The 230,686-nt window shown below is 40.7% G+C and carries 217 protein-coding genes and 1 tRNA gene; 95 read left to right on the plus strand and 123 right to left on the minus strand.

All coding sequences use genetic code 11. From position 1 onward, the window contains the following. Positions 1-1,065: 1,065 nt before the first annotated feature. Both KO525_RS13785 and KO525_RS13790 read left to right on the plus strand, forming a co-directional pair. Entirely contained in the window at positions 1,066-1,443 is a 378-nt protein-coding gene (locus KO525_RS13785) for a hypothetical protein (protein ID WP_215964413.1), read from the plus strand. 95 nt (positions 1,444-1,538) lie between these two features. After that, positions 1,539-3,566 carry a TonB-dependent siderophore receptor gene (locus KO525_RS13790; RefSeq protein WP_215964414.1) on the plus strand — a complete coding sequence of 676 codons (2,028 nt, stop codon included), beginning with the start codon at positions 1,539-1,541 and terminating at the stop codon, positions 3,564-3,566. A 159-nt stretch (positions 3,567-3,725) separates the two neighbouring features. On the opposite strand, the gene KO525_RS13795 is transcribed toward KO525_RS13790, so the two are convergent. After that, complete coding sequence (locus tag KO525_RS13795) at positions 3,726-4,382, minus strand: Bax inhibitor-1 family protein (protein ID WP_215964415.1); 657 nt, start codon at positions 4,380-4,382, stop codon at positions 3,726-3,728. 236 nt (positions 4,383-4,618) lie between these two features. Further along, positions 4,619-6,286 (minus strand): hypothetical protein, encoded by a 1,668-nt coding sequence (locus KO525_RS13800; RefSeq protein WP_215964416.1) that lies wholly within the window; start codon positions 6,284-6,286, stop codon positions 4,619-4,621. Positions 6,287-6,793: 507 nt separating this feature from the next. Between KO525_RS13800 and KO525_RS13805 the strand changes: the two genes are divergently transcribed. Next, positions 6,794-6,988 carry a YwbE family protein gene (locus KO525_RS13805; protein ID WP_215964417.1) on the plus strand — a complete coding sequence of 65 codons (195 nt, stop codon included), beginning with the start codon at positions 6,794-6,796 and terminating at the stop codon, positions 6,986-6,988. A gap of 191 nt (positions 6,989-7,179) precedes the next feature. Here the strand turns inward: KO525_RS13805 and KO525_RS13810 are convergent, their stop codons facing one another. From KO525_RS13810 to KO525_RS13820, 3 genes are all read right to left on the minus strand, one after another. Continuing rightward, positions 7,180-8,397, minus strand: coding sequence for a sensor domain-containing diguanylate cyclase (locus tag KO525_RS13810; protein ID WP_252738708.1), 1,218 nt, complete (start codon positions 8,395-8,397; stop codon positions 7,180-7,182). A gap of 628 nt (positions 8,398-9,025) precedes the next feature. After that, on the minus strand, positions 9,026-9,721 hold the full coding sequence (locus tag KO525_RS13815) for a 2OG-Fe(II) oxygenase (protein WP_215964418.1): 696 nt from the start codon (positions 9,719-9,721) through the stop codon (positions 9,026-9,028). Between the two features lie 226 nt (positions 9,722-9,947). Then, positions 9,948-10,538 carry a paraquat-inducible protein A gene (locus tag KO525_RS13820; protein WP_215964419.1) on the minus strand — a complete coding sequence of 197 codons (591 nt, stop codon included), beginning with the start codon at positions 10,536-10,538 and terminating at the stop codon, positions 9,948-9,950. 364 nt (positions 10,539-10,902) lie between these two features. Between KO525_RS13820 and KO525_RS13825 the strand changes: the two genes are divergently transcribed. Next, positions 10,903-11,286, plus strand: a complete 384-nt coding sequence (locus tag KO525_RS13825) for a GntR family transcriptional regulator (RefSeq protein WP_215964420.1) — start codon at positions 10,903-10,905, stop codon at positions 11,284-11,286. A 1-nt stretch (position 11,287) separates the two neighbouring features. After that, entirely contained in the window at positions 11,288-12,175 is an 888-nt protein-coding gene (locus KO525_RS13830) for a hypothetical protein (RefSeq protein WP_215964421.1), read from the plus strand. A 65-nt stretch (positions 12,176-12,240) separates the two neighbouring features. Here the strand turns inward: KO525_RS13830 and KO525_RS19885 are convergent, their stop codons facing one another. After that, positions 12,241-13,545: a PAS domain-containing methyl-accepting chemotaxis protein gene (locus tag KO525_RS19885; protein ID WP_215964422.1), complete on the minus strand. Its 1,305-nt coding sequence runs from the start codon at positions 13,543-13,545 to the stop codon at positions 12,241-12,243. A gap of 631 nt (positions 13,546-14,176) precedes the next feature. Here KO525_RS19885 and KO525_RS13840 point away from each other — a divergent pair. The 3 genes from KO525_RS13840 to KO525_RS13850 all read left to right on the plus strand — a co-directional run bounded on the left by KO525_RS13840 (position 14,177) and on the right by KO525_RS13850 (position 15,729). Continuing rightward, positions 14,177-14,665, plus strand: a complete 489-nt coding sequence (locus KO525_RS13840; RefSeq protein ID WP_215964423.1) for an arsinothricin resistance N-acetyltransferase ArsN1 family B — start codon at positions 14,177-14,179, stop codon at positions 14,663-14,665. Between the two features lie 156 nt (positions 14,666-14,821). Then, a complete protein-coding gene (locus KO525_RS13845) occupies positions 14,822-15,055 on the plus strand; it encodes a hypothetical protein (RefSeq protein ID WP_215964424.1) in 234 nt (77 codons plus the stop codon). Positions 15,056-15,078: 23 nt separating this feature from the next. Next, positions 15,079-15,729 carry a YdeI family protein gene (locus KO525_RS13850; protein ID WP_215964425.1) on the plus strand — a complete coding sequence of 217 codons (651 nt, stop codon included), beginning with the start codon at positions 15,079-15,081 and terminating at the stop codon, positions 15,727-15,729. Between the two features lie 95 nt (positions 15,730-15,824). On the opposite strand, the gene traF (KO525_RS13855) is transcribed toward KO525_RS13850, so the two are convergent. Next, positions 15,825-17,303, minus strand: a complete 1,479-nt coding sequence (gene traF / locus KO525_RS13855) for a conjugal transfer protein TraF (protein ID WP_215964426.1) — start codon at positions 17,301-17,303, stop codon at positions 15,825-15,827. A 323-nt stretch (positions 17,304-17,626) separates the two neighbouring features. On the opposite strand from traF (KO525_RS13855), the gene KO525_RS13860 reads away from it, so the two are divergent. Next, positions 17,627-18,433, plus strand: a complete 807-nt coding sequence (locus tag KO525_RS13860) for a hypothetical protein (protein ID WP_215964427.1) — start codon at positions 17,627-17,629, stop codon at positions 18,431-18,433. A 43-nt stretch (positions 18,434-18,476) separates the two neighbouring features. Here KO525_RS13860 and KO525_RS13865 read toward each other — a convergent pair whose 3' ends face one another. From KO525_RS13865 to KO525_RS13890, 6 genes are all read right to left on the minus strand, one after another. Next, entirely contained in the window at positions 18,477-21,425 is a 2,949-nt protein-coding gene (locus tag KO525_RS13865; protein ID WP_215964428.1) for an esterase, read from the minus strand. A 132-nt stretch (positions 21,426-21,557) separates the two neighbouring features. After that, the gene (locus KO525_RS13870) at positions 21,558-22,382 is read right to left on the minus strand and encodes a hypothetical protein (protein ID WP_215964429.1); all 825 of its coding nucleotides are present in this window, start codon (positions 22,380-22,382) and stop codon (positions 21,558-21,560) included. Then, the gene (locus KO525_RS13875; protein WP_215964430.1) at positions 22,375-23,412 is read right to left on the minus strand and encodes an MlaD family protein; all 1,038 of its coding nucleotides are present in this window, start codon (positions 23,410-23,412) and stop codon (positions 22,375-22,377) included. Before KO525_RS13875 ends, KO525_RS13870 begins: the two co-directional genes overlap by 8 nt. Further along, a complete protein-coding gene (locus KO525_RS13880) occupies positions 23,402-24,073 on the minus strand; it encodes an ATP-binding cassette domain-containing protein (RefSeq protein ID WP_215964431.1) in 672 nt (223 codons plus the stop codon). Before KO525_RS13880 ends, KO525_RS13875 begins: the two co-directional genes overlap by 11 nt. Next, positions 24,073-24,819, minus strand: coding sequence for an ABC transporter permease (locus tag KO525_RS13885; protein ID WP_215964432.1), 747 nt, complete (start codon positions 24,817-24,819; stop codon positions 24,073-24,075). Before KO525_RS13885 ends, KO525_RS13880 begins: the two co-directional genes overlap by 1 nt. 122 nt (positions 24,820-24,941) lie before the next feature. After that, positions 24,942-25,553, minus strand: a complete 612-nt coding sequence (locus KO525_RS13890) for a TetR/AcrR family transcriptional regulator (protein ID WP_215964433.1) — start codon at positions 25,551-25,553, stop codon at positions 24,942-24,944. 118 nt (positions 25,554-25,671) lie between these two features. On the opposite strand from KO525_RS13890, the gene KO525_RS13895 reads away from it, so the two are divergent. From KO525_RS13895 to KO525_RS13910, 4 genes are all read left to right on the plus strand, one after another. Next, complete coding sequence (locus KO525_RS13895) at positions 25,672-26,787, plus strand: MBL fold metallo-hydrolase (protein WP_215964434.1); 1,116 nt, start codon at positions 25,672-25,674, stop codon at positions 26,785-26,787. 29 nt (positions 26,788-26,816) lie between these two features. Beyond that, positions 26,817-27,911 (plus strand): efflux RND transporter periplasmic adaptor subunit, encoded by a 1,095-nt coding sequence (locus KO525_RS13900; RefSeq protein WP_215964435.1) that lies wholly within the window; start codon positions 26,817-26,819, stop codon positions 27,909-27,911. Between the two features lie 2 nt (positions 27,912-27,913). Beyond that, on the plus strand, positions 27,914-30,955 hold the full coding sequence (locus KO525_RS13905; RefSeq protein ID WP_215964436.1) for an efflux RND transporter permease subunit: 3,042 nt from the start codon (positions 27,914-27,916) through the stop codon (positions 30,953-30,955). 101 nt (positions 30,956-31,056) lie between these two features. After that, on the plus strand, positions 31,057-31,761 hold the full coding sequence (locus KO525_RS13910; protein WP_215964437.1) for an SOS response-associated peptidase family protein: 705 nt from the start codon (positions 31,057-31,059) through the stop codon (positions 31,759-31,761). Between the two features lie 68 nt (positions 31,762-31,829). Here the strand turns inward: KO525_RS13910 and KO525_RS13915 are convergent, their stop codons facing one another. The 11 genes from KO525_RS13915 to KO525_RS13965 form a co-directional block, all read right to left on the minus strand. Continuing rightward, positions 31,830-33,563, minus strand: a complete 1,734-nt coding sequence (locus KO525_RS13915; protein ID WP_215964438.1) for a GMC oxidoreductase — start codon at positions 33,561-33,563, stop codon at positions 31,830-31,832. A 24-nt stretch (positions 33,564-33,587) separates the two neighbouring features. Continuing rightward, a complete protein-coding gene (locus tag KO525_RS13920; RefSeq protein ID WP_215964439.1) occupies positions 33,588-34,205 on the minus strand; it encodes a gluconate 2-dehydrogenase subunit 3 family protein in 618 nt (205 codons plus the stop codon). After that, a complete protein-coding gene (locus KO525_RS13925) occupies positions 34,192-35,472 on the minus strand; it encodes a sugar MFS transporter (protein ID WP_215964440.1) in 1,281 nt (426 codons plus the stop codon). The genes KO525_RS13920 and KO525_RS13925 overlap by 14 nt, the downstream gene beginning before the upstream one ends. 47 nt (positions 35,473-35,519) lie before the next feature. After that, positions 35,520-36,575 (minus strand): sugar phosphate isomerase/epimerase, encoded by a 1,056-nt coding sequence (locus KO525_RS13930; protein WP_215964441.1) that lies wholly within the window; start codon positions 36,573-36,575, stop codon positions 35,520-35,522. Further along, on the minus strand, positions 36,575-37,732 hold the full coding sequence (locus KO525_RS13935) for a Gfo/Idh/MocA family protein (protein ID WP_215964613.1): 1,158 nt from the start codon (positions 37,730-37,732) through the stop codon (positions 36,575-36,577). The genes KO525_RS13930 and KO525_RS13935 overlap by 1 nt, the downstream gene beginning before the upstream one ends. Before the next feature lie 322 nt (positions 37,733-38,054). Continuing rightward, a complete protein-coding gene (locus KO525_RS13940) occupies positions 38,055-39,902 on the minus strand; it encodes a hypothetical protein (protein WP_215964442.1) in 1,848 nt (615 codons plus the stop codon). Between the two features lie 23 nt (positions 39,903-39,925). After that, a complete protein-coding gene (locus tag KO525_RS13945) occupies positions 39,926-41,218 on the minus strand; it encodes a transglycosylase SLT domain-containing protein (protein ID WP_215964443.1) in 1,293 nt (430 codons plus the stop codon). Positions 41,219-41,533: 315 nt separating this feature from the next. Continuing rightward, positions 41,534-41,848: a hypothetical protein gene (locus KO525_RS13950; protein ID WP_215964444.1), complete on the minus strand. Its 315-nt coding sequence runs from the start codon at positions 41,846-41,848 to the stop codon at positions 41,534-41,536. Between the two features lie 270 nt (positions 41,849-42,118). Beyond that, positions 42,119-43,471, minus strand: a complete 1,353-nt coding sequence (gdhA, locus tag KO525_RS13955; protein ID WP_215964445.1) for an NADP-specific glutamate dehydrogenase — start codon at positions 43,469-43,471, stop codon at positions 42,119-42,121. 11 nt (positions 43,472-43,482) lie between these two features. Then, positions 43,483-43,884: a GreA/GreB family elongation factor gene (locus KO525_RS13960; protein ID WP_215964446.1), complete on the minus strand. Its 402-nt coding sequence runs from the start codon at positions 43,882-43,884 to the stop codon at positions 43,483-43,485. Positions 43,885-43,987: 103 nt separating this feature from the next. Next, positions 43,988-44,290 (minus strand): GreA/GreB family elongation factor, encoded by a 303-nt coding sequence (locus KO525_RS13965; RefSeq protein ID WP_252738709.1) that lies wholly within the window; start codon positions 44,288-44,290, stop codon positions 43,988-43,990. 444 nt (positions 44,291-44,734) lie between these two features. Here KO525_RS13965 and KO525_RS13970 point away from each other — a divergent pair, with 444 nt between their 5' ends. Continuing rightward, positions 44,735-44,965, plus strand: coding sequence for a hypothetical protein (locus KO525_RS13970; RefSeq protein WP_215964448.1), 231 nt, complete (start codon positions 44,735-44,737; stop codon positions 44,963-44,965). A 160-nt stretch (positions 44,966-45,125) separates the two neighbouring features. On the opposite strand, the gene KO525_RS13975 is transcribed toward KO525_RS13970, so the two are convergent. The 3 genes from KO525_RS13975 to KO525_RS13985 form a co-directional block, all read right to left on the minus strand. Next, positions 45,126-45,365: a hypothetical protein gene (locus KO525_RS13975; RefSeq protein ID WP_215964449.1), complete on the minus strand. Its 240-nt coding sequence runs from the start codon at positions 45,363-45,365 to the stop codon at positions 45,126-45,128. Between the two features lie 44 nt (positions 45,366-45,409). Next, on the minus strand, positions 45,410-46,684 hold the full coding sequence (locus KO525_RS13980) for a sugar phosphate isomerase/epimerase (protein ID WP_215964450.1): 1,275 nt from the start codon (positions 46,682-46,684) through the stop codon (positions 45,410-45,412). 893 nt (positions 46,685-47,577) lie between these two features. Next, positions 47,578-47,652 (minus strand) — tRNA-Arg (locus tag KO525_RS13985). A 392-nt stretch (positions 47,653-48,044) separates the two neighbouring features. Here KO525_RS13985 and KO525_RS13990 point away from each other — a divergent pair. Continuing rightward, a complete protein-coding gene (locus tag KO525_RS13990; RefSeq protein WP_215964451.1) occupies positions 48,045-48,227 on the plus strand; it encodes a helix-turn-helix domain-containing protein in 183 nt (60 codons plus the stop codon). A gap of 15 nt (positions 48,228-48,242) precedes the next feature. On the opposite strand, the gene KO525_RS13995 is transcribed toward KO525_RS13990, so the two are convergent. From KO525_RS13995 to KO525_RS14015, 5 genes are all read right to left on the minus strand, one after another. Continuing rightward, positions 48,243-49,124, minus strand: coding sequence for an aminoglycoside phosphotransferase family protein (locus KO525_RS13995; RefSeq protein WP_215964452.1), 882 nt, complete (start codon positions 49,122-49,124; stop codon positions 48,243-48,245). Continuing rightward, positions 49,117-49,776, minus strand: a complete 660-nt coding sequence (gene pnuC, locus KO525_RS14000; protein WP_215964453.1) for a nicotinamide riboside transporter PnuC — start codon at positions 49,774-49,776, stop codon at positions 49,117-49,119. The genes KO525_RS13995 and pnuC overlap by 8 nt, the downstream gene beginning before the upstream one ends. Before the next feature lie 7 nt (positions 49,777-49,783). Next, entirely contained in the window at positions 49,784-50,050 is a 267-nt protein-coding gene (locus KO525_RS14005) for a YkoF family thiamine/hydroxymethylpyrimidine-binding protein (protein WP_215964454.1), read from the minus strand. Between the two features lie 84 nt (positions 50,051-50,134). Continuing rightward, positions 50,135-52,258 carry a TonB-dependent receptor gene (locus KO525_RS14010; RefSeq protein WP_215964455.1) on the minus strand — a complete coding sequence of 708 codons (2,124 nt, stop codon included), beginning with the start codon at positions 52,256-52,258 and terminating at the stop codon, positions 50,135-50,137. Positions 52,259-52,468: 210 nt separating this feature from the next. Then, positions 52,469-52,933, minus strand: coding sequence for a GNAT family N-acetyltransferase (locus tag KO525_RS14015; RefSeq protein WP_215964456.1), 465 nt, complete (start codon positions 52,931-52,933; stop codon positions 52,469-52,471). Positions 52,934-53,054: 121 nt separating this feature from the next. Between KO525_RS14015 and KO525_RS14020 the strand changes: the two genes are divergently transcribed. Then, positions 53,055-53,531, plus strand: a complete 477-nt coding sequence (locus KO525_RS14020) for a DUF3299 domain-containing protein (RefSeq protein ID WP_215964457.1) — start codon at positions 53,055-53,057, stop codon at positions 53,529-53,531. On the opposite strand, the gene KO525_RS14025 is transcribed toward KO525_RS14020, so the two are convergent. Further along, positions 53,528-53,896: a hypothetical protein gene (locus tag KO525_RS14025; RefSeq protein WP_215964458.1), complete on the minus strand. Its 369-nt coding sequence runs from the start codon at positions 53,894-53,896 to the stop codon at positions 53,528-53,530. The two genes, KO525_RS14020 and KO525_RS14025, sit on opposite strands and share 4 nt — an antisense overlap. A gap of 263 nt (positions 53,897-54,159) precedes the next feature. Between KO525_RS14025 and ccoG the strand changes: the two genes are divergently transcribed. The 4 genes from ccoG (at position 54,160) to KO525_RS14045 (ending at position 58,127) form a co-directional block, all read left to right on the plus strand. Next, positions 54,160-55,578 carry a cytochrome c oxidase accessory protein CcoG gene (ccoG, locus tag KO525_RS14030; RefSeq protein WP_215964459.1) on the plus strand — a complete coding sequence of 473 codons (1,419 nt, stop codon included), beginning with the start codon at positions 54,160-54,162 and terminating at the stop codon, positions 55,576-55,578. Then, complete coding sequence (locus tag KO525_RS14035; protein WP_215964460.1) at positions 55,578-56,576, plus strand: serine/threonine protein kinase; 999 nt, start codon at positions 55,578-55,580, stop codon at positions 56,574-56,576. Before ccoG ends, KO525_RS14035 begins: the two co-directional genes overlap by 1 nt. 94 nt (positions 56,577-56,670) lie before the next feature. Continuing rightward, positions 56,671-57,312, plus strand: coding sequence for a thiol:disulfide interchange protein DsbA/DsbL (locus KO525_RS14040; protein ID WP_215964461.1), 642 nt, complete (start codon positions 56,671-56,673; stop codon positions 57,310-57,312). A 32-nt stretch (positions 57,313-57,344) separates the two neighbouring features. Further along, complete coding sequence (locus KO525_RS14045; protein ID WP_215964462.1) at positions 57,345-58,127, plus strand: M48 family metallopeptidase; 783 nt, start codon at positions 57,345-57,347, stop codon at positions 58,125-58,127. Positions 58,128-58,156: 29 nt separating this feature from the next. Here KO525_RS14045 and KO525_RS14050 read toward each other — a convergent pair whose 3' ends face one another. The 3 genes from KO525_RS14050 to bioH form a co-directional block, all read right to left on the minus strand. Continuing rightward, entirely contained in the window at positions 58,157-59,176 is a 1,020-nt protein-coding gene (locus KO525_RS14050; RefSeq protein ID WP_215964463.1) for a putative metalloprotease CJM1_0395 family protein, read from the minus strand. 21 nt (positions 59,177-59,197) lie between these two features. Next, positions 59,198-59,503 carry a hypothetical protein gene (locus KO525_RS14055; protein ID WP_215964464.1) on the minus strand — a complete coding sequence of 102 codons (306 nt, stop codon included), beginning with the start codon at positions 59,501-59,503 and terminating at the stop codon, positions 59,198-59,200. 116 nt (positions 59,504-59,619) lie between these two features. Next, positions 59,620-60,354 carry a pimeloyl-ACP methyl ester esterase BioH gene (gene bioH, locus KO525_RS14060; protein ID WP_368668264.1) on the minus strand — a complete coding sequence of 245 codons (735 nt, stop codon included), beginning with the start codon at positions 60,352-60,354 and terminating at the stop codon, positions 59,620-59,622. A 117-nt stretch (positions 60,355-60,471) separates the two neighbouring features. Between bioH and KO525_RS14065 the strand changes: the two genes are divergently transcribed. Next, a complete protein-coding gene (locus KO525_RS14065) occupies positions 60,472-61,176 on the plus strand; it encodes a ComF family protein (RefSeq protein WP_215964466.1) in 705 nt (234 codons plus the stop codon). Here the strand turns inward: KO525_RS14065 and KO525_RS14070 are convergent. Next, positions 61,173-63,716, minus strand: a complete 2,544-nt coding sequence (locus tag KO525_RS14070) for a M14 metallopeptidase family protein (protein ID WP_215964467.1) — start codon at positions 63,714-63,716, stop codon at positions 61,173-61,175. The genes KO525_RS14065 and KO525_RS14070 overlap by 4 nt on opposite strands. Before the next feature lie 199 nt (positions 63,717-63,915). Here KO525_RS14070 and nfuA point away from each other — a divergent pair, with 199 nt between their 5' ends. Together nfuA and KO525_RS14080 are read left to right on the plus strand one after the other, a co-directional pair. Further along, a complete protein-coding gene (gene nfuA / locus KO525_RS14075; RefSeq protein ID WP_215964468.1) occupies positions 63,916-64,494 on the plus strand; it encodes a Fe-S biogenesis protein NfuA in 579 nt (192 codons plus the stop codon). A 60-nt stretch (positions 64,495-64,554) separates the two neighbouring features. Next, a complete protein-coding gene (locus tag KO525_RS14080) occupies positions 64,555-64,836 on the plus strand; it encodes a hypothetical protein (RefSeq protein WP_215964469.1) in 282 nt (93 codons plus the stop codon). Positions 64,837-64,914: 78 nt separating this feature from the next. On the opposite strand, the gene KO525_RS14085 is transcribed toward KO525_RS14080, so the two are convergent. Beyond that, a complete protein-coding gene (locus KO525_RS14085; protein WP_215964470.1) occupies positions 64,915-66,270 on the minus strand; it encodes an MATE family efflux transporter in 1,356 nt (451 codons plus the stop codon). Between KO525_RS14085 and KO525_RS14090 the strand changes: the two genes are divergently transcribed. Further along, positions 66,262-67,296: a polysaccharide deacetylase family protein gene (locus KO525_RS14090; RefSeq protein WP_215964471.1), complete on the plus strand. Its 1,035-nt coding sequence runs from the start codon at positions 66,262-66,264 to the stop codon at positions 67,294-67,296. The two genes, KO525_RS14085 and KO525_RS14090, sit on opposite strands and share 9 nt — an antisense overlap. Before the next feature lie 106 nt (positions 67,297-67,402). Here KO525_RS14090 and KO525_RS14095 read toward each other — a convergent pair whose 3' ends face one another. Genes KO525_RS14095 through KO525_RS14115 form a run of 5 tightly spaced genes read right to left on the minus strand, consistent with a single transcriptional unit; the run spans position 67,403 to position 71,289 of the window. Further along, positions 67,403-68,032 (minus strand): SCO family protein, encoded by a 630-nt coding sequence (locus KO525_RS14095; RefSeq protein ID WP_215964472.1) that lies wholly within the window; start codon positions 68,030-68,032, stop codon positions 67,403-67,405. Between the two features lie 8 nt (positions 68,033-68,040). After that, the gene (gene cyoE / locus KO525_RS14100) at positions 68,041-68,940 is read right to left on the minus strand and encodes a heme o synthase (RefSeq protein ID WP_215964473.1); all 900 of its coding nucleotides are present in this window, start codon (positions 68,938-68,940) and stop codon (positions 68,041-68,043) included. Between the two features lies 1 nt (position 68,941). Further along, positions 68,942-70,003 (minus strand): heme A synthase, encoded by a 1,062-nt coding sequence (locus tag KO525_RS14105; RefSeq protein WP_252736811.1) that lies wholly within the window; start codon positions 70,001-70,003, stop codon positions 68,942-68,944. Between the two features lie 46 nt (positions 70,004-70,049). Further along, entirely contained in the window at positions 70,050-70,550 is a 501-nt protein-coding gene (locus KO525_RS14110; protein WP_215964474.1) for a hypothetical protein, read from the minus strand. Between the two features lie 13 nt (positions 70,551-70,563). Then, positions 70,564-71,289, minus strand: coding sequence for an SURF1 family protein (locus tag KO525_RS14115; protein ID WP_215964475.1), 726 nt, complete (start codon positions 71,287-71,289; stop codon positions 70,564-70,566). Positions 71,290-71,317: 28 nt separating this feature from the next. Here KO525_RS14115 and KO525_RS14120 point away from each other — a divergent pair, with 28 nt between their 5' ends. Then, positions 71,318-71,533, plus strand: coding sequence for a DUF2909 domain-containing protein (locus KO525_RS14120; protein ID WP_256448325.1), 216 nt, complete (start codon positions 71,318-71,320; stop codon positions 71,531-71,533). A gap of 3 nt (positions 71,534-71,536) precedes the next feature. Here KO525_RS14120 and KO525_RS14125 read toward each other — a convergent pair whose 3' ends face one another. The 9 genes from KO525_RS14125 to hemN all read right to left on the minus strand — a co-directional run bounded on the left by KO525_RS14125 (position 71,537) and on the right by hemN (position 82,241). After that, a complete protein-coding gene (locus tag KO525_RS14125) occupies positions 71,537-72,418 on the minus strand; it encodes a cytochrome c oxidase subunit 3 (RefSeq protein ID WP_215964476.1) in 882 nt (293 codons plus the stop codon). Between the two features lie 11 nt (positions 72,419-72,429). Then, positions 72,430-73,014 (minus strand): cytochrome c oxidase assembly protein, encoded by a 585-nt coding sequence (locus KO525_RS14130; RefSeq protein ID WP_215964477.1) that lies wholly within the window; start codon positions 73,012-73,014, stop codon positions 72,430-72,432. 12 nt (positions 73,015-73,026) lie between these two features. Next, complete coding sequence (gene ctaD / locus KO525_RS14135; RefSeq protein WP_215964478.1) at positions 73,027-74,628, minus strand: cytochrome c oxidase subunit I; 1,602 nt, start codon at positions 74,626-74,628, stop codon at positions 73,027-73,029. 11 nt (positions 74,629-74,639) lie between these two features. Next, positions 74,640-75,704 (minus strand): cytochrome c oxidase subunit II, encoded by a 1,065-nt coding sequence (coxB, locus tag KO525_RS14140; protein ID WP_215964616.1) that lies wholly within the window; start codon positions 75,702-75,704, stop codon positions 74,640-74,642. A gap of 449 nt (positions 75,705-76,153) precedes the next feature. After that, entirely contained in the window at positions 76,154-77,380 is a 1,227-nt protein-coding gene (locus KO525_RS14145; protein ID WP_215964479.1) for a threonine/serine exporter ThrE family protein, read from the minus strand. Between the two features lie 14 nt (positions 77,381-77,394). Beyond that, complete coding sequence (locus KO525_RS14150) at positions 77,395-77,982, minus strand: hypothetical protein (RefSeq protein WP_215964617.1); 588 nt, start codon at positions 77,980-77,982, stop codon at positions 77,395-77,397. Positions 77,983-78,033: 51 nt separating this feature from the next. After that, positions 78,034-79,095, minus strand: coding sequence for a hypothetical protein (locus KO525_RS14155; RefSeq protein ID WP_215964480.1), 1,062 nt, complete (start codon positions 79,093-79,095; stop codon positions 78,034-78,036). A gap of 30 nt (positions 79,096-79,125) precedes the next feature. After that, the gene (gene rmuC / locus KO525_RS14160; protein WP_215964481.1) at positions 79,126-80,742 is read right to left on the minus strand and encodes a DNA recombination protein RmuC; all 1,617 of its coding nucleotides are present in this window, start codon (positions 80,740-80,742) and stop codon (positions 79,126-79,128) included. Positions 80,743-80,900: 158 nt separating this feature from the next. Then, entirely contained in the window at positions 80,901-82,241 is a 1,341-nt protein-coding gene (gene hemN, locus KO525_RS14165) for an oxygen-independent coproporphyrinogen III oxidase (RefSeq protein ID WP_215964618.1), read from the minus strand. 250 nt (positions 82,242-82,491) lie between these two features. Between hemN and KO525_RS14170 the strand changes: the two genes are divergently transcribed. Then, complete coding sequence (locus KO525_RS14170) at positions 82,492-83,202, plus strand: DNA alkylation repair protein (RefSeq protein WP_215964482.1); 711 nt, start codon at positions 82,492-82,494, stop codon at positions 83,200-83,202. A gap of 58 nt (positions 83,203-83,260) precedes the next feature. Here KO525_RS14170 and KO525_RS14175 read toward each other — a convergent pair whose 3' ends face one another. From KO525_RS14175 to KO525_RS14195, 5 genes are all read right to left on the minus strand, one after another. Continuing rightward, positions 83,261-84,454, minus strand: a complete 1,194-nt coding sequence (locus KO525_RS14175; protein WP_215964483.1) for an NRAMP family divalent metal transporter — start codon at positions 84,452-84,454, stop codon at positions 83,261-83,263. Between the two features lie 31 nt (positions 84,455-84,485). Continuing rightward, on the minus strand, positions 84,486-86,426 hold the full coding sequence (locus tag KO525_RS14180; RefSeq protein WP_215964484.1) for a S9 family peptidase: 1,941 nt from the start codon (positions 86,424-86,426) through the stop codon (positions 84,486-84,488). Positions 86,427-86,555: 129 nt separating this feature from the next. Beyond that, on the minus strand, positions 86,556-88,805 hold the full coding sequence (locus KO525_RS14185) for a GNAT family N-acetyltransferase (RefSeq protein WP_215964485.1): 2,250 nt from the start codon (positions 88,803-88,805) through the stop codon (positions 86,556-86,558). A gap of 32 nt (positions 88,806-88,837) precedes the next feature. Continuing rightward, positions 88,838-91,198 (minus strand): DNA helicase II, encoded by a 2,361-nt coding sequence (gene uvrD, locus KO525_RS14190; RefSeq protein ID WP_215964486.1) that lies wholly within the window; start codon positions 91,196-91,198, stop codon positions 88,838-88,840. 58 nt (positions 91,199-91,256) lie between these two features. Next, the gene (locus tag KO525_RS14195; protein WP_215964487.1) at positions 91,257-91,973 is read right to left on the minus strand and encodes an HAD-IA family hydrolase; all 717 of its coding nucleotides are present in this window, start codon (positions 91,971-91,973) and stop codon (positions 91,257-91,259) included. Between the two features lie 313 nt (positions 91,974-92,286). Here KO525_RS14195 and KO525_RS14200 point away from each other — a divergent pair, with 313 nt between their 5' ends. Genes KO525_RS14200 through KO525_RS14215 form a run of 4 tightly spaced genes read left to right on the plus strand, consistent with a single transcriptional unit; the run spans position 92,287 to position 97,037 of the window. Further along, positions 92,287-93,174 (plus strand): kinase, encoded by an 888-nt coding sequence (locus KO525_RS14200; RefSeq protein WP_252736810.1) that lies wholly within the window; start codon positions 92,287-92,289, stop codon positions 93,172-93,174. A 2-nt stretch (positions 93,175-93,176) separates the two neighbouring features. After that, positions 93,177-94,007 carry a mannosyl-3-phosphoglycerate phosphatase gene (locus KO525_RS14205; RefSeq protein ID WP_215964488.1) on the plus strand — a complete coding sequence of 277 codons (831 nt, stop codon included), beginning with the start codon at positions 93,177-93,179 and terminating at the stop codon, positions 94,005-94,007. A gap of 12 nt (positions 94,008-94,019) precedes the next feature. After that, positions 94,020-95,264 carry a glycosyl transferase gene (locus KO525_RS14210; RefSeq protein WP_215964489.1) on the plus strand — a complete coding sequence of 415 codons (1,245 nt, stop codon included), beginning with the start codon at positions 94,020-94,022 and terminating at the stop codon, positions 95,262-95,264. Positions 95,265-95,276: 12 nt separating this feature from the next. Further along, complete coding sequence (locus tag KO525_RS14215; protein ID WP_215964490.1) at positions 95,277-97,037, plus strand: alpha-amylase family glycosyl hydrolase; 1,761 nt, start codon at positions 95,277-95,279, stop codon at positions 97,035-97,037. An 80-nt stretch (positions 97,038-97,117) separates the two neighbouring features. Here the strand turns inward: KO525_RS14215 and KO525_RS14220 are convergent, their stop codons facing one another. The 5 genes from KO525_RS14220 to KO525_RS14240 form a co-directional block, all read right to left on the minus strand. Further along, positions 97,118-97,582 carry an isoprenylcysteine carboxylmethyltransferase family protein gene (locus KO525_RS14220; protein ID WP_215964491.1) on the minus strand — a complete coding sequence of 155 codons (465 nt, stop codon included), beginning with the start codon at positions 97,580-97,582 and terminating at the stop codon, positions 97,118-97,120. 61 nt (positions 97,583-97,643) lie between these two features. After that, positions 97,644-97,838, minus strand: a complete 195-nt coding sequence (locus tag KO525_RS14225; RefSeq protein ID WP_215964492.1) for a DUF1272 domain-containing protein — start codon at positions 97,836-97,838, stop codon at positions 97,644-97,646. Between the two features lie 15 nt (positions 97,839-97,853). Further along, on the minus strand, positions 97,854-98,378 hold the full coding sequence (locus KO525_RS14230) for a DUF1439 domain-containing protein (RefSeq protein ID WP_215964493.1): 525 nt from the start codon (positions 98,376-98,378) through the stop codon (positions 97,854-97,856). After that, on the minus strand, positions 98,375-99,034 hold the full coding sequence (locus KO525_RS14235) for an HD domain-containing protein (protein WP_215964494.1): 660 nt from the start codon (positions 99,032-99,034) through the stop codon (positions 98,375-98,377). The genes KO525_RS14230 and KO525_RS14235 overlap by 4 nt, the downstream gene beginning before the upstream one ends. Before the next feature lie 135 nt (positions 99,035-99,169). Next, the gene (locus KO525_RS14240) at positions 99,170-101,323 is read right to left on the minus strand and encodes a S9 family peptidase (protein ID WP_215964620.1); all 2,154 of its coding nucleotides are present in this window, start codon (positions 101,321-101,323) and stop codon (positions 99,170-99,172) included. A gap of 622 nt (positions 101,324-101,945) precedes the next feature. Here KO525_RS14240 and leuA point away from each other — a divergent pair. The 6 genes from leuA (at position 101,946) to glpG (ending at position 107,975) form a co-directional block, all read left to right on the plus strand. Next, a complete protein-coding gene (leuA, locus tag KO525_RS14245; RefSeq protein ID WP_215964495.1) occupies positions 101,946-103,508 on the plus strand; it encodes a 2-isopropylmalate synthase in 1,563 nt (520 codons plus the stop codon). Positions 103,509-103,532: 24 nt separating this feature from the next. After that, positions 103,533-104,597, plus strand: a complete 1,065-nt coding sequence (leuB, locus tag KO525_RS14250) for a 3-isopropylmalate dehydrogenase (protein WP_215964496.1) — start codon at positions 103,533-103,535, stop codon at positions 104,595-104,597. A gap of 14 nt (positions 104,598-104,611) precedes the next feature. Continuing rightward, on the plus strand, positions 104,612-106,009 hold the full coding sequence (gene leuC, locus KO525_RS14255) for a 3-isopropylmalate dehydratase large subunit (RefSeq protein WP_215964497.1): 1,398 nt from the start codon (positions 104,612-104,614) through the stop codon (positions 106,007-106,009). Positions 106,010-106,020: 11 nt separating this feature from the next. Beyond that, positions 106,021-106,626, plus strand: a complete 606-nt coding sequence (leuD, locus tag KO525_RS14260) for a 3-isopropylmalate dehydratase small subunit (protein ID WP_215964498.1) — start codon at positions 106,021-106,023, stop codon at positions 106,624-106,626. Positions 106,627-106,813: 187 nt separating this feature from the next. Beyond that, the gene (glpE, locus tag KO525_RS14265) at positions 106,814-107,137 is read left to right on the plus strand and encodes a thiosulfate sulfurtransferase GlpE (protein ID WP_215964499.1); all 324 of its coding nucleotides are present in this window, start codon (positions 106,814-106,816) and stop codon (positions 107,135-107,137) included. A gap of 7 nt (positions 107,138-107,144) precedes the next feature. After that, positions 107,145-107,975, plus strand: coding sequence for a rhomboid family intramembrane serine protease GlpG (glpG, locus tag KO525_RS14270; RefSeq protein ID WP_215964500.1), 831 nt, complete (start codon positions 107,145-107,147; stop codon positions 107,973-107,975). Between the two features lie 101 nt (positions 107,976-108,076). Here the strand turns inward: glpG and KO525_RS14275 are convergent, their stop codons facing one another. After that, complete coding sequence (locus KO525_RS14275) at positions 108,077-108,472, minus strand: flagellar basal body-associated protein FliL (RefSeq protein WP_215964501.1); 396 nt, start codon at positions 108,470-108,472, stop codon at positions 108,077-108,079. A gap of 167 nt (positions 108,473-108,639) precedes the next feature. Here KO525_RS14275 and KO525_RS14280 point away from each other — a divergent pair, with 167 nt between their 5' ends. Beyond that, a complete protein-coding gene (locus KO525_RS14280) occupies positions 108,640-109,188 on the plus strand; it encodes a chorismate lyase (protein ID WP_215964502.1) in 549 nt (182 codons plus the stop codon). Between the two features lie 3 nt (positions 109,189-109,191). Next, entirely contained in the window at positions 109,192-110,079 is an 888-nt protein-coding gene (ubiA, locus tag KO525_RS14285) for a 4-hydroxybenzoate octaprenyltransferase (RefSeq protein WP_215964503.1), read from the plus strand. A 10-nt stretch (positions 110,080-110,089) separates the two neighbouring features. On the opposite strand, the gene KO525_RS14290 is transcribed toward ubiA, so the two are convergent. From KO525_RS14290 to KO525_RS14305, 4 genes are all read right to left on the minus strand, one after another. Next, entirely contained in the window at positions 110,090-110,509 is a 420-nt protein-coding gene (locus KO525_RS14290; protein ID WP_215964504.1) for an ACT domain-containing protein, read from the minus strand. Between the two features lie 85 nt (positions 110,510-110,594). After that, entirely contained in the window at positions 110,595-110,966 is a 372-nt protein-coding gene (locus tag KO525_RS14295; protein ID WP_215964505.1) for a VOC family protein, read from the minus strand. 9 nt (positions 110,967-110,975) lie between these two features. Next, on the minus strand, positions 110,976-112,793 hold the full coding sequence (locus tag KO525_RS14300) for a HAMP domain-containing sensor histidine kinase (RefSeq protein WP_215964506.1): 1,818 nt from the start codon (positions 112,791-112,793) through the stop codon (positions 110,976-110,978). A 94-nt stretch (positions 112,794-112,887) separates the two neighbouring features. Next, positions 112,888-113,100, minus strand: a complete 213-nt coding sequence (locus KO525_RS14305; RefSeq protein ID WP_215964507.1) for a hypothetical protein — start codon at positions 113,098-113,100, stop codon at positions 112,888-112,890. Between the two features lie 206 nt (positions 113,101-113,306). Here KO525_RS14305 and KO525_RS14310 point away from each other — a divergent pair, with 206 nt between their 5' ends. From KO525_RS14310 to KO525_RS14335, 6 genes are all read left to right on the plus strand, one after another. Next, on the plus strand, positions 113,307-113,999 hold the full coding sequence (locus KO525_RS14310; protein ID WP_215964508.1) for a tetratricopeptide repeat protein: 693 nt from the start codon (positions 113,307-113,309) through the stop codon (positions 113,997-113,999). A gap of 159 nt (positions 114,000-114,158) precedes the next feature. After that, positions 114,159-115,310 (plus strand): sensor histidine kinase, encoded by a 1,152-nt coding sequence (locus KO525_RS14315; protein WP_215964509.1) that lies wholly within the window; start codon positions 114,159-114,161, stop codon positions 115,308-115,310. A 5-nt stretch (positions 115,311-115,315) separates the two neighbouring features. Then, positions 115,316-115,918 (plus strand): DNA-binding response regulator, encoded by a 603-nt coding sequence (locus tag KO525_RS14320; protein WP_215964621.1) that lies wholly within the window; start codon positions 115,316-115,318, stop codon positions 115,916-115,918. A 140-nt stretch (positions 115,919-116,058) separates the two neighbouring features. Further along, complete coding sequence (locus KO525_RS14325) at positions 116,059-116,325, plus strand: hypothetical protein (protein ID WP_215964510.1); 267 nt, start codon at positions 116,059-116,061, stop codon at positions 116,323-116,325. Between the two features lie 69 nt (positions 116,326-116,394). After that, entirely contained in the window at positions 116,395-117,435 is a 1,041-nt protein-coding gene (locus KO525_RS14330) for a serine hydrolase (protein WP_215964511.1), read from the plus strand. Between the two features lie 92 nt (positions 117,436-117,527). Further along, the gene (locus KO525_RS14335; RefSeq protein ID WP_215964512.1) at positions 117,528-118,229 is read left to right on the plus strand and encodes a hypothetical protein; all 702 of its coding nucleotides are present in this window, start codon (positions 117,528-117,530) and stop codon (positions 118,227-118,229) included. A 74-nt stretch (positions 118,230-118,303) separates the two neighbouring features. Here the strand turns inward: KO525_RS14335 and KO525_RS14340 are convergent, their stop codons facing one another. Further along, positions 118,304-119,737: a nucleoside hydrolase-like domain-containing protein gene (locus tag KO525_RS14340; RefSeq protein ID WP_215964513.1), complete on the minus strand. Its 1,434-nt coding sequence runs from the start codon at positions 119,735-119,737 to the stop codon at positions 118,304-118,306. A 178-nt stretch (positions 119,738-119,915) separates the two neighbouring features. Here KO525_RS14340 and KO525_RS14345 point away from each other — a divergent pair, with 178 nt between their 5' ends. After that, entirely contained in the window at positions 119,916-120,326 is a 411-nt protein-coding gene (locus KO525_RS14345; RefSeq protein ID WP_215964514.1) for a VOC family protein, read from the plus strand. 115 nt (positions 120,327-120,441) lie between these two features. Here KO525_RS14345 and KO525_RS14350 read toward each other — a convergent pair whose 3' ends face one another. Then, positions 120,442-121,836: a M20/M25/M40 family metallo-hydrolase gene (locus KO525_RS14350; RefSeq protein ID WP_215964515.1), complete on the minus strand. Its 1,395-nt coding sequence runs from the start codon at positions 121,834-121,836 to the stop codon at positions 120,442-120,444. Between the two features lie 328 nt (positions 121,837-122,164). Between KO525_RS14350 and KO525_RS14355 the strand changes: the two genes are divergently transcribed. Beyond that, on the plus strand, positions 122,165-122,623 hold the full coding sequence (locus KO525_RS14355) for a hypothetical protein (protein WP_215964516.1): 459 nt from the start codon (positions 122,165-122,167) through the stop codon (positions 122,621-122,623). A 74-nt stretch (positions 122,624-122,697) separates the two neighbouring features. Here KO525_RS14355 and KO525_RS14360 read toward each other — a convergent pair whose 3' ends face one another. Beyond that, positions 122,698-123,381, minus strand: coding sequence for a tRNA (adenine(22)-N(1))-methyltransferase TrmK (locus KO525_RS14360; protein WP_252736808.1), 684 nt, complete (start codon positions 123,379-123,381; stop codon positions 122,698-122,700). Positions 123,382-123,554: 173 nt separating this feature from the next. Here KO525_RS14360 and KO525_RS14365 point away from each other — a divergent pair, with 173 nt between their 5' ends. From KO525_RS14365 to KO525_RS14405, 9 genes are all read left to right on the plus strand, one after another. Next, positions 123,555-124,070, plus strand: coding sequence for a hypothetical protein (locus KO525_RS14365; RefSeq protein WP_215964518.1), 516 nt, complete (start codon positions 123,555-123,557; stop codon positions 124,068-124,070). 44 nt (positions 124,071-124,114) lie between these two features. Beyond that, positions 124,115-124,516: a hypothetical protein gene (locus KO525_RS14370; protein ID WP_215964519.1), complete on the plus strand. Its 402-nt coding sequence runs from the start codon at positions 124,115-124,117 to the stop codon at positions 124,514-124,516. Positions 124,517-124,569: 53 nt separating this feature from the next. Beyond that, positions 124,570-125,001 carry a GNAT family N-acetyltransferase gene (locus KO525_RS14375; RefSeq protein ID WP_215964520.1) on the plus strand — a complete coding sequence of 144 codons (432 nt, stop codon included), beginning with the start codon at positions 124,570-124,572 and terminating at the stop codon, positions 124,999-125,001. A 233-nt stretch (positions 125,002-125,234) separates the two neighbouring features. After that, complete coding sequence (locus KO525_RS14380; protein ID WP_252736807.1) at positions 125,235-125,609, plus strand: DUF1304 domain-containing protein; 375 nt, start codon at positions 125,235-125,237, stop codon at positions 125,607-125,609. Between the two features lie 33 nt (positions 125,610-125,642). After that, a complete protein-coding gene (locus tag KO525_RS14385) occupies positions 125,643-125,945 on the plus strand; it encodes a putative quinol monooxygenase (protein WP_252736806.1) in 303 nt (100 codons plus the stop codon). 258 nt (positions 125,946-126,203) lie between these two features. Beyond that, positions 126,204-126,545, plus strand: coding sequence for a Fis family transcriptional regulator (locus KO525_RS14390; RefSeq protein ID WP_215964521.1), 342 nt, complete (start codon positions 126,204-126,206; stop codon positions 126,543-126,545). Positions 126,546-126,838: 293 nt separating this feature from the next. Continuing rightward, the gene (locus KO525_RS14395; protein ID WP_215964522.1) at positions 126,839-127,180 is read left to right on the plus strand and encodes a PBPRA1643 family SWIM/SEC-C metal-binding motif protein; all 342 of its coding nucleotides are present in this window, start codon (positions 126,839-126,841) and stop codon (positions 127,178-127,180) included. Between the two features lie 92 nt (positions 127,181-127,272). After that, positions 127,273-127,692: a DUF1801 domain-containing protein gene (locus KO525_RS14400; protein WP_215964523.1), complete on the plus strand. Its 420-nt coding sequence runs from the start codon at positions 127,273-127,275 to the stop codon at positions 127,690-127,692. 289 nt (positions 127,693-127,981) lie between these two features. Beyond that, positions 127,982-128,416 carry a BLUF domain-containing protein gene (locus tag KO525_RS14405; RefSeq protein WP_215964524.1) on the plus strand — a complete coding sequence of 145 codons (435 nt, stop codon included), beginning with the start codon at positions 127,982-127,984 and terminating at the stop codon, positions 128,414-128,416. A 26-nt stretch (positions 128,417-128,442) separates the two neighbouring features. On the opposite strand, the gene KO525_RS14410 is transcribed toward KO525_RS14405, so the two are convergent. Genes KO525_RS14410 through KO525_RS14420 form a run of 3 tightly spaced genes read right to left on the minus strand, consistent with a single transcriptional unit; the run spans position 128,443 to position 130,810 of the window. Continuing rightward, on the minus strand, positions 128,443-128,820 hold the full coding sequence (locus KO525_RS14410) for a DUF1801 domain-containing protein (RefSeq protein WP_215964525.1): 378 nt from the start codon (positions 128,818-128,820) through the stop codon (positions 128,443-128,445). A gap of 32 nt (positions 128,821-128,852) precedes the next feature. Then, positions 128,853-129,389 (minus strand): methylated-DNA--[protein]-cysteine S-methyltransferase, encoded by a 537-nt coding sequence (locus KO525_RS14415; protein WP_215964526.1) that lies wholly within the window; start codon positions 129,387-129,389, stop codon positions 128,853-128,855. Next, positions 129,386-130,810: a DNA-3-methyladenine glycosylase 2 family protein gene (locus KO525_RS14420; protein ID WP_215964527.1), complete on the minus strand. Its 1,425-nt coding sequence runs from the start codon at positions 130,808-130,810 to the stop codon at positions 129,386-129,388. Before KO525_RS14420 ends, KO525_RS14415 begins: the two co-directional genes overlap by 4 nt. 147 nt (positions 130,811-130,957) lie before the next feature. Between KO525_RS14420 and KO525_RS14425 the strand changes: the two genes are divergently transcribed. Beyond that, positions 130,958-131,872: a hypothetical protein gene (locus KO525_RS14425; protein ID WP_215964528.1), complete on the plus strand. Its 915-nt coding sequence runs from the start codon at positions 130,958-130,960 to the stop codon at positions 131,870-131,872. A 33-nt stretch (positions 131,873-131,905) separates the two neighbouring features. On the opposite strand, the gene KO525_RS14430 is transcribed toward KO525_RS14425, so the two are convergent. The 25 genes from KO525_RS14430 to rpmH all read right to left on the minus strand — a co-directional run bounded on the left by KO525_RS14430 (position 131,906) and on the right by rpmH (position 155,584). Beyond that, positions 131,906-132,247: an MGMT family protein gene (locus KO525_RS14430; protein WP_215964624.1), complete on the minus strand. Its 342-nt coding sequence runs from the start codon at positions 132,245-132,247 to the stop codon at positions 131,906-131,908. Positions 132,248-132,326: 79 nt separating this feature from the next. Further along, positions 132,327-132,527: a hypothetical protein gene (locus KO525_RS14435; protein WP_215964529.1), complete on the minus strand. Its 201-nt coding sequence runs from the start codon at positions 132,525-132,527 to the stop codon at positions 132,327-132,329. 146 nt (positions 132,528-132,673) lie between these two features. Continuing rightward, on the minus strand, positions 132,674-133,003 hold the full coding sequence (gene maoP / locus KO525_RS14440; RefSeq protein ID WP_215964530.1) for a DUF413 domain-containing protein: 330 nt from the start codon (positions 133,001-133,003) through the stop codon (positions 132,674-132,676). Between the two features lie 567 nt (positions 133,004-133,570). Next, complete coding sequence (locus KO525_RS14445; protein WP_215964531.1) at positions 133,571-133,990, minus strand: F0F1 ATP synthase subunit epsilon; 420 nt, start codon at positions 133,988-133,990, stop codon at positions 133,571-133,573. Positions 133,991-134,005: 15 nt separating this feature from the next. Then, the gene (atpD, locus tag KO525_RS14450; RefSeq protein ID WP_215964532.1) at positions 134,006-135,388 is read right to left on the minus strand and encodes a F0F1 ATP synthase subunit beta; all 1,383 of its coding nucleotides are present in this window, start codon (positions 135,386-135,388) and stop codon (positions 134,006-134,008) included. Between the two features lie 27 nt (positions 135,389-135,415). Further along, a complete protein-coding gene (atpG, locus tag KO525_RS14455; RefSeq protein WP_215964533.1) occupies positions 135,416-136,276 on the minus strand; it encodes a F0F1 ATP synthase subunit gamma in 861 nt (286 codons plus the stop codon). A gap of 65 nt (positions 136,277-136,341) precedes the next feature. Next, a complete protein-coding gene (gene atpA, locus KO525_RS14460; RefSeq protein WP_215964534.1) occupies positions 136,342-137,883 on the minus strand; it encodes a F0F1 ATP synthase subunit alpha in 1,542 nt (513 codons plus the stop codon). Between the two features lie 14 nt (positions 137,884-137,897). After that, positions 137,898-138,431 carry a F0F1 ATP synthase subunit delta gene (gene atpH, locus KO525_RS14465; protein ID WP_215964535.1) on the minus strand — a complete coding sequence of 178 codons (534 nt, stop codon included), beginning with the start codon at positions 138,429-138,431 and terminating at the stop codon, positions 137,898-137,900. Positions 138,432-138,449: 18 nt separating this feature from the next. Next, positions 138,450-138,920, minus strand: a complete 471-nt coding sequence (gene atpF, locus KO525_RS14470) for a F0F1 ATP synthase subunit B (protein WP_215964536.1) — start codon at positions 138,918-138,920, stop codon at positions 138,450-138,452. A 45-nt stretch (positions 138,921-138,965) separates the two neighbouring features. Then, the gene (atpE, locus tag KO525_RS14475; RefSeq protein WP_215964537.1) at positions 138,966-139,190 is read right to left on the minus strand and encodes a F0F1 ATP synthase subunit C; all 225 of its coding nucleotides are present in this window, start codon (positions 139,188-139,190) and stop codon (positions 138,966-138,968) included. A gap of 108 nt (positions 139,191-139,298) precedes the next feature. Then, complete coding sequence (gene atpB / locus KO525_RS14480; RefSeq protein ID WP_215964538.1) at positions 139,299-140,090, minus strand: F0F1 ATP synthase subunit A; 792 nt, start codon at positions 140,088-140,090, stop codon at positions 139,299-139,301. Between the two features lie 27 nt (positions 140,091-140,117). Beyond that, positions 140,118-140,444, minus strand: coding sequence for an ATP synthase subunit I (locus KO525_RS14485; RefSeq protein ID WP_215964539.1), 327 nt, complete (start codon positions 140,442-140,444; stop codon positions 140,118-140,120). Between the two features lie 532 nt (positions 140,445-140,976). Continuing rightward, positions 140,977-141,858 carry a ParB/RepB/Spo0J family partition protein gene (locus KO525_RS14490; RefSeq protein WP_215964540.1) on the minus strand — a complete coding sequence of 294 codons (882 nt, stop codon included), beginning with the start codon at positions 141,856-141,858 and terminating at the stop codon, positions 140,977-140,979. 27 nt (positions 141,859-141,885) lie between these two features. Then, positions 141,886-142,677, minus strand: coding sequence for a ParA family protein (locus tag KO525_RS14495; protein WP_215964541.1), 792 nt, complete (start codon positions 142,675-142,677; stop codon positions 141,886-141,888). 39 nt (positions 142,678-142,716) lie between these two features. Beyond that, positions 142,717-143,346, minus strand: coding sequence for a 16S rRNA (guanine(527)-N(7))-methyltransferase RsmG (gene rsmG / locus KO525_RS14500; protein ID WP_215964542.1), 630 nt, complete (start codon positions 143,344-143,346; stop codon positions 142,717-142,719). 89 nt (positions 143,347-143,435) lie between these two features. Next, positions 143,436-145,325: a tRNA uridine-5-carboxymethylaminomethyl(34) synthesis enzyme MnmG gene (gene mnmG, locus KO525_RS14505; RefSeq protein WP_215964543.1), complete on the minus strand. Its 1,890-nt coding sequence runs from the start codon at positions 145,323-145,325 to the stop codon at positions 143,436-143,438. A gap of 573 nt (positions 145,326-145,898) precedes the next feature. Continuing rightward, positions 145,899-146,336: a flavodoxin domain-containing protein gene (locus KO525_RS14510; protein ID WP_215964544.1), complete on the minus strand. Its 438-nt coding sequence runs from the start codon at positions 146,334-146,336 to the stop codon at positions 145,899-145,901. A gap of 8 nt (positions 146,337-146,344) precedes the next feature. Further along, positions 146,345-148,033: an EAL domain-containing protein gene (locus KO525_RS14515; RefSeq protein ID WP_215964545.1), complete on the minus strand. Its 1,689-nt coding sequence runs from the start codon at positions 148,031-148,033 to the stop codon at positions 146,345-146,347. Positions 148,034-148,099: 66 nt separating this feature from the next. After that, positions 148,100-150,355 carry an ATP-binding protein gene (locus KO525_RS14520; RefSeq protein WP_215964546.1) on the minus strand — a complete coding sequence of 752 codons (2,256 nt, stop codon included), beginning with the start codon at positions 150,353-150,355 and terminating at the stop codon, positions 148,100-148,102. After that, positions 150,355-151,545 (minus strand): ABC transporter substrate-binding protein, encoded by a 1,191-nt coding sequence (locus KO525_RS14525; RefSeq protein WP_215964547.1) that lies wholly within the window; start codon positions 151,543-151,545, stop codon positions 150,355-150,357. The genes KO525_RS14520 and KO525_RS14525 overlap by 1 nt, the downstream gene beginning before the upstream one ends. Before the next feature lie 187 nt (positions 151,546-151,732). Then, complete coding sequence (mnmE, locus tag KO525_RS14530) at positions 151,733-153,106, minus strand: tRNA uridine-5-carboxymethylaminomethyl(34) synthesis GTPase MnmE (RefSeq protein ID WP_252736805.1); 1,374 nt, start codon at positions 153,104-153,106, stop codon at positions 151,733-151,735. A gap of 93 nt (positions 153,107-153,199) precedes the next feature. After that, entirely contained in the window at positions 153,200-154,855 is a 1,656-nt protein-coding gene (yidC, locus tag KO525_RS14535) for a membrane protein insertase YidC (protein ID WP_215964548.1), read from the minus strand. Between the two features lie 8 nt (positions 154,856-154,863). Continuing rightward, positions 154,864-155,103: a membrane protein insertion efficiency factor YidD gene (yidD, locus tag KO525_RS14540; protein WP_215964549.1), complete on the minus strand. Its 240-nt coding sequence runs from the start codon at positions 155,101-155,103 to the stop codon at positions 154,864-154,866. Then, positions 155,079-155,447 carry a ribonuclease P protein component gene (rnpA, locus tag KO525_RS14545; protein WP_215964550.1) on the minus strand — a complete coding sequence of 123 codons (369 nt, stop codon included), beginning with the start codon at positions 155,445-155,447 and terminating at the stop codon, positions 155,079-155,081. The genes yidD and rnpA overlap by 25 nt, the downstream gene beginning before the upstream one ends. 2 nt (positions 155,448-155,449) lie before the next feature. Further along, positions 155,450-155,584 carry a 50S ribosomal protein L34 gene (gene rpmH / locus KO525_RS14550; protein ID WP_215964551.1) on the minus strand — a complete coding sequence of 45 codons (135 nt, stop codon included), beginning with the start codon at positions 155,582-155,584 and terminating at the stop codon, positions 155,450-155,452. A 452-nt stretch (positions 155,585-156,036) separates the two neighbouring features. On the opposite strand from rpmH, the gene dnaA reads away from it, so the two are divergent. The 7 genes from dnaA (at position 156,037) to KO525_RS14585 (ending at position 165,822) form a co-directional block, all read left to right on the plus strand. Further along, on the plus strand, positions 156,037-157,443 hold the full coding sequence (gene dnaA / locus KO525_RS14555) for a chromosomal replication initiator protein DnaA (protein ID WP_215964552.1): 1,407 nt from the start codon (positions 156,037-156,039) through the stop codon (positions 157,441-157,443). A 13-nt stretch (positions 157,444-157,456) separates the two neighbouring features. Beyond that, a complete protein-coding gene (gene dnaN / locus KO525_RS14560; protein WP_215964553.1) occupies positions 157,457-158,560 on the plus strand; it encodes a DNA polymerase III subunit beta in 1,104 nt (367 codons plus the stop codon). Between the two features lie 7 nt (positions 158,561-158,567). Further along, complete coding sequence (locus KO525_RS14565; protein ID WP_215964554.1) at positions 158,568-159,701, plus strand: DNA replication/repair protein RecF; 1,134 nt, start codon at positions 158,568-158,570, stop codon at positions 159,699-159,701. After that, on the plus strand, positions 159,692-162,142 hold the full coding sequence (gyrB, locus tag KO525_RS14570) for a DNA topoisomerase (ATP-hydrolyzing) subunit B (protein WP_215964555.1): 2,451 nt from the start codon (positions 159,692-159,694) through the stop codon (positions 162,140-162,142). Before KO525_RS14565 ends, gyrB begins: the two co-directional genes overlap by 10 nt. Before the next feature lie 112 nt (positions 162,143-162,254). Further along, positions 162,255-163,175, plus strand: a complete 921-nt coding sequence (glyQ, locus tag KO525_RS14575; RefSeq protein WP_215964556.1) for a glycine--tRNA ligase subunit alpha — start codon at positions 162,255-162,257, stop codon at positions 163,173-163,175. Positions 163,176-163,190: 15 nt separating this feature from the next. Continuing rightward, entirely contained in the window at positions 163,191-165,254 is a 2,064-nt protein-coding gene (gene glyS / locus KO525_RS14580; protein ID WP_215964557.1) for a glycine--tRNA ligase subunit beta, read from the plus strand. Between the two features lie 118 nt (positions 165,255-165,372). Beyond that, positions 165,373-165,822, plus strand: a complete 450-nt coding sequence (locus KO525_RS14585; protein ID WP_215964558.1) for a hypothetical protein — start codon at positions 165,373-165,375, stop codon at positions 165,820-165,822. Between the two features lie 70 nt (positions 165,823-165,892). On the opposite strand, the gene KO525_RS14590 is transcribed toward KO525_RS14585, so the two are convergent. The 4 genes from KO525_RS14590 to fadB all read right to left on the minus strand — a co-directional run bounded on the left by KO525_RS14590 (position 165,893) and on the right by fadB (position 170,677). After that, positions 165,893-166,969, minus strand: coding sequence for a GGDEF domain-containing protein (locus KO525_RS14590; protein ID WP_215964559.1), 1,077 nt, complete (start codon positions 166,967-166,969; stop codon positions 165,893-165,895). Between the two features lie 3 nt (positions 166,970-166,972). Beyond that, entirely contained in the window at positions 166,973-167,221 is a 249-nt protein-coding gene (gene tusA / locus KO525_RS14595; RefSeq protein ID WP_215964560.1) for a sulfurtransferase TusA, read from the minus strand. A 118-nt stretch (positions 167,222-167,339) separates the two neighbouring features. Beyond that, positions 167,340-168,500 carry an acetyl-CoA C-acyltransferase FadA gene (fadA, locus tag KO525_RS14600; protein WP_215964561.1) on the minus strand — a complete coding sequence of 387 codons (1,161 nt, stop codon included), beginning with the start codon at positions 168,498-168,500 and terminating at the stop codon, positions 167,340-167,342. Between the two features lie 11 nt (positions 168,501-168,511). Beyond that, complete coding sequence (gene fadB, locus KO525_RS14605) at positions 168,512-170,677, minus strand: fatty acid oxidation complex subunit alpha FadB (RefSeq protein ID WP_215964562.1); 2,166 nt, start codon at positions 170,675-170,677, stop codon at positions 168,512-168,514. Positions 170,678-171,006: 329 nt separating this feature from the next. Between fadB and KO525_RS14610 the strand changes: the two genes are divergently transcribed. The 3 genes from KO525_RS14610 to KO525_RS14620 all read left to right on the plus strand — a co-directional run bounded on the left by KO525_RS14610 (position 171,007) and on the right by KO525_RS14620 (position 175,808). Then, entirely contained in the window at positions 171,007-172,917 is a 1,911-nt protein-coding gene (locus KO525_RS14610; protein WP_215964563.1) for a lytic transglycosylase domain-containing protein, read from the plus strand. Positions 172,918-172,996: 79 nt separating this feature from the next. Beyond that, the gene (gene pepQ, locus KO525_RS14615) at positions 172,997-174,325 is read left to right on the plus strand and encodes a Xaa-Pro dipeptidase (protein WP_215964564.1); all 1,329 of its coding nucleotides are present in this window, start codon (positions 172,997-172,999) and stop codon (positions 174,323-174,325) included. A 31-nt stretch (positions 174,326-174,356) separates the two neighbouring features. Beyond that, the gene (locus KO525_RS14620) at positions 174,357-175,808 is read left to right on the plus strand and encodes a TrkH family potassium uptake protein (RefSeq protein ID WP_215964565.1); all 1,452 of its coding nucleotides are present in this window, start codon (positions 174,357-174,359) and stop codon (positions 175,806-175,808) included. Positions 175,809-175,929: 121 nt separating this feature from the next. Here the strand turns inward: KO525_RS14620 and tdh are convergent, their stop codons facing one another. Beyond that, positions 175,930-176,955, minus strand: a complete 1,026-nt coding sequence (tdh, locus tag KO525_RS14625) for an L-threonine 3-dehydrogenase (protein WP_215964566.1) — start codon at positions 176,953-176,955, stop codon at positions 175,930-175,932. Then, positions 176,955-178,151, minus strand: a complete 1,197-nt coding sequence (locus KO525_RS14630; RefSeq protein WP_215964567.1) for a glycine C-acetyltransferase — start codon at positions 178,149-178,151, stop codon at positions 176,955-176,957. The genes tdh and KO525_RS14630 overlap by 1 nt, the downstream gene beginning before the upstream one ends. A gap of 518 nt (positions 178,152-178,669) precedes the next feature. Here KO525_RS14630 and KO525_RS14635 point away from each other — a divergent pair. Beyond that, on the plus strand, positions 178,670-179,062 hold the full coding sequence (locus KO525_RS14635; RefSeq protein WP_215964568.1) for a DUF3224 domain-containing protein: 393 nt from the start codon (positions 178,670-178,672) through the stop codon (positions 179,060-179,062). 26 nt (positions 179,063-179,088) lie between these two features. Beyond that, on the plus strand, positions 179,089-179,796 hold the full coding sequence (locus KO525_RS14640) for an aspartate/glutamate racemase family protein (RefSeq protein ID WP_215964569.1): 708 nt from the start codon (positions 179,089-179,091) through the stop codon (positions 179,794-179,796). A 90-nt stretch (positions 179,797-179,886) separates the two neighbouring features. Here the strand turns inward: KO525_RS14640 and gmhB are convergent, their stop codons facing one another. Both gmhB and KO525_RS14650 read right to left on the minus strand, forming a co-directional pair. Continuing rightward, positions 179,887-180,435, minus strand: a complete 549-nt coding sequence (gene gmhB / locus KO525_RS14645; protein WP_215964570.1) for a D-glycero-beta-D-manno-heptose 1,7-bisphosphate 7-phosphatase — start codon at positions 180,433-180,435, stop codon at positions 179,887-179,889. Next, positions 180,432-181,493: a glycosyltransferase family 9 protein gene (locus KO525_RS14650; protein WP_215964571.1), complete on the minus strand. Its 1,062-nt coding sequence runs from the start codon at positions 181,491-181,493 to the stop codon at positions 180,432-180,434. Before KO525_RS14650 ends, gmhB begins: the two co-directional genes overlap by 4 nt. Before the next feature lie 48 nt (positions 181,494-181,541). On the opposite strand from KO525_RS14650, the gene KO525_RS14655 reads away from it, so the two are divergent. Genes KO525_RS14655 through KO525_RS14665 form a run of 3 tightly spaced genes read left to right on the plus strand, consistent with a single transcriptional unit; the run spans position 181,542 to position 184,860 of the window. Continuing rightward, complete coding sequence (locus tag KO525_RS14655; protein ID WP_215964572.1) at positions 181,542-182,342, plus strand: 3-deoxy-D-manno-octulosonic acid kinase; 801 nt, start codon at positions 181,542-181,544, stop codon at positions 182,340-182,342. Beyond that, positions 182,339-183,745, plus strand: a complete 1,407-nt coding sequence (locus tag KO525_RS14660; protein ID WP_215964573.1) for a 3-deoxy-D-manno-octulosonic acid transferase — start codon at positions 182,339-182,341, stop codon at positions 183,743-183,745. Before KO525_RS14655 ends, KO525_RS14660 begins: the two co-directional genes overlap by 4 nt. Continuing rightward, the gene (locus tag KO525_RS14665) at positions 183,742-184,860 is read left to right on the plus strand and encodes a DNA alkylation repair protein (RefSeq protein ID WP_215964574.1); all 1,119 of its coding nucleotides are present in this window, start codon (positions 183,742-183,744) and stop codon (positions 184,858-184,860) included. Before KO525_RS14660 ends, KO525_RS14665 begins: the two co-directional genes overlap by 4 nt. Before the next feature lie 14 nt (positions 184,861-184,874). Here the strand turns inward: KO525_RS14665 and hldE are convergent, their stop codons facing one another. The 3 genes from hldE to KO525_RS14680 all read right to left on the minus strand — a co-directional run bounded on the left by hldE (position 184,875) and on the right by KO525_RS14680 (position 187,737). Continuing rightward, on the minus strand, positions 184,875-186,329 hold the full coding sequence (hldE, locus tag KO525_RS14670) for a bifunctional D-glycero-beta-D-manno-heptose-7-phosphate kinase/D-glycero-beta-D-manno-heptose 1-phosphate adenylyltransferase HldE (RefSeq protein ID WP_215964575.1): 1,455 nt from the start codon (positions 186,327-186,329) through the stop codon (positions 184,875-184,877). A 167-nt stretch (positions 186,330-186,496) separates the two neighbouring features. Beyond that, complete coding sequence (locus KO525_RS14675) at positions 186,497-187,078, minus strand: SIS domain-containing protein (RefSeq protein ID WP_215964576.1); 582 nt, start codon at positions 187,076-187,078, stop codon at positions 186,497-186,499. Between the two features lie 2 nt (positions 187,079-187,080). Next, entirely contained in the window at positions 187,081-187,737 is a 657-nt protein-coding gene (locus KO525_RS14680; RefSeq protein ID WP_215964577.1) for a TetR/AcrR family transcriptional regulator, read from the minus strand. Between the two features lie 392 nt (positions 187,738-188,129). Between KO525_RS14680 and coaD the strand changes: the two genes are divergently transcribed. The 5 genes from coaD to KO525_RS14705 all read left to right on the plus strand — a co-directional run bounded on the left by coaD (position 188,130) and on the right by KO525_RS14705 (position 194,026). Further along, a complete protein-coding gene (gene coaD, locus KO525_RS14685; RefSeq protein WP_215964626.1) occupies positions 188,130-188,624 on the plus strand; it encodes a pantetheine-phosphate adenylyltransferase in 495 nt (164 codons plus the stop codon). Between the two features lie 30 nt (positions 188,625-188,654). Continuing rightward, the gene (locus tag KO525_RS14690; RefSeq protein ID WP_215964578.1) at positions 188,655-189,887 is read left to right on the plus strand and encodes a cystathionine gamma-synthase family protein; all 1,233 of its coding nucleotides are present in this window, start codon (positions 188,655-188,657) and stop codon (positions 189,885-189,887) included. A 47-nt stretch (positions 189,888-189,934) separates the two neighbouring features. Then, a complete protein-coding gene (locus KO525_RS14695) occupies positions 189,935-190,810 on the plus strand; it encodes a TraB/GumN family protein (RefSeq protein ID WP_215964579.1) in 876 nt (291 codons plus the stop codon). A 302-nt stretch (positions 190,811-191,112) separates the two neighbouring features. Then, positions 191,113-192,441 (plus strand): conjugal transfer protein TraF, encoded by a 1,329-nt coding sequence (gene traF / locus KO525_RS14700; protein ID WP_215964580.1) that lies wholly within the window; start codon positions 191,113-191,115, stop codon positions 192,439-192,441. A gap of 10 nt (positions 192,442-192,451) precedes the next feature. Next, the gene (locus KO525_RS14705; RefSeq protein ID WP_215964581.1) at positions 192,452-194,026 is read left to right on the plus strand and encodes a hypothetical protein; all 1,575 of its coding nucleotides are present in this window, start codon (positions 192,452-192,454) and stop codon (positions 194,024-194,026) included. Positions 194,027-194,155: 129 nt separating this feature from the next. Here the strand turns inward: KO525_RS14705 and ilvY are convergent, their stop codons facing one another. Beyond that, a complete protein-coding gene (gene ilvY / locus KO525_RS14710; protein ID WP_215964582.1) occupies positions 194,156-195,037 on the minus strand; it encodes an HTH-type transcriptional activator IlvY in 882 nt (293 codons plus the stop codon). Positions 195,038-195,188: 151 nt separating this feature from the next. On the opposite strand from ilvY, the gene ilvC reads away from it, so the two are divergent. The 6 genes from ilvC to ilvA all read left to right on the plus strand — a co-directional run bounded on the left by ilvC (position 195,189) and on the right by ilvA (position 203,644). Further along, positions 195,189-196,670, plus strand: coding sequence for a ketol-acid reductoisomerase (ilvC, locus tag KO525_RS14715; RefSeq protein ID WP_215964583.1), 1,482 nt, complete (start codon positions 195,189-195,191; stop codon positions 196,668-196,670). A 341-nt stretch (positions 196,671-197,011) separates the two neighbouring features. Then, complete coding sequence (gene ilvG, locus KO525_RS14720; protein WP_215964584.1) at positions 197,012-198,715, plus strand: acetolactate synthase 2 catalytic subunit; 1,704 nt, start codon at positions 197,012-197,014, stop codon at positions 198,713-198,715. 12 nt (positions 198,716-198,727) lie between these two features. Further along, positions 198,728-199,078, plus strand: coding sequence for an ACT domain-containing protein (locus KO525_RS14725; RefSeq protein WP_215964585.1), 351 nt, complete (start codon positions 198,728-198,730; stop codon positions 199,076-199,078). Positions 199,079-199,089: 11 nt separating this feature from the next. Further along, on the plus strand, positions 199,090-200,022 hold the full coding sequence (locus KO525_RS14730; protein WP_215964586.1) for a branched-chain amino acid transaminase: 933 nt from the start codon (positions 199,090-199,092) through the stop codon (positions 200,020-200,022). A 179-nt stretch (positions 200,023-200,201) separates the two neighbouring features. Continuing rightward, the gene (ilvD, locus tag KO525_RS14735) at positions 200,202-202,055 is read left to right on the plus strand and encodes a dihydroxy-acid dehydratase (protein ID WP_215964587.1); all 1,854 of its coding nucleotides are present in this window, start codon (positions 200,202-200,204) and stop codon (positions 202,053-202,055) included. Between the two features lie 38 nt (positions 202,056-202,093). Next, a complete protein-coding gene (gene ilvA, locus KO525_RS14740) occupies positions 202,094-203,644 on the plus strand; it encodes a threonine ammonia-lyase, biosynthetic (RefSeq protein WP_215964627.1) in 1,551 nt (516 codons plus the stop codon). A gap of 71 nt (positions 203,645-203,715) precedes the next feature. On the opposite strand, the gene KO525_RS14745 is transcribed toward ilvA, so the two are convergent. From KO525_RS14745 to KO525_RS14755, 3 genes are all read right to left on the minus strand, one after another. Beyond that, positions 203,716-204,987, minus strand: coding sequence for an APC family permease (locus KO525_RS14745; RefSeq protein ID WP_215964588.1), 1,272 nt, complete (start codon positions 204,985-204,987; stop codon positions 203,716-203,718). Positions 204,988-205,161: 174 nt separating this feature from the next. Then, entirely contained in the window at positions 205,162-205,581 is a 420-nt protein-coding gene (locus KO525_RS14750; RefSeq protein WP_215964589.1) for a phosphate ABC transporter substrate-binding protein, read from the minus strand. A gap of 11 nt (positions 205,582-205,592) precedes the next feature. After that, on the minus strand, positions 205,593-206,756 hold the full coding sequence (locus KO525_RS14755) for a porin (protein ID WP_215964590.1): 1,164 nt from the start codon (positions 206,754-206,756) through the stop codon (positions 205,593-205,595). 292 nt (positions 206,757-207,048) lie between these two features. On the opposite strand from KO525_RS14755, the gene KO525_RS14760 reads away from it, so the two are divergent. From KO525_RS14760 to KO525_RS14780, 5 genes are all read left to right on the plus strand, one after another. Continuing rightward, a complete protein-coding gene (locus tag KO525_RS14760) occupies positions 207,049-208,080 on the plus strand; it encodes an efflux RND transporter periplasmic adaptor subunit (RefSeq protein ID WP_215964591.1) in 1,032 nt (343 codons plus the stop codon). A gap of 9 nt (positions 208,081-208,089) precedes the next feature. Further along, entirely contained in the window at positions 208,090-211,323 is a 3,234-nt protein-coding gene (locus KO525_RS14765) for an efflux RND transporter permease subunit (RefSeq protein WP_215964592.1), read from the plus strand. A gap of 228 nt (positions 211,324-211,551) precedes the next feature. After that, positions 211,552-212,112: an RNA polymerase sigma factor gene (locus tag KO525_RS14770; RefSeq protein WP_215964593.1), complete on the plus strand. Its 561-nt coding sequence runs from the start codon at positions 211,552-211,554 to the stop codon at positions 212,110-212,112. Continuing rightward, a complete protein-coding gene (locus tag KO525_RS14775; RefSeq protein WP_215964594.1) occupies positions 212,099-212,785 on the plus strand; it encodes a hypothetical protein in 687 nt (228 codons plus the stop codon). Before KO525_RS14770 ends, KO525_RS14775 begins: the two co-directional genes overlap by 14 nt. Positions 212,786-212,840: 55 nt before the next feature. Continuing rightward, the gene (locus KO525_RS14780; RefSeq protein WP_215964595.1) at positions 212,841-213,842 is read left to right on the plus strand and encodes a hypothetical protein; all 1,002 of its coding nucleotides are present in this window, start codon (positions 212,841-212,843) and stop codon (positions 213,840-213,842) included. Positions 213,843-213,900: 58 nt separating this feature from the next. Here the strand turns inward: KO525_RS14780 and KO525_RS14785 are convergent, their stop codons facing one another. The 3 genes from KO525_RS14785 to KO525_RS14795 all read right to left on the minus strand — a co-directional run bounded on the left by KO525_RS14785 (position 213,901) and on the right by KO525_RS14795 (position 215,693). After that, the gene (locus KO525_RS14785) at positions 213,901-214,710 is read right to left on the minus strand and encodes a hypothetical protein (protein WP_215964596.1); all 810 of its coding nucleotides are present in this window, start codon (positions 214,708-214,710) and stop codon (positions 213,901-213,903) included. A 148-nt stretch (positions 214,711-214,858) separates the two neighbouring features. Next, entirely contained in the window at positions 214,859-215,269 is a 411-nt protein-coding gene (locus KO525_RS14790) for an MAPEG family protein (protein WP_215964597.1), read from the minus strand. A gap of 175 nt (positions 215,270-215,444) precedes the next feature. Next, complete coding sequence (locus KO525_RS14795; RefSeq protein WP_215964598.1) at positions 215,445-215,693, minus strand: DUF2164 domain-containing protein; 249 nt, start codon at positions 215,691-215,693, stop codon at positions 215,445-215,447. A 199-nt stretch (positions 215,694-215,892) separates the two neighbouring features. Between KO525_RS14795 and KO525_RS14800 the strand changes: the two genes are divergently transcribed. After that, positions 215,893-217,074 carry an alpha/beta hydrolase gene (locus tag KO525_RS14800; protein ID WP_215964599.1) on the plus strand — a complete coding sequence of 394 codons (1,182 nt, stop codon included), beginning with the start codon at positions 215,893-215,895 and terminating at the stop codon, positions 217,072-217,074. Here the strand turns inward: KO525_RS14800 and KO525_RS14805 are convergent. From KO525_RS14805 to def, 5 genes are all read right to left on the minus strand, one after another. Next, positions 217,064-219,097: a CotH kinase family protein gene (locus tag KO525_RS14805; protein WP_215964600.1), complete on the minus strand. Its 2,034-nt coding sequence runs from the start codon at positions 219,095-219,097 to the stop codon at positions 217,064-217,066. The two genes, KO525_RS14800 and KO525_RS14805, sit on opposite strands and share 11 nt — an antisense overlap. Positions 219,098-219,302: 205 nt before the next feature. Next, positions 219,303-220,679: a Trk system potassium transporter TrkA gene (gene trkA / locus KO525_RS14810; RefSeq protein ID WP_215964601.1), complete on the minus strand. Its 1,377-nt coding sequence runs from the start codon at positions 220,677-220,679 to the stop codon at positions 219,303-219,305. A gap of 27 nt (positions 220,680-220,706) precedes the next feature. Then, positions 220,707-222,035: a 16S rRNA (cytosine(967)-C(5))-methyltransferase RsmB gene (gene rsmB / locus KO525_RS14815; protein ID WP_215964602.1), complete on the minus strand. Its 1,329-nt coding sequence runs from the start codon at positions 222,033-222,035 to the stop codon at positions 220,707-220,709. Continuing rightward, a complete protein-coding gene (gene fmt / locus KO525_RS14820; RefSeq protein WP_215964603.1) occupies positions 222,035-222,997 on the minus strand; it encodes a methionyl-tRNA formyltransferase in 963 nt (320 codons plus the stop codon). Before fmt ends, rsmB begins: the two co-directional genes overlap by 1 nt. A 9-nt stretch (positions 222,998-223,006) precedes the next feature. After that, positions 223,007-223,516: a peptide deformylase gene (def, locus tag KO525_RS14825; protein WP_215964604.1), complete on the minus strand. Its 510-nt coding sequence runs from the start codon at positions 223,514-223,516 to the stop codon at positions 223,007-223,009. A 140-nt stretch (positions 223,517-223,656) separates the two neighbouring features. Between def and KO525_RS14830 the strand changes: the two genes are divergently transcribed. The 6 genes from KO525_RS14830 to hemF all read left to right on the plus strand — a co-directional run bounded on the left by KO525_RS14830 (position 223,657) and on the right by hemF (position 228,533). Further along, positions 223,657-224,787 (plus strand): LysM peptidoglycan-binding domain-containing protein, encoded by a 1,131-nt coding sequence (locus KO525_RS14830; protein WP_215964605.1) that lies wholly within the window; start codon positions 223,657-223,659, stop codon positions 224,785-224,787. 48 nt (positions 224,788-224,835) lie between these two features. Next, positions 224,836-225,912: a DNA-processing protein DprA gene (gene dprA / locus KO525_RS14835; RefSeq protein WP_215964606.1), complete on the plus strand. Its 1,077-nt coding sequence runs from the start codon at positions 224,836-224,838 to the stop codon at positions 225,910-225,912. A gap of 30 nt (positions 225,913-225,942) precedes the next feature. After that, positions 225,943-226,416: a DUF494 family protein gene (locus tag KO525_RS14840; protein WP_215964607.1), complete on the plus strand. Its 474-nt coding sequence runs from the start codon at positions 225,943-225,945 to the stop codon at positions 226,414-226,416. Between the two features lie 88 nt (positions 226,417-226,504). After that, on the plus strand, positions 226,505-227,038 hold the full coding sequence (locus KO525_RS14845) for a type I DNA topoisomerase (protein WP_215964608.1): 534 nt from the start codon (positions 226,505-226,507) through the stop codon (positions 227,036-227,038). Between the two features lie 18 nt (positions 227,039-227,056). Further along, a complete protein-coding gene (locus KO525_RS14850; protein WP_303521654.1) occupies positions 227,057-227,629 on the plus strand; it encodes an L-threonylcarbamoyladenylate synthase in 573 nt (190 codons plus the stop codon). A 13-nt stretch (positions 227,630-227,642) separates the two neighbouring features. Further along, the gene (gene hemF / locus KO525_RS14855; protein ID WP_215964629.1) at positions 227,643-228,533 is read left to right on the plus strand and encodes an oxygen-dependent coproporphyrinogen oxidase; all 891 of its coding nucleotides are present in this window, start codon (positions 227,643-227,645) and stop codon (positions 228,531-228,533) included. A gap of 24 nt (positions 228,534-228,557) precedes the next feature. Here the strand turns inward: hemF and KO525_RS14860 are convergent, their stop codons facing one another. Continuing rightward, positions 228,558-229,001, minus strand: coding sequence for a group II truncated hemoglobin (locus tag KO525_RS14860; RefSeq protein ID WP_215964609.1), 444 nt, complete (start codon positions 228,999-229,001; stop codon positions 228,558-228,560). A gap of 12 nt (positions 229,002-229,013) precedes the next feature. Between KO525_RS14860 and aroE the strand changes: the two genes are divergently transcribed. Next, positions 229,014-229,817, plus strand: coding sequence for a shikimate dehydrogenase (gene aroE / locus KO525_RS14865; protein WP_215964610.1), 804 nt, complete (start codon positions 229,014-229,016; stop codon positions 229,815-229,817). 88 nt (positions 229,818-229,905) lie between these two features. On the opposite strand, the gene KO525_RS14870 is transcribed toward aroE, so the two are convergent. Further along, the gene (locus tag KO525_RS14870; RefSeq protein ID WP_215964611.1) at positions 229,906-230,445 is read right to left on the minus strand and encodes a gamma carbonic anhydrase family protein; all 540 of its coding nucleotides are present in this window, start codon (positions 230,443-230,445) and stop codon (positions 229,906-229,908) included. Between the last annotated feature and the right edge of the window lie 241 nt (positions 230,446-230,686).

Raw genomic sequence — 230,686 nt, forward strand, 5'->3', positions numbered from 1 at the left:
AGATTTATATCTCGAAGTGAACGGCAGGGACGCCGTTGCAAGGGATGGTTGTATATGGACATACTTTCATCCCGTCTTCGACGATAATATAAATATCAAATAAGGATTAGGGATTTGGCCGAAAGCGGCCTTTTTGCCTACTTTTTGGGCTGTTGCAAAAAGTAAGGTCGACGCAGTCGAAATAGCTGCCTGCAGGGCAAAGAAAGGCGCAGCCTGCAATGCGAATTATGAACTTCCTCTGCACTTGGTTGGAGGTTCCAAATATCGCTGTGGCTCGACTCATTTTACTAGCTAGGGAATGACGTTTTTTGTTCTGGTTATTATGAGCTAATTTAGGGCAAATTATGAACTTCCTCAGCACTTGGTTGGAGGTTCCAAATATCGCTGTGGCTCTTTTGGAATGACGTTTTTTGTTCTGGTTATTGTGAGCCAATTTAGGGCGAATTATGAACTTCCTCTGCACTTGGTTGGAGGTTCCAAATATCGCTAATGCTCTTTTGGAATGACGTTTTTTTCTGTTTAATTGAAAGACGGTATTTCTAAAAAAATGTTTTCACACCAAAAGTTCAGGCGACTTATTCCTTCGTCTAAATCCCCCTTAGTTGAGATTTATATCTCGAAGTGAACGGCAGGGACGCCGTTGCAAGGAATGTGTATAGGGATGTACGTACATTCCGTCTTCGACGATAATATAAATCTTAAATAAGGATTAGGGATTTGGTCGAAAGCGGCCTTTTTGCCTACTTTTTTGGCTGTTGAAAAAAGTATGGTCGACGAAGTCGAAATAGCCGCCTGCAAGGCAAAGAAAGGCGCAGCCTGCAGGGCGAATTATGAACTTCCTCTGCACTTGGTTGGAGATCCCTAATATCGCTTAGGCTGACTCATATTACAAGCTAGGGGAATGACGGTTTTTTTCTGTGGTTTTAGAATGACGTTTTTCTGTTTGGTTTGAATAGCGGTTTTTGTACATTGATAATGCGCTGATGAGAAATAAACTTAGCTGTGACTATTCACTTACCATAATGAAACTTTTAAACTGTTGTGCATATTGTGTTTGGGGTTTTTATGCATAAAGCGGTTTCAAGAATACTAGTGCTAGCGATGATGCTTGTTTCCTTTGCGGGACAGGCGCTCACCTACAATGCTGCTCAATTTTGTGAAACAAACGAAGACTCGCACTCGCTATCTAACAACCTAACAGTCATAACCTCAAACGATTTACCTGCTTCCGATGTCGATAACCCAGCGGATTGCTGTGATGTCGAATGCTGTGATCTGGACTGTATCTGTATTGCCAATGCTTGTTCATCCGTGGCTTATTTTAGTACAGAACACATTTCTACTAAGCCGTACTTATCTGATGAAATGACTTACCTACAGCAATTTGAGCGGCCTAATTCTGTGGCAAGTTTACTTTATCGCCCTCCCATTTTTACCTCATAACGAGCGAGTTTTGCTCCCAGTTTTTTACAACAAGTCATTTTTAATTGAATTAATACCATAGTGCTGGGTTATTGCCAGCATTGCCCGAGGCAAAAATGTTAAAAAAATATATAAAATCAACAGTAGCAATGCTGTTAATTCCGGCGTTTGTTTACGCAAATGAAAGTGAACACGGCAAAGAGCATAGTGATGAACATCACGAAAAACATGAAGAACATGGAGAACATGGAGAACATCAACATAGTGAAAGTAGCATTGAACGGATCCAAGTAAGAGCTTCTCGTTTAGGTCGTATTGTTACTGAATCAGCCACACGAACCGAAATAATTAATGGTGAAGAAATTCAGGAAAAAGCGTTAATGCGTCCCGGTAATATCTCTATGTTAGTTGCTGAAACCGGTGGTGTCAGAGTACAAACAACCTCGCCAGCGTTAGGCAGCGCCAATATTAGACTGCAGGGCCTATATGGGCGTTATACTCAATTGTTAAGCGATGGTTTGCCTTTGTACGGTGGCCAAACCGCGTCAATTGGCCTCCTGCAGATCCCACCAACCGATCTTGCAAATGTTGAAATAATCAAAGGGTCTGCTTCGTCACTTTATGGCGGTTCTGCGCTTGGGGGTGTCATAAATCTCATTTCACGGACGCCTTCGGATAACTATGAAGGGGAGGTGCTGGTAAACCTAACCTCCAAAGACGGCCAAGATGTTACGTCTTATTTTGCATCACCTTTAACAGATGCGTTAAGTGGTTCTGTCACTGCAGGTATTCATAACCAACAAGAACAAGATTTAGATAACGATGGTTGGATTGACATGGCGGGTTACCAAAGAGGCAGTGTCCGACCCCGTTTCTATTGGCAAAACGACAGCGGCGCAAATCTATACGTGACATTTGGCGCAATGACTGAGCAAAGAACGGCTGGAACTTTAGATGACGCACATCTCCCTGACGACAGTGCTTTCCCATTGACCCAAGACACGCTTAGAACCGACATAGGCTTCATTTACGACCAACCGATAGGTGATGAGCTAAACTTAAATATGCGTGGCTCTGCGATGAATCAAGAGCATCAGCACGAGTACGGCGCTATCCTTGAAGATGATAGTCATGAAAGTTATCTGATCGAGTCGAGCTTATCTGGGTATTCTGATCAAACCGCATGGTTAGTTGGCTTGGCACTTCAAACTGAAAGATTTGACTCAAATACATTCTCAGAATTTAATTACTCTTATCAAGTACCAGGGTTGTTTTCGCAAGTGGACTACGAAGCGAGCGACGATATATCAATGTCGCTGAGCGCTCGCGCCGATTGGCATAGCGAATATGGAACCCAGATAAGCCCTCGTGTTTCAATATTGTACAATCCTGATAACTGGACAGTTAGAGCGGCATACGGGCAAGGATTTTTTGCACCAAGTCCATTTATTGAGGACATCGATGAGGTGGGTTTATCTCGTCTTGCGCCATTAGGTAGCCTTGACGAAGAGCGAGCATCAACTGCATCCATCGATTTCAGCTATGTGTTGGGCAGTATAGAAGGCAGCATGACATTATTTGCTTCCGACATCGATAACGTTACGGAATTAGAAGCAATTGAAAATGCTGACATGTATGCAGAAAAACAAGTCCGCATTATCAACTCTGCAGGCGAAACTGAAATCAGAGGGGCCGAACTATTGCTACGCTACCGCTGGCGCGACATCAAATTTACAGGCAGTTATTTATATACCGATGCTACTAAAGAAGATGATTCCGGTCTTAGCCGTCAACCACTAACGTTAACACCAAAACACTCCGCTGGATTTGTGGTTATGATGGAGGAACATGGCAGTCATTTGTTGGGATTTGAAGCTTATTATACCGGCACACAACATCTTGAAAACAACCCTTACCGCACCAAAAGTAAACCCTATTGGCATTTAGGGCTTTTAGGGCAAATTACCGTTGGTCGAGTAAGCTGGTTTGTTAATGCCGAAAACTTATTAAACATTCGCCAAACTCGCGACGACTCATTGTTATTACTTGAACAAGCAGCCAGTGGCCGATGGACAACCGACATCTGGTCAAGAAATGATGGATTTACGGTAAACGCCGGATTACGATTTAAATTTGGTGGTTAGCGATTAAATTCGTTCACTGTTACTCGGTGTTATCTGTATTTTTACTTTTAACACCGACCTTTAAATATAACCACTCAACCAAAGAATAAAGCACTAACGAATAAGAACAACAATTTAGAAAAATCTATTCACCGTCCTGTACTACGGATTCAGAGTTACCTATTTTCTACCAAGAATTCTTAATATGCGTAGAAACAGATTAATAATATCCATATAAAGAGCAGCCGCACTATCTACAGCGTTGTCATAGGTTTTTGGAATCGCGTTAGCTCTTGCCCAGTCATATCCGATATAGCCACAAAAAATAACAGCAACAACCCAATCTAAAATACCGTGATGCGTGTTAAATACAAAAATTTCAATAAGCTCAACCACAATGACGCAAAAAAGTGCGATGGTGAGGCCACCGGCAATTTTATTAAAAAAGGCCGGATACATAGACCCTAAAACCATCATGACAAAAGTTACCATTCCTGTAACTCTTATGGCTTCGAGCACAATGTCAGGATTATACTGGCTTACCACTAAATTAATAATTAGCCCAAAAGGAACAACAACAAAGTTGTACCCAATGAAGCTCACCAGAGCACTAAGGGATTTGCTAAATAGATAAACACCAAAGAAGCAAGAAGCAAAGTAACCGATATAGAAGAAAATAGGATTAATACTACTAATTGACTCAACTGGAATATTTAAAACCATCCACCAATTAACAGCAAATCCCCAGATTAATGTAAGCCCAATCACAAAGTTATACGTTGAACCGCTTATTCGTTTATTTGCGGTTTCTGTTCTATCAAATACATTTACTTCCATTTTTACTTCCTGATAGTTTAATCGTCGATTCCTGACGCATGGCACGCCTTACTTCATTGATAACAAAATCCAATAGTGCATGCCAGATATAATTTGAGACGACTGGCTGTTCATAAACGACGTTTCATCGACTCTGACCCCACAGCTTGGATTCGCAGGCTTAGTTTATGTTTTACAAAATAAAAAGGCAGACTCGTTGTCTGCCTTTAAAATGTAACTTTATGCGGTTCTCTGGGTTATTTTAATGCCCAAATAGCGTCATAACCCAACTCGTTCTCTTTCTTCTCCATCATCTTAAAGCTTTGTCTCAAAGCTTCCATCAACTCTTTTTGACGCGTCACTTCAGGTAAAATATCCATCATAGTGGCCGCATTCATTTTCGCCTCATCTAAAGGCATACCAGTACCTGAAATAGTACCTTGGTGGAAGATAGTTGGCCCAGCTTTATAGCCATTTGGTGCGCCTGAAATTTGAATACTCATCACTGGTGACAAAGTAAAAGTATTCCAAGGCATTGCCAGGTCAATCGTTACCGAAATCAAACCATCAACACCTAACTCTCTGATTAGGTGAGCATCAACTCGGTCAGATGCAAATGTAGATGATATATTGCCAACGATAGAGGAAAATGATGTTGGAATAAGGTTTTTAGTCCCTTTATACGATTTTTCCACTTCAACAATGGTGTTTTCATCGGTGACGGCTTCTAATTTTTGATAAGAAGGTGCTCGCAATACGTTCTCTACAGGAATAAGTTTAATGTTGTATTGGCTTTTTAAGACTTTTTCCAAATCTACGTATAAACCATCAATATAACTATCCCAAAAAGCGTCCGGTAAGGTTGGAAAAGTTCGAGTACTCGTTGTAGTCGTAGTTGTTTTTACGCCACCTAATGTACTGCTCGACGAATCCGTTTTTGATTGTTTAAGTTTTGTAGCTCGCACTGTAAACGATGCTAACGCAAATGTTTTTCCAGAACTCATTGGTCGGCCATAAAACGCATTTGGCTTATTCATTTTTACTTTCATTTCGCCATTTTTTATGGCGATTGTTTCTTCAATATTAATCCCATTGTCCTTAACAACCCCGGTAAATGCGGTTTCCACTTCACCTTTAATTGAAACAGGAACAACATCAATCGACGCACCAATAATTTGACTAGCGCCCACACCCTTTATCACTTTTAAGTTGGTATCAAATCGTTCAACTTTAAGCCAATTCGCACCAGACGTAGCTGGCACTGGCGTAATTGGATTCTTCCAAATTTCTGCAGGTAGCGTAATGTCATCTTTGTATTTAAAAATTCCCGACTCAATAAATGAGTTAATACCCATCACTTTCGTTACTAGCGACACAGAAAATTCAGTATTTTTATCATGTTGCGGGCTTTTCATTTTTAATCGTAAATCTGAATTTAGATCAATTTCCATTCCAGATTTTTTACCATTGACCGACACAATTTCGATCAAAGGTGGTGGTGTTATCGAGAATTCTGCAACCTGACCAGATACCGTTTCTATTCGAATCGTTTTAGGGGAGATATCATTTTTATCTATCCATTTACCATAAAAGCCATTCGCGGTATGAGGTATTTCTGTGCCATCTATAAACACTTTACCGTCTATAGTATACATACCAACACCATCACGTTTCAGAAAACTTACCGAAACTAGATTTGCCCCTTCGCGCCAATTTTCTCCGAGATATTCAACTTCAAATGTTTTTACATCTGCTGAATACATATTCCGAACAAACCCAGCGGAAATAGATACAACTGATAAATCGGAAGTTTTTGAAGTTAAAAGATTCGCAGTCAACTGCCCTACTTGCTTCATTACCGAGCCACAGCCCGCTACCAACAAAGCTACGAGAATAATACTGTATATTTTGTACTTTAATGTCATTGTTTTTCCTTAAAATTTAACACTACAATTTACCGCTAATGTACTACTCCACTTTCAAGTACCTAATGGAATAATCACCAAATAAACCAACGAGTTACAGCAGTCCTTTTAAATGACATTCGTTTGTTTTAGTTTGACTATTAGCCTTATTAAATAACTCGTTTTCCAATATTTAATTGGTTTCCCGGTATGGCCGGTTTTAAAAGTATAGCCAACAATTATATACTTGCTTCATTTATCCAATTAATAATTTTTATTATAGAAAACAAGTAGATAACTAGATTTTGTTAACAATAACAATTTTTCCATATAGCATAAGTCGATTTTTACCCCGTAATTTCCGAACGCCACTTTTACTTTCTCTCGTTTTGTTGCAACTCGCCACTAACGCTGTATTTGGCAAACGATAATGCGGGGCAAATACCTATTTTGTTATCCCTGCACTAAGACGCCAAACTGTGACATAATTTAAAAAATTATTACTATGCATAAACTGGGAAATACGTAATGGATGGACAAAATCGTTCGGATATAGAAATAGGTTCTGATGTGAAAATCGTGCTGAAAAAAGATCAACGCTCTGGTCGTCTGACTGAAGGGGTGGTAAAAGACATTTTAACTAATTCGCCATTTCATCCCCATGGCATTAAAGTTCGTTTGGAAAGTGGTGACGTAGGCAGAGTAAAAGAAATCGTCGGTTAGCTATTAGACTTGTTTTAAACCGGTATCCAAAAAGGTTTGCGATTCAGTGGCAAACCCTTGAGTTTTATATTCGTCCTGTGTTGCAACCTTACACCTCGCCTTCCATTGCCAAGATTTTATTAAGTCGGTTTGCTTCTGCTTCAACAAATAGATGCTAACTAAGTCAGGAAATATGTTCTGTAAATTTAGACTTATTTAGCAACAACAACACGATTTTTACCTGTGCGCTTGGCTTGATATAAAGCGTCATCAACTCGTTTAAACAAGGAGTCCGCGTCGTCATTGTCACGAACTTCTGTTACCCCTAAACTGACTGTCACAGTCTTTTGAGCTTGGTGTTTTAATTCTGCATTGTTTTCAATATTTTGTCTGACCTGCTCAGCGATCTTGAGGGCATCTTCTGACTTAGTGTCGATTAACAAAATAATAAATTCTTCGCCGCCCCAACGAGCGATAAAATCACTTGTTCGAATGGTTGTCTTTAAGATATCGGCAATTTTAATTAAAACACCATCACCGACGTCATGACCTTCCACGTCGTTTACCTTTTTAAAATCATCTATGTCAAAAAACACCACAGCTAATTCTTGTTGGCGGCGCTTTTTCATTACAATAAAGTGCTCCAACCTGCTGTAAAAGGTCCTTCTATTGGGTAGGTCGGTCAAACTGTCATTGCTAGCAAGTTCATTCAATTTGCCGTGAATTTTTCTCACATATAACACGACAATAATAGTGATCAATAAGGTTATTAGAACCGATACAATAATATTAAAATAGAATGCTTCTTGAACCGACTGAGTAAAATTATCTACTTTAGCTTCTACCACAACATAAAGATCTAATTCTGGGACATATTTTTTAGTTAACAAATACGCTTCGCCGTTCATAGTGTATTCAAATAACTGCTTATCTGGTTTGGTGATATCTGGTATTAATCGGCTTAATTCTTCATGCTGATTTAGGTGAGTTAAACTATTTACCTCTTGCTCTGCGATAAATACCTGACCAGAAGTATTTATAAAATAAACACTAAAATTAAAACGCTCTCTAAAAAACTTAAGCATTTCATTGATGTAAGATGTTTTTAGGCCTATTCCAGTTGCCCCTAGCATGTTGTTATTATCATCATAAATTTTATGATTGATAAACATGATCAATGCTTCACCCATGTGCTTATTATAATCAATATTAACTTCGCTTTGTTCAGCCTTATCTCTGAAGGAAAAGTACCAATCATTGTGTTCATTGTTAATATCTATTTTTTCAAGAAAACCATTAGCCGTGTAATAGTTGTGGCTCTTTTCAGAAACCAAAAACGCAGTGAACATATTATATTTATTTTTTATCGTGCCGAGATACTGAGTAATTTGACTCACATCACTTTCTTCATGTGCCAGCCAATCCTTCATGAACGTGTCATTAGACATTACGGAGGCGATTAGATTGGGTTCTATGATTTGCTTTTGAATTTTTGTGTAAATATTGTCTACCGTTAAAGGCAAAGAGCTATTTTTTAACTGCTTGCGCGTCGACTCCATAGACTCTGTATAATTAAGAACCGTTAAACTAATTGATAAAGTAAATAAAAGGGCGGTGATTATAAAAACAATTCGGTAGTCAAAGCGCATAGGTTTAAGGTTCTGCAAGAAAGAAAATGCTCGGCTAATGTTAACAAGTTAGCGTAGAAAAGTAACTCCCCAATTGCTTTACAATAATACCTCTAACTAAAAAAATACACTAACAAGCGATTCTCACATTATTATCTATCACACCAGCTGATACCTTAATATTGTACAGAGGCGACATGCGTCAACCAAATGGTGAGCCAGCAACTGACTTTATTAACAAATGATCAATACTTGACTGTTAGTCACTTTAAATAAAGTGGGCTCAACTGGCCGACTAAAATCAAAAAGGGAAAACATACATTTTCCCTTTTTAATTCACTCAACATTATTTAAACCATACCCTTATAATTTTTTTTCAAAGCCGTTAAACGCGGTTGTGTTAACGACACTTTTAAAAACAAAAAAATTATTACTCTGACCAATACCAACTCGTGACGTTATAACGATAACCTGCGGCATGTTCAGCGTTTAGCTTATTCACCCAGTGTTCTGAGCCTTCCGAGGCGGGATCGAATAGCACACACCGATTATACAGAGGCGCAATCGTAACTGCCTTATCGTCTTTACCTAGAAAGACTAACTCGCCACCAGCATTTAAATTCCACGTTTTATTTAAATAAAGCAACAAACAGACTTCCCGGCCCGGAGAATCGTCCGCATGTAAGGAGACAAAATCGGCTGAGCCTAAGCGGAAAAAATTGGTATTAAGCTCGGGATCGCCAACATTGATGTCTGTTAAATCAACATTAAATACTCTCGATAACAAAGACAAAAACGTTTGAGAACGCAGAAACGCCAAAAAATCCTGAGCGGGGCTTGCCCGTAAACTGGTATTTTTTAAAGTTGGACGTTGCCATGAATCTCGTTGCACAAACCGCTCTTCGTCACTGACTTCATGCCATTTAGATTGATCAACATACAGTTCAGAATAGGAGTGTGTTTGAGTTTGCCAATGAGTTGGTTGGCTTAAGACGTCCATCACGTCATTAAGTTTGGCTTCGTCAAACAAGTTATCAATAACGACATAATTTGGGCTGGTGCTTGTCAACTTTGCCCGATAATGTCGTATTGCAGAATCGCTCACCTGTTCTTCATTCAACCACATTAACTCTACCTACTCGCCTTTAGCAATTTTGACATTGAAGTGGATAATACAGGGTTAATCAAAAAAATGAATCGTAGGAAAAAGCTTACTTACTTGTTTATTTACTCTGCCTTTAAACTAAATTCTGTAATGACCCCTAGGCACAAAACCCTCATATTTGATGAAATATTGATTTTTTAAGCCCACCCTCAATTTGTTTACAAATCCTTCCGAAAAAGTTATCGGGTTACCTTTTTAGGACCGGTTCGGTCACTTTAGATGCTGACATTAACTGCGTACCGGCAATAGATAACAGGCAATAGGTTGTGAAGAAATAGAAACCGTTGCCCAGTTGCGAGATGGTTTGACTGCTGATCTCCACGGCAAGTTGAAAGCCAAATACCGAAAACTCTTTCACCGTCGACGTTTCTGCATGGTTGGTTGATAATACGGCTAAAAATATTGCAACCACAAACACATCGGCCATCGACCACTTACCAATTGCATTAACAACATTCAGAAGCTTCGCTCTTAGTTGCTGTTCATGAATAAAATAGGCAATCGTTACCATCACCAATTTGATCAGTGGGATACATACCGAAAAGGCAAATATGAGTATCGCTACAAAAAAGCGCTGCTCCTGCCAAAGAGTATCTACGGTCGCCATAATCGACAATTCCTTGCCAACCAAGGGTGCTGTTAATTCAGAATTACTCAGCAAGACCATCATTTCCATATCAAATTCAAACATAGTGATAAAAATACCAGGGAAGAAAAAGCCCAATGCCAGCATATTTAACAAAAAACCAAAATGTTGACGTTTTGTTTTCGACCGCATTGTTCCTAACCCTTTTGTATCCGACCCCATACTGCTTCCTCACTTGTTCACTGTGTATTGAACACTAAATATTTCTAATAACGTATCTTAGTTTTCTGACGTTGAAGTGCAATCTCTATGTTTAAAAATGGAAAATTAGCGCATGTAGAAAAATAACAATGACATCCAATTTTGTTTAATCATTACGGAAAACAAAAACGTTGCATGTTTTTCATCCAACTGCTATCTTTCAACTCTATTGTACCACTTGACCCACGGGTACAATGGTACAAGGCTAAAATAGATGTAAGGTTACAACGATGCAAAGGTACAACAAACATTGGTACAAGAAGCCAATACGCAAGTACACACTAACGGAGGATTTATGATAGTTGTTGATTTAAACAGTAGTGAACCCTTGTTTAGTCAGTTAATTAATCAGATCAAAAAAGCAATTACCAACGACGAGCTACTTGCGGGTGCACCATTACCTTCTATTCGACAGCTCGCCAATGAATTGGACGTGAATAATAAAACCGTTGCTAAGGCTTATAAGCTTTTAGAACGTGACAATGTTATTGAGTCAAAGGGGTACAGAGGGACTTTTGTGCATCCAGAAGCAAAACAACATTGCACATTTAATTTAAACAATTGGTTGAATGAACAGCTCACCGACGTTGTTCAAACTCTTAAACAGTCTGGTGCGACCGACTCTGAAATTCGGATTGCATTTAACCAGGTAATGACACAGCAAACAGAGGCTAACTAACATGATGACGCCAGAAATCGCAGAATTAAGCACCCTACAAATCGCGTTTTACGCGACCATCTTTCTACAAGTTTTGATTACCACGGTATTAATTCCAACAAATATTTACAGAACGTTTGTAACAATACTGTCGAATTTTGCCCTTGAACACCAATCAAAAAGCACCGAAATATCTGCACGAGACATCAAGTTTGCAAAAGCGAGTTTAACTATCTATTTAGTCTTATCTGTAGTTATCGCCTTGTTTTCGACCTATGTTGTGCTGAGTAGTTATGTAGAGCAGAAAGAGTTGTTAAATTGGGACAACCAAGCCGGTGCGATTGTCTTATTTTTCCTCGCCATATTACCTGTCATTACATTAGCTTTATTAAATAGGTCGTTCCTTAAACATATTAGACAAAGCGTCTCAAGCCTGCGCAGCGCGTCGTTGTCACCATTAACATGGCGGGACTTTATGTCGCCAATGGTCATTATATTATTGGCTATTGGTCAATTAACGTTTATAGGCGCGACCGCATATTTCACTTTGAACCCATTTGACGGATTTGGTGGCATGTGGAATATTTTAGGTTTGGTCTTTTTAAATTCTGTGATGGGCTTCACAGTTTATAGCGGCATGAACAATCGAGGGTTGTCGACCATTGCCAATGAACACGAAAGGCTCAGCGCAAAAAAATTGATCATCAACGTTAATGTATTTATTTGGGTCGTTGCATCATATTACCTTACGCTGTCTTTGCTATTGGCTGGCTTTGATCTAAAAAGCTATTCTTTGGTACTACAGAGTATCTATTTACAGATTATTTTTATTGCCATGATTAAGGCATTTAAAGTTGGTGAATATAAAGCGCTTGATGCAAATTCACAGTTAAAATCATCATTGAACTAAATTAAATAAGCCGCTATTTTCCATCGATAGCGGCCGATTTATGGCAACAAGCGCTGCATAATTTTTTATGAAAGCTGCTCCACGGCAGAACTAACCCCTACCATTCCTTGATTTATCTCTTTAAACACTCCGTCGACCTGGGTAATTAATTCGGTGCCCAAATTGGCCTTTTCTTGAGTTGCCATAATACTCTCCGACAAGGCTTGTGAAATCGCTTGGTTTTCTTTTACAACATTGGTGATTTCAGTTGTCGACTTGCTAGTACGGGCTGCTAATTGCCTAACTTCATCGGCGACCACCGCAAAACCTCGGCCTTGTTCACCCGCTCGAGCTGCTTCAATTGCCGCATTTAGCGCCAGTAAATTAGTTTGGTCGGCGATGGATGATATTGTGTTTACTATGTCACTGATTTGAGTTGATTGACTGCCTAGCTCGCCAATATTGTTAAACAAAACATTCACGTTTTCGACAATTTCATCCATGATCCCAACACTGTCCTGCAGTAACAATTTTGCTTGTTGAGAAACCGCTTCCGTTTGCATTACAGTAGCCTGCACAGAAGCAGATGCATTCATTACATTTGTGATCCGACTAGTAACGTCTGATGCAAATTTGACGATTCTGATCAGATTACCAGCGCTATCAACTATTGGGTTATAACTGGCTTCTAGCCAAATAACATTGCCATTAGCCGTTTTACGTTCAAATAAACCATGGATATACTCACCTCGATTTAAGGTATCCCAAAACTGCTGGTATTCATGACTATTAACAAATTCGCTTTGACAGAACATCGCATGCGACTTACCTCTAACATCCTCAAGCCGATAGCCAACCGTCTTTAAAAAATTATCGTTCGCGTCGACAATTGAGCCATCTAGATTAAAAGATATTGTCGCCATTGACCTATCAAGTGCGGTTAAAATTCCATCCTGTACATTTGCTTTGTTGACGTGTTGGGTTACGTCAGTGGCCATTTTCACCACAGATATAACGTTGCCAAAATCATCTTTGATTGGGTTATAGGTTGCTTCCAACCAAATGGGTTCATTGTCTCTAGTAAATCGTAAAAACCTATCACTTAATGATTTCCCCGACGCCAACTGACTCCAAAAGGTTGAGTAATCACTCGTTCGTGTATACGCCTCGTCACAAAATATTCTATGATGTTGTCCTTTTATCTCGTCCAGTGAATAGCCGATGACGTTAAGGAAATTGTCGTTCGCATCTAAGATCTCGCCATTTGGAGTAAACTCAATAAACGCAATTGACGCTTTTAATCCCTCTAAAATTTGCCGTGACTTAATATCATGTAATTGTTGAGGAGTCGGTGTATCTACTTGTTTTGGATTTCTTGAAAAAAAATTCATTTTAACAACCTTTGCACGTTCGCCATTTTGTTAGTTCATCCCTTTAGATCTGCTAAAACTATCATGATGGTTTTAAGAATGGCAGAAAGTTTGAAAATTACTAATTATCGAAGATATTTTTATCCACTAATGATTTTAATAACAAGAGGTTCACTACCTTTTGACGGTGCTAAATTCTTACTGGAAATATGGATATTTTCGGCGGTTATATACGATAAGCTCAAGGTTTGTTTAGAGGAGAGGGGAAGTTGAATGAGTAATAAATTATCAGGTCACCGACTTCAATTCGATAACCTGACAATATTTAAATAACAATACCGCTACTCTTGTTATTCTTTTTAGACGCTTTAGCCGCCTTTTTTTCTTTGGCTGTTAAAAGCGGTTTCTTTTTAGCATTCTTTTTACTGTCTTGACCTTTGCTCATGATATTTTCCAATTGTTGTAACGTCATCAACCCAAGGTCAAACATTTAACCTCAGGACTCTTGTTAGCAATGAATCCAGTTAATAACCTAAACCAATGAATAACCTATTGAGTATGTGCGCATATCTACACAATAGATAGGCATTGCAAAAAATATCTAAAATGGCATCTTAGTAATTCTGTAATAATGAACAAAAGTGTCAGCGCTATGATAAGACCAATTAACACGTCAGATGCACAATTCGTAGCAGAAATTTACAATCATTACGTCTCAAATACGACGGTCACGTTTGAAGAACACCTGGTAACATCACAAGATATGGTCGCCAGAATTGACGAATGTAAAACGAATGGACTCCCATGGTTTGTGGCAATAGATGAAAACCAAATCATTGGCTACTGTTATGCGAGCAAATGGAAGGGTCGGTGTGCATATCGTTACTCCGTTGAAGCGACGGTATATCTGTCACCAACCGCGACTTCAAAAGGATGGGGAACCCAGCTTTACAACCAGCTATTATCGCAACTGACCGAACAAGGGATACATGCAGTAGTTTGTGGAATAGCATTGCCAAATGACGCAAGCATAGCGTTACACGAAAAATTTGGAATGGAAAAAGTGGCTCATTTTAAGCAAGTTGGACGTAAATTTGATACATGGATAGACGTTGGATATTGGCAGTGCTTACTTACCTAATTTTAAGGTATCGTTCGCTTTTGCACACTTAGATTAGTTAGCCCTATTTTTAAGATTTAAGTCTGTGGGCCATTTTACCGAGATAAAACAAGGGGGATCTGTGATCAACCTGTTTTCCAACACCATTTGTCACTAATCAATTAACAGGAAACATCAATGAATTTCGAATTTTTAGATCAGGAATTCCTCAATTTTGGCCCTCTAACAGACGCTTTTATTTTGCTATTCAGTGGTCTTATTGTCACATTGTTCGCTAAAGGAAAGCTGTTCATCAAAGCCAAAGACAATGAAGCGAAGAGTAATAAGTCGATGTTAGAAAATATTTTTTATCTCGGTTTGCTGCTTATTTTGGTCAGCTTTATTCAATTTTTTAGATATTTTCTTATATAACAAACTATAGGGTGCGGTTAATTATGACGTCGGATTTACCATCGGAATTACCATCGGAATTACCATCGGAATTACCATCGGAATTACCATCGGAATTACCCCCAAATGTAGTAGCCATTTTAGAAAAATCAGAATGGCATGAAGAGCGTAAATTGCTGCGTGAGATTTTGCTGAACCACGACTTAGAAGAAGACGTAAAGTGGGGAAACTTATGTTACACCCACAACAACAGTAATGTTGCGTTAATTTATTGCCTCAAAGATTATTGTGCCATTGGATTCTTAAAAGGTGTTTTACTCAAAGACACACAAAATTTACTGCAAAAACCTGGGCCTAATTCACAATCGGCAAAATGGATGAGGTTTAACAACAAGCAAGATATTAAAACCCTTAAAACCACTCTCGATGACTACATAAAAAATGCCATTGATGTAGAACGTGCAGGTTTGAAAGTCGATTTCAAAGAAAAAAATGAATTGATATACCCCACTGAATTGCTCCAAGTTTTTCAACAATCACCGGAATTAGAAGTCGCTTTTGAAAACTTAACACCGGGCCGAAAACGAGGTTATATTTTGCATTTTACAGGGGCGAAACAATCCAAAACACGCACATCTCGGATCAATAAATGTGTCGCTAAAATAATGTCTGGCAAAGGCTTTAATGAACGTTAGTCACTTTAAAAATTAAAGTTTTTGACTTTGTTGGTAAAATTCAGAAGTCAGCTTAGGTGTAAATAAAATAGCGTGTTGGGAAACATTCAAGACCACTAAAATGTTAACCCAATTTGTAATGCAGCACCGAGTTCGTCGTTTTTTTCAGACTTTGCCACAGCAATATCGACATTAAGCTGATTAGTCGAAAAACCTAACCCAATAGAGGGCAATGTCGCCCCATTAACTAAGTTCTTTCGAACGCCAAAACGCAGTGCACCGTAACCTGTCATCGGTAATTCGATACCCAAACTGGCATATTGTTTGTTTGGGTCAAATCCAATGGGATCATTTGATGTTAAGTCTACATCCCCAACTAGATGAAAGAACGTTCCCTGATACGACACGCCGAATCTTGCAAGGGGTCGATATTTAATGGTGTTATCAAGCGCCGTTAAAAAGTCATAAGGTAAGACATTTTTGACCACCAGACCCATTTTTGTTGTGGAATTAAAATGGTAACTCACTCCAATATCGGCGTTGAATTTATTATATTCGGTTTGGTTTCCTTTTGATGTCACTTCGCCAGCACTGACATCTGCAATATCTGTTTCAAAGTCAATTGTCGTTAGCTGTAACTGTTTTAAATTTATGCCCACTGTGACCCCCTGAAAATTAGCAAAGGCGGTCGCAAAACCAATACTCGACTCACTAATAAATGCGCCTTGCACAGCAATAGTCGACTGCAATTTATTACTTGGTTTATAACGAATATATTGATTTAGCTGTGGCGGGTTATTGATTGCATCTGGATCCTTCAAAGCGGCTTCTAAGTCATTTAATCGTAAGTATTCTTTAAGATCTGTCGCCAATCTACCGGTATCAATGGCTTCTTCGATAAGTTGCTGCATTCCAGGTAAGTAAAAATAGTCTTCAAGTTTTGAAGTTAGTTCTCCTGAATCGATCGACGTATTAATAAGCGCTTCAAGAGTGCTCAAATCAAGTTCATTTGCTAAAGCGATTGTATCTTCGACGTTGTCGGCAATATCGGCCATTATGTTTAAAATTCGAATTGCTTTACTGATTTGTTGCTGGTCATCCTGATTAAAATTAATTTGGGCACCAACAACATAATAACGACGGTAATGTGCGCCCCAAGCTGTTGCATGACCAGTTTTACCCGCTGATAACTGGTAGGAAGCACTAACTCTTAGAGGTTTATTAGACAGGTTATTTAGGTCGTTTTGCCATTGTGCCGCGGCACCGGCTACAACTCGAATGTCATTTGAAACTAATGTACCTTGGTTAAAACGTGTTTTGGCGAGTTGCAGTTGAGTATCAAATGCCAATTGCGCATTATTTTTTTGGTATTCATCGACGGCGTTAATAAACCCATCACGGTCTAATATTCTCGCGCCTAAATAAGGCACCGAAAAAAACACATTGGATTTGCCAGAGGTGACCAATAAAGCAGGGTTAAACAAGGTTGCGTTGTAAATAGGCGAACTTGCAACTCCCGCACCTCCTAGCGCCATCGATCTAGGGTCGAAAGACAAAAACGAAACCGCAAAAACATTGCTAGAAAAAACCAGCAATAACAGGCCAGTATTCTGTATCGTAGAAGCTATTTTGAATGGATAAAAAATCTTAAAACCACTAAGAACCTTGTTCTTTTTTAGTCGAGTGTTTAATAGGCTTAGTAACAATTTGAATTTACGTGGGATCATTTTTTCTTAGTCTGGTATAACAGCATCATATAGTTTACACAGGTCACCAACGTTTGCCCCATTTTCTCACTGTTCAGACCGTTAAAGACGAACAACGAGCTCATTGCTGTCGCCAAACTTAAGGATGTTTTAGTTTTTATAATAAAAATATACACTGGTAAACATGTATTACTCGGTAATAAGAATTAAAAATGGAAACCAAACTCGTTGTTGCAATTATTCATGGCATGGGTGATATTCACCCCGACTTTGCAGACCAATTTATCGATGACGTTTGTGACCAAATCTCGCCTGATGTGTCACCTCAGGCCATAAAATTTGTCCCTATCCATTGGGGGTATATTACACAACCAATTCAAGATCAGTTCTATCAAAGAGCAAATGCGGTGGCAGACTTAGATTACAAACCCGTTCGTAAATTTATTTTGTCAGCACTAGGCGACGCCGCGGCCTACCAAAAAAAGCCAAATCAAACGAATTCAACTTACCAACAAATTCATTCGGTTGTTAAGTCCAAACTTGATATCAATGTACCAGACAATACGCCACTAATTGTTGTTGCCCACTCTCTTGGCTGTCACATTATGTCGAATTACTTGTGGGACAAACAACACCACCCTGACCCGGCAGCCAGCCCGTTTCAAAATGGCAAGACGTTAGCCGGTATGTTTACTCTCGGTTGTAATATACCGTTGTTTTCATTTGCTGAAAGCGATCCACAGCCGATAGCATTCCCGGGCAATGTCTTATCTTCAACGCTCAAACAAAACGCGCGCTGGTTTAATTATTTTGATAAGGACGATGTCTTAGGTTACCCCATTAAAGTCATTAATGAGGCCTACAATAAGGTGGTGGACGAAGATATTGAAGTGGATATCGGGGGCTTACTTCGAAGCTGGAATCCATTTTCACACGACGTTTATTGGTCGGACAAAGACATAATTAATCCAGTGGCCAAATACCTAAGCACAACACTCAAAATTCTCGATAACGACTAACTTTACAGTGCATTAACGAGAATATTGATTTAACCGCAGAACTTTAATCAAGCGGCGTTATTACAATGCCGTAGAGATCAAATTGGTTAAGTTGTCCATCAACGCCACCAGCAGATGAATACGTCTCGTTTGTTGTTAGATAGCTCATGTTATAAAAATCGGTTAACGACAAGGTATATTGTCCGGCTTTTAGGTCGAGGTATATGGGTGTCGACAAACCAATCCCAGCATCCGGTTTAGTATGCGGCATTTGTACAATCTTCTCAGCAACATGCATATCGCCTAGTCGAATATTAGCGGCCTTCACTCCCGCGGTTATACCGGTATTAATAGAGTGATTCAAATTGCGATATCTAAATTGTAAAGCGACCTTACCCGGCGTCGCTTGTTGCCAAGATAACTCAAACTTGTCGGTTGCTGAGCCCCAATTTTGTAGTGTATTGCCAAAGGCTGTTGGGGTAATTTTAATGTTGCTAACAACGGTGTTCGAATCAACATCCACTTGCGTAGCTTGCCCAGCACAAACCGTTTTACTCAAATGCGATACAGTCCCAGATTGCTTAAATTGGGCACTAACGTTGTAGCAGGCGTTTTCTTGATCGCTCAGCGGACTATCTTGCCATGTAGACTGAGTTAAATTTTCAGCCACTAATAAACCATTTTTATAGACATTAAATGTCACGGTTGCAGTGTTAACATCGTCTATATGAAGCTCAATACCGCTATCTATTGCCGCCAAAGTTAAGTTAGGTTCAACCGGAGCAAAATGTTGAACGTTATCGTTCGATGGTAAACCCGTCACTAATGTCATTTTGTTGTCCGTACTTTGTTCAACAAGATCAACCGTTATCTCGTTGTTTTCTAACAACATAGCTGCCTCAAGGGTATTTGTTTTTAGCACTTGGTTATTGAGCTTAATAGTGCCTGCGCGTAAGACCTGTTTAGCGCTGTAACTCGATGGTAAGTTGAGCGTTAGTGTAATTGACTTCCCTAACCAATTAAGTTGATGCAATACCACTTCTGTTTGGCCTGAAAAATAATGTAGGGCGACGTCAGTCGGTAAATACGGATCAATTTTTAAGGTACTTTTTGCACTTAACCCATCTGAAGCACTATCGACACCAAAAATTCCGCTAACCACCATGTTGATGTATCCGGCTACTGACCATAGTTGACGCTTGGAGTTAATTGCGGGTCCCGATTGTTGTGGCTGCTCTCTATCTAGCCAAATTGATTGGCCAGACAACCACTCTAAATTTTCCATATTGGATAAGTTTAACGCCGCGCCTCGAATAATAGATTCAATTGCGTTCGTAGCAACCGCCGCGTTGTTGCCTCGTTTAGCCGCTTGCAAACCAAAGGCCGTGACAAAAGGCCAAATTGCACGATTATGATAAATTTGAATACCAGGTTGTTGTGGAAATATAACCGGAGCCCCCATCTTACTGTGAGGGTATCGCTTAAGTATCATTTCCGTTTTTGTCTGGTCTGCAATACCAGTAATTATCGCCAAAGACTGACCAAGCCAGTCGTATTTTTGCATTGCGACTGGGTAATGATGGCCACTCGACAAGCTTGAGTACAACCCCTGTTCTGGCAACCAGAAAAAATCATTAATATGTTGTTTTAGTTCATCAGCCCACTGTTGGTAACGGGTGGCGACTTTACTGTTGTTCGTTTCCGAGGCCAACTTAGCAGCCAACGTTAAGGCCTGATAATGGGCGACATTAGTTGAAAGCGACATTGAAGTTGCCATTGAAGATAAATCATCAACTATCCACTGGGCATAACTCTGTTCACGCCAATCGAGGAATGACTGCTCGCCTTGGTACAATCCTACGGTAGAATTAAAGATGGCGATGCGGTCTAATTCGATAGTATTGATTAACGCATCTAATGCTTTCCTAGCAAACCGCGAGCGTTCATTATCTGCGATATTGGCAAGGACCGACTCGGCACCAAATGCCCATGTCACTCTGTCCGTGCTGATTGGCCAGCTGCCGCCACTGCCAGTATCTTGTAATATTTGGGTTCCGGCATCAGTCATCAATTCACTTCCGGTCACTGAAACTTCTTCTCTAAATGGCGATGTTTTAAAGAGCAGTGAATTAACTACGCGTTTGGGGTCAAAAAAGCCCAAACCTAACTGTGCCGCGTAAGATAAATCGCGAGTCCAGACGTAATTCCATTTTTCTCCTGTTTCAAAACAGGGACATGCAATGGCCTTACCTAGGTTGTAGTTTCCATCTTTGATATTGGCAACCGAGTTTAATTTCATCTCATCCATAGAAAGCGCAAACAGAGCATCAAACGCGATATTGCCGCTGCGCACATAAGGCAGATTTGATGATTCGCTGTATGTTGAGTGTTGTGGTACGGGGTCACGTAATAACTGCGTGGTGGCATGTACATAGGTTTTTAATTGACCCGTCGTCTTAGCCACTGAAAATGTAGCGCGCTGCTCCTGTCCTAAAACATCCTCATACTGCAATTGAGTTATACCCTTGTCACCGTGAGGCTGTTCAATACTTGTTGCTTTGAACAAAACATTTTCAATAATAAGATTAACGGGCTTAACAGACGTATCTACGACAATATCAAATTGTGCTGGTTGTGGAGTGAGGATTTGGCTGTTGTAGTCGACGTTTTTTTTAGCCAACGGAAATGCAGTGTTTTGATCGTGCTCTAAATCAATGACATGATCGGATGCCAATAACATTTGAAGTGACCAGTCATTTGACGCCACTTTAAACGCGTGAATACCAAGGCCAACAGATATAGTACTGCGGTATTTGCCCGATGGCTGTTTTACCAGAGGGTTTTCAGTTCCCCAACCGTTAAACGCGCCACGAATATACAAATCGTCCTGTGATAGATCAGTATTTGTTACAGCCTGTTTTGAACAAGACACGATAGTTGTCAGAGCCAATGTTGTTAAAACCAATGTAGTAATCGATACCATTAACCCTAGTTTCTTTGTGACCAGTTTCAAATTACACGTCCATTAAATTAATCTTTTACGTGCGTTTAGTGTATGCAGGGGGAAGGGGTGGAACAATATGTGATTGCGCCATAAACTTGATTTCATACGTATTCATCACCACAACCAACAAGATTTTTAGTTTTAGATGACTTTCAATTCGGTAATGCGCTTAGCTTGTTGTTGATAATACTGTGATTTTTCAGGTAGGTTTTGTTGTGCAAAAAAGTCCGATAACAACAAATAACAATCCGCTATTTTATTGCTTTGCTCTAACATCGAAAAATGCCCTATTGCGTCTATTAGAATAGGCTCAGCCAACTCGTTATTTTGAGCCGTTAAGTATTTCCCGTACTGAAATACCGCATAAGAAAATATTTCGATATTGTAAAGTCGACCTTCGCTTTTTAGTTCGGCAAGGACATTGTAGCCTGTGGCGATGGTAGTAACAGGAACACTCGAATTATCGTACACCCAACTAACAAACTGGTAAAAAATACGTTTTTCAGGTTCGTTTTTAAAAGCTTTTTGCAACGTGGACAAATGTTCAAGGGCGATATCGGTATTGCCTAAATACTGCTGATATTGGGCTTTTACATACAATAATGAATTTTTCAAACCAACAGGCTCAAATTGCTCGATTTGAGCCACAGCGTCCATTAATTCTTTGGCTTTCTCGACCTCGTTCAATTTTAAATACACTGCTGCACGTTTTAATTGTGATAAACCAAAACCGTATTTGTCGTTTCGTTTTAATGCGTATTTTTCTGATTCTTGATAATAAACCAGCGCTTCTTTATATTGACCTAACTGACGTTTGTCGTCAGCTAACGTTAATAACGCATTGCCTACCGACTGCAATGTCGTCACTTCGTATTGTTGTTTATCTACGCTCGAACAAGACGTTAAACCTAAAACAACTGAGATAAGTGATCCTAAAAATATCAAAGATTTGATCGAATTAATCATTCATCTCTATTCCTTTTGGTGGTTTGTTTTTTTCTATTCCGCCTTTAAGTAATGGATTGTTGTTTACGCCCTGCAGCGTTTTGTCCATCCGGTTAAGTACTTTTAATAGGGTATTTACAGTCACAGCCAATTGCATTCGTTCAGCGTAGACTTCATCTATCATACCCTTCACTAAATTAAGGCTTTCGTTTACGTTAGTCATTATCTCTGGTAGCTGCCCACCTGTGGTTTGCTCCACTAATCCGATCGGATCTTGATATTGAGCAGACACCGATTGCAGTTCAGTTATTAAAGCTTCGGCTTCACTTAATAATCCATCAATCTTAGTTTGCGTTAAAGGGACATTAGCTAAAATTTGATTCGCGTTTGCGATCAGCAATTCCGTTTCATTCACCACAGAACTGCTGCTAAGTTGCTGACTTAAGATCAGTAAATGGTCACTCATCGACGCAACTCGATCGAGTATTTTAAACAACGAACCGTCTTCTGGATTATCTGATTTTTGTAGGTTGGTGAGCAAGGTATTGACGCTTGAGATGATTGAGTCCACGCTGTTTCCTGGCTTAGAGATAATGCCTTTTTTAACAAACATACGGCCCACATCACTATCAATGTATGGCACCATAGACCCTGCAAATAAGGGATCATAGCGATACCCAGCCAACTTGTTGGGCATGAGCAATTCAAATTCGGTCGCATTGTTCAAAAATACGTTTTGATTGCCTGATAAAACCGCGTGTTGAATTATTTTAGGCTGGTAATCAATAAATACGTAAAAGTCGACTTCGATATCGTTGGTCTCTTCATTTAAACTGAAATCTGAAATTCGACCAATTTCGAGCCCTTTGAAATAAATGGGCGGTTTTGCGCTTAACCCTTTAGCGTCGTTTAAAATCGTTCGGTAATAAACCTTATCTACCAATGCTTTAGTATTAATCAAAATGATCACAGTGAACGCAATAAGAAAGGCCAAACCTGCCGTCACAAAGGCAAATACGATACGGTTAGTACGATTAGCGTTATTTAACATCGTGTTGCCTTAAAATACCTTCCGATAATATAAAGTGTCGTGTTGCAAATTCTACAATAAGCTCATCATTATTTGACAATAATATGATTGTTGAACCTGCCCGTTTTAAATCGCTTAATAATGATTTGACCACATCTTCGTAGCGTTGGTCTATCTCTACTAAGGGGGCATCCCAAATTAAACATTTAGGTTCGAGTAACATTCCTCTTACAAAGCCCGCTAATGCTGCCTGTCCAACCGATAGAGCATCCATTCGTTGAGACAAAAACTTGGTTATACCGACCAGTTCAGTTAGATGATTTATTTTAGCCAGCTTATCCTCTCTACTTAAGTAAGGATAATGCAAATTGAGTGGTAACAAAAAGTTTTCTAACAAAGACAAATTAGAAATCAGTGCTGGACGTTGAAATATTGTGGAAAAGCACTTTCTAAAATGTTGATTTTGTTGCTGGTTCATTGAGTATATTGCTTGCTCATCGACCAAAACTCGACCTTTATCTGGTTGAATTAATCCGCATAAAATTGAAAACAACAGCGATTTTCCGTTACCCGACGGTGCGGATATCACAATTGACTCCCCACTTTCGACATTAAAACTAACATTACGCAGCAGTTTTACGTCACCTCGATTGTGACTGACGTTTTGCATATTCACGTTCATTACATATTCACCAAAATCATGTAAAGCCCGGAACCGATGGCATTGACCATCACAACCGCGATAACTGAACCACCCACCGCTTTAATATTTCGCTGTGGAACCTCGGTAATTGCCCGTTGGACGCTGAGACCTTGAAAACTACTGATTACGCTGATGAAAAACCCAGACATCACAACCTTGAGCACCATCATAAATAAATCAAGCGCTTCGAGTTGGTCCATTAACCGAGTTACAAACTCCACCAAGGGGATGTTTTGAAATAAGTTACTTATGAGAAAGCCACCAAATATACCAGTCATCAAAAAATAGCTCATCAGAATAACCAAAGATAAAATCATTCCGATAACGCGGGGCGTAACAAGATAGGAGATTGGCGCGACGCCCATGCAAATTAACGCGTCAATTTCCCGATTAACCCGCATATTGCCTAACTCAGTGCAAATGGCAGTTCCTGAGCGGGCTAAAATAATGAGACAAACGATAAATGGACCAAGATCACGAACCATGGCAAAGATAAGTATTTTGTAGATCCACTCTGTTTGACCAATCGAGGTCAACAAAGGATACCCTTCGGCAATAATGATGGCACCTAAGACCAAAGATAATAGGGTACATAGACCTAATGCCTGAACGCCAGTGAATAAAACCTGCTTGACCAAGACATCAAAACTGATGGCTTTATTACGGCGGAAGTGGATGAGGTCGTCGATAACCTCTGCGGAAAATATTGTTAGACTGTTTGTCATATTTATCGCGCTTTATCCAAAGAGTTTACAGCCAATATTGGCTATAAATTAAGTTAACTGCCTTATAATCATACGTTTCAGACCAACAATCAACCTCTAACTCAATGGCAATTTCAATTCGTTTATATTTGATAATAACCGAGGATCATACCAACTGTTGTTTTCGCTAATTGGTCAATTTGTTCAGCATTCAATTCTGGCTTCATTCGCATAAACTGCGGCCAAAATGCTTGCCCTTTAAGCAGGCTAATGATCTGCTCATTAATAAAATTCACATCAGTTAATTTAAGTCTTTTATCCGCTTGAGCAGCCTTTAGCCAACGCTTCATTGCGGTTTCTTGTTGAAAAAACTGCGCCATATTTTCCTGTAACGCTTCTGGATTAAACAGCCAATAGCCCATGGAAACACGGATTAGTTCTGATATTTCAGGGCAGCACATAATACTTAATTCATTCTTAATTAAGATTAATAATTGCTCGTCGAGCGGTTTATCCGGCTGGTAGTTAAAATCAAATATTGCGATGTTTTTCTGCCAAATTTCTTGAATAAGTCCAGTGACCAAAACTTCTTTGCTGGGGAAATGGTTATACACAGTACGTTTTGACACTTCCGCCATTTCAGCGATCTTATCCATACTGGTATTGTTCACACCAAATTGTTGAAATGCCTGCATTGCACTTGTCACGATAGCTTCGCGCTTTAATTCGCTTCGAGTTTTTTTTATATCAGTCATCACAAATCCTCAATTCCCAGACGCCAAACTTAGCGGCCAACATTTTTACACTAATCAGTTTACTTTTCAATTCATTCACTTAAACTACACCGTGCAGTGTACTTTGTGAAGAGATGTTATGATTAAATTATTAGGGGCAGTCATTATGGCGATTTTGTTAACTGGATGTGCAACCGAACCCACTAAAACTTTTGAAAATAGTGAAATTAAATACTCATCTGATTTGGGTCAACTTTGGCAAATTGCTAAAGCTTTCTGGAACGACGACCGAAAGTACGCAACCCCAAAAGAGGCTATTCCGATGGCCAAATTAACAACGGAAATGCTCACATCAAGCCACGAAGACGCTGTTTTTAAACTAGGTCATTCTTCGGTTTTACTTCGCATTGATGGTGAATTTATTTTATTTGATCCCGTCTTTAGCGAACGCGCCTTCCCGGTCCAATGGATGGGGCCTAAACGTTTTCATCAAGCACCAATTTCAATTGACGATTTGCCGCATATTACCGCTGTCGTTATCAGCCATGATCATTACGACCACCTAGATAAAAACGCCATTAAACAACTCGCTTCAAAAGTAGACCGCTTTATTACGCCCCTTAAAGTAGGCCAGCACTTAACTGATTGGGGCGTGGATAGTCAAAAAATTATCGAACTTGATTGGTGGCAACAAACTAATGTCAAAGGCGTCAATGTTGTCGCCACACCTTCACAGCACTTTTCTGGCCGAACATTAACCGACCGCGACGAAACATTGTGGGCAAGTTGGGTTATTCAAGGCTGGGAAAACAAAGTGTTTTTTAGTGGTGACTCAGGTTACTTCTCTGGCTTTAAAACTATCGGAGAAAAATTCGGACCGTTTGACGTCACGCTTATCGAAACTGGCGCTTACAACAAGCTTTGGTCAGAGATTCATATGATGCCAGAACAGAGTTTACAGGCGCATATTGATTTGAACGGTAAAGTAATGATCCCGATTCACAACGGTACTTTTGACCTATCTCTACATGATTGGTTTGCCCCTTTAGAATCTATTTTCCAATTGGCAAGTGACAATGACGTTCGATTAGCAACTCCTATTTTTGGCGAAGCACTTTTGATCAACAACGCTAAAACCAGCAAACAACCCGCGACGACTTGGTGGCGTAAATTTATGCCAATCGATGAGCAATCAGCGACGTCTGACTATGGACCTAACAAATTAACTCCATCGTTGTCCTCTGGCGGCGAATAACCATATTTTTATTTTATTCGGAATTAAACATGATCTCTAACAATACGTTCACTACATCTAAATTGAAAAAACCAACCATTCTGCTAGGGGCATTTTTGGCGTCTATTTTTATTGCAGGTTGCGCAGAAGAAGAGGTGCAAACTGAAACTGCCATCATCGAACCAACTGTTAAATTGTCAGCTGCTACAGATATGCCAAACTTTTCTGAATTTGAATTTCCAGCAGAAGTTTCAGCGGTTAAAACTATCGACGTGAGTTTTGAAGTCGCCGGTCGATTGCAGGACGTAAATTTGCGCACGGGTTCTATCGTTAAAAAAGGTGACTTACTTGCTCAAGTCGATCCAACTGAATTCACTCAACGCCTTAATGAAGCTAAAACCCGTTTAGAACAGGCGAAGCGAGATTTAGATCGTGCCACCGCCACATTTGAAAAAGGCCTTGCAGCCCAAAGCCAACTCGATAATGCAAAAACAAATTACGAACTTGCTCAAATTGCAATAAATCGCGCGCAGAAAGATTTAAGTTATACCTCGGTTAAAGCGCCATTTGATGCACAAATTTCACAACGTCTTGTGGACAACAATAACTTTGTAAAAGCGGGGGACATCATTGCTAAATTGCAGGATGTGTCACGATTTTATTTTAATATTAATGTCCCTGAACGTTTATTAACTGGCTACAAACAAGGCGCAGAGATTGAAGCCGCCGCAAGCATCATTTCAGCACCAGAAAAAATGTATCAATTAGAATATGTTGAACATGCCACGCAAGCAGATCCGATTACTCAAACATACAAAGTCGTTTTTGCTGCGGCAACGACCGATCCTAGCCTGACACCTGGGGCACGAGCCAAAGTCTTACTAAAACTAGGTTATCAACGTTATGGCGATGGTTTATTAATTCCTGTTACGGCACTCGTTGGCAATAATAGCGAAGGGTTCCACGTATGGAAATTTGATCCAAAAACCCGTGAAGTTGTAGCGACTGAAGTCGAGGTCTTGTTTGTTAAAAACCAGCAAGCACTAGTGAAAAGCACACTAAACGCAGGCGATGAAGTGGTTGCTGCTGGTACTACGAAGATGCGCGAAGGCCTTGTTGTTAAACCTTACAATGCGGAGCTGTAATAATGGATATCGCTCGTTATTCCATTAAAAACCCAGTCAACATTTGGTTGATGGTAATCGTATTTATCATTGGCGGTTTAATCGCCCTTAACAATATCGGTCGACTAGAAGACCCCGCATTTACCATTAAACAAGTACAAGTTGTTACTCAGTTTCCTGGGGCCAGCGCGGTTAAAGTTGAACGGGAAATTACTGAACCACTAGAGATCGCTATTCAGCAGATGCCGCAACTGCGTCGCATTATGTCGATTTCTAAACCCGGTGTTTCAGAAATTACAGTTGAAGTAGAGTCGCATTACGATTCAAATGTATTGCCTCAAATTTGGGACGAACTCCGAAAACGTCTACGTGACGCTGGTAAAAATTTGCCAATTGGCGCACAAACACCAAGCGTTTACGACGACTTTGGTGATGTGTATGGCATGTATTACGCCTTAAGTGCTCCTGAATTTTCACCTCAAGAATTACGTGAGTTTGCTCGTATTATTCGCCGTGAGTTATTGGTTACCGAAGGCGTTGCTAAAGTGCAGGTTAGCGGAGTACAACAAGAACAGCTTGTTGCCTACATTAATCCTTATCAAATCGCCGGATTGGGCATTTCGTTCCCCGATCTGGCTCAGTTATTAGCCGAAAACCTAAAACCTTTTAATGGCGGTCGTGCCCAAGTTGGCGAGAAAAAAGTTCGTATACTGGTGGATAATGCCCTAGATAAAATTGACGAAATTTATAACTTGTCGTTAGTTGTCCCTGGTAGTTCACGTTCGATAAAAATTCGTGACGTCGCTGAACTCAAAATAGAACCCGTTGATATTCAACCTGTTTTAGTTCGCTATCAAGGCCATGAAGCCATCACATTAGCCATTTCTGCGTTAAACGATGTCAATATCGTTAACGTCGGGCATAGCGTGACCGACAAAGTTGAGCAGATAATCACGACGTTACCAGCAGGTATTACGTTAACCCCAATTTACGACCAAGCGGCACTTGTTGACCAATCTGTTAAGGGGTTTATCGATAACCTAATTTTGTCGGTTGTTGTGGTAACACTTACTCTTTGTATCTTTATGGGTTGGCGTTCAGGTGTTGTTGTTGGCGCAGTATTGTTAGTAACAGTAATGGGTACTGTGTTGATCATGTGGTTAATGGGTTTGCAGCTACAACGAATTTCACTTGGCGCTATGGTAATTGCCATGGGTATGCTGGTCGACAATGCGATAGTTGTGGCTGAAGGCATGATGTTAAGAATGAAGCAGGGCAAATCGGCCACAGAAGCAGCCAGCTTTATTGTTAAACGAACACAGTGGCCTTTACTAGGGGCGACAATTATTGGTATCGCAGCGTTTTCTGGTATTGGTTTGTCAGACGATGCAACAGGTGAATTTTTGTACTCATTATTTGCCGTCGTCTTAGTTTCTTTGTTGCTTAGCTGGGTATTAGCAACAACGGTTGTGCCTTTATTTGGTAAATATTTTTACCAAGTTGGTAACGACACAGCGGGCGAAACAAACAAAGGCGTGTTATATCGCGGTTATTTGGCTTTGCTGCACACCGCGCTTAAATTTAGATGGATAACGGTTGCTGCGTTATTAGCGATAACCGTTGTGGCTTATATGGGCTTTGGGTCAGTAAAACAAGGCTTTTTCCCAAGTTCTAATGCACCATTGTTTTATATCCATTATTGGGGTCCACAGGATCGTGATATTCGTCATACAACTGAAATTATGACTCAAGCTGAGTCGGTCATTTTAGAACATAAAGATGTTGATACCGTAACGACCTTTATTGGCCGTGGTGCGGACCGCTTTACCCTGACTTATGCGCCACAACAGCCAAACGAGAGTTATGGCTACTTTTTAATTAAAGCCACTGACCGAGACAAAATAGACTCGTTAATTAAAACATTAGTAAAACAACTTCCGCAGCTGGACTTAGATGCCAACTTTTATAGTGAACGTATGCAATTTGGTCCCGGTGGCGGCGCCAAACTTGCGGCACGTTTTTCTGGTCCAGACACTGAAGTACTGCGTGACTTAGCAGAACAAGCCAAAACCATCTTAATCAACGACGAAAAAGTTCGAGATATTCGTCACAACTGGCGAGAAAAAGGGCTGGCTATCAATACCCATTACGATGCGTTTAATGCTGGTATGACGGGCATTACCCGTTCTGACTTTAGCCAAGCGATTCAATACGCTAGCACTGGACTTGAATTAGGTAAATTGCAAGATGGTGACTATAGCTATTCGATAAAAGCCAAAATGGCGATGGCGTCTGATTCAGAACTTGATTCAATTAAAAACAGCCAAGTTTGGAGTTCGTCCCAACGTCACCATGTGCCGTTTTTACAAGTCTCCAATGGACTAGAGCTGGTAAACGAAGAAACACAAATTCATCGCCGTAACCGCTTACGCACAATAACGGTTAATGCTGACCCTGGATTTGACGAAACCGCTGGCCAGGCATTTGCCCGCATGAAACCGCAAATCGAAGCGATTTCATTACCCGATGGTTACAAACTGGAATGGGGCGGAGAATATGAGTCGTCAAAAGACGCTCAAAAAGCACTTGGTTCAGGCTTGCCGGCTGGGTTCTTGGCGATGTTTTTAATTTCGGTTTTACTGTTTGGTCGAGTACGTCAACCTTTGATCATTTGGTTAATTGTGCCAATGGCTGCAGTAGGTGTGGTCAGTGGTTTGTTGGCCACAGACATGCCATTTGGGTTTATGTCGCTGCTCGGTTTTTTAAGTCTGTTTGGTATGTTAATTAAAAATGCCATTGTTCTTATTGAAGAAATCGACCTGCAGATCCAAGAAGGACTCGAAGCCAAAGTCGCGATTATTACCGCCAGTGCTAGTCGTTTACGGCCTGTCGCATTAGCCGCCATTACCACCATTTTAGGTATGGCACCGTTATTATCAGATGCCTTTTTTGCTGACATGTCGGTGACCATCATGGGTGGATTAGCATTTGCTACGATATTAACAATGATTGCCGTTCCTGTATTTTATAGTATCTTTTATAAAGTAAGCTATAGAGCTAAGTAACGACAAACGCATAATGCTAACGGCGCCTTGTCATGACAAGTGCGCCGTTTTTTATGTTTGCCATTTGGCTAATTACGATATCCAACCTTGGGAGATAAATAATGTGTGGCAGATTAAACGTAACTGACGATCCCTGGGTACGCCAATTAGCACTCGATTTAGGGGTGAATTTAGATCAAACGCCAATTCAACCAAACCGTTTCGTGCGAGCGGCTTCTGAAGTACAAATTATCGTAGAAAAACCCGGCGCTCGATTTCTTCGTCCCGCGACCTGGTGGTTGCTTCTGGAACGTTCAGATAATGGATTCAAACCGTCAAAATACACATCCTTTAATACTCGATACGACAAGTTGAATGTCCCCCGAAGCGCCGGATATGCGCCATTTCGAGAGTCACGTTGTGTTATCGTAGCTAAAGGCTTTGGTGAGACCGAGTTTGTGCAACACGGTAGACAAAAAGTCCCTAAACACTATTATGATTTGACCGCCAAAGACGGCGCTATAGCGTTTGGGGGATTGTATCGAGATTATTATAATAAACAGACTGGAGAAATCGTCACCGGTTGTAGCGTGATCACCTTACCGCCGCACCCTAAATTAAATGAAATTCACAGCAAAGCAAGCCCATTAATGTTACCTCAAGATGACACATTAAACGCTTGGTTAGATCCATACAATCAAGATGTTGCGATGTTTCAACACCTTTTGCAGCCAAATATTAGACAAACACTTGAAGCCACACAAATTGATAAACCAAGCTTATTTAATGCCATCGCCGAGCCTATTTTAATTCAAGCTGATGGCTAATGACTGAGATATTGAATCGCCGCGAATACAAACTGATCGGCGACGATTTTTATTAGCACAAAACGATTTTATATCCGTTTGTTATTCATCTCATTCACGCAATATTTAACTGCCCTGACCGTCATTGCCATAAAGGTTAACGATGGGTTTACTACCGCAGAAGAACAAAACGCTGCACCGTCTGAGACAAATAAATTATCAATGTCGTGGGTTTGGTTAAAGCCATTTAAAATTGAATCTTTTGGATCGCGTCCCATACGTGCTGTACCCACTTCATGAATCGCTAACCCCGGCGCGTTATGATCATAGGTCGTGCGACTTTTAACATCCAAAACACCTGCTTTTCTAAGCATGTCGGCACCAACTTGTGCGGCATCTTCCATCATCAGTTTTTCGTTATCTGACCATTGGCAATTGATGTCCAATTGCGGAATACCCCATTTATCAGTTTTAGTTGGGTGCAATGCCACTTGGTTCTCAAATCTAGGTAACATTTCACCCTGGGCATAAAGCCCTAGTCGCCATTCTCCAGGTTCAGTTAGCTTAGACTTATAGTCGGCACCAATTCCGTCACTGCCACCTTTACCACGCCAATCGGTGCGATATGCACCCATACCAAATGCGTAACCACGTTTAAACCCTTCGCCATAAAGGCTCGGTTTATAACGAAAATTAGGAATGTAACACCCCGTTGGACGACGTCCCTGATAAAATTCGTCCTCATACCCTTCAACCCTGCCATCGGCACTCGCATTGTAATTATGGTCCATTAGATAATGTCCCAATACGCCTGACGAGTTTGCAATACCATTAGGGAATTTCTTAGACTTACTATTGAGCATAATTTGAGTACTGCCCAACGTACTCGCACACAAAAAGACCACTTTTGCAAAGTATTCACGGGTGGTTAAATTATCGTTATCGATGACTTTAACACCAAGCACTTTATTGGTTTTGTCGTCATAAATTAGACTATGAACCACACTATTTGGCGCGATATGCAGATTGTTTGTTTTCGCCGCCGCAGGCAGAGTTGAGCTTTGGGTAGAAAAATAAGCGCCAAATGAACAGCCTTTTTGGCATTCATTTCGAGCTTGGCATTGCACTCGGCCTTGCTCGATATGCAGTTGTGTCGGTTTAGTTAAATGGGCGCAACGGCCCATAATCACGTGTCGTTCGGTGTAATTTTTATCAACAAACCGTTTGAACATTTTTTCCGGTGAGGTCATTTCAAACGGCGGTAAAAATTCGCTGTCGGGTAAATTTACTAACCCTTCTGCCTGACCACTTATACCCACAAACTTTTCAACGTAGCTGTATTCATCTTTCAAATCGTCATAGCGTATTGGCCAGTCATTGCCTACGCCATCACGTTTATTCGCTAAAAAATCGTCTTCACATAGTCGGTAGCTTTGTCGATGCCACAAAAGGGACTTACCACCGAGTTGATTGGCTCTAATCCAGGTGAAGTCGGTACCTTCTTTGGTCGAATAAGGCAATTCTCGGTCGTTACCAAAAAAATGCTTAGTGCTATCGTGAAACGCATAACATTTTTTTTGTTGATGGAAATCTTGTTCCACTAACAAATTATCGACCTTGCTTCTATTTGGAAACTCCCACGGGCCTTTACCTTCACCAGGATAGTCTTCGCGGTGTTTTACCACTCGCCCGCGCTCAATCATTAACGTATTTAATCCGCGTTCACAAAATTCTTTAGCTGCCCAGCCACCGGTAATTCCAGAACCAACAACAATGGCATCAAAGACAGTATCGGTTTGTTCTATATACATTTTATCGTTCATATTTTACTCCACTGCCATTTGAGACTAATAAAAGGCATGTGAACCCCATGCTTTATCGCCCTTTTTATAAGGGATTGAACCGGTAAACCCACCCGGTACGGGCAGATATCGTAGCGCCTGTGTCGCGCCAACTTCTGACGTGAAAAAGCCGAACACGATAAGGTGTTTAATTAGCTGAAATTTGGACTTTTGATCGTGGTTAAAACCGTCAAGTCGTTCTAATTTAGTTAATAATTCATGACGTTGACTGTCAATTAACTGCGCAAAGGACGTTGAAAAAGCATTGATGGCTGCACTTTCAATATCATCCACTATTTCTATTGCCAAACGTCGGTCATGTTTGTTGTAACAAACCGCTAATTGATGATCGATAAACCCATGACAATCAACATCTTCAGCACTTGGTGTATCTGTTTTTGGCAAAACGGTTCTGGCAATTTTTGCCAACGTCGCCATTTGTGACTGCGTAAAGGTTTTGCCTTTACGGTGGGCACTGTTTGGTGTCATTTCGTAGGCAAATGCCTGATTTAACTTCACCCCACTGACAAGCGTAAAGGCTGCACTCGAACCAACTACTAGACCTAACTTACGCAGAAAGTCACGGCGCGTTGGTTCGGTTAATTCGTTATTAGATGGTTCCATGTTCACCTTCCGACTTTTCTACTATTGAATCTGTGTCAGTAGATTGTTCTGATTGTTTTTGTTGACCGTTTGTTTGTCTTCTCACAATGACAAATAACACCGCAAATACAACGATTAAGACACTAGGGAATACCGTTAAGTTTGAGAGTACTTCTTGCCCGGCAACCAATCCAACTTGGTCTGGCGCGACATTTGACATTTCTGCAGTCTTTTTCGCGTCGTCAATCCATTGGCCAATAACCGGATTCCACATACTGACCGAAAACATGCCTACACCACCGGCTAAAGATAACCCTAACGCACCTGTTTTTGGCGTATATTCCACAACACAACCCAGCATAGTGGGCCAAAAATATGTCACGCCGACGGCAAATAATATCGCCGCTAGATATATCATTGGGCCGCTGACTTGGCTCATCATATAAATTCCGCTAAGTGCGATTACCGACGATACAAACAAGGTGCCAACAGGGCTTAAGCGGTGAACCAATGGCCCCGCATAATAACGACCAACCGCCATTAGACCTGTAATTAACGCTAGGATAAGCATTGGCGAAGCACCGCTTTCACCTAAAATTCGTTCAATCCATTGTTGTGTGCCAAGTTCGGTTGTTGCCGTCAAACTAAAACATAACAACAGTAAAAGGTATAACGGCGAAATTAGACTGCGCATGTTATTTATTGTTGAGTTCTGTACTTTGTCAAAAATTGGGAAGGTGCTTTTTAGCAACATAGTTCCGTAAATAAGCGTAGGAATTAGAATTAGTGCAACTTGCCATTGCCACGTTAACCCAATAGACGCCATAAATTGTGATGCTAATGCACCAATCAATATGCCCCCTGGGAACCACACATGAAAACGATTCAGCATTGTTGTTTTATTGCTTGAATGCAGATCCGCGATTAGTGGATTACAACCCGCCTCGACCGAGCCATTAGCAAAGCCAATTAAAAACGTTGAAATAAGCAGGCCCCAAAATCCACCAGCGGTTAGGGTAAAAATAATGCCAAACAAGTGACAGGTAAATGCCAAAACGATCAGCTTTTTAGCACCAAGTGCGTTATACAAAATACCGCCAAACATAGTCGCTATAGGAAAACCCAAAAATGCCATGGCATTTATCCACCCCAACTCACGGCCGTTGAGCCCAAATTCAACTCCGAGTTCTCCCAAGATCCCCGCGCGAATTGCAAAGGTCATTGCAGTCACAATAAGGGCAATACAGCAGAGCCTAAAAATCTTATCCTTGTCGACGATATTATTCATAATGTTCTCTTTTTTGTTATTTTTATCTGTTGATTGAACTACTTGAATTAGCTGAGGCCAAGTACCTTATTATTAAATTCAACGTCTGCTGCTCCCCCAGCAAAATCGTCAAATGCCTTATCTGTCGGTCTTATAATATGTTGTTCGATAAATTTAGCGCCCTCCGCTGCTCCATCTAAAGGATGTTTAATACAACATTCCCATTCCATCACTGCCCAACCTTCATAACCATAGGCTGTCAGCTTGCTAAATATGGCATTAAAATCTATCTGACCATCACCTAATGACCGAAAACGTCCAGGCCTATCGACCCAAGATTCATAACCACCATAAACACCAGCGCGTCCTGTTGCGTTAAATTCAGCATCTTTAACGTGGAATGCTTTTATTCGTTCGTGGTAAATATCGATAAATGCCAGATAGTCGAGTTGCTGCAATATAAAATGTGATGGGTCATAAAGAATATTGGCTCGTGGGTGATCATTAACCGCCTTCAAAAAGCGCTCAAATGTCACTCCATCGTGTAAGTCTTCACCTGGGTGTAACTCGTAACAGACATCAACACCTGCGGCGTCAAAGGCATCAAGTATCGGTAACCAACGTTTCGCAAGTTCGGCAAAGCCTTGTTCGACAAGACCGGCGGGGCGTTGCGGCCACGGATAAAACGTGTGCCACAATAACGCGCCAGAAAAAGTGGCGTGCGCGTTTAGGCCAAGCTGTTTACTGGCGGTTGCTGCCCACATCATCTGCTCAACAGCCCACTCTTGACGAGCGACTGGATTATTTTTGACGTGTTCAGGTGCGAAGCCATCAAACATCTCGTTATAAGCTGGGTGAACCGCCACTAACTGACCTTGTAAATGGGTTGATAACTCACTGATTGAGAGTCCATAACTTGCCACTTTTTTCAGTATTTCGTCACAGTACGAAGTGTCCTGAGCGGCCTGTTTAAGATCAAAAAAACGGGCATCCCATGAAGGTATTTGAATGGCTTTAAAACCAAGTCCAGCCGCCCATTTACAGATATCATCTAGATTACTAAAAGGTATGTCGTCACTGGCAAATTGAGCAAGAAAAATACCTGGCCCTTTGATCTGTTTCATTATATTTGTCCTTCACTGTTAACGGTGAGCTTAAAGGGTTGCCATTTAGTTTGTTGTTTACTCGCCTCGACGACGTTTTCGATAAATGCCATGCCACGAATTGCCTGTTCAATATCAGGCGCAAGTTCACTAATGTCTGAATCCGATTGTTGTTCTAGTGCGATAATTTGATTGATAAACTGCAAATAAATATTAGCAAACGCTTCGATGTACCCTTCAGGATGACCAGCCGGTGTCCGTAAATACGCGTTAGTATTCGCGGCCAGCGTGCCGACGCCCGCTCGAATAATTTCCCTCGGCTGATTATTGTATTTTTTGATCAACGAGTTTGGCTCTTCTTGACGCCATTCAAATGAGGCTTTTGTCCCGTAAACTCTGATTGATAGATTGTTTTCTTCGCCAACCGATATTTGGCTCGCAATTAGTACGCCTTTGGCACCGTTATTAAATTTCAATAACACAGTGCCATCGTCATCGAGCACGCGTCCAGCAACGACAGAGGTTAAGTCCGCGCAAAGCTCGGTTATTTTGAGTCCACTAACATACTCAGCCAAATTAGCCGCATGAACGCCTATGTCGCCCATGCAACAACTGGCACCTGCACGTTTAGGATCGAGTCGCCAACTTGCCTGTTTGTTTTCTTCATCCGTTGTTTCCGCTAACCAGCCTTGACTGTATTCAACAATAATCTTAACAACATCACCGAGCGCACCCGCAGCAACCTGCTCACAGGCTTCTTTAACCATTGGATAACCGGTATAGGTATGCGTAAGCCCATATAGCTTTTGCTGTGCAGTAACGATTTTTTCAAGTTCAAGGACTTGGTGTAGGTCCATTGTTGCCGGTTTGTCAGACAAAACATGGAACCCGTGTTCTAACGCGCATTTTGAGACTGGAAAGTGAAGATGGTTAGGTGTCACGACCGATACAAATTGGATCCGCTGCTCAGCGGGTAATTTGGCTTCAGCTTCAAACATCTGCTGATAGGAGGCGTAACAGCGTGTTGGTTCAATCCCTAACATGTGTCCGGTTAATAAACAGTTGTCATGATTAGAGCTAAACGCACCAGCAACTAATTCTATCTTACCGTCTAAGAACGCGGCCATACGATGGATGTTGCCAATAAAAGCACCTTGGCCACCACCGACCATACCCATTCTGACTTTATTGCTGGTTTTTGCCATATTCTCAATACACATATAGATTACTAAACTTAATCCAGTATAAAGAGACATGGATTTAACCTGTATAATAATATCGGTCAAAATTAAAAGGTTTTCGGCGTTGTGGTTTGTAATCTAACAAACAGAAAATCCCGAATCGCCTTTATTTATTGGGTTAGGTATATTTTGTCGGAGTTATGATTTGGTAATTTTTAGACTAATTACTTTAAAAGTAGATGCGAGATATTTAATGTTTGCCATGGACTTGAGATTTAAGCTAAGCCCTTATTTTTCAAAATAAGGGCTTACACTATCCTTAGAAAATAACGTTTAGTCGGGCATACGGACCATGTATGATGTCGTCTCTGTCGTAATTAATGAAATATCCATCATCAGGGAAATCATCTTCGTCATCCCAATTGGATTGAACATGATAGTAGTCAACTTTATAACCGGCTTGAAAAGATGCACCAAACCCCTTTAATGCCCGAAAACGATGCTGCCATATATACCCCAATTCACCCGATACTCCCAACTCAATAGGATTTAGCCCGATGATGTCAGCTTTAGTTTCGCCTGTAACTTCAGTAACAGCATCTCGACCAACAGTCAGATTTGATAGGCCAATAAAGCCCGTTACATTGAGATAAAAACGGCTATAGTTTGTTTCATATCGATAACCATAGGCGGCTTCGTCAAAACCCAATTTAAATCCAAGTGAACTCATGCTAAAAGCTTCATCAAATGCCGAACCTAGATAAGCGCCATTGTGGGAACCAAAGCCAACAACACTTGGTGAATCAAACTGGTGATAATACATGCCCAAGAACAAACCTTTTTCGGCAATAATTAAGGCATCATATGTCTCTCGTTTACTGGTAAATGCATGTGACATATTTGTAACGTTTTGCATATAGCTTGCTGTACCGCCGGCATCCATTGTTGAATAACCTAATCGCAATGTGCTCGCGCCATTAAACAAGCCATGATAATCAAATTGAATAATATATTTATTCACGGCGGCTCGAATTAATTGGTTGTCGGTTAAGTTATCCAGCTGATCTTCTGCTTCGTTTTGTAATAACGTGACGGCTAACTGTGATTTTCCCCAGCGACCTTGAACAAAGAAAGATTTGAGAATATTAGTATTCATGTCATATTCAGTGGTAGCTTTTTCTACGTCATTAACGACAACACTTTGATTTACTGACCAATTAGCATATTGAAGCCCGCCCCCAGCCATAAAATCAACTACACTGCCCGATGCAAAGTCGTGTTGATTGTATTCCATCGTTTGTAAATCGCTTTTAGAATACTCAAAAGTGTCCAACTTTCGTTCCGACGTATTTCGGGTGGTTACAGTGATCTTATTACCAGTGACTTTGATTGTGGGTTCAAAGCCTATGTTTTCAACTTCAGAGGAATGTTCATTCCCTCTCGATACAAGGCCTTTGTCATCAAAATAGTAGATGACTAACCCTTTGTTATAGGCGTTAACCCACTCGTACACTGCGGCAACATAACCAATATTTGGAACCACTTTAGCGTCAATGATCTGAGAATAATCACTGCGCTCATGCAACGCCGTTTTTGCAGATAACCATGGCTGATGTGATTTGACTCGGGGGAGATCAGATACATACAATTCAAAATCATCTTCACTGACAAAACTAACAGCCATTTCTCCAGAATAATTATGAGAAACCGATCCAACTTTACGCTCGGCTGGTAATTCAAAATACGTTTCTTTTTTACCAAAGTGACGGCCATCAATGAGGAGCTGAGTTGCCGACAGGCAAACAAGTTCGCCCTGAGGGGTTATGTCTCGTTCTTGGCCGTCACAAATGGACGACAACGACGCACGTTTGCGACCTTTTGAGCTATGAATAAAGTACTGCTTTTTATTGTCTTTTCCTTTAGAAACCCGAATGTAATCAGACACAATGGCCCACGCAACGCCGTTATACAGAGCCTTTAGCTCCAATTTGGATTTGTCACTGTAACTTTGTCGATATTTACCTATCGTCAGTTTCATCGAGCAGTCTTTTTTACACTTAGAATTGGACTTGCTAAAATCCACCATAGGCAGGGCTTCAACATTCGGAGCCAATCCTAATAACACCAATCCAAATAACCATTGTGTAATCGCTATCTTCATCTTCACTTAACTGTCCTTAATTGAGCTTTCTAAATAAACTGTTCGTAGTACTTTTTAGCTTTAAGTACTTTTTGAATATACCCTTGAGTTTCAGGGTGCGCATTTGCACGAAGCTTGTTGTAAACCTCCTGCGGTGCAAGTTGATTGATTGCTTTATAAGCTGGTTTAAGTTTTTTACTGCTTTTATCGTTAAAAACATAGGCAACATTGCCTGGGCCCGTATTGTAAGCCGCAATTGCGACATAAGTTTTACTGGTTTCATTTTTTACTGGCGAAAAGTAACGATTAACCAATAAATTCATATACGTCGAACCAAATTCAACATTGGTTTCAGGGACTAATAATGTTTTTTGATGCGGCGGTGTTTTTGATTTATTCAAATAGTCATTTACGTCTATGCCCGCGCTTGTTGGCACCACCTGCATTAAACCAAAGGCAGGGATGGGGGATTGGGCCATAGGATTAAAGCTAGACTCTGTTTCCATAATGGCATACAGGAGCGCTGGTGATAGGTTGTATTTGTTGGCCTGCGAACTAACATAACGTCGATACGGTGTAGTTTTTTTCCACTGCGTACTACTGAATTTTATTTTCCGTGTCGCGGGTTGTTTTTTCTCTGGCGCCACACTGACTTGCTGTTGATGTTTAAGCGCATTACTGGTTTCAACATCAAAGGTATTAAGAAACATACGCTCTGGTAGTTGCTTCTCCACGGGCAACGTTTGGATATAGGCTTCGACTTTCTTTTTGGCCTTAACGAGTGCCTTAATATTTTCTTCAACGCGCTCAACTTCTTTCACGGGAATGGAACGCTTGGCAACCGATTTCACTAATGCCTTTAATTCACTTTGGCTAATACCAAGCGAATCCGCTACTGTTAATCCTTTACTCGGATCGTATTTTTTAATTTTTTTTGAGCTGAGCGACATGCCGTTTTTCAAATCAGCAATTGATGCATTAAGCGTATTATTTAATAAGGTTTCGGCTTGCTTTAAATTAGACGGTTTGATGCTGGAATAAAAAATTTCATCGGCGGCGTAATCAATGAGAACCTTCTCATTCATGTCTTGAGAATAAACAACTAGCCTTGAGCCACTGGACACATCGGCATACCCCCAAACTCCCGTAACTTGAGCTTTATACTGCGCTAACTCTTTCCTAAGATTGAGTTTGTAGTCAGCAAATTCCTTTTTCTCATTTTCTGCGAACGTTGTAAATTGTGCCTTAAAACGCTCAAATTCTGATTTTGGCGCGCTAACACCTTGAGGGAGTGCGCCTACCATGAAGAGCAAAATTGTCAAAATTTTGTATTTATTTTGCATGACATAACCTTTCTATACCCAGCAATTAGCTATTTATTAAATGAATGATGTCGCTGAATTAGTAAGGGGTAATTAGGAAGTTGTTGAAAAAATTGCATTTTCTTACTTACACTAATCTTTTGACAGGCTGTTTGCATCCTTACTAACGAGATTTAACATTACTATAAGCGTGGCAAAAAGGCACGGAAAGGTTACTGATAAGAGCGTAAATTTGCTAAAAAAACACACTTTATCTCACACTCGACTTTCTACCCATCGGTGAAGGGATCTGCTACGCACCGGTGACTGAATCTGATGATTACTCATCAAAAAATTTTAAAAATGTTTTTGATTTTTTTCAGGTGCAGTTGTGAGAACAACGGTAGTCGTATAACGATAGATATAACAAGAGATGATTACGCACAAAATAAATGGGATGGTAGAAAAGAATGAATCACCGACAATCCAGAAATAGCCACTTATATGAATAATTAACATTGTGCCAAATATCACTGCTTTTCTATTTAACTTATCTTGTATTGAAAGTTCAGCTGAGCACTTAGAGCATTGAAAGTGTTCTGAAAATGACCAATAGAGTTGAAACCAACTAACTTTAGTTTTGCACTTAGGGCAAGCGTGATCTTTTTTCATAATCCTTGAACCTATCTTAATTTAATCCATTAAATAATGCCTAACAAGGCCATTTTATCTGTTTCGCTAAAACGAGTAAACATCAAATTTACCACGCAATTAGAAGAAACACAGAGCAAGTCACCGTTCTTTAATACATAATAAAACGGCATATGGATAACGAGCAAAGCGTCGTTAAGGCAATTAGAAAATTGTGGCCATACACATTGGCAACAGCGCCTATGTTTTATGTTTATTGTTTAATTGCGACTTACCTTAACTAACGCTTATTTAGACAACGCCTTGTTCTATCATGGCATCGGCAACACGTCGGAATCCCGCAATATTAGCGCCTAATACTAAATTTCCCTCATGACCAAATTCTTTCGCTGCATGACTTGAGCTAATAAAAATGTTTTGCATTATTTGCTTTAGCTGCTCATCTACCTGTTCAAATGTCCATTTTTGCATACTCGCATTTTGAGCCATTTCTAATTGGCTTGTTGCTACACCGCCGGCATTGGCAGCTTTACTCGGCCCATAAGCAATTTTAGCGTCAATAAATGCATCAACAGCCGCTTTAGTTGAAGGCATATTTGCCCCTTCACTCACCAATTTGCAATCGTTTGTTAATAAAGCCTTTGCATCCATCAAGGTTAACTCGTTTTGAGTGGCGCACGGAAATGCCGCATCGGCTCTATAACGCCAAACCGCGTGGCCGTCTTCAGGATAATGTACGGCCTCTGTGTAGATAGCTTCTGGGTAACTTTCTGCATAATGAGCTAGGCTCACTCGTTGTTTTTCTTTAAGTTGTTTTACTAACTTTAGATCAATGCCGCGGTCATGATAAATTGTCCCCGATGAATCACTGCAGGTGATTGGTGTTGCTCCCAGCTGATAGAGCTTTTCCATTGTATATATAGCGACATTGCCAGCTCCAGACACTAAACAGCGTTTGCCATTTAGGCTATCTTTACGTTCTTTAAGCATGCATTCAGCAAAATATACAGTGCCATAACCTGTCGCCTCTTTACGAGCAAGTGACCCACCCCAAAGTAGACTTTTGCCTGTAAATACGCCGTCGTAATTTCCGGTTAATCGTTTGTATTGACCAAACATATAGCCTATTTCTCGCGCACCAACGCCAATATCGCCCGCAGGTACATCCGTTGTCGGTCCGATATGGCGAAAAAGCTCTGTTATAAATGATTGGCAGAAACGCATAATTTCACCATCACTGCGACCTTTGGGATCAAAGTTTGCACCGCCTTTGCCCCCGCCTAAAGGCAGACCCGTTAAAGCATTTTTAAAAATTTGCTCGAATCCTAAAAATTTGATGATCCCCGCATTGACGGAAGGATGAAACCTCAACCCTCCTTTGTATGGGCCTAATGATGAATTAAACTCAATTCGATATCCCTTATTAACGTGTATTTGACCGTCGTCATCAACCCAAGGTACCCGAAACATAATCTGACGTTCAGGTTCAACAATACGTTGAATAATCGCTTGCTGTTGGTAGTGAGTATGTTTTTCTAAAAGAGGCGCTAACGAGTTAAGCACCTCTTCAACAGCTTGGTAAAATTCAGTTTGCGCCGGGCTACTGCGCATTAAATCAGATATCGTTTGTTGAATATATGTCATCAAATACTCCATTACATTGATAAATTAAGTGGTGTGCTTTTTCTTACGTTAACTATCTCTACCACTTGCGGTCTGTCTTGTATGTTCCAAGTGATTTTTTGGCCTGTACTTAAACCAAGTATAGCTGACCCAAGAGGGGCAAATAATGAAATAGCGTCTTGGTATCTTTCCATGTCGACTGGTAAACATAAAGTCTTGGTAAATGTACGCTCTGTTGCAACGACCTTAAAAGTAACCTGGCTTGCAAGCATAACGACATCACCGGGCATCGCTTCACTCTTTAATATATTTGCCCTAGCCAGTTCATCTTCTAAAGCCAAAACGAACTCTTTTGGTAATTTGCTGCGTTCAAGCTGGTCTTCAATTTTCGCTAAATCAGCTTCAGATATAATAATGTCAGGTTGATTTTCCATAATAAATGTCTTTTAGTTTTAAGTAAAAAGAGCTCCGAAGAGCTCTAACGCCAGTATTTATAAATACGGTTTGAACTTTGGTAAATATATTAGCTTCGCAAAGTTAGCCCTCGTTATTTATCGTAATAATTTTCCATTTGGCTACGCCATTCGAAGTTTTAACTACCACAACTTCACCACGACGCAGGCCTAATAACTCACATCCTAAAACCGATGTATATAAGAGATCCTTCATCATCGGATCGGTATTTTTATCTTTAACTATTTGTAAATGCACTTGCTCTTTGGTTGCTACATTTTGCAATACAAGATGACTACCAATCCTAACTCGACGTTCTAGTCGAGACGACTTTTTGTTACTTGCCTCTAAGCGACTAAGCAATGAATGCAACGCCATCGGATCCATTAAAATCCGATAGCTAGAGTTATAAAAAATAGGGTTAAATGGGCAAATTAAGGTTTTGCAAAACCTATAGATAGAATTGAGCACGGCGATATCTCCAACCGGACTGATAATTTTAATTTGGGAATAGGAAAAGCGGCCGAACGTATCTAGTACGTTCGGCTTATATTGGGAAGGTGAGTACGTTACTCTTAAAAATGTCTATGGTACGTTTTCTGTACATTATTTCCTCTAATGTCTTACTAGATAATAGCTTGTAAAAAATTAAACTCAAGCAAGATCCATTACAAAATATAGATATCATATTCTAGAATATTGCTCTTAGAGAGAGACCGCTATTAGCAGCATTTAGCGAATTTCATCAATTCAATAGAGACACCCGCAAATAAAATGCATTCGTAATTTGTTGATAACCTAAATCTTCATTCATTACCTTTAGGATCGACAATGAGTAAAAACAAAACAAAATTCACGCCGTGTGAATTATATACTTTGGTTATACCAGCAAATGAAATAGCAGAAATTAAATGCGTTTTTAAATTAGACCACACATCCATTAATGAATATGAGCACCAAGCTATCACCCACGCCCGACAGGCAATTGAGGGTATCGAGGGTTACGCTTACATCCCCAGTTTAATGGAGTTCATTCTAAATAAAGTCCCGCCGCACAAATAAACGGTACACGTGTTGCTCGATAACATATGGATAATAATAGAACGCTGCTCACAAATAGCGACAAAAAATGGATTTTTACAAAATAGAAACACCTAACTCATTGTTAACGATAAGTTAGGTGTTAGTACTATTGCATAATACGGCTAACATAACGTTTCTGTTAATCGCCACCGCCACCACCGCCGCCATCTCCTCCTGAGCTGCCACCGTCAGAATCAAACCAACTAGAACTAGCATCCCCATGACGCAATTTGGAGCGTTTGGATCGGAATGCACTCACTAAAAATATAAGTGCTAATGCAACAACGATCCATATGACTTTAGAGTGAGGTTCAACGGTGTATTTTTTATATGCCGCAATAAATAGAACTGTGGATATTATGAAGGGAACAAGTTTCATAAGCAGATCCGTGCCTTTTTGGGTGTTACGATAAAATCGAAAATTTAATTTAAGATCTTATAGTATAAATATTCCCATGCCAACTGAACGCTATATAAAGGCGGGTAGGTGTACTCTTCAACTTCGGCAACCATATACTTTGGCACGTTAAATTCAGCGTGATGAAATATCTCCATCCAATCAATATTGCCACTTGCCCCGAGCTCTTTATAATCTTTAATGTGCCAACTTAAAAATCGGTTTGGGTATTTTTTAAAATAATTCACAGGCTCTACCCCAGCGACTTTCATCCAATAAATATCAGCTTGAAAATACACATATGCAGGGTTGGTGTGTTCTAAAAAATAGTCATAGATCCGAGTGCCCTCGACATCGCCAAATTCGTCAGCGTGATTATGAAAGGCAAAGGTAATGCCCTTTTCACGGCATAACTTCCCAATCGCATTATAATAATCGCTATAACGCTGCAGTTCTAATTTAGTCGTTACACCTTTGAGTTGATTATTGGACGTTGTCAGATAATGTACGCCCGCTTCTACATGGTCGTCTATCGTCTTCGCCCACCATTTTAAGGCGCTTTCCCAATTGTCAGAGGCAGGCAGATCATGAAATGTCATGGACCCCAAAAATTGCATTCCGTGTAACCTAACTTCCTGTCTAAACTCGGTTGGCGACATGCCATAAAATGTTCCATTGTCATAAACGAAGGTTTCTATGTAGCTATAACCCATACGACCTAGCTCTCTCAGCGTTCCTGCAGGGTCATTCAGCATTTCCTGATGTACCGAGACTAGTTGGATCCCAATATTTTTATCTTTAGGGTTAGACTTGATATAGCGGGTTTTCCAAAGGCTTTTACCTGTAACGTCAAACCCCTCTACTAATATATTGCTGGGGCTTTGAAACTCAAAATCGACTTGCAAATAAAAGTTACCAAGCATATCGACGTCTCGCATCGTCCATTTTTTATCCGATGAAAAAAGCCCTTTTCCTTTGAAAATAACCCCTTCTCGGTTTTGCCCTAATGCAATGATTTGGTCACTCTTAGTATCGTAACCAATCAATTCAGTTAATAAGGTTTTGTAATGGCCGTTTTGATATTGAAGTACTTCTACTTGCATCGACTGATTATTCATTGTTGAAATATTTTTCATCTTTATTGCAGGAAAGGCCCCAAAGCTATCGGTTTCAATATTATCGCTGCTGACCCAATGCCCCGCATACTGATGTAGGCGATCAATTTGAGATCTGAGCAAAGGTTCTGCCAATAGGCTTTGGTTGAGAAAGAAAATGAATACAATCGAAATGATTAATCTCATGGTTAAGACCTGTCGTTTTATTAGTTTTAGGTCGCCCAATAACAAGGTAAACCTGCATGTTTATAAACCTCTCTCCCAATAAAAAAGCTTATAACAACTATTTGCATTTTTTGGAGTCAGGCCAGTCGCATTTACAAAATTTAAGAACGATAAATAAATCGATATAAATAGTAACGTAGGTTTCTACTTAACTATCTTTACGTATTTTTGTTTTAGGTATGCGATATCGATTACAGGAAGGTAATTAATAATTTAACGGTTCGTTAAGTTATAGTGGTACTGTGATTTTGGCCAAAGTATTAGACAATAAACATCGGTAATATCAGGCTAATAGTGTGAAAAGTAATAGGGTATTGTCACTTCATTTCATAGGGTTAAGAGTAGTAGCGGATAGATATGGAACAATCACAAAAAAGGAATTAGCAGAAGCAATTGAGCTGCTCCATGTTACTGGCGGAGCACATCAATTTTTTGATCTATAAATTTGTGGGGTTCCTACAGACTCTGACCCTGCAGGTTTGTCCCTACCGGTTTTAACTTTTTGAAGCAAAAAGACCATCTACTGATGGCCTTTTTGAAATTATCTTTTTATTTGGACTCGTTAGGTCCAATAGGAAGAAATGAAATTAAATAACCCGCAACGACAACAAATAGCAGTATTGCCGGCAGAATTAATACCGGATATTCATTAAGTAGCTCCATTATTACCCTCCGTTAGTCGCAACCAATTGTTTAAATAATAATTTATCGCTAATGACGATTATAGTAAACGATACCCAATTTTCACTTTTTCACAATACACTTTTTGCAATTCCAAAGAGCGTATGGTCAATTTCCACTTTAAGAGTATTTGTCTTTATATTTGCTGGCGTATTATTTGGGTATATAAGAATTGGCGCTCCCGGCAGGAATCGAACCTGCGCTTCAACCTCCGGAGGGTCGCGTGATATCCACTTCACTACGGGAGCAACTGGGCAGTAGTTTATGGAATAAGGGTGATAATTGCCAACATAAATCGATAAACGTTCCCTAACTGTTCAAATTTACAACAGTTTGTAGGTCATCATAATAAGCCAAACCTGACTCGCCGCAATGGGCTGCGCGATATATAGACAACCTAATATTGAGGTTAACTTGGTATTTTATTAGATGAATTTTTTATTGCGTACAACAATACAGTTATCTTAAATTTAAAAAATCAGAGATAAACAATTGTTTTATCACCCTATTTTAGTTTACATTGGTGTAACCATGCTATTTACGTTTATTGCGAATTTGGCAAATTTAACTAGATATTTTGGCGTAATAAGCTTTAATTAACTCACCACATTCATATGATAAAAAGGGTAGGAGACGGGGTATGTCGTTAATGACAGTAGATCAAGTAGCTGAATTTCTTGGCGTAAAAGACGTTAGAGTTTTACGATTAGAACGCGAGCACTTGTTAAATGCAGCTGAAAAAGATGGCGGCGGTAACCCGTTGTTTAATCAAGAAGACGTTAAAAAATATAAAGAAATTGCTGAGCGACTCGGCGGCATCTAGTCTCTTCAGATACTGCTATTGATAAAGCCTTAATGGGTGGTTGTGTTTTAACGCCCAGCAAAGGCAAGTTAGTCGGTAAAACTCAATCCAATGCTGTGCACCTTGCACAAATTCATTAGGCGCTAATTCATTGCTACCGCTTTTATCGAAAATTGCCGTTAAGTTAAATTGTTGTACATAACTTAGCAGCAACTTTTGAGTCTGTAGTTCGTTTAATTCAAATTCGACAATGATACTCGCGAGATCCCATCGGACGTCGTTGTACTGTGCACATTCCCAATCTAACAAGCCAACCTTAGTATGATCAGGTGTCATTAAGATATTGCCTAGATTTAGATCTCCATGAACTAACCCTTTGAAACACCCTGTTATATTTTCATTGTTATCCATCAGACATTTAATGGCTTCAAATTTTTGTTTTAACTGCCATTGGTCGTTTCTTGTCGTTAATACTGAGTCTATTTCTTGTTTTAACTGCGTCATTGTCCAAGTTGCGGGACTTACCTGCTCTAACTTTGTTGTATGGGCTTCTATGAGCGCATCGACAACTAACGGTAACATTGTCATTAATAACTCTCGGCTCATTAACGCCCCAACAATTTCTTCTGTCGCTAATGACATCCCGTTATTATCACGCCAAGTGACCTTTGGAACGCTTAGATGTTGATGTGGTTGCGAGTTTAAATGTTGGGTAATATCAGCTTCATATTGCAATGAATCTGATGCTAGTTTTGTGCGTGCAGTTTTAAGATACCAGACTTGGCCATTATCAAAGTAACATTTTAAGGTGTTGTGGGTGCCTACAAACACGGCATCTAACCGAACGATTTGGTCAAGCAAAGTCTGGGGTAAATGCCTAACCTGAGGTGTGTCTACTAGATCAATGCCATTACGCATGGTCTAATAATTCATTGTCGTCTGTTTCTTGCTCTTCAATATACAACTTACGCCAACTTATATAGCCGTGGGCGGCAAATAGGGTATATAACATAAATAGGACGACTGTTGGGTAGTAGCCTTGTGTGACATATAGAAACAAGGATGCGATATCAATTACAACCCAATAGAGCCAATTCTCCAATACTTTTTGGGTTAGTAAATACGTAGCAAATAGCGCAAATACTGTAGTGAAAGTATCTAAGTACGCCATGTTTGCATGGGTAAAGTTGTCGAGCATAAATCCAACCACCAATACCATTAACGAAATAACAGCAATGTATTTTATGTGGGATGCCATACGCCACGATATAATTGGTTTTACGGTGGTGATATCTTCAAAAATCGCATTTTCTTCTGCACATTTATCAACAGTGCGCCACTGGTGAAAACCAAAAACCGCCATCAACATATAATAAAAGTTTAGCAGGCTTTCCATTAGCAAGGCACCATGCCAAAAGAGTAGGGTGTAGATTGCCGTACTAACAAAAGCCGCTGGCCAACACCAACTATTTTGTTTTATGGCTAATATGACATATACAAGGCTCAAAATAGCGGCAATGTATTCCCATATCGACATTGCTTCGAATCCAGCTAAAACCCCATCAATCATTTTCCGATTAGCCCTTACCAACTGTGTTAGACAAGTCACCTGGAATAAACTTACAGACAAATACGGTTGTTCCAAACTGCTCGAAGCTTCGTTTTAGTTCGGTATTTAAAGCGCTCATAACTATGTCATAGTCACCAAAAATTTGAGTACTCATGCAATTTGTAGATACGTTAATTGCTGAGTACTGATTTAGCCTGGCGATAAAATCAGAGATAGCCGCTATATAATCAACTTCGCTTAGTGGGTACTTACTTATTTCGACGCTTAATTTCAATTTCGTGCTTCTCTTGATTTAATTTTCAAACTGCTTTTGGGGTCTAAACTCTTGCCTAAAATTGTTGGGTTTTATCCAATTTTCTTAGAAAACGAAGTCAACTTTTACGCCATAAACAAATGGTTCGCCAAACTGTTCATAAAGTTTGTTCGCCCAACCGTCTCTTGGGTCATTGCCAAAATAGAAACCACGTACGCCGTACGTTTCGTCTGTTAGGTTTCGAGCCCAAAAAGTGATGTCCATGTTGTCGCCAATATAAATTACACTCGCATTAACCAATTGCATTGCTTCAGATTTCTGGTCATGGCTAAATGAGTAGTAAAACTCGTCTTTACCAGTAAGGCTAACACTTGCTTCAATACGGTCTGTAACTCTAAAGTTACCGCCTAAATGGAATTGATAGCTTGGGGCATGGGCTTGTTCGCGATCTTGGATAACAATGATTTTGTCTTCCCATGTTTCTGGATCCGTGAACTTACGATTTATATTGTCTACTTCGGTTTCTAATAACGACAATCCAGCCGTAATAGACATAAACGAATTTGGTTCGTATTTAACATTGGTTTCTAAACCGTAATTAACGCCTTGCGGTGCATTAGAAATATAACCAATGAAAATAGGTTGGGCTGAATTGTTTTGCACGTCAGCATGATTTGTGAGCCATTGTTTTATTTGGATATTGTCACGAGTAGCATAAAAAATATTGGCGCTGGCTGTTAACGTATTTTTGTTATTGCTTGCTCTTATGCCCATCTCAATATTTTCAAGCACTTCGGGTCTAAACGTTGAATATTGACTCAGTTCTGCTCGGTCCAAATCATTTTGTAAGTCACCCACGCGCCCTAATGCTTCACCATTAACACCACCAGATTTAAAACCACGACTAATTCGAATATAGGTTAAGAAGTTATCACTGTATTTGTTACTCGCTGATACATGACCACCCCACATGTTATCGTCAAAATCATGGGCTGTGCCTGCATTATCGACATACTCACCGCTATAACGTTCGAAACGCAATCCAGTAGAGATCTCCATAGTGTCCGAACCTTCAAAGCGTTTTTCACCATAGATAGCAAAATTATTGACCTCATTTTCGCTTTCAAATATACCAGCCGCGTAAACATAATCTCGAGTTAGCTCTTCTGTAATACTTCGGCCAAACAAACCAACAACTAAGTCGTCTTCTTTTGAGCTGAAAGCAACGTCAAATTGATATTGCGCTTTATCACGAAAATACGCATCAGTACTGGTGTATCCATCTGGGTGGATGCCGTCATACGCCCAATCTTCATCATAGCCATATTCCGTGGTTGTATGAGAAGAGCTAAACGCCACTTTATTATTAAATTGCTCAGCACCTCGATAATAACTAATGACACCAACAGAAGTTGTGTCCTGACGGTCAAAGCCTGGTTGGTCCGACAAGGTATTGCGATTGTTATCTAATGAAAAAGTGTCATAACCGTTGTCGATATCAAATTTGTGAAGCGTAGATGCGATGATCCAATCGTTCGTTATAATCGATTTCACATTTGCTCTAATTGCTAACTCATCAAAACCATTAGTGTCATCTCGGTTTAGGTGGGTATTATTAATGTAACCATCACCATCAACTTTATTGATAGAAACCCGATAAGCGTTGCTTTCGTTAATATCGCCGCCAGTAGCAAAACCAAGATTTGTGTAACCGTAATTACCCGCTTCAAGTCGAAGTCTTGTTGGGTGAGCCAAGCCAGTTTCTGCACTGCTTATGTTGACAAAACCGGCCATGGCATTGGCGCCAATGCTGGTGCCTTGAGGCCCTTTAAAAACTTCGATTTGTTCAACATCAAACATCATCGCAGCACCGCCAACACCAGAGTAATCAATACCATCGATTGCAATACCAACAGATGGGTTGACCGGGTCGACAAACTGACTGCGTTCTCCAATACCACGAATTTGTATAAAGCGGGCACGAGAGCTACCCGCAGAGAAATTTACATTACCCATTTGTTGTAACATATCTTGCAGATGAGTTGCGCCTAAACGCTCTATCTGTTGCATATTTACAATATCAACCGCATTAGCTGCGTCGGATGCAACTGTTGGTAGGATCTCACCTTTTACTTCAATCTTTTCAATTTCATCTGTTTCTTCGTATGCAAACGTCGAAACAGAGAACGTCAGTGCGATTAGAGATGTGACGTTACGAATCATACTCATTATATTAGTTGTCCCTGAAAATGTTGGTGTCCCGTGATTGGCGTGCCCAACCTGAGATAAAAGCTTAATTTAATGGATTAATTTTCGATCATACCTAAATTAGTATAGTTACTCCAATTACTGTTTTCTATGAATTATGCTTTTTAATGTGTTTAATTATCGGCGCTCACGCATTTATTGCCACTAAAAAGGAAAACTTAATTTGAATTGTTAGTATGTCAGTCGCATTCCAATATGCGGGATATCGTCTTCCAGGTACATTTCGGTGATTTGAACAAACCCCAAATTTTGGTAAAAAGCCTGCAGGTGCTGCTGTGCAGAGATATGGCAAGTGCACTGTGGCCATCGTTGTTTCACTTCGGATAACGCACTTTTCATTAACGTAACACCTAAGCTTTTTCCTCTATGGTTCTGGTGGACGACAACCCGCCCGATAGCAGACTCTTTCGGATAAACAATGTCTGGCCCAATAAGTCGGCAATAGCCAACCATTTCGCCTTTTTCATAAGCAAAATGATGGTAAACGTTTGGCATTCGATCAATGTCATCTAAATCTGGGTAATAACAGGTTTGCTCGACAACAAACACGTCAATTCTGAGTTTAAGCAGGTCATACAATTCGTCAGTCGACAGTTCGCTAAAGGACTTAGTTTGCCAATTTAGTTCTATTGTCATTATGTTCCTCATAAATTTATATTGTCGTTAAACGCAAATTACATGGCGATGATAACAAGCAACTTGGCAAAGCCCAATCAGCCAGTTATTCTTCTTTTAGTTCCAGTATTCTGAGTAATGTATGATTAAAAATGCCGTTTTACTAATTTGTTTTGTTATCTCAACTCACCTATTTGCACAGCAACCAGTCGAACTAGAATGGGAAAATTTGGTGCCTAACGATTTTCAGATCGAAGCACCAAACGTTGAGCATATTGGTCAAGCTATGGCAGGCCCACAAACGATTAACGCCCCTGTTGTAAAGGAGTTAGACGGCAAGTTAGTTAAAATCCCTGGATTTGTTGTGCCATTAGAAGGTGATGAAACATCTGTTACTGAATTTCTACTCGTCCCTTACTTTGGCGCATGCACGCACGTTCCGCCGCCGCCCTCAAATCAAATTATCCATGTCACCTTTAAAAAAGGGGCGCCTGCTGAAGCGCTATACGACCCAATCTATCTAATTGGCACACTATCAACTAAAGAATGGAAAGGCGAGTTAGCACAAGTTGGCTACACTATGGTCGCAACGGCATTTGCACCGTACGACGACTTTTAATTATTTCGCAATCCTTCATTTTCAATCGCATCCAATTGTCGGTCAACAATGCTGCAAATTTTTCGACGATTTTGATCTGAAATTTCAGTATTAAAAGCATCGTGTTCACAATAATTGCGGTGAAACTTCATCAAACCTTCAGGTGTAAAAAGGTAAGGTTTCAAAAACTCTTCCTCGGCGTCATTTAGGGTATTAAAATGACTGACGATTTCGGCACTTACGGTATCGGTAATTCTGTTTTCTGCGTATTCCGACGACGCAATATTACTCACAAATCCAAGAAGCTTCGCTCGGATATCGTTTATAAATGGGCTATCGATAGTGAGTAACGACCCTATCAATAATAAAAACAAAATAAATTTCATATTAATACCTACTAATTAAAATGAGAATATACGCCAAAAATGTGATTTCTTTGTTTAAATGTCATTTTGTTATGTAGCAGATCAAAGAAACGACAATTTTTCCAATAATATATCATTTTATGCTTTATAATCAGAACAATACTGCAACCATAATTGTGTCCCCTTTTTTAGGGTGTATTGTTGCTAGTTAATTCCCTAACATTGTTACAATGTTAAGGGGTTTTATTATTTATGGCCAAATCTCTCAAGCCACGGATCGTCCAATGAATCAAAAAATTGATATTAAAAACATCCCTTCCGACGTTAAAGTTCATCGTCCTGAACAATCTGACAATCATACTTATAATCTGCGAAGTCGTATTTATGTAAGAGCCGTAAAAGGTCTGCACCAACTGATACGTCGTAAAATAGGTATTATATCGTTAGGATTATTCGGATTATTACCTTGGTTAAAATACGGTGACCGACAGGCTATTTTACTCGACATCGTAAATCAAGAATTTAACATTTTTGGCCTAACACTGTGGCCTCAAGACCTTACCTTATTTGCCTCTATTCTTATTATTTCTGCCTATTTGCTGTTTTTTGTGACGACATTTTATGGTCGGGTTTGGTGTGGTTATTTATGTCCACAAACTGTGTGGACCTTTATGTTTATTTGGTTTGAAGAGAAAATCGAGGGGACAGCTAATAAACGTAAACGATTTGACGAAATGCCAATGAGCTGGACAAAAGTCTGGAAAAAAACGCTCAAGCATACCTCCTGGTGGGGTGTTTCGTTGCTAACCTCATTAACGTTCATCGGTTATTTTGTTCCTATCGACCAATTATTTGTCGACTTTTTTACGTTTGAAGCCTCATCAGCGATTGTTGGTTGGACCCTATTTTTTGCCGGCGCTACTTATGCTAATGCCGGTTGGATGCGTGAAGTTATGTGTATTCATATGTGCCCATATTCACGGTTCCAGTCGTCGATGTTTGACAAAGATACGTTTACAGTTACCTACGACACTGAGCGCGGTGAAAAACGTGGCCCTCGTTCACGTAAAGTTAACCGTGAAGAAAATGGTTTAGGCGACTGTATTGACTGTAATCTATGTGTTCAAGTGTGCCCAACAGGCATCGACATACGCAATGGCTTGCAATACGAGTGTATAAACTGCGGTGCCTGTATAGACGCCTGCGACGAAACCATGGATAAAATGAATTATCCACGTGGATTAATAAGTTACACCACCGAACATAGCTTAGAGGGTAAACCGACTAAGATATTGCGCGGTAAGTTGTATGGCTACCTTGTGGTTATTTCTATCATGTTTGCTGCCTTTATTTGGCAAATTTCGTCGCGAGTGCCGCTTGAACTTAACATCGAACGAGACCGTAACGCTTTGTATCGTGAAACAGATGAAGGTCTCATTGAAAACACTTATACATTGCAGATTATTAATAAAAGCCAAACAGACAACGAATATTTAATCGAAATCCAAGGGTTAGATCATTTCGATTTTATTGGCCTCAAACAAATTAAAGTTAAAGCCGGCGAAGTACTCAGACTGCCGATCAGTATTGCTGTTGATCCATTTGAGTTAAACAAGCCAATAACGGACATAAAAATTGTTCTTCATTCAACAAGTGGTGACTTAACTGTAGATGAAGAGTCCCGCTTCTTTAAGGGACGTTAATGTCGTCATTTAATTTTTCTGAACTTGGCCCCGACATGATATTGGACGCTATCGAATCACTCGGGGTGTATCCCGAATCGGGTTTATTAGCGTTAAATAGCTATGAAAACAGGGTTTACCAATTTAGAGCTGACGACCAACTAAAATATGTCGTAAAGTTTTATCGACCTGAACGTTGGACCAACGAGCAAATTCTTGATGAACATCAATTTGCTTTGCATCTCGATAGCGAAGATATTCCTGTTGTTCCGCCGTTAGTGATTAACGGCGAGACACTTTTTGAATATAACAATTATCGATTTTGTTTATACAATAGCGTCGGCGGACGAATGTTTGAGAATGATAACCTTGACCAGCTTGAGTGGTTAGGGCGCTTATTAGGGCGATTTCATAAGGCCAGCGGTGTTAAGAAGTTTAACAACCGCAGTACCATTAATTTCCGCCCTGAATTTGCCGAAGCTCGCGCTGAACTGCAGCAATCTGACTTTATTCCGTCCTATTTAAAAAATACCTTTTTCCATGACTTAGACATGTTAATTGACGAAACATTAACGCGCCTAGACCAGTCCTCAGCTGAATATGACGTGATCAGATTGCACGGTGATTGTCATGCGGGCAATATTTTGTGGCAGAGTCATGGCGACCAAGACGACGCGATTTTAGTAGACTTAGACGATTGTTTAAATGGTCCCGCCATTCAGGATCTGTGGATGATGTTAAATGGTGACCGGCAGCAACAAATGCTGCAACTCGATACCCTTGTTACCGCGTATGAAGAATTTAACGAATTTAATACAGCGGAATTGTCGCTTATCGAACCTTTGCGGGCACGTAGAATGGTCAATTATATGGCTTGGTTAGCAAAACGTTGGTCTGATCCTGCATTTCCAAGGAACTTTTCTTGGTTTGCATCAGACAAATACTGGGAGCAGCAAGTTTTAGCCATTAAAGAACAAATTTATTCGCTAAGAGAACCGCCGCTTAAGTTAGGTTATTAGTCGCATTCCAAATAAACTGGGTTGTAAAAATATTCTCTACAGGCATAATTTGGGTCAACACGATACCAAATCGTAATTTCAATTAGGATAATTCATGAAAAAGATCATCACTCTGTTAGCCACGTTTGTTTTCGCATTTAGCATTCAGGCCGTAGAACTTAAAGAAGGCGTTCACTTTGAAGTGATCGCTAAAGAGAAAACAGAAACTCCAGAAATCAAAGAGTTTTTCTCATACTACTGCCCTCATTGTTTATCATTTGAACCGTTGGCAGCTAAGTTAAAAAAGAGTTCTAAAGCTCAAGGTATCGAATTTAAAAAGAGCCATGTTGACTTTTTAAGAGCCGCAGGTCCTGATATCCAAGAGTTATTGACTCGTGCACTTGTTGCGTCAGACAAGCTAAATGTACCACAGGTATCAACCGCTATTTTTAACTATATCCACAAACAACGCGCGGTTTTCACTTCTGAAAAAGACGTTAAAAACTTATTTTTAGTCCATGGCGTAAGTGCCGAGCAATTTGATAAAGCGTTTAATAGCTTTGCGGTTAAAGCGGCGTCGAAAAAAATGAAAAAAGACCAAGTTGAATTGTCGCAAGCGCGCGTATTAACGTCTGTTCCTACTTTCATTGTTAACGGTAAATACAAAATCCTAAGCAAGGGCTTTAAAGCGTCTACTTATGATGATTTATTTTCACAACTTGAAAACGCGGCACTAGAACTAGCCAAAAAAGACTAGTTGTTAGCCCTTACGAGAGCTAGCTCATAAAGTTGAAGTCATTAATATCAGCGGCGTTCGCGCCGCTTTCAAAACAATCACACGTTAAAAACATCAACCTGCCTTTACTTGGTGAAGTGCAATACCTTTTGAAGCTTTCCCCTAAACGCCGAACCGTATCTTTACAAGTTAAGTCCGGGCAAATTGTAGTCAACGCCCCTAGCTACATTCATTTATCGGACATCGAGCAGTTTGTTGTCGGCCGTGCTTCTTGGCTTAAATCTGTTTTGCAAAAACAAGCTCAGTTACCTAGCAATAAAATGACCTACAAAAACGGTTCCGCACTGTTATATGGTGGCATTTGGCATGACTTGTTATTTAACGTTGGATCGGACAACTCGATTGTACATGACGCCACAACACATACATTAACGTTAATTGGCCCGAGTCAAAGTCTCAAAAATCCCAATTATATACGTCGTCGATTATTGGCTTTTTTTAAACAAGAAGCCGAAACCTTAATTGCGCAACGCTTAAACTACTGGATCGAACGGTCGGGTCTAGCGCCAACTAAATTGAGTTTTAAGTTCTATAAAAACCGCTGGGGTTGTTGTTACCAAAGTGGCGAAGTACGGTTTAATCCGCTGCTGGTTTCAGCACCGCTTGAAGTCATAGATTGTGTGGTCATTCATGAGCTTTGCCATTTAAAACATATGAATCATTCAGCAAAGTTTTGGGCATTAAATAAAAAGATTTGTGGGCAGTGTGACGAAACTAAAAATTGGTTACGGCATAATCATGAGGCTTTGCAATTACCAACCATCAAAGAACAATAAGACTCATTGCTGCATTTTAGTGTCGGGCTTTACGCAACTGCGTTAAAAGAAGTAACTTCTGTTTGATACGATTGTGAATATCGATTTTGGATCACTTGGCCTACAGGACTCGACTCAAATCTCGATGAAGTTGGTTCTTCTGCCAGTTTTAATGTTTGGCTTTGTTGAGCTTCTATTTCAGAAGACTTATCGTTTTTAACAGCGTTATATTCATCCGCTAAGGCTCGTTTACGAGGCTCCTCACCTATAGGCGACTCTGTATTAACTTCAACCTTTTCATCGTCACTGGTTGAACTAGAGGCCGCTTGACTCGTCTCACGAATTAACTCAGCTCTGGCTTCGGAAATTTTTTGGCTCGCTTCGGCCGCAACTTTACGATCTTGACTTGATGGTTCAGCCGGCGCCAGAGCGGCAGCTCTAACGGTTTGCATTTTTTGAATCGTTTCTTGTGCTGTTGGCTCTTTAGATACATCAATTGGCACTTCGCCGCTTACTGCATACTTCTGACCGTTTGGACCTGTTTCATATTGATAACTTGGTGTTCCAGCATGTCCGCCGCCAACGGAAGCGTGTGCCTGTTCATGGGCGCGAACTTCATCGTCACGACGTTCGAGTTGCTGTACTTCTTGACGAACTGCTTCATTTTTAGCTTGTTCAGCACGTTCTTCAGCTTTCTTCTCTTGGTCGCCATCGGTTTGTTCACTGGTGTTCTGCTCAGCGCTTTCGTCTCCAACTGTATCACCCGTTTCTCCTGCCGACCCCTCCTGTGACGATTCTTGACCGCCCTGTTGGGAGTTTGACTCGCCCTCAGCAAGTGGATCGTCTGGAATTACCGAGCCGCCGAGTTGCTTAATGCCATCGTAAGTTGGATTATCAACCACTGGAGGGCGAACATCTTGTTCGCGCGATTTTTGCGGGACGATTGCTTCGGCTTGAACTGGCGCTGGGACAACTTCTTTAATTGCATTCGCGTGCGCAAGCGACTCCGTTGTCGGAGCAGCTGCATTCACAATATTGTGAGGTAACGGCGGTGCAATATTTAAAGACATTGTTGTATCTATCTCGCTTTACTAAACTTTGGTGTCAATGAGAGTGCCAACAACATCATCGGCAGTTTTAATCACATTTACATTTGCTTTAGCTAAATGTTCATTTACCACTAAGTTTACCGCTTCAGCATTAAGTGAAACAGGTGGTGGTGTATTTTCGCGCGGCGCATTTTCATTTTGGTCATTTGCCACATCAGTTTGTGCAACGACATCACGCTCAGCTTGCAGCTGATTGATATTTACGCTTGCTTGTTCTATGCCTTGCTCTGCAGCTTTATATCCGTTTAATCCAGACACCACTGCAGAAGACACATTTGAAATGTCCATCTTACCCCCTAATTTATTACCACATATTAATACACGCTATTTTGTAAACGTAATACGGGCCAATAAAAAACTCTACCATGTACAATTATTAACCAATAGTAAAATATTGCAAGTCCTTACGTTAGATTAATTAGGTCTAAACACCATAAATTAAAGGCCTCAGGGTGCGAAATAAAAGGCGCATGAGAAGCTTTATCTAGTTCAGTGACATCAAAAGCTTGCGTAAATTCAGTAAGTTGTTTGGTCATTTTTATTGGCACTAAAGCATCTAACCGTCCTAATAAAACAGCTACTGGCACCTGGATAAGATGTAATTTTTGCCGTAAATCAGCATTTTTTAATATCTCCAACCCCTGTTTTAGCACATCACTCGTCGGAGTTGGTTTGGCCAAAACAGCGGTTTTAATTCTTTTTATATCTTGCTTTGCAGAAACACTGCCCATCGCTTGAATCGCCATAAACCGTTCTATAACCGCTTTATGTTCATTATCAAGTTGGTTTGCGAACTGATCCAAAACTGCTGGTTGAATACCCGCCCAGTTGCCGTCAGCCATAAATTTGGGTGAACTGGCCACCAAACCCAAATTGAGGATCTTTTCTGGTTGGGTAATGGCTAATTGCGTTGCCACTAACCCGCCTAACGACCAACCAATAATGGTGCTTGGTTCTTGGATTTGGTCGGCTAACCAATCACTTAAGGTTTCGACAGTGTGGTTATTTACGGTATTTGGTTCATCACCATAACCTGGCAGTTCAATGGCAACAATTGGTCGCTCAGTGAGTAACGACAACTGCTCGATGGTTTGCGTCCAAACATTATTATTCATTCCCCAGCCATGGATCAGTATCACTGGCGATTGAGATAAGGTAAAACTAGTGATGGCAAAACCCTCTTATTAAAGAATTAAATCACTCAGGGCATTAGGCAATTGGGTCTGAGAAATTAAAATACGGAACTTGAAAAACAAATGGATTTTAACGCGACAAAAAAATGGATACAAAGCTTTCTTATCAAGCACATGCCAACAGACTGTATTTTGTGTCAATTACCACTAGAGAAACCTCAGCGATTTACTCAATTGTGTGCAACCTGTGTGCTAGACATGCCAACTTATCCTTTGGGCTGGGATATTAAACAGCACGATCCCAAAGCCACCAGCGAGCTCACCTGCAGTAATCTAGCGGGGATCACAGCAATTGGAAAATATGATTGGCCTTTAGATCACGTTTTACTGCAACTCAAATTTGGCCGCAGATTGTGGGCCGCTCGACCAATAGGAGCTCTTTTGACCAAACAGTTATCACAATTGATCTGGCCCCAGATTGACTTTGTCTGCCCACTGCCATTACACAAAAATAGATTGCGAAGTCGTGGCTTTAACCAGGCATTTGTCATCTGCCAACATATCAAGTTTGACTTGCCGGTTAACATTTTGTGCTCTTTAAAACGGGTAAAATATTCGATGCCACAAAGTGAACTGTCGCGTCGTGAACGTTTACAAAATGTTCGCAATATATTTCGTTGTTCTGAAGATTTAACCGGCAAAACGATTTTATTGGTAGACGATGTTGTCACTACTGGCGCTACTTTAGACAATGCCGCTAAAGCACTTTTAGAACAGAACGCAACCGCAGTTTATGCTGCGGTTGGTGCTATTAGAACGCTGGATTAGTAAGAAATACCTTTCGCGATAAATAACGCATTGAACAACAAACGTTGGCTACCATAATTTATTGCTCTAAAGTTCGGATTGTCGGTCATGCCAATGACGACACCACGGCCAAAACGATGAGCGACTAATGCCGTCGCTTCTGCGATTTTTTCAACATTGACCTGATCGGCATACCCTGAAATCAGTGGCTCTTTAGTATATTTAGCAACAACAGTGAAAGGCTTTTCAGGTTCGAGTAATAAATCGATGCTATTTTTAAACAACGGCATAGTTGCGTTACTGATACCAAATGACAAAGGATGTCCTAGGTCGATGTCTGCAGCAAAATAAGCGCCTGCAACACGTTGACGACCTTGCAATGCTTCTTTGTCGTTGTAGCTTAAACCTTCGCTTTTAAAGCGCTTGCGCATATCTTTTGCGTTTATATGTTCTGCACTGAGTAATTTTTGTTGAGACAACCACAAGGCAGCGCGTTTTTGCCCCCACAACACACCACCGCTTTGTACCCAACCTTTTAGTTGTTTCGCTAAATTGTCATCGCTTTTACTGAAACTGCCGTCCGCTAAAATAATATGGGTATAACGTGACAAGTCCGTTGCTATTATTTTTCGCTTATCAATAATCGTTGGCGAAAAACCAACGTGGCGGTCGAGTGCATACCAAGTTTCACCTACTTCATATAAGTTCATTCCGTTGCCGCCAATGACAAGGACTTCAGGCAGTTCAACGTTTAACATTGAACGACTACCCAAATCGATGCCCTTAGCCGACAATCCGGTGGTGATTTGGATTAGCTCTATCCCATGCTTATCAGCTACCGCAGCTAATGTTTTGCGCCAATCGCCTTGTTGCAAACCGGCATGAATTAACATTGTACCTGCCGCCAATTGCTGGTCACCTTGCTTTGTCGAAATATAAAGCGGCTTCATCGCAGAACGAACCTTGATGTTTTTAGACAACAATTCATAAACTGCGGGCGCAGCACTAGAATCACGCCAATCGATGGCATAGGAGTAAACGTCATCTAGTGTGTTGTTGTTTGTTACTTTACGTTGCCAAAGGTTATTTGACACGTTTAAGCTTCTTTGTGACTTAACAGCGCGGTATTCAAGGTTAAAGGCCATTGCCAAGTTCCAACTAGATACGTCGTAGAATGTATTATCGTTAAAACTGGTGGCTTCAGAAAATATAGAGCGAATTAACCGAGCTTGTGGTTGTTGCAGTGGAATGTACACACTGTTTTCGGCTGTAAATTGATGTTTGTCGATTTTAGCGTCTTTGTTTATCGCATAGGCTTGTATATTGTGTTGCTGCAACAAAGCCACAAAGTCGGCGACTCTTGATTTGTCAGCAATATCACCAACGATAAAACCATCTATGTCAGCTTTTTTAGCAACTTTTTTGGCATCTTGTTCAAATTGCCATTGGTAATCGAGTAATACTTGTTTGTTTTCCAAACTGCCTTTTAACGTAGAAAACGACGCAGTAATTTGATTTTTAATTGTTGCAGGGAAAGCAACATCGCCGTTTATCGACTCCTGCAAATGGCCACGTGACGAACCTTGCTCAAACAAAATCCCTATCGTGCCGTGTAGGTCGGGGTAAGTTGAGCCCTTACCTGCATAAAAATCGTCAAATGCTTCTTCGGTAAAATACAGTTGCTCTTGTTGGTCAAATGCCGCGGCGTGATACGTTGCTAATTCTTTAGTGAGTTCTACGTTGCGCTCAGGTGTAAATGGGTTTTTACGAGACGCTATGCCAGGTTGAAAAAAGAATGTGCTGTGTGTGCCCATTTCATGATGGTCAGTTAATACGTTTGGTCGCCATTGATGATACTGCGCGATACGAGCGCGAGATTCTGGATGTTGTAGCAATAACCAATCCCGATTTAAGTCAAACCAATAATGATTTACCCGTCCTCTGATCCAGTCTTGTACATGCTCACGATTGTTCGGATCGCTATTTAAGTTCATGCCTTTATGTTGATTTGCCCATTGCGCAAAACGGCTTAATCCATCCGGATTTAAACTTGGGTCGAGTAATACCACCATTTGATCTAAATATTCCGCAACGGCAGGTGAACTCGATGCCGCTAAATAGTAGGCGACTAACATCGACGCATTACTGCCAGACGATTCATCACCGTGCACGCTGTAATTAAGATTAACAATCAGTGGAAACGCATCGTGATTTGGTTTGTTTCTTTGTTGTAACCGCTGAATGTGGTTACTTTGTATAGAAGAAATATTAGATTGATTCTTTGGTGCTGTGATCACTAATTGCAAAAGCTGCCTTTGCTCGTGACTTTGCCCAATAACATTTAATGTTACGCGGTCACTGCTCTTTGCTAATGCGTGATAATACTGTACTAGCTGATCATGTCTTACATGCCACTCGCCAACTTGATAACCTAAAACTGATTCTGGTGTTGGGATGTTTTTATTATAATCCTCATCTGGGAGGTAATAACTTAGCGGCACCGCATGCAGGCCAGAACTAAGAAAAAAAACTAAACTTATTGCTAAAACTCTAAGGTTCATTTTATCAATCTCTTTTATCAAACTTAACAACACATTAAACATAGCTATTGCCCATTCACAATACCAATTAGATAAATTCAAGGTTAATTACGACCACCGAGGGTCAGTACTATTGAAATTCGACATGTTGCACCCATATCTTTAACCAAGTATTATGCACGTAATTGCCAATAACCTAGTAAATTAGTCGGATATTCTCATGATCTCTATCTCCGAAGCGGCCCAAGAACACTTCGTAAAACTGTTAGAAAAACAAACACCAAAAACGCGTATTCGTATTTTTGTTGTTAACCCTGGAACAAAAAGCGCTGAATGCGGTGTGTCATATTGCCCTGAAGAATCATTAGAGGAAGACGACATTGTGCTTCCGTATACTGGCTTTGAAGCTGCGGTAGACAAAGAAAGCGAACCGTTTTTAGAAGACGCAGAAATCGATTTTGTTACCGACCAAATGGGCTCTCAGCTAACGCTTAAAGCACCAAACGCTAAAGCGCGTAAAGTTTCTGAAAACGCAACTTTAAGAGAGCGCCTTCAGTACTTCATCGATACTGAAGTTAACCCAAGTTTAGCGGGTCACGGTGGCAACTGCCAAATCGTTGAAATTACTAAAGAAGGTGTGGTTGTTCTGCAATTCGGTGGTGGTTGTAATGGTTGTTCAATGATTGACGTTACGTTAAAAGACGGCATCGAAAAACAATTATTGAAAGAATTTGAAGGTGAAGTGTCAGGTGTTGCAGACAGCACTGAACATGAAGCTGGCGAACACTCTTACTACTAAATTGCGACAAAGGGACGGACATAAACTCAAGTTTGTCCCTTTTTCATTTCGAGAGCTAATGTGACTCACGATAAACTGCAAGATTTTCTCCTTAAATATGGATCGACTCCGCAGGCCAGCGCAAAATGGTTTGGGATTGGCATCTTTTTATTTTTTACCGGGATGATTGGTATCTATCTTTCGGTCAACGCACCAACTTGGATATCTGTTGTTAGTTTTGCCACCTTAGTCGTTGGTGTATTAATCGCATTAAAGGGCTATGTAGGTATTTTATTTAACCGCCTCGCTTATTTTCGCCATAACGCCGCTAAAAACAAAGCAAAATACAAACATATCAAATAATCTTTTTTTACAGTTCCGGCAATTTTAAAATCGCGCATTAGCAATATAAAAACTCGGTAATCAATATCTACTCTAGGTTTATCCTTGTGAGTTAACTTTACCCATAACATATTGGCTGTTTTGCAACATTGTTAATTGACTTGCTCCTCTGGCAAACAAAAACAACCAAAACGCTAGCCACAACCCTAGGTTTTCACCACCTAGTAAATGATTTAATGATACTGCGCAAACAAATACTATTGTAGCGATAAACATACTGTTGCGCATTGAACTAACCCAGCCTAATCCAATAAACACGCCATCAAAAATAAAACACATAAAACTGCCTAAGGGCATAAAAATGATTATCCAATAATAGCTACTCAGCGCTTGATGTAACTCTTCAATGTCGGTCATTAACTGAATAATGTCATTAGCAAATATCAAATAAACCAAGCTGTAAAAAATGGCAAACTTAGCCCCAAACCGAAACCCTTTGGTGATGAATAATCGGACTTTTTTCGCTTGTTTAGCACCAACTTGTTGACCCACAAGCGACTCAAGAGCAAAAGCGACGCCGTCTAGGGCAAACGATAAAAACAGAAAAAACTGCATCATAATCGCATTTACCGCAACCGCATTAGGTCCAAATCGGCTGGCATAAAGAGTCATAAACGAAATGCAAAACTGCAATAACGCGCTTCGCATAAACAGCACTCGATTCATTGCGATAAGCCCTACGATGCCTGCATAACTTGCCGCAACAAAAGGCTTAAGCCGTTTTAGAACTGACAAGTTATAGCTAATCAGCAGAACAAACTGACACGTTTCGGCAATGACTGACGCAAGTGCAACGCCACTCACTTCCAAGCCAAGTATAGGGACAAACACAATATCCCCAATTAAATTGACAAGGTTACAAACGATGACGGCAATAAGCACTTGTTTGGTTTTACCGATACCTATCAGGTAGCCCATAAATACAAGGTTAAGTAAGCTTACGGGGGCGATCCAAATTCGGATATCAAAATACTGTTGAGCGTAATACAGACTCGCTTCCATGTGCGCACCAGTGTCGACCAACAGTAACATGGCTTGAAACAACCAACTTTGTAGCGTCAAAATCACCACTGCTAATAAAATAGCGAGAACACAACCCTGTAATAAAACACGGCTTAAACCTTCACTATCTTGTCGTCCCCAAGCTTGAGACGCTAGGGCAGTGGTCGACATTCTTAGGAAACCCAATAGCCAAAATGCAATAGTTACGACTAAACTACCTAAAGCGGTCCCAGATAAAAAATCGCTACTGTTTAAGTGACCTATTACGGCCGTATCAACAAATCCTAACAACGGCACCGTAATGTTTGCTAAAATCATAGGCCAGGCAAGTTGCCATATTTTTAAATTAGCATGACCGCGAGGTCGCCAGAGGTGTTGAATATTTTGAATCATTTACTTTCTACTATTTTAACTGTGCTTTTAGCAATATTTGTTTTTGCTGTCAGTTCGACATCGGCCCAAGCCGCAACGGTTGTAATATACCATCATGTCAGTGAAAACACGCCAGCATCCACGAGTCTTTCACCGGAAGACTTTATTAAGCACTTAACTTTGTTCGAAGAGCTCGAGCTCGAAGTCGTGTCACTATCCAAATTAGTGAACGCTATTCAAGATAAGCAAGATGTCCCATCTAATTGGGTCGCGATTACCTTTGACGATGGGTTTACTAGCGTTTATGACAACGCTATGCCTGAATTACAAAAACGTAAATACCCGTTCACTGTGTTTGTTAATCCAGATAAAGTTGGGCCAAGTAAGCTGTACATGGACTGGCAACAACTCAGAGAAATAACTAAGGCCGGTGGAGAGATTGCAAACCATACGTTAGCCCATGAAAATTTGGTTCAAACCGGATTAACGCTAAACGAAATCAAAGCAAACCTCTCGGCGGCAGAAAAAGCCATCACCAAAAACACTGGGCAAGCCCACAATATGGTTGCCTATCCTTTTGGCGAGTATAACGACATCGTGAAAACCGCTTTAAAAGAATTAGGTATGGTCGGGTTTGCCCAGCATTCAGGGGCGATTGATAAATACAGTGACCTTCAAGCCTTAACGCGCTTTCCCGCTGCAGGTATTTACGCCAATCCTAATACGTTGAAAAATAAAGTGCTAAGTCTGCCTTTTTCGGTGAAATCCTACAGCCCAACAGATACGACGCCAATTAACAACCCGCCTAAATTTGTTGTTGAACTGGCTAAAAAAGACTTTTATCAAAGTCAATTAGCCTGTTTTGTTTCAGGTTTTTCCGATCCAGTTAAACCAACTTGGATTGATGATTTAACATTTGAGATCACCGCAACAGATGTGATCGGACTTGGCCGAGTAAAATACAATTGTACCGCGCCTTCCATCAGCCACGCCGGTAAATACTACTGGATGTCCAAGTTATGGATTAACCTCGATGGTACAGACTGAGTTTTTTTATACCAAGCGGATCTCGGCTGTTTTGTGGTTATATAGTTGGGATGGCGTGGCTAATCATAGAATTAGCCACGTACGGTCTCACTAAGTTAAAAATGCCTTACATCAACTTTTTGAAGTCTTCTAACATAGTTTGAGTATCGACAGTAGGAACTTGGTTTAATACAATTTCAGGCTTAAAAATAGCTTCTATTTGTGCGTCGGGGTTCACTAATATTATTGACGCACTGTGGTCAACAAAATAGCCATCTTCGATTTCCTGATCCGGTATTGAGTACATCAAACCTAAGTTTCTGACGAAAGGGAATAGGTTTTTATGTTCCGCTCTAACGCCTTTGATATTGCCACCAAAGTAGTCAATGTATTTAGCCATGTTTTCTGGTGTGTCCCGTTTAGGATCAACAGATACGAACACAATTCGCACGGGCTTGTCTGACACTTTCTGAAGCTCTGGTAAAATTCGACTGAGTTTAGCTAATGTCATAGGACATACATCAGGACAGGACAAGTAGCCTAAAAAGACTAAATCCCAATACCCTTTCAGGTTATCGTTAGTGAAAACGGTATTCGTTTCGTCCTGTAACTCAAAAGGTTGGATCACGCGTTGGGGGTCGTATACAAACGTTGTTTCCGAAAACTCAATTTTGAAAGTAGATTGAAATACAAACACACCAACACAAACAGAGATTAGAGCCGCTAATACAAGCAATACATTTTGTTTTAAGTTCATTCGAGGGCCTAAATAAAGTGGTCGACTAACAAGACCACAAATAACGCCAATAAATGCCAGATCGAAAACTTAAAGGTTTCCATCGCTAATTGTTTATTTTCTGTGGTTTTTAACAACCAAGCATAACGTAAAAAGACAACGTTTAAGCCTAAGCTTACAACCAAATACAGGATACCTGTCATACCCACCAGATACGGTAGAATACAAACTAAGGTCAGCAAAATGGTGTATAACATGATGGTATTTTTGGTAAATTCGTTGCCATGAGTTACGGGCAACATTGGGATATTAACCCGGGCGTAATCTTCTTTTCGGTGGATCGCTAACGCCCAAAAGTGCGGTGGTGTCCAAGTAAAAATGATCATTACAAGTAATAACGCATGTGGATGAATTTCTCCGGTAATCGCACACCAACCAAGTAGCGGCGGCATCGCACCGGCTAAACCGCCAATGACGATATTCTGAGGTGTGAGACGTTTTAGAATAAGAGTATAGACAACCGCATAACCAAATAAACTGGCAAGTGTTAACCAAGCTGTTAGTGGATTAACTTCAAAATACAATAAAACAAAGCCACTGAACGCCAAAAATAACGAAAATCCGATAGCTTGTTGATTAGTTAAACGCCCTTTGGCAATAGGTCTGTTGTATGTTCGAGCCATCTTGGCATCGATTTTTTGGTCAACGATATGATTCATCGCAGCGGCTGCGGCAGACAGTAAACCTATTCCTAAACTCGCGACAAATAATAAACTAAGTGAAGGCAATGTCGGTTGGGCTAAAACCATTCCAACGATAGCGGTAATCACTAACATAAAGACTACTTTTGGTTTGGTGATTTCATATAAATCTTTGACCAACCCAACTAAGCTAGTCAGTTGATTTGACTGTGTACGTTGTTCTATCATTTCACGCTCCTTCCACCAAGGTTTGACTTGACCTTACTGGCTTTTCTTGTGGCTCTATCGTCGGGCGACGTAACTTAAAGCCCGATAAATACCAAGTGGCAATTAAACTCAACAACAGGCAGACAGCAACAAAATTGTGCATTACTGCGACGGCCAATGGCAGATGAAAAACCACATTAGAGATCCCTAGCAATATTTGCAATAGCAAAAGCCCCGAAATCCCAAGGGCCACTTTTCTATTCGCTTGAAAATCTCTTTTTAGAAGCATAAAGATCAGCGTTAAACACATCAAAGTAACGGCAATTGCACCAAAACGATGGAGAATATGGATACTCATTCGCGCTTCATAAGGGAAAACGCCAAACTCATAATTGGCATGCCCTGTTGGTATGGATAGGGCCTGACCTAAATCAAATCGTTGTTGCCAACCATCTTCACAAATAGGCAAATCTAAGCAAGCAACAGCAGAATAGTTGGCGGCTGTCCAACCGCCCAACGCAATTTGTAGAACCACAACAAACACCGCTGATTTAATCGCTAGATGAAGCTTTGATGAAGATGAAAACTTAGAGTTTTCGAGCCAAGCCGGATAAAGTTTTCGTCGTAATTGAATGGTTAATAAAAACAATATTGCGAAGGTCGTGAATCCGCCTAACAGATGACCCATTACAATTAGAGGCATAAGGTTCATAGTAACGGTTAACATGCCGAGTACGGCTTGCAGGGTAACTGTAATGAGTAGAATACTGGGGAGCAGGAGTATTTGTTTGGCTTTGATGCTTAAAACAAAGATAGCTAATATCAATAACCCTAATGAGCCAGCAAAATAGCGATGGATCATCTCATTCCACGCTTTATGCGCTTCGACTGGACGCTCTGGAAACGCCAACTCCGCTTTAGTAATGTCAACTTCCGCAGTAGGGACTGACAAAAATCCATAACAACCGGGCCAATCAGGGCAACCTAAACCGGCGTGGGTCAAACGTGTATACGCACCTAAAACTATCACTACAGACGTTACAAACAGTGCAACAACAGCTAATTTGTACAATGAACGAAGCATGGCACACCTCTTTTATTATTCTTCTTATTTTGTTCTTTTAATACCGTTAACCGACTCGCGCATAATTCAGCAGCTTTTTGATGTCGGCCAAAATATCTTTGCTGGTATTTATCGTATGTTCCCTGTCAGCTGCACCGGCATACTGCATAATCACCTTACCAAATGGGTCCACAATGTATAGATACTGCGAGGATAAATTTTTGTTCGTCAATTTTAGCGTTTTTAACATAGGGTATTCTGAGGGCAACTTGGCGCTACCTAACACGTAAGCATTGACTCTTTTTTGTAATTTACCAAGCGCAATATAAGTTTGATTTAGACCATAAAATTGCTCCACACAAACCGCGTCGCAACTTTCTGTTGGCTGATAAACAATTGACCAGGTCGGCACATCGTGATGCAGGTCGAGTTCTGTTGTAAATTCAACAAACTCCCCCTTATTTGTCGCCCCGGGGGTGTACCATCCCATTTTTAAGACAACAAACGCGAGTATCAAGGGGACACCCGCCATAACTAAAAATATCGAGAAAAATGATTTGGTTTTCATTACTACAACTCTCCTAATTCGAATCCTGTGAATCGGGTTTGACCCGGCTAGCGAAAACAAAAATAACTAAACTGGCAAAGGCCAACAGAAACCACTGTAGCGCATACGCTTGATGTTTTTCAGGCATCATCACAACGGGCTTATACGTTTGAACTAAACCTTGAACTTGTTCATTATTTGCATAGACAATTAACGGCACCATTTTGGGCTGCCAATCATGTTCAAATACCATATTAATTGATTGGATCCGCTGAGGCCATTGGTCTGTTAAAGGGGGATTTTCTAATACAAACTGTTGTAACTGTGTCGACTTAATCACCCCATGTAATTCAACTTCTGAGGGTAAATTGAACGTTGGAAGTTCAGATCGGTTATTTGGTGCTTTTAGCCAACCAAAATCAACCAGTATAGATTGGTTATATTTACTTGATAATACAGGTGCCAGAACTTTATAGCCGGGCTGCCCTTGATGAACTCGGTTATCCAATAACATCATATACTGAGATAAGACTTGGCCCGTAATTACTGTATTTTGACCATTCAACAATTCGCTAGACTTGGCGTCAACGGGATTAAATAAATCATCCTGAGTTGCTAATTGTTCCGTGCCAAACGACAACAACCACTCGCGCTTCTCATCCGCACGCTGCAATTGCCAAAATCCCAACTTGCACAACAGAATAAAAGCGGTCAAAGTGACCAACACAGGCCAAAAAGATATCTTGATTCGTTTTAACACTACGACTACAACCTATAGGGAAAAACATATGCCATTGGTGATAAAAATTATTGCAGTAGCGCTACTACTACTTATTATTTTTAATTTATTTCGTGCCATGTTCAGTATGTTAAAACAAGATCCGAACAGACCACCAATGTCTTATTTTATTGGGCTAAGGTTAAAATTCACCGTTGCCTTAATTGTCTTATTGCTATGTTGTCTGGCGTTTGGCGTTATCACACCAAACCCCAGACCTTATTAATGTTTATAGAATATAAACAAACAAGAACAACAGTACCCATACCACATCAACAAAGTGCCAGTACCAACTTGCGGCCTGGAAACCAAAATGGCTTTGCGGCGTAAAGTGATCTTTTAACACGATTCTTAAGAACATAATCAATAACATGATTGTGCCTAAGGTTACGTGTAGTCCGTGAAAACCAGTTAACAGGAAGAAGGTATTACCGTAAATACCACTTGATAACATCAATCCCATTTCTTGATATGCATGAACGTACTCTTCAACTTGTAGAATTAAGAAAATAAATCCTAATAATACCGTCGCGCCTAGGGCAATTTTGAGCTGTTTACGTTTATTTTGTTCTAAACCTACGTGCGCAAAATGACAGGTAACTGACGACGTTAAAAGAATAATGGTATTGATTAGCGGTAAGCCATTCCAGCCCATTGCCTCTGTAACCGCACCTGAAGGGGTTGTTGTTAGCGGCCACATCGCTTCAAATGCAGGCCATAATACTTCGTGAGTCGATACGTTATTACTCGCTCCACCTAACCATGGAACCGAGAACACTCGGGCGTATAACAAGGCACCAAAAAAGGCACCAAAGAACATGACTTCGGAAAATATAAACCAGCTCATACCTTGCTTAAATGAACGGTCCATTTGCTTGCTGTACATGCCGCTCATCGACTCGTCGATAACGTTTCTAAACCAACCCACCAGCATGAATATAATTATTGCGATACCAGCTAATAGTAGGTAACCGCTGTATCCTGAAACGCCTTTAGTTACATCATTAACATAACCACCTGCGCCAAACGCAATACAGAATAATCCGATTGCGCCAACAATTGGCCAGTGACTCTGCTCTGGCACATAATAACTTTCGTATTTTTCACTCATTTTTTTGTCCCCTATGGTGCACTTAACGTGTCACCAGCAAACAATTGTTCAAATTCGTCATGCTCAATTTTTTCGCTGATATCAAAAAGGGTATAGGACAAGGTTACGATTTTATATTCTTCAGGTAACGCATTGTCGATATAAAACTGCAAACCTAAATCTGCGGTTTCACCTTTTTCTAGCGGTTGACGATTAAAACAAAAACACTCGATTTTGTTGAAATAGGCTGCAGCTATACCCGGACTTACCGAAGGTACAGCCTGCACAACCATGTCGTTTACTGACTTATTTTTTACAATAAAATTAAGTTCGTGCATTTCACCTGGGTGAACTTCTATCCGTTTAACTTCTGGACGAAAGTCCCAAGGTAAGCTGCCTTGAGTACGAGCAATGAATTCCACCGTAATTGTGCGCGACGTATCGACAAAATCCGATGTAACAGCCGCCGTATTACTGGTTTTACCGTTGAGGCCCGTGATGTCGCAAAACACGTCATATAGCGGGACTAAGGCAAAACCAAATCCAAACATCAATGCCACTGTTAAGACTAATTTCTTAACAATTTTATTGTTATTTTTTGGCGAATTATTTTCCATTACGCGACTCGACTACTTAATCTCAGGTGGTGTTGAGAATGTATGATAAGGCGCAGGTGAAGCAACCTCCCACTCTAAACCTTCAGCCCCTTCCCAAACTTGGTCAGACACTTTATCGCCACCTTTAATACATTTATAAACAACCACTACAAACAATATTTGAGATAAACCGAAGGCAAATCCACCAATACTGATAATGGCGTTAAAGTCAGCAAATTGCGTTGCGTAGTCAGGAATACGACGAGGCATACCCGCTAGTCCAACAAAGTGCATTGGGAAAAACAACACGTTCACTGAGATAAGTGACAACCAGAAATGCGCTTTAGCAAGACCGATATCAAACATATGCCCAGTCCACTTAGGCAACCAATAATACGCACCTGCCATAATGGAGAATATCGCACCTGTCACTAATACATAGTGGAAGTGAGCAACTACAAAATAGGTATCATGGTATTGGAAATCCACTGGGGTAATGGCCAACATAAGTCCTGAAAACCCACCTATCGTAAATAAGACAATAAAGGCGATTGAGAACATCATGGGGACTTCAAAAGTCAGTGCGCCGCGCCACATAGTTGCAACCCAGTTAAAGACTTTCACCCCAGTTGGCACCGATATCAGCATGGTACAGTACATAAAGAACAGTTCGCCCGCGAGTGGCATTCCTGTGGTAAACATATGGTGCGCCCAAACGACAAACGACAATAATGCGATTGACGCGGTGGCATAAACCATTGATGAATAACCAAACAGTTTTTTGCGGCTAAACGTCGGTACGATTTGTGACACAATACCAAAAGCAGGCAAGATCATGATGTAAACTTCAGGGTGTCCAAAGAACCAGAATATATGCTGGAACATAACCGGATCGCCGCCCCCTGCTGCGTCAAAGAAGGACGTAGCAAAGTATTTATCAGTTAACACCATAGTGACCGCACCGGCAAGTACAGGCATAACCGCAATCAATAGAAACGCAGTGATTAACCATGTCCAAACAAACAACGGCATCTTCATGTAAGTCATACCTGGCGCTCGTAAGTTAACAATAGTGACGATGACATTAATCGCCCCCATAATTGACGAGATCCCCATGATATGAACAGAGAAAACAAAAAACGCGGTGCTGTCATTACTAAATGTTGTTGATAGTGGCGCGTAGAATGTCCAACCGAAGTTAGGACCGCCACCTTCCATAAACAATGACGATAACAAGATCAAAAACGCAAAAGGTAAAATCCAAAAGCTCCAGTTATTCATGCGTGGTAGGGCCATATCAGGCGCACCAATCATCATTGGAACCATCCAGTTCGCTAAGCCAACAAACGCCGGCATTACCGCACCAAAGACCATAATCAAACCGTGAACGGTCGTCATTTGGTTAAAAAAGTCTGGTTCAACTATTTGCAAACCTGGTTGAAACAATTCTGCACGAATAACCATTGCCATCGCACCGCCGATGAAAAACATCACCAGTGAGAAGATCAGGTACATTGAACCGATGTCTTTGTGATTGGTTGTTAGAAACCAACGTTTTATGCCTTTAGGCGCGCCGTGATGATGATCATCTGCATGATGATTCGAATCGACTGCATTGTTTTCAGTAGTACTCATTGTAACGCCTCCTATTGTCCAGACATATATTTGATAACTTCAGCCGCTTGAACCGCGTCTCCCGTGCTATTACCCCAAGCATTACGCTCATAGGTAATAATCGCCGCTAAGTCTTTCAAACCAAGTTGTTTGCCATACCCTTGCATTGCTGTGCCCGGCTTACCGTTAACAACAATATCGATATGAGCACCAAGGTCACCTATGGCAATTGCACTGCCTTTAAGCGCTGGGAAAACTCCAGGGATACCTTGACCGTTTGGTTGGTGACATGCTGCACAATTTGCGTTGTAGGCTTTTTCACCATGAGCCATAAGTTCGTCAAACGACATATTCATCGCTAACAACTTTTGCTCTTCTTCTTTGGCTTTTTTAGCAATCTCAACTTGCTCGCTAACCCACTTATCAAATTCAGCTGGCTCTTTAGCAATAACCACAACCGGCATGAACCCGTGGTCTTTACCACATAATTCAGCACATTGGCCGCGATAAATGCCAGGGACATCGACACGAGTCCACGCTTCATTGATGAAACCTGGGTTTGCATCTTTTTTGATAGCAAATTCAGGAACCCACCAAGAATGGATTACGTCGTCAGAGGTGATAAGGAAACGAACTTTTTGACCAGTAGGAATGACAAGAGGGCGGTCAACTTCTAGGAGGTAATTAACGGATTTTTCACGTTTATCGTAAATTTCGTCTTTCGTGGTGGCTAACAAGCTGTAATATTCTAACTCGTGGTCAAAATATTTGTAATGCCATTTCCACTGGGAACCTGTGACTTGCACCGTTAAATCCGCTTTGGAAGTGTCTTCCATTGCGATTAAGGTTTTAGTAGCAGGAAAAGCCATCGCAATCAAAATAACAAACGGAATAGCCGTCCAGAGTATCTCAACTTTTGTGCTTTCGTGGAAATTAGCGGGGGCAACCCCTTTCGATTTGCGGTGGTATAACATCGACCAAAACATGATCCCGAATACCACTGCACCAATGACGCAACATATGTAAAAAATGATCATGTGTAAGTCGTAAACATTACGACTAATCTCAGTCACACCTTTTGTAAGGTTAAGCGGCATTTCTTCGGCTACAGCATTATTAGCAAATACGGCAGCTGACAACAGCCAACTAGATTGCTTAGCAGTCACTCAGTATCCTCCCAATTATGGTCAAACTTAAGAGGAGACTGTACAACCCAAACCAGTACAAAAACCGACTGTGTATTTAACACTAGACCGTTTTTTTATTCCCCGAAAATTTGATTTCATCTATTAATTATTATTTTGTCCGTGTCCAATTTGTACTGTGACACCTGTTGATTTTTTATTATTTTATCGCTGATTTTTTATCCAACAAAAATAACCTATACCCTTTGTGAAACAAGTGCAAATTTAATTTGAACAAAAAAAAACCAACCGAACAATAATTGTTCAGTTGGTTTATTTTTAACTCGTATTGGAATAATTACTTTAAATTACAGGATCTTCCAAACTCTATAAAAAGAAACAATGCGACTGACATCAAAAAATCACAAACTTTTTCGAGGTGGCAATGCTGAGTTAGCGAAGATTAATCCCGCCACAAGCGACATAAAGATAACGAGCGACTGCTGCATTGCATGGTCACCGTAATCAAAACCACTACCTGCAATATAAGCATTTAAGCCAATAAACGTTTTGCTCCCAGGGACCAAAACAATCAAGCCAGGCATACCCACAATAACCGCAGGTGCCTTAGCGACTCGCGTAAATATATTGCCATATACCCCAACAACAAAAGCACCTAAAAATGCGCCCATGGCATAGTCGAAATATGAGGCCCCAAAGTTACTTGTACCAAAAGCAATAAAGCCAACGGCAAATGACCAAAGAATGTGCCTGCGTCTTGTTCTAAATGCAATAATTAGTGAAGTGGTTAACGCCGCAATAGCAATCCACGCCGTCCACGCAGGTAATACCGCTCGAGGTTGGAATGGCACTTCGCCAAATAACCAAAAACCAATTTCGAGACCTAAAAAAGCACCAAAATACAGTTTAAAGAGCATCATCATCGCATCCATGATCTTGGCTGTGCCCGACACTAAATGGCGCTCTGACAACTCTGCGAGCCCTATGGTTAATGCGAGTCCTGGTATAAACACAATAATCGACGACAACACGACCTTACGTATATCAATACTCGGATCGACATAACTGGAAATTGCACACGCTAAAATTGCAGACACCATAGCAACCAACGGCTCTAGCATATTAGTGATGCCTTTGGAACGACCCGACCACAGGACAAACACATAAACCACTATGCCCAATAAACCTGCCCAGATCACATCTCGAACACTACTGACCATGATCATTGAAAATGCGGCACTGGCCATCCAATAAGAAATGCCAGTAGCAACCTTGCCATAGGGATTTGGCATATTGTCGATTTCATCAAGGCGTAACGAAGCTTCTTCGATTGACAGAGTTTTATTTAATACCTGCTCAACAACTTCATCGGTGCGAGACAAACTGCCCATATCCAAATCACCAGGTGCCACACGCGCTGCATGGGTATATTCGTCCTCATGTCCTTCTGTCCACAACACAAATGTCATAGAGGTGGGAGAAACAATAAATGCGGAGCGCAACTCAAGCGCATGGGCCAATTCCATCAAATGCGCTTCTAGGCGATAGACCGGAGTACCGTATTTATGAAGCATCTTACCGATGCGAACAATAAATTTACGTCTGAGTTTAAAGAGATCACTTTGCACGTTTTTGTCCTGCGCTAATTATGGGTTTTGTCACTATATCCCCAGGGAGCTGGTGGATTAATGATTCGCGATGTTAAATCAAAATCGACTCGAAACTCGCGCCCTTGTCTGATCAATCGGTAACTAAATTTATCTGGGTATACAAACATTTGCCATGTATTGCCTACCGATTGTGGAATGCCAAGTTCAACAAACAGTTCTTTTGAGTACTGATCTGCAGGGAACGATTGCACATTATCCCAACCAGCATCAACCGTATGTCCACCATACATCGTCGACTTGTCATGACTACCGTCGTCATGACGATGATCATGCTTTAGCGACAATCCAGAACCCGTTTTAGTGATAATCCAAGTACGTGATGCGTCTTCGCCAACATGAAATGGAATTTGCAGTTCCGAGTCAGTGCATTTTCTAACATGCATCACCAATTTTTCTTCACTAAAACTACTTGGTCCGGCGTTATCCACCGTTACTTGGCCAACAAAAGATTGACCGCAAAGTTGTTTTATTTGATTAAAAAACGCATCTTGAGTGGCAATTGAAACAAGCGGTGCAGGTGAATAAGACATTTTAGCGTGGGCAAACGTCGGGCTAATCATAAGAACGTTAGCCAATACCAATATACTAAGTAATTTTTTCATTTAAGTGACCTATCGTGTTTGTTCAAATTGTCTAAGTGCAATCGCGAGTTCTTCCGGTGTATCAACATTTAAATATAATGTGGATACCTCGTCTTTTATCATCGCCATACCACTAAGGTAAAGTTGTGGCGTACTAAATGACAACTTAACATTAGCAGGCTGTGCACCAATATAAACTTGCTCTTTGTCATCAGCTTTGTGCCAGTTTCCTGTTTCGACCGACTGAATATCGGCTTTGCTAATGACGCAGAATCCCCACCACGAGTTATTAACAATCACTTTATCGTCAAATTCATAGAGTGAGTAATATCGGCTCACACGGTAATTCGCGACAAACATGACCAACAGGTAAAAGATAAATGTTGCAACAAAAGCAGCAACCAGTTCGCTCCATTCATATAACCACAAATAGCTTACAACGGTTGCTAACGATGTTCCAATCACAGTTAGCGCAAAATACCATCGACTAGCTGATCTCAGTTTAATATTGGCAAGGGCGGCAGTATGACGTCGAGAAAATCGTGGGATCGCATAATACCAACTTGCTGGTTCATGCGCCAAAGTCACGGCCAAGTCCATTTGAGTAGACGCTTTAGACGTGGAATTTCGCGCTTCGTCTGTATCATATTTGCTCAACATATGGATCCGTGGATCACCAGTCAAACTTCTTGCCTGCCACAATGCTTTTATAATCGTGACCAATAGGTAAAGTTCGATGACCAACAATACAGCAATAATTGGATAACGTAGCCAAGTTATAAATTCAAAATATTCCGCTAAATTTGCCGGATAAGTATACCGAGCAATCAAACTGCTTAACGACAATGAAACGATTATTTTCCACTTAGCTTGCTTGCCTATTTGGATCACCCAGAACCAATACAGTATTGGTAATAAAGCGAAGTACCAAGCTGATATTCCCAGCACTTTTTGCCACGCCCCATCGGCTAATATTAACGACCAATCGCCGGTAAACGCCATAACATGGTCAGGCATGAGTTGACTGCCAAGCCAATAACTTACAATAGCGACGACCACATAAATCAGTCTAAATTTTACAGGTGTTCTCACTTTTTTTTTCCGTTCTTTTGATGAGTATTATTATTTTGACGTTGTTGCTTTATTGTCGTCCGCCTCTAAAACGGCGGTAGTATGTTCGGCCAGTTTTTCATCTTCAGGTTCAGGCGCTGATGAAAAATCAGGGTTGTTTACGGGTTCTGCGATCAAATCCAATCGTTCATGTTCGACATCAATATGGCTTGGCTCAATCTTAGGCATCGATTTGGAGACTTTATTCGACAAACGACTAAAACGTTCCACTTTGCCCGCTAGGCCTTGTTTTCCAGCGAGTCCCTTAACCGTATCATTGTATTGTTTGCCAACGGTATCCAGCGTGCGGCCAAGTTTTTGCAAACGTTCGGCAACTAAACAGACTTGATTGTATATCTCTCCGGCTCGTTCACTAATTTCACGAGCTTCTTGGTTGCCTTGTTCTATCCGCCACAAATTAGCAACAGTTTTTAAAATTGGCATCAAGGTTGTGTGTGATACTAGGATGACATTGCGTTCGTATCCGTAAGTAAACATATCTTTGTTGTGCTTTAACGCCTCTATGTATGCGGGTTCAATTGGCATAAACATCAATACAAAGCTCGGACTGCGCATGCCGATTAAATTGGCATAATCTTTTTTAGTTAAATCGTCGATATGATTTTTAACGGCGCCGACATGTTCATCAAGGGCCACTTGAGTTTCAGCATCGGTTTTAGCGGAAATAGCGCGGTCATAGGCGACTAAGGAAACTTTGCTGTCGATAACAATATGTTTATTATCTGGCAATTTGATCACAAAATCAGGCAAACGACGTTGACCTTCCGCGTCGACAAATTTTTCCTGACTATCGTAATGATCGCCTTTGACTAAACCCGCGAGTTGTAAGGTGCGCTCAAGTTGAATCTCTCCCCAGTTACCCGCCGTCTTTTTCTCACCTTTCAGTGCTGTTGCAAGGTTATTTGCCTCGTCAGACATTTGCACCCCAACGTCGAGTACTTTTTTCAACTCAGAGGCCAAATTAGCCTGACCTTTGACGGACTCGGAGTGCACTTCATTAACCCGCTTTTGAAAGCCTTCGACTTGTTCTTTAAACGGACGGAGAATGGCATCAAGTTCTGATTTATTCGACAGACTAAAGGATTTACCTTTTTCTTCTAAGATCTGATTAGCCAGGTTAGAAAATTCCATTTTGAGCTGGCCTTTTTGCGCTTCGATGTCTTTTTTCTGCTGTTCAAATTGATCTTCTTTAGCACTTAAATTTGTTCTCAACTCGGTCAGTTCATTCGACAACTCAAGTTGGATCCCTTGCATCCTGTGCAATTGCACCGCTGATTCTTTATGCTGTTGATTGGCAATAACCAATTGCTCATCGCGCTCAGAAATACGCGTTAGTAAACCTTGATTATCAGCTTGCAGTTTAGCGACTTCCTGCCGAGCTAGGTTGGTTTGCGTCTGAAAGTTTAAAACTGAATTGGTTTGTTGTGCCAGTTCGCTTTTTATCGCCTCTATTTGTGCGTCTTTTTCTATCAAATGCCGCTGTAATTGTTCGGCATGCATTTGTTGTTGCGCCATTTTAATTCGGCTCGTCACCAAAAGTATCAGCAATACAAAGACTACAACACCGCCCAAAAATGCGGGTAAATACGGGATAAATTGCTCAAGCACTCGGTTGTTCACTTTTGAGAAATTAGAATAAGACTATTGTGCCTTGTCGGACACAAAAAGTCGTTAGCTATATCAAAGAATTAAAGGGACAGAACCACTTTCAAAAACCAGAGGTTGGGCAACTCTAGCGAGAACGAAATAAAGGTGGTTCTGACCCGTTAAATTATGCGGGAAAAACGTTGTTGATTGAGTTGAGCCGCCATGTACTTATCGAACGTCATACAGATTGTACGTACAAATAACTTTCCGCTTTGAGTAACTCGAATGTGGTTTTCTTCTAGCTGAAGCATATGGTCTTTTATCATAGGATCGAGTGCATTTAATTCGTTTTCAAAGTAGGTTTTAAAATCAATTTGCCATCGTTTTTCGATATCTGAAATATTAACCAAAAAATTACACATTAACGTTTTAATCACATCGCCTCGAATTTGGTCATCTCGACTTAGCCACAACCCTTTTTCAACGGCATTTTTGTATGTATCAATAGAGGCATAATAGTCTGTTAACGACTTATAATTCTGGCTAAAACTATTCCCTATTGAACTTATCGAGGACACTCCAAGCCCTAGTAAGTCACTGCTGCCTAACGTGGTATATCCCTGAAAATTTCGATGCAATTGCCCAGATTGTTGCGCCTGTGCTAAATCGTCATTTGGTTTGGCAAAATGATCCATACCTATTGCGATATATCCTTTTTCGACAAACACATCCAATGCTCGCAACATTAATGACATTTTAACGTCTGGCGTTGGTAACCATTCATCTTTGATCTTTCGTTGAGCGGCGAAACGAGACGGCATATGAGCATAACTAAACAGTGAGATTCGGTCAGGATCACAGTCTAAAATATCATTTAATGTTTTCTCAAATAACACAGGCGATTGATGCGGCAACCCATATATCACGTCTAGATTAATTGAACAAAAACCAAGATCTCTTGCGCGACGCAGTAAACTTTTAATAAATGTTAAATCCTGCACCCGATTAATGGCTTCTTGTACTTGCAGATTGGTATCTTGAACACCAAAACTCAAACGAGTAAATCCAAGGGAATACAAATGGTCTAAATAATCCAATTCGATTTCTCGCGGATCGATTTCAATGCTCATTTCCCACTTTTGGTCGAACTCAAATTGTGTATTGAGAAGTGCGATAATCCGTGAAAATTGCGCTTTTGATAAAAAACTGGGAGTTCCGCCTCCGAAATGAATTTGCACGACTTTGTGATCTTGAAATAAACTTGCCCGGCTTTCGATTTCTTTGGCTAAATAATCTAGGTATATATCTGCCTTATGTTTATGACGAGTCACTACTTTATTGCAACCACAGTAATAACAAAGCTTATGGCAAAATGGAATGTGGATATAAATCGATAAGTTGTCGGTTTCGCTCTGTGCCACAGCTTGACAAAAATTTTTGTTAGAGAAGTCGTACTGAAACTCAAGTGCTGTTGGGTAAGAGGTATAGCGTGGGCCATTCATATTGTATTTGTTCATCAATGGTAGATGAGATGTCGACACGTTTTGCACTCTAAGTTCCCAATTGTTTTTCACGATTGGCGCTACTTTAAAACAATAATAAATTGTCTGTGTTGATCAAGCTCAACAAAATAACCGTTATTACTATTTGTGCTTAGCGCTTAAGCGACTTAACTTATTAGATTAATATCGAACTTAGAAGGGTATTGAAGTCTACGTTTGGGCTTAAAAAGTAACGTATTTATCAATAATACATAAAGGGCAAAATAGAATGGTTATCAGCGACACACAAACTCTAGTTAATAGGTTAGCCGAATTAGCTTCTCCAGAAATAGCCAATACGTCTCAACGATTTTTTAAAACGCAAAAGGGGCAATATGGAGAGGGCGATCATTTTTATGGGATCCGAACCGCAACATTACGTGCCGTCGCCAAACAATGTAAATCTATGACCATTCCAAAGGTATTTGAATTACTTAATCATGAATATCACGAAACCCGAATGGTTGCGGTGTTTATATTAGTCGAACGTTATCAAAAATCTAAAATCGACACAGATAAACAAACCATCGCAGATCTATATATTCAACATTCTCAGAAAGTGAATAACTGGGATTTGGTCGATAGTTCAGCCTATAAGATTTTAGGCCCTCAGCTCCATGGCAAAGACACCGCAGTACTGTATGAATTAGCTCAATCCTGTAACCTTTGGCAGCGTCGAATTGCCATAATCACGACGTTGTATTTTATCAAACAAGACGACTACGCAGACACTCTGGCGCTTGCAGAAATATTGTTACATGACAAAGAAGACTTAATGCATAAAGCTGTGGGGTGGATGTTGCGAGAAATCGGGAATCGCAATAAATCGCTCGAAGTGGCATTTTTAGATAAATACCACAAGACCATGCCACGCACGATGCTCCGTTATGCCATTGAGAAATTTACGCCGCAGGAACGACAACATTACATGAAAAAGTAACCCGCCATAGCTTGCCATTGAGCTTAAAACTGGGTTACAAGCGTCTTAACAGATGCACTTAGCCAAATAACGATTTTGCTGAAAGCATCAGTGACACCAGTAATACCAAGCCACCCAAGATATTTTGACGTCGATTATTTTTATAAATACCAAGTAATTGACTATTCATGATCCATAGTAAAAACAACACAATCAAAGGCAACATGACGCCATTGGCAATTTGAGCAAACACAATTATAGATACCGGCTTAAAACCCAAACTCGCGGGAATAATGCCAATAATAAGTATGGTTGCCCAGACCAACTTAAATCGCTTGTCTGAAATATCAAACGCTTTACCTGTTAACCCTGTTAATGCAAATGCAGCAGCAAGAGGAGCGGTTACCGCAGAACTGACTCCGGCACAAAATAAACCAGTTGATAACAACCATTTTGCACTACTACCAAAAACCGGTTCTAAGGCTGGAGCGATATCCGCCGCGGATTGAATATTGATTTGATGTCCAAAAAATGCCGTGGCTGCGGTGGAAACAATGGCGATACTTAACACGCCGCCAATAGGTATCGAAAAATAAAGATCACGATTGGCTAATTTAATGTCATCGGGGTTATGCCATTTTTTAGCAACACTCGCGGTATGTAAAAATAAATTGTACGGCACAACGGTTGTCCCGATAAGTGCAATTACGGTTAACATCGCGCCACTAGGCACTTGCCAGGTCGTTAGTCCAGACCACAGTTGACCAATGTCGACACCGACTAAAACCGCTGTTACCACAAACGCCGTGCTCATCACTAAAACAAGAGCAATAAGTGCTGACTCAATTAATCGATAGCTGCCTGTAATTAACAGGCCGAAGGCAACTATGCCAATAACCCAAGGCCATAAAGAAACGTCTGTTCCGAGCTTACCAAATAACCCTTCTAGCCCTAAACTGGCCCCAGCAATATTACCACCTTGATACGCGCCATTGCCAATAACAACTGCGCTTAAAATGAGACCACTGGCCGCCCACTTAAAGTACTTGTTTGGCATTGTTGCCACAATGTTCTCGGCCAATCCTCGTTGGGAGATAATGCCTAACCTTGCCGTCATGCCCTGTAAAATGATGGTGGCAATGACTGAAAATAATAGCGCCCAAACAAGGGCGTAACCATAATTGGCCCCCGCGAGTGTTGCGGTAATGACCGTGCCTGGCCCTATAAATGCCGCGGTCACTAAAAATGCCGGACCGATATTAAACTTTCTCATGTCATCACCATTTTGTTTAGCGCTGCGTTAGTTATATATGTTTTTCCACAAATGTTTCAATTGCTTTTATCGCTTTCATTCTATTTTCTGCTTTGCTCAAATGATGATTACCGCCCTTCAACTCAATTAAAGTGACATCTTTATCTTCATCTTCCAATTCATCTGCCATCTCTCTCGATTGCTCTACAGGGACCACTTCATCAAATTGGCCATGGATAAGTAAAATTGGCGCTTTAACATTTTTGACATGATTAATTGGCGATATTTGGTCTAAATGATCATCATCAAATTTGCCATTGGCAATCGCTTTTTCCCAATAGGAGATAACCCAATGATCTGACCCATAATCACGACGTTCCGATTCCATCATTTCTGAAATATCTGAAACGCCATTAATTGAAACCACACACTTGTATAAATCTGGCGTGAATGTGGCACCGGCTAAAGCGGCATAACCGCCATAGCTAGAACCGACAATGCAAACTCGTTCATCATCAACAAGCCCTTCTTTGGCCAGAGTTGTGACTGAGTCCGTGAGATCATCTTGCATTTTTCGACCCCATTCACCGTTGCCAGCTCGAATAAAATTTAATCCAAAACCTGTGCTACCTCTAAATTGCGGTTGCACAACCAAATAACCTTTTGACGCAAAAAATTGAGCAAAATAATTAAACCCTTTTGTATCGTGGGATTTAGGTCCACCGTGGGGCATTATTATGGTCGGTAAATTAGTCGGTTCTTTGCCATTAGGCATAGTGAGCAACGTCGGAATGGTAATTCCATCTCTGGCTTTAAATTCGGTTTCTACTACAGCATGCACAGCCTCCGGAGGGATCTTGGGACGACGTTGAGCCAACATTGAGATTTCTCCTTTTGAATAAAGGATATAATCGCCCGAACTAAGTTCACCATCCATATAAAATACAATATTGTCCCAGCTTGGGGTGTAATCTCTAATGGAAAACCAGTTGTTAGGCAATGCCTTATTTATGCCTTTTATTCGAGCATTTAATTTAGGATCAAAAAATTCGTAAGCTGGCGTCATACCGGAGTATGATACGCCATATACGGTGCGAGTAAGATCCGTTAGCAATCCACTTACATCCATTTTGTCATGGATAAATATAGGTTCTGAAATTGCACCGTCTTTTAAAGACATAGTGTAATAAGCACGACGGCCATCTGAGTTATACGTTCTAAAAACTAAGCTCTTTTTATCCGGTGTTAGACCATTAAAACCTTTGGTTCTTATGTCAGTCACTTCGCGATAAATTTCGACCCAATCATCATCGTGACGGGCTTCTATGCGGTGCAGGTCAGACTTATTGTTATATCGTTCACGTGCGAGTACCTCGCCATCGTTTCCGACAAAAAAATCTACAGTATCCCCTGATCCTTTTTGGTGGATTCGAGGTTTACGACGCTTTTCCAAACTAACACGATACAAATTATATGAACCTGGATTTTCATAAGCTGGCATAAAAGCGTATTTTTTATCTTTGGATATACCTAAGATTCGGCCCAAGCGCGTTTGGCCTTTATATATCCCGTAATCTTGCTCTAATAATGCGTGGATTTTGCCAGTTTCAATATTAAACGCATAAGCCCAACTTGAGTCATGTCGGCCTCGATAGCCGCCAATTCGTACATTTTTAGTCGCCACAAAAATGACAATATTTTCACTAACAAAATATATATTATTCGGGTTGATATTTTCGATCGACGCCGCTTGAAGTAACTTGCCTTCAACCATGTCAACGGCCACAAGTAAATCGCGATCTTTTGATGTTGTGCGATACGCCATGCGATTAGCGCTCGGCGATATAGCGATTAGGCTTTTTTCAGGCAGCTCACCATACACTTCTGATGGCACAGACACCGATTGGGGGTAAGCAGAAAATGCTGACAATAATAAACTTGCTATAGCAAACCCACTGAATTTTATTGCTTTTAATCTCTTTCGAATTGACATCATTAGTCCTTTAAATACTATTTTCGCGTCTCAACTGTATAGAAAATTAACTTATAAATAAATTAAACTAATCAAAATACCTAATACATACGTATCAATAAGTTGCTAGGTGCTTTCTCATTATGTTTGCTACATTAAATTCATTCGATATTGTACTGCCTGTCGGACTGCGCTTTGCCATTGTTTGTCAGACGATAAACCAAACTGAGATTGCAACTCTGCTCGGCTGAGTCCGTCATTAAACCAGGCAGAAAGTAGGTCATTTGCTTTTGACTGTTTCGTCAGGCGATACAACGCCAATAGGCAGTTATCTGGTAATCGAAAATGCTGGGTCAGGTAGGTTAAATCCACCATGTCCTGATTTGTCAACGTATGGGGGATTTCTGGGCACTTATTTGACTGCGTAATATCGAGTTCAAATAATGCCGTAAACCAAGATTCGGTTAACCATTTTTTTCGTTCATCTATAAATTTTAACTCTGTCGTTAATGATGCAACAAAACGTTGATTGACTGTGTTGTAAAACGCACTTGATGCCGAAGTTAGACATTTCCACATCATTAACGATAGCTCACCCGTTGAGGCTTCGGGCTTTAATCCTAACCTCGCCGCAACAAATCGATTATTTTTCCAAAAACGCAATAAACTCTCTGTTAACCCAAAACTGGTACACAAAAAATCTACGCCTGTTGCTATCGAATATGCTTCGATTGTAGAGACTAATTTACTGCCAATGCCAAAGCTCTGCAGTTTAGGGTGCACAGCAATACGCACAATTCGGCTGTAGTGGTAATTACCGGCGTGTTTAAACCCTCCGTGATTAAGTAAGGATTGAGGGAATAAATGGCCTCTTGGCCGACGTCGACCCTGACAGATCTGCTCAGCAAGCTGCCCTTCAATTTCACCTTCTTTAGCCACGAGTGCCGCAGCAACGACAACGCCTTGGTCCTCGGCAAGCCAAACGGTCGTATTTGGACTGTCCAACAGTAGCCTTAAGTCGTTAGGTGATGTTCGATAATGGGCATGCACTAACAGCGCAAATATCTGATCAGTTAACGTTATATTGTTAGCGAGTTCTGCTTGTTCAACAGGATAAATATTGAGTTGGGTTAGGGCATTAGCCTCAGATCCAGTTGTCGCCGGTACATGTGGCGTTAATCGAGTATGTATCGCCGTAATATCCGCTAACTCAACGTCTAATGCCAACAGGCGGTTTACAATCGGCTCTAAGTTGTCATGTGCTGACCATCGTATTGGCTGACTGAGTTCAATGTATTCGACAGTCTCAAAATAGGTGTGCAGCGCTGGCTTAAGTTTATATTCAAACCCGCGCCCTGTGCCTTCATAACCATGTTGGGTAGAAGCCAAAATACAACAGCTGTAATGATTAAAAACAGGCGACAGCATTTGAATTGGAATGGCGGCAGCTTCATCTATCAAAACATAATTTGCGTCAGGTAATAACAAGGCGAGTTGATCAGGTGCAACAAACATCACTTGCCATTCATAAGGAGACTGACGGTTCGAATAAATCGAATTTCCTGAGCGCTCAACTGCTGACTGGCTTGCGCAAGCTAAGTGATAAAAGTGCGACATTAATCCCGATACAGAATCAACAAGTGGACACGTTATAACAATTGTTAAGTCCGTTTTACGCGTTGAACAAGTGCTTAACTTTGCTTCAATTAACTGCCAAGCGGCAATCGCCAAACTTGTGGACTTACCCCTGCCTCGGTCGGCAGTTAATACCATCGCCCGTTTTTGATTTTGGTTTGCTAACGCTAATATCGATGTAACAGCGTTGGTTTGATCGGTAGTAATACAACCAAAATCTAAACCTTGTTTTACGTTTATATCGGTTTTTACATCAATGCTTTGAAGCCGTACTGGCGCCAGTTGGTCGACTATAGAATGCTCAGATTGAAAGATCTTAATTACCGAAGGTGCGGCAGTCAAAAGGGTAATCAACCGCTGGATAAAATGATGTTCGATTTGGTCAAATTTAAACGGTTCAACACAAACTCGGTTCAATTCGGGATCTGCAAACATAGGCCAGTGTTCAATACTTGGCGTCACCAGAATAACCAAACCACCTCGTCGTACTGTGCCCGCCAATGCCCCAAAAGCATCGGGATTAAACCCAGCAAAGGCATCAAACATTATGATGTCCGATTCTTGGCCTAATTGCTTTTTATACTGCTTAGTTCGAATATCGTGAACTTGGTGGAAGGTACTTTGGTTATTTTCACGCGAACCAAAACGCACAATATCAAGGGGTTTGTCGCTATCAATTGCATTGAATTCACGAGATAACCAATTTAAAGTCCAATCCGCCTCGCCTGCGAGCCAAAGTAACCCACGCTGCTGACTGAGCCGCAATTGCGATAGGATACCTGGCAAGTACATCGAGGTTAGATTTTTGTTAATTTAGCGTAAGTTGTCACAAGCCACTTAGCACCAAACTGATCAAAATTAACCTGAATACGGGAGTTGTCACCATCTCCTTCACAGTTTAACACTGTACCTTCACCAAATTTTGCATGTTGCACGCGTTGGCCTAGACCAAAGGCACTTTCAGAAAACTTTATGTGGCTGGCAGAAGCACCATAGTTGCTTTTCGATTTTGATTGGCCAGATCCGTAGCCCGTCGAACTACCATACTGAGAACTCGGTTTGTAACCGCTGTTAGCATTTCCTGAGCCACTGCCGCCTTGACCGTAACTCGACTGTCTTGGCTGACTGGTAGTTAGCTTGATTTCATAAAGACACTCTTTTGGGATCTCTGAAATAAATCGCGATGGTCGGTGATAATGCTCTTGTCCATACATCCGGCGAGATTCGGCGTGTGTTATGAATAATTTTTCCATCGCACGGGTCATACCGACATACGCTAAACGACGTTCTTCTTCTAGTCGTTCCGGCGCATCCGAGCTTTGTTGACTCGGGAACATACCTTCTTCAACGCCAACCAAAAACACCATTGGGAATTCAAGTCCTTTTGCACTGTGCAATGTCATTAACTGCACCGCATCTTCAAAGGCGTCAGCTTGAGATTCACCAGACTCTAATGATGCGTGGGATAAAAATGCCGCTAACAGAGGCATTTCCTGCATGTTTTCGTCAGGTTCATATTGGCGACACGCGGTGACTAATTCCTCTAAGTTTTCGACTCGAGTTTGTCCTTTTTCGCCTTTTTCGGCTTGGTACATTGCTTTTAAACCAGACGACTGAATGACTTGGTCAGCTTGTTCATGTAGCGGTAAATCGGCAACACCAGTTTCTAGGTTTTGTACTAAATCCATAAATCCACGCACAGCCGTCATTGCTCTTGCTGCCATGGCTTTTTCGTCTATTAGTCGGCCAGCGGCCTGCCACATAGTTAAATTTTGGCTACGTGCGGCATCACGGATGGTTTGCAGTGATTTTTCACCGATACCACGGGCCGGAGTATTAATAACACGTTCAAATGCAGCGTCATCGTCACGGTTAGATACCATACGTAAATAGGCGAGTGCATCTTTGATTTCTTGACGTTCAAAAAATCGTAAACCACCGTAAATTCGGTACTTAATGCCACTTTGTAACAAGGCTTCTTCCAGCACACGTGACTGAGCATTGTTACGATACAATATGGCGGTTTCTGATAATGAACCACCTTCTTCCTGCCATTTTTTAATATTACCCGCCACAAAACGAGCTTCGTCTAAGTCGTTAAATGCGGTATAAAGCCCAATCGGGTCGCCTTCACGCCCTTCCGTCCACAAGTCTTTGCCAAGTCTGTCACTATTATTAGCAATAACTGCATTGGCCGCTTTTAGAATATTGGCGGTAGAACGATAGTTCTGTTCGAGCCGGATCATTTCTACCGATTCGAATTCTTTTTGGAAATTGTGAATATTTTCAACACGAGCCCCGCGCCAACCATAGATTGATTGGTCATCGTCGCCAACAATCATCACATGTGCTGCTGGAATATCATCTACCATTGCACCGGGGTTACTCCCAGACAACAATCTGATCCAGGCATACTGAATGCTATTGGTATCTTGAAACTCGTCCACCAATATATGGCGGAATCGCTTGCGGTAGTGATTTAAAATATCGCTATGCGTGGCCAATATCTCATGACTGCGGAGCAGTATTTCGGCAAAGTCGACTAAGCCAGCACGGTCACAGGCTTCTTGATACGTTTTGTACACCTGCAACATGACCTGTTCCGTTGGATCAAACGACTCGATATGTTTTGGTCGTAGCCCTTCATCTTTTTTGCCATTGATGTACCACATGCATTGTTTTGGCGGATAGCGCTTTTCATCCAAATTTAGGCTTTTCATTACACGGCGAATTAACCGATGCTGATCGTCAGAATCCAAAACTTGAAAGCTTTCAGGTAAGTTGGCTTCACGAAAGTGCGTTCGTAAAAAGCGATGCGCCAAACCATGGAATGTGCCTATCCACATGCCACTTGAACCATAAGCAGAGCCCACCGCTCCCTGGCCTAATAGTGACTCTAAACGATGGCGCATCTCCGCCGCCGCTTTATTGGTAAACGTTACTGCCATAATTGAAAATGGCGAAACTTGATGAGCGCGGATCAAAAAACCAATACGGGAAATCAATACTTTGGTCTTTCCCGAACCCGCACCTGCCAAGATCAGCATATTTTGCGGTGCCGCAGTCACGGCTTCATATTGACGTTCATTGAGTTCGTTGAGCTTTAAAGTCTGAGTATCTGCCGAACCTGTATCGGCCGACGGAATATAAACGTCCATACAAAAATAACCTTTTAATGGCAAAAAGAGATCGAAAAACTGGATCTATAAACAGGTATTATAACAGCTGTAACAAATCATCCAAGTCTGAATATTCACCATCGGCTAAATGGCTTAAAGGATTGATTTTTTGCTCAGGGTTAAACCACAAACTTGAACAACCCGCATTTAGCGCGGCACCTACATCTGTCTCTGAGTTATCACCCAAGTGCAGAATATGTTGTGGAGCAATATCCAGCTGCTCTGCCGCTTGAATTAACATATCAGGATAAGGCTTCATTCGAATACCAGGCTGCCCCGCTCGATAATACGCCGCAAAATAAGGCGCAAGGCCAATGCGTTCAATGTCAGCATTACCATTTGTTGCGGCGATCAATGGAAAGCGCTCAGCCAGTTTCGCTAGCACATCAAAAGTCTGTTGCGGCACCACAAAATCAGAACGCGCAGTGTAAAACACATCAAATATGTGACTATTCAGCGCTTCTATATCATGACCGGATAAGTCAAACATAGCTAAACCTTGTCTAATCATGGTTTTTCGCCAATGCGTAACATCGTGACGAATTTCAGGATCGTCAATTGCCAGCTGCCACTTTAACGCTATCCAAGGGTCAATGCCCACTTCCTTAGCCGCGGGAACCCGTTCACAAACCGCGTCAAATTGGGCCTGTTCTGCACGGACAATCACTTCGTCGTTGTAATAAAGGGTGTCGTCCAAATCAAAGCTAATCGCTTTAATTTGCGAACCAAAGGGTCGATTAAAACGCAGTGCCACAAAAACCTCTCATTAAGAAATCAAATTCGCGTCAGTCTAACACGGCCGATTCGTCGACAACACTGTACTTGTAAGTGATAAATCTCATTTAACAGCTGAGCTTAAATGGCCTATAGATACGGCGCAAAGGCGTCAAAAACCGTGTATTTTTAAAATGAAAATGGCATTTAACCCGATACTGGCACGTTTGTTGAAGATTTGTTCACTATCAGATTTATTAAGTTCACTAATTTGTTGTGGCAACTGAGATACTCAGAATCTAACGAAAAGCCCTAAATCAGTAGGCAGAGACGCCAATAAAGGCGGAGGACAGATGGAAAATAGTTTTATAAAAGACTTTATCGCTAAACATAAACTCGGTGGATCATTTTGTGACATTGCACCAAAATGGTTCATTCCAGTAGCAAAACAAGTCTTACTTAAATCCACGACGAAATCTGCACCTCTGTTTATCGGTATTAATGGCTGCCAAGGTTCGGGCAAGTCAACTTTGACCGACTTTATTGCCGATTACCTTAGACAATCTGCAGGATTAACGGTTGCTGTTTTATCTCTTGACGACTTTTATCTAGATAAAGACGACCGCAATAAACTTGCAACGACAATCCATCCCTTATTTAAAACCCGTGGTGTGCCTGGTACACATAATACAAAATTAATGCGCCAAGTATTAATGGGATTACGACAAAACAACTTACCCATTGCGCTGCCTCGATTTAATAAGGCCACTGACAATCCACATCCAAAATCTAGCTGGCCGGTGATTTCTGAGACACCTGACATTGTAATCTTTGAAGGCTGGTGCTGGGGCGTTCCCCCACAGACTGAGGAAGAACTTGCCTCTCCAACAAATACATTGGAAACCGATTTAGATAACACCGGGGCTTGGCGAACATACAGTAACTCAATGATTGAGAAAGAATATTCGCCCCTTTATTTAATTATGGATTATTGGCTGATGTTAAAGGCACCTTCTTTCGAATGTGTCTCCCATTGGCGAAAAGAACAAGAACATAAACTTGCGGAAAAAACGCAAGGAACCGGTACTGCAGTGATGTCCGATAGCGAAGTAGAAACTTTTATCCAACACTATCAACGCCTTACTGAACACAGCTTAGAGCACGTGCCATTTATCTCTAATATCGTACTAGAGCTAGATCACAATCGAAATATTTTGTCCGCCAACGGACTGGAGCAATAAAGTTGTACAGACAATTAATCATATTCACCGACCTCGATGGCACATTACTTGACCATCACAGCTACAGTTATGCTGCTGCATTGCCAATGCTAGAGAAGTTACAAGAACACCATATTTCGGTTATCCCAAATACATCTAAGACTTTTGCAGAAGTACAACAACTACGTAATGAATTAGCGCTGCAAACTCCTTTTGTCGTCGAAAACGGCGCGGCAATTTATATTCCCGACGGATTTTTTGACCAACCACCAGCAGATTGTGAGTTAAAAAATGGGTATTGGCGAAAAGCCTTTAGCCGGGAACGTAATTACTGGCTTGAGCTTATAACTGCCAATAGCAAAGACTTAGACGGTGCGTTTAAAGGCTTCTCCAAAATGTCGGATGAAGAACTGAGCTTAGCGACTGGGCTGTCAACAATCGATGCGAGCCAAGCCAATGACCGTCAATTCAGCGAACCCTTACATTGGTTGGGCACAGAACAACAAAAAACCTTATTTAGTAATCGCATGAAAAGTGCCGGTGCAAACGTGCTACAGGGCGGTCGATTTCTACACATTAGCGGTCAGTCGAATAAAGGCATAGCACTGCGTTGGTTAACTCAAGAATTTTCGCGTCAAAATACAAATACTCAATTCAAGTCTGTTGCTTTGGGGGACAGCTTTAACGACAACGACATGTTAGAAAGCGCTGACATAGCCGTACAGATCAAGACATCCAAACACGATTTTCCAAAGCTCTTTCGCACTGATGCCATTTGGCAGAGTACCAAGATGGGCCCCAAGGGCTGGGCCGAATGTCTGGATCAAATATTAACTCAAGAATTACAAATCTAATGGAGCAATAACATGGCTGACTTTTATCAAAACGGTATAGTTACAACACTGCATAACCTGACAAATCGCAGTATCGAAGATCTCGAGTCAGAACTTACCGAGTTCTCTAAAAAGCGGCCTCTAGGTCTCATTTTACCTTCACTTTTTTCTGAATTAGAAGGTAAAGCATTACCCGATATCATCAGTAAAATAGCTGAAGTCCCTTATCTTTCTCAAATTGTAATCGGCCTCGACCGTGCAAGCCTTGACGAATACAAACACGCAATCAACTTCTTCTCTACCTTGCCTCAACACCACAGGATCCTATGGAATGATGGTCCAAGATTGCAAGCACTAGACAAAAAATTACAAGCATTAAATCTAGCACCTACGGAGTTAGGTAAAGGCCGAAATGTTTGGTATTGCATGGGTTATGTATTGGCCTCTGGTAAAGCAGAATCGGTCGCCCTGCATGACTGCGATATTTTAACCTATGAACGCAGCCTACTGGCTCGTTTGATTTATCCAGTGGCAAATCCACAATTTAACTACGAATTTAGTAAAGGCTATTACGCCCGCGTCGCTGACAAAAAACTCAATGGCCGAGTCGCTCGACTACTCGTTACTCCGCTGTTAAAAGCCCTCAAAAAGGTATTAGGCGACAATGATTATTTAGAATATATGGACAGTTTCCGATATTCATTATCTGGCGAATTTTCGTTCCGTCGTGATGTATTAACTGACTTAAGAATTCCAAGTGACTGGGGCTTAGAGATTGGGGTGTTATCTGAAATGCACCGCAACTTTGCATCAAACCGCATTTGTCAGGTCGATATTGCAAATAACTACGACCATAAACATCAGGACTTATCACTTGAGTCTACCGATGGTGGTCTAAGTAAAATGTCGATAGACATTTCCAAAGCACTGTTTAGAAAATTGGCGACTCAAGGTTATATTATCAATGCTGAAAACATGCGTACCATTAAAGCGACTTACTTCAGAATTGCATTAGACTATATAGAAACCTATCGAAATGACGCGATGATTAACGGCTTAACGTTAGACACTCATACCGAAGAAAAGTCAGTTGAGATGTTCGCACGTAATATCATCGAAGCCGGTGAGAGCTTTATCGCTAACCCAATGGAAACGCCATTTATTCCGTCTTGGAATCGTGTCGTGAGCGCCATGCCAAATGTATTAGAAGAATTGAAGCAAGCTGTTGAAGAAGACTTTGAAGAGTTTTCCAAGATAGCACAACCAAACGCAGTATAAAAAGGAGCCACTATGAACGACGCTGTTACCGAGCTTAGTCAAAAGTTAGAACATCAGTTAGGGCTCATCTATGCCGATGTTACATTGGACCGTTCTATCCAAGAATTTCGCCAGCAATTGCTAGACGAAATGCGATTAGGTGCCGAGGTAAAATCCCCGGTTCCTTTTGCCAATCATTGGGACGAAAAAGACATGATCTTGATCACCTACGGTGACAGTGTCATTCAGTTAGGTGAAAAGCCATTAAAAACCCTTGATGGCTTTATGGATAAACACTTTGGCTCAAGTATTAACAGTGTTCATATATTGCCGTTTTTTCCTTATAGTTCAGACGATGGGTTTTCCGTCATAGACTATTCGAGTGTTAACGAATCACTCGGTGATTGGTCTGATATCTCAGCTATCGCTGGCAAACGAAAGCTAATGTCCGATCTGGTAATCAACCACTGTTCTAGTCGTAGTGTGTGGTTTGAAAACTTCATAAAAGGCGAGGGCAAAGGTAGCGATTACTTTTTTACGGCCCAACCAGACGATGACTTATCTGCTGTAGTTCGGCCTAGAACCAGCCCTCTGCTTAGAGAAACAGAAACAGCACAAGGCACAAAACATGTTTGGTGTACCTTTAGTCACGATCAGGTCGATTTAGATTTCCGCAATCCCGACGTCTTGATCGCGTTTGTTTCCATTATTCGCCAGTATCTCGATGCTGGCGTATGTATTTTCCGCATGGATGCCGTGGCGTTTTTATGGAAAATTGTTGGTTCAAACTCAATAAACTTAATGCAAACCCATGAAATTATTAGGTTATTGAGAACCCTGATCGAACATGCCGTTCCAGAAGCCGTGATCATTACCGAAACCAATATCCCTAACACCCAAAACTTAACTTACTTTGGCAACGCCAATGAAGCGCATTGTATCTATAATTTCTCGTTGCCGCCGTTACTGGTCAATACGTTAATTACCGGCAGTTGTTTGTACCTTAAACGTTGGTTAATGAGTATGCCACCTGCACAAAATGGCACATCGTATTTCAACTTTATCGCATCGCACGATGGGATCGGTTTAAGGCCTGCAGAGGGCTTGTTGAGCGATCAAGAGCTCAATAGTCTCGTTAGCACAATGCAAAACTTTGGTGGTCGCGTCAGTTGGCGGACAAGTGAAGATGGTGAGCAAAAAGCCTATGAAATTAACATTGCCTTATATGATGCATTGCAGGGCACAGTAAATGGTGAAGATAAATGGGGATTGGAGCGTTTCATCTGTGCACATGCCGTCATGTTTGGCTTAGAAGGGATCCCAGGGATTTACCTCCACAGTATGCTGGGTACTCGTAATGACTATGAAAAGTTAAAAAATACTCATCATAATCGTGCGATTAATCGACATCGTTGGGATTTACCAAGCTTAAACGAGCAATTGAAACAACCTAAAAACGCACACTCTAAAGTGTTGTCACGGATGTTAGAGCTTATCGACATCAGAACAGCACAACCGGCGTTTCACCCAAATGCCACCCAGTTTGTTTTGCACTTAGGATTACAATTATTTGGTTTTTGGCGACAAAGCTTAGACCGAAAACAAAGTATCTTTTGTGTCAGTAACATTAGCGATCAACCACAAACTCTCAGATTAAGTGAAATCAATTTAATCGCAACAGATCCATGGGTTGATTTAATAACAGCACAAACCATTGAAGACACAACAGAAGATGTGACGTTAACACCATATCAAACGGTGTGGCTGACAAATTACGCAGGTGAGAATAGCTAAAAAGTCGCTATTTGATTTTTGAGATTGCCGCGATAGTAGTAAATTCACTGTCGCGGCTTATTAAAGAAGCTTTTAACAAGTTATATCCAGCGTCGAACTCGAGTTACATACTCGTCATATTCCTCACCAAACATCTGCCTTAATATTTTTTCCTCTGGCTTAATTTGAAACTGAACCATATACAGAACAAATACCACCAAAAATGCTAGGTTAGCAATAATGCCGAGATAAACACACCAGCCCGTCAATACAAACAACATTCCAAGATACATTGGATTACGAGTAATACTGTATATGCCGGTCGATACAACTCGGCTTGTTTCATTAGGCTTAACTGGGTTTACTGTGGTTTTAGCTTGATCAAATTGCATCACACCTGCGGCAATTACAACAAGTCCAAACCCAGCTAAAATACCGCCAACTTCTGTCTGTCGTGCAAATTCAAATAAACTGAGATCCAATGTTTTAACAAGTGTCATAACTACCATCAAAATAATGACTAATAACACGGGTGGCAATTTCAGCTCTAACCAAGTTAACTTCATATACTTCCTTGCTTGTTGTTCAATTTTTAATATTTAAGTTTCTAATGCTTACGAATGGCACTTATTCGTTTATCTGATTCGGCTTATTTTCCCTTGTTGGTCTAAGTACCAGTGTTCCTTGACAATTGGGGCACACGTTCGCCATTGCCGCTGTACAGTCTTCACAAAAGGTACATTCGTATGAGCAAATATACGCTTTTTTTTGTTCTAACAGTGAGCCAGTGCATTTTTCACACGCGGATTTCATTTCTAACATATGTGCCTCTATTTGTTAAAACAGACTCAGTTCAACTTCAACAGCTTCGTCAATAACCTTAATGCTTTTGATGGTCGACTTAGCTAATTTTTGTTTCATGTCGGTATCGTCTAATTGATAAATTGGGTATTTTTTTAACGCTTTAGCGACTAGCTTCTCTACCGATTTTTTAATCTTAGGTTGTATAGCCGTTGGCACATCATTAAACGCCAATTTTGCGACCTTAGGGTTTTGTAAATAAAACGCACCTTCTTTGGTGCGATATTCAACATCACCTGTAACTCCAACCAAACCTGAACCGCCTAAACCACCAGGGCCAGAAGCGGTGATCGTCGCTTCAATATATAGCGCGTCCTGGCCAGATTTCAAGGCGATTTTGGGGTCGCTTATTTTCACCTTAACAAAGTACTTTGTGCGTTCCAGCGGCATCATTTGATCTAACTTTTGTTGGATCTCACTTTGCTGAATTGTTTTAGTCAATCCCAAAGCCCACAAATTACAACTAGCGACTAACAACAAGAAAACGAATACAACTTTCATAAATTACTCTCCAACACCTTTTCGGCGTCTATCTCTTTACTTAACTGGGACAAAAACAATTTCATAAAACGCACCCTTTTATCGGCTTCGGTCTTACCAGCATTTGTTTTCATGGTTTCAGCGGTTTTAAATAGTTTCTCATAAAAATGGTCTACCGCCGCTATTTTGCTATTGGGTTCGCGTTGTTGACAGAACGGATCGTCATTGCTGTATATTTTACTGTCGAGCTTACCCGCCACCAGCATACACCGGCTTACACCTATGGCGCCTAATCCATCAAGCCTGTCAGCGTCCTGTACTACTTGCGCCTCTAAAGTTTCAGTCGGTATTTTAGCACTGTAACTATGGGCACAAATTGCGTGATGAATCGCTTCATTATATTGGCTGTCGTAGTTCACCGAAGTTAAAAACTCAATGGCCTTATCTGCAGCACATACCGATGCACGCTTGTTATCTGGATGATTTTTAGGAAATGACACGCAATCGTGTAACCAAGCCGCAGGAACAACAACATTCAAATCAGCGTTTTCAGCATAGGCAATTTGTTTAGCTGATTGCACCACACGTTTTATATGATTTAGGTCATGGGCAGCGTCGTGAATTTGTTGCTGTTGAATAAAGTCGGCAAATTGAAGTTCGAACTGAGATAAATTCATAACTACCATTTATCAAGAAAGAGATGACGTTATGGTAATCCTTACTGAATTGTGGGTAAATAAAAAAACACCACATCGAGTAATTATACCCGATGCGGCGCTATACAATTTGCGCTCTAATCACATTTATTTAAGCTATTTTGTTATACCAACAAGCTCGAAGAAAAACGCAGTTTCCAAAGCTCGCTCTTTATAGGCTCGAAAACGACCTGACGAACCACCGTGTCCCGCCTCCATGTTAGTGACAAACAACAATTTGTTATTGTCTGTTTTGTATTCTCTTAATTTTGCTACCCATTTCATTGGCTCAAAATATTGCACCTGGGAGTCATGTAAACCAGTTGTCACTATCATGTGCGGATAATCTTGTTTAGCGACTTGGTCATAAGGAGAGTAGGACAGCATATACTCATAAGCTGCTTTATCTGCCGGATCTCCCCACTCGCCATATTCACCCGTAGTTAATGGGATCGTGGCGTCAGACATAGTAGTTACGACATCCACAAACGGGACTTGCGCGCCAATCCCCAAATATAGCTCTGGTGCCATGTTGGCAATCGCGCCCATCAGTAATCCACCAGCACTGCCGCCATCGGCGTAAACCTTGTTTTTGTCGGCGTAACCTAAGGTGGTTAATCCTTTTGTCACGTCTATAAAGTCATTAAAGGTATTCATTTTATTCATCATTTTGCCATCTTCATACCAAGCACGGCCGAGTATCTGACCACCTCTAACATGGGCAATGGCAAACACTACGCCTCGGTCGAGCAAGCTAATTCGCGATGCGGAGAAATACGGATCTATAGTTGAGCCATAGGAACCATAGGCATATTGATAAAGCGGATTGGTACCGTCCTTTTTAAATTTATTTTTGCGATAAACCAAAGACACTGGAACTTCTTTTCCATCCCGGGCCTTAACAAAAACACGCTCACTGCCGTACCAATTGGAATCAAAGTCGCCAATGATTTTATCTTGTTTTAAGGTTGTTGCTTGAAGTGTGGTTAAATCATATTCCAATACCATATCCGGAGTTGTCATCGAACTATATTCCAACCGCAATTTTTGGCTGTCCATTTGCCTATTAACTGAAAACGTCGCGTAATACGCCGGATCATTAAAAGGCAACATTGACGTCTTGCCCGTCGCAGACTCAATCACTCTAATTTGCGTCAAACCACGCTCTTTTTCTTCGACAATCAAATAGTCATTTAGCAGAATAAAATTTTCAATGAAGACATCATCGCGATGCGCCAGAACCTCCTGCCACTTGCTTTTATCGCCACTATCTTCTGCTTTTACTTTCATTATTTTGAAGTTTTTGGCCTTGTCGTTGGTATATATGTAAAACCAATCTTCTTTGTTTTCAAACGCGTATTCGTGACCCTCCACCAGAGGATACAGTAATTCAAATTGACCTAAAGGGTTGTTAGCATCGAGCAAACTTACGCCTAACGTTGTATTGGCACTGTGGTAAATTTGCACAAAACGACCGTCACGACTTTTCGAAATACTGGTATAAAAGGTTTCGTCTTTTTCTTCGTACATCAGAACATCTTGGCTTTGTTCTGTACCAATCTTGTGGCGATATACCTGATACGCTAATAAGGTTTGTGGATGCCTTTTGATATAAAAGAGATGTTGATTGTCGTTCGCCCAAACGAGTGAGCCATTCGACCCCGTTAATTTGTCTGAGTATAACTTTCCAGTCACTAAGTCTTTAAATTGGATATCATAAATACGGCGTCCGACAGTGTCCGACGAGTACGCCATAATGTTGTTATTGGTACTTACGGAATAACGACCAATATTAAAATAATCATGCCCCTCAGCGAGCTCATTAACATTAAGCAATACTTCTACTGTGGCGTCTTTGACATCTTTTTTACGACTATAAATAGGATATTCGGACTCGCCTTCATAAGTCGTTATCCACCAATAACCTTGTTGTAAAAACGGAACGGACGAGTCGTCTTTTTCAATTCGGCCAATCATTTCATCAAATAAAATTTGTTGAAAAGCTTCTGTGTGAGCCATTTGCGATTTGGCATAGGCGTTTTCAGCCTCAAGGTGCGCCAATACTTCTGGGTTTTCGCGCTTATCGTCGCGCATCCAATAATAGTCATCTACCCGAGTATGTTCATGTTGGGTCATCGGATATGGGATTTTTTTCGCCACCGGTGGGGTTAATGGCGTCGATGATTGTTCGACCGAGTCAGTAGTTGATTGTTGCGTCATATTAGTAGCTTGGTTACATCCAATTAGTGAAATACTCAACGCGCTAAGCATTAAAATATTAAGCGCCTTAACATTGCGTCGAGTTAAGAATAAGGATTGGGTGAATAATGTTTTCACTATTATTTTCCAATGTCTGGATCGCATATAGCTCGTCCTTTTTGTCCAAATTTAAACAAACTAGATCATAGACGTTAGCGCCATTATTACCTAGCCCATTGCTCGTATAATGCATGCAATCCATCATTGAAAAGTTAGCAAAGTGTAAATAAATCGTATTTATTTACACTTTCAGCTGAAATTCTGCTAAAAATAACTAGAACGTATAATAAAGAAGAAAGTTTTTAGGGCATTTTAAAATTAGAGCTTGCACTCCAATTTCATGAATGTTAAAAATTAGGTTCTCAATAGAAAAGAATATTTATTTAAAAAAATGACACATTTATTCAATACAACATCTTTTTTACTACTCAACCTGCTGCTGTTATCTAAGCGCGGGTCGTTTGTTGTTGTTTGAGATAAAAACAAATTCAATGAAACCCCGCCTAAGCAGCGGGGTTTTTTTATACCGAAAGTAGAATCCTCGCCGCTTTAGACAAAGTGTATAAACGACAGTCAATACACAAAAGATAGGGTATAGATCAAAACGTCTTTGGCGAACTACAGGAGAAGTAACATGGCTACAATAGAACAAGATAAGGTTGTCATCTTTGACACCACATTACGCGACGGTGAACAGGCCCTTCGAGCCAGTTTAAGTAAGCGTGAAAAACTGCAAATTGCCCATGCAATCGCCCGCCTTGGTGTGGACGTTATGGAGGTCGGATTTCCAGTTTCATCACCGGGTGACTTTGACGCCGTGCAATCCATTGCCAGAGAAGTTAAAGGCCCAACAATTTGTGGTTTAGCTCGTGCTGTTGATAAAGACATCATTGCCTGTGGTGAAGCCTTAGCGCCTGCGGAGAAACGTCGTATTCATACGTTTATCGCTACCTCCCCAATACATTTAGAACACAAATTACAGAAGACCTTAGCCCAGGCAACCGACATGGCTGTGAAAGCCATCAAGTTAGCAAAAACGTATACCGACGACGTTGAGTTTTCCTGTGAAGATGCGGGCCGTACACCGGTTGCCGACTTAGCATATATCATCGAACGCGCTATTGACGCCGGTGCAACAACTATTAATATCCCAGATACCGTTGGTTATACCGAACCGACTGAGTTTGCCGAAATCATCCGTGGTATTCGCGAATTAACCCCTAACATCGACAAAGCAGTGATCTCTGTTCATTGTCATAATGACTTAGGCTTGGCAGTCGCCAACTCCGTCGCGGCAGTTCAAGCGGGGGCACGTCAAATTGAATGTACGGTAAATGGTATCGGAGAACGCGCAGGTAATTGTGCTCTTGAAGAAGTTGCCATGATATTGCGGACCCGCGCAGAACGTTTTGGGGTTTCAACTAATATCAAATCGGAAGAAATTTTCCGGACATCAAAATTAGTCAGTCAACTTTGTAATATGCCAGTGCAACAAAACAAAGCGATTGTAGGTGCCAATGCCTTTGCCCACTCATCTGGTATCCACCAAGACGGTATTTTAAAGGCACAAAATACCTATGAAATCATGAAACCAGAACACATTGGTATGCAAAGTAATGAATTAAACATGACGTCTCGTTCAGGTCGTCACGTGATCCAACATCGTATGTCAGAAATGGGATATGACAAAAATGACTATGACTTAAACGACATATACGACGCCTTTTTGAAATTGGCCGACAAAAAAGGTCAAGTCCACGACTATGACTTAGAGGCGATTGTCTTTAATCAACAGTTGGAAGAAGAGTCGGATTATTATCAATTGACGTCTTTGCAAGGTTTGTCGAGCAACTTACCCGTTAACACGGCAACCGTTGGTATTCGTACTGGTGGCGAAGAGATTATCTACAAATCAGAAACGGGTAACGGTCCAATCGAGGCCTCCTATAAAGCCATGCGCCATATCACGGGTGTTGAATTAAACATCATTGATTTTAAATTGGGTTCAAAAGGCGAAGGGGCTGATGCAATTGGCCAAGTGGATATTATTGCCGAGTTTATGGGCCGTAATTTCCACGGAACGGGATTAGCAACCGACATCATCCATGCCGGGGTAAAAGCGTATATCCACGTATTAAATTTGATCCGCCGAGCGCAACAGGTGGAAGACATTAAAGAAAAGCACCAAGGTGTTTAAGCAACGCATTATTTAGGAAGTAACATGACAAATAAATACAACATTGCTGTTTTACCAGGTGATGGCATAGGTCCAGAAGTTATGGCTGCGGCAATAACCGTGTTAGAAAAAGTACAAACTAAGTTTGGATTTTCTCTTAACTTTGAATTTGCTGACGTTGGTGGCATAGCCATCGACAATCACGGAAGCCCGCTTCCAGCGGCGACATTAGCACTATGTGAAAAATCAGACGCCATTTTATTTGGCTCGGTCGGCGGTCCTAAATGGGAAAATCTTGCGCCAAATGACCAACCAGAACGTGGGGCATTATTACCGTTACGAAAACACTTTAGTTTGTTTTGTAATATGCGCCCAGCTGCTCTTGTTTCATCACTTGCGCCAATTTCACCACTGCGCGCTGACATCAGCGCCAAAGGGTTTGACGTTTTAGTTATGCGTGAATTAACCGGCGGCATTTACTTTGGTGAAAAAGGCCGTGAAGGCGATTCAGCGTTTGATACTCAGCGTTATTCAAAACCTGAAATTCAACGTATTGCTAAACTTGGTTTTGAAGCGGCTCGCAAGCGTCGTAACAAAGTCACTTCGGTTGATAAAGCAAACGTATTACAAACCTCTATTTTGTGGCGCGAAACCGTTAACGAAATGGCAAAAGATTATCCAGATGTTGAAGTTGAGCATATCTATATCGACAACGCGACAATGCAGTTGATTAAAGACCCTTCTCAGTTTGACGTGTTGTTGTGCGACAACTTATTTGGTGACATTTTATCTGATGAATGTGCAATGATCACAGGTTCTATGGGCCTTCTTCCGTCTGCAAGCTTAAATGACAAAGGATTTGGCATGTACGAACCGGCTGGTGGCTCTGCCCCTGATATTGCAGGCCAAGGTATTGCTAATCCAATTGCACAAATTTTAAGTGCGGCTTTACTATTACGTTACAGCTTAAACCAAAACGAAGCGGCAAATGCCATCGACCAAGCAGTGGCTGACGTTATTAAGCAAGGTATCGTTACCGGTGACATCGCGCAGGGCGGCAAAACATATTCTACTTCTGACGTGGCAAATGCCATTGCAGCAGCGATCTAATAAAGGCAATCAACATGGCAAAAACATTATATGAAAAAATCTGGGATGCACATTACATCTCAGAAATTAACGGCGAAACGAGCTTGATATATATCGACCGTCATTTGGTACACGAGGTTACATCTCCACAGGCATTTGCTGGACTACGCGAAAAAAACCGCCCAGTTCGTCGATTAGACAAAACATTTGCCACCATGGATCACAACGTATCGACCCAAGTACGATCGTTTGACGCCGCCGGTGAAACCTCGCGTAAACAGTTAGAAGCATTGGCTAAAAACTGTGAAGAGTTTGGCGTGACGTTGTTCGACTTAAACCATAAGAACCAAGGTATTGTGCACGTCATTGGTCCTGAACTAGGGATCACCTTGCCAGGTCATACTATTGTCTGTGGTGACTCTCATACTGCGACTCACGGCGCGTTTGGTGCATTAGCATTTGGTATCGGTACGTCTGAAGTTGAACACGTATTAGCAACTCAAACCTTGCAACAGAAAAAAGCCAAAACGTTAAAAATTGAAGTAAACGGTCCACTGCGTACTGACATTACTGCAAAAGACATCATCTTAGCGGTAATTGAAATTTTAGGTACGGCTGGTGGTACAGGTTATGTCGCGGAATTTTGTGGTCAGGCTATAGAAGAATTGTCGATGGAAGGTCGCATGACCTTGTGTAATATGGCGATCGAAATGGGTGCCAAAGCAGGTTTGGTTGCACCGGATCAAACAACTTATGACTACGTAGAGGGTCTTGATTACGCGCCTAAAGGGGACGACTTTACCCAGGCCGTTAAATATTGGTCGTCATTAAAATCCGACAACGACGCAACATTTGACCATACAATTACGTTACATAGCGACAACATCATTCCTAAAGTGACCTGGGGCACTAGCCCAGAACAAGTCGTGAGCATTGATGCGATTGTGCCTAATCCAGATAAAGAAGCCGATTTAGTCAAAGCCGACGCCATTCGTCGAGCAATTGCCTACATGGGATTAGAAGCGGAACAAAAGATCACCGACATTCATGTCAACACTGTATTTATTGGTTCTTGCACCAATTCACGCATCGAAGACATGCGTGCGGCTGCTGATATTGCCAAAGACAAAAAAGTCGCCTCTGGCGTACGTGCATTAGTGGTACCAGGCTCCATGCGAGTCAAACACCAGGCCGAACAAGAAGGTTTAGACCAAATATTCAAAGACGCTGGTTTTGAATGGCGCGAGCCGGGTTGTTCAATGTGTTTAGCCATGAACGACGACCGCTTAGAACCAGGCGACCGTTGTGCATCAACGTCAAACCGTAACTTTGAAGGTCGTCAAGGCCGTGGTGGTCGTACGCATTTAGTCAGCCCAGCAATGGCCGCTGCCGCTGCTATTCATGGTCACTTTGTTGACATTCGTAACGCGTAAGGAGCAAGACAATGACTGAAGCTGTTTTTCATCAGGGTATTGTATGCCCATTAGACAAAAATAATGTCGATACTGACCAAATTATTCCTAAGCAATTTTTAACTTCGGTTGAACGTGATGGATTCGACAAAGCGCTGTTTTTTGACTGGCGTTATTTAGACAACGGCGAACCAAATCCTGAGTTTGTTTTGAACTTTCCTCAATATCAGGGTGCGTCGGTGCTATTGACTCGCGAAAACTTTGGTTGTGGTTCGAGCCGTGAACATGCTCCTTGGGCATTGAAACAATATGGTTTTCAAGTGGTTATCGCTCCAAGCTTTGCGGATATTTTTTACAATAACTGCATTAACAATCAAATTGTTCCAGCAAAAATTAGCAACGCTCAAATCGATGCGTTGTTTGATTTAGGCCAATCTGGTGAACCATTTGAATTAAAAGTGGATCTTAAAAACCAACAGTTATTGGTTGATGGCCAAGCGGCTATTGATTTTGAAATTGCTGAAGATGTGCGTGAACGTTTACTTAAAAACTTAGATTTTATCGGTGTAACCGAAGAGTTTAACGACCAAATAAGTGCATTTGAGCAAAACTTAGAAGCGCAACGAGCGTGGCAATAAGCCACTCCTTGAGTCAGTATTTCAACTGATAACAAGACAATTTGAGGTGCTCTTCCCCTGATCGTCTTGTCACTTAAACCGCATCCTATTAAGGGTTGCGGTTTTTTTTCATCTAAGCTGCGGTGAACAATCGACAAATACGTGGGTTTTGGTACTATTTGATCAATCTCGCTTATAGGAAAAAATTATGACTGACTTTAAACGGATCAGCGTTACTGAAGCAAACGACTTGATTGCAAAAGGCCATGTTGTCATCGCTGATATACGTGACGACCAGTCATTTGCAAACGGTCACATCGCCAATTCATTCCATTTATCTAATGGCTCTATGACTTCGTTTAGCCAGAAATACGATTACGATGTTCCTGTATTGGTTTTTTGCTATCACGGCAACAGCTCGCAAGGTGCGGCGCAATACTTGGTTCAACAAGGATACGAAGAAGTCTATTCTGTTGATGGTGGTTTTGAAATGTGGAAGCAAAACTTCCCATTTGTTACGTTAAGCGAATAATTTATAGATGCTATTACTTGCCAGTATCCCTAATCAACGTGCCGCTCAGGCATTTATCGATTACCTGAAACTACAGCACATTCACGCAAATTTACAAAACGAGTCAGCTAATGAACTGGGACGGCTCGAATGGGAGATTTGGGTTGACCCCGATGGATTTCATCAGGCACAAACGTTTTATCAAGAGTTTGTTAGCAACCCAAATGACCCTAAGTATTTAGATGCCTCTTGGCAAGTGGGGCAACCGCAAACACAGCAAACACAATCATTTGGCATGGCCCGTATTTGGCGAAGTGCTGGACCACTTACTCGATTTATCACCTTGTTGTGTGCCTCTGTCTTTTTATTATCTTGGTTTGGTTTTTACGGATTTTTTAAAGCTCACTTTAGTTTTTCGTTTGAACTTACTGAGTTTTACCGTGTAGTAACCCCCGCATTTATCCACTTAAGCGCAATGCATATTGCATTTAACTTATGCTGGTGGTGGTATTTAGGTGGTCGAATTGAGAAGGTCTTGGGTAAACAAACTTTACTCATCGTTGTGTTATTAAGTGCCGCCTCGTCTAATATTGCACAGGCTTTATTAGTCAATGCTAACTTTGCTGGTTTATCTGGAGTTAACTACGCGTTGGCTGGTTTTACATGGTACTGCGGAACCTTCCACCAATCTAAGAGCATTTTCCTACCGAATAATATTTTTATCTTTTTAGTGGGTTGGATGATTTTAGGCTTTCTCGAAATATTACCCGTCGCAATGGCAAACTGGGCGCATTTGTTTGGCTTAATATCAGGCATAGCGTTAGCTCAAATCATGGTAAAACCTGAACCTCGAACCTAGCACAGTTGATAAACACTGTGCTTTTGCAAGCGCGTGTGGTTGAGTTATCGAGTTATTTATAAAGAACCTTGGCTAACGTTCGCCGAGTTGTCTGGGTGTTATTAATGATAAAGATATTTAGTAAACAAAATATCTTTCACTAAAGTCTGGCCCGTTTCTTTCTTCATTAATTCTTGTAAGCGGTCCAATATTTTTAATCGAATTTCTTCACGTCCCGTCATAGATTTAACTTTCTGTTCAGGTTGTCTCATTAAAATATCAATAATTGCGTCGCGCAATAGTGGTGAATGATGTTCAACAATGCCAACATTGGCAACGTCGGTTATCATCAACTCCGCCGTGATACGAATAAACCCAATGTTACGTTTATTACTGACATAATTTGTGATGATGTCCGGTTCAAAACCAAAGTAACCTATGTTTTTAGGCTCAGCTTGCGCCGGTGCGGTAAATAACAAAACAAAACTGGCAATTGAAACAAGCAGTAAACGCAACATGTAGGTTTCTCTAAGATGGCTTTAAGTATAATGTCTAATTTTAGTGAATTAATTAACAACTACCAGCCTTAATGCCAATTTGTTGCAATAAATATTATTCTGCGACCTTTGAGCTTTAGCAACATTGTTTGTTAACATGTGCCCAGACTCATAAATGGAAGACGCTGTTGCACCCTTTAACTTTACCGGAAACTTGGTTTTCGCTGGATTCCGAACAATTTACAAAGCTCCGATCCGACGTCGCCCAATGGATAAAGGGTGAAAGCTCACTAACGGTTAAAATTAAAGAGCTAGGCATCGCATTTAATGTTGCCGTACTGGCGCAAACGACATTGCCAAACAGGGCACTTTTACATCCAGCCTTACCCAGTCAAGAAGGTAGCGCCTTATTTCGAGAGGTTTTGTTACAGCAAGGTGATGTGCCGTTAGTTTATGCCCAAACCATTATGCCTGACACCACCACGACCGGCACAGAAACGATGTTAACAGAGCTTGGTAATCAATCCCTAGGCCAAGTGTTATTTCAGTCCCCACAGGCGATACGAGGCGATATAGAGTTTGCAGAGGTCACTCCAACGTCACAACTCGGGCTGTATATCCAACAAGAACTGCAACAAACGATTAACGAGCCGTGTTATATTCGTCGTTCGTTATTCCATCTCAATCGTAAGCCACTTTTGGTTTGTGAATGTTTTTTACCGTCATTGTTCCAATAGCTTATGAAATTACTCCTAACGTTTTCTAATTACCCTGCGTACCACCGTTTAATGCGGATGGATAAACCCATCGGTATTTATTTATTATTATGGCCGACGTTTTGGGCCCTGTGGATAGCAACAGAAGGTGTTCCTAGTCTGCACCTTTTTACTGTTTTTACCTTAGGTGTGATTGTCATGCGGGCGGCGGGCTGTGTGATCAATGACTACGCAGACCGAGAAATAGATGGTCATGTTAAGCGCACACAACAACGACCTATACCAGCGGGGGAAGCCACTGCAATAGAAGCATTACAACTGTTCGTTTTATTACTATTGATAGCCTTTGCTCTGGTAATGACCCTAAATATTGAAACTATTGTATTGTCGTTTGGAGCCTTGATATTGGCGTCTGTGTATCCGTTTATGAAACGTTACACTCATTTTCCACAAGTCGTATTAGGGGCCGCCTTTAGCTGGTCAATACCAATGGCATTTATGGCCGCAACGGCGCAACTTCCTGCGGTGGTTTGGTATCTATATGGGGCGAACCTGTTATGGACCGTGGCCTATGACACATATTATGCCATGGTAGATAAAGACGATGATCTCAAACTTGGCGTTAAATCAACGGCCATCGCTTTTGGCCGTTTTGAACTACAGGCTATTGTATTGTGTCAGTTATTAACGGTTGCAATATTTGCTGTGTTGTATCATCAATTGGGTTGGCAATGGCCAATGGACATTGCCTTGACTGTGGTTATCGTATTGTTTGCTCAACAACTATGGCAAGCTAGAGAAAAACAACGAGATGCGTGTTTTCGCGCTTTTCTAGCTAATCATTATGTTGGTTTAGTTGTCTTTATTGGCCTGATTGGTCAATACAATCTGTTGCCTCTACTAGCGAACTAAAGTTATCTCTTTAGTTCGTCATGTCGGCACTGTTTTTACTCAACAAACGTAAGGTGTTAAGCGCTTTTTCAGCGTCGTTTTTATTTACAAATACGTGGTCGTGGTAATAAGCTGCAACGACATTTGCACTTATGCCTTGCTCCCCTAATGCCGTTGCTATTGCCGCTGTCAGGCCAACCGCGTCCAAACTTGAATGCACATTTAACGTAATGCAACTGAAAACACTTTCTATCAACATTTGATGTTCTTGCGCTATCGTCAACGGCACTATCGCTGTCATGCCTTCAGATTCCATAAACGTTCCTATCGGCTTTAGGTCCTTGAGGGACGACAAATCATCCGTTTTAATATGGCTAAATACATAATCAATTGTATGTAATTCAGGTTCCATCGTTGCGATAAGTTTATGTAAATCGGTCTCACCTGTCATGATTAAATTTGTCCTATTTGTTTTGTTAGATGTTTAAGTTCACCTAACGCAAAGTTACTCTTGATAGGATCTTGTCTTAAAGCCACTAGACGTGTTGGTCGATTAAAATAACATTGCCGTCTGGATCCTTTAACGCGAAACTTGCAGGCCCCTTTGAGTCAGGGTCAACAGTACTGTCAAGCTCACAACCGGCTTGTTGTAAATGGTTTTGAATTGCCCTCACATCGTCAAATTCGGCTAAGGCTTGAGCATCCTGATCCCAACCTGGGTTGAAAGTCATGATGTTACTTTCAAACATGCCTTGAAACAAACCAATGATATGATCCCCGTTTTTAAGAATAAGCCAGTTTTGATGCTCGACCCCACCAAAAACCGTAAACCCTAAATTTTCATAAAAGGCCTTTGACTTGGCTAAATCTTTTACCGCCAAACTCACTGAAAATGCACCTAATTTCATATTCGTTTCCTATCCATTATCCTGCTGTTTATTTTTGTTTTCGATGTTATCAACAGACAATAAAGGCATAGTGACAATAAATCGACAGTATTCATCGTGTTTGCTGCGGCATACCACCTGTCCGTTCAGTTTTTGCGTTACTAGGTTATAAACAATACTGAGCCCTAAACCTGAGCCTTTATTATGATTCACAGAAGTTGAATAAAAAGGTTCAAATATTTTAGTTTGAAGCGTTTCATCAATTCCACGCCCATTGTCTTCAACGGTAAATTCTAAGGTGTCTTTAAGAAGTTTATAGCCAATTTTAATTTGCCCGACCTCTATCCCTTCGAAGCCATGTATAAATGCATTTTCTATCAAGCTTGAAATAATTTGTGCCGTTGTAACCGGATAAACTGATACAGAAAGGTTTTCATCACCTGTTAATATTATCTTTATATTTTTTTCTTCGGCATTCGGCGCCTGAGCAGCGACGATATTATGCAAATATGAACTCAGAACGACATTCTCTGGTTTATCGCTGGATTGATCAACAGCTATCATTTTGAAGTTTCTAACCAGATCCGCCGCACGTTCCAGGTTTCGTAGGATTAAGTCGCTACTCATCTCAATTTCGTCACAGTTACTGGTAAATACCTTTTTACTAAGGTTGCCACCGAGCACATTTTGTTTCAGTTCTTTAGCCAAAACCCCTAAATGACTCGCCCCAGTTACTGCGATACCCAGTGGGGTGTTGATTTCATGAGCAACACCTGCAACGAGATTGCCTAACGCGGCCATTTTTTCGGTTTCAACTAAATGATCTTGAGTTGCTTTTAGCTCCTCAATGACCACTTCAAGTTTTTTATGGGATTCGGTTAATTCCGTTGTACGGTCTTTAACTCTTTGTTCTAATTCGTTTTTAGCGACACCAAGTTCATGTTGTATTGTTTTTAGTTGGGTAATGTCATCGTAAGTCCCTACTAATCCTACAACAACATTTTCATCAGTAACAATTGGACGTTTTGATGTTCTTAACCAAATCGTTTTGCCATTTTTATGGGTTTGTGGCTCTTCTGAACACAAAAGGTGCTCTCGTGTTGACATTGTTACTGCATCATCAGAGCGATATAATTCCGCTTGTTCGGGGAATATATCGTGATCTGTAACGCCGATAATCGAGGCTGGGTTTGGTAAAGATGCGTCTTTAGAAAACGCTTCGTTACAACCTAAATACATCGAATCACGGTTTTTCCAAAACACCCGCTGTGGCATCAAATCAAGTACGGTTTGGTAAGTTTGCAGTTGAATTTCCGCTTTTGATAAACGATAACTCCCGCCCAATATCGACTTTAAAACATAATAAGCGGAACTAAAGATTTCTTTAAACTGTGCTGTTTTTGGCGCGACATAGCTTAATAAGCCAACAATATCACCTTGAGAAACAAAAGGGATTACAAATATCTGCTCTGAGTCTCCCCGAAAAATATTAGTTAAATGATCAGGCAATAGACAAGAGAGCACATATTGTTTGTCCATTACCTGCTCAATGTCATTTTGCAACCAATCTTCCAACTGCGGTGGGCAATCACTAAAGCGATACTTAACAAATAGGTGCTTGTCTGAATTATTGGGCTTACCCGTAGCATAAAGGTGACTTTTAAACTGATATTCAAGATTGTGTTCGTCTTTAAAAACAGTAGTTAACATGACAAAAGATGCATTTAATATTTCACTTAGGCACTCAATTGCCCGCGGAAAATCTTCCATTTTAGTAAAGGACGCTGTGGCATCATGTGAAATCAGCCGGATAAAATCCAATTGGTCCTGTAAATGTTTGTCGTCCACTGGAACTCCTAACTGTGTCTTCTCGTCTTAGATTAGCCCTGCTTGTTTATTTGTTCAAATCACTTTTGATTCAAAAACAAACTATTGCGACAGATTAGTCTTGCTCAACTTCCTTTTTTTGCTTCTGATAATCTTCAAAGGGCACCGTTTCGAGTTTATCGCACTCTTCTAACTGCCACGCTGTTTTCGCTTCTTTAATACACTCGTTTTTTTGATAATTTTTACCAAACTGATACATAGATTTATTTGTACAAGCCACTGCCGATAAGGCAACAATAACTACTAATGCGTTTCTAAAGTGTTTCATTAACTCTATCTCCTTTTATATTTCTACCTCAAAGAGTAACGAAAGGATCAATAAGTTCATAAAATAATTTCAACAATACGGTTCACTAAATACCGTCCAACGTCAAATGTCATGACATTTGTCACATCAAATTGGTGACAAACCTCTCTACAATCATTTCATCGAATAACGAATACTTATCCCGTCAAACAAACAGGAGAACTGACATGAACATTAAATCTAAATTACTTACTTTATCAATGACAATCGCAATCTCTGGTAGTGCACTTGCTGGACAAGCTGAAATAGACCGCATCGAGCAAGCAGCAGGTGTATTGGACATTACACAACTCAAAACAATCGCGGCGGATTTATCCGGTTATGACCTTGCTTTAGCATATTATCGAATTGCTTTAAGCGCTAATTTAAAAGGCCAAACTCCCGTTGCTAAAGAGTCTATCGACCAAGCTATGGAATTACTTGAAAAACTAGATGAATCGTCACCAGATAATGTAGAAATCAAAGCCTTACTTGCTCAGGTTTACGGATACAAAATTGCGTTAGACCCAATCAAAGGGATGTATTACGGTCCAAAATCAAATTCAACGCTTTCATCTGCTGAAACCATACAACCAAATAACCCAAGAGTGTTATTAGTTAAGGGGATAAGCAAATTTAATACCCCGGGTGTTTTTGGGGGCAGTACAGAAGCAGCTTACCAAGCATTTGATCAAGCGATAACGGCGTATTCAGAAGACCAATACTCTGATTATCACTGGGGCCAGGCAGAAACGTACACTTGGCGCGGATTGATTTCGATGCAACAAGGTGACGTAGAAAAAGCCAAAAATGATTGGGAACAGGCTCTAACCATTAATCCTGATTATGGCTGGGCGAAAATGTTACTCGCAGCACAATAATCATCATGCAGAAATCGTGAGGGCGACACCACTTCTTGTATCGCCCATCACCTAATATTGGTAATACGCTCAACCAAAATTACCGGCTAATTTCATTTTAACATTGACCATAGTGACCATTGTGGTCGACACTAAGTGTCGGAAAAAATAGGAAAAAAAATGACTCAAAACAGTTCAGAAACAATACTTACGCCAGCAGGCAGCGCTGCCGCTTTTTCGGTAAGTCCGATTGCCGCGACAGGTGCGGCTAAGTGGAGTTATTTTTCACTTGTTTTTTCGGTGTTCTATTTTTTCAATTTAGTCGCCCAATTTGAACACTTTTCCACAAAAGAAGTTGCCATATCGTTTTTCATTTACGCTGTATTTATTGTGTTGTTCTTCCAAGCAACTCGCTTAACCGGTATAGCGGTAATTCGTCCTATCTTGGCTATTATTCTTTTATCTGCTGTTGGCGCGTCTGTGCAGCCTGGAACCAATGCGTTATTTGGCTATGCGGCATTTTTTGCGGGATACTATTTTCAATTCAGAGGTTCATTCACACTTTTACTATGCAACCTTGGATGCCAATTTGCGTCAGCTTATGCCTTTGACTTACTTAGCCCTTATTATTTGGGACCATCGATAGCCGTATCCACAAGTCTGTTTGTATATGGGGTGTTTAGTCAAAAAGAATATTTAAACGCCTGTTTGCAAAATAAAAAGAATCAGCAAATTGAGCAACTTGCGGCCATCGCTGAGCGGGAACGAATTGCCCGTGATATGCACGACTTACTCGGGCATTCACTTTCGTCATTGGCATTAAAGTCCGAACTCGCTGAAAAACTGGCACACAGAGCGCAATTTGACGCAGCAAAAAAAGAAATAACCGAAGTGGCAGAACTTGCGAGGCAAACCCTTACAGAGGTTCGTTATGCCGTAACTGGATTAAAACAGCGAGGGATAAACGGCTCGTTAGAAAAACTCACGAAACAACTACAACATATGAATTTTGAAACCCAAACATTTATTGAAGTCACCACCCTGCCGCCAAAAGTCGAGTCGACCGTGATCATGTTATGCACCGAATGGATCACGAATATATTACGCCACAGTAACGGTGATCGAGTTTCAATTTCAATAACAAATACCTCTGACTCTGTAGAGCTTAATATTGGGGACAACGGAAAAACCTCAACATTAACACCGGGCAATGGCATAGACGGCATGAAATCTAGAGTTGCAGAGCATGGTGGCACCATTGATATCCAGCAAAATGGTGGGGTTAAATTGCGAATTGTTATTCCACTCGGCCTAGAGGAACAAACAATATGAGCCAGGTGGTAAAAGTCTTAGTTGTTGAAGACCAAGCATTGGTGCGCGGCGCAATTTGCAGCTTGTTAGGTTTAGAAGACAACATTGAAGTTGTTGGTCAGGCCGAAAATGGCGCTGTAGCACTGCAAATGTTAGAACAACTTAATGTCGATTATGTGCTCAGTGACATTGAAATGCCGGTAATGTCTGGCCTTGAGCTTGCTGAAGAGATACACGATAAACACCCTAAAATTGGGGTATTAATCATGACAACTTTTTCCAAATCGGGTTATATAAAACGTGCGATGGCGTTAGGTGTTAAAGCATTTATTTTAAAAGAATCACCTACTGAATACTTAGTAAACGCAATTGGTAAAGTCCAAAAAGGACAACGAGTTATCGACCCCGAACTGGCACTTATGGCACTTGACGATAACGATCCGTTAACTGAAAAAGAACGCAAAGCTATCAAATTAGCAGGGGACGGATTAAAAACTGCAGAGATCGCACAGGCGCTATTTTTATCAGAAGGTACGGTGCGCAATTATTTATCAGAAGCCATTTCAAAACTAAATGCCGCAAATAGAGTTGACGCTGCAAGAATTGCAAAACAAAAGGGCTGGATTTAGCCCATTTGAAACCCTTAAACTGGGTTAGACGTTCAATCTGATTATCGTAAAAAAAAGTTGGTTTGTGATCCAAGTCCCGTTAAAGTAGGGCTTAGCTGATTTTATTGGCCCACAGGAATCTATGTAGAAAGGATGGAACCATGATTATAAAAGCGTTACTTATTGTCGCAGCCCTAAAGCTCCACAATCAATTAGATGAACCAATCGCACCTACTTTAGTTTATCTCATCCCTATGTTCATCATTTCCCTGTTTGCAGGTGCATCATTTTTTTGGCTTTTACTCACAAGCATTGTTTTAGGATGTTGTTTGTTCTGCTATTTTTTATTGTTGTCTCGATGGAATAGTGGACTGAACTATTATGGGATCATGGCCCTTGGGATCGCAGTTTTATTGTTTTTGTTTTAAATCACCTCGATCAAATAAAACGGTCAAACAAGAACATTCAAGGCCCCAGTTGGTAAAACAGGAAACATCATGAAGATAACAAGAACGACGTTAATTGTAAGAATTGTATTATTTGTCGGTACCTTTACGTCAATGTTTTTTGTCCCTTGGATTTTAGTCAAAGCTTGGTTGATACCACTACCAAACACTGTTCAAGAGCAAGTCATCGAGGCGATAAACTACGACTTTGATGGCATGGTTGTTTATGTCGATAAAGCGGGGAAGCCACCAGCGTGGTATACCGCAGGGTGGAAAGACCGAAACAATAAAATTCCTGCAGATCCAAACGCCTTATTCAAAATCGCCAGCATCAGCAAATTGTACGTTTCAGTCGCGACGGCAAAACTCGTCAACGCCAACCGCTTGTCACTGGATAAAACCCTGGCTGACTATTTTCCAGAACTGGTTGGCCGAATAGAAAACGCCGACAAAATAACGTTACGATTAATGGTTCAGCATCGCAGCGGCATTCCAAATTATACCGACACACCGGCTTATTGGGATGCACCTCCGGATACCAGCGATGAAAAGCTCGCCCTTGCACTTGATTTACCCGCGACATTTGCCCCAGGTTCGAGTTACGAATATTCAAATACCAACTACTTATTATTGGCAGAACTTATAAAAAAAGTGGTGGGTTACAGCCATCACCAATTTATCAAAGAAGAAATTTTAATACCTCTTGGGCTTACAAATACGTTCAGCTCGTTAAGCGAAGTTGATATTGATGACGTTATGGGGGGTTATTATGTTGGTGTTGAGCAAGATATTAAAGCAAACGACTACGGGTCGATGTTAGCCACGGTAGAAGATGTCGGTATTTTTCTGCGTGCGTTAAATGATGGCTCGGTATTTAAAGAGGGTGAAAAAGAAATCTACTCTTCTATTTATGTCTATGAACATGGCGGGTTAATTCCCGGCTATCAAAGTTTAGCAGAGTATCACAAAGACATTGACACCATAGTTGTCCAAGTGATTAATACCACAGACTTTAATGGCTACGACTGGAATTTGTCGCAAATTTTATACAGCCGTATAGTGAAAATTTTAAGAAACCAGCACGCTAATTAACAAGCGTATAAAAACGAGCTTGCTGTTCGACAAACTTAAAACAACAAAGCGACTTTCGAGTCGTACTTACTGACCATAGTGAAGGATTATCGATGTACCGAATTTTAATTATTTCCTTATCAATATTTATTGGCGCTTGTTCTAGCGTGGCTTCTAAAGACCGGCCTAGCAGTTATTATCAGGGTAATACAAACACAAAAGGCATTGCCAGTGACTCGTTATTAGGTGAAAACGACCAAAAGATCAACGAATTACTTTATTACCAAGTAAAGCTACCAGCCAAAAATAGAATCGCGATTTTGAAATTAAGTCGAGACAATCAGTGGCAATTTTACTCTAACGACTTTACGACCCTTACGACATCTTTAATTGACGGGTTTATTTCTGAGCTACGTTCGTCTGCTCGGGTATATGACGCTTCGTTTTTACCGGCCATGTTAGTTCCTGATAAAAGAACGGTTCCCTCTTTAAGAGAAGCGGCAGCAAGGTTCCAAGCCGACTTACTACTGGCTTATAGAAGCTCATGTAATTCCTATAATAAATATCGATTTATGGACCCGAACGAAACCAAAGCTTATTGCTCTGTAGAAGCCGTATTGCTCGATGTTCGCTCTGGCGTAATTACCAAGTCTGTTGTGAGTACTCAAGATTTTGTTGCAGTAAAACAAAAAGACGATGTTAATTTTTCGGAAACAATAAAAAAAGCGGAATTAGAAGCGGTCGCCAAATCGCTATTAGACGTCGCTAAAGGCGTTAACAACTATTTGTTAACCGTACCAACTATCAACAATTAATTGAAAAAACAAATACCAAGAGGTTGCTCGTTACTGAATATCAGCACAAGTAACCTCTGTTTTTTGTTGCAGGTCTATTTAGGTTCAACTGTGATAACAATCCGTTTATAACTCGACAAAGCTGGCGTGCCCTTATCAGACACTTTTAAAATAATATGTACCGTTTTTGTTTCGGTTACTTCTGGCGCTGTTATGTATATCGCGTGCGCATTATTGGCAGCACCGGTAGAAACCGTTTTTTTATAAGTGCCCGCTTCTGGGTAGTCAAACCAAATAAAGCTCAAGTTATCACCATCTGGATCGTAGGAATCACTGGCATCCAATGCCAAACTTTGTCCAGACTTTACGGTCATACGATCTGAGCTTTTTAATACCGCTATTGGTGCGTGATTCGCTTGTTGATAACTTTGAGTTGTCCAATCCATTCGTGCCGCAAAATCATTTTGCAAATCATCTCGCCAGCGCCATAGCGTTTCTTTATAACCTTCAAAGCTACGCTTACCGGGGATGGTTGCCCGGCCATATTCTCCCGCCACATAAGGGGTAAACGTATCTGTGGCATTGGTCCAAATTGCCCGGGTTTCTGGGGCGATAATCACATCCGATCCCCCTTCCTTAGTTTTTGAAAAGTCTGGGATATAGAGTTCATATCGTCCCCCCCAGCCTCCCCAGTTCGGTTTTTCTGCATGATTTAACCCATTCGGGATTAAAGATAAAAAAGCCGGTGTATCGCCTTCCACGCCCCAAGCCACATCTGGATATCGAGCGCCTAAAGGACCGTGACCTTGCTGAATGTTAGTAGCAAACCACTTATTACTTATTGTGCTGTTATCTATACCGTCGATAACTGAATTAATGCCTGTCCATGTTGCGCTACCATAGTCATCACCTGGGCTCACAATATAAAATAAATTAGGGAAATTGTTTCTGATCCAAATCCCGCTATCGTCTTGGTCAGAAATGGTATAAACCCTAATTTTAGCAATCAGCGCCTTGGCTTCATGAGCGGGTTTGGTTTTGCGTATTTTATACAACGCCTGAGCAAGGGTATTTACGCCTCCCCAGGTTGATATCCATAGCGGACGTTTATCATTTTTTTCAAGCTCCGCAATGATCAAATCTGAACCTTGAGAATCATGACCATCTCCAACCCCCTTCATACCGTAAAGAGGCAAACCAGATTTAACCAGTTGCAAAAGTGCTTTGCCACTTGGGTAACCCGATTGATGATTTACTAAATTAGGCTGAACTTCACTATAAGCATTAATCACCTTAACAATCGACTCCGGTTCAACCGAGTTTTTGTGCCAAACAGACGTTGTTGCGACAATCCCTTTAATGTCGATTTCATTGGCGTACAAAAACAGCCGGACTAATGACTGCGTATCGTCAGGATCTGCTTCTATGTCTGTTAAAATGATCACTCTATGTTTTTCATAATCTTGAGCGTAACCAAGATTAAGTGTCACGGTTAAACATATCATTATTAAAAGGAATAAATATCTCATCGATTAAACCCACAGCCAATTACAATGGGGATAAATTAAACCTCCTATGCACTATTGGTCTATTACGGTTTTTTATTTATTACGTATTATTACTTTTATATTTATTTAATTTGGTAAAATTGCTAAATCAATTTAGCCGTCAAACAAACATTCAACCCTGTTAGTAATTAAGGATTTCATGTCAAAGTCAGTGCAACATATTGGGGCAATATCTCTGGTCGTAGAAAACTACGATGAAGCAATTGAGTTTTATACGTCAAAACTGCAATTTACGTTAGTCGCCGACACCGACTTAGGCGATGGCAAACGCTGGGTTTTGGTATCCCCGCCAAACTCAAATGGCACTAACTTACTGTTAGCGGAAGCGAGCAGTGAGGCGCAAAATAAAGCGGTTGGTAATCAAACTGGGGGGAGGGTATTTCTGTTCCTACAAACCAATAACTTTTGGTACGACTACGAATTGATGAAAGCAAATGGCGTGGTATTTGACGAAGAACCCCGTGTTGAAGAGTATGGTACGGTAGTTGTTTTTCAAGACTTGTACGGCAACAAATGGGACTTGTTACAACTGGTTATTCCAACACTCTGACACAGTTAAGTAGTTAGCAACATGGATTTTACATACCCGTTTAGTCGCCACCTTGTTTAAGTCCTGTATCAAATGTTTTAATTAATACTTAAACAAGGCGACAGAAAATGCTTAATTATTTACCCGTTAGCGCTTTGAGTATAATTGTCCAATGATCTAAACCACCGTAAAATGCTTTAATCGGTAAACGCTCATTTAATCCGTGTGCGAACATGTCATCTGGATTCATAAACGCGCTAGATATCGCCCAAGTTGGGATCCCAGCTTTACGAAAATGCATGCCGTCGGTGCCACCAGACTCCATATAAACAACTATATCTACTTTTGGATAGCGACTATGAACTGCCTTACTAATCGCCGCCATCACATCTGCTCTTGGTTCTGAAATTGGGCTTTCAACTGGTGAGCCAGTCACGACAAACTCAACTGCGTCATTGTTAATCGCTTGTTTGAGTTGCTTTTGCACCTGCGCCACCGTTGTCCCAGGGAATATCCGGCAGTTTACGGTAACCATTGCTGATTGAGGCAGGGCATTTTCTGCATGTCCCGCTTTTAACATCGTAGGCACACATGTGGTACGGGTAGAACCGACATAAGACGGTTCGATTTCCAACCGGTCTGATGCCGCTTTATTATTGGGGTTATTGGCAAATTGCATCATTGCTTGACCCAACTCTCCCCCTAGCTTTTGTCCTGATATCCGAAAAAAATCACGGGTCATTTCACTATATTGAACAGGAAAATGGTATCCCTGAATTTTAGTAATCGCATCTGCGAGATCATAAATCGCATTATCCATTTTAGGTCGCGAGCTATGGCCACCAGCATTACGAATAGTAAGTTCGAACGTGGCGTAGGTTTTTTCTGCGGCTTGAACCAAATAGGCAACAGGCTTTCCGTCTGCACTCAAGTCTCCACCTCCGGCGTCCGAGTTAAGCGCAAACTCAGCTTCTGCCAGTTCTGGCATGTCGTTCGCTAACATTTGGGTAGTTGTCATGCCGGTTTCTTCGTCACCAGAAAAGGCAATTATCAAGTCACGATTTGGTATAAAACCTTCATTTTTTAGCCGAATAAAGGTCGCTGATAACATAGTAATACCGTATTTGTTATCAATGGTACCGCGACCATAAAAATAGTTATCATCTTGGGTTAATTTAAACGGTGGGCGCTCCCAGTCTTTAGCTAATGCTTCAACAACGTCCATGTGCCCAATAAGTAAGATGGGCTTTTTACCCGAAGAACCATCGCCTCTGTAACGTACAATTAACGAAGCTGTTTCCCCCTTGGGAATAATTTGAATGTCTTTTGCTGCAAAGCCTGCTGCAGTAAATTCACTTGCCAAATATTTAGCCATTTTAGGAACATTACCGCGACCCGCTACGGTTGGGATTTCTATTATCGTTTGATATATTTCCAGGGCTTTTTTAGCATGGTTTGAATCCGCATTAGGGACACTCAAAACCGAAAACGTAGCGCTAAGTAGCACAAAAATGCCTAACAATTTTTTCATAATTAACTTATACATATCCTAAATGAACAACTAGCATATACCCGTTTATACAAAAACGATAGCGTGTCGTTTTTCACATACATAACCATTGTAAAACTCGAATCATTGCACTTATTGTTTCGGGGTTATCTATCGGGCTTGGTTGGCACGGCCATTTTGTATGTCTAAAAGGGAACGCCAACAAGCGGTGATCCAATAACAATTGTCAGGTGTGTGACAAACTCTTTGGATTATTGCCTTCGCTTCGCTAAAGTAGAACCAATTTTTACGTGTAATAAAAATATAGCGTGACCTGTTTTGGACTAAATCGGCATAAGGAACAATAATTGTGATAATTGATTGGGGTGTTGTCAGCTCTGCGGCTACCGCTGTGGGTTCGTTGGTTACGGCGCTTGGCGTTGGTTTTGGTGCGTGGCAAATTAAAGTCGGTAAAGAGCAAGCGCAAGCGACATTCGAAGATAGTTTAGATCAACAGTACCGCTCGTTATCAATGGAACTGCCAGTAAGTGTGCTAATTGGTGAACCGGTTGAAGAAAGTGATAGAAACCAGGTACGTGAGCTCATTTATAATTACCTTGATTTGAGCAACGAACAAGTCTATTTAAGGGCCAAAGGGCGTATTTCTAAACATACATGGACCTCTTGGTCTCAGGGAATAAAATTACATTTAGCGAAACCATCATTTGCCGAAGTGTACTCAGAAATAAAAGATAAATGTGACTTTACCTACTTAAATCGACTCGTAGCATCGGATTTTCAATCTGATCCAAAAAGTTGGTATCGCTAAGTCAGAAATGTCAATAAACCTATGATTCTTAAGTTATCTATTCCTCGACTTAAGGTGGGTTTTAAATGCTGTTTCTATTTAAGGTTAATCTGGTTATACGCATCTATGATGTGCTGTGCCTTGTTGTTCCCCTTTTGAATACGCTGATAATGGCTAAGCGTTTTATGTAGATACCTTTGGGCAACCTTCTCTTGTTCTGCGGACTCCCCCTGCCAAATACTATCGCCGACAGGACTGATATCATGCTGGATATCGCTTGCGAGAGAAACATGGAGGATTTCATAAAAGCGTTTATTGTCTTCGACTAAAACTTCATCGTTTAAACTGAAACCAAGCTCGATTAATTTCTGACGTAAAGAAAATTGATGATGTACGGGACACAATAAAAAGTCGAGTTTCAGGTTTTTATGTTCTTGCTGTTTTTTGTGCAGCGCTTCAATAAATTCAATCATTAAATCGCCACCCACACCTGCGATAATGACTAACTGTTGACCGTTAAAATCCCCTATAGGCAACTTTGCAACATCCAAGCAATGTGTTTTCCACAATGCGCTTTGAAGTGGGTAATGACGTTGTAGTTTAGTTTCTACCTCAGTCATTAGCGTCGGCACTATATCGACAAAATGTATTGTCGAACCCAAATTACGATCTAATAAAGCGGCACCTAAATAGCCATGATCGCAGCAACAGTCCCAAATATGAGCATATCTAGAAGACACCATCTGTTCTATTTGCTTTAATCTTTTACTGAGTTTCAAAAAATGGTCCATTTAGCTATTCGACTGCCCGCATTGTATAGGGGATTGGGCAACGCCGACAAGTAACCATCAGGAACTCGACTTAGTATTAAACTTGTCGTTTTAACTAAAATTGCCAATAATGGCAAAAGCTTTAAGATAATGAATGATATACCGACCTAGGAATCGTAAACATGGACCAACAAAAGTGGTATAAAAACCCTGAGATGATAGTGGCATTATCGGCGCTTCTAATTGGCCTAGTAACCGCTTTCACATCTATTTATTCTGCTTATATTGACCGGGAATATTCTAGAGCCTCTGTATGGCCAAGATTGGAGATATTCAGAAGTCACAATCATGATTCCTTCAGTTACACGATAAAAAATAATGGCACTGGACCCGCGTTAATACATGATGCCAAAGTATTAAACGGCACCACATATATAAAATACTGGCAAGAAATCCCACAATTTAAAAGCTTTGTGCAGTCGCATATAAGCAACCGTACCTTATCACCTCAAAATACAATAAGTCCGCTTGTGTACAATGGCGAACATGCAAAAGAATTTAAAATGGCCGATGAGTCAATTCAAATTGAGCTTTGTTATTGTTCAATCTATGACGAGTGCTGGGTAGTTGACAGAAATAATCAACCAACGCCAATTGAATACTGCGAAGTAAACGAAGCGCAAAAGTTTCTGCAATAACACAATGTGAGTTCACGATTTACAAACAAAAGGATGCGTTAACCGTGACATTCCCCATTATTTCAACCTATATATTTGGCATTTTTATTGCCGTCGTTGTGCTTTTCCAGTTTGCATTAATATTTGGTGCCCCGTGGGGAGAAATGGCGATGGGTGGAAAATTTCCAGGACGTTTACCTGTTAAAATACGCATCGCAGCGGTGATGCAAATCATACTGCTTTTATTAATGGCTGAAGTTGTATTCTCTCATTCGGGACTAGTTAACGATGTAAACTTTGGTTTTTTTCATATGGTCTTTCCAGACTATGCTATTTGGGTGGTCGTCGCTTTATGTTTATTAAGTTGTGTTGCAAATACCATTACCCCGAGTAAAAAAGAACGAGCATTATGGGCCCCGGTTTCGACCATTTTACTAATTTGTGTTTTAGTCGTTGCTCTCAAATAGGCAAACAACTAGGTAAACAACTACCGTTATCAAGCACCGCAAGGAGAACTAAAATGGTTACCGGTTACTGGGTAAGTAATAACTTAAAGGATATGGATCTCAATGCCATTCATGGTTATATATCTCAATCTTATTGGGCGAAAGGCATTCCGATTGAAACGATGGAAAAAGCGATTAACAACTCTGTGTGTTTTGGTATTTTTACCGATTCAGGTGAGCAAATCGCCTTCGCTAGAATGATAACAGACCGTGCAACGTTCGCGTATTTAGCCGACGTTTTTGTATTAGAGCATCACCGAGGCATTGGTCTAAGTAAATGGCTAATGGAAGAAGTGGTTAAACACCCTGAGTTACAAGGATTACGTCGAATAGCGTTAGCAACTCGAGACGCCCACGAGTTATATAAACAGTTTGGTTTTACCGAATTACATTCGCCACAATCGTTTATGGAATTACACCAACCAGACGTTTACAAAAAGACATGACGTTAAACGTTTAATTATTTTAACATCTCATATCCGGCAATTTACCATTGTTAAATGCAACCTTTTACGACACAGATACCTTGTATTCTTTATTGCCAATCATCCAAAAGTTAGGCATGTTAGCGTGTCTTATTTGGTTTTTGGCTATATATTATTGCCATATTGAAAACCCTCAAACAACTTCCCCTTCGTCTTAAGGGTTATCGCTTAATCACAAAAAGTAGGAAATAATTTTGGATATTGCTGCAAACATACTCGTGCTGTTCATGGCCGTGCTTCATATTTACATATTAGTTATCGAAATGTGGTTTTGGGATAAACCACCGGGGCTAAGAGCATTTGGATTTAAAAAAGATTTTGCAACCGCCACTAAGGTATTAGCTGCCAATCAAGGTTTGTACAATGGCTTTTTAGCGGCAGGGTTAATATGGGGCTTAGTGCATCAAGATCCGTTTTTTGGCCTGCAAATTCAATTGTTTTTCTTATCCTGTATTTTTGTCGCCGGTATTTTTGGCGCAATAACATCGTCAAGAAAGATCCTCTTTGTGCAAAGTGTACCTTCGTTAATTACGATAATATTTGTACTGTTTAATTATTTAGGACTTTAATTTTACTTAATATTAGAAAAAAACAAGGCCAACATGGCCTTTTCAAGTGATGATGAAATGCTTAAAAAAGTGATATTGCAGGGCTATATAATAATTCCAGACGCAGATTTAAAGGAAGTGAATTCAGAATTGGATTTGCACATAAAATTAACACTCGGCGAACCTGGGTGCTTAATATTTGAAGTAATACATGATCAACAAAACCCGAACAAACTGCATGTCTACGAGGAATTTGTTGACGAACATGCATTTGAATATCATCAAAATCGAGTAAAATCTTCGAAATGGGGCAAAGTTACCACACGGGTTGAGCGACATTATAAGATTACTCACTGACTTCAAGATTAAAAATGGGCGACACCCAATATAGTAATAAGACGCACCGATTGTGAAATATAATTGCAGTACATAAACAAGTATTAGAAAGAAAATTGGAATGCCCAGTACAAGAGAAATTTAAATTTTCAAACTGGACTTTGTAATTCAAAAAATTACCCAGTTACTTAAAATGAATTTAAAGAACTGGTGTTTAGAATTTTAATTCACAACCTTCAACTCATGTTCGAACCACCCAAATAACAAGTAGATCCATCTATGCGAAAGACAGACAAAAAATTAGACAAACAAATTACGCTGGTGCTGAATGACATATGTGAAACAAAGTTAAAAGATTATTCAGGTTTTAAATGGGTTACACATTTAGCCAATTTTTCTAATTTTCCAAATAGCCTAAAAATTGCCATCGTATTTGATACTAACCAAAGTTTAACGCTGTTTAGAACAACAAATAACGACTCGAAAATCATTTCATTAATACAAGACAAACTGTCAAAAAACGGCATTGCGATCAAAGACCCTATTAAAAAAATTATTTTTGATACCGAAGAAAATTGCGAGCAACAGCATGGTGGAAATTGGCAACTTAGATTGAGTTAAATCGCTGTGCAGCGGTAATATGGAAGCCGTTTTGCTCAAAGCCCAAGGCGAGTTTGTTGCCGAAATTGTTTTAGTTTATATCAATGACCGTTATATGGTTGATCACGCAATGGTTTTTTAAGACTCGTTGCAGTTAAAACAAACTAAAAACAGATTCATGGCGATTTATCACACAACGATAAGTAATCAACTGGGCTGTATGATAAACTGCGCGCGTTTTTAGTACCGACCAAATATGCCCCACCATCAAAAATGGTTGCCGTTTTTTAATTTCAAACAGTTTAGGTTACAACATGTCAGATAAGTTCTTTTTTAAAGGCCGCCAAGATGCTCGCCAAAAACACATAAAATACGGTTACGAAGGTAAACTATATAACAAGCCTGGTAGCAAAAAATTACCTCTGCAATTAATCGTCACCTCAGAGACGCGTAAAGCCGAAGTAACTAAACTTGCTACAGAAGCCCAAATGTATGTTGATATCACGGTAGATTTAAGTGAGGGCGCTGTAGAATCCATCGCTGAGCTAACAACGCTATTAAATAAAGCTGAAACAGTTAAAGTAGATAAACTACCCGGTCGCAATGACCCTTGCGTATGTGGCAGTGGGCAAAAATATAAAAAATGTTGTGGTTAATTCGCTTCTGAATTCATTCCGTATTATTTTATATAACACAAAACAGTATGTTGCGACCTTCTGCGCAGCTAAATTAAAAAGACTGATTACCAATGGAATTAAGTGTTCAGAAAAAGTTTGAAACCTATCCCGACGATATTGCCGCCGCATTATTACGGATAAGAACACTTATTTACCAAGTAGCAGAGCAAGACGGTATTGATAAGTTGGAAGAAACCTTAAAATGGGGCGAACCCAGCTATATATCGCCAATTGGAAGTACAATCAGGTTCGATTGGAAAGCCAAACATCCCGACGAATATTGCCTATACTTCAACTGCAAAACAACCTTAATTGAAACCTTTAAAGAAATCTACGGTGAGACTTTTGTATACCAAGGTAACCGAGCTCTTGTGTTTAAAATAATCCAAATTGATATTGACGCAATTACCGACAATCCGGCTCTTGCACATTGTCTATCTATGGCATTGCGGTACAAAAAGATTAAACACCTCAAATTGCTAGGTGCATAATTATACGGTCTTATTTAATGATTTAATTTGGTTAAAAATTACCGCGCTAGAACATTTCCTTATTTCTGTTCTACACTGTAGGTTACCTGTTTTATTTTGAGTCGCACTGTTTGGCGACTTTTAGGCCATAAGCCGCCCATGGATTGAAATTAATACGGTCATAAATATTTTATATGTCTAATAAAACAGTAATGATTAGCCAATGTTCAAACATCGGTTAACTTAATGAGTAGACAATTAGAATGTGTGTGAAAAAAGAATAATTAAATAACCAAGATATCATAACACAATGAAAAATAACGAAAACTTACGTGTAATAGTTTACGTTTCTGAGCTTACATCAGACGTGGCTATTATTGATAAAACGTTAAAGGATATTATTACTAGTGCAAATCGTTTTAACGAAGAACACAAAATTTACGGTGCACTTTTTTATCATAATCAGCGCTTTTTACAGCTAATTGAAGGTGAGCACGACAAGTTATCATTACTTATGGATAAGTTGTATGCCGACACAAGACATACCAATTTAAAAGTAGTTGTTGATGCCCCCATTGGGGTTCGGACCTATGAAGATTGGACACTGGATTTATTTAATCTAAATGAAAATCAAAAGATAGACTTTGATCATATAATTACCATCAAAAAAATGTTTGATGCCCAATGTAAAATGGATGGTTGGTTGTTTGTACAAACCATAAAAGACTACATCAATTTAGCGTAATTTTGGCTTATTCAAGTTACCCGCAACTAACATGACAAATCAATTCCAGATCGGCCCATCGTCACCATTTTTGTTAAAAACGACGTAAAGTTTTCATTTGTTATTGATTTGGTTTTACTCAAACGGATACAACCTTTTCCAAAATTATACCCCTCTAATAATTGACCTGTGGGATCCACTTTTGAAATATTTCCAACATATAGACTAACCGTATTTTTCTGGGCATTTAAATGACACATTACAATGTCATTAATTTTAAAACACAGCATTTTGTAGTTAATAGAAAGTTCTGTTTCTGGGGCCATTTCGAGTATTTTCTGTTGCAGTAATAACAACTTTTCTTTTCGCCAGTCATCTTCTAATGCAGCAACATAGTGTTCAGGTGTATTTACGTCATATTGCATACAAACTCCTTAATTGAAAAACGTTGTGTCGGTTATAGCAGTGGGATCTGCTGTTGTTCAAATATTAATAACCATTGTTTTTTATCTAATCCACCAGCATAACCAGTAAGTGTGCCATTAGCCCCAATTACTCGATGGCAGGGCACAACAACCGCTAACGGATTTTTACCATTTGCAGCCCCAACCGCCCTTACAGCCTTAGGGTTATTTAAAACTTTAGCCAGATCCCCATAGGAACAGGTTTCGCCATAGGGGATTTGAGTAAGGCCCTGCCAAACTTGACGTTGAAACTCAGTACCAAAGTCACTTAAATGACAAAGTAAGTCATTAAACTCGGTTCTACGGTGAGCAAAGTACTCAGTTAATTGAGTGAAGGCTAAATCTAATAATGGGTGTTCATCGGAATTTTCGACATCAACCAAATCAGACTCTTTTACAAAGACAATCGACTTATAAACAGCGGGTTTAGCGGTGAAATTAACAACTCTAATTTCTAGTGGCCCCAGTGGTGTGGTCAGCCAGCGTGTTAATTGCGTGCCTTGCTCTTTATTATACGGATCTATTTTCATAACATTCCCCACATAGTAAATGTCATATATGAACGCCAAGGCTTTGCATGCTCGACATTAATGCTTGGGAAAATATCCAATGCCTTTTTAATACCTAAATCGGTATCAAGCCAGATGTCCGGGTGACCCTCACCGCGTAATTTTGCATACTCAACAGTCCAAGGTCCAATGCCTTTTAATGCTAACCATTGATCAATATCATTTTCAGCACCTGTTCCTTTTGTTGCAACAAAATGGTTAGCCAGATTTAAAATGGTCTGTTTTCGAGCACCAGGGATCTTTAAAAAGGCCAAGTCAGATTTAGCGACTTGCTCAGGGGTTGGAAACCAGATCCGTTCATGGGGTTTATCACCATTGTTTATGTGATTAGCGGGCAACGCCACCCACTTTCTGTCACCTAACTGCTCTACTAACGTATTCAATAGATTTGTCGCTGCTTTTACCGAAACTTGTTGGCCAAAAATAGCTCGGATCCCCGCCTCAAATGCATCCCAACATTTAGGAATGCGTAACCCCGAAATAATATGATGATCGGGTAAACCCGCACTGCGCAGTGACTGTTCGATGAGCGCGACGTTGGCATCTAAGTCAAAAATTTCACGAATACGCTGACTGACTTGATAAAGGTATTTCGGGTTATCAAGTTCAATACTAACGTTAAATCCATGTTTATCTGGCCGATGCACCGCATTAAACCAACCTTTAACATACTGACCATCAGGCTGTTGCCAAGTGAATGTTCTACCGTAGGAACTTTGCCCAAGTGTTTCAGCCGTATTGATCTGCCTATATTCGCAAAAACTTCGCCAATGCTGCCAGTTAAATGGTGGCTGGTAATTGAGCTGCAGACGAATAGGCACGTCTGCGGTGTGAAGTTTTTTGATCTCCGTTGGTGTTTTAGTCGTGATCCGCTTAAATGCGTCGTTAAATCGCCTAACATTATTAAAACCACAGGAAAAGGCTACATCTTGTATAGGCAAATGAGTTTGATGTAATAATGCTTTCGCAAACAAAATTTGCTGATGTTGAATATAAGCTTTTGGTGAAACCCCTAATTGTTGCTCGAACAGCTTTCGTAAATATCGATCAGTAATGCCTAGACGCTCAGCAAGAGTAGTCAAATTTAAATCGTGAAAACCTTCGTTGTGAATAATATTTAGCGCTCGTTTAACCGTTGTTGCTGTGCCGAACCAGGCAGGAGAAAAGGGCGCAGACTCAGGACGACACCGTAAACATGGTCGATATCCTGAAACTAAAGCCTCAGAAGCTGTTTCGAAATATTCAACGTTTTCTTCTTTAGGGGGCGTGGCTGGACAAACCGGACGACAAAAGATCCCAGTCGTCTTCACTGCGGTAAAAAATACACCGTCAAATCGGGCGTCTCGAGAAAGTCGAGCTTGTTGATAGTCTATTTGAACCATAATTTATTCTTCATCTTTAGCAATTAAACAAAAGTCTAACGTAAATCGGCAATAAAACTAGATGAATTCGGAACAGAATGTTAACAAACTTGATATGGCTTTTTTCTTTCCATATCGCGTGTTTTTGAGTTTTTGGGTTATATTATAGTGACTCAATTTACAAATTACGGGTTAACCTTGTTAAAAACTTATAAACGGCTCTTGTTCTTTATTGCCATATCCGCCAGCCCTCTGGCATACAGTACAATAATTAAAGTACCAGCTCCTCGTTCGGTTTTTGATATTTCCCATGATTATCACGTTAAATTAATCAACCTTGCGTTAAACCAAGTCAGCGGAAGTGACTACCAAGTTCGCACCCTTAATCAAGTTAGTTTGTCCCAGGGCCGCGCAGAAGCTGAACTTAAAAAAGGTAAAACAATTAATTTGTATTGGTTTGGCGCAAGTAAAGAGCTAGATCACACATTGCGCGCAATCCCAGTCCCTACAACAAGAGGACTCATTGGTTTTCGTAAATTCATTATTCGGAAAGAGTCACTTCCTTCTTTTAATAAGATAACAAACGCCAAAGCACTCCGAAAAATGATTGCTTGTCAGGGCGAACACTGGCCTGATACCAAAATACTGCAAGATGCAGGTTTACCTGTCACAACTTCAGTGCAGTATGAAAGCTTATTTAAAATGGTAAAATTTAAACGTTGTGATTATTTTCCGCGCGGGTATCACGATGCAGAAAATGAGTTAGTTATGCGTAAACGTACCTACCCAGACTTAGTCAGCTATCCAAATATATTATTGCATTACCCATTTGCGGTTTATTTTTATACTAATAAAGAGAACGAGCAGCTAGGTAAAGATTTAGAAGAAGGTATGCATAAACTTGCACAACTTGGTGAAATAGAAGCCCTAATGAAACGCCATGAGTTAACAAAATCGGTTTATCCGCTTAAAAATGAAAGCAAAACCGTGCATATATCCATACCCAACAATTACATTACACCTAATCCACTGATCAAAGACGGGCGTTATTTCATCCAACCACAAGATTTCAAAATTGATTAAACTTGATTAAACTTGATTAAACTTGATTAAACATTAATTTGTTAATTCGAAAAGCAGTTGTTCAAGACTTGGATGCCACTGATATTGTTTTAAGGATACTGTTCGGCCCTTAAGAAAGATGCCTTCGTCCATCAATAACGCTTTTTGTCGTTGAAAGTCTTCACTACCAAGCGTAAAAGCCAATTGACCCGACGAGCGGAGTACTCGATACCAAGGCACGGGTTTATTATTGTGACCTTCTTTAGGAATAAATTGCATTGATTTACCAACTAACCGAGCTCTGCCCGGCAAACCGGCTAGGTCGGCGATTTGACCGTAACTTGCAACTTTCCCCACAGGGATTAGCTGAACTACAGACCATATTTTTTGGTACATTTGTAAGCTACTCACAAATAACAACACTTACGTTCCATATGGAACAATGACTTACGCCCATTCACTATGCAAGAACACGCTATAGCGTTTTGTAATATTCATAACGAGATATAAGGTGCTCTTGAACGCCTACGTCAGTGTAATTTTGATGAATATATTTAAATATTTCAGGTTTACTCATTAGGCCACGCTTTTCTTTATAAGCCCAATAAGACGTCATTAAATCGTACTGAATTTCTTCTTGTTCTTGCTTAGTTCTCACTGCGATATTATGAACCATGACCATCACTCAAAATTAATTTTGGTTATTCTAACCTGAACGATAACAAATTCTAGTTTTATCCCATATTCAGAATAAGTTTTGCCTTTCCGACGAGCCATATTAATTTGAGCACTAAATTTATGCTCGCCATTATCAATTGTTTATTAAGTATTTATGGCGATTTGGCCATTTCCACAATGTGCTGACATAAAAAATCGTTTAGCTCTTCTATGTTCTATAGCTAACTGATATTTTCGCCATACTTTTACGCTTAATTGCGTGCTAGTTGCGCCATTAACGATTGCATCTACGAATTCTCTTTCTTCATCTAAGATAGGTTCAATGGCACATTCAGCTAACGCCTTTAAAAGTTGGCCATTTTGGGTAAGGAATTCTGCTTCTAAGACGGTAAAAAGTCCACAACGTCTAAACCCTTCAGGGAAATTAAGATCGTCATAGAATCGCGTTCGCTGTTTTCTAATATCATTTATCATGGGTTACCCTTAACTATTTACGAACAATAAAATGCAAAGTGTTAATCAGTTTGGCAATTTATAAGCTGAAAATAAGACAACGCCATGACAGAAAAGTGTCTTTTTTTAGAACATCTACGATATTGAAAAGATACGAGTTGAATAATCTAAAACCAACATGTTTTTACAAAAATACCGTCCTTAGCAAAAGGGCTGCTTTTAACCAAATAGCTAAATAAGTAACCATAAAACTGAAATTACAGGCGTTTATGCCGTAACGGTTGGTTCTACTAGTGTAATTGGACCATTAACCGCAGGTGTTATGTGTAATATGGCACGCAACAAGCCGTTTTAAGCGTAAATATAAGATAATGAGCTGTGGTGTATTACCCGCCGAAACATCGCCCTTTGTGGGGCATTAGGGGCCTTTATCTACAAATGAGGGATCGACGGAATAGTGCAATTAATTATGGAAGTAAAGTTGGTAGGCTAGTCAAACACCTAAAAACAAAAAACCCAGCCTAAGCTGGGTTTTAACTTTCAATCTAAACACGAAGTGTAAATCAAAATAAATTCTAGGAAGCTAATTTAGCCTTTACGAATTTGTTGGATAACACGTAATTGTGCAATAGCTTGAGCAAGCTCAGCTGCTGCTTCAGCATATTCAAAGTCAGCGCCTGGATTTGCAATAGCTTCTTCAGCAGATTTTTGTGCTGCTAAAGCTTCTGCTTCATCTAGGTCTTCTGCTCTAAGAGCTGTGTCAGCCAACACGGAAACGCTACCAGGTTGTACTTCTAAAATACCACCGGCAACGTAGAAAAACTCTTCTACTCCGTGTTGCTTAACTACGCGTACCATGCCAGGTTTAATGGCAGTAAGTAAAGGCGCGTGACCTGGATAAATACCCAAATCACCTTCACTACCTGTTACTTGTAATGTTTCAACAAGACCAGAGAATAATCTCTTTTCCGCGCTTACTACATCCAAGTGGACAGTCATTGCAGCCATTGTACGCTCCGTATTCTATTTATTCGCTTTTTCTACCGCTTCGTCGATAGAACCAACCATGTAGAACATTTGTTCTGGTAGTTCATCGTAGTCACCATTCAGAATGCCTTTAAATCCTGCAATAGTGTCTTTAAGCGATACGTATTTACCTGGAGAACCAGTGAATACTTCTGCTACGAAGAAAGGTTGAGATAAGAAACGTTCAATCTTACGAGCTCGAGATACAGTCTGTTTATCTTCTTCAGATAATTCGTCCATACCCAAGATAGCGATGATGTCTTTTAACTCTTTGTAACGTTGTAATACAGTTTGTACGCCACGTGCAACGTCATAATGCTCTTGACCAATAACTAATGGGTCAAGCTGACGTGAAGATGAATCTAGTGGATCGATCGCTGGGTAAATACCTTTTGATGCGATATCACGAGATAGTACAACTGTAGCATCTAAGTGAGCAAACGTTGTTGCTGGTGATGGGTCAGTCAAGTCATCCGCAGGTACGTATACCGCTTGGATTGAAGTGATTGAACCAGTCTTAGTAGATGCGATACGTTCTTGAAGAACACCCATTTCTTCAGCAAGTGTTGGTTGGTAACCAACGGCTGAAGGCATACGACCAAGTAGTGCAGAAACTTCTGTACCAGCTAGTGTATAACGATAGATGTTATCAACGAAGAATAAAACGTCACGACCTTCGTCACGGAATTTCTCAGCCATTGTCAAACCAGTTAAGGCAACACGTAAACGGTTTCCTGGAGGCTCGTTCATTTGGCCGTAAACTAGAGATACTTTATCTAGTACGTTTGATTCGTTCATTTCATGGTAGAAATCGTTACCCTCACGAGTACGCTCACCAACACCTGCGAATACTGAGTAGCCGCTGTGCTCGATTGCGATGTTACGGATAAGTTCCATCATGTTTACGGTTTTACCAACACCGGCACCACCGAATAGTCCAACTTTACCACCTTTAGCAAACGGACATACAAGGTCGATAACCTTGATACCAGTTTCTAGAAGTTCAGTAGAACTTGATTGTTCTTCATATGAAGGTGCTTCACGGTGAATTGTATAACGCTCTTCTTCACCAATTGGGCCCGCTTCATCAATAGGGTTACCTAGTACGTCCATGATACGACCTAGGGTCTTAGTTCCTACAGGAACTTCGATTCCTTTGCCAGTACCAACGACAACAGCACCACGTGACAACCCGTCAGTTGTACCCATCGCGATTGCGCGAACGATACCACCACCAAGCTGTTGTTGTACTTCTAATGTTAAGCCTTCAAGCTTACCATTAGTAACTTGTATTGCGTCATATACCGCAGGTACTGCATCTTGTGGGAACTCAACGTCCACAACTGCGCCAATGATCTGTACGACCTTACCTTGACTCATGACATTTCCTCATAAATTTTTGTTAACCTAAACCGCCGCAGAACCAGCACATATCTCAGAAATTTCCTGAGTGATGGCTGCTTGACGTGCCTTGTTGTAAACCAATTGTAAATCGTTGATAAGGTCACCCGCATTGTCTGTAGCGGCTTTCATTGCAACCATACGTGCAGCTTGCTCTGAAGCTGAGTTTTCAACGACACCTTGGTAAACCTGTGATTCCACATAACGAACTAATAAAGCGTCTAACAACACTTTAGGATCTGGTTCGTAGATGTAATCCCAGTTTCCTGACATGTCTTCATCTTCTGATTTTGGTAAAGGTAATAACTGATCGATCGTCGGTTCTTGCGTCATTGTGTTAACAAATTTGTTATACACAACGAACAAGCGGTCGATTTTGCCTTCATTGTAAGCGTCTAACATAACGCGAACAGAACCAACAACGTCTTGTACAGACGGTGCATCGCCGAGTCCTGAGTTTGCAGCAACTACTTTACCGCCAAAGCGGTTAAAGAAGCCGATAGCTTTAGTACCAATCGCAGCGAAGTCAACTTCAACATCAGCTTTGAAATACTTTTCAGCATCTTTTGCTACGGCTTTGAACTCATTTGCGTTCAAGCCACCACACAGACCACGGTCAGACGAAATCACCACATAACCTACACGTTTCACTTCACGCTCTTCCAAATATGGATGGCGAAATTCCAAGCTACCACGTGCAATGTGACCAATCACTTTACGCATAGTTTTCGCATATGGACGGCTAGAAGCCATACGGTCTTGAGCTTTCTTCATTTTAGAAGCCGCAACCATTTCCATAGCGTTGGTAATCTTCTGAGTATTTTTAATACTACCGATCTTACCTTTTATCTCTTTTGCGCCGGACATGTGATTCTCCGATAAACGTTCAACGAAAGTGAGTTACGCTTTAATAGCGAACTCACTTAACCTAATTACCAAGTTTGAGTCGCTTTGAACTTCTCAATGCCTTCTTTCAAACTTGCTTCGATTTCGCCGTTGAAGTTACCAGTTGCATCAATATTATCCATAAGCTCAGTGTAAGTACTTTGCATGAATGAAATTAACGCTGACTCGAAGTCCAATACTTTAGATACTTCGATGTCCTGTAAATAACCTTTTTCAGCAGCAAACAATGAAACACCCATTTCAGCAATTGACATTGGTGCATATTGTTTCTGTTTCATCAACTCAGTTACACGCTCACCATGCTCTAATTGAGCACGAGTTGCTTCATCTAGATCAGATGCAAACTGAGAGAACGCCGCTAATTCACGGTATTGCGCAAGTGCTAGACGGATACCACCACCTAGTTTCTTGATAATCTTTGTTTGTGCCGCACCACCAACACGAGATACCGAGATACCAGCATTTACAGCTGGACGGATACCTGCGTTGAACATGTCAGACTCAAGGAAGATTTGACCATCGGTAATCGAGATTACGTTAGTCGGGACGAATGCTGATACGTCACCTGCTTGAGTTTCAATGATTGGAAGTGCTGTTAAAGAACCTGTTTTGCCTTTAACTTTACCTTCAGTGTAACGTTCAACATAAACGTCATTTACTCGAGCAGCACGCTCTAGTAGACGTGAATGAAGATAGAAAACGTCACCTGGGTATGCTTCACGACCTGGTGGACGTTTAAGAAGCAAAGAGATTTGACGGTAAGCAACAGCTTGCTTAGACAAATCATCATATACGATTAGTGCGTCTTGACCGTTATCACGGAAATATTCACCCATTGTACAACCAGAGAATGGCGCTAAGAATTGCAATGCAGCAGATTCAGACGCAGATGCAGCAACGATGATAGTATTATCTAACGCACCGTGCTCTTCTAGTTTACGTACAACGTTAGCGATAGTAGACGCTTTCTGACCGATAGCGACATACACACACTTAATATCAGAATCTTTCTGATTGATGATTGCATCGATTGCCAACGCAGTTTTACCTGTTTGACGGTCACCGATAATAAGTTCACGTTGTCCACGACCAACTGGGATCATAGAGTCAACAGACTTATAACCAGTTTGAACTGGCTCGTCTACCGATTGACGTTCGATTACACCAGGTGCAATTTTTTCTACTGGTTCAAAACCAGCAGCGTCAATTGGACCTTTACCATCGATTGGCTCACCAAGTGTGTTTACAACACGACCTAGTAGCGCGTCACCTACTGGAACCTGTAAAATACGGCCAGTAGATTTAACTTTTGTACCTTCTCTAAGGTCCGCATATGGACCCATAACTACCGCACCTACAGAGTCACGCTCTAGGTTTAAGGCGATAGCATAGCGGTTACCAGGAAGCTCGATCATCTCACCTTGCATACAGTCAGCTAGACCGTGGATGCGGATGATTCCGTCGGTAACAGATACGATAGTACCTTCGTTACGTGCTTCGCTGACAACGTCAAACTGTTCAATTCTTTTCTTGATCAGTTCGGCGATTTCAGTTGAGTTAAGTTGCATGCTCAAATCCCCAATTACGATTGCAATACGTGTGATAAACGATCTAACTTGCCGCGGATTGTTGCATCAATAACGGTATCACCCGCCTTGATTAACATCCCGCCAACAACAGAGTTATCAACGCTGCAATTCAGCTTAATTTTGCGTGCTAGACGTTTTTCTAATGACGAAGATAATGCAGTTTCCTGCGCACTTGTCATCTCGATTGCTGAAGTGATTTCCACTTCAATTTCATTCTCGTACTCTGCTTTAAGTTCTGCGAACATTTCAGCAACAGCCGGAAGTGCAATCAATCGTCCATTCTCGGCCAATACTTTTACAAAGTTTTGACCGTTTTCATTCAGTTGTTCACCACATACTTTGATAAATAAATCAGAAGTAGCATCTGGTGAGTGAGAGCCAGACAAAAAGGTAACAATGTCGGTATTTTTTGCAACTTCTGAAGCAAAAAATAACATGTCGTTCCAATTCGAAACTGCTTGGCTTTCTACAGCGAAATCAAATGCAGCTTTAGCGTAGGGACGAGCTACTGTAGTCAATTCAGACATATTGCTCTATTCCTCTGCTTAAAGTTCTGCAACTAGTTTATCTAGGATATCGCTATGGGCAGCAGCATCTATTTGACGCTCTAAGATCTTCTCTGCACCAGCAATGGCTAAAACAGAAACCTGTTGACGAAGATCTTCCTTCGCGCGATTGCGCTCAGCTTCAACTTCCGCTTGACCTTGAGCAATGATTTTCTCACGCTCTTCATGTCCACGGGTTGTTTCTTCATCAACGATTTGTGTCGCACGCTTTTTGGCTTGCTCAATAATATCAGCAGCTTGAGCTTTAGCGTCTTTCAACTGCTCAGTTACTTTATGTTGGGCAAGTTCTAAGTCTTTTTCTGCACGTTCACCGGCAGCAAGACCTTCTGCAATCTTATTCTGGCGTTCTTCAATCGCACCATTCAATACTGGCCATACGTATTTCATCGTAAACCAGACAAAGAATATAAATGCAATCGCTTCGCCTAACAGAGTGGCATTAAGATTCACAACCGCTCTCCTTAATTAATTTAATGTTCGGAATGGACGAATTAATTAAAGTGCGAACATCAAGTATAACGCAATCGCCACACCAATCATCGCGATAGCATCGATTAGACCCGCTACGATGAACATTTTTACTTGCAGCTGTGGAGCTAGTTCAGGTTGACGAGCAGCAGATTCTAAGAATTTGCCACCTAGTATACCGAAACCGATAGCTGTACCAAGTGCACCTAAGCCGATTAGTAAAGCAACAGCGATGTAAATAATTGGATCCATTTTTATCTCCAAATGGTTAGTTAAGTTAAAGTTAAAGTTAAAAGTAAAACTTGTTAGGACTTCCTGTCCTATAGATGGTGATTAGCCATCTATATAAAATCTTAAAAATTAGTGATCTTCGTGAGCTAACGATAAATATACAATAGTTAGCATCATGAAAATAAACGCTTGTAGCGGTATAACTAATAAGTGGAATGCAGCCCAGATAAAGTGAGCAGGCAATTGCCAAACACCAATCAGACCAGCAATTAGGATGAATATCAATTCACCTGCATATAAGTTACCGAATAAACGTAAAGCTAAAGACATTGGCTTAGCAAGCAAAGAAATAACTTCAATAATAAAGTTAAACCAGTACAACCAAGGTGTATTAAACGGGTGAGCATAAAGCTCTTTCATAAAGCCGCCAAAGCCTTTAATTTTAATCGAATAGAAAATCATTAGGACAAACACGCCCAGCGCTAATGCAGCTGTCATATTAAGGTCTGTAGTTGGTACAACCTTCATATATACGTCGTGTGGGTCATAGCCCATTAGACCGCCGATCCATTGCGCTAAAGAAGGCAAGAAATCAACTGGGATAAGATCCATTGTATTCATTAACAATACCCACATAAAGATGGTTAATGCTAATGGTGCGATAAGTGGGTTTTTGCCGTGGAAAGTATCTTTAACACTTTGACCAACAAATTCGACAATCATTTCAACAAAACATTGAAATTTCCCCGGTACGCCGACAGTTGCTTTTTTAGCGACACTGCGGAATGAAAGAATGAATACCAAGCCGAGAAGGATAGACCAAGCAAGTGTATCCACATGCCATGTCCAAAAGCCTTCACCCACTGACGCATTGGTCAGATGGTGCTTGATGTAACCCTGTGTAGTGAGTTCACCAGCCATTGTTAATTTCCCAAAAGTTTAAAGTTATTAAAAAAAAATCGATTGCATAAACTGGCTAACTTTCATAATCACAAACCCTGCTAATAACGCCGGAAATACAACCGGAAGGGTCTTGATGACTAAAATAAACAGCGCACCAGTTAACATTATCTTTACCGTTTCACCGCGATAAAATGAAGCCGCAACTTGTTGTAGTTGTCTTGCCCCACTAAAACGAAACGCATATATAGTAAATATAAAAGCAGGAAGTACATCTAACATAACGCCAATCATAAATGACTGGCCAGCTTGCACTTCCCAAATAATTCCTACGGTAATCGCTAACAACATCCCAATGCTAATTTGCAAAGCCAAAAACTTAAATGCTTTGACTCTATTTATCTGGGAAAGATGTTGTACCAAAAATCGATTACCCTAACTTGTCATACGCACCCTACTTGGTGCAAAAACTGACTCCACTGAACTAAAAAACGTCACAATTGCTAAATTGTGGTGCATCAAGAGTCAAAAACTCGCGAAATTATACGTTTAAATGGTTTATTTGCAAGTTTTGCCAACCTTATTGTGTCTTTATCCTTTAAGCTCTATTTCCGCGTTGCGTGCAGTGAATACCAATAATTTCGGCGAACAGGCAGATCGTTGATTTTGTTAACTAAACGCGACAAAAATGACACTTTTGTTGCAACTTACTAAAACTAAAGTTTGGCAGCTAAGTGTATTTAGTGAAATAAACATGGTGAATATTGATTATTAAATGATGTTTATTCAGTTACTTTGCGTATAAACAAACATATTTTCTTAGATCACTTAGAGTAAATAATCTAAATATGGTTATATCAGCGAATAAACTGGATCCGCTGATATTATCTCTAAATGTTAAACCGACTTATTTTAAGTGGTTCAAAATACCATCTAGTTCATCGAGTGAGGTATAGGAAATAACCATTTTTCCTTTGCCTTTTCGATTGTAAGATATCTCTACTTTGGCACCTAGTTTCTCAACTAACTGTTGTTCGAGTAGTTTTACGTCAGGATCTTTAACTTGTTCTGCTTTTGGCTTAGCTTCCTGCGATAAACTGTTTACCAGTTTTTCAGTTTCACGAACGGTTAGTTCTTTTGCGACAACTTTACGTGCAGCTAACACTTGCTCATCGCCACCTAAACCCAGCAACACTTTAGCGTGTCCAAACTCAAGATCACCATGTTCCATTAAGGTTTTTACATCGTCTTCGAGTTTATTTAAACGCAAATAGTTAGTGACCGATGTTCTTGATTTGCCCACAGCATCTGCTACTTCTTGGTGTGTTAATTCGAATTCATCTTGAAGGCGTTGCAAAGCAATCGCTTCTTCCATTGCATTTAAGTCTTCACGTTGAATATTTTCGATAAGCGCAATAGCAACGGCCGCTTCATCTGGAACATCTTTGACAATGACAGGTACCGAGTCTAATTGGGCGATTTGAGATGCACGCCATCGACGTTCACCGGCAATAATTTCATATTGATCATCGCCAACAGGTCGAACAATTATTGGTTGAATAATGCCTTGGGTTTTAATTGATGCGGCAAGTTCTTCTAAAGCATCAGGAGACATATCTTTACGAGGTTGATATTTACCAGGTTGCAATTTTTCAATCGGAAGTTTCGACACAGCCGCAATTTCGTCATTAGGCTGCGCTGTTGAATTTCCTGTTGGATCGGCTTTATTCGATTGGGTCGCTAATAGAGCGTCAAGACCTCTTCCTAATCCACGTTTACGAGCAGACATTATTTTTCCTTTACTACAAATTGACGTTTATGATGATGCAGCGGCTTTTACTGCTTTGTCCGACCGACGTAAAATTTCTCCAGCTAATGCCAAATAAGCTTTTGCACCAGAAGAAGACTTGTCGTAATACATGACAGGCGAGCCAAAACTTGGGGCTTCAGCCAATCGAACGTTTCTTGGAATAACTGTACGGTAAACTTTATCGCCAAAATGGTGTTTTAGTTGCTCTGAAACATCATTGGCCAAACGATTTCGCGGATCGTACATAGTCCGCAAAATACCTTCAATTTTTAATTCTGAATTTAACACACTCGCCAGCGAAGTTATTGTGTCCATTAATGCGGTTAACCCTTCAAGGGCATAATACTCACATTGCATCGGCACGATAACGGAATCTGCCGCAGCCATTGCATTAACAGTTAACATATTGAGTGACGGGGGGCAGTCGATAAAAATAAAGTCATAATTGTCTTTTATTTTTTCTAAGGCTTTTTTCAAACGCAATTCACGTCCATACATTTCCATCATTTTGACTTCAGCTGCGGTGACGTCGCCATTGCCGGCAATAAGGTGATAGCCGCCAGACGTTTCTGTCTGAACAACTTGTTCGAAAGGCGTATCTTCGACTAATAGATCATAGGCACTGAATTCAATTTCATATTTATCAATACCAGAGCCCATAGTTGCATTACCCTGGGGATCTAAGTCGACTAACAAAACTTTACGCTTTGTTGCTGCCATTGACGCAGCTAAATTGACCGCAGAAGTGGTTTTGCCCACTCCACCTTTTTGATTGGCTATCGCTATAATTTTTGCCACGTTATCTATGATCCATATTCTAATTTATTGCGACGTTTTCTATTGCGATTTAAGCAACACTAAGTGTCGTTCAGCATTTAAATTCGGCACCACTAACGGTGCAATTGAGTCAACTTTAACAAAATCAGGCAAAGCTTCAATTTCTTCTTGTGCAAGTTGACCTTTTAACGCAAAAAATCGGCCATTAGGTGCAACAAGATGACGACTCCAATTGACCATATCTGAAATCGATGCAAATGCTCGGCTTAATACGCCAGCAAACTCGCCTTCGAAATCTTCTACCCGACTTTGTACAGGAATAATATTTTTAAGTCCTAGGTCGAGTTTAACTTGAGTCATAAATCTCACTCGTTTACCAAGGGAATCGAGCAACGTGAATTCTAGATCCGGATTTATAATCGCTAGTGGGATCCCCGGTAACCCTGGTCCGGTACCTACATCAATAAATTTATTATTAATATTAGTAACAGAAAGTAAGTGAGGACTTACAACTAGACTGTCCATTATGTGTTTTATTAACATCTGTTCAGGTTCACGCACAGACGTTAAATTATAGGCTTTGTTCCATTTATGCAATAACTCAACATAGGCGACTAATTGATCTATCTGCAAGTCACTAATTTTCAGGTCTGTTTGTGCTATTAATTTGGTAAGTTTGTTTTTTAACATGGGTGTATGAGATACAAGAAATTAAAATTACCGCTTAAGTATAACTAGCTAAACCAACCATACCTAGCGATAATTTTTAAACTTTGGAATTAAGCAAATCGGCGCAAAATGCCTTGTTTTTTAAGATAGACAAGGATCATCGAAATAGCTGCTGGTGTAATACCTGAAATACGTGATGCTTGACCAACAGTATCTGGTCTTGCTGCTTCAAGCTTGGCAATAACTTCATTTGATAAACCGCTTATGATCTTGTAATTAAAATCACTAGGTATTGTCGCTTGTTCGTTTTTGTCTTTTTTGGCAATTTCTAACAATTGACGATCTATATAACCTTGGTATTTAATTTGAATTTCAACTTGCTCAGCGGCTTGTTCGTTATCGCAACCCGGGCCAATACCATCGATTGCCATTAGATCTGTGTAGCGAATTTCAGGACGACGGAGCAGTTCTTCTAAACTTGCTTCTCTGCTCAACGGACCTTTTAACAGTTTATTAACGTCGTCTATTGATGCATGATCTTTATGAACCCAATTGCTTTTTAAACGTTGTTGTTCGATTGCAATTTTGTCCATTTTTTCATTAAATAATTTCCAACGGTGATCACAAACTAAACCAAGTTCACGACCTTTTTCTGTAAGGCGAATATCGGCATTGTCTTCACGGAGTAATAAACGATACTCGGCTCTTGATGTAAACATACGGTAAGGTTCTTTTGTCCCTAACGTTGCTAAATCATCAATTAATACGCCCATGTAGGCTTGATCTCTTGTTGGTGACCAGGCTTCTTTATCTTGTGCTTTAAGTGCGGCGTTTAAGCCAGCAACTAAACCTTGGGCACCGGCTTCTTCATAACCGGTTGTGCCATTAATTTGTCCAGCAAAGAATAAACCTTTAACAAATTTTGTTTCCAAAGATTGATTTAAATCTCGAGGATCAAAATAGTCATATTCGATTGCATAGCCTGGCCGTGTGATATGAGCGTTTTCAAAACCGGCAATTGAATGAACTAATTCAAGTTGAACATCAAATGGCAAACTGGTGGAGATCCCATTTGGATAAACTTCATGGGTTGTTAAGCCTTCTGGTTCAACAAAAATTTGATGTTTGTCTTTATCTGCAAAACGAACCACTTTGTCTTCAATAGAAGGACAATAACGAGGACCAATTCCCTCAATTACGCCAGAATACATAGGTGATCGGTCTAATCCGCCACGAATAATTTCATGGGTTTTTTCGTTTGTGTAAGTAATAAAACAAGGGATCTGAGTTGGATGAGATCCTTTTTCACTGATGTATGAAAAATATGGTGTAGGAAGATCACCAGGTTGTTTTGCCATTACTGAAAAATCAATTGAGCGCGCATCGATTCTAGGTGGAGTACCTGTTTTTAAACGGTCTACACGAAATGGCATTTCACGAAGACGATCTGCCAATGCAATTGAAGGTGGATCGCCAGCTCGGCCACCAGAATGATTTTCTAATCCAATGTGGATCTTACCGCCTAAAAATGTTCCGACCGTTAGAACGACCGATTTTGCTTTAAACTTAAGGCCCATCTGGGTAACAACACCGACTACGGTTTCGTTTTCAATGATTAGATCATCACAAGATTGTTGGAAGATCTTTAAATTAGGCTGATTTTCTAGTGTGGTACGAATAAAGTTTCGATAAAGAATTCGATCGGCTTGAGCCCTTGTTGCTCGCACGGCTGGGCCTTTAGAACTATTTAATGTTCTAAATTGAATGCCACCAGCATCTGCTGCAAGTGCCATGATCCCGCCAAGAGCATCGATCTCTTTTACCAAATGGCCTTTGCCAATTCCGCCAATCGCAGGATTACAAGACATTTGGCCAAGTGTTTCAATGTTGTGAGTAAGCAATAGGGTTTGTTGCCCCATTCGTGCAGCAGCAAGGGCTGCTTCGGTGCCTGCGTGGCCACCGCCGATAACGATAACATCAAAATGTTCAGCAAAGATCATTAATACCTCAAATTCTTTAAATCGGGATCTTTTAAAAAGGGCGCATATTCTATCTTGCTTTTGCTGAGATTCAAATGGTTATTTTTTGGTCTGAAAGTGTCCAGTGATCTCATTTTCAGATCTCTTAATTATATTAAGATCTTTAAATAGATCTTTTATTATTACTACTATTAGCATTTGATTTTGTGTGCATAAGTGGTTTTTATTGTTATTTCATAGGATCTTAAAAGGATCCTAAACTGTGATCTAATGAGGATCTTATTCGGTATAACTTGGGTATAAACAGCCCTGTTATCCACAGGCACTGAAGTCGAAAAAGTTATATTCTGGATATCTCCAGTTAGATCATACGATCTTAACGATCTTATACACAACCTCTTCTAAGTATGAATGATACTGTGTGTATTATGTGTATATGTTGGGTACTTCATGTGATCGGGTTATTTAGTGAGGTGTTTTGGTGATCGATTGTGGGTAAAAATTATTTTTGTTTGATCAAAAAAAAAGATCCAATTTAGCGAATAAATTGAGATCTTTTTATGGATGATCGTATTTTGTGGAGTTTTTAACAGCTTAATTTAGTAAATCGAGTTTTGATTTTAGCCAAGGAATGATCAGATCTTCTGGTAATTCTTCGTCCATAGCGTCAACTGTGAAGGTTTCTGTGAGTTTATTTGCACCTAGTTTTAACAGTATTGATTCTATTTGATAGGCTGCTTTACAATAAGTGTCATAGCTACTATCACCTAGACCTATAACGATAAAACTGACATTAAATAAATCTGGTTTGGTGTTTTCTAACCAGGTTAAAAATGGTTTTAGATTATTTGGAATTTCACCAGCCCCATGGGTAGAGGTACAAAATATCCATAACTGTTTGGTGTCTGAACTGTCATATTCAGGCTCTAAAGTGACCTCTACGGGCAAATTATATTGTTCTAGTAGGGCACTTATATCATCCCCTACAAATTCAGCTGTACCGGTTTCTGTGCCTATTATTAGTTGTCGCATTGTGTTTCCTAGTTAAATATTTTTTCAATTTCTACTGGCGGCATTGGTTTATAGAAATAATATCCTTGGATTTGATCACATGAAAATTGTTTAAGTATTTCGACTTGCTGCACATGCTCTACACCTTCGACAATAGATTTCATACCAAGAGAATTTGCTATGGAAAGAATGTGGCTCATTAATTTTTGTCGTTTATTTTCTGTATGCAAATCATCAACAAAGACTTTGTCTACTTTTAGTATATCTACTGGAAATTCAATTAGATAACCCAAGGAGCTGTATCCTGTACCAAAGTCATCAAGCGCGATTTTTATTCCCATCGACTTTAAAATAGAGACTATTTTCTTAACTGCATTTGCATCATCCACCATGGCACTTTCTGTCATTTCGAGTTTTAAGTATTTTGAGGGGATGTTGTATTTTCTTAATGCGCTGTCTACTTCTTTTATTAGTGAAGGATTAACCCAATGTTTAGCTGATATATTAACGCCGACAGAAAACTCTTTGTCAGGCCCATATTTTGTAATCCATTTGGAAATTTGATTACACGTTTCATCAATTACGAACGAATCTATATCAAAAATTAGTCCTGTTTCTTCAGCCAATGGAATAAATTTGAAAGGTGTAATGAAGCTCCCATCGGGTTGGATCCAGCGGATCAGTGCTTCAAAAGTCTCTATTTCACTGGTAATCGTATTTACAATTGGTTGATAATATAAACACAATTCTCTGTTTCTTATCGCCTCTTTTAATTTGGGTTCTAGATGAAATTTATTTAAATTAGATTGATGAAGTTCTGGGTCATAAAACGCAATACCAATGTCGTTGTCAAGAGCCGTTTGTGAAGCAAATGCGGCGTTAGCGATTAGTGACTTAGGTTTTTTCTCACGTCCTTTGGTCATGCTAATACCAATGCCAAGGTTTCCTTTAAAGGTTTCCTTTTCTAGCGTAATTGCCTGATTTAAGGGACTGTATAATTTGTCTAGAGTTTCTATGTTTTCAACCAAATAAGCTAAATTTTTTGCTGTACTGCTAATCGCAATTACATCATCAGCTAATCGGCCAATAGTGATTTCAGGGTCTTTGCAGGTTTTAGCAACTCGAACCCCTTGGTGCTGGATATATTCCCTCGCTAAATCTGGACCTAGCGTTTGACTAATAAAATTGAATAATGAAAAACGGATATAGACGACAACAAACGTTGTATCTAGGTTATTGCTCATTTCATTGTCTAAGGTGCCAGAGAACAATTCGAGTTTGGCAAAATCCGTATCTTTATCGAAGTCTTTATAATAGTTAGTTTCAATATTTACGAGCCGTCTTTTTCTAACTGCAGCCTTGAGCCTAGCGTTTAATAGTATTGGGTTGAATGGTTTTGGCAAAAAATCATCTGCGCCCATCTCAATCCCTTTTATGACATTTTGTATATCGTCTAATGCAGAGATCATTATGACCGAAATATTTGCCGTTTTAGGAGTTGATTTAATTTTTTCAAGGACTTCAAAGCCATCCATGCCTGGCATCATGACGTCTAACAGAACAATATCAAAAAGCTCGCTTTCCAATAAGTCCAACGCAACAAAGCCGTCTTCAGCTTCGACAATATGTTTGTAATTAAGACGCGTTAATCTGCGCTTTAATGTATATCGATTATTTTCATTATCATCTACTACTAATATTTTAGTCTCTGGTGTCATTGTTCGTCCTTAGCGGTAGGTCTTTGCATTAATAAACATAGCTCTAATTATCTGCCTTTGGTCTCGTTAACTTAAATACTCTGAAAATATTAGACCTATGTTACTTTTATTAATGGGCTTTAATAAACAGTGCCTGACGCCTAGATTTAGATAAGTTTGTTTGTCTAGCTCTTCGCAGATTACAACAATTGGCACGTTATTCAATGTTTCATCTTTACTTAATGTTTGTATTATATTCATAGCTAGTTGCTTGTTAATTAAAGAATTGATGATAAACACACTTGGCTGTTTGGCAGACCTAAATTCAGCTATGTCGGTTTGAATTGCATAGGGCACGAGTTCGTTTGAATCACTTTGAAGGTGATACTTCAATAACTCTATCATGTGTTGGTCGTCGTCAATTATCAGCAATAAATTGGTATCTGTTTGAGTTGAGTCGTCTTGGCTTTCGGTTTCTTCTAAGTTATCTAACGTATTATTTGTGTTCTCAACAGTTAGTGGCATAGCAACTGGAATAGTGACATAAAAGTTTGTGCCGATATCAATTTCACTTTTGACTGTAATATTGCCACCCATTAAATTGGCTAGTTTTTGACTGATCGATAAACCAAGTCCAGTGCCTTCGTAGCGGCGGGTGGCTGATGAGTCTACCTGTTGAAAATCATTAAACAGTTTTGACAATTGGTTTTTGTCCATCCCAATTCCATTGTCACAGATGGCAAATTGAATATGAGCAATGCTGTCGATATCCAGTTTGTTCAACGTCATTCGAATAGTACCGTTCTCGGTAAATTTACAGGCGTTGCTAATTAGGTTTAACAAGACCTGTCTAAGTTTAGTTACGTCAGTAAACAAATCGCCAATATTGGGTTCTATTTCAACAATTAATGTGTTGTCTTGTTTTAGTGCAAGTGCTTCACAGGAGCGTTTTACGTCATTTATAAAGTAGCCAATATCAAATACTTCAGGGTGCAATTCCATTTTACCCGCTTCAATTTTTGATAAGTCTAGAATATCGTTTATCAGAGCGAGTAAATGTTTACTGGAGCGCAATACTCGATCTAACGGTTCAATATAATTTTCATCATTAGTCTCATTAGCGTCTTCTGACATCATTTCTGTTATGCCAATAATTGCATTGAGTGGTGTACGTAGCTCGTGGCTCATTTTAGCGAGGAAATCAGACTTTATTTGATTCGCTTGTATGGCTAATTTTTTAGCCTCTTCAGCTTCGTCACGGGCGTTTTCAGCGTCAATTTTTGCCTGGATAATTTTAACTTCAGATTCAGACAAATTATTTTCAATTCTTCCTAAAAAGTACCAAAACGAGATGAATATAAAGCTCATGATGACACCAAAAGAAATTGACGTGACTGTTAGTGAAACTTGGTAACTTCGTGTATCTGCACTTATATCTTTGAGCAACAGTACGCGCCCTAAGTAGTTTCCGTCGATATCATTAACTGGGAACAAAGCGAGATTAAATATTTTGTCGCCAAATCCAACTTGGTCTCGCATATATTTTAAATCCGGAGCATCGGTGGTCATAACGTCATCGAGCACATCGGCCAGCATTGGAAGATTGATATTGCCTTGAATCGGGGACATTAATACTAAATTCGTAAAATTATCCCAATGATTGATGATACCGAGTTGATTGTAGTGACGACTTACTGCGTTTTTAGATATTTTAGCTTTGTCGGCAAAAAGGTATAAATTGGCTTTATTTAGTGCAGAGACGTCTTGCACCGTATCAATTAGTGGCTTTGTAACTTGTACATAGCCAATTTTTGTATTGTTGTAAAAAATGCCGACAATGGCATAAATGTTTAATTTGCCATCGAGATTTAAATTAATGCCGGTCGCTGAATCGGTTTCAGCGTAAAGTGTATCGTGATGCGGCGCCTGGTTATAGTAAGTGCTGCCAACGCCAAAATTAGCTAAAAGATCTCCGTTTACGGAATATATTTGAATTTGTTCAATTAGCGCCTGGCTTGAATAGTTACGATGAAAAACCTTTATAGTATCTTGTAGCGCTTCTTCGTTATTTGATTGAATCGCTGAAATTATTGGATTTCGAGAGGCTAATAATGTTGCAGAGCTGAGTAATTGATATCTTAAATCTTCACCCACTTGATATAGTTGGTCGTCTACCTGCTCAACTAATTCGGCCAAATCTTGTTGCCTTTCTTTAGTAGACCAACTGCTTAAAATAAATGTAAATATTAACCATAATGCACTAAAAGCGATAGCAAGAGCGATAAGTACCGGAAATCGCAATTTACCGCTGGCAATAATTTTGTCACCCAAATTTAAATGCATCAATTCTGATCCTTGTTGTCAATTTGGTTTGTAATTAGCTGTTGTTGATCTAATTTTGACAACCAGGTTTTTTTTATCAGAACACGATCTTTATACACGCTGATGGTTTTATCTAGGCCTATGTCATAACGTTTTAAATAGGAAAATGAGTTAACAACGGTGGTTTTACTTATATTTGAATTTGGATCTTTTACCCAGCCAACCACCTGATCTATAAGCTGAAATGGCAAGGTGATGATCTCTATAAAGGAATCAGTATGAACTTTGTTGACACTCTGAAACATCGAGTCGATGGCAATTTTAGCTAATAGATAGCCTTTTAAAGCTTGGTGAGAATAGGGCGCTTGTGGGCTGTAAGCTTTCATGTCTCGTATAAATTCTTCAATTAAAGGCAGGTTTCTGCGATGTAGCGGCACAGAACTTACAAATAATAGGTTGTGACTATTGGTGTCACTGTATTTTTCCACCAAAAGCTTTTGCAATAGTGTTTTTTCCACAACTGGTAATATAAGCATTTGGCACTGGTTTTGTTGTTTGGTTAATTCAGCGAGGATATTCGCTGTGGTGTTAACGTTATTTGCAAAAACAATAGTGCAATTTTTTTGTGTTTTTGGGGCACGAATGCGTTGATTAGTTAGCTTTCTTACTGATTTGAGCGAAATAGAACGAATCGCATCTTCTATGGCATTGAAGTCATAATCATTGTCTGCTGAGACATAAATCGTGTCGCTGTTTTTTAATGTTTTGTTAAGAGAACGAAACATTTCAGAGTAGGGTTGCGATAAAAAACCAATGTATCTGTGATCTTTGATGTTAAGGGGTTGTTGGTGATGGTTCGCAGATAACAATAAGGTTTTATTATTGCCAGCCAGTCTAGCTAGATCAGCAACGTTTTCACTAATATCTGTAGTTAAAAGGGCCAACACATTTTTAGATGTTATTAACCTTTTAGCATTGGAAAGTGCTCGGTTCGTTTGGCCAATATCATCCATTGCTAGCAGTTTTATCTGATATTTATTGAAACGCTTCGATTGATTTTCGGCATGTATAAAGGCTTCAATTCCATTTTTGAAGTCGATACTAGATTGGGCATTTGGCCCGGACATGTTTAGAGTAATACCGATAGGTAATGTTTTTGCAAACACATTGGTTGAAATGAGGTTATTTGCCAATAGAGCAATAAGGCTCATAAAGAACATGTTTATGCATTTAGATCGAGTGATTAGCGCCATTCCTGCTTTTTAACGTCCTGAATCCATTGATGAGTCTAATACTAGTTTAAATATAGAATATTCCTAGTAATGAATTAATACCATTACATATAGTCTCTGTTATCTCTAGCTTTAACTACTTCCCTGTAATTATTCAAGTTTAATGCTATTTACCAATACAGAACGAACTGAATATTCGACCAAGTAAATCGTCTGAACTAAATTCACCCGTAATCTCATTTAGATGCTGTTGTGTCAGTCTGAGTTCTTCCGCGAGAATTTCGCCAGCAATGTACGAATCGAGTTGTTCTTTCCCCGTTAATAAATGGGATTCTGCTCTGTCTAAAGCGTCTAAATGACGACGCCTTGCCATAAATGTACCTTCCGTCGTACCATTAAATCCCATCGCTTTTTTAAGGTGAGTTTTTAACGCTTCAATTCCTTTTTGTTCGCGGGCTGAAATTGAGATGATAGGTAATGTTCCATCAATGGTAATTTCTCGCTGATCAGCGGCAAGCAAGTCGACTTTATTGCGAACAATAGTCACTGGCATAGATTCAGGAAGTTTGGCCATAAATTCTGGCCAAATATCTTCTGGCGTTACACTGTGATTTTCCGTTGCATCTACCATCAACAGTACTTTATCGGCTTGTTCAATTTCTTGCCAAGCGCGTTCGATACCGATTTGTTCAACTTTATCAGGAGACTCTCTAAGACCTGCCGTATCGATTATGTGCAATGGCATGCCATCGATATGAATATGTTCTTTTAAAACGTCTCTGGTTGTTCCAGCGATGTCTGTAACGATTGCAGAGTCTTTGCCTGACAAGGCATTTAACAGGGAAGACTTACCTGCGTTTGGTTTACCTGCAATAACAACTTTCATGCCTTCGCGCATTATAGCGCCCTGTTTGGCTTCGTTTTTTACCACAGCAAGTTCGGCTATTATTTTATCAAGATCGCCTGCAACTTTTCCGTCTGACAAAAAATCGATTTCTTCTTCCGGGAAATCTATCGCAGCTTCAACATATATGCGCAGATGGATTGTCTGTTCAACAAGGTCATGTATTTTTTTAGAGAACTCACCTTGGAGCGATTGCAAAGCAGATTTTGCGGCTTGTTCTGAGGTACTTTCTATAAGATCTGCAATGGCTTCTGCTTGGGTTAAATCAATCTTGTCATTTAAAAAAGCGCGTTCTGAAAACTCACCCGCTCTTGCCAGTCTAACGTTGTCTATTTGGCAAATTTGCTGGAGTAACATATCAAGAATGATTGGGCCGCCGTGTCCTTGGAGTTCAAGTACGTCTTCACCGGTAAATGAATTAGGGCCTTCGAAAAAAAGTGCAATACCTTGGTCAAGAATATCGCCACTTAGCGCTTTAAACGGCAAATAGTCCGCGTAGCGTGGCTTTGGACATTTTCCTAAAATGGCAAGAGCGACGTCTTTTACCAACGGCCCAGAAATACGAATAATACCGACACCACCTTTGCCTGGTGCGGTTGCTTGTGCGGCGATAGTTTCAGTCGTATTTATTGTCATAATATCTCTCATTTTGTACAAAGTGCGCTCATTAAAAAAGCGACTCGAGAGTCGCCTTTTAATTTTAAACCAATTTACATTAAGTTGTTATGGTTAGTCTTTTTTTGCTGCGGCTTTTTTATCAATCCCGCGATAAATCAATAACATTTGAATGATAGAGATTACGTTTGAAACAAACCAATAAAGTACGAGTCCCGCTGGGAACCAAAGGAAAAATACTGAGAAGATAACAGGCATCCACATCATCATTTTTTGTTGCATTGGATCTGCAGCTGGCGTTGGACTAAGTTTTTGCATCAAGAACATCGACGCACCAAATAAAATTGGCAAGATGTAATATGGGTCTTGTGCAGATAGGTCTGATATCCATAAACCAAATGGTGCATGGCGTAGTTCAACACTTTCTAAGAATACCCAGTATAACGCCAAGAAAATCGGCATTTGCAGTAACAGAGGTAAACAACCGCCCATCGGGTTAACTTTTTCTTTACGATAAAGTTCCATTGTGGCTTGGCCGTATTTTTGACGGTCGTCGCCAAAACGTTTTTTCAACTCTTCCATCTTAGGCTGTAGTGCACGCATTTTTGCCATAGACTCATATTGTTTTTTGGTCAGCGGGAACAATGCTGTTTTCACTAAGATAGTGATAATTATGATTGCGATACCCCAGTTACCAACAACACCAAATATCCAAACTAAGGCCGAGAACAACATTTGGCTGATAAACCACAAAAATCCGTAGTCGACTGTTAAGTCTAACGTATCGTGAATAGCTTGAAGTTCAGCTTGATTTTTTGGGCCTGCAAATAGAGTCGCTGTAGTTGTTACAGTGTCACCAGCATTAACGATTTGAGCTGGTGATTTAACCCCAATGATCGCAGCTTGCTGATTACCTAAAATGCGAGTGTAGATAACATTTTGTTCAGTTTGTAACGGAACCCAAGCACTTACAAAGTAATGCTCAATCATGCCAATCCAACCGCCTGGTGTTGCCTTATTCAGTGGGCTATCTGCCATATCGTCAAAATCGTATTTTTCATACGCTTCATCAATGGTTGAGTAAACCCCGCCACGATATGTTGGCATCATCATGCTACTTTCAGTTGTTACAATTTCTTGTTTTAACTGGTAAAAAGGCTGAATTTCTAGAGAGTTATTAGACTGGTTTTGTACTTCAAATTTCACTTCAATTGAGTGTTTACCACGTTCGAAGTAAAAAGTTTTAGTAACTACTAAACCATTATCCATAGTGTAAGTAAGTGGGACGGTTAACGAATTATTCGTCATTGTCCATTCAGTTTGCGCAACGTCATAGACTGGACGGCCTGTACTTTGTGCGTCTGGCCCATGGCGACCTACTAAACCTGACTGGGCAATATATTGCGGAGCCTGGTGTAATAAATGATATTTTTCTTCAGACAGATGCGTTAAGTCATATTCGAGTAAAGTGGCTGACACTAGGTCACCGCCTTTTGTGTCGATTAGAACTTCGAGTGTGTCTGTAACAACCTTAACCACGGTATTGCTGGTTTTAGGCATAACAGCAGGAAATGCAGAATCTGATGACGGTAATTCGTCAACGGCGTTTGCAGTGTCACCTGTTGCGACTGGTTGGTCACCGGCTAAAATTGGCTGCGCAGTTTCAACAACTGCTTGCTCCGGTGTGTTGTAGTCGACTTGCCATTGTTGGTATAGCAAGAAACTGACTAACAATAATCCAATAGTTAAAAACGAACGTTGCGATTCCATAACGCTAATTACTCTTTATCTTTGTTTGATTTTGATGAATTTGGTACTGGATCAAATCCACCTTCAGTTAAGGGTTGGCATTTTAGAATACGTTTGATACTTAACCAAGTACCTTTTGATGCCCCGTGGATTTCGATTGCTTCTAATGCATAATTTGAACATGACGGATAGAACCGGCATTTGGCTCCAAACCAAGGGCTGATGGCGGTTTGATAGAATCGGATCAACGCTTTAAGGATTGTTCGCATCGTAAGCTAATTTTTTTCCATAGTTTATTCAATTGTTTTTGCAAATATGCATTATCTGCGTCGCCAATGTTATCACGGGCAAGCACAACTATGTCTATATTGGGCAAATTATCTTGATTTAAACGGAAACTTTCACGAATGTTACGTTTGATTCTATTACGGCCAACGGCTGTTTTTTCTTTTTTCTTTGCTATGGTCAGGCCTAATCTTGGGTGATCAAGGTCATTATATTTAGCAAGCAATGTGAAATGGTCTGACACCGCTTTTACAGGTCGGTCAAAAACTGGGGAAAAATGCGAGGGAGTTAACAGACGTAACTCCCTTGGAAAAGTATTACTTTTCACTGTTATGCAGAAAGACTAGAGCGTCCCTTTGCACGACGACGAGCTAATACAGCTCGGCCGTTTTTAGTAGCCATGCGAGCACGGAAACCGTGTGTACGCTTGCGTTTTAAAACGGTAGGTTGAAATGTACGTTTCATAGTTAAAATCCATCCGATCGGTTAATGTTACTATCACTTTTCTAACTAACAAAACACGTTAATTAGAACCTTCGAACCCGCAGGTCGCGACCCCTGCAGGGCCCCAAAAAAGGACGCCGAATAATATAGATTGATCCTTTATTAGTCAACAAGATCCTGATAAAAAATAAGTTATTTACAGGTTATTAACAATTAACACTGGTTTAGGTGTTATTTTGTTGATAACTTTGTCGTTAAGAGCACTATGTTTGAGTATAGCAAAAGCATTTAGAACGCCTAGAAAATATCGTTTTTGAGGTGTAAAAACGGTTTATGTAAGCGCTGTTCTTTTATTGCCTTTTTTTATTAATATTATTGTCATTCTTGGTTGAGTTTGTGGATAAATATAAGGCATAATGTATGGTGATTCGAAACAAAAATAATTATAACCGTACATCAATTTAGGATTATCCGTGTATCAGTCTCTTTGGCAGAGCTGCCTGCAAATTTTAGAACAAGAATTATCGCAGCAGCAGTTTAATATGTGGATTCGTCCGTTGCAGATACAAAGCTCCGAACAACTCATAACTTTATATGCACCAAACCGATTTGTATTGGATTGGGTGCGTGATAAATATATGAATCGTATAACTGAGTTGTTATCGCAATTTAGTGACGGTCATAGCACACCGAGTTTAAATTTTGATGTGGGATCAAATGCCGCAGTAATAGCGCCTCAAGTTTCTCATGCGGCTGCGACAAGCAATGTTTCTCATGCGCCTCATCATTCAACGCAGCAACAGCACCATAACAACCAACAACAAGCGCGACCGTCTGAGTCAAATATCAGAGCCAGTTATAAATCAAATATAAATGATAACTATACGTTTGATAGTTTTGTTGAGGGTAATAGTAACCAATTGGCTCGCGCAGCAGCGATGCAAGTTGCAGATAACCCAGGTGAAGCATATAACCCATTGTTTCTCTATGGCGGCACCGGTTTAGGTAAAACCCACTTATTGCATGCTGTCGGTAATGGCATCATGGCAAATAAGAAAGATGCTAAAGTTGTCTATATGCATTCAGAACGTTTCGTTCAAGACATGGTTAAAGCGTTACAAAACAATGCGATAGAAGAGTTTAAACGGTACTATCGAAGTCTAGATGCATTGTTGATCGATGACATACAATTTTTTGCTAAGAAAGACCGTTCCCAGGAAGAGTTTTTTCATACGTTTAATGCGTTACTTGAAGGGAACAAGCAGATCATATTGACGTCGGACCGCTACCCTAAAGAAATTGACGGTGTTGAAGACAGACTTAAAAGTCGTTTTGGTTGGGGTTTGAATGTTCCAATTGAACCGCCAGAGTTAGAAACTCGAGTGGCTATTTTGATGAAGAAAGCCCATCAAAGTAAGGTTAAATTGCCAGAAGAGGTTGCGTTTTTCATTGCTAAACGCCTTCGTTCTAATGTTCGTGAATTAGAAGGTGCGTTAAATCGCGTAATTGCGAACGCTAATTTTACAGGTAGACCAATCACCATTGATTTTGTCAAAGACGCGCTTCGCGATTTATTGGCATTACAGGACAAATTAGTCACAATAGATAACATTCAAAAAACAGTGGCCGAGTATTTTAAAATTCGGGTTGCTGATATATTGTCAAAACGCCGTAGTCGCTCTGTAGCAAGACCAAGACAGATAGCTATGTCGTTGGCTAAAGAATTGACCAATCACAGCTTACCTGAGATTGGAGACGCGTTTGGCGGACGAGATCATACAACAGTCCTCCATGCTTGTAGAAAAATCAAAGAATTAAAAGAAGAAAGTCACGAGATAAAAGAAGACGTTCAAAATTTAGTTAGAATTTTGTCTTCTTAGTGGGAATAAACTAATGCATATAATAATAAGTAAAGATTCATTATTAAAACCATTGACCTTGGTCTCGGGGGCGATTGAACGAAAACATACGTTACCGATCTTATCGAACGTATTAATCGAAACGTCGTTAGACTCGGTTAAGTTCACTGGTACTGATATGGAAGTTGAATTAGTCGCATCGACTGTACCAGACAATGTTATTCAAGCTGGGGCGATAACAGTTCCAGCTAAAAAGTTATTTGATATTTGTCGTTCATTACCAGACAACTCAGAAATCGAGTTTAAAGTTGAAGGGCACTCAGTCATCGTTAAGGCAGGTAAAAGTCGTTTTAGTCTATCGAGTTTGCCAGCGAGTGATTACCCAAATTTGGAAGAATGGGATAGTTCTGATGTTATTCAGATGACTCGTCATACCTTACGTGCACTAATCGAAAGCACCCATTTTTCAATGGCGAACCAAGACGTTCGTTATTATCTCAATGGTATGAGTTTTGAATTTGAACCTTCGTTAATTCGAACGGTATCGACCGATGGCCACCGTTTAGCTTTAGCACAACAAAGTGTTGAAGGCGGTGTACAAGAGCAGCGACAAGTGATTGTGCCTCGTAAAGCGGTACTTGAAATTATGCGTTTGTTAGAAGATGACGACGCCTCAATTCAGTTTGAAATTGGCACAAACCATATTCGGATCGTAGAAGAAGGTTTTATCTTCACGACCAAACTTGTTGATGGTCGTTTTCCGGATTACCGACGTGTGTTACCACAAGGTGGTGATAAGTCGATAATTGCCGACAAGCAGATGTTAAAAGATGTGTTCCAGCGCGTATCAATTTTGTCTAACGAGAAGTTTAGAGGCGTTAGATTAAACTTGGCTTCAGGTGAATTGTTAGTGTCTGCTAACAACCCAGAGCAAGAACAGGCTGAAGAGTTGGCTTTGGTTGACTACACTGGAGACAGTTTAGAGATTGGTTTTAACGTCTCTTATATTATTGATGTGTTAAATAATATCAAAACAGACACAGTAAAAATTATGTTAGCGGATTCAAATAGTAGTGCGTTAATTGAAGGGTTAGATGACGCATCGAGTTTGTTTGTCGTTATGCCGATGAAACTATAGAATTCTTATGCTGGTAAAATCCGTAATTATTTCTAATTTTCGAAATATCGAATCTGCAAACTTAATTACGGATAAAACAGTTAACGTGTTTTATGGCAAAAATGGTGGCGGTAAAACCAGTGTATTAGAAGCGCTGTTTTATTTGGGGCGGGCCAAATCATTTCGCACTTCTAAACGTAAAACGTTAGTCAATAATGACAGTGAGCGTTTTGCTGTTAGTGCAGGCCTTGTTCAACATGGAAATGAACATCGCTTGGGGATTGGGTTAGAACTAGCAGGTGAGTCGTTAATAAAATTGGATGGTGAAGTTGTTTCTCGTTTGTCTGAAGCATCTTCTTTATTTCCGACTCAAGTGATCACACCAGAAAGCTTTGACGTTTTTTTTAGCTCCCCTAAAGCACGGCGTAGTTTTATTGATTTTGGTTTGTTCCACGTGGAACACGAATACCAAGCAAAATGGTCTGAGTATGCGAGAGTCCATAAGCAGACAAACGCGTTACTAAGAAAACCAAATGTTAATAAAACGGAGTTACTTTATTGGTATAAGTGCCTTATCGATTCTGCAGAGATAATCGAAAGTTTTAGAAAATCATTTTTCGACAAATACTTTTCTAAAGCTATTGAAAAACTGGTAAATGAATTACCTGACAGTGAAACAGCAATACTGATTAGAAATGTCGAACTTAAATATAAACCAAAGACATTCAGTAAGTCGGAAGAAAATTTTGAACAACTCATTTATGACCAAATCGAAAAAGATTTACGTTATAAACAGGTTGGGTTCGGACCAAATAGGGCGGATATCGTTTTTGTTAAAGATGGCGACGATGTCAGTAATCAGCTTTCTCGTGGTCAGGCAAAAATGTTGTTTTATCTTTTAGAGATAGCGATGGTAAAAATCATTCGTGATGTTACCAAAAAGAATATGTTGTTATTGGTAGATGATCTTCCATCGGAAGTGGATGAATTTACACGTAGCACCATGCTTCAAATGTTATTACATTCAGAAGCACAAATATTTGTAACAGGGATAGAAAATAAAATTGCAATGGAATTTAAAAATTACACAGAATCGGTCAACGTGTTCCACGTGGAACAAGGTACCGTTACACCCAAAAGTATGGAGCAGTTATGTCCGTAGAAAATGATTACGACTCGGCTAGTATCAAAGTTTTAAAAGGCTTAGACGCAGTAAGAAAACGTCCTGGCATGTACATCGGTGATACTGATGATGGTTCAGGTCTACACCACATGGTTTTCGAGATTTTAGATAACTCTATCGACGAAGCCTTAGCAGGACACTGTAGTGACATTAATGTGAAAATTCACCTTGATGGTTCAATTTCAGTTAAAGACAACGGCCGTGGTATCCCAGTCGAAATTCACCCAGAGGAAGGTGTTTCTGCTGCTGAAGTTATCATGACAGTACTTCACGCCGGTGGTAAGTTTGGTGGCGATGATTCAGGTTATAAAGTATCTGGTGGTCTTCATGGTGTTGGTGTTTCAGTTGTAAATGCACTGAGCGACAAGCTTATACTTACAATTCGACGAAATGGTAAGTTATACGAACAAGAGTATAGCTTAGGTGTTCCGGTTGCCCCACTTGCAGAAATAGGCGAGTCTACTGAAAATGGTACTGAGGTTCGTTTCTGGCCAAGTCCAAAAACGTTCTCTGACGTGACTTATCACTTTGATATTCTTGTCAAACGTATTCGTGAACTGTCGTTCCTGAATTCAGGTGTATCCATTCGTATTACCGATGAACGTGAAGAAGACAAAAGTGAACATTTCTTCTTCGAAGGTGGTATCAAAGCATTTGTTGAGTATTTAAATACCAATAAAACTTCGGTCAATGATGACGTGTTCTTTTTCTCTTTAGAAAAAGATGACGGTATTATTGTTGAAGTTGCTATGCAGTGGAATGATTCGTTCCAGGAACACATCTTATGCTTTACTAACAACATCCCTCAACGTGATGGTGGTACGCATTTAAGTGGCTTTAGAGCGGCATTAACGCGTACTCTTAATACCTACATGGGTGCTGAAGGTTTAAATAAACCACGTGGCAAAGGCAAAAATTCAATCGAAGTTTCTGCTTCTGGTGATGATGCACGTGAGGGTTTAACTGCGGTTATCTCTGTAAAAGTTCCTGATCCAAAATTCTCTTCTCAAACGAAAGACAAATTGGTGTCATCTGAAGTTAAATCTGCAGTTGAACAAGCAATGGGTGAGAAGTTACAAGAATACCTATTAGAAAACCCAAGCATAGCTAAAAACATCATTATGAAAATTATTGATGCGGCCAGAGCTCGTGAAGCTGCTCGTAAAGCACGTGAAATGACTCGTCGTAAAAGCGCTTTGGACATCGCAGGTCTTCCGGGGAAATTGGCCGATTGCCAAGAAAAAGATCCTGGTAAATCTGAACTATATATAGTGGAAGGAGACTCTGCTGGCGGATCAGCTAAGCAGGGGCGTAATCGTAAAAACCAAGCTATATTGCCACTTAAAGGTAAAATCTTAAACGTTGAAAAAGCCCGTTTTGACAAAATGATTTCTTCTCAAGAAGTTGGAACGCTTATTACTGCATTAGGTTGTGGTATCGGTCGAGATGAATACGACCCAGAGAAATTGCGTTACCACAACATCATCATCATGACCGATGCCGACGTTGACGGATCGCACATTCGTACTTTGTTACTGACATTTTTCTATCGTCAGATGCCAGAACTCGTAGAACGTGGATACATCTATATTGCTCAACCACCACTTTATAAAGTGAAAAAAGGTAAGCAAGAACGTTATATCAAAGATGACGAAGTCTTAATTGAGTACCTAACTACATTAGCAATTGATAACAGTACGCTACATGTAAATGAAGATGCACCTTCGATCAGTGGTACAGAATTGCAAAAAATTATTACGCAATTCCATACAGCTGAATCGAGTGTTTCTAAATTGAAACTGAAAATCAATCCAAGAATACTTTCTGGTTTGATGTATCAACATGAAATTACTCGTGAACAGTTGGCAGTAGAAACTGAAGTAACCAATTGGACTGAATCGTTTGTTAAATACCTAAATGATAACGAATCTGAAGGTGTTCACTACACTGCTATGGCAACGCGTGACGAAGAAAGAAACTTGTTCCTTCCTCAAATTCGCGTACGTCAACATGGTGTAGACCGTGATTATGTGTTTACTCGTGATTTCTTAGAATCAAAAGAACTTCGCAGCTTATTTACCATTTCAGACCTTAATCTGAATATGTTAGAAGCTGGAGCTTATGTTCGTCGTGGTGAAAAACGTTTCCCAATCACAAATATCGCGACTGCGGTTGAATGGTTAATGAAAGAATCAAAACGTGGCCTATACATACAACGTTATAAAGGATTGGGTGAAATGAACCCAAGCCAATTGTGGGAAACTACAATGGATCCTGAAGCGCGTCGTATGTTGCAAGTTACAATTGAAGACGCTATTGGTTGTGACCAATTGTTCACTACATTAATGGGTGATCACGTAGAACCTAGACGTAACTTCATTGAACAAAATGCACTGAAGGTTGCTAACTTAGACGTCTAATGAGACGTCAAGTTAACTATTATTTAAAAGCGCAAAATGGAATTGCGCTTTTCTTGTCTTAGACAAACTAAAAACTTGCGATAAATGGACGGTCAAGTTGACGAAAAAAGTTATGAGCAGCAAATACGATATAAATACATTCCAAGGTTTAATACTTGCACTACAAGATTATTGGGCCAAACAAGGGTGCGTCATCATTCAACCACTTGATATGCAAGTGGGTGCAGGAACGTTTCACCCTATGACCTTTCTTCGTTCATTAGGCCCAGAGCCTATGAGCAGTGCCTATGTGCAACCATGTCGTCGACCTACCGACGGTCGATATGGTGAAAACCCGAATCGTCTACAGCACTACTATCAATTTCAAGTTATGTTGAAGCCATCGCCAAAAAATATCCAAGAACTGTATTTAGGTTCGTTGGAAGAATTAGGCCTAGATACTTTGGTACATGATATTCGGTTTGTAGAAGATAACTGGGAATCGCCGACATTAGGCGCCTGGGGTTTGGGTTGGGAAGTGTGGCTTAACGGTATGGAAGTTACTCAGTTTACGTATTTCCAGCAAGTAGGCGGCATAGAATGTTCACCAGTTACCGGTGAAATCACTTATGGCCTAGAGCGTTTAGCGATGTACTTACAAGGTGTCGACAGCATTTATGATCTTGTTTGGACTGACGGACCTCTTGGTAAGGTAACGTATGGCGATGTATTCCATCAAAATGAAGTAGAGCAGTCTACCTACAATTTTGAACACGCTAACGTTGATACCTTATTTCATGAATTTGACCAAGCCGAAAAAGAAAGCGCTAAGCTAATTGAAGCTGGTTTACCACTACCTGCTTACGAACAGGTTATGAAAGCTTCCCATGCATTTAATATGTTAGACGCACGACACGCGATTTCAGTAACAGAAAGACAACGTTACATTTTACGTGTACGAACGTTAGCAAAAGCATGTGCTCAAGCCTATTATGATGCGCGCGAAGCACTCGGATTTCCTCTTTGCAATAACACTAATCCGGTAGCCAAATAAAGGTATTTAACGACAATGATAAAAGATAACTTATTAATCGAATTAGGTACGGAAGAGCTACCGCCTAAAGTACTAAAGAAATTAGCCCTTGGTTTTAAAGACGGACTAACATCGCAATTAGACGCAGCGAACTTAAGCTACGACAATATCGAATGGTTTGCCGCCCCGCGTCGTTTAGCGTTACGTGTTAATCAACTTGAATCGCAACAAGCCGACAAAGAAGTTGAAAAACGGGGACCTGCAGTGAGTGCGGCATTTGACGCAGACGGCAATGCAACTAAAGCAGCATTAGGTTGGGCACGTGGTTGTGGTATCGACATTGCTGAAGCCGGCAGACTCAAATCTGACAAAGGCGAATGGCTGCTACACAAAGCCACTATTTCAGGGCAACCGTTGGCATCATTAGTTGAAGGCTTTATAACAAAAGCATTAAAGCAGTTGCCAATTCCAAAACCTATGCGTTGGGGAAGTGGTCGAGAAGAGTTTATTCGTCCTGTTCATACACTAATCGCATTGTATGGCGATAAAGTTCTACCGGCAACGGTATTGGGTTTAACGTCTTCAAACTTGTCACAGGGCCATAGGTTTCATCATAGAGGGCTTATTGAAGTTAGCAGTGCTGATGTTTATGAAGAAACGTTATTAACGGCAAATGTCGTAGTTGATTATGCAAAACGTCAGGCGATGATTGTTGAGCAAATGGCAAAAATTTCTAACGATAATAACGCACAACCTGTTCAAGACGCTGATCTTTTAGATGAAGTGACCTCTCTAGTCGAATGGCCTGTTGCATTGGTGGGGACGTTCGAAGAGCGTTTCTTAGATGTACCGCCAGAGGCGCTTATCTATACGATGAAAGATGACCAAAAATACTTCCCATTGTTAGATCAAAATGGCGAGCTATTACCTAAGTTTATCTTTATCTCAAACATTGAAAGTAAAGACCCTAAACAAGTCATTGAAGGTAACGAGAAAGTTGTTCGTCCTCGTTTAGCCGATGCTGAATTCTTTTACAATACTGACAAAAAATCGACTCTTGAGTCTCGTTTAGAAAGCTTAGACTCTGTACTATTTCAAAAACAACTTGGTACGCTTAAAGATAAATCTGAACGTATTTCAAAACTAGCAGGGCATATTGCAGGAAAAATTGCTGCTGACGAAGCACTTGCAGCTCGTGCTGGTTTGCTATCTAAAACAGATTTGATGACTGAAGTTGTTATGGAATTTACCGACATACAAGGTGTGATGGGTAAATACTATGCTCTAAATGACGGTGAAGACTTGGTAGTAGCTGATGCATTGTATCAACAATACATGCCGAGATTTGCTGGTGATGCGTTACCGACGTCGTTAGAAGCATGTTCAGTTGCATTAGCGGATAAGTTTGACTCATTAGTGGGTATATTTGGTATTGGGCAGCATCCAAAAGGTGACAAAGACCCTTTTGCGTTACGTCGCGCAGCTATCGGTATCATTCGAATTCTTATTGAAAAAGAATTGGAACTTGATTTCAGCGAATTAGCTGAATTTGCCAAAGCGTTATTTGGTGACAAGCTGACAAACGAAGCCGTCGTATCTGATGTAAATGACTTTATGTTAGGACGATTCCAAGCTTATTACCAAGAGCAAAACATTAAAGTTGAGGTAATTCGTGCGGTTGAAATTAAGCGCCCAACCTCTGCTTTAGACTTTGAACGACGTTTAAAAGCGGTTGTGAACTTTGCAAATCTAGAAGAAGCCGTCGCACTTGCTGCAGCAAGTAAACGAGTTAATAACATACTTAACAAGAACAGCAAAAATGAGTTTAGCGTTATTAATGATGCTTTATTGTCAGATGATGCTGAGAAAATATTAGTTGCTAATATTCGTGATATTCAATCTGACGTAGAGTCTGCATTTGAAAATGGCGATTATACTAATGGTCTGACTCAGTTGGCGACATTGCGTGATTCGATAGATAACTTTTTTGACAATGTAATGGTAATGGCCGAGGACGACGCGGTAAAAAATAACCGCTTAGCGATACTTGGTTTGTTACAATCGTTATTTATGTTCACAGCGGATATTTCTGTACTGTAAGCACAATCAACAAAACTAACGTTTTAATTAAAGCCAGTTTACGAACTGGCTTTTTTATTGCTTAATTGTAGTACTGACATTAATAAAAAGTCATTGCCTTAATTTAGGAGTTATTATTTTGAATAAACTAGCTATTTTAGTTTCGATTTTACTATTAAGTTCTTCGATGCTCATTTCTTGTACTTCAAAACCAAAATTAACGGCAACCAATTGGTATTTGAAATCGGAATTTACCTGGTGGGAAGCGCGTCCGGAATATATGTTGCATTTAAATGAAGAAGCCGGGGTGCTAGAAGTTCAATTTACATTAAGGCCAGACGGGCAGGCCTACCACCTAAAGCTTGCTGACAAATCCTGGTCGGTTGGTAAAAATTGTGGCTCACCACAAAATAATACCAGTGCAATTGAAATAGATACTTGGTATCCAGTCTACTGCGATCCGCAAAGTGATCCGATAACACCGTTAAATGGCAGCTATCGATTCCATCCTAAAGACAATGCCGTTTATAAATTAAAAGTTAGATTTTACAAAGGCTTACCGTCCGAAATGTTGGTTTCCAAACAATAAGCTAAAGATTTTGGTATCGTCTGCTTTGACCAAAGTATCTGTCAATTAAACTGTTAGAAAGTCAAAAAGGTTAGCAATATACAACCTGATCACGACCATTTTCCTTTGCCTTATACAGCCTGTTGTCAGCTATTTTAAGCCCATCTTCAAATGTTCTATTAGATAAAGTAGCAATTCCAAAACTGCAGGTAAAGTTTATGGTTTGTTTGTCACTTACCGTTAAACTCGCTTCTTTTAGGCTGGTTCTCAATTTTTCTGCGATGACAATCGCCTGTTCTTTATTTGTATTGGGAAGGCAGATCAAAAACTCTTCGCCACCATAGCGGCATAGCAAATCAGATTTACGTATTTTTTGGCCAAAGATATTAGCGCAGTGCTTTAGCGCGAGATCACCTACCTCGTGGCCATATGTATCATTGACCATTTTAAAGTTGTCGATATCCGCCATAATAACGATAAATGTTTCGTTGCATTCTACGACTTTTTTAACATAGTTAGATTCAAGGAAACGTCTATTTGGCAAACGAGTTAGTGGGTCTGTGTTTGCGTCTTTTTTATAATTTAGTGTCATATTACTGGTTTCGTAATATTCACGAGTTCTGAAATATTCATTGATAAAACAAAGTATGCTTATACACAATAAAGCCATTAGGTAACGACTTTTTTCTATTGCCGAATAAATCGCAACAATGTCGAAACTATAGAGCAATAAGATGGCAAACAAAAACATTACGCCGGTAAAAATTGTACCTAACGTTAAGCCTAAAACGGAATAAGCGGCGAGTGGGAAAAACATTGTCCAATATAGGGCGGTATTCTCTTTTCCACCACTATATATGAGCATTAAGTCTAGTATGCAGGCGAATGTAATACAGATGAGGCCGGAAACTATTAGATTTTTAGTTTTGGCATAAAAAGCAATAGAAGATATTAATCCAATGTTGTTAATAATTAGAATGTTTAATAGTAAATCGGGGTAGGTCGACCAGTTTGTCGCGATCAAAACAGACAAAGCAGAAATCCCCAAAAACGCCATGGCGATTAGAGATGCTTCCCTTCTGCGAAATTCAATACTCTTTGAATTTCTATTATCAATTAGTTCAAACCACTCATTTTTGATGTGGGACATCGAACTTTTGCTATCCATCTTTTAGCCTAATTTTTTTATCACGAATTCAAATGGGTCAAGATCCGTATTTTGACTTACTAACTCATGGCCCATAAACCGACAAAATGATGGTATATCCCTTACAGTGGCGGGGTCATCTGCTAATACTAAAAGCGTTTCACCGGGTGTCATATTTCTAATATTCTTTCTAATTAGCATTACAGGTTCAGGGCACCGCAAACTTACTGCATCTAAAACATTATCTGTGCTGTGTTCTGCTTTATTATTCATTGTGATTCCATAGTACATTATGAGATCAATTCTAGATGGCGAAAAAAAAAGTGCAATAAATAATATCATTGCACCTTTAGTTTCTGTTATCTATAGGTTTTTTAAAGTGCGGTTAATGCTAAACCGTTTCAAATAAGGTCGCGATTCCCTGACCAAATCCAATACACATTGTCGCTAAACCAACTTTACCTTTAGTGCGTTCTAAATTGTTGATTAGTGTTGTTGAAATTCTAGAGCCTGAACAACCTAGTGGATGCCCCAACGCTATGGCGCCACCGTTTAGGTTAACTTGTTCCATTTTATTTTCAATGCCTAAACCCTTCATTACGGACAGTGCTTGTGCAGCAAATGCCTCGTTAAGTTCAAAAACATCGACATCTTCAATAGACAAACCGGCGTGTTTTAGTGCTATTTTAGTCGCAGGAACCGGACCCCATCCCATAGTTGAAGGTTCGCAACCAGAAACACCCATACCTATCACTTTTGCTCTGATCTTAAGTCCCAGTTCATTGGCTTTCTCTTCACTCATGACTAACATCCCAGATGCGCCATTTGATAAAGCTGAAGAAGTTGCTGCTGTTACTGTTCCGTTTACAGGATTAAATACAGGGCGTAGGCCTGACACTGATTCTATGTTTGTTTCCGGTCTAATAACTTCGTCATAGTCACATAATGTTAGCGCACCTAACGCATCATGACCTTCGACAGGAATGATCTCATTATCAAAATGGCCGTTTAAAGAAGCTTGATGTGCTAGTTGATGAGAACGAACACCAAACTCATCTTGCAGCTGTCTTGAAATGTCGTGTTTACGAGCCAGTGCTTCGGCAGTTAAACCCATTGAACCCGCAGCTTGCGCTGTTGTTAGATTTAGTCCTGGGTGAAAATCTAGGCCGTGTGTCATCGGTACGTGCGTCATATGTTCGACTCCCCCGATGATAAACATATCACCTTGGCCCGCCATTATTTTACAAGCGGCATCGTGTAATGCTTGCATTGACGAACCACATAAACGGTTAACCGTTACAGCAGGGACTGAAGTCGGTATTCCTGCCAATAGAGCAGCTTGTCGTGCGATGTTAAAACCTTGCTCTAGGGTTTGCATTACGCAACCCCAAATTACGTCATCAAGCTCTTCTGCGTTTACTGACGGGTTACGTTTTAACAACGCTGTCATTACCGCAGCTGATAAATCTTCCGCTCGAACGTTGTCGAACATACCGTTACGTGCTTTTGCCATCGGTGTACGTACGCAATCTACAATTACTACATTATTCATATCAATCGCTCCTATTTTGCGCCGTAAGTTGAGTAAAATGTTTGGTTAGACTTTGCCATTTCGCGAGTCTTGTCCGTTACTTGATAGATTTCACCTAGTGCCGCGTATTTGTCCGCTTCCGCGACAAATTCAGCTAACCCCATTGTATCAACAAAGCGGAAAATACCACCTCTGAATGGAGGGAAACCAACGCCGTAAAGTAATGCTAAATCTGCTTCAGCAGGAGAAGCAATAATACCTTCTTCTAAACAACGAATTGTTTCGTTAACCATAGGTATCATTAACCGGTTAATGACTTCTAACTTATCAAACTTTTGATTGCTAGGAGCTGCCGCTTTTAGTAATTCCAATGTTTCAGGATTAACGTCTTTTTTCGGTTTGCCGCGTTTATCTAATGTATGATCGTAAAAACCCTTACCATTTTTCTGACCATAACGGTTTTCTTTATATAAAGCCGTAACAGGGTCATTGTTTAACTTAGGCATACGGGTTGGGAAACCGTCAGACATAACGTCTGTGCAGTGGTCAGCGGTATCAATGCCAACAACATCTAACAACATTGCCGGACCCATTGGCCAACCAAATTCACGCTCCATTACCTTATCAACATCAACAAAATTGGCGCCGTCGTTTAGCAATAAACTAAAGCCAGCGAAATAAGGGAATAATACTCGGTTGACAAAAAAGCCTGGGCAATCGTTTACAACAATTGGGGTTTTACCCATTTTAGCTGCATACGCCACTGTCGATGCAATAGTTTCGTCAGAGGTTTTTTCACCGCGAATAATCTCTACCAATGGCATTCTAGGCACAGGGTTGAAGAAGTGCATACCACAGAAATTTTCAGGGCGAGCTAAGCTTTTTGCCAATAAGTTAATCGAAATTGTCGATGTGTTAGATGTTAAAATGGTATCGCTACCAACATGAGTTTCGGTTTCCGCTAAAACAGCGCCTTTAACTTTTGGGTTTTCAACAACAGCTTCTATTACAAAGTCGACATCTGCTAACGATTCGTTATTTAGGGTTGGAATAATGTTATTTAACACGTTTGCCATTTTGGCACCCGTTGTATGTCCCCGTGATAATTTTTTATCTAGTATTTTTGTCGCTTCAGCAAGTCCTTGATCCAATGCGCCTTGATTAATGTCTTTCATGACAATTGGCGTACCTTTAGAAGCTGACTGATAAGCAATACCGCCGCCCATTATTCCAGCGCCTAACACTGCAGCTTTATTTAATGGTTTTGTTACACCTTTGGCTGCTTTTTTAGCGAGACCTTTAACGTATTGGTCATTCAAAAAATTGCCAATCATTGCGGTTGCGGCGTTTGTTTTTGCGAGTTTTGCAAAATATTTGTTTTCAACACGCATCGCATCGTCACGATGCATACCGGCAGATTCATATACCGAATCTACAGCTGCAACTGGCGCAGGGTAGTGTTTACCGGCTTTCGCCATTACCATTGTTTTTGCAACTAATACGGCATTTTCGAGCTCAGTTGCATTAAATTTAATTGGGTCGAGTTTTTGCTGACGTTTAGCTTGCCAATCTAACTTTCCGGCAATTGCAGAATTTAGCATAGACAATGCTGCAGCATCGAGATTCTCACTGCTAGTCACGGCGTCAATGGCGCCCATTTTAAGCGCATCTTTTGGCGATTTCGGGCGAGCTGAGGTGATCCACTCAAGTGCATTGTCAGGGCCAATAATTCGAGGAAGTCGTACGGTACCGCCAAAGCCTGGAATTAAACCCAAATTATTTTCAGGTAAGCCAACTTGTGCTGTGGCATCTGCAATTCTCATGTCAGTTGCAAGGCACAATTCAAATCCACCACCTAATGCAAAGCCTCGTATTGCTGTAACGGTTGGGACCTTAATGTCTTCAATGGCATCAAACATGTCTGAGCTTGCTTTTACCCAAGTAACGAGAGTTGCTTCATCATTCTTAAATGTTTCTAAAAACTCAGTAATGTCGGCACCTACAATAAATGCGTTTTTTGCTGTTTTAAATACAACACCTTTAATAGTGTCGTCCGCGTTGATAGCCTTAGCTGCGTCACGACATTCTTGAATGGTTTGTTGATCAAATTTATTAACCGATCCTGCAGCATCAAATACAAAGTGGCCTATGCCATTGTCATCTAATGTTACGGATAAAGTTTGGCCTTTAAATAGCATTATTAATCTCCTCAGCGAGTAAAGGTACGACCAGTTGGTGTAGTCCGAGTTTGGCCTTTGTCGGCAAAAAAAGCAACTATTTTAAAACGATCGTTTAAATGCATTGGGTTATTCTAGTTACAAATAATGGCTAACGTGGTTTACCCATTGCGTATTTTTAATTAGATTAGTGTTTTAATGGACGTTGACTCAGTGCTTAGGCGATAAAAACCTAACTACTTGCTAAACAAGTGATAATCAATCTAGCCATTCGTTTTTTTTAAATTAAACTAAGGATAGGCGATGCATTCATTTTTTCTTTATTTATCGCTTAATTTTTGGAAGTTCCGATGAAAAATTGTATTTCGCTTTGTACCTTTATACTAAGCAGCGCTTTATGCGCCCAGCCCATAACAGATGTAGAAAAAATGCGTGAAGCATATTTGGAGGCGGAACATGCAGCCCAATATGAAAACCCGAGCGTTTATCGACAACACGCAAAAAAAATAAAAAACTACCCACTTGCCCCTTATGCCGAGGCCCTTTTTCTTGAGCGTCATTTATCTTTTCAACTAAGACACCGAATAAACCGTTTTTTAAAAGTTAATAATGACGCGCCATTTACAAAAGTATTAAAACAAAAGTGGCTGTCATATTTAGCTAAAAACAAATACAAAACAATGTTTATAGAAAACTATCAGGATGTCGGTGATACAAAACTAGCATGTCTAAATCTAAGTTGGTTGTTAGAGAATGGCGAATCTGAAAAATCAATATTTTCAAAAGTAACCCCATATTGGTTGTCTGCTACGTCTCAACCCAAAGTATGTGATCCTTTGTTCGAAAGCTGGAAAACCGCCGGTTATTTAACATCTGAAGTGGCATTGGAGCGACTCATTCTAGCCGTTAAGGCTAAAAATTGGGGCCTGGTACCTTATTTGAAAAAACAACTTAATAAAGGTGATATCCATCTTGCTTCATTATGGGTTGACGTTGTTAAGCAGCCTTCTTCAATATTTGATGACAATTTTTTCTTTTTGTATAACAGCGCTGAACGAGATGTGTTTCTATACGGGGTCCGTCGATTAGTGTTTTCGCAACCTGAAAAAATCTCTGAAGTGTGGTTAGAAAAAGCCGCCAAATTTAATATATCTCCGAAACTACAGCAGCAACATATTCGACGACTTGCCATATCGTATGCTATATCGCAGCATAAAGACGGACTTGAGTTTCTTAATAGATTGCCTGACGAATCGGTGGATGAGTCCGTCAAGCAATGGCGTTTAGCGTCAACCATCGGCAACTTGGACTGGCAAGGCACGTTAAATACCATCACAAGTTTGCCTGAAAAAATGCAGAAAGATTTAGCCGTAGTTTACTGGAAAGCCCGTGCTTTAGAGGGGATTGGTGACATTGAGCATGCTTTGGTCACTTATCATGAATTGGCCCAAAGTCGAAATTACTACGGTTTTTTGGCCGCTAATCGACTTGGTGAACCCACTCGATTGCGACACGAACCTTTGGTCGTTGACCAACAGGATGTTATTCGTTTTCAGCAACAACCCAATTTACGGCGTGCGTTTGAACTATTTAAATTAGGTCGTGGCAATGAGGCACGTAAAGAATGGAATGTCTTGTCTCGGGGATTATCTGATAAAGACAAGCTTGTCGTAGCCAAAATGGCCCATGATTGGGGGTGGTATTCACGACCAATATTTACCTTGGCAGAGGTTGGGCATTTGAACGATGTCGAATTGAGATTTCCGCTTCCTTATAAATCACTCGTTTTTGATATGGCTAAGCAGAATAATGTGGAACCGGCCTTATTATTTGCCATAGCACGCCGGGAAAGTTCTTTTATGGCAGATGCGTATTCCTCAGCTGGGGCAGCTGGTCTAATGCAACTCAAGCCTAGTACCGCAAGCTATGTAGCTAAAACAAAGATCAATCGTAGCCAATTGTTTGACCCTGATAAAAACGTACAGCTAGGAAGTCATTATTGGTCCTATTTGATGGAGCGTACCAATCAGAATCCGATACTAACTGCAGCGGCTTACAATGCCGGTTTACGTAAGGTATCGAGCTGGTTACCAGAGAAGGAAATGCCGGCTGATGCGTGGATTGAAACTATCCCATATAAAGAAACTCGTAATTATGTCAAAGCGGTTGTTGCCTATAGCAAGGTCTATGAGAAGCTGTTGAGTCAAGATAACAGTACATTTGGTGAAATTACCGATATTCGTATCTTGCCGGCCCTGTAATTCAACGCCTATTAACGCTATGGTTGTTTCGTATAACTGAATTTCAGGCTAAACTTGCGGGAAAAAAACGGAGTCCTCTATGTCTTTATCGAATCAACTAGCACAATCGTATCCTCAACATATCGAACGATTGCAAAAACTCACCGCTCAAGTGTTAAAAGCGGAGCGTTTAGACGCTTTGGTTTTTCATAGTGGTAAACCTATGCGTCAGTTTTTAGACGACATGGATTATCCGTTTAAACCTAATCCACAATTTAAAGCCTGGCTGCCTGTTGTCGATAATCCAAATTGTTGGTTGTTGGTTGACGGCGAAAGCAAACCGAAACTCATTTTTTATCGCCCTGTTGATTTTTGGCATAAAGTGCCTGACGAACCAACTGACTTTTGGGCCGAACATTTTGATATTCAATTATTAACAAGTCCTGCAGAAGTAGGGCAATTTTTACCATATGACCGCAGTAATATTGCCTATATGGGTGAACATGTTGATGTTGCGCAAGCGTTAAGTTTTGGTCATTTTAATCCAGTACCGGTCACCAACTTTTTACATTATCACCGCGCGTATAAATCAGATTATGAAAAACTATGTTTAAGAGAAGCCAATAGACGCGCAGTTACTGCACACGTTGCGGCTAAAGATGCGTTTTATGCGGGTGAATCTGAATATGGAATTCAGTTAGCGTATTTAAACGCCTGCCAACATACAGAAAACGAAACGCCTTACGGCAACATTGTCGCGTTAAATGAAAACGCAGCGATATTACATTACACTCATTTCCTTCGTGAAAAACCTGTTGACCCTCGCAGCTTCTTAATTGACGCTGGTGCTTCATTCCATGGTTACGCTGCCGACATCACACGTACTTATGCGTTTAAGCAAAATGAATTTGCCGAGTTAATTGGTTCTGTTGATAACATCGCAACGACCATGGTCGATGGCTTAAAGCCTGGTGCTTCTTATGTCGACTTGCATATTCAGTCGCATGCGATGATTGCCGAAACCTTATCGCAGTTTAATATTATTAAAGTGACCCCGGAGCAGGCTGTAGAGTCGGAATTAACGCGCACCTTTTTCCCACATGGGTTAGGGCACAATCTAGGCTTACAAGTTCATGACGTAGGCGGGTTTATGGCCGATAGTCGTGGAACAACAATTGCGTCACCTAAATCACATCCATTTTTAAGGACGACCCGAGGTATTGAATCTGATATGGTGTTCACCATTGAACCGGGTCTCTATTTTATCGACAGTCTATTAAGTGACTTAAAAGGCACAGATAAAGAAAAAATGGTGAATTGGGACAAGGTCGAATCGTTTAAACCGTTTGGTGGAATACGGATCGAAGATAATATTATTGTGCATCGCGAGCGTAATGAAAATATGACTCGAGATCTAAATCTTAATTAGTAACTAATAACTACAGAAAAGAATAAAATACATGCAGTATCGGACGATTATACGGATCTTAGGCCTGCTCGTTGCGCTTTTTAGTGTGACTATGTTGCCACCGGCTTTAGTGTCGTTAATCTACCGAGACGGTGGCGGTTTGCCGTTTATCATCGCATTTGTGTTCAACTTAATAGCGGGCCTTCTTATCTGGTATCCAAATCGCTTTCATAAAGCCGATTTGAGAGCCAGAGAGGGCTTTCTAATTGTTGTATTCTTTTGGCTCGTTCTAGGGTCGTTTGGTGCTTTACCCTTTCTATTCTCGACAACACCGCAAATCGGTGTTGCCGACGCTTTTTTTGAATCCTTTTCGGGATTGACAACAACCGGAGCAACCGTTCTAACAGGGCTAGATTTCCTTCCTAAAGCGCTGCAATTTTATCGTCAACAATTACAATGGCTTGGTGGTATGGGGATCATTGTTTTGGCGGTCGCAATCTTGCCTATCCTAGGTGTTGGTGGCATGCAGTTGTATCGAGCTGAAATTCCCGGTCCGATGAAAGACAGTAAAATGACCCCGAGAATAGCCGATACAGCGAAACACTTGTGGTACATCTACGTGGTATTGACGACCTTGTGTGCAGTCAGTTATTGGCTGGCAGGTATGAATGTATTCGATGCAATTACTCATTCATTTTCAACAATAGCTATTGGCGGTTTTTCGACGCATGACGCAAGTATGGGATACTTCGACAGCTCAGCAGTAAATCTGGTTTGTGTGGTTTTTTTACTTATCTCCGCCGCAAATTTTTCATTGCATTACGCTGCGGTGACTAACCGTTCGATTAAGCAATACATTCGTGATCCTGAGTTCAAAACCTTTTTATATATTCAAGCGTTCCTTGTTTTGTTGTGCTGGTGGACACTGGTAGGTGAGTCAACGTATGAGTCTAATTTAACATCATTGGATCAGGCATTATTTCAATCTGTTTCAATGTCGACAACCGCTGGATTTACTACGTCAAACTTTGCCGTTTGGCCACTATTTTTGCCTATATTACTTATCTTTAGTTCGTTTATCGGCGGCTGCGCAAGTTCAACGGGTGGCGGATTAAAAGTGGTCAGAGTGTTGTTGCTCTTTAAACAAGGGCTCAGAGAACTCAATCGATTGGTGCACCCAAAAGCCATATTTTCGATTAAGTTGGGACAAAAAGCGTTACCTGATCGAGTGGTAGAAGCTGTTTGGGGATTTTTCTCAGCTTATACGTTAGTGTTTATTATTATTATGTTGGCGTTAGTGGGGTGTGGTTTAGATAACGTTACTGCATTTACAGCGACAGCGGCATGTTTAAATAATCTTGGTCCTGGGTTGGGTGAGGTGTCGGCAAACTACGCAAGTGTTGGTGACGGAGCTAAATGGATTTTAATGATTGCGATGGTATTCGGCCGACTTGAGGTCTTTACCTTATTAGTGCTATTCACTCCGGCATTTTGGCGCAGTTAAATTGCGAAGTTTGTTGAACTCTATGTCCGCGGTAAAACCAGCAGGCGGCATGCTATGAAGAACTTGATACAACAAAGGTTTCAACTACTTTTGATAGCTGAAACCTTATGTTGAAAAGCATCTAATCCCAGTTCAAGATAACCTTACCTGAGAGGCCACTGCCCATAGTTTCAAAGCCAGCTTGAAATTCTTCAACTGGGAAACGGTGTGTAATAATAGGCGAGATATCTAAGCCTGACTGGATCAAACTTGCCATCTTGTACCAAGTTTCAAACATTTCTCGACCATAAATTCCTTTGATGACTAATCCCTTAAAGATAACCTGATTCCAGTCAACACCCATGTTTGACGGAGGTATGCCTAACATCGCAATTTTACCGCCGTGATTCATGTTATTTAACATGTCGTTAAATGCCACTGGAACCCCCGACATTTCAAGTCCGATATCAAATCCTTCAGTCATTCCTAATTCGTTCATAACGTCTTTTAGCTTTTGCTCAGCGACGTTTACGGCTCGTGTAGCGCCCATTTTTTTCGCAAGCTCTAAACGATATGGATTTACATCTGTAATTACAACATGACGTGCGCCAACATGTTTGGCAACGGCTGCCGCCATAATGCCTATTGGACCTGCACCCGTGATTAATACGTCTTCGCCAACGAGATCAAACGATAACGCGGTATGGACGGCATTTCCAAACGGGTCAAAGATAGACGCCAATTCATCAGAAATATTGTCTGGAATTTTAAATGCATTAAACGCAGGGATGACTAAGTATTCGGCAAATGAACCTTCACGATTTACGCCAACACCCGTTGTATTGCGACACAAATGTACACGTCCAGCGCGACAGTTACGGCAATGACCACAGGTAATATGACCTTCACCGGATACGCGATCACCGACAGAGAAACCACGAACTTCCTGGCCCATATCGACTACTTCACCTACATACTCGTGGCCTACAACCATAGGAACAGGAATGGTTTTTTGAGCCCATTCATCCCAGTTGTAGATGTGCATATCCGTGCCACAAATCGCGGTTTTACGAATTTTAATTAATAAGTCATTGTGGCCCATTGTTGGTTTTGGGCTATCGGTCATCCAAATGCCGACTTCGGATTTTAATTTAGCAAGTGACTTCATTAGTTGATCACCTTCAATTCTCTGCCCACTTTTATAAATGCAGCTATGGCTTTGTCGAGTTGCGCAGGCGTATGGGCTGCTGAAATTTGAGTTCGAATACGGGCTTGACCTTTTGGTACAACAGGGAAGCTAAATCCAACAACATAAATACCTTCAGCTAGCATTTTCTCAGCAAACTCTGAAGCAAGTTTAGCGTCGCCTAACATAACTGGAATAATAGCGTGGTCTTTACCAGCTAAGGTAAAGCCGGCCTTTAGCATGTTTTGTCTAAAGTAATTTACGTTAGCCCATAGAGTGTCACGCAGCTGTGAACCTTGCTCTAACATAGATAAGACTTTAATGGATGCGGTGACAATTGAAGGCGCAAGTGAGTTTGAAAACAAATAAGGACGAGAGCGTTGACGTAACCATTCTACGATTTCTTTTTTACCCGACGTATAACCACCAGATGCGCCACCGAGTGCTTTGCCAAGGGTTCCGGTAATGATATCTACACGGTCTAATACATTGCAGTACTCATGGGTACCACGGCCATTTTCACCAACAAATCCCACAGCATGAGAGTCATCGACCATAACTAAGGCATCGTATTTGTCGGCTAAATCGCACACGCTTTTTAAGTCGCAGATAACGCCATCCATTGAAAATACACCGTCGGTAGCGATAAGTTTAACGCGGGCACCGTCAGCATCGGCTTGCTTTAATTTCTCTTCTAAATCAACCATATCGTTGTTGGCATAACGGTAGCGTTTGCATTTAGATAAGCGAACGCCATCGATAATTGAGGCGTGGTTTAAAGAATCTGAAATAATAGCGTCGTCGGCCGTTAGAATGGTTTCAAACAAGCCGCCATTAGCGTCAAAGCAAGACGAATACAAAATGGTGTCTTCTGTTTTAAGAAACCCTGATATTTTTTGCTCTAACTCTTTATGGATGTCCTGTGTACCACAAATAAAACGAACAGAAGCAACACCAAACCCATGGTCTGTTAAGCCTTGTTTTGCCGCGTCGATGAGCTCTGGGCTGTTAGCTAAACCTAAATAGTTGTTCGCACAGAAATTAATGACTTGTTCGCCATTAACATCGATTTGTGCCTGCTGCTGTGACGTAATGACACGTTCAGATTTATACAAACCTTCTTGTTTTGTCTGATCAATATTTTGTTGAAGTTGTTTAAAAAAGCCTTCTGCGCGCATCGTGTTTACTCCACTGTAATAGCGACATTAATCCTACTTATTCAATAGAATAGTAAAAGATCGTTGAATATAAAGAATTGTAGCGGCTTTAATTGTTTTGGTCAGCCAAATAGATTGTATTTTGACCTAATAATTCTAATGAATAATATTAAAATTGTTCACAAAAGTGGACGTGTTGTTTTCTAAAGCTATGCTGATATCGATAACGCCGGAGGTGTCTCATTAGTAATTGCATGCAAACGAACTCAGTAATATTAGTAATGGATTAGTTACCCAGCTTTGACAGTCTGCTACTGTAGGTTTTAATCGAGATTTTGGCACTTGTAATAGCTGTTATTTACTGGTTATTAAATTATGGAATACGCTAAATTAATTGGTTGTAAGTGAGTACTAACGTACTAGATATTCCTTGTTTTTAAATATAGAGTATCAAACTTATAGATGGAGTTGTCCATGTTAGAAACTACTAACATTGAAAAATACTAAATGAAAATCAAAATGAAGAGAAAGGAAATAGGATGACAGCGAATTTAACAGGTCAGTTTACAATTGCGGGTTGGCAGGAAGAACCAAAATTTCAGAATGACGCAGGGCACAAAGTAAGTTATGCCGATATAAAACAAACCTACACAGGTGACATTGAAGGATCATCGGTTGTGCAATATCTGTTGTGTTACACCTCAGCTACGCATGCTCTGTTCACGGGATTCGAGGTAATTACCACCATAGTAGACAATGTCGAGTCGACTCTTACCATTAGCCATACCGGTGAATTCTCCGCAGGTGTCGCCTCTAGTACATTCATTGTGGTAGAAAACACTGGTACGGGCGCGTTTGCAAATGCAACGGGCCAGGGGTCATTTGGTGCCGGCGAAGCGGGAAGCGCAAAATTTGAAATCGAACTTAATTAATGACGTTTGAGACAGGTAGAATAACTATGAAAACAATTGGTATTTTAGGTGGCATGAGTTGGGAATCGACCGTTGGTTACTATCAACGTATTAACCGAGGCATTCAGGCGAAGTTAGGCGGTTTACATTCGGCCAAGGTACTAATTAATAGTGTCGATTTTGCGGAATATGAAACGTTACAACATCATGGTGATTGGGCTGAAATCGCCCGGTTATTAACAACCGCTGCGCAACAGTTGGAGCGAGCGGGTGCGGATATGATCCTAATCGCGACCAATACAATGCATTTAGTTGCTGAGCAAATACAAAGTCAGCTTCAAATCCCTCTGCTTCACATAGCCGATGCAACGGGTGATGCCATTGTAGCCAAAAAACTAGACAGAGTTGCTTTATTAGGCACCGCGTTCACAATGGAAAAGCCATTTTATAAGGCCAAACTTACCGATCAGTTTGGGTTGCAGGTTGATATTCCACCGTCGGACCAACGTAAAAAAATTCATGACATTATATACAAGGAGTTATGTCGTGGTGAAATTAATGAAACGTCACGTTTGTATTATCTTGATGTAATAGCAGACTTAGAACAACAAGGTGCTCAGGGGGTGATACTTGGCTGTACAGAAATTGGTTTGTTGGTTTCACAGCAGGATTGCAATATTGAAGTGTTTGATACGACACAAATTCATGCAGAAGCTGCAGTTAATTGGGCGTTAGCAAACGAGTTGTTGCCATAAATGTACTGACTGCGCAGAGCCTTTCATCGATTTATGGTTAAAGATAATAATCGATAAATGTTTAACCATGGCAAATAAGTGTATAAATCTCTAACAAACAAAGTCTGCAAGTTGTTCTAAATTAGAAAAAACTTTGTCTGCTAAAGCGCGATCGCTTTCTGCTAAATCTTGTCCCGACGTTACGAGGAATTTCCTTCCAACACCAGCGTTAACCGCAGCTTTCATGTCGGAGCCTTTATCTCCCACCATTATACTTTTGGCCATATTTACTTGATGTTGTTGCTGTGCGTTCAGCAACATGCCCGGGGCGGGCTTACGACAGTCACAATGCTGTAAATAGGGCGGGTTCGCTTTTTCAGGGTGGTGAGGGCAATAAAATACATCTAAGATTTTGATGCCATTTTTTGCAAATTGCTCAATCATCCAGGAGCTTAAATTAGCAAAATCCTGTTCGGTGTAATAACCCCGACCAATCCCTGATTGATTGGTGACGACTATGATTTGAAAACCAGCCTGTTGAAACTTTTTACATCCCGCAAAAACGCCGTCAATAAATTCAAACTTTTCAGGCTCATACAAATAGCCATGATCGACATTTACCACACCATCTCGGTCTAAAAAGAGTATTTTATTGGTCATATTTTTTTGACTTCAATTTTAAAGTCTTGAACGATACGGTCGAACTGCGTTTTCACCATCTCAATACTAATTTCGCTCATGATGTTGTCACCTTTTACTCGCGTGCCCCATTTTACATGTCTTGGGGTTTTGCCATGTTTGTTTAGCAACGTTTGTTGATAAACTTCAGCGACGTACCCTTGATATAAATAAGGGCCCGTTCGTTTAGGGTTTGAATGGCCATAAAGCCCAATCACGGGCGTATGTTGTGTTACTGCCATGTGAGCAGGCCCAGTGTCAGGGGCAAGCACAAGCTTGGCATTTTTTAACAGCATTAACATTTGCTTTAACGTCGTTTTCCCAACTAGGTCGACAACGTCTGTTTTGATATGCTGCTTAATCTGGTCGGTCAATTCTCTATCAACGTTACCTGGACCGCCGCAAATGGCGACTTTGAAGCCTTTACTAGCCGCATAATTGGCAAGTGCTGCATATCGATCTGGTAACCAGTTTCGCTCTTTTTTACTGGCCGCAGGCGCTATAACAAAGGTGTTTGAATCTTTTGGAATATGTTGTTCGGCAAACGCTTTGTCGTCGTCGCTGGTGGGAATATTCCAAGTCAAATTTTCAAGTTCTGACGCTGGCACATCGACTTTTTCTGCAAAAGCAAAAAAACCTTCCAGTACATGGGGTTCAGTTTGTGGCTTGATTCGTTCGCGGGTGAATAAGGCGTGTAATTCTTTTGCTCGTTGCCAATCAAACCCAATTTTTCGTTTGGCCTTAATAAATCTTGCTGCCCAATTTGCTCTTAGTGCCACTTGCATATGCAGTAAAACATCAAAGTGGTAGGGTTTAAGATCGTGTTTCAACTTGGTAAATGCTTGTTTTCCCGTTGATTTATCAAATACGACAAACTCGACCCCAGGTAACCCGTCTAATAACATGAGTTCTATTTTACCTATTACCCAGACAATTTTTGCTTTTGGATGTTGTCGTTGTATGGCTTGCACAGCGGCTACCGCATGGCAAACGTCACCGATGGCGGAAAGGCGTAATATGCAAATAGACTTCAAAGACATAGTTTCTCTCGGTTGGTTAAATCAAATTGGCGTCAAACCGCAATGCTAATGTATGATTCTCTCTATTCCAAATTAAATCATGATAAAGATACTTTTTTGACTAAATCGAGCCTTCCATTGGATTGGATACAATCCAATGACTCAACAAATTACATATACGTGCGAGCTGATCTGAAACAATTGATCTCAGCTGATTGGTTTGAACCGCATTTTTGGGGTTCCCAGAAAAAAATCACCGGCAGTAGCCAAGGTCGGTTCACCACGTATTTTATCGATTATACCGATGATGCGGGCGTCACTAAAAATATGGTGTTACGCCATTATTATCGCGGCGGCATGGTTAGGTATTTGAGTAAAGATAAGTTCATTTATACCGGCATTGAGAAAACTCGCTGTTATCTAGAGTTAGAAATGTTGGCAAAAATGTCGGCTTTAGGTTTACCCGTGCCTGTACCAGTGGCCGCTCGTGTTCAGCGTCATGGGTTTAGTTTATGTAGCAATGCTATCTTAATAGAGACCATCGCAGGAACGAAGGACGGCTTTCATCATTTGATTGAAGGGGCTTTGGCGGATAAAACTTGGTTTGCGATGGGGAAAACCATTAAGCGATTTCATGATGAGAACGTCTTCCATAGTGATTTAAATATTCATAATATTCTGATTGATAACAATCAGAACGTATACCTCATTGATTTCGATAACTGTAAGTTCCGTGAGAAAGACGACAAATGGCCTACTCAAAATTTGGCGCGCTTGTATCGCTCGTTAATGAAAGAGAAAAGGTTACATGAGTGTTTTCATTTTGAGCAAAGTGATTGGCAAACTTTGTTGGCAGGTTACAACTCATGAAAACCATGTTAGCGAGGTGGTTGTATGCTCTCGTACTCATGTTGTTTTACGTAATCGAATTGTTTATTTGGTTAAAAGAAACCTTTCTAATCAAGTGTTACTTTGTTCCCTTTAAAAAGTCGCATCACTTAAAACGAGATTGGCAATGGGGCAGTAAACTTGGTTTATTACCCTTTGGGCTAAAACTTAATAGTGGTGAACAGGCGATCATCCACTGTGCATCAATGGGAGAGGTAGTCGCTGCGACCCCGCTTATCAAACAACTTCTCATCGATAAGCCAGAGTTGCATCTCGTTATTACCTCCAATACTCAAACCGGCAAACAACAAGTTCAACGTTTAAAGCGGTCGTGGCATGACTCGCCTTTGGCAGAACGCATTCAACATTGTTATTTACCTCTTGATTTAATGTCGTTGATGGCGGGTTTTTTAAATAAAATAAACCCTCAGTTTGTGATCATTATGGAAGTGGAATTGTGGCCAAATTTAATCAGATTGTGTCATCACCGAACTATCCCAACCATTGTTGTAAATGGTCGCATGACGGACAAAACAAGGCGCGGTTATCTAAAATTAAAATGGCTAGGGTTACCCATGATACGCCAGTTGAGTTTGGTTTTTGTTCGAAACAAACTCGACCAAGCCAATTATCTTTTATTGGGCATTAAGCCCGAAAACTTATTTCTAATTGGCAACATAAAGTTGGATGTCACTTTACCCGTACTCGATATAGAAAACGATCCTGAAAATAATATCGATGAGAAGAGCAACCAACAATACGCTACTCTACGTACGACCATGGGATTGTCCAAGCGCCTCGTCTTGTTGGGGGGGAGTACCCATTTAGGAGAAGAGTCGTTATTAGTTGAGGCTTACAAAAAGCTTAAAAAATCGTATCCAACTTTGGCCTTAGTTATTGCCCCACGCCACCCTCAGCGTTTCGAAGACGTTTTTGAGTCTATTAAAAATGACGGCCTAAATGTTATTAAATATAGCCAACATAGTTGGATGAACGATGATAATGATGTTTTAGTTGTCGATAAAATGGGGATGTTGAGTCAATTGTACGCGGTCTGTGATGTGGCATTTGTCGGCGGCTCATTTGCTAATCGAGGGGGGCATAACCCTATCGAGCCAGCGGCATTTGCTAAACCAGTTTTGATGGGGCCACATATTCATAACAACCCCGAAATTTGTGAGGTGCTTTCAAAAGCCGGTGGTTTGCTAGTGTGTCAAAAAGAACAAGATTTTTATCATCAGTTGTCATATTGGTTGAACGAGACATCAGTAAGAATAAGCGATGGTTTACTTGGCCGGAAAGCGCTGGAAAGCCACTCTGGGCTAATTAAAACGACTTTGAATACGCTCTATCAACGTCTTGAAAATTGGGACAACAAAAAGTGAAGAACGTATTTTGCCGAGATAAAATCCGCCACTGTGCAAATTTGTTGGCACTGCAAATCGAAGGTTTTGATACTGACGGTTTTTATCAACTTGCCAGCCATAATATTGATCAGCATGAGTTAAAAGAGCGTGGTCATCAGGTTTTTATCGCACTGCAGCAGTATCTACCCGAAAATTTTGAACAGGCGATTGCGGTTCTATTGGCGACACTGCAACCGGTTTCTGACAACCAAGACCTAACCGACTTAACAACCGACGAACACGGCGTCGCAGGTTGGATGATACTGCCTTACAGCGAATATGCGGGTGAGTTAGGGCAGGCGAATTTACCAATGGCGTTAGATGCGCTTAAACAAATGACAAAGCGATTCACCAGTGAGTTTGGTATTCGTGCTCTATTTATTGCTCAGCCAGAAAAAACGCTCGATGTTGTTCGCTCTTGGCTTGTTGATCCTTGCCACCATGTGCGTCGATTAGCGACAGAAGGGTGTCGGCCTTTGTTACCTTGGGCACAACAAATTCCTCAATTTAAAGCTAATCCAACGTTAATCATGTTTGTACTTGAAGAATTAAAAGATGATGAGTCGGAATATGTCCGTCGAAGTGTCGCTAATAATCTAAACGATATCGCTAAACATCATCCAGATTTAGTTGCAGATGTAGTGCGTCAATGGTCCCAAAAGGCCTCTAAAAATCGTCAACGGTTAATTAAACATGCAAGTCGCACCTTGATTAAGCAAGGTCACATAAAAACGCTAGAGACATTTGGTTACCGTGTTCCAGATGATTTGGTCGTTGAGCTTTCGATTGCCAACAATGTCGTTCAGTTAAACGAGAGGCTTGAAATGCACCTGCAATTAACGAATAAAAGTGACAAGGCATTGAGCGTATTATTAGATTTTATTATCGATCATCAAAAAGCCAACGGTAAACTCACCCCTAAAGTATTTAAATGGAGAGCGTTGGAATTGCGTGCAGGGGAATCCGTTAAATTAAATAAGGCGCATCACATCAAACCCATTAATACCCGAAAATATTATAAGGGCGAGCATCAGGTCGCGGTGCAAATTAATGGCCAAATATTCGCAAAAACACGTTTTGATTTGACCATTTAAGTCCCGCAATCTGACTAAGCTTTAATTTTTTCGATAACTTTAGTCGTTGAACAACCATCAACAAAATCAATAGTTGCCACTAAACCACCATTTTTTTGAACAATATCTGCTCCGACAATATTGTCTATTGTATAGTCGCCACCTTTTACTAAAACATCAGGTTTTATTGAATCAATTAGATGAAAAGGCGTATCGTCAAATCCATCGCCTAACTGTTCGCCAAATGGGATAACCCAGTCAACACTAGCAAGACCTGAGACAACAGTAGCACGTTCATTTAATGGATTTATTGGACGATTTTCACCTTTGAGACGGCGAATTGAGTCGTCATTATTTAAACCGACCACTAGGCGATCACCGAGGGCTTTTGCCTGTTCTAAATAGTGGACATGTCCCGCATGTAGAATGTCGAAACAGCCATTAGTGAATACAATTTTTTCACCACTTTGGCGAGCAAACTGAATATGCTGGAGCACTTCTTCAAACGGTGTTTGGTAATGTGCTTGTTTTGACGCAAACATATTTTTGTTTACGGCTTGGTATAATTCTTCAGGTGAAACCGTTGCTGCACCGAGTTTAGACACAACAATACCAGCAGCTAAATTAGCCACTTTTGCAGCATCTGCTAACGGTAAACCGGCAGCCATCATCATGGCGAGCGTTGCTATAACGGTATCGCCTGCGCCGGTTACGTCAGAAACTTCTAATACCTGCGCTGGCATATCGACTTTTTCAGTTACCGATATAGCGGACATACCTTGTTCGCTGCGCGTAAGTAATATAGATTCGATATTGTGCGTCGCAATAACGTCCTGTGCCGATTGCCAAATTTCTTGTTCGTTGGCAACTTTACCGCCAGCGGCGACAAATTCGGTTTTATTGGGGGTAATTACGTTTGCACCTGAGTAATCACTTAAGTCTTTTGATTTTGGATCAACAAAGACCATTTTCCCAGACGTTCGCGCTTTTTCAATCATGGATTTAATATTTGCTAACGTGCCTTTGTTGTAGTCTGAGAACACAATAAAATCGAAGTCGGGCAATACGGTTTCAAAGGCAACTTCCAGTGCGTCAGCATGAGCTTGATCAAATGCTTCTTCAAAATCCAGTCTTACGACTTGTTGCTGACGGCTGATAACCCGCAATTTGGTAATTGTTGGTTGGGTCGTTTGCGTAACCAATGCAGACTTGATTTGTTCACCAGCTAACAGTGACTCTAATCGCTCACCGTTTTCATCGTCACCGATAATGCCAAGTAAAGTCACTTGCCCGTCAAGGTGGCCAATATTGCGGGCGACGTTGGCTGCTCCGCCAACTTTGTCGTCTAGATTGTCAATTTTGACAACTGGAACAGGGGCCTCAGGAGAAATTCGTGACGAGTCGCCGGTCCAATATCGGTCGAGCATAACGTCGCCAACCACTAAGATTTTTACATGAGATAAGGTTTTAAATACGGATAAGTCGAACATAATAGCTGCGGTTTGGCTGTAAAAGTGTGGATAGCATAACGTAAAACCGTCTGATATCAATGGGGGAGAGCCGGATTTGGTAAAAGATTAGTTGAATGTGTACTGCAGCTTGTTGGCATTAATTCGCAATTGAATCGTCATGCCAACCAGCGATTTGATTCGTAATGTTAGTCGTCTTGGGTGACTAATTCGTCAATGACTTCGCACAACCAGTGACCAATGAACATATGTGCTTCTTGAATGCGCGCGGTTATGTCGTTTTTAATAATGATAGGTAAGTTAGCGATGTCTTTAACTTGTCCGCCGTCACGACCAGTAAATGCCACTGTATAGGCACCTATTTCGTTTGCTGCTTCTAAGCCTAAGTTAATATTGGCGCTAGTACCTGATGTGGTTAAACCAATCACGACGTCTTCTGGTTTGATCAACGCTTGAACCTGACGGGCAAACACGGTATCAAATTCATAGTCGTTTGTATGCGCGGTAAGAATTGATGTATCTGTTGTTAGTGCAATAGAAGCCAAAGCGCGGCGCTCTTTTTTAAAGCGCACAACAAATTCAGCGGCTAAATGTTGACTATCCGCAGCACTACCACCGTTGCCAAAAAATACAATTTTTCCACCTTTACCTAGTGCGTCAAAACACTCAATTGCGAGTTGTTCAACTTCAGGTAAATAAGATTCCATCGTTTGAAAAAGCGATAGGTGTTGTTGTAAGTTGTCTCGGTAACACTGTTTTAAGTCAAACATAATTATTCTGTCTCGCTGATTTCACCCGTCGCCAAAGCTTTGTAGCGACCTGTAAGTTCAGCTACGGCCACTTGGTAATCTGGTGTGACATAAGGTTTAAACAACAATAATACTTTAGTTAGGCCCTGATACAAAATTGGATTGTTAACCTCTGCCGCTTCTTCACTCGTTTTAATGTAACTGATCCAAAACGTAACTTGCTGCTTGATGATATTAGCGAAGTCATCAATATCGTTATTGTCGATATTTATTAAGCCGGCAACTTGCAAACTCACGATAAGGTGATGAATTTTTTCCATCATTTTATTATGGATTTTCAGGTATTGGGTTCTTAATTCTGGATCTCTTGCCATGATGACAGGGAGGTTATCGTACAAAAAATTGAAGTGATAAAGTGCGCTAAATACAGCGTCGAGATAATTGGTTAATATCTTCATTGCGTCTTGGCTAGGCTTTACCGGCTCAAAAGACGTCTGCATGTGGTCTGCGTATTTAGTGAATATATGTCGGATAATTTCTTCTTTGTTACGGAAGTGATAGTACAAATTACCAGGACTGATGTTCAGATGTGAAGCTATATGGTTTGTTGTAACGTTGCGTTCACCTTGAGCATTAAATAACTCAATACTCGCTTCTATAATGCGATCTTTTGTCTTCATATCCAATCTCTGTTATCAGCCAAAAAATTGACCAAATACCACTCCGTATCAATGTTTAATTCCGATGCTATTTTTAGTCACGCTTAAAAAGCGATTATAAAATGAGCCTAATCGAGCCATTCTCTATCTTACGCAAGTTTAGATCAATAGCTCTATTAACATTTCTTTATATCATATTTGTAATAGATTTTTCACGCTTACCTGCTTTATTTGTTTGTCATGATGAAAGTTTTCGCGGTGATTTCGAGTATGTTGCGATAATGTAATTCTGCTATAGTTCGTAAAATATTAAATCAGACGTGCTGGTTATCACTGTCACAAACGCAAATTTGCGTTAGTTTCAAGGATGTTAGTGGCGTTTAACTCTTTGAAGATTTGCTCCTATGAATGAAATGAAAAAACGCGTAATAGCGATTTACCCGGGCACATTTGATCCGTTAACAAACGGCCACATCGATTTAGTAAATCGAGCGAAAGACCTTTTTGATCATGTTGTTGTTGCCATAGCGAAGAGCGACAGAAAAAATCCCCTGTTTTCATTAGATGAACGAGTTGCGTTGGCACAGGCGTCATTAGCTGGTATCGATAAAGTGTCAGTGGAAGGTTTCTCTGGATTATTGGCTGAGTTTGCGGTGCAAAAGCAAGCAACGGTTTTACTTCGTGGAGTGAGAACAGTCGCTGACTTTGAATATGAATCGCAATTAGCCGAGATTAATCGCTCGCTTAATGTTGGACTTGAAAGTGTTTTGTTAACCCCAAGAGGTGAATTGGCCCATATCTCTTCTACGATCGTGAGAGATGTTGCAGCCCATGGCGGCGATGCCAGTAAATTTGTTCATCCAAGTGTTGCTCAAGCACTTAACTTAAAATTTCAAGCCAAGCTTTAATTAAAAGCGTTCACTTATAAGGAAGGTGTTATGAGTAAAGGTTTTACAACGGATACGGTACATCACGATAGATTACTTAACCCAGATAGTGGTGCGGTGCATTATCCCATTGTTAACTCTGTGTTGTTTGGTTACGACAACCCTCAAGATTTAGTTGATATTTTCCAGGGGAAACAAGCAGGTCATGCATACGCTAGACAGTCGACACCGACCACAGATGCCCTGCAATCCCTAATTACTCAGATGGAAGGTGGCACTTCATCGTTAGTTTTTGCGTCGGGTATGGCGGCAATTAGCACATTATTTTTTACGTTACTAAAAGCCGGCGACCATGTGGTAGCAAGTCGCTTTCTATTTGGTAATACTCCTAGTTTATTAAATACTTTTAAACGATTTGGGATTGAGGCAACACTAGTTGATGTCACCGACGTTGCACTCGTAGAAGCCGAAATTAAAGACAATACCAAATTTGTTTTTACCGAAACGATTGCGAATCCTGTAACGCAAATAGCTGACCTGTCTGCGATTGGCGCACTCTGCAAAAAACGCAACATACCGTTTGTGGTCGACAACACAATGACACCAAGTTACTTGTTTAAAGCCAAAGAGGTCGGTGCGAGTTTAATCACTTGTTCGCTAACAAAGTATGTCAGTGGCCACGGTACCGTGACGGCTGGGGCAGTGATTGAAACCGGGCAATATAATTGGCAGGATTTTAGTAACATATTGGACTCTTTTCGACACCTCAAATCTGAAGCTCAAGTGATGACTCAAATTAAGAAAAAAGGGTTAAGGGATTTTGGAGCATGCTTGTCATCTGACAGTGCTCAAATGATCGCTGTTGGCGCTGAAACCATGGCATTGCGTATGGACCGAGCGTGTTCTAATGCGTTGGCTTTGGCCGAATATTTGGCACAACATCCTAAAATAGCAAAGGTTTATTACCCCGGGTTAGCGGGGCATCCTCAACATGAGTTAGCTAAAAAGCATTTTAAACATTTTGGCGCAATTGTGAGCTTCGACCCAGTAGCGGATATTGATCCGGTCAAACTTTTATCCGAGTTAACCACTGTTATTTCAGCCACCCATTTAGGTGATAACCGAACATTAGCGTTGCCAGTCGCTCAGACGATATTCTGGGAGATGGGTATAGAAAATAGACAACGAGCAGGGATCAGCGAAAACATGATTAGAATGTCAGTTGGCATTGAAGATGAAAAAGACTTAATTGCTGATTTTTCAAATGCGTTAACAAACTGCTAATGAGAATGTGCTTGAAATACTTGTCCTACGGCCTACTAGTAGTACTGTTGAATTTTTGCGGGCTAATCGCCTCAAGTGGCGTACAAGCCGTTCCGCTTTGGGATAATAAAGCGGATAATGGCGATGACTATTTGGTTGGTACTATTCATGTGGGTGACATTCGCCTACGTGATTTGCCCATTGAAATTAAAAAAGCAATTGATCAGGTTGAAGTTATTGTTGTTGAGTTTGATCCAAGTTCCACATCGACCTACCAGCGAGAGTTTCTAATGGCGAAGTTAGGCATGTTGCCCGCTGATGAATCTCTGCAAACTGTATTGTCGTCTCCGGTATACCGCAAACTCGCTAAGGTCCTTCTTGAATTCAACGTTGATATTAATACAGTAGAACAATTTAGGCCGTGGTTTTTGTCATTGATGTTGGTGCAACTGACTTATGAAATGCAGGGCTTAAACGCCGACCGTGGCGTTGATGTACAGATAGTCAACTATGCGCGTCGACAGGGCAAAAAAATCATTGGATTAGAAACGTTCGAGCAACAGCTAAGAATGTTTGACGATTTGTTTAAACGATATCCTAATATCAATCAGGACGATTTGATTTTAGATACCATTGATGAAATCGAAACCAATGTCGATTTACCAATCCAAATGATGGATGCCTGGATTGCTGGTGACATGGCGGCATTTGAAGAAATATATAGCCATACGCTTAATAAATCCGAATTCGATAAGGCCGCTGAACAAGTGCTTTTAGTGGAACGAAATCACAACTGGGTTCCGCAATTAAACCAATTATTAGCAAATAATTCTGTAATGGTGGCTGTAGGTTCGTTACATTTTGCTGGACCGAACAGTGTTAAAAAGCTTTTAAAATCAAAGTTTTCAATGTACAAACAAGATCCTAAAAACGTTATTCCCTAATAAAGTTGCGTATTGCTTGTTCATTTGTAACAAACTTTGACTATACTGAAGGGCGTGGCTCATTTTTAGTGAAAACAAAAATGTGTAGTAGGGCTATTAAAAGGAATACGATCAAATATGATGATATTATCCATAACTCTGTTAAATCGATTGACATAATTGCTGTTTAACATGAAGCCTCAAGTCACCTTGCCTAATAACAAAAAAAATCATTGGCACTTAACATTACTTTTGCTGCAAGCGAATACGTTTGCTTGTTCGTATATATTTGCATTTAAACAACAATTTTTAAGGAAGTTTCTATGAAAAAACATCCGACGCTTTCCCGTATCGCTATTGCGTGTCTAATGACCTGTTCAGCAGGTGTTTTAGCTGCCAATCCGACGTATACACCGGGAGCCCTGTCGACATTAGGTAAAGTGAGTCACCCAGGTACCATTTTATCTTCTACGATTAATCCAGCAGCCGGCGAGTTATTAGTTGGAATGGACGAAAAAGTACGTATGGGCTTTATGAGTTCACTTGGCTATCGCCTTGAACTCGGTCCAATTGACAACTTTTTAGACCAAGCCGATGATTTAGCCGATGCACTAGAGGATGAAGATTTATCCCTTAATGATGCATTAGAACTGAAAGACGACTTTGATGCCTTATTACCAGAGTTTGGTCAAAGTGGTCGTTTAACTCAACAAGCCGGATTCTCTATTCCCCTTATGCCTTTCGCATTCAGAAGTGAAACACTTAACGGTGTTATTACATTTGATATTTCTGCTGGTGGCATGTTAGATGCTCGATTCTTAGATGATCCAATTCAAATTGAAGTTGCCAGTGAGCAAATCAATCTGTTGACCTCAAGTTCGTTTTATATCAAAAGTGCCGCAGCATTAACGGCATCTGTTGGTTATAGCCGCAACGTTTGGGAATCGGAAATGGGCGACTATAATGTTTACGCTGGTGCAACTGCAAATTTACATGTGATTGGCCTAAACAAACAGCTGATTGCATTGCAAAATTTAATCGACGATGAAGATGTTGGTACTGCAATTGAAGACGAATTTAGCAGCAATACAGGTTCAACAACTGAAGTCGGCTTTGATTTAGGCTTGTTATGGACGGCACCAAACGCACAAATCGGTTTGACGATTTTAAATGCGAATGAACCAGAATTTGCTTATGGCGATATTGGTCAAAACTGTTTGGAATTAGACACCGTCTCATTGCAATCAAATTGTTTTATTGCGCAACAAGTTTTCTCTGATGAAATTGCCTTAAGTGAAACGGCAACATTAAGTGCTAAAACAATTGTTGAAGGTGCTATTTATACAGAGAGCCGAAACTGGTTAATTTCAGCAGCTGCAGAACTAAATTCAACTTACGACTTAATTGGCCGTGAGTCACAGTACGTTTCTGTTTCAGCAAGTTATTCGTCTGACGGTTACATATTACCTAGCTTGCGCTTTGGCGCGGCAAAAAACCTAGTTGGGACTGAATTGACAACGGTCAGTGGCGGTACAACTTTGTTAGGTATGATCAATATTGATTTGACCATGAGTTTAGAAACCATTGAAGTTGACGGAAGTGAAATTCCTCGAGTATTTGGTTTCAACATTGGTATCGAAGAGAAGTTTTAGGAGTTCGACTATGAGTATCAAGACAAAAAATATGAAAAAATTGTTTTTAGCGACCTGTGTTACAACAGCGTTGGTTGGACTTCAAGCGTGTAATGCAGATGACCCAGATGTTGGTGATTCTTCTGCTAAATCAGCTTTTGGTGGCCGTTTAATTGATGGTTATCTTGCTGGCGCAACTATCTATATTGATCTAAACAGAAATAATCGACGCAATGCTGGCGAACCTTATGCGATTACCGATAAGGATGGTTATTTTTCTGAATCTAAAGAAGGCGTGAATTATTGCCGCGAAGGCGCTCCAGAAAATGAATCACGTCATTGCTTGAATTCAGTTTTAGCTGACTCCGACGTTCTTATCCGTACTTATGGCGGCTTTGACGTGGCAACAGGCGAACCTTTTACAGGTAGTCTTTCTCGAGAAGTGAAGGTTTCAACAACAGGTGTTGTGAACAATAGCGTTGTATCTCCACTAACAACGGCGTTAGCCGCAGCAGAAGACAAAGAAAAACTGTTAGCTGATTTAGGCATTACAGAATCTGACTTAGACGTCGATTTTTTAAGTGAAGACGAGTTCTCTTCTGCGTTAACAGGTAAAGCGCTAGGGTTGCATAAAGTCGCGACCGCATTTTCTGAAGTTGTTGATAGTGTTTACACTGAGTTTGGTGAAGATTCAGATTTACCAAGTAACAGTTATGAACTTGTTTACAAAGGTTTAGTTAACAATGCTCCGGCGGATGGTGTTTGGACTGAAGCTGATCTATTTGCAGCGTTTGAGGCGGCAGAGCAAACTGCCATCGACCTTTATGTTGGCGCGGGCCTTTCTAATGCAGCGGTTGCTCCAGAAGACATAGTTGCAGCAGTAAATGGAGCAAAAGTCATACTGGGTGTTATTGGCACATCGTTTTCGAGCGAAACCACGTTTGATAACTTAAATCAAAATCTACTTGGTGTTGAGCTTGTTACCACTAAAATCGTTTATGAAAAAGCAGAATTGGACGAAGTGGATACGATTGTTAATGAACTTGGTGATCCTGATTCAAACTTGAATCAAACCTTGTCTAATGTAAATGCCGATTTCCAAGGTTTAGCTAAGACTAAAATTGATGATTCAACTGACTATGATTCGTTGGTTGTTGTCGATCCTCAAAACTTAGGGGACCCAATCGACAAGCAGTTATCAATTAACTATGAAGATGAAGACGCCAGTGGCGCATTCCATATCTTCTTCAAAGGTACTGAAGGCAGTTCTTCTGGTACCTTAGTTACATGTTTAACTTATACCACAACTGACCAGTCAGAACTTGATGATTCAGATTTTGATCTTGAAGACGTTAATACTGCCGGTAATTGGTTTAACATTGATGCAAAAAGCATGGTTGTTACTCTAACGTTTGGTGGTGGTAACTATGATGTTGTATTGGCAAGTAAAGGCTTAGACGCCGAACAGCGCCAAAAATACAGCTTTAGTTACGGCGGTGAAAACGTGAGTTGGTATAGTAACAATGGTTTAATCGCCAACGACGATACTAACGCATTGCCTGTGCCAGTCTCAAATGATGACTGTTCTGCAACTCTCGTAGATTAATCCGGGGGCTTCACACGATTTAATGTCAGTGTGAAATAAAAAAGCCGCAATTTCTTGTAAGAGATTGCGGCTTTTTAGTATCCAAAATTTAGAACCAATAAAATGGCTAAAACAGAACTGGTATTCAGGCTATTCTTTTAATGCGCAAGTCAAAAACGCAGCAACAATTTCATTGGTCTTTTTATTGTTGTGACAACATACGCCCAGTTCAAAAGGTTCCGGATTTACGTTAGGTTTTAACACCGATATTTTACTTTTCACTGGACTTGCATCAATAACCAATTGCGGTGCTATGCTCACGCCACACCCTAGGGCGACCATGCTCACTAGGGCTTCATGCCCAGAAACGCTGGCATAAATATTTGGCTTAATGTTCATAGATTTTAGCCATTTTTCAAACTTAAACCGAATTGGTCCAGACTCTGGCATGACAAAAGGTAACGACTGCCAGTCAATGTCTTCAGATTGTATTGCGATGGCTAAATCACTGTTCGTGTTTGGGCCTATGATTTTAAGTGGTACTTCCTGCAAGGATTGAAAAAAGTACTTACTTGATTGCCCATCACGCAATGCAGCAATTGCAATATCGACGTGACCATCGTCAATTAACGTCAGTGTTTGTGCCGCATCACCTGTTATTATCTTTAAATCGACATGTGGGTGAGCTTCAGAAAATCGTTCAATTAACGTTGGTAAAAACTCATATGCTGCGGTCACAGTACAAAATATTCTTAACGTCCCGGTTAATTGCTCACTTTTTTGTTTTAGACTTTGCTGCAAGTGATGCCAATTTGCCAATGTCGTCGCGGCAAATTCACGGGTTTTAAATCCGGCGTTAGTGAGTTCGACTTTTCGGTTGTCACGAATGAATAAAGCCTCACCAATTTCCTGCTCAAGCCTTTGGATCATGCGACTTAGGGTCGACGGACTCAAAAACATTGCATCAGCTGTAGTGGCAAAATGTTTACTCTGACAAAGATGTAAAAACGCGTTTAATTCTTTTAAATCCATAATATTGTTCTAACTTATATAGCATTTCATTAATCGCAATGATTGGTTGAGTATATATCAATTTACGCAATAATGAATTAATCCTATAGTCACTTCCATCAAAAAAACTCACTTTAGTGTGAGTAAAGTAGCTAAATATATAGGAAACCCCATGGCTAATTACTTTAATACCTTACCTTTACGCGAGCAACTGGCTCAATTAGGCGTATGTCGTTTTATGGATCGCAGTGAATTCAGTGCTGGATGTGACGCTCTTAAAGGTAAAAAGATTGTCATCGTGGGCTGTGGCGCTCAAGGTCTAAACCAAGGTTTGAACATGCGTGACTCTGGTCTTGACGTTTCTTATACGCTACGCCAAGCTGCAATCGACGAAAAACGTGAATCATTTGTACGTGCAAGCGACAATGGCTTTACAGTTGGAACTTACGAAGAACTTATTCCTACTGCTGATTTAGTTTATAACTTAACGCCAGATAAACAGCATTCAGCTGTTGTTGACGCGATTATGCCTCTTATGAAGCAAGGTGCGACTTTAGGTTACTCTCACGGTTTTAACATCGTTGAAGAAGGCAAACAAATTCGCGAAGACCTAACTGTTGTTATGTGTGCGCCTAAATGCCCAGGTACTGAAGTACGTGAAGAATACAAACGTGGTTTTGGTGTTCCAACACTAATCGCGGTTCATGCTGCAAACGACCCTGAAGGCAAAGGCTGGGATATCGCTAAAGCGTTAGCATCAGCAACTGGCGGCGACCGCGCTGGTGTACTTGAGTCTTCTTTTGTAGCAGAAGTTAAATCTGACCTTATGGGTGAGCAAACTATTCTATGTGGTATGCAACAAGCTGCTGCAGTTGTTGCTTACGAAAAAATGGTTGCTGAAGGCATGGACGCAGGATATGCGGCTAACCTAATTCAATTTGGTTTAGAAGTGATCACCGAAGCAATGAAGATTGGTGGTGTATCGCACATGATGGACCGTCTAACAAACCCTGCTAAATTAAAAGCATGTGAACTTGCTGACGAATTCACTACATTATTCCGCCCATTGTTTGAAAAACATCAAGACGACATCATCAGCGGCGAGTTCTCACGCACTATGATGGCAGACTGGGACAATGGTGACGCAAACTTATTAAAATGGCGTGAAGAAACGGGCCAGACTGGTTTTGAAAAAGCACCTAAAGTTGACCACAACATCACTGAGCAAGAGTTCTTTGATAAAGGCATCTTCTTAGTTGCCTGTATTAAAGCTGGCGTAGAAATCGCGTTTGACGTAATGGTTGAAGCAGGTATCTTACCTGAATCAGCTTACTACGAGTCATTACACGAGACGCCGTTAATCTCAAATACAATTGCTCGTAAACGTCTATACGAAATGAACGTTGTAATCTCAGACACTGCAGAGTACGGAAACTACTTGTTCGCGAACGCGGCAATTCCAATGTTCCGTGAGCACGTTATGCCTAACTTAAGCCTAGAATTAATGGGTAAAGGTTTGGATATCGCGGACAATAAAGTAGACAACGTAACGTTAGCAAGAGTTAACGACGCTATGCGTAATCACCCAGTTGAAAAAATTGGTAAAGAATTACGTGGTTATATGACTGACATGAAACAAATCCAAACTGTATAACTTTTATATATTGGATTGCGTTAGACTTATAATTAAATGAACTAAGTGTTGTTGGCGATTTATTTGACATATAGAGCTGTAAATCGTAAAAACTAATGACACTTATTTCATTGTTCGAATCTTCGAGCAGCGAACGTAACAAAAGAATATTAGAGACATGAAATTTAATTTAGTTATTCTCATTATTAACGTCGTCGTGGTCATTTTACCGCGTCGGGGTTTGTTATGAGCGTAAATTAAATATCTCATATTAGACCCCGGCTTAATGTTCGGGGTTTTTTGTTACTAAAGCCTTGAACTAAACCGGATTAACCCTCGTCAGAGAAACGGTAGGAAACAAGATGAAAACAGGTGCAGATTTAATCATAGACACCCTATACGATTTAGGGGCGACTGAAGTATTTGGATATCCAGGTGGTACCATTATGCCGGTCTATGACGCACTCTTCCGCAGTCTCGAACGTGGTTCTCCCGTTAAACACTATTTATGCCGACATGAACAAGGCGCTGGTTTTGCCGCAGTGGGTTTTGCACGTAGTACCGGAAAAACCGGTGTATGCATTGCAACCTCAGGTCCAGGCGCAACGAATCTAATTACCGCTTTAGCCGATGCAAAATTAGACTCAGTTCCTGTAGTGGCAATTACCGGACAGGTTCCTCGTCCACTAATGGGCACTAATGCATTCCAAGAAGTTGATGTTTTTGGCCTTTCGGTAGCAAGTTGTAAACATAGCTTCCAAGTTATGGATCAATCTGAATTAGAAGATACGATTCGCCAAGCCTTTATAATTGCAAATGAAGGACGTCCAGGTCCCGTGTTAATCGACATCCCAAAAGATGTTCAGATGAACACTATCGTTAAGCAACGTTCATTAGTGTTACCTAGACAACCTGAACAGACAGCTCGTTCTGAACAGTTTGAACAAGCTAAGCAACTTATCTTAAAAGCTCAGAAACCAATATTCTATATCGGTGGTGGGGTTGACTTAGCGGGTGTAACAGACGAATTGAATCAAGTGTTACGTACGACTCAGTTGCCAGCCGTTTCTACACTAAAAGGTTTAGGCTCTGTTGACCCTGAATATGCTTACTCATTGGGAATGCTAGGAATGCACGGGAATGCGGGTGCCAACTTAGCGGTACAAGATTGTGATTTACTAATCGCATTGGGCGCGCGTTTTGATGACCGGGTGACAGGTCGCTTAGCGAGTTTTGCTCCAAATGCAAAAGTTTTGCATATCGACATCGACAATTCAGAAATAAATAAATTACGCCAGGTAGAATTGGCCATCAATTGTAACCTCAAAACGGCTATGTCGTTATTACATAAAGAGCTTACTGTTTTAAGCGCCGAGCAACAACAGTCTTGGCAGTCGTGGCGTGATACATGTACGCAGTTGGCTGAAGACCATCAATGGCGTTACGATTTCCCGCATGATGGGATTTACGCGCCGTCGTTACTTAAGCAATTAAGCGATAAATTAACACCTGCCTCTGTTGTTACTTGTGATGTTGGTCAGCACCAAATGTGGGTGGCACAACATATGAGCTTCGCGAGTACTAAAAACCACTTAAGTTCTGGTGGAGCTGGTACAATGGGCTTTGGCTTACCTGCAGCGGTAGGCGCAAAAGTCGCTCGTCCAAACGACCAAGTTATTGCGGTATGTGGCGATGGCTCGATAATGATGAATATTCAAGAACTAGGTACCATCAAGCGTTTTAACCTTGGGGTAAAAGTTTTACTTATCGACAATGCTAAATTGGGCATGGTTAAACAATGGCAAGAATTGTTTTTTGACCAACGTTTAAGTGAAACTGATCTGTCGGATAATCCAGAATTTGTCATGTTGGCAAAAGCATTTGATATTCCAGGTCAAACAATTACAAAACAAAGTGAAGTCGCCGGAGCGTTAGAGACGTTAGTCCAGCATGATGGCCCGTACTTTTTGCATGTCAAAATTGATGCAGGCGACAATGTATGGCCATTAGTACCGCCTGGCGCGGCCAACCAAGATATGATAGATCACAGTCAACAAACGAGTTAACAGGAGAATATTATGACCATGTCAAATCACAACACACCCGTAGCTCATATCAGTTTGGTCTGTGTTCAGTCTAGTTTGTTATTAGAGCGTTTGTTACAAACATTAAGATATCGCGGTTTTAATGTCGTTAGCATGGCTTCAAATGATTTAAGTGCCAATGAGACTGAAGTCCACTTAGTCGTGAAGGGTCAAGGAAAGCTGACAACTTTACAAAAAAGCTTTGAAGCTTTGATTGAGGTTCAACAGTGTTATTTAACTGCAGATCAGGCAAAATTGGCGTCTTTATTAGAATTCGGGCTATCTACAAAGTTTAGCCCTGCAAAAACCACCCAACCGGGCTCTTATGCCGCGGAAGGCGCATAGAGGAAACAACAATGGCATTGTCATCATCAGCTGAAAAAATTTGGTTCAACGGTAAACTTATTCCTTTTGCAGACGCAAAAGTACACGTATTAAGTCACGCTATTCATTATGGTTCTTCTGTATTTGAAGGTGTTCGTGCATACGATACGCCAGATAAAGGCACATGTATCTTCCGTTTAGAAGATCACACACGTCGTTTATTTGATTCAGCAAAAATTTATCGCATGACGATTCCTCATACGATGGAAGAGCTTAATCAAGCACAAAAAGACGTTGTTGTTCAAAATGGTTTTAAATCGGCTTACCTACGCCCAGCGGCATTTTATGGTGAGATTGGCCTCGGTTTAGCGGTTCCTTTTAACACTGAAGCAGACGTCATTGTTGCGGCAATGGAATGGGGCGCCTACTTAGGTGAAGAAGCACTTGAAAATGGCGTTGACGCTGGCGTTTCAAGCTGGAATCGTCTTGCCGCGAATACTATGCCTACTGGTGCAAAAGCCGGTGGTAATTACTTATCTTCACAGCTAATTTCGATGGAAGCTCGTCGCCATGGCTACGGTGAAGGTATTGCGTTAGATGTGCATGGATATGTATCTGAAGGCGCTGGTGAAAACCTATTTGTTATTCGTGACGGTGTTGTAACAACAACGCCAATTACAGCGGCAATTTTGCCAGGTCTGACTCGCGACACGATCATCAAGCTTTTAAAAGAGCTGGGTTATGTCGTCCGCGAACAAAATATTCCACGTGAAGCATTATACCTAGCTGATGAAGTATTGATGTGTGGTACTGCTGCGGAAGTTACGCCAGTACGCAGTGTTGACGGTATCGAAGTCGGCAGTGGTAAACGTGGACCGATTACAAAACAAATTCAAGAAGCATTTTTTGGTTTGTTTAATGGTACAACAGAAGATAAGTGGGGCTGGTTAACACCAGTTAAATAATAGCGAATTGCTCTGCAGTTTCGGTCGAAACAAATGTCGACCGATACCATGTGGATAATTAGCCGTTACACGTCTTTAAAAAGATAGCTAAAAGCTTCTGTTGTTTTTGATTGAATTGTTCAATGCAAAAAGCGCAGAAGCTTTTTGCGTTTTAAGAAATAGATAAAAGGAAAATACACATGCCTAAGTTACGCTCGGCAACATCCACTCAAGGTCGCAATATGGCAGGTGCTCGTGCGTTATGGCGCGCGACGGGGATGACAGATGGTGATTTTGGTAAACCTATCATTGCAGTTGTTAATTCGTTCACTCAGTTTGTACCTGGCCACGTGCATTTAAAAGATATGGGGCAGCTTGTCGCCGGTGCAATCGAAGAAGCTGGTGGTGTCGCAAAAGAATTTAATACTATCGCAGTCGATGATGGTATCGCGATGGGTCATAGCGGTATGTTATATAGCTTGCCGTCACGTGACTTAATAGCTGACTCTGTTGAATACATGGTTAACGCCCATTGCGCTGACGCTATGGTGTGTATTTCCAACTGTGACAAAATTACTCCGGGTATGTTAATGGCGGCCATGCGCATAAACATACCAGTTATTTTTGTTTCTGGCGGACCAATGGAAGCGGGTAAAACGAAGCTTTCAGATCAAATTATCAAACTGGATTTAGTTGACGCTATGATCCAAGGGGCTGATCCAAAAGTGTCTAACGACCAGTCGGATCAAGTAGAACGTTCTGCTTGCCCTACGTGTGGTTCATGTTCTGGTATGTTCACCGCAAACTCAATGAACTGTCTAGCCGAAGCGCTTGGTTTAGCGTTACCGGGTAATGGTTCTATGTTGGCAACACATGCTGACCGTGAACAATTATTCTTAAAAGCAGGTAAACAAATTGTTGAGTTAACGAAACGTTATTATCAAGATGACGATGAGTCTGCATTACCGCGTAATATCGCTAACAAAGATTCATTTTCTAATGCGATGTGTTTAGATATTGCGATGGGTGGTTCAACAAATACTATTTTGCATCTTTTAGCTACGGCGCAGGAAGCGGGTGTTGATTACACTATGGAAGATATGGATAAATTGTCTCGTATCGTGCCGCAGCTATGTAAAGTCGCGCCGTCTACACCTGAGTATCATATGGAAGACGTCCATCGCGCCGGTGGTGTTATTGCCATTTTAGGTGAGTTATCACGTGCAGGTTTGCTAAAAACAGACGTACCAAATGTTTTAGGAACTTCGCTTGCTGACGTTATTTCAAAATATGATATTAAAATCACTGACGATGAAGACGTTAAAAAATTCTATCGCGCCGGTCCAGCGGGTATCCGTACCACAAAAGCGTTTAGCCAAGATTGTCGTTGGGATACATTAGACGAAGACCGCGAAAATGGCTGTATTCGCAGTATTGAAAACGCCTTTTCTACAGAAGGTGGGTTAGCGGTTCTTTCTGGTAATATCGCGGTGGATGGTTGTGTAGTAAAAACTGCCGGCGTAGCTGATGAGAATTTAGTATTTACCGGTCCTGCGCATATTTTTGAAAGCCAAGACGAAGCGGTTGCCGGCATCTTAGAAGGTAAAGTTGTGGCTGGTGAAGTCGTCGTAATACGTTACGAAGGCCCTAAAGGCGGTCCAGGTATGCAGGAAATGTTGTACCCTACGACTTATTTGAAATCGATGGGCTTAGGTAAAGCGTGTGCATTATTAACGGATGGTCGTTTTTCTGGAGGCACATCTGGTTTATCAATTGGTCACGTATCACCTGAAGCTGGAAGTGGTGGTGTCATTGGACTCGTTGAACAAGGCGATATTATTCATATCGATATTCCTACCCGAGAAATTACCCTAAAAGTATCTGATGCAGAACTTGAAGCTCGTCGTAAAGCGATGGAAGCCAAAGGCAAGGGCGCTTGGAAACCAGTTAATCGTGTTCGTCCAATTAGTTATGCACTGAAAAATTACGCAATGTTGGCAACAAGTGCTGATAAAGGCGCGGTACGTAATAGAGAGTTATTGGATAACTATTAATAATTCAAAACAATTAATTTACATTAGCGAGAAAAATGATGTCACCTACAGACCAACTAAATAAACTGAAAATCGCACAGGGTTACGTACGTGATATTTTGTTGGCACCAATTTATGACATAGCTGTGCAAACGAGTGTTGACCGATTAAGCATACTGTCTGCGCGTCTAGAGAATTCAGTATTTGTTAAGCGGGAAGATGAACAACCCGTACATTCATTTAAGTTACGTGGCGCATTTAACAAACTTGTTGGTCTATCAAAAGAAAAACAAGCATTAGGTGTTGTGGCGGCGTCAGCTGGTAATCATGCCCAAGGACTTGCCTTATCAGCAAAGGCCTTGGGTGTTGTGGCGACTATTGTAATGCCGGAAACGACACCGGACATTAAGGTCAATGCGGTTCGTAGCCACGGTGCGAACGTTGTTCTTAAGGGGAAAAGCTTTGATGAAGCGAATAATTTCGCCTTAACACTAGCCTCGGACAAAGGCTTGAGTTATATCCACCCGTTTGACGATAAAGAAGTCATTGTGGGTCAAGGTACGGTTGCAAAGGAATTGTTACAGCAAATCCGTGACTTGGATGTGGTTTTTATTCCGGTTGGTGGCGGCGGTCTATTGGCTGGTATGGCGGTGTACATCAAGCAGCTCAAACCTGAGATCAAAGTTATTGGGGTTGAGCCAGAAGGGGCGGCCTGTTTAAAAGCGGCACTAGAAGCGGGCAAACCTGTTGATTTAGGTCAAGTGGATTTATTTGCAGATGGCGTTGCAGTGAAATTAATTGGAACGCATACCTTTGAGCTTGCTCAGCAGTACTGTGACGAAGTGGTTACCGTAAATTCAGACGAAATATGTGCAGCGATTAAAGACTTGTTTGATGACGTACGAGCGGTTGCAGAACCTGCCGGTGCGTTAAGTTTGGCGGGCCTTAAAAAGTACGTTAAAACGACAGGCATAAAAGGCAAACGACTCAGTTGTATATTGTCTGGAGCAAATCTCAATTTTGACAAATTACGTTATGTTGCCGAACGCACCGAGCTTGGCGAGAAAAAAGAAGCGGTACTTGCGGTGACCATACCTGAACGTAAAGGCGCGTTTATAGAATTCTGTGACGCGTTGGGCGGTAAAGCGATTACTGAATTTAACTATCGATATCATGATACCAGCTCAGCTGAGATTTTTGTCGGTGTTAAAATGTCAGATATGAGTACAGATTTACCTGTGTTAATTCAGAGCTTAATTAATAAGGATTATCAGGTTGTCGATCTCACTGATAATGAGTTAGCCAAACTCCATATCCGTCATATGGTGGGTGGCAAGCCAACTCAAAAAATCAATGAAAAGATTTATAGTTTCGAGTTTCCAGAATACCCAGGAGCCTTGTCGAAATTCCTAACAATGTTAGGTCAAAAGTGGAATATCACTATGTTCCATTATCGCAACCATGGTGCGGCTTTTGGTCAAGTTTTAGCGGGGTTTGAAGCTTTAGAAGATGATGCTGCTGAGTTGCAAGGGCATTTAGATGCTGTTGGGTTTAATTGGAAAGATGAATCAGATAATCCAAGCATAAAACTGTTTTTGAAAAACAAATAGTGGGTGCCTTTTAGAATTACCTTTTAGAATAAAAAGGGATGTTCGCATCCCATTTTATTTGCCAAATACACTTACGTTACCCTAGCTACCCGATAAAATATCGACCCCAAAAGAATAAACCCTAAAGTATACAACCAAGATTGTATGCTCGCCTGCGCTATCAACCAAACACAAACCAAAATACCGCTACTGGATATCAGAAAAATAACCCATTGTGACAATGGCAGTTGCATCTTTTTATGTAGTTTGGGTACGGCAAGTACGCACACTAAATAACCTATCAGTCGAGCCAGAGAGCTAAAAATTGCCAACCAAACAAAGCCTTTTGTAATGGCTAAAATCATGGCAAACCCCGCTAGAAAGTAAATTGAATTTATGGGGGTTAAATATCGTTTATGGGTCGACAGAAACCACTGGGGTAACTGATTGTTTTCAGCTAATGCGTAGGTCATTCTGGGTGCGGCTAACATTAAGGCAAGTAAATTACCAAAAATAGAAACTATTGCCGTGAACGCAATAACAAGACCAAATGACGTTATGCCTAAAGATTCGGTTATCACATTGGCACTTGTAACAAGTGGCGCATTGGTCGCGATGGGGGTTGGTAACGTACTGACGACAATTGCCTGAATAAAAAAATACAACACAGTTGTGGCGATGAGGGTAAGCAGCAACGCCTTTGGCATATCGGCTTTCGGGTTTTTTGCTTCTTTTGCCGGAATTATCGCACCTTCAAATCCGATAAAAGCGTAAACGAGTAATAACATTGACGTTGGAAATTGATCAAGTTGCGGCGGAGGTGCGGAAAACAATTGTTCGGCATTTATATAAGTGACGCCAAATAAAACAAAAAGCGCAATGGGTAGGAGTTTGGCCAAAGTGACTAGATAAATCGACGTCATGGCATTTTTGATACCAAGAATATTGATCGTTGCTAATAGGACAATGAGTAAACAAACTCCAATTGACGCAATTTCTGGTGTTTGTAATACGGGAAAATAAAGTGATAAATAAAGCACTAGAGCGTGTCCGTTGGCCGCAAGGGCACTGACACGACCTAAATATAATAGCCAGCCTGTTTGAAACCCAACAAAAGGACCAAAGGCTTTAGTGCTGTATAAAACCGGACCACCGGTTTGGTCGAAAGCACTAGATAAAATAGCAAAACAGGCAACTATCGGAAAAATAGCTATGCCACATAATAAGAACATCCATGGACTAAAGTAGGCCAGTTGATTGGCTGCCGCGGCGGGCAATGCAAAGATCCCGGCACCTATGAGGCCATTAATCGCAATCGCTGCGACACCTATCTTAGTTATGGATTGAGTTGAAAGTGTAGCCAATGAATGTTCCCGTTTTTAGCTAAACTAACAAACTAACAAACTAACAAACTAACAAACTAACTGTTTTAATTGCAATATTTCGCTGACATTGGTTATCAGCAAACTGTAAATAATCTTTTTCAGAAAAATAAAAGGCACTCGATGAGTGCCTTTTAATACAGGAATGAAACACGTTTAAAACTTAGCTATCACTTTAACGTCACCGGTTACTGATGCCGCGTCGATATAACCAATGATATTGGGATTCGAGCTTACGAGTCCGATAACTTCAGCGTCACTATTCAAAGCTTTCGGAGGTGTGCCTTTACCGGTAAAAACCAATTTTGACCAGTAGGCTTTTAATTGGCTACCGGATTTCTTAAGCACATTTTTATTAAACTCCTTGGTCTGTGCACTCGATTCACTCAAATTTATCGGAACAGCTTGGTCGCCACCGGGAAAGGATTTTAATTTCCCTAAGAACAATCTGGAGATCGCATTTGAGTCAAGTTCTGCATTATTAGATGGATGCACAATAACAGCTATTTCAGCGAAACTTGCGGTTGATGCAAGCAGAGCAAAACAAGCAATGGATAATTTTAATAATTTTTTCATGCTAATTACTCCTAAAAGACTAAGTCTAAACCGACAGACAAGGCACTCGCATCAGAAGTTTGTCTCTCTCTTTTGGTATAATCAAACTTTAATGCGGCGGAAGGGTGGAAGTTATAACGAGCACCCACTGAAAAAACATCATTTTCTGTTTCTTGGCTTGTTAATGTTGCTTGATACGCAGCTCGCACGTCTATTGGACCACCACCTAGATTTAGGTCGGTGGGCAATCCGGCACTGTAGTCATCATCATTTTCATCCTTGCGGTGTTCAAATGAGATATACGGAGTCCATTCATCAAACCGATAAGCAAAAGAAATGTAATATTGATTTTGTGTCGCGATAAGCGTGTCTTCAACTTCTACTCGGGTAAATTCTGAATCTATCAAGAAGTTTTCATAATCGATAGATACGCCTATTCCCAAAAAGGAACCATCATCTTCTTCAATTAAAAGGCCATTGGCTGCATCGGTTGCACCAATCGCCCCGAGCAATCCAACAAATTGGTTTAACTGCTGAGTTGGGTCCGGATCGTTAACAAAGCTTATTGAAGCATCTGCCTGCATATAAACGGCCCTAGCGGTCAACCAATAGTTGCCAACCGTCCAGTTAATACCATACATATTACTAAGCTTTGCAGGGTCGTCATCACTTAAAACATTCACGCTGCCTTCAAAAGACCCAACAATTAATTGTAAGCTAGAATCCCACTCTCCCATCGTGCTGGTATAGAGCAAGCTTGCTCCGTCATAGGTAGAAAACGTTAAGTTATAAACACTTTTTGGCGGACGAACCCAAGTGTAGGCATAACCTACATCAAGGTAGTCAGAATAACGATAAAATGGGATCCGCATTCGTCCAACACTTAATTGGGTAGAATCTGAAATTGCGTAACTAAAGTACGCCCATTCAAATGTTGCATCATAGTCGTTTTCTCCACGAGCAATAATTTGAGATGTCGCTGAGAGTCCGTCACCTAAGTCTGATGAGACTTGCAGTGCAAATAGACTTTCAGGCTTAAATGACAATGTATCATCGTAACCATATAAAGATTTGTCCTCGTCCATGGATGTACCTGCAACAATAGAAGCAAAGCCGTTAATTCGCACTTCTGCCTGACTGGATAGTGAACTTATCGCCAATGCAGTCGCCGTTATAAATTTTACAGAGTTATTCATTATTAGTTACCTAATGTTAATAGTTAGCTAATGGCCAACAGACAATCTATCTGTGCCTAATTAAGTCAAGACTACTATTTATTATTATTCAAGAAATTAGATCGAAATTGTTAAGTGGCTGTTATTTTTTAGGGCTATAGTTTAACTGGGAGTCAGTTCCATCTGGGTGATTAGGTATTTTCCTACTTGTTATATTAGTAAAATCTAATATAATGGTTGGTATAGTCTAAATTTATTATGCGTTAATGATATTTACTGTCATTAATATGGATTTACAGAGCTGAGGTTTGCAATGAAAGTATTAACGTCGTTAGGGTTAGTTTGGATTTTATTAAGTCATTCGACATGGGCTACGGAGATCCAAACATCACTGGTCGCTGAGATAACGGTTCCTAATTTACAAATGGTGGATGGGTCCATTGAAGCAATTAATCAGTCAACAATTAAGGCATTAGTAAACGCTAAAGTCACTGCGATTCATGTTGACGTTGACGATTATGTTGCGGAAAACACCTTGCTTGTCGAATTAGATGATACTGAAATTCGAGCCAACTTAGCACAGGCTGTTGCCGGTGTTAACATAGCTGAAGCTGCATTAATTCAAGCACAATCAGAACTAAAGCGGTTGCAAGATCTAAAAGACAGCAGCTTTGTAAGTGAGAGTGCATTGACTGCAGCACAGGCCAACAAGGACAAAGCGTTTGGTCAATTACAGTTTTATCAAGCTCAAGTCGACGAATCAAACTTGAGATTGTCCTACACCAAAATCATTGCGCCTTATTCTGGAGTAGTTGTTGCTCGGCATATTGAAGCCGGTGAAACGGCATTAGTCGGCTCGCCATTGTTGACAGGTTTTTCTATCGACCAAAACCGAGTTGTTGCGCAAGTGCCACAGCGGTTAATTGAATACATTGAAGACAGTAAGCAAATTTGGGTTCAGCAAGCAAACAAGTCTTGGATAGCGCTTAGTGATCCTATAATTGCCCCGAGCGCCAACAAATATAACCATACTGTTTTGGTTCGCGCCAATATCAGTAAGCAAGAATTTTCGATGAGACCTGGTAGTTTTATCAAAGTTGGCGTGGATATCGGGCCAAAAAAAATGATCACGATTCCTTCCTCTTCTGTTGTTTATCAAGGGGATCTCGTAGCGGTGTTTGTTAAGCAGTCTAACGGCTTTACTCTTCGTCAAATAAGAGTTGGCAAAAATCATGATGGAAAACTAGAAGTGATTTCTGGATTAGTTACCGGCGATATTGTTGCAACAAATGGCTCATCTGCCTTGTCTGCGCCACTGCAGAAAACCAATTTGTCTGGTCAGTAGGAGGACAACATGAAAGACAAAATGGGCATTTCAGGCCGAGTTGCAAAGTTAGCACAAAATAATCCAATAACACCTATCGTCGCATTGTTAATCGTGATCTTAGGGGTTGTGGCGATACTCATTACGCCAAAAGAAGAAGATCCTCAAATTGATGTCACTATGGTCGACGTTTATCTATCGGCACCGGGATACAGTGCGCGTGAAGTAGAAACGCTCATTTCTACAAAAGCTGAAAACGCGATGGCGCAGATCGCTGGTGTTGACCACGTATATAGCACATCTATGGCAGACAACGCTGTGATTACCGTACAATTTAAAGTCGGTATTAAACGCCAAGAAGCGTTGGTTAAGTCATGGAATCAAGTGATGACCGAGTTACATTGGCCTGCTTCACTTAATATTAATCCGCCAGTAGTAAGAGCCCGTGGCATAAATGACGTCCCGATTTTGTCATTAACCTTATTTAGTAATGATTTAACAACCAATCAAAATGACCTAGGGCATATTGCCAATACTGTCGCTCAAGTCTTGCAGCGTGTGCCAGGCAGTCGCAATATTAAAGTCAGTGGTGGTAGCTCGTCAGTCGTAAAAGTGGTTTTTGACCCGGTTAAAGCGGCGGGGCACCAAATAGATATATCTACGGTAATTGCGGCAATACAACAATTTTCTGGCCGTCAGGGATTGATCCCAATTCAGACAGACGCGAGACAAGTGCAGGTTGAGTTAGGTCAGCATTTTAATCATGTAGATGACGTCGCCGGTTTAGTGGTGAGTCAACTAGATGGTCATCTGGTATTACTTAAAGACATTGCATCGGTGAGTTTAACGGTTGGTAAACCCAATCAATATGTACAGTTTGGGCACGGTGGTGGTTCAACGGATGTTAACCAACTCAATACCGCGGTTAGCATTAGTATCGCCAAGCAAGAAGGTGAAAATGCAATAGATGTGGCCAATGCGGTCTTGCTCACAATAGAGGATTTAAAAGGTCGTATTATCCCAGACAGCGTTACAGTAAATGTGTCGCGAAATAGTGGCTTTACCGCACAGCAAAAAGCCAATAAGCTAATTCAAAAGCTATTATTTGCGACCTTAGCGGTGGTTGTTTTAGTCTTTTTAACCTTAGGGAAACGAGCTGCGTTAATTGTAGGCGTTGCGGTTGGTCTAACATTATTAATTACTTTATTTTCATCTTGGGTGTGGGGCTTTACACTTAATCGAATATCCCTGTTTGCTCTCATATTTTCTATCGGGATCTTAGTCGACGACGCCATTGTTGTTATTGAAAACATACATCGACGTCAACAATTGTTCCCCATGGAACCTTTAAAGGTGCTCATTCCAAAAGCCATTGACGAAGTCGGTAGCTCTACGATCTTAGCAACATTTACAGTTATGGCTGCGCTTATACCTATGGCGTTTGTGTCTGGTTTAATGGGCCCTTATATGAGTCCTATTCCAATTAATGCCAGTACAGGAATGTTGTTATCGCTTATTATCGCATTCACCATTACGCCTTGGCTCGCACTGCGTTGGTTTAAATCTGACGCGCCTAGTGACGATGCAATCCCAGATAGTGAAGAAACTTCGGAAGAACATAAAGCAAGCGGACATGAAGAACATGATCGAATTGGTTTATTCGCCTCCAACATTTTGTCGCTATTTGTTAGCCATAAACGCGCGTTGCGCAACCAATGGTTGCTATTTGTCGGCATAGTGAGCTTGATGTTTGTGGTGATGATTTTACCAGTCGGAGGCCAAGTATTATTAAAAATGTTGCCGTTTGACAACAAATCAAGTTTGTCCGTCGTTGTTGATATGCCGGAAGGCACAACGCTGGAAGATACTTTAAGTGCACTGCAACAATTGTCAGATCCATTAAGAAAGGCCCCAGTGGTGGTTGATTTTCAGTTATATGCCGGTGTGAACGCGCCTATCGATTTTAATGGTTTAGTGCGTCAATATTATCTTCGCCAACAACCGCATTTAGGTGAAATTAATATCAATATTCTTGATAAAGGCCAACGAGATTTGGGCAGTCATGATATTGCAAAATTATTGCGAGCCACTTTGTTACCAATAGCGACAAAGCTTGGTGCGAATATTAAAATTGTTGAACAACCTTCTGGGCCTCCAACATTAGCCCCGTTGGTTGCTGAAGTTTACGGACCAGACGCAGAGCGTCGACGTGAAACGGCGACTAAGTTAGAACGAGTTTTAGCCAATACACCTGAAATTGTCGATACGGATACGAGTATTGCCGCACCGCATGTCAGATTAAAGATAGTAGTCGATAATTCTAAAGCTCAGTATTTTGGTATTACAAAACAGCAAATACAATCAGTACTAGGCCTTCTTTTAACAGAACAACCTGTGGCGTATTTGCATGACCAACCAGGGATTACGGCAATTCCAATTATTGTGTCAACGGGTGATAGTTATCTGACAGACCGCGATCGCTGGCTGAATACTAAAATTCAACTGCCAAATGGTGAAAGTGTTGTTATCGGTGAATTCATCGAGCTTGTCGAAGTGAACGACGAAGGCGCTATTTACCACAAAGATATGCGTCCCGTGATTTATGTTGTAGCGGATATGGCTGGAGAAACAGACAGCCCGCTTTACGGTATGTTTGCAGCGCAGGCAAACTTTGATGAGCAAAATGGTGAAACTAATTGGCTATACACCCAAGCACCACAGCAAGCCTATCGCGAAGCGATCAAGTGGGATGGTGAATGGAAAATTACCTATGAAACGTTTAGGGATATGGGAATCGCGTATTCTGTCGGTCTGGTGCTTATATACTTGCTCATCGTCGCGCAGTTCAAAAATTATATGATGCCATTGATTATCATGGCACCCATTCCGCTAACAGTTATTGGTATTTTCCCAGGGCACTGGTTAATGGCGGCAAAATTTACAGCGCCTTCAATGATCGGCATGATAGCCCTTGCTGGTATTATTGTTCGGAATTCTATTTTGCTGGTGGACTTTATTGAGTCTCAAATTGAACAGGGAGTGGCCCTGCAACAAGCGGTAATTATGTCAGCTCAAATGCGCGCACGACCAATTATATTAACCGCACTTGCGGCGATGATTGGTGCAACGTTTATCGTATCGGATCCTATTTTTAAAGGGTTAGCTGTATCATTGATTTTTGGTATCGCTGTATCGTCGATATTAACGTTAATCGTTATTCCGGTTGCCTATTACCGAAATGCGTTAAAAAAACACGCCGTTTAAGACCGCAAACTATCAAACGCTCAATATATGAATGATGAGCGAGACTCATGGACTACAGAGGGAAGTTACTCGTGCTTCCCTCTGTTTATTCTCATGCAGTTATCCCAATCCTCACCTTTTGCAAAAAAAATTAAATAAATTAAAACTATCTGCAAACTTGCATCGACTATTAAGATGAGACAAAGCGATGGTTTATATCAATGACATTTAATAATTTGCGAGGGCGATTTGTCACTATTTCAACAAACAGACGATAAGTTGATCGAGAAAGCCCTCAAAGGCAACCAATCGGCATGGCGTAAGTTAGTCGATAGATACGAAAAAAATGTCTATCTCTACGCACTTCGTATGACGAGTAATCAACATGATGCAATGGATGTAATGCAGGAAACATTTATTTCTGTGTGCCGCAGTTTATCTGACTTTCGTGGAGACAGCAGCTTTAAGACCTGGGTGCTTAAAATAGCTCACTTTCGTTGCATCGAGTTTTACCGCCGTCGGAAATGGTTTGCTGACGAAAGCGAATTGCAGCACATGGACGCCGAGCCTGAACATAGCTGTCCTGAATTGGCTTTGGGGAATTCTCAGTCGCGAAAACAGCTATTGACCGTAATGAAATCATTGCCATTTGAACAGAAATTAATCGTTGAGCTAAAGGTATTTCAAAGCCAAACGTTTGACACTATTGGCCAACAACTCGGGGTTTCGACCAACACAGTGAAATCGCGTTTTTATACTGCATTAGATAAATTAAAAGTGTTACTGGAGGACTCGTATGACGCAGCCTGAAGAAGCAAATTTAGCCGAACTATTTGATTATTGGTTGGAAGGCAAGACATTGACCTCTGACCAACTGGCCAGTCTGAAACAAGCGCCTTTGTGGTCGCAACGAATGGCTGTGCATAACGAGATGCTTGAGATGGCTGACAATCTGTCAGAGTCGGTCGATGTACCAAAGTGGCGTAAGGACAAAGGTTTTGACCAATATTTGGCAAAACCGTCGTGGTGGCAACGTCAAGGGACGTCACTTGTTGCGCTTAGCTTTTCAATATTTGCCTGTCTTATTATGTTATTTGATGTGCGTTTAGTTAATACCAGTAATGGTCAAGAATTGGTGATAAATGACCAATCTCAACAGGCCTGGTTGGAACAGCAGTTTGTCCAATTGGCCGAGAAAAATAATGAAGTTATTAATGCCAGAATGGATGATTTAAGCCTAAAGCAACAAAATGATACGGCACAACTGGCAAGTTATCTGGTTGCAAATAGCCGCCTTGAGCGTAAAGAAGACATAGAAGATGTGGTTCGGGTCATTCAACAACAAAGACAGGACGACATGCGCTATTTGCGACAACAGTTTAGTGATGTGAATTACAACATCCGCCTGGCGTCACAGCAAAACGAACGAAATTTAAGAAAGTCTGACTATAACGACGCGTCAGAACAGCAAGTAACCGAGTAGGCATTGAGGTAAACCATCGCTTATTTACCTTAATTATTTAGAAACGGAAATGATCATGAAAAAACAAAATAAACTTTTGCAAAAAGCCACGTTAGCAAGTCTGTTATTAGGTCTAAGTTTTAGCTCAGCAGTTCAAGCACAGGACTTGTCTGAGAAAAAATTGAAAAGTGTGAAACGTGACCTAAACATCATGACCACGATTATTAAAACCGCCATCAATGGTAATGAAAATAGTCGTAACAGTCGCAGTCACCGCAGCAGTGACGTGGAGGGTATATATCTGGCAAACCAAGGAATGGTATTTACCATAGGGTCTCGCCATGGGGTGAGTTATAGCTTTAGTAGGGGTCATCATAGTGTTGCGCCAATTGCTCCTGTACCGCCAATTCCACCCATTATTAGAAGTAGCGCACCTTTATCAGAAGATGACGTCGATAGGATTGAAGAGTCAACGATGGAAGCGGTAGAGTTGGCAATGGATATGGCGGAAGTTCAAATGGAGTTTTATTCTGAAATGGATTGGTCTCATCGTTCGAGCCAAGAGCGCAGTGAAGGTCGTGCGGAACAAAACGAATTGGAAAAACAACGCCGAGAATTGGAACGAGAAGCCCGTAAACTGGAGCGAAACGTACGTGATATTGAACGAAAAATACGTGACGCTGAGTATCAACAAGAACTTAACGCAAGTGCTGACAATAAAAAGAAAATCGCTAAGTTAGAAGCCGAAATGAAACAACAGTCTGAAAACTTGACCAACGTCGCAAAAGAAATCAGCAGTAAGGCTGAATTACTTCAAAAAAAGGCAAGTGAGATGCGCGAAAAACAGATCGCACAACTTAATGCTCGCATTAAAGTAACTGAAACCGCGATAAGTCAGGCGGTCTGTGATTTTGGTGGAGGGTTGCGGTCATTAGCCAAAGGTGAACACATCACATTTAATCTAAAAGGACGCAGCGACCGCTTGTACATATTTGATATGCCATCAATATATAAATGTGCAGATGGTGATATTACGGCGACTGATTTGTTAACCAAAGCAGTGCAATACAGTCTTTAAAACTAAGATTCAGTAGGGAGCACAAAACTCCCTACTGAATGGATTATATCGCTTAGTTTTAGGGTTTAACTAACGTTCTAGCATAATCCGCCATATCGGCCTGCAAATTTAGAATCGGCGATTGGTCTATTTCAATTAACCCACGTCTTGGTCGGTCAAGGTCGACGATCACAAAAACCAACGACACAATTAGCGCCACCATGACATATGCACTATAGGTTGTGCGGGTACCAGACAAGCCCGATACATAACCGACAATGCTTCCGGTCATTAAAAAAGTCCCATAGAGCAGCATAAGCACAATTTCAGGAACGTGGCGATTAAGTGCCGAATCTCGAACATGGAATACCTGCATTAGTTTGCCAATGGCATCAGTAAACGAACCTGTTCTTATGGCTCCGGCTGTAGAAGTTTGGATCTCAGTTGCTAAAATCCACAATTGGTTTTGTAATTCCTTAGCTTCAGTAACAAAAGATTCTCTTTTGTCTTCATTTACCATACTGACATTACCCGCTTCAGTACGATTGTTGGTGTATGCGATAAGCAATTGTTTGGCTTTTAATTGACTTTCCTGAGGTAAAAGGTCGGCTCGAATAAAGGCGTTATGAATTGCGTTACTTTCATCGAGTACTGCATTGCTCCTAGCGTCAAATCGTTGCAACGACTGCGAGAAGGTAAAACCAAGTAACAGCGCTAATATCCCTAACAAAGAGGATTGGATTGCACTGACCTGAGCCTTACTGGCATCATTCGCCTTAATTGCAGGCCGACGACCTATTCGAAAACCACACTCAATGGCGACTGCCATTGAAACAAACAATGAAGATGCAATCGCCAAGCTATTAATGTCGTATAACATTTCTTTCATTCAACCTTCCGCCACTTTAAACGTCACAAATAGCACATTTGCGTTTACCTATAAACGTTTTATAGGTGTGATTTGAAATGGAATCAACTAATACCCAAATTAACTGATAAACAGCGTCGAGTTTCTAGGTAGCTAGAGAATGGTTTATCTAGCTACCTAGATTTAATACGATCACTAACCACATCCCTATAGTGCAGTTAAAAGACATGATGAAAGCAAAAAATCGGTGAATCGGGTGATTGTACGTTAAGTGGATTGCACTGTGGATTAATCGAAAGGCGACAAACGCCCAAGCAAAAGCCGTCAAATAGACATGGGAAATATTTAAAGCAAGAGCAGTAACGCTAGCGACATAAAACAAAACGGGTACTTCAAAAAGATTGTCAAAGTTACGACCAAATTTGGCAATGTCATCTGGAATATCGTATTTCCCCATTAATTTGAAATAACGAGGGTCGACTTTGCCTGCATAGGCGCCTCTGATCCTGATAACAGCGGTAAAAACACCGACGACGGCAGTAAGTAATACCATCACAAACATTGGGTAAACGAGTTCCATATTGATTTCCATTGTAAATTTTTAAAAATGATTTCGACGTTTGAGCATAAGGATGCGGTAAATATTCAATATATTCAAATACTCGTTTTATTCGAGGTACATTCAGGTGTGTACTTATTGTTGTTAAGCGTTTTAGTGGCAACGCATTATCGCCAATTGAGCCAATTGGTGAGTGTTAAATATCTGTTATTTTCTCAATGGCATATAGTTCATCATCTATTGTCGCGACTTTTTCAGAAATGATGGCTCGTGCATCTGTCAATCCTTGGTTATAAAAGTGATCACCTATTTGCTCAGCAAAAAAATCGAGTAAAAAGCCAGCTTCAAATTGCCCAATTTCTTGATCAAGCTGTGACTCAAAGTAGTTTTGGATCTTGCTAATTATGATTTCTTGTTCAGATTTTTTGAACGTTATATTACTCATTAATGACCTCTTCTATGTCGAATACGTTTTACTAGTCGCTTTATTATTTCATGAGCTGTTTACTAATGTTAGATCAATTTCATACGTATTCATCTAACATTGGGTACGCTTTTAGTTTTGAATACCGGCTCAAACACAATGTTAATTAAAAACAACAGCTTTTAAGAAGGCTTTTTAAACATACTGACTTAGGATATTTATGAAAATAAAATACGGAATGACGATTGTTATTACGCTGATTGTCGTGGTCTTTGGGATCCGCATTTTTGAGCCAAAATCCGCAACAGTAACCTTTATGCTTAAAGCGCCAGATTCGACGGCACCGGCAGACGAAATTCATATCGTAGGAAACTTTAGCGATTGGAAGTTTGAAAGCAAACATGCGATGAAACTAGAGGGTGAGTTTTACCGTGTTGAAATCCCAGTTTCTGAAAAACCGTTATTTTATACCTTTATCAAAAACCAATCATGGCAACATGGTCCAGCTCAAGCATACGGTAAAGGCATGTGTCAGTTTTCCTATAATCCTGAGGCTGGATTGAATATCGTTGAAAATGGCTTCCCAGCCTGGGGCGGAGATAAACCAACAGAACCATTAACTTCCTCGCTGGTGGGCAATATTGAAAAACTTATTGATATTGATTTTCCTCAGCTACAAACAAAACGTGATGTTTGGGTTTATTTGCCACCGAGCTATCAAGCTGAGTCGAACACGGCATTTCCAGTGCTTTATATGATGGACGGACAAAACGTATTTGACAAAAAAACGTCATACAGTGGTGAATGGCAAGTTGACGAGACGCTGCAGCAAATGTTCACCGAGCAGCAACTTAGTGAGTTTATTGTGATTGCGATAGATAATGGCCCTCGACGAATGAACGAATATAGTCCTTGGAAGTTTCAATATGGTGACGATGTATTTGAAGCTGAGGGGGAGCAGACTATGAAATTTATCACGCAAACATTAAAGCCTTTGATTGATGACAAATACCGTACTCAAGTGGGTAAAAAGACCACAGGCATAGCGGGGTCAAGTTTAGGTGGCTTGATGGCAATTTATTCTGCACTAAATTACAGTAATATATTTGGCTATATCGGGGCGTTTTCGCCGTCGTTGGGTATTGAAAATGAAGAGGGCGTTAACGTTTTATTCCAAGCTATTGAACAGGTAAATCAGATAGATGATGTCGTTATTTATACTGACATGGGGTTAGGTGAGTATGGCGATTATGCAAAGTTTGATAAATTGACGCAATTACTTAACGCAAAACTGACAAATGGTGCATCTCTCACAACCGTAAAAGATGACTTAGGCCGGCATTGTGAAGCGTCTTGGTCTGAGCGTTTTCCAAGATTTGCTTCGCAGTTTTCTAAAAATTAGTGAGTTGGTATTCGTGACGTTCAACGCCACATCTGCGTCGGACGGCCACGAATAACACAAGCAATAGTAGAACAGAGAAAGATAAATTGGCCGAGCCTGATTTTTTAGGCTCATCGGGTATAGCATTGACTGTGATAGTGACTTTATCTGTTGCGGTTGCACCATGTTCATCGGTTACAGTTAAGGTCACGTCAAATACACCGGTTTGTACAAATTCAACAATAGTCGTTTCACCTTCAGCACCAATTGACCAAACAAATTGGATAATTTGGCCATCTTGGTCGCTCGACGCAGAACCATCAAGTTGCACCGACTCACCCACAGTAACCGTTAAATCGGGGCCTGCGTTGGCGGTTGGCGCGACGTTTGGTTTGTCTGTTCTGAACATCGTATAGGCGCCAGTAAAAGCATTGAATTGAATGAGGTATTCGCCAAAGCCATCATCAAATGGGATTGAATCGCCGCCTAATTCAGCAATGCCATCGGTATTGCTGTCACCAAAACTTGTGCTCCAATCGGCGTAAACATCAAATTTAAATCTAGGCACGCCCGTGGCGTTTGTAGCTTCATTATTATTTACCGTGACTTGCCAAATATTGTCTTCTATTTCAATCATAGGCGTCGTGCCCCATTGATTGGTTACACCACGAAAATAAAGTGATGGATAAATGTGGTCGTCAGACTTAATACCACTTAACACGGCCGATTTACGAGTTGTATACCAGTTTTTACCTGAGCTAAAGTCGAATAAACGATAAGAACTTTGATTGCCCCAATAAGCGGGTTCATCGGTAATCTGTTGGTTGTCACCTGTGTCATTGAGCAAACTATATTGAATAAGTTGGTGAGCGTCACTAATCCAGCGTGTTGAATAATGCTCGGTCATTAAGTTGTCTTGGTTTACCAATTGGGCCAGGAGAGCTTTAAACTCGGTACGGTACTGCGCGATGGCCAATACTTTCTCAACTAAAATAGGGCTATGAGCGGCAAAGTTCATTGGGTTCCGACTGCCAACATCTCCAACTAACAGGGACGTTCCAAGGGCATTGTCGGTGTCGTATGGAATAAAATAAACCACTTCGGATTCGTCGATATAAAAGTAGTAGTTATTGCCATTGCCCCAAAAACCGTCCCAATGTCCTAAAACAGCCTCCGCTGCCAGAAATTTAAGAAATACAGGGATATCCAAATGTTGTTCGATATAAAGCTTAAACTCGTTGCCGCTCAATTGCGTGAAGTTATTCGCGATAGTTATAAGTTGTGATTTAGCTTGTTCAAAGTCATCGTCTTTACCTTTAAATTCAAAGGTCGCTTGGTCGTTAACGTCGATGCCTTGCCAATTTTCCTGAATATTTGAAAAAAGCGCTGCACCAAACCCTTTGTGGTTACCTTGCCACAAAAAACCTTTGTCATTATCAGTACCAAAGCGCTTATCGATATACTCTTTTCGGTTAACACTTTCATTCATTCGATAAACACCAAAATAGGCAGTATTTGCGGCGCCCACTTTAATGAACAAACGGGCATATGTAGACGAGTGTGCGGTCCACAAATCAAAGTTATGCATGATCTGATTACTAAGGGGTTCATGAACAAATGTTGGATCGTTATGGAAACGTTTAAGGCGTAATTTACTTAACTTTGAAAAGGTTTGTTTGTCGACAAATTCGTCAAAATCTAAAGAAAAATGAGCTTGACGATATTGGCCATTACCGTCGTCTGGTAAAACAAAGCTGGTATTGCCACTTAGTTTTACGCCAACCGAAGTGAGTTGCGTGACGGTACCGTTTTTATCAAATGAAAAATCGGCAGGCACCTCATATGGAACTTCGCGACTTGATTGTAAAAGGCTCTGCCATTCGTCGTCGGAAAAGGTTAGGGTAATTGAGGGCAAGGCATTGATATCAAATACATATTTGTGGTCGGCTTGAGCTAGAAAGCTTGTATCTTCAACCGCTATAGTTACATTTGAGATGAGCAATAAAAGGCAGGCAAGGAAGTGTCTTAATGGTTTACCAGTCATTGGGTAACCTACGCAAGAATAGAGTTATTCAACCCTAGAGACAGAACGGGCCGTTGGCAAATAGGTACATACGTATTCAGCTATTAACCAACGGTCGTATTAGCGCAATATTCAATATAAACAGTGTGTTACCACTGTTGCCATGTTTAAAATGAAAAGCAAAGCAAAGCAAAGCAAAGCAAAGCAAAGCAAAAATTAACACAGGTTAGAGGAAGAAAGCATTCACTTGGAATAATTTTTCAACTTCACTAATGTATTTTTTATCAACTAAAAATAAGATCACATGGTCATTACTTTCAATAACCCTATTGTCATGAGCAATGAGCACTTCGTTACCCCTTACGATGGCCCCAATAGTTGTACGAGGTGGCAATTTCAGTTCTTGGATTGAGCGACCAACGACTTTAGAAGTGCTTTCGTCACCGTGGGCAATCGCTTCAATGGCTTCGGCTGCACCGCGGCGAAGTGAGTATACATTTTCGATATCAGCTCGGCGAACATGAGTTAAAAGTGCTGAAATTGTCGCTTGTTGCGGTGAGATTGCGATATCGACTTCACTACCTTGGACTAAGTCAACATAGGCGCTACGTTGGATCAATACCATGGTTTTTTGGGCGCCCATGCGTTTGGCCAACATGGCAGACATAATGTTGGCTTCATCGTCGTTTGTAACTGCGATAAAGACATCGGTTTGTTCAATTTGTTCTTCAGATAGCAATTCTTGATCTGACGCATCGCCGGTAAAGACAACCGTGTTTTCAAGCGACTGGGAAAGTTCTTCGGCGCGTTTGGGGTCAAGTTCGATTAACTTTACACGATAATCTTTTTCTAATAATCGGGCGAGTCCAGAGCCTATGTTTCCGCCGCCAACAATCATGATCCGTTTATAGCTTTGTTCTAGCTTTTGTAATTCATTCATAACTAAACGAATGTGTTTTGACGCCGCTACAAAAAACACTTCATCATCGGCTTCAATGACCGTTGTCCCGAGTGGGCGGATTGCTTTACCTTTACGGTATATTGCGGCAACACGAGTTTCAACCGACGGCATATGTTCTTTTAATGCCGATAAGGCGTAACCCACAAGTGAGCCACCATAGTAGGCTTTTACCGCAACTAAACTGACTCTACCTTCTGCAAACTCAAGTACCTGTAAAGCGCCCGGATATTCAATTAAACGGCGGATATACTGCGTGACTAATTGCTCTGGGGCGATGTAATGGTCTACAGGTAAGTCATGGTTATGGAAGAGTTGTTCTTTGTATTCTAAATATTGCTGTGAGCGAATTCGGGCTATTTTGGTCGGGGTATTAAAAATACTATACGCTACTTGGCAGGCCATCATATTGACTTCGTCACTGCGGGTTACGGCAATGAGCATGTCTGCGTCTTCAGCTCCCGCTTGACGCAATACGTCGGGGTAAGAACAGTGACCAACAACCACTTGGAGATCATATTTGTCCTGCAACTGATGTAGTGCGTCAGCATCGATATCTACCAGGGTGATTTCATTTTCTTCACCTGCTAGGTTTTCCGCTAACGTAGCACCAACTTGTCCTGCGCCGAGTATTATGATCTTCATGATTTAGCTTTTGTGACCTATTCTTTTTTATTGTGATTTTTTCAAACGGCAGTAATAAAACCCGTCCATATTATGCTCACCCGGTAAAATTTGCCAGCCTGGGTTGTCGACTGTCTCATTCAAACTTTGTTCGTCAGAATGACCTTGATTAACGATTGGCACGAGAATCGCGTCAGCGTGAGTCGTTAAAAATTGTTGCATCTGCAATTTATTTTCATCCGGAAGTATAGAACAAGTGGCATATAATAATGTGCCGCCTGGTTTTAGCTTATCCCACATGGTTTGTAAAATATTAGCTTGGAGCGTACTGAGTTGCTCAATATCTTCGTTGCGTCTTAACCATTTGATATCTGGATGACGACGTATAACCCCAGTAGCAGAACATGGCGCGTCTAATAGAATGCTGTCGAATTGCTCAAATGACTCAAGGGTTTTAGGATCGGACAAATCTCCGCATACTAATTGAGCTTCAAGTTTTAACCTTGTTAGGTTTTCCTGTACTCGGCTTAAACGAGTTTCGTCAATGTCGGCTGCCACCATATTTACTTTTGCGGTGTCGAGCACATGGCAGGTTTTACCACCAGGGGCGGCACAGGCATCGAGTACATGTTCATTATCACAAGCACCTAACAATCGCGCTGCGTTTTGTGCAGCAGCGTCCTGAACCACAAACCAACCTTGGTCAAATCCCGGAATTTTATCAACGGGTTTTGGTGCTAACAAACGAATTGCGGTTGGGTTGTGTGGATGTACTTCGTATTCAATTTTAGCGTCATCAAGTGCAGTACAAAATTCAGTTACCGGTTTATTTGAGGTATGAACACGCAGCCACATTGGCGCACGTTGTAGATTTTGCTCAAGAATGGTTTGCCATTGTTCAGGGTAGGCTGCTTGAATGCGTTTAATAAACCAAGACGGATGATTGTATTCAGTAACAGGGTTCGCGGTTTTTTTCAGTAAAACGTCTTTGTTTCGCATAAAGTTACGTAAACAAGCGTTAACTAAGCCTTTTAGTCCCTGTGCTTTTAGTGAAACCGCAGCTTGAACCGTTTCGGCCACCGCGGCGTGTTCTGGGATCCGCATATGTTCTAACTGATATAAGCCAACGATAACTAGATGATGAAAAACCCGTTGTTTACCCTTGAGCTTTTTGGTTAATAGTTGATGGCAGATCGCATCGTAACGAGCAAAATGTCGAATGGTACCAAAACACATTTCCTGTAATAAGGCAGCGTCTTTCTCGCCAACATTTATTTGTGCTTGGGGTAAGACGTCTGATAAAGACTGACCTTTATCTAACACCGCTAGTAAACAGCGAGCGGCTTCGGCGCGAACATTTTTGCTGGCTTTTGACATTAGTCCGCCTGAGTTAATAATGAAGTTCCAGGGGCAACCCATTCAAGGCGACCATTAACAAAATCGCCTGCTGACATTGGTTTTTTGCCCTGTGGTTGCAGACTTTGGATAGATATAACACCGTCGCCGGTTTGGATCGAAATACCAGATTTATCGGCCGAGATGACATCGCCGGCGTTTTTCCCTGAGTTTTCTGGGGAAACCGCTGCTTGCCAAATTTTAACGACATTGCCACTTAAATTTGCATAGGCTACAGGCCAAGGTTGATAACCTCTAATTTTACGTTCAATAACGGCGGCAGGTTCAAGCCAGTTAATCTCAGCTTCCTGCTTCGTTAATTTATGAGCGTAAGTGGCTTCGTCGTCATTTTGTTTTATCGGAGTTACATTGTTTTCAGCAATGGCGTCTACGGCTTTTATCAATGCTGAAGGGCCAATGTTTTGAAGTTTTTCGTAGACGCTGCCGCTGGTGTCGGTTGATTCGATAGGGCAAGTCTCAACTAACAGCATGTCGCCGGTATCAAGCCCAATGTCCATTTGCATAATTGTAACGCCAGTTTCAGCGTCACCCTCTAATACGGCACGTTGAATTGGCGCAGCACCGCGCCATTTAGGCAAGATAGAGCCATGGACATTGATGCAACCAAGTTTAGGCGCGTCTAATGCTGCTTTGGGTAATAGAAGACCATAAGCCACGACGATCATTAAGTCGGCATTCCAAGCGTTTAATTCAGTTAATGCGTCATCGGTTTTTAATGATGGCGGCTGACATACAGGAATATCATGCGCTAAGGCAACTTGCTTTACGGCACTTGGTTGCAGTTTTTTACCGCGTCCCGCTGGACGGTCTGGCTGAGTATAACAAGCAACAATGTTATAACCTTGCTCGACTAAATGAGACAAATGTTGGGCGGCAAACTCAGGAGTTCCCGCAAAAATGATATTCAAATTGTTACCTGACATTGACTCTGCTTATCCTTTAGCGGCTAAACGGCTTTCTTTTTCAAGTTTTTTCTTGATGCGGTCACGCTTTAAAGGTGACAGATAATCAACAAACAATTTGCCATCTAAGTGGTCTAGTTCGTGTTGAATACAAATAGCCAATAACCCTTCTGCATCCATTTCAAATCCACTGCCATCTTTGTCTAACGCACGAACCGTAACGGTTTCAGAACGTTCGACTTTGGCGTAACAATTTGGCACAGACAAACAGCCTTCTTCATTAATGACCATGCCGTCACGGGCAATGATTTCTGGGTTGATGAACGTTAGGGGTTCATCACGCTCTTCAGACGTATCAGCGACAAAGAGTCTTACATGTTGATCAACCTGCGAAGCAGCTAGGCCAACGCCATTTTCGTCATACATTGTTTCGAACATATCGTCGACGAGTTGTTTGATTTCTTCATTTACTTCTGCGACAGGGGTCGCGACTGTGCGTAAACGTTCGTCAGGGAAACGTAATACATCTAAAATTGCCATAACTAGTAGTTACCTTGCCAAATACCATGATTAGCTTGTAATTTTACCTGTTTACGATCACTATTAACAGATTAAAGCCAAAACAAATATTGGCTTACATTAAGTATAAGTTAGTTAATTTTTATAAAAGGGATCTGCGGATGGCTAATTTCCTTCGCCAACTTGTTAGCGTAATTGTATTTTTAGGTTTGTCAGCAACAGCAAGTTATGCTGAAACGCTGCGAATTAAGTCTGACGCGCCTAGCGAATATGTCGTTAAAAAGGGGGACACCCTATGGGATATTTCAAGTTTGTTCTTGAAAGATCCATGGAAGTGGCCGGAATTGTGGAAAATGAATCCGCAGGTTTCAAATCCAAATTTAATTTATCCAGGCGATAACTTACAACTTATATACACCGCATCAGGTGAACCTGTGTTGATCATGGGTAAACGTGTACTAAAAATGTCACCGCAAAAACGTGTTTCGCATAAACGTGACGAACCTATTCCATTGGTTCCTTTAAATTCTATTGCCCCATTTTTGAGTTATGAACAAACGCTAGAAGAAGATGTGATTGAAGGGCTCCCATATGTATTAGGTACAGATCGCGCGATCAAACGCGCAACTGTTGGCGATATGCTCTATATTAAAGGTGACCTTGGTGCAGAACGTCGATTTGCAATTTATCGTAAAGGTAAAAAATACATCGACCCTGAAACCGATGACATTTTAGGTTATGAAGCGGTACTCGTTGCGATTGCCAAACTTGAACATGCTGGCGACCCAGATAATGGGGTACCTGCAAAAGTGACTATCGAGTCGGCGAAACAAGAAGTGAAAGCCAGTGACGTTTTATTGCCTATTAGGCAAGGTCAGGATTTACCTGCATTTTTTAAAATGCGACCAATTGAGAACGACTTAGAAGGTGCCATCATTGGTACACCTTCGGATGTTGCCGGTGTATCAAAATATGACGTTATCGTAATAAACAAAGGCTTTATGCACGATGTAGCACCAGGTCATATTTTTGATGTTCGACGTCAGTCTCCAACTGTTGTGAATCAAGGGTTGGGTCCGAAGTATCAAGAAGACGCAAGCAGTTATGAACGCTTTGTTGGCCAAGTTAAAAATTGGTTCCAAAGTGACGAAGATAAAGGCATCTATGTCATGCCTTACGAAAAAATTGGCCAAGTCATGCTGTTCAGAGTTTATGAACGCGTTTCGTATGGCATAGTGATTAAGAATTCAATTCCTATTTATGTTGGCGATAAAATTCAAACGCCGGAATAGATAAATACATTACGCCCCGCAGGATGTGGGGCCATAAAGGAGCCAAGGATGGACCTCGAATTTAGTCAACTTACCCGATGGTTAGCACTTATTAAGTGCCCCCAATTTGGTATAGTCTCGTTTAGAGCACTTGCTGCCGTATTACCAAGCCCAACAGACGTATTTACGTTGACTCCCAAAGAATTAAGCCATTACCCACTGAAAGCCTGTCATGTGAAGTATTTTTCCGCACCTAATTGGCCATGGGCTGAGCGAATGGCGCATTGGATGATACACAACCAAGTCCGTTTTATTTCGATATTGGATGCCAAATACCCTCTACTGCTAAAACAAATTAGTCGGCCGCCAATAGGCTTATTTGTTGCGGGCAATGTGGATGTTTTAAATTCGACCCAAATCGGCTTTGTCGGTTCTCGGAGTCCATCTTCTTACGGTAGACAAATGACAAGCCATCTTATTGACGGATTACGACACACGCCGGTAACGATTACTTCTGGACTAGCGGTGGGGATTGATGGCGATGCTCACAAATTGGCATTAGATAATGGTTTACCTACAATTGCCGTAATGGCGACTGGAATGCAAAATATTTACCCTAAAAGACATTGCAACTTAGCGGAACGCATTAAAAATTTTGGCTGCTTAGTGTCGGAGTTTCCCCCAGATGTACCAGCTATTCAGCATAACTTCCCCCGTAGAAATAGGATCATTGCCGGGCTCAGCAAAGGAATTGTTGTCGTCGAAGCAGCCATTAAAAGTGGTTCATTAATATCAGCTCGAATTGCAATGGAAGAAAATAGAGACGTCTTTGCGGTCCCTGGCAACGCATTTAGTCCATTGAGTGAGGGTTGTAATTCGTTGATTAAACAAGGAGCTAAACCGGTTACAGGTGCAGCCGATATCGTAAATGAGTATTTGATTTCACCCTGTCGCAAAGAAGTTAGAAAAAATCACTTGGCAGGACCTAATTTGTTAGCTAGTGTTGACCATGATACTACCCCGGTAGATGTCATTGTCCAACGTTCCAATATGCCTGTGGATGAGGTGTTAATTGAAATGTTGGAATTGGAAATACAGGGCTATGTAGAAGCTGTCCCAGGCGGCTACATTAAAGTACCAATCTAACGAAAATAATAATTAACAAAGGGGCTTTTTATGTTTGATATCCTTTTGTATTTGTTTGAAAACATTGTAAATGACAGCGCTGAGATCTGGGTTGATGAAGATGAACTCACAAAAGAACTCAAAAAAGCGGGCTTTCATGATGACGATATTTTCAAAGCGCTAATGTGGTTAGAAGATTTAGCTGATCTCCAGGCTAATGACATTTCACCGTTTATCAACGGGCAGACCGCCATTTCGAATCGAATTTACACGCCGCAGGAAATGTTGAAACTCGACACTGAATGCCGTGGTTTCGTTTTGTTCTTAGAGCAGATTAATCTGCTGGACGTTGCAACTCGTGAAATGGTCATCGATCGGATAATGGAACTAGAAGAAACACACATTTGTTTAGAAGACTTAAAGTGGGTGGTTCTAATGGTGCTATTTAACGTTCCTGGCAAAGAGTCTGCATTTGAGCAGATGGAAAACTTAGTCTTTGACGAGCCTGAGGGCGCAATTCACTAAGCTTCCATCGATCTGCACAGAAAACTATTGCGTTACGCCGTGGAGTGACTAAGATCCACGGCATATTGCCGACTATACGACAAAATTCATGGAATCCGATCCGGACTTACAACATAACCAACCCGAAACTAAGAACTATTGCCCAAAATGCAATGCGGAACTGCACATTCGTTCTGGCGCGACAGGCGCGTTTTTGGGTTGTACTACCTATCCAGCATGTGATTACACACGTCCTTTAACTACGTCGTCTGAAGTCCAAGTGTTACGTATTCTCGATGAAGTCTGTTGCCCAAAATGCGAGGGCGACTTAGGTGTTAAGTCGGGTAAATATGGTATGTTTATTGGTTGCATGAATTACCCAGAATGTGATTTTCTTGTGAAAGAAGATGACGACGACGATTTTGAACCCGTCGATTGCCCAAAATGTGATTCGGGCGAACTTCACATGCGAACTAATAAAAAAGGTCATCGTTTTTATGCCTGTAATCAATACCCGGAATGCGACTATTTAGTGAATCAAAAACCAATAGCGACACCGTGTTTAAAATGCGAGTGGCCAATTGTTGTTGATACCGGTGATGGTGAAAAGCAATGTCCGTTTTGTAAACTGTATGTAGATTAATTCCGTAGAGGTTTTACTGTGAACACCCCAGATCCAACAATTACTCATTCTCCAGAAGTAACATCGCTATTAAATGGCGATGTAATCGTATATCCAACAGAAGCGGTTTACGGCATGGGATGCGATCCGCAAAATGAACTAGCGGTATTAAAATTACTAAAGATAAAGCAAAGGCCAATTGAAAAAGGATTAATCTTAATTGCGAATGATTACGGCCAGTTGTTGAAGTTTGTTGATGATAAAAAAATCCCAATGGATAAGCGTACTGATATTATTTCTCGTTGGCCAGGCCCAACAACTTGGTTGCTACCAGCCGCACCAGACGCACCTAAGTGGATTACAGGACAACACGATTTAATTGCAGTTCGGGTGACCGATCATCCAACTGTGAAACGCATGTGCAAAGAGTTTGGTGGAGCGATCGTCTCCACAAGCGCTAATGTAACAGGGCAACCCACGATAACTGACGTTGCTACTCTTGCATTGCAATTTTCTGATCAAGTTGGTTACATTGTAGATGAGCCATTAGGTGGTTATGATCAGCCATCAACCATTATTAATTCATTTACAGGCGAAGTAGTAAGGACTTAAATTGAACTCACCAATGTTAGACCAAGTAAAATCATTTTTTATGTCGCTGCAGGATCAAATTTGTGAGCAACTCTCGACACTTGATGGCACTGAATTTGAGCAAGATCAGTGGATTAGAGAAGAAGGCGGCGGCGGACGAAGCCGCGTAATTAAAAACGGTAACGTATTTGAACAGGCCGGTGTAAATTTTTCCCATGTATTTGGCGCTAATATGCCCGCTTCTGCAACAGCACACCGTCCAGAGTTACAAGGTCGAAGTTTCAATGCCTGTGGTGTGTCTTTAGTTATTCACCCGCATAATCCATATATCCCGACTACACATATGAATGTGCGCTTTTTTATTGCTGAAAAAGAAGGTGCCGAACCTGTTTGGTGGTTTGGCGGGGGTTATGATTTAACGCCATTTTATCCGTTCGAACAAGACATCAAACATTGGCATCAGACTGCTAAAGATGTATGTGATCAATATGGAGAGGCGGTTTATCCAAAATACAAAAAATGGTGTGACGAATACTTCTACCTTAAACACCGTGACGAAACTCGTGGGGTAGGTGGTCTATTTTACGATGATCTAAACGAACTAGGCTTTGAACAGTGTTTTGAGTTTACCCAAAAAATAGGTCATTCATTTTGTGAAGCGTATGTGCCAATTGTCAATCGCTGTAAAAACCTAGAGTTTGGTGACCGCCAACGACAATTTCAACTTTATCGCCGTGGTCGTTATGTTGAATTTAACTTGGTATTTGACCGAGGTACGTTATTTGGCCTTCAAACAGGTGGGCGCACTGAGTCGATATTAATGTCTATGCCACCTCTTGCCCGCTGGGAATATCAATACACACCAGAAGCAGGCAGTGAAGAAGCCAAACTCTATGACGTATTACGACCAATTGAGTGGTTGTAGTCTTACCAAGCTTGTTTTGCCGTTTTAATCTTGATTAATAATATGCGTAGCCATTTGTGCAAAGGCATCTTTTAGATGCGCTTTAACTTGTGGTTGCGTTACTTCGAGTTCCAACGCTGTATTCATACAATATATCCACTGGTCCCGCAGGTTTTGGTCAATTAAAAACGGCAAATGTCGGGCACGTAGGCGAGGATGTCCGTATTTTTCCATAAAGATATTCGGCCCACCTGTCCAACCAACTAAAAATTCATAAAACTTTTCGCGGATCGCATCGAGTGGTTTTGGATGCATATCGTACAATTCTTTAGCCCGCAGGTCGGTTTCCATAATGTCATAAAAGGTATTGGCAAGCTTTTTAACACCGTCATTGCCAATCACATCGTATGGGGTATGGCTTATATTTAAATGAGACTTGTTTTGTTGTGGCTTTTTAGACACTATTTTATCCATCAATTTTTTTAACATTTACGAGCCCAAATGAAAAAGTTTGCCGTAATCGGTAACCCAATCGAACAGTCAAAGTCTCCAATAATTCATCAAGACTTTGCAAAGCAATTTGATATTGCGCTTACATACGAAAAGCTATTATCGCCAATTAGTGATTTCAAACCAACGATAAATTCGTTTTTTGACGCTGGTGGCATTGGCATTAACGTCACTATGCCGTTCAAAGATGAAGCGTTTGCAAGTTGTGACGAGCTATCACCACGCGCCAAGCTTGCCGAAGCGGTAAATACCTTAACTTATAAAGATGGCAAATTATTGGGTGATACTACCGACGGCGAGGGCGTTGTTCGCGACTTGTTATTTCACGGTATTGAATTAAAAGGTCGTCGCGTATTGTTGATCGGAGCGGGTGGTGCAGGCAAAGGCAGTGTTGCGAGTATTTTAGACCAACAACCCAAAGAGCTGATAATTGCGAATCGCACACTATCTAAAGCGCAACATATAGTGGATAAAGTGCCTGGTGCTCCGGTTGTCGCCAAAGGTTTTTCAGAACTCGATGGTAATTATGATGTGGTTATCAATTCAACGTCGTGTTCATTAACGGGTGAACTTCCTGATATTGACCCTAGTGTTTTCAAAAACACCGTCGCTGCTTATGATATGTGTTACAAAAAAGAAAAGACTCTGTTTAATAACTGGCTTGAACTGCATTCCAAAGCATTAACGATTGATGGATTGGGTATGTTAATAGAACAAGCAGCAGAATCCTTTCGTATATGGCATGGCGTCGTTCCCGACACAACGGAAATACGCAAGGTATTGCGAGATCTATAGTAGAAAAATACATATATCAGAGTAGCGCCATTATTTACGTGGCGCATTCTTCTATATATGTAGTGTTAATCGAGGCACTGTATTGTGACTAACTATGTTGTTCTATGTACTCATCTTTGAGTAAGACGTAGTTTTTGGCTGAAACGGTCAAAAAGTCGAGTTCTACTTGTTTTAAAGGCCGTGCCTTTTTCATCGGGTTTCCAACATATAAAAAACCAGACTCCAATTTTTTATTAGGCGGAACTAATGTACCGGCACCAATAAATACATCATCACCAACTTCAGCACCATCCATTATGATTGCGCCCATCCCAACTAAAATACGATTACCCAATTTACAACCATGTAACATTGCTTTATGACCAATTGTTACGTCGTCTCCTATTATTAGGGGGTTGCCTAAGGGATTATTGTTAGATTTTCTCGTTACGTGCAGCACCGATCCATCTTGTACATTGGTACGTTTACCAATAGAAATATAATTAACGTCACCTCGAGCAGCAACCATCGGCCAAATACTAGAATCGTCGCCAATAGTGATTTCTCCATATAGTACTGCGGATTCATCAACATAAACTCGGTCGTAAATAGTAGGAAGTATATCGTTATAAGATTTTAGGTTTTTCATTGTTAACCTCAATTACACTTTATAAGCCTCAAATATCACACTTTTTGACCACATTAGTCAATAAATATGCGTTCTGTAGCAATAATAGCCAAACAGAAAACTATTTGTAAAAAGTAGTTGCGCGCCGGAAAATGATCTCTATAATGCGTCCTCGTTGTCAGGGAGACATCAACCGCTCAAAACAATATGTTTAGTAGCAGGATTGGCGTCTAAATCGGCTAGGAAGTTTGAAAAAAACTTT

This window comes from Psychrosphaera sp. B3R10 (assembly GCF_018861025.1).
In the GTDB taxonomy this organism is placed as follows: Bacteria; Pseudomonadota; Gammaproteobacteria; order Enterobacterales; family Alteromonadaceae; genus Psychrosphaera; species Psychrosphaera algicola.

What these genes read in the sequence shown, in the direction of transcription:
- trkA (WP_215964601.1), bottom strand. Translation starts at nt 220,679, where the DNA reads ATGAAGATCATAATACTCGGCGCAGGACAAGTTGGTGCTACGTTAGCG.
- KO525_RS14385 (WP_252736806.1), top strand. Translation starts at nt 125,643, where the DNA reads ATGGCCTTTTCAAGTGATGATGAAATGCTTAAAAAAGTGATATTGCAG.
- KO525_RS13825 (WP_215964420.1), top strand. Translation starts at nt 10,903, where the DNA reads ATGATAGTTGTTGATTTAAACAGTAGTGAACCCTTGTTTAGTCAGTTA.
- KO525_RS14800 (WP_215964599.1), top strand. Translation starts at nt 215,893, where the DNA reads ATGAAAATAAAATACGGAATGACGATTGTTATTACGCTGATTGTCGTG.
- KO525_RS14040 (WP_215964461.1), top strand. Translation starts at nt 56,671, where the DNA reads ATGAAAAAGATCATCACTCTGTTAGCCACGTTTGTTTTCGCATTTAGC.
- gmhB (WP_215964570.1), bottom strand. Translation starts at nt 180,435, where the DNA reads ATGACCAATAAAATACTCTTTTTAGACCGAGATGGTGTGGTAAATGTC.
- KO525_RS14175 (WP_215964483.1), bottom strand. Translation starts at nt 84,454, where the DNA reads ATGAGAAAGTTTAATATCGGTCCGGCATTTTTAGTGACCGCGGCATTT.
- pepQ (WP_215964564.1), top strand. Translation starts at nt 172,997, where the DNA reads ATGTCTTTATCGAATCAACTAGCACAATCGTATCCTCAACATATCGAA.
- KO525_RS14525 (WP_215964547.1), bottom strand. Translation starts at nt 151,545, where the DNA reads ATGAGCCTTATTGCTCTATTGGCAAATAACCTCATTTCAACCAATGTG.
- traF (WP_215964580.1), top strand. Translation starts at nt 191,113, where the DNA reads ATGAAAAAACATCCGACGCTTTCCCGTATCGCTATTGCGTGTCTAATG.
- dnaN (WP_215964553.1), top strand. Translation starts at nt 157,457, where the DNA reads ATGCATATAATAATAAGTAAAGATTCATTATTAAAACCATTGACCTTG.
- KO525_RS14120 (WP_256448325.1), top strand. Translation starts at nt 71,318, where the DNA reads ATGCCATTGGTGATAAAAATTATTGCAGTAGCGCTACTACTACTTATT.
- KO525_RS14200 (WP_252736810.1), top strand. Translation starts at nt 92,287, where the DNA reads ATGGAAAATAGTTTTATAAAAGACTTTATCGCTAAACATAAACTCGGT.
- yidC (WP_215964548.1), bottom strand. Translation starts at nt 154,855, where the DNA reads ATGGAATCGCAACGTTCGTTTTTAACTATTGGATTATTGTTAGTCAGT.
- pnuC (WP_215964453.1), bottom strand. Translation starts at nt 49,776, where the DNA reads ATGATTGATGGGGTTTTAGCTGGATTCGAAGCAATGTCGATATGGGAA.
- KO525_RS14330 (WP_215964511.1), top strand. Translation starts at nt 116,395, where the DNA reads ATGAAGATAACAAGAACGACGTTAATTGTAAGAATTGTATTATTTGTC.
- KO525_RS14660 (WP_215964573.1), top strand. Translation starts at nt 182,339, where the DNA reads ATGAAAACCATGTTAGCGAGGTGGTTGTATGCTCTCGTACTCATGTTG.
- maoP (WP_215964530.1), bottom strand. Translation starts at nt 133,003, where the DNA reads ATGATAAATGATATTAGAAAACAGCGAACGCGATTCTATGACGATCTT.
- KO525_RS13895 (WP_215964434.1), top strand. Translation starts at nt 25,672, where the DNA reads ATGATTAAATTATTAGGGGCAGTCATTATGGCGATTTTGTTAACTGGA.
- coxB (WP_215964616.1), bottom strand. Translation starts at nt 75,704, where the DNA reads ATGCCGCTTAACCTTACAAAAGGTGTGACTGAGATTAGTCGTAATGTT.
- KO525_RS14240 (WP_215964620.1), bottom strand. Translation starts at nt 101,323, where the DNA reads ATGCTTAGCGCGTTGAGTATTTCACTAATTGGATGTAACCAAGCTACT.
- ccoG (WP_215964459.1), top strand. Translation starts at nt 54,160, where the DNA reads ATGAATCAAAAAATTGATATTAAAAACATCCCTTCCGACGTTAAAGTT.
- KO525_RS14870 (WP_215964611.1), bottom strand. Translation starts at nt 230,445, where the DNA reads ATGAAAAACCTAAAATCTTATAACGATATACTTCCTACTATTTACGAC.
- KO525_RS14325 (WP_215964510.1), top strand. Translation starts at nt 116,059, where the DNA reads ATGATTATAAAAGCGTTACTTATTGTCGCAGCCCTAAAGCTCCACAAT.
- atpD (WP_215964532.1), bottom strand. Translation starts at nt 135,388, where the DNA reads ATGAGTCAAGGTAAGGTCGTACAGATCATTGGCGCAGTTGTGGACGTT.
- KO525_RS14125 (WP_215964476.1), bottom strand. Translation starts at nt 72,418, where the DNA reads ATGAGTGAAAAATACGAAAGTTATTATGTGCCAGAGCAGAGTCACTGG.
- fadB (WP_215964562.1), bottom strand. Translation starts at nt 170,677, where the DNA reads ATGCTATTTAAAGGCCAAACTTTATCCGTAACATTAGATGACAATGGC.
- KO525_RS14445 (WP_215964531.1), bottom strand. Translation starts at nt 133,990, where the DNA reads ATGGCTGCAATGACTGTCCACTTGGATGTAGTAAGCGCGGAAAAGAGA.
- KO525_RS14775 (WP_215964594.1), top strand. Translation starts at nt 212,099, where the DNA reads ATGACGCAGCCTGAAGAAGCAAATTTAGCCGAACTATTTGATTATTGG.
- KO525_RS14400 (WP_215964523.1), top strand. Translation starts at nt 127,273, where the DNA reads ATGGAATTAAGTGTTCAGAAAAAGTTTGAAACCTATCCCGACGATATT.
- def (WP_215964604.1), bottom strand. Translation starts at nt 223,516, where the DNA reads ATGGCAATTTTAGATGTATTACGTTTCCCTGACGAACGTTTACGCACA.
- KO525_RS13975 (WP_215964449.1), bottom strand. Translation starts at nt 45,365, where the DNA reads ATGAAACTTGTTCCCTTCATAATATCCACAGTTCTATTTATTGCGGCA.
- KO525_RS13785 (WP_215964413.1), top strand. Translation starts at nt 1,066, where the DNA reads ATGCATAAAGCGGTTTCAAGAATACTAGTGCTAGCGATGATGCTTGTT.
- KO525_RS14420 (WP_215964527.1), bottom strand. Translation starts at nt 130,810, where the DNA reads ATGGTTCAAATAGACTATCAACAAGCTCGACTTTCTCGAGACGCCCGA.
- KO525_RS14490 (WP_215964540.1), bottom strand. Translation starts at nt 141,858, where the DNA reads ATGTCTGCTCGTAAACGTGGATTAGGAAGAGGTCTTGACGCTCTATTA.
- KO525_RS14170 (WP_215964482.1), top strand. Translation starts at nt 82,492, where the DNA reads ATGGTTATCAGCGACACACAAACTCTAGTTAATAGGTTAGCCGAATTA.
- KO525_RS14620 (WP_215964565.1), top strand. Translation starts at nt 174,357, where the DNA reads ATGCAGTATCGGACGATTATACGGATCTTAGGCCTGCTCGTTGCGCTT.
- KO525_RS14630 (WP_215964567.1), bottom strand. Translation starts at nt 178,151, where the DNA reads ATGCGCGCAGAAGGCTTTTTTAAACAACTTCAACAAAATATTGATCAG.
- KO525_RS14035 (WP_215964460.1), top strand. Translation starts at nt 55,578, where the DNA reads ATGTCGTCATTTAATTTTTCTGAACTTGGCCCCGACATGATATTGGAC.
- KO525_RS14110 (WP_215964474.1), bottom strand. Translation starts at nt 70,550, where the DNA reads ATGAAAACCAAATCATTTTTCTCGATATTTTTAGTTATGGCGGGTGTC.
- KO525_RS13990 (WP_215964451.1), top strand. Translation starts at nt 48,045, where the DNA reads ATGTCGTTAATGACAGTAGATCAAGTAGCTGAATTTCTTGGCGTAAAA.
- KO525_RS13890 (WP_215964433.1), bottom strand. Translation starts at nt 25,553, where the DNA reads ATGACTGATATAAAAAAAACTCGAAGCGAATTAAAGCGCGAAGCTATC.
- leuD (WP_215964498.1), top strand. Translation starts at nt 106,021, where the DNA reads ATGACTGAAGCTGTTTTTCATCAGGGTATTGTATGCCCATTAGACAAA.
- KO525_RS14095 (WP_215964472.1), bottom strand. Translation starts at nt 68,032, where the DNA reads ATGAACTTAAAACAAAATGTATTGCTTGTATTAGCGGCTCTAATCTCT.
- KO525_RS14750 (WP_215964589.1), bottom strand. Translation starts at nt 205,581, where the DNA reads ATGAAAAAATTATTAAAATTATCCATTGCTTGTTTTGCTCTGCTTGCA.
- gdhA (WP_215964445.1), bottom strand. Translation starts at nt 43,471, where the DNA reads ATGACATATATTCAACAAACGATATCTGATTTAATGCGCAGTAGCCCG.
- nfuA (WP_215964468.1), top strand. Translation starts at nt 63,916, where the DNA reads ATGATCTCTATCTCCGAAGCGGCCCAAGAACACTTCGTAAAACTGTTA.
- KO525_RS13790 (WP_215964414.1), top strand. Translation starts at nt 1,539, where the DNA reads ATGTTAAAAAAATATATAAAATCAACAGTAGCAATGCTGTTAATTCCG.
- KO525_RS14565 (WP_215964554.1), top strand. Translation starts at nt 158,568, where the DNA reads ATGCTGGTAAAATCCGTAATTATTTCTAATTTTCGAAATATCGAATCT.
- ilvY (WP_215964582.1), bottom strand. Translation starts at nt 195,037, where the DNA reads ATGGATTTAAAAGAATTAAACGCGTTTTTACATCTTTGTCAGAGTAAA.
- KO525_RS13905 (WP_215964436.1), top strand. Translation starts at nt 27,914, where the DNA reads ATGGATATCGCTCGTTATTCCATTAAAAACCCAGTCAACATTTGGTTG.
- KO525_RS14025 (WP_215964458.1), bottom strand. Translation starts at nt 53,896, where the DNA reads ATGAAATTTATTTTGTTTTTATTATTGATAGGGTCGTTACTCACTATC.
- tusA (WP_215964560.1), bottom strand. Translation starts at nt 167,221, where the DNA reads ATGAATAATAAAGCAGAACACAGCACAGATAATGTTTTAGATGCAGTA.
- KO525_RS14180 (WP_215964484.1), bottom strand. Translation starts at nt 86,426, where the DNA reads ATGTCAATTCGAAAGAGATTAAAAGCAATAAAATTCAGTGGGTTTGCT.
- KO525_RS14780 (WP_215964595.1), top strand. Translation starts at nt 212,841, where the DNA reads ATGAAAAAACAAAATAAACTTTTGCAAAAAGCCACGTTAGCAAGTCTG.
- glyS (WP_215964557.1), top strand. Translation starts at nt 163,191, where the DNA reads ATGATAAAAGATAACTTATTAATCGAATTAGGTACGGAAGAGCTACCG.
- KO525_RS14430 (WP_215964624.1), bottom strand. Translation starts at nt 132,247, where the DNA reads ATGTACCAAAAAATATGGTCTGTAGTTCAGCTAATCCCTGTGGGGAAA.
- ilvG (WP_215964584.1), top strand. Translation starts at nt 197,012, where the DNA reads ATGAAAACAGGTGCAGATTTAATCATAGACACCCTATACGATTTAGGG.
- KO525_RS14290 (WP_215964504.1), bottom strand. Translation starts at nt 110,509, where the DNA reads ATGACAGGTGAGACCGATTTACATAAACTTATCGCAACGATGGAACCT.
- hldE (WP_215964575.1), bottom strand. Translation starts at nt 186,329, where the DNA reads ATGTTCGACTTATCCGTATTTAAAACCTTATCTCATGTAAAAATCTTA.
- KO525_RS14055 (WP_215964464.1), bottom strand. Translation starts at nt 59,503, where the DNA reads ATGGACATTTCAAATGTGTCTTCTGCAGTGGTGTCTGGATTAAACGGA.
- KO525_RS14690 (WP_215964578.1), top strand. Translation starts at nt 188,655, where the DNA reads ATGAGTAAAGGTTTTACAACGGATACGGTACATCACGATAGATTACTT.
- KO525_RS14150 (WP_215964617.1), bottom strand. Translation starts at nt 77,982, where the DNA reads ATGATTAGCCCGACGTTTGCCCACGCTAAAATGTCTTATTCACCTGCA.
- KO525_RS13875 (WP_215964430.1), bottom strand. Translation starts at nt 23,412, where the DNA reads ATGTTAAATAACGCTAATCGTACTAACCGTATCGTATTTGCCTTTGTG.
- KO525_RS14830 (WP_215964605.1), top strand. Translation starts at nt 223,657, where the DNA reads ATGGCTAATTTCCTTCGCCAACTTGTTAGCGTAATTGTATTTTTAGGT.
- KO525_RS14515 (WP_215964545.1), bottom strand. Translation starts at nt 148,033, where the DNA reads ATGACACCAGAGACTAAAATATTAGTAGTAGATGATAATGAAAATAAT.
- KO525_RS13945 (WP_215964443.1), bottom strand. Translation starts at nt 41,218, where the DNA reads ATGCAAAATAAATACAAAATTTTGACAATTTTGCTCTTCATGGTAGGC.
- KO525_RS14365 (WP_215964518.1), top strand. Translation starts at nt 123,555, where the DNA reads ATGGACCAACAAAAGTGGTATAAAAACCCTGAGATGATAGTGGCATTA.
- KO525_RS14130 (WP_215964477.1), bottom strand. Translation starts at nt 73,014, where the DNA reads ATGGAAAATAATTCGCCAAAAAATAACAATAAAATTGTTAAGAAATTA.
- KO525_RS14085 (WP_215964470.1), bottom strand. Translation starts at nt 66,270, where the DNA reads ATGATTCAAAATATTCAACACCTCTGGCGACCTCGCGGTCATGCTAAT.
- rsmG (WP_215964542.1), bottom strand. Translation starts at nt 143,346, where the DNA reads ATGTTAAAAAACAAACTTACCAAATTAATAGCACAAACAGACCTGAAA.
- KO525_RS13870 (WP_215964429.1), bottom strand. Translation starts at nt 22,382, where the DNA reads ATGATTAATTCGATCAAATCTTTGATATTTTTAGGATCACTTATCTCA.
- KO525_RS14840 (WP_215964607.1), top strand. Translation starts at nt 225,943, where the DNA reads ATGTTTGATATCCTTTTGTATTTGTTTGAAAACATTGTAAATGACAGC.
- KO525_RS13965 (WP_252738709.1), bottom strand. Translation starts at nt 44,290, where the DNA reads ATGGATCCGATGGCGTTGCATTCATTGCTTAGTCGCTTAGAGGCAAGT.
- KO525_RS14845 (WP_215964608.1), top strand. Translation starts at nt 226,505, where the DNA reads ATGGAATCCGATCCGGACTTACAACATAACCAACCCGAAACTAAGAAC.
- ilvD (WP_215964587.1), top strand. Translation starts at nt 200,202, where the DNA reads ATGCCTAAGTTACGCTCGGCAACATCCACTCAAGGTCGCAATATGGCA.
- coaD (WP_215964626.1), top strand. Translation starts at nt 188,130, where the DNA reads ATGAAAAAACGCGTAATAGCGATTTACCCGGGCACATTTGATCCGTTA.
- atpB (WP_215964538.1), bottom strand. Translation starts at nt 140,090, where the DNA reads ATGGCTGGTGAACTCACTACACAGGGTTACATCAAGCACCATCTGACC.
- KO525_RS13920 (WP_215964439.1), bottom strand. Translation starts at nt 34,205, where the DNA reads ATGGAACCATCTAATAACGAATTAACCGAACCAACGCGCCGTGACTTT.
- KO525_RS14105 (WP_252736811.1), bottom strand. Translation starts at nt 70,003, where the DNA reads ATGCTTCGTTCATTGTACAAATTAGCTGTTGTTGCACTGTTTGTAACG.
- KO525_RS13915 (WP_215964438.1), bottom strand. Translation starts at nt 33,563, where the DNA reads ATGAACGATAAAATGTATATAGAACAAACCGATACTGTCTTTGATGCC.
- KO525_RS14305 (WP_215964507.1), bottom strand. Translation starts at nt 113,100, where the DNA reads ATGAAACACTTTAGAAACGCATTAGTAGTTATTGTTGCCTTATCGGCA.
- KO525_RS14350 (WP_215964515.1), bottom strand. Translation starts at nt 121,836, where the DNA reads ATGAAAAAATTGTTAGGCATTTTTGTGCTACTTAGCGCTACGTTTTCG.
- KO525_RS14310 (WP_215964508.1), top strand. Translation starts at nt 113,307, where the DNA reads ATGAACATTAAATCTAAATTACTTACTTTATCAATGACAATCGCAATC.
- leuA (WP_215964495.1), top strand. Translation starts at nt 101,946, where the DNA reads ATGGCTACAATAGAACAAGATAAGGTTGTCATCTTTGACACCACATTA.
- KO525_RS14065 (WP_215964466.1), top strand. Translation starts at nt 60,472, where the DNA reads ATGGATTTTAACGCGACAAAAAAATGGATACAAAGCTTTCTTATCAAG.
- fadA (WP_215964561.1), bottom strand. Translation starts at nt 168,500, where the DNA reads ATGAATAATGTAGTAATTGTAGATTGCGTACGTACACCGATGGCAAAA.
- KO525_RS13800 (WP_215964416.1), bottom strand. Translation starts at nt 6,286, where the DNA reads ATGACATTAAAGTACAAAATATACAGTATTATTCTCGTAGCTTTGTTG.
- yidD (WP_215964549.1), bottom strand. Translation starts at nt 155,103, where the DNA reads ATGCGAACAATCCTTAAAGCGTTGATCCGATTCTATCAAACCGCCATC.
- glpE (WP_215964499.1), top strand. Translation starts at nt 106,814, where the DNA reads ATGACTGACTTTAAACGGATCAGCGTTACTGAAGCAAACGACTTGATT.
- KO525_RS14275 (WP_215964501.1), bottom strand. Translation starts at nt 108,472, where the DNA reads ATGTTGCGTTTACTGCTTGTTTCAATTGCCAGTTTTGTTTTGTTATTT.
- KO525_RS14860 (WP_215964609.1), bottom strand. Translation starts at nt 229,001, where the DNA reads ATGTTAAAAAAATTGATGGATAAAATAGTGTCTAAAAAGCCACAACAA.
- leuC (WP_215964497.1), top strand. Translation starts at nt 104,612, where the DNA reads ATGGCAAAAACATTATATGAAAAAATCTGGGATGCACATTACATCTCA.
- KO525_RS13845 (WP_215964424.1), top strand. Translation starts at nt 14,822, where the DNA reads ATGAATTTCGAATTTTTAGATCAGGAATTCCTCAATTTTGGCCCTCTA.
- KO525_RS14705 (WP_215964581.1), top strand. Translation starts at nt 192,452, where the DNA reads ATGAGTATCAAGACAAAAAATATGAAAAAATTGTTTTTAGCGACCTGT.
- KO525_RS14335 (WP_215964512.1), top strand. Translation starts at nt 117,528, where the DNA reads ATGTACCGAATTTTAATTATTTCCTTATCAATATTTATTGGCGCTTGT.
- KO525_RS13910 (WP_215964437.1), top strand. Translation starts at nt 31,057, where the DNA reads ATGTGTGGCAGATTAAACGTAACTGACGATCCCTGGGTACGCCAATTA.
- KO525_RS14435 (WP_215964529.1), bottom strand. Translation starts at nt 132,527, where the DNA reads ATGGTTCATAATATCGCAGTGAGAACTAAGCAAGAACAAGAAGAAATT.
- KO525_RS14375 (WP_215964520.1), top strand. Translation starts at nt 124,570, where the DNA reads ATGGTTACCGGTTACTGGGTAAGTAATAACTTAAAGGATATGGATCTC.
- KO525_RS14390 (WP_215964521.1), top strand. Translation starts at nt 126,204, where the DNA reads ATGCGAAAGACAGACAAAAAATTAGACAAACAAATTACGCTGGTGCTG.
- leuB (WP_215964496.1), top strand. Translation starts at nt 103,533, where the DNA reads ATGACAAATAAATACAACATTGCTGTTTTACCAGGTGATGGCATAGGT.
- KO525_RS14235 (WP_215964494.1), bottom strand. Translation starts at nt 99,034, where the DNA reads ATGAATTTATCTCAGTTCGAACTTCAATTTGCCGACTTTATTCAACAG.
- KO525_RS13850 (WP_215964425.1), top strand. Translation starts at nt 15,079, where the DNA reads ATGACGTCGGATTTACCATCGGAATTACCATCGGAATTACCATCGGAA.
- fmt (WP_215964603.1), bottom strand. Translation starts at nt 222,997, where the DNA reads ATGTCAGGTAACAATTTGAATATCATTTTTGCGGGAACTCCTGAGTTT.
- KO525_RS13795 (WP_215964415.1), bottom strand. Translation starts at nt 4,382, where the DNA reads ATGGAAGTAAATGTATTTGATAGAACAGAAACCGCAAATAAACGAATA.
- hemF (WP_215964629.1), top strand. Translation starts at nt 227,643, where the DNA reads ATGTTAGACCAAGTAAAATCATTTTTTATGTCGCTGCAGGATCAAATT.
- KO525_RS13805 (WP_215964417.1), top strand. Translation starts at nt 6,794, where the DNA reads ATGGATGGACAAAATCGTTCGGATATAGAAATAGGTTCTGATGTGAAA.
- KO525_RS14805 (WP_215964600.1), bottom strand. Translation starts at nt 219,097, where the DNA reads ATGACTGGTAAACCATTAAGACACTTCCTTGCCTGCCTTTTATTGCTC.
- KO525_RS14760 (WP_215964591.1), top strand. Translation starts at nt 207,049, where the DNA reads ATGAAAGTATTAACGTCGTTAGGGTTAGTTTGGATTTTATTAAGTCAT.
- gyrB (WP_215964555.1), top strand. Translation starts at nt 159,692, where the DNA reads ATGTCCGTAGAAAATGATTACGACTCGGCTAGTATCAAAGTTTTAAAA.
- ctaD (WP_215964478.1), bottom strand. Translation starts at nt 74,628, where the DNA reads ATGAGTACTACTGAAAACAATGCAGTCGATTCGAATCATCATGCAGAT.
- KO525_RS13925 (WP_215964440.1), bottom strand. Translation starts at nt 35,472, where the DNA reads ATGAATAATATCGTCGACAAGGATAAGATTTTTAGGCTCTGCTGTATT.
- ubiA (WP_215964503.1), top strand. Translation starts at nt 109,192, where the DNA reads ATGAAATTACTCCTAACGTTTTCTAATTACCCTGCGTACCACCGTTTA.
- KO525_RS14785 (WP_215964596.1), bottom strand. Translation starts at nt 214,710, where the DNA reads ATGAAAGAAATGTTATACGACATTAATAGCTTGGCGATTGCATCTTCA.
- atpA (WP_215964534.1), bottom strand. Translation starts at nt 137,883, where the DNA reads ATGCAACTTAACTCAACTGAAATCGCCGAACTGATCAAGAAAAGAATT.
- uvrD (WP_215964486.1), bottom strand. Translation starts at nt 91,198, where the DNA reads ATGGACGTTTATATTCCGTCGGCCGATACAGGTTCGGCAGATACTCAG.
- KO525_RS13930 (WP_215964441.1), bottom strand. Translation starts at nt 36,575, where the DNA reads ATGAAACAGATCAAAGGGCCAGGTATTTTTCTTGCTCAATTTGCCAGT.
- KO525_RS14640 (WP_215964569.1), top strand. Translation starts at nt 179,089, where the DNA reads ATGAAAACAATTGGTATTTTAGGTGGCATGAGTTGGGAATCGACCGTT.
- KO525_RS13995 (WP_215964452.1), bottom strand. Translation starts at nt 49,124, where the DNA reads ATGCGTAATGGCATTGATCTAGTAGACACACCTCAGGTTAGGCATTTA.
- atpH (WP_215964535.1), bottom strand. Translation starts at nt 138,431, where the DNA reads ATGTCTGAATTGACTACAGTAGCTCGTCCCTACGCTAAAGCTGCATTT.
- KO525_RS13950 (WP_215964444.1), bottom strand. Translation starts at nt 41,848, where the DNA reads ATGAAAAAAGATCACGCTTGCCCTAAGTGCAAAACTAAAGTTAGTTGG.
- KO525_RS14650 (WP_215964571.1), bottom strand. Translation starts at nt 181,493, where the DNA reads ATGTCTTTGAAGTCTATTTGCATATTACGCCTTTCCGCCATCGGTGAC.
- KO525_RS14395 (WP_215964522.1), top strand. Translation starts at nt 126,839, where the DNA reads ATGTCAGATAAGTTCTTTTTTAAAGGCCGCCAAGATGCTCGCCAAAAA.
- KO525_RS14295 (WP_215964505.1), bottom strand. Translation starts at nt 110,966, where the DNA reads ATGAAATTAGGTGCATTTTCAGTGAGTTTGGCGGTAAAAGATTTAGCC.
- KO525_RS14410 (WP_215964525.1), bottom strand. Translation starts at nt 128,820, where the DNA reads ATGCAATATGACGTAAATACACCTGAACACTATGTTGCTGCATTAGAA.
- glpG (WP_215964500.1), top strand. Translation starts at nt 107,145, where the DNA reads ATGCTATTACTTGCCAGTATCCCTAATCAACGTGCCGCTCAGGCATTT.
- KO525_RS14510 (WP_215964544.1), bottom strand. Translation starts at nt 146,336, where the DNA reads ATGCGACAACTAATAATAGGCACAGAAACCGGTACAGCTGAATTTGTA.
- aroE (WP_215964610.1), top strand. Translation starts at nt 229,014, where the DNA reads ATGAAAAAGTTTGCCGTAATCGGTAACCCAATCGAACAGTCAAAGTCT.
- KO525_RS14795 (WP_215964598.1), bottom strand. Translation starts at nt 215,693, where the DNA reads ATGAGTAATATAACGTTCAAAAAATCTGAACAAGAAATCATAATTAGC.
- KO525_RS13935 (WP_215964613.1), bottom strand. Translation starts at nt 37,732, where the DNA reads ATGGGTATGGTCGGTGGTGGCCAAGGTGCTTTTATTGGCAACATCCAT.
- KO525_RS14590 (WP_215964559.1), bottom strand. Translation starts at nt 166,969, where the DNA reads ATGGATAGCAAAAGTTCGATGTCCCACATCAAAAATGAGTGGTTTGAA.
- KO525_RS13960 (WP_215964446.1), bottom strand. Translation starts at nt 43,884, where the DNA reads ATGGAAAATCAACCTGACATTATTATATCTGAAGCTGATTTAGCGAAA.
- atpG (WP_215964533.1), bottom strand. Translation starts at nt 136,276, where the DNA reads ATGTCCGGCGCAAAAGAGATAAAAGGTAAGATCGGTAGTATTAAAAAT.
- cyoE (WP_215964473.1), bottom strand. Translation starts at nt 68,940, where the DNA reads ATGATAGAACAACGTACACAGTCAAATCAACTGACTAGCTTAGTTGGG.
- rpmH (WP_215964551.1), bottom strand. Translation starts at nt 155,584, where the DNA reads ATGAAACGTACATTTCAACCTACCGTTTTAAAACGCAAGCGTACACAC.
- KO525_RS14675 (WP_215964576.1), bottom strand. Translation starts at nt 187,078, where the DNA reads ATGTTTGACTTAAAACAGTGTTACCGAGACAACTTACAACAACACCTA.
- KO525_RS14415 (WP_215964526.1), bottom strand. Translation starts at nt 129,389, where the DNA reads ATGAAAATAGATCCGTATAATAAAGAGCAAGGCACGCAATTAACACGC.
- KO525_RS13980 (WP_215964450.1), bottom strand. Translation starts at nt 46,684, where the DNA reads ATGAGATTAATCATTTCGATTGTATTCATTTTCTTTCTCAACCAAAGC.
- KO525_RS14345 (WP_215964514.1), top strand. Translation starts at nt 119,916, where the DNA reads ATGTCAAAGTCAGTGCAACATATTGGGGCAATATCTCTGGTCGTAGAA.
- KO525_RS14790 (WP_215964597.1), bottom strand. Translation starts at nt 215,269, where the DNA reads ATGGAACTCGTTTACCCAATGTTTGTGATGGTATTACTTACTGCCGTC.
- mnmG (WP_215964543.1), bottom strand. Translation starts at nt 145,325, where the DNA reads ATGATCTTTGCTGAACATTTTGATGTTATCGTTATCGGCGGTGGCCAC.
- KO525_RS13810 (WP_252738708.1), bottom strand. Translation starts at nt 8,397, where the DNA reads ATGAAGGATTGGCTGGCACATGAAGAAAGTGATGTGAGTCAAATTACT.
- KO525_RS14755 (WP_215964590.1), bottom strand. Translation starts at nt 206,756, where the DNA reads ATGAATAACTCTGTAAAATTTATAACGGCGACTGCATTGGCGATAAGT.
- KO525_RS14210 (WP_215964489.1), top strand. Translation starts at nt 94,020, where the DNA reads ATGGCTGACTTTTATCAAAACGGTATAGTTACAACACTGCATAACCTG.
- dprA (WP_215964606.1), top strand. Translation starts at nt 224,836, where the DNA reads ATGGACCTCGAATTTAGTCAACTTACCCGATGGTTAGCACTTATTAAG.
- KO525_RS14340 (WP_215964513.1), bottom strand. Translation starts at nt 119,737, where the DNA reads ATGAGATATTTATTCCTTTTAATAATGATATGTTTAACCGTGACACTT.
- KO525_RS14405 (WP_215964524.1), top strand. Translation starts at nt 127,982, where the DNA reads ATGAAAAATAACGAAAACTTACGTGTAATAGTTTACGTTTCTGAGCTT.
- tdh (WP_215964566.1), bottom strand. Translation starts at nt 176,955, where the DNA reads ATGAAGTCACTTGCTAAATTAAAATCCGAAGTCGGCATTTGGATGACC.
- KO525_RS14730 (WP_215964586.1), top strand. Translation starts at nt 199,090, where the DNA reads ATGGCATTGTCATCATCAGCTGAAAAAATTTGGTTCAACGGTAAACTT.
- KO525_RS14315 (WP_215964509.1), top strand. Translation starts at nt 114,159, where the DNA reads ATGACTCAAAACAGTTCAGAAACAATACTTACGCCAGCAGGCAGCGCT.
- KO525_RS14050 (WP_215964463.1), bottom strand. Translation starts at nt 59,176, where the DNA reads ATGTCTTTAAATATTGCACCGCCGTTACCTCACAATATTGTGAATGCA.
- KO525_RS14215 (WP_215964490.1), top strand. Translation starts at nt 95,277, where the DNA reads ATGAACGACGCTGTTACCGAGCTTAGTCAAAAGTTAGAACATCAGTTA.
- rsmB (WP_215964602.1), bottom strand. Translation starts at nt 222,035, where the DNA reads ATGTCAAAAGCCAGCAAAAATGTTCGCGCCGAAGCCGCTCGCTGTTTA.
- KO525_RS14680 (WP_215964577.1), bottom strand. Translation starts at nt 187,737, where the DNA reads ATGAAGACAAAAGATCGCATTATAGAAGCGAGTATTGAGTTATTTAAT.
- KO525_RS13885 (WP_215964432.1), bottom strand. Translation starts at nt 24,819, where the DNA reads ATGACAAACAGTCTAACAATATTTTCCGCAGAGGTTATCGACGACCTC.
- KO525_RS14010 (WP_215964455.1), bottom strand. Translation starts at nt 52,258, where the DNA reads ATGAGTATGATTCGTAACGTCACATCTCTAATCGCACTGACGTTCTCT.
- KO525_RS13860 (WP_215964427.1), top strand. Translation starts at nt 17,627, where the DNA reads ATGGAAACCAAACTCGTTGTTGCAATTATTCATGGCATGGGTGATATT.
- atpE (WP_215964537.1), bottom strand. Translation starts at nt 139,190, where the DNA reads ATGGATCCAATTATTTACATCGCTGTTGCTTTACTAATCGGCTTAGGT.
- KO525_RS14225 (WP_215964492.1), bottom strand. Translation starts at nt 97,838, where the DNA reads ATGTTAGAAATGAAATCCGCGTGTGAAAAATGCACTGGCTCACTGTTA.
- glyQ (WP_215964556.1), top strand. Translation starts at nt 162,255, where the DNA reads ATGAGCAGCAAATACGATATAAATACATTCCAAGGTTTAATACTTGCA.
- ilvA (WP_215964627.1), top strand. Translation starts at nt 202,094, where the DNA reads ATGTCACCTACAGACCAACTAAATAAACTGAAAATCGCACAGGGTTAC.
- KO525_RS13840 (WP_215964423.1), top strand. Translation starts at nt 14,177, where the DNA reads ATGATAAGACCAATTAACACGTCAGATGCACAATTCGTAGCAGAAATT.
- KO525_RS14015 (WP_215964456.1), bottom strand. Translation starts at nt 52,933, where the DNA reads ATGACAATAGAACTAAATTGGCAAACTAAGTCCTTTAGCGAACTGTCG.
- KO525_RS14655 (WP_215964572.1), top strand. Translation starts at nt 181,542, where the DNA reads ATGTATGATTCTCTCTATTCCAAATTAAATCATGATAAAGATACTTTT.
- KO525_RS13880 (WP_215964431.1), bottom strand. Translation starts at nt 24,073, where the DNA reads ATGAACGTGAATATGCAAAACGTCAGTCACAATCGAGGTGACGTAAAA.
- KO525_RS14230 (WP_215964493.1), bottom strand. Translation starts at nt 98,378, where the DNA reads ATGAAAGTTGTATTCGTTTTCTTGTTGTTAGTCGCTAGTTGTAATTTG.
- KO525_RS14635 (WP_215964568.1), top strand. Translation starts at nt 178,670, where the DNA reads ATGACAGCGAATTTAACAGGTCAGTTTACAATTGCGGGTTGGCAGGAA.
- KO525_RS14725 (WP_215964585.1), top strand. Translation starts at nt 198,728, where the DNA reads ATGACCATGTCAAATCACAACACACCCGTAGCTCATATCAGTTTGGTC.
- KO525_RS14070 (WP_215964467.1), bottom strand. Translation starts at nt 63,716, where the DNA reads ATGAACCTTAGAGTTTTAGCAATAAGTTTAGTTTTTTTTCTTAGTTCT.
- ilvC (WP_215964583.1), top strand. Translation starts at nt 195,189, where the DNA reads ATGGCTAATTACTTTAATACCTTACCTTTACGCGAGCAACTGGCTCAA.
- KO525_RS14020 (WP_215964457.1), top strand. Translation starts at nt 53,055, where the DNA reads ATGATTAAAAATGCCGTTTTACTAATTTGTTTTGTTATCTCAACTCAC.
- KO525_RS14520 (WP_215964546.1), bottom strand. Translation starts at nt 150,355, where the DNA reads ATGCATTTAAATTTGGGTGACAAAATTATTGCCAGCGGTAAATTGCGA.
- KO525_RS13970 (WP_215964448.1), top strand. Translation starts at nt 44,735, where the DNA reads ATGAGTAAAAACAAAACAAAATTCACGCCGTGTGAATTATATACTTTG.
- KO525_RS19885 (WP_215964422.1), bottom strand. Translation starts at nt 13,545, where the DNA reads ATGAATTTTTTTTCAAGAAATCCAAAACAAGTAGATACACCGACTCCT.
- KO525_RS13820 (WP_215964419.1), bottom strand. Translation starts at nt 10,538, where the DNA reads ATGCGGTCGAAAACAAAACGTCAACATTTTGGTTTTTTGTTAAATATG.
- KO525_RS13830 (WP_215964421.1), top strand. Translation starts at nt 11,288, where the DNA reads ATGATGACGCCAGAAATCGCAGAATTAAGCACCCTACAAATCGCGTTT.
- mnmE (WP_252736805.1), bottom strand. Translation starts at nt 153,106, where the DNA reads ATGACAATAAATACGACTGAAACTATCGCCGCACAAGCAACCGCACCA.
- KO525_RS13815 (WP_215964418.1), bottom strand. Translation starts at nt 9,721, where the DNA reads ATGTGGTTGAATGAAGAACAGGTGAGCGATTCTGCAATACGACATTAT.
- KO525_RS14610 (WP_215964563.1), top strand. Translation starts at nt 171,007, where the DNA reads ATGAAAAATTGTATTTCGCTTTGTACCTTTATACTAAGCAGCGCTTTA.
- KO525_RS14765 (WP_215964592.1), top strand. Translation starts at nt 208,090, where the DNA reads ATGAAAGACAAAATGGGCATTTCAGGCCGAGTTGCAAAGTTAGCACAA.
- KO525_RS14220 (WP_215964491.1), bottom strand. Translation starts at nt 97,582, where the DNA reads ATGAAGTTAACTTGGTTAGAGCTGAAATTGCCACCCGTGTTATTAGTC.
- KO525_RS13900 (WP_215964435.1), top strand. Translation starts at nt 26,817, where the DNA reads ATGATCTCTAACAATACGTTCACTACATCTAAATTGAAAAAACCAACC.